Origin of the sequence: Chryseobacterium sp. Y16C, from assembly GCF_022488405.1 — a bacterium.
Classification (GTDB): domain Bacteria; phylum Bacteroidota; class Bacteroidia; order Flavobacteriales; family Weeksellaceae; genus Chryseobacterium; species Chryseobacterium geocarposphaerae.
In genome coordinates this window covers 2,132,763-2,363,448 of record NZ_CP092711.1, presented here as the reverse complement: position 1 = coordinate 2,363,448, position 230,686 = coordinate 2,132,763, and the positions used below count along the sequence as shown (strand labels likewise).

The 230,686-nt window shown below is 35.2% G+C and carries 196 protein-coding genes, 3 tRNA genes, 2 pseudogenes and 1 riboswitch (2 of these 202 only partly in view); of the genes and pseudogenes, 92 read left to right on the top strand and 109 right to left on the bottom strand.

The window, feature by feature from the left end:
- Nucleotides 1-396: the start of a DUF4394 domain-containing protein gene (locus MKS83_RS10460; protein ID WP_240583117.1), read on the bottom strand. The gene continues 1,107 nt to the left of window position 1, outside the view; 396 of the gene's 1,503 nt are visible here — the first part of the coding sequence; it begins with the start codon at nt 394-396; its stop codon lies off the left edge, out of view.
- A 314-nt stretch (nt 397-710) separates the two neighbouring features.
- Between MKS83_RS10460 and tuf the strand changes: the two genes are divergently transcribed.
- The 26 genes from tuf (at nt 711) to MKS83_RS10330 (ending at nt 29,560) form a co-directional block, all read left to right on the top strand.
- Complete coding sequence (gene tuf, locus MKS83_RS10455; RefSeq protein ID WP_100376775.1) at nt 711-1,916, top strand: elongation factor Tu; 1,206 nt, start codon at nt 711-713, stop codon at nt 1,914-1,916.
- 53 nt (nt 1,917-1,969) lie between these two features.
- Nucleotides 1,970-2,040, top strand: a tRNA-Trp gene (locus tag MKS83_RS10450).
- Nucleotides 2,041-2,052: 12 nt separating this feature from the next.
- Entirely contained in the window at nt 2,053-2,259 is a 207-nt protein-coding gene (secE, locus tag MKS83_RS10445; protein WP_100376774.1) for a preprotein translocase subunit SecE, read from the top strand.
- A gap of 21 nt (nt 2,260-2,280) precedes the next feature.
- The gene (gene nusG, locus MKS83_RS10440; protein ID WP_100376773.1) at nt 2,281-2,823 is read left to right on the top strand and encodes a transcription termination/antitermination protein NusG; all 543 of its coding nucleotides are present in this window, start codon (nt 2,281-2,283) and stop codon (nt 2,821-2,823) included.
- Nucleotides 2,824-3,145: 322 nt separating this feature from the next.
- Complete coding sequence (locus MKS83_RS10435) at nt 3,146-3,766, top strand: hypothetical protein (protein ID WP_240583116.1); 621 nt, start codon at nt 3,146-3,148, stop codon at nt 3,764-3,766.
- A 14-nt stretch (nt 3,767-3,780) separates the two neighbouring features.
- Nucleotides 3,781-4,431 carry a hypothetical protein gene (locus tag MKS83_RS10430; RefSeq protein ID WP_240583115.1) on the top strand — a complete coding sequence of 217 codons (651 nt, stop codon included), beginning with the start codon at nt 3,781-3,783 and terminating at the stop codon, nt 4,429-4,431.
- Between the two features lie 7 nt (nt 4,432-4,438).
- Nucleotides 4,439-5,107: a hypothetical protein gene (locus tag MKS83_RS10425; RefSeq protein WP_240583114.1), complete on the top strand. Its 669-nt coding sequence runs from the start codon at nt 4,439-4,441 to the stop codon at nt 5,105-5,107.
- Between the two features lie 79 nt (nt 5,108-5,186).
- A complete protein-coding gene (locus MKS83_RS10420; RefSeq protein ID WP_240583113.1) occupies nt 5,187-6,449 on the top strand; it encodes a hypothetical protein in 1,263 nt (420 codons plus the stop codon).
- A gap of 168 nt (nt 6,450-6,617) precedes the next feature.
- Entirely contained in the window at nt 6,618-7,064 is a 447-nt protein-coding gene (rplK, locus tag MKS83_RS10415; RefSeq protein ID WP_027375531.1) for a 50S ribosomal protein L11, read from the top strand.
- 14 nt (nt 7,065-7,078) lie between these two features.
- The gene (gene rplA / locus MKS83_RS10410) at nt 7,079-7,771 is read left to right on the top strand and encodes a 50S ribosomal protein L1 (protein WP_100075647.1); all 693 of its coding nucleotides are present in this window, start codon (nt 7,079-7,081) and stop codon (nt 7,769-7,771) included.
- An 18-nt stretch (nt 7,772-7,789) separates the two neighbouring features.
- Nucleotides 7,790-8,383 (top strand): 50S ribosomal protein L10, encoded by a 594-nt coding sequence (gene rplJ / locus MKS83_RS10405; protein ID WP_100376767.1) that lies wholly within the window; start codon nt 7,790-7,792, stop codon nt 8,381-8,383.
- A 44-nt stretch (nt 8,384-8,427) separates the two neighbouring features.
- Nucleotides 8,428-8,796, top strand: a complete 369-nt coding sequence (gene rplL / locus MKS83_RS10400; RefSeq protein ID WP_072997912.1) for a 50S ribosomal protein L7/L12 — start codon at nt 8,428-8,430, stop codon at nt 8,794-8,796.
- A gap of 456 nt (nt 8,797-9,252) precedes the next feature.
- Nucleotides 9,253-13,074, top strand: a complete 3,822-nt coding sequence (gene rpoB / locus MKS83_RS10395) for a DNA-directed RNA polymerase subunit beta (RefSeq protein ID WP_240583112.1) — start codon at nt 9,253-9,255, stop codon at nt 13,072-13,074.
- Between the two features lie 114 nt (nt 13,075-13,188).
- Nucleotides 13,189-17,454 (top strand): DNA-directed RNA polymerase subunit beta', encoded by a 4,266-nt coding sequence (gene rpoC / locus MKS83_RS10390; protein ID WP_100376764.1) that lies wholly within the window; start codon nt 13,189-13,191, stop codon nt 17,452-17,454.
- An 84-nt stretch (nt 17,455-17,538) separates the two neighbouring features.
- Nucleotides 17,539-17,844: a DUF3467 domain-containing protein gene (locus MKS83_RS10385; protein ID WP_039369566.1), complete on the top strand. Its 306-nt coding sequence runs from the start codon at nt 17,539-17,541 to the stop codon at nt 17,842-17,844.
- A 198-nt stretch (nt 17,845-18,042) separates the two neighbouring features.
- Entirely contained in the window at nt 18,043-20,862 is a 2,820-nt protein-coding gene (locus tag MKS83_RS10380; protein WP_240583111.1) for a T9SS type A sorting domain-containing protein, read from the top strand.
- Between the two features lie 2 nt (nt 20,863-20,864).
- Complete coding sequence (locus MKS83_RS10375) at nt 20,865-21,332, top strand: hypothetical protein (protein ID WP_240583110.1); 468 nt, start codon at nt 20,865-20,867, stop codon at nt 21,330-21,332.
- Between the two features lie 50 nt (nt 21,333-21,382).
- Nucleotides 21,383-21,901 carry a hypothetical protein gene (locus tag MKS83_RS10370; protein ID WP_240583109.1) on the top strand — a complete coding sequence of 173 codons (519 nt, stop codon included), beginning with the start codon at nt 21,383-21,385 and terminating at the stop codon, nt 21,899-21,901.
- Between the two features lie 26 nt (nt 21,902-21,927).
- Nucleotides 21,928-24,084: a TonB-dependent receptor gene (locus MKS83_RS10365; RefSeq protein WP_240583108.1), complete on the top strand. Its 2,157-nt coding sequence runs from the start codon at nt 21,928-21,930 to the stop codon at nt 24,082-24,084.
- Nucleotides 24,085-24,304: 220 nt separating this feature from the next.
- Complete coding sequence (locus MKS83_RS10360; RefSeq protein ID WP_240583107.1) at nt 24,305-24,955, top strand: Crp/Fnr family transcriptional regulator; 651 nt, start codon at nt 24,305-24,307, stop codon at nt 24,953-24,955.
- Nucleotides 24,956-25,090: 135 nt separating this feature from the next.
- On the top strand, nt 25,091-25,933 hold the full coding sequence (locus MKS83_RS10355; protein ID WP_240583106.1) for a DUF5777 family beta-barrel protein: 843 nt from the start codon (nt 25,091-25,093) through the stop codon (nt 25,931-25,933).
- A 1-nt stretch (nt 25,934) separates the two neighbouring features.
- Nucleotides 25,935-26,285, top strand: a complete 351-nt coding sequence (locus MKS83_RS10350) for a hypothetical protein (protein ID WP_240583105.1) — start codon at nt 25,935-25,937, stop codon at nt 26,283-26,285.
- A 10-nt stretch (nt 26,286-26,295) separates the two neighbouring features.
- Entirely contained in the window at nt 26,296-26,841 is a 546-nt protein-coding gene (locus MKS83_RS10345) for a YceI family protein (protein ID WP_240583104.1), read from the top strand.
- Nucleotides 26,838-27,365 carry an ankyrin repeat domain-containing protein gene (locus tag MKS83_RS10340; protein ID WP_240583103.1) on the top strand — a complete coding sequence of 176 codons (528 nt, stop codon included), beginning with the start codon at nt 26,838-26,840 and terminating at the stop codon, nt 27,363-27,365. The genes MKS83_RS10345 and MKS83_RS10340 overlap by 4 nt, the downstream gene beginning before the upstream one ends.
- A 2-nt stretch (nt 27,366-27,367) precedes the next feature.
- A complete protein-coding gene (locus MKS83_RS10335; protein WP_240583102.1) occupies nt 27,368-28,153 on the top strand; it encodes a T9SS type A sorting domain-containing protein in 786 nt (261 codons plus the stop codon).
- A 123-nt stretch (nt 28,154-28,276) separates the two neighbouring features.
- Nucleotides 28,277-29,560 (top strand): ectonucleotide pyrophosphatase/phosphodiesterase, encoded by a 1,284-nt coding sequence (locus MKS83_RS10330; protein WP_240583101.1) that lies wholly within the window; start codon nt 28,277-28,279, stop codon nt 29,558-29,560.
- 79 nt (nt 29,561-29,639) lie between these two features.
- Here the strand turns inward: MKS83_RS10330 and MKS83_RS10325 are convergent, their stop codons facing one another.
- Nucleotides 29,640-30,524 (bottom strand): NAD(P)H-binding protein, encoded by an 885-nt coding sequence (locus tag MKS83_RS10325; protein ID WP_240583100.1) that lies wholly within the window; start codon nt 30,522-30,524, stop codon nt 29,640-29,642.
- Between the two features lie 99 nt (nt 30,525-30,623).
- Between MKS83_RS10325 and MKS83_RS10320 the strand changes: the two genes are divergently transcribed.
- Nucleotides 30,624-30,989, top strand: a complete 366-nt coding sequence (locus MKS83_RS10320; protein ID WP_240583099.1) for a winged helix-turn-helix transcriptional regulator — start codon at nt 30,624-30,626, stop codon at nt 30,987-30,989.
- A 66-nt stretch (nt 30,990-31,055) separates the two neighbouring features.
- Here MKS83_RS10320 and MKS83_RS10315 read toward each other — a convergent pair whose 3' ends face one another.
- Complete coding sequence (locus MKS83_RS10315) at nt 31,056-32,111, bottom strand: NAD(P)-dependent alcohol dehydrogenase (RefSeq protein WP_240583098.1); 1,056 nt, start codon at nt 32,109-32,111, stop codon at nt 31,056-31,058.
- A gap of 244 nt (nt 32,112-32,355) precedes the next feature.
- Between MKS83_RS10315 and MKS83_RS10310 the strand changes: the two genes are divergently transcribed.
- On the top strand, nt 32,356-33,258 hold the full coding sequence (locus tag MKS83_RS10310) for a helix-turn-helix domain-containing protein (protein WP_240583097.1): 903 nt from the start codon (nt 32,356-32,358) through the stop codon (nt 33,256-33,258).
- A gap of 67 nt (nt 33,259-33,325) precedes the next feature.
- Nucleotides 33,326-34,660, top strand: a complete 1,335-nt coding sequence (locus MKS83_RS10305; protein WP_240583096.1) for a carboxylesterase family protein — start codon at nt 33,326-33,328, stop codon at nt 34,658-34,660.
- Between the two features lie 52 nt (nt 34,661-34,712).
- Here MKS83_RS10305 and MKS83_RS10300 read toward each other — a convergent pair whose 3' ends face one another.
- From MKS83_RS10300 to lpxK, 5 genes are all read right to left on the bottom strand, one after another.
- A complete protein-coding gene (locus MKS83_RS10300) occupies nt 34,713-36,185 on the bottom strand; it encodes an alpha-amylase (RefSeq protein WP_240583095.1) in 1,473 nt (490 codons plus the stop codon).
- A gap of 44 nt (nt 36,186-36,229) precedes the next feature.
- On the bottom strand, nt 36,230-37,327 hold the full coding sequence (gene dinB / locus MKS83_RS10295) for a DNA polymerase IV (protein WP_240583094.1): 1,098 nt from the start codon (nt 37,325-37,327) through the stop codon (nt 36,230-36,232).
- 87 nt (nt 37,328-37,414) lie between these two features.
- Nucleotides 37,415-37,930, bottom strand: a complete 516-nt coding sequence (locus MKS83_RS10290; protein ID WP_240583093.1) for a TlpA family protein disulfide reductase — start codon at nt 37,928-37,930, stop codon at nt 37,415-37,417.
- 93 nt (nt 37,931-38,023) lie between these two features.
- Nucleotides 38,024-38,839 carry a purine-nucleoside phosphorylase gene (locus MKS83_RS10285; RefSeq protein WP_240583092.1) on the bottom strand — a complete coding sequence of 272 codons (816 nt, stop codon included), beginning with the start codon at nt 38,837-38,839 and terminating at the stop codon, nt 38,024-38,026.
- A complete protein-coding gene (lpxK, locus tag MKS83_RS10280) occupies nt 38,823-39,848 on the bottom strand; it encodes a tetraacyldisaccharide 4'-kinase (RefSeq protein ID WP_100376747.1) in 1,026 nt (341 codons plus the stop codon). Before lpxK ends, MKS83_RS10285 begins: the two co-directional genes overlap by 17 nt.
- A 108-nt stretch (nt 39,849-39,956) precedes the next feature.
- Between lpxK and truA the strand changes: the two genes are divergently transcribed.
- The 5 genes from truA to MKS83_RS10255 all read left to right on the top strand — a co-directional run bounded on the left by truA (nt 39,957) and on the right by MKS83_RS10255 (nt 44,447).
- The gene (truA, locus tag MKS83_RS10275; RefSeq protein WP_240583091.1) at nt 39,957-40,691 is read left to right on the top strand and encodes a tRNA pseudouridine(38-40) synthase TruA; all 735 of its coding nucleotides are present in this window, start codon (nt 39,957-39,959) and stop codon (nt 40,689-40,691) included.
- 26 nt (nt 40,692-40,717) lie between these two features.
- Complete coding sequence (locus MKS83_RS10270) at nt 40,718-41,050, top strand: hypothetical protein (protein WP_240583090.1); 333 nt, start codon at nt 40,718-40,720, stop codon at nt 41,048-41,050.
- A 62-nt stretch (nt 41,051-41,112) separates the two neighbouring features.
- The gene (locus tag MKS83_RS10265) at nt 41,113-41,700 is read left to right on the top strand and encodes a Crp/Fnr family transcriptional regulator (RefSeq protein ID WP_240583089.1); all 588 of its coding nucleotides are present in this window, start codon (nt 41,113-41,115) and stop codon (nt 41,698-41,700) included.
- Between the two features lie 85 nt (nt 41,701-41,785).
- The gene (locus MKS83_RS10260; protein ID WP_240583088.1) at nt 41,786-42,556 is read left to right on the top strand and encodes an alpha/beta hydrolase; all 771 of its coding nucleotides are present in this window, start codon (nt 41,786-41,788) and stop codon (nt 42,554-42,556) included.
- A 127-nt stretch (nt 42,557-42,683) separates the two neighbouring features.
- Nucleotides 42,684-44,447, top strand: a complete 1,764-nt coding sequence (locus MKS83_RS10255) for an ABC transporter ATP-binding protein (protein WP_240583087.1) — start codon at nt 42,684-42,686, stop codon at nt 44,445-44,447.
- 70 nt (nt 44,448-44,517) lie between these two features.
- Here the strand turns inward: MKS83_RS10255 and MKS83_RS10250 are convergent, their stop codons facing one another.
- Nucleotides 44,518-45,183, bottom strand: coding sequence for a DUF4919 domain-containing protein (locus tag MKS83_RS10250; protein WP_240583086.1), 666 nt, complete (start codon nt 45,181-45,183; stop codon nt 44,518-44,520).
- A 215-nt stretch (nt 45,184-45,398) separates the two neighbouring features.
- Here MKS83_RS10250 and MKS83_RS10245 point away from each other — a divergent pair, with 215 nt between their 5' ends.
- Complete coding sequence (locus tag MKS83_RS10245; protein WP_100376743.1) at nt 45,399-45,611, top strand: hypothetical protein; 213 nt, start codon at nt 45,399-45,401, stop codon at nt 45,609-45,611.
- Nucleotides 45,612-45,668: 57 nt separating this feature from the next.
- On the opposite strand, the pseudogene MKS83_RS10240 reads toward MKS83_RS10245, so the two are convergent.
- The 16 genes and pseudogenes from MKS83_RS10240 to groES all read right to left on the bottom strand — a co-directional run.
- A pseudogene (locus MKS83_RS10240) lies at nt 45,669-46,856 on the bottom strand (MFS transporter); the annotation flags it as partial.
- Between the two features lie 185 nt (nt 46,857-47,041).
- Entirely contained in the window at nt 47,042-47,794 is a 753-nt protein-coding gene (locus MKS83_RS10235) for a DUF3575 domain-containing protein (protein WP_240583085.1), read from the bottom strand.
- 126 nt (nt 47,795-47,920) lie between these two features.
- Nucleotides 47,921-48,919, bottom strand: coding sequence for a T9SS type A sorting domain-containing protein (locus tag MKS83_RS10230; RefSeq protein ID WP_240583084.1), 999 nt, complete (start codon nt 48,917-48,919; stop codon nt 47,921-47,923).
- 141 nt (nt 48,920-49,060) lie between these two features.
- Nucleotides 49,061-49,711, bottom strand: coding sequence for a 3,4-dihydroxy-2-butanone-4-phosphate synthase (ribB, locus tag MKS83_RS10225; RefSeq protein ID WP_240583083.1), 651 nt, complete (start codon nt 49,709-49,711; stop codon nt 49,061-49,063).
- A gap of 92 nt (nt 49,712-49,803) precedes the next feature.
- Nucleotides 49,804-49,929, bottom strand: a riboswitch (FMN riboswitch).
- A gap of 233 nt (nt 49,930-50,162) precedes the next feature.
- Nucleotides 50,163-50,906, bottom strand: a complete 744-nt coding sequence (locus MKS83_RS10220; protein ID WP_240583082.1) for a phytanoyl-CoA dioxygenase family protein — start codon at nt 50,904-50,906, stop codon at nt 50,163-50,165.
- Between the two features lies 1 nt (nt 50,907).
- On the bottom strand, nt 50,908-51,261 hold the full coding sequence (locus MKS83_RS10215; RefSeq protein ID WP_240583081.1) for a DUF2200 domain-containing protein: 354 nt from the start codon (nt 51,259-51,261) through the stop codon (nt 50,908-50,910).
- A 57-nt stretch (nt 51,262-51,318) separates the two neighbouring features.
- Entirely contained in the window at nt 51,319-53,376 is a 2,058-nt protein-coding gene (locus MKS83_RS10210; protein WP_240583080.1) for a M48 family metallopeptidase, read from the bottom strand.
- 71 nt (nt 53,377-53,447) lie between these two features.
- The gene (locus tag MKS83_RS10205) at nt 53,448-54,002 is read right to left on the bottom strand and encodes a hypothetical protein (protein WP_240583079.1); all 555 of its coding nucleotides are present in this window, start codon (nt 54,000-54,002) and stop codon (nt 53,448-53,450) included.
- On the bottom strand, nt 54,003-54,428 hold the full coding sequence (locus MKS83_RS10200) for a DUF1801 domain-containing protein (protein WP_240583078.1): 426 nt from the start codon (nt 54,426-54,428) through the stop codon (nt 54,003-54,005).
- An 86-nt stretch (nt 54,429-54,514) separates the two neighbouring features.
- The gene (locus tag MKS83_RS10195) at nt 54,515-55,033 is read right to left on the bottom strand and encodes a DinB family protein (protein ID WP_240583077.1); all 519 of its coding nucleotides are present in this window, start codon (nt 55,031-55,033) and stop codon (nt 54,515-54,517) included.
- 96 nt (nt 55,034-55,129) lie between these two features.
- Complete coding sequence (locus MKS83_RS10190) at nt 55,130-55,789, bottom strand: DUF2461 domain-containing protein (RefSeq protein ID WP_240583076.1); 660 nt, start codon at nt 55,787-55,789, stop codon at nt 55,130-55,132.
- A gap of 35 nt (nt 55,790-55,824) precedes the next feature.
- Complete coding sequence (gene arr / locus MKS83_RS10185) at nt 55,825-56,250, bottom strand: NAD(+)--rifampin ADP-ribosyltransferase (protein WP_240583075.1); 426 nt, start codon at nt 56,248-56,250, stop codon at nt 55,825-55,827.
- A gap of 54 nt (nt 56,251-56,304) precedes the next feature.
- A complete protein-coding gene (locus tag MKS83_RS10180) occupies nt 56,305-57,351 on the bottom strand; it encodes a Kelch repeat-containing protein (protein WP_240583074.1) in 1,047 nt (348 codons plus the stop codon).
- A gap of 74 nt (nt 57,352-57,425) precedes the next feature.
- A complete protein-coding gene (locus MKS83_RS10175) occupies nt 57,426-59,111 on the bottom strand; it encodes an AAA family ATPase (RefSeq protein WP_240583073.1) in 1,686 nt (561 codons plus the stop codon).
- 133 nt (nt 59,112-59,244) lie between these two features.
- Complete coding sequence (groL, locus tag MKS83_RS10170) at nt 59,245-60,870, bottom strand: chaperonin GroEL (RefSeq protein WP_240583072.1); 1,626 nt, start codon at nt 60,868-60,870, stop codon at nt 59,245-59,247.
- A gap of 96 nt (nt 60,871-60,966) precedes the next feature.
- Nucleotides 60,967-61,245 (bottom strand): co-chaperone GroES, encoded by a 279-nt coding sequence (gene groES, locus MKS83_RS10165; RefSeq protein ID WP_039369684.1) that lies wholly within the window; start codon nt 61,243-61,245, stop codon nt 60,967-60,969.
- Nucleotides 61,246-61,433: 188 nt separating this feature from the next.
- Here groES and MKS83_RS10160 point away from each other — a divergent pair, with 188 nt between their 5' ends.
- Complete coding sequence (locus tag MKS83_RS10160; RefSeq protein ID WP_240583071.1) at nt 61,434-62,030, top strand: ester cyclase; 597 nt, start codon at nt 61,434-61,436, stop codon at nt 62,028-62,030.
- A 38-nt stretch (nt 62,031-62,068) separates the two neighbouring features.
- On the opposite strand, the gene MKS83_RS10155 is transcribed toward MKS83_RS10160, so the two are convergent.
- Together MKS83_RS10155 and MKS83_RS10150 are read right to left on the bottom strand one after the other, a co-directional pair.
- The gene (locus tag MKS83_RS10155) at nt 62,069-64,450 is read right to left on the bottom strand and encodes a M1 family metallopeptidase (RefSeq protein WP_240583070.1); all 2,382 of its coding nucleotides are present in this window, start codon (nt 64,448-64,450) and stop codon (nt 62,069-62,071) included.
- 68 nt (nt 64,451-64,518) lie between these two features.
- Nucleotides 64,519-65,097 (bottom strand): HupE/UreJ family protein, encoded by a 579-nt coding sequence (locus tag MKS83_RS10150; RefSeq protein ID WP_100376722.1) that lies wholly within the window; start codon nt 65,095-65,097, stop codon nt 64,519-64,521.
- A gap of 73 nt (nt 65,098-65,170) precedes the next feature.
- Between MKS83_RS10150 and MKS83_RS10145 the strand changes: the two genes are divergently transcribed.
- Entirely contained in the window at nt 65,171-65,671 is a 501-nt protein-coding gene (locus MKS83_RS10145) for a DUF6702 family protein (RefSeq protein WP_240583069.1), read from the top strand.
- 6 nt (nt 65,672-65,677) lie between these two features.
- Here MKS83_RS10145 and MKS83_RS10140 read toward each other — a convergent pair whose 3' ends face one another.
- The 5 genes from MKS83_RS10140 to radA all read right to left on the bottom strand — a co-directional run bounded on the left by MKS83_RS10140 (nt 65,678) and on the right by radA (nt 70,817).
- Entirely contained in the window at nt 65,678-66,271 is a 594-nt protein-coding gene (locus MKS83_RS10140; RefSeq protein WP_240583068.1) for an ACP phosphodiesterase, read from the bottom strand.
- On the bottom strand, nt 66,268-66,975 hold the full coding sequence (locus tag MKS83_RS10135; protein WP_240583067.1) for a VanW family protein: 708 nt from the start codon (nt 66,973-66,975) through the stop codon (nt 66,268-66,270). The genes MKS83_RS10140 and MKS83_RS10135 overlap by 4 nt, the downstream gene beginning before the upstream one ends.
- On the bottom strand, nt 66,972-67,640 hold the full coding sequence (locus MKS83_RS10130; protein ID WP_240583066.1) for a class I SAM-dependent methyltransferase: 669 nt from the start codon (nt 67,638-67,640) through the stop codon (nt 66,972-66,974). Before MKS83_RS10130 ends, MKS83_RS10135 begins: the two co-directional genes overlap by 4 nt.
- A gap of 110 nt (nt 67,641-67,750) precedes the next feature.
- On the bottom strand, nt 67,751-69,307 hold the full coding sequence (locus MKS83_RS10125) for a zinc-dependent metalloprotease (RefSeq protein ID WP_240583065.1): 1,557 nt from the start codon (nt 69,305-69,307) through the stop codon (nt 67,751-67,753).
- Between the two features lie 157 nt (nt 69,308-69,464).
- Nucleotides 69,465-70,817: a DNA repair protein RadA gene (radA, locus tag MKS83_RS10120; RefSeq protein ID WP_240583064.1), complete on the bottom strand. Its 1,353-nt coding sequence runs from the start codon at nt 70,815-70,817 to the stop codon at nt 69,465-69,467.
- Nucleotides 70,818-70,876: 59 nt separating this feature from the next.
- Between radA and MKS83_RS10115 the strand changes: the two genes are divergently transcribed.
- From MKS83_RS10115 to yidC, 4 genes are all read left to right on the top strand, one after another.
- A complete protein-coding gene (locus MKS83_RS10115) occupies nt 70,877-71,275 on the top strand; it encodes a hypothetical protein (protein ID WP_240583063.1) in 399 nt (132 codons plus the stop codon).
- Nucleotides 71,276-71,336: 61 nt separating this feature from the next.
- Entirely contained in the window at nt 71,337-71,906 is a 570-nt protein-coding gene (locus MKS83_RS10110; protein ID WP_240583062.1) for a YceI family protein, read from the top strand.
- A gap of 148 nt (nt 71,907-72,054) precedes the next feature.
- Nucleotides 72,055-73,662 carry a CTP synthase gene (locus MKS83_RS10105; protein WP_100376713.1) on the top strand — a complete coding sequence of 536 codons (1,608 nt, stop codon included), beginning with the start codon at nt 72,055-72,057 and terminating at the stop codon, nt 73,660-73,662.
- A gap of 181 nt (nt 73,663-73,843) precedes the next feature.
- Complete coding sequence (yidC, locus tag MKS83_RS10100) at nt 73,844-75,640, top strand: membrane protein insertase YidC (RefSeq protein WP_240583061.1); 1,797 nt, start codon at nt 73,844-73,846, stop codon at nt 75,638-75,640.
- Between the two features lie 117 nt (nt 75,641-75,757).
- Here the strand turns inward: yidC and MKS83_RS10095 are convergent, their stop codons facing one another.
- Nucleotides 75,758-76,342, bottom strand: a complete 585-nt coding sequence (locus tag MKS83_RS10095) for a ribonuclease HII (protein WP_100376711.1) — start codon at nt 76,340-76,342, stop codon at nt 75,758-75,760.
- A 133-nt stretch (nt 76,343-76,475) separates the two neighbouring features.
- Here MKS83_RS10095 and MKS83_RS10090 point away from each other — a divergent pair, with 133 nt between their 5' ends.
- The 3 genes from MKS83_RS10090 (at nt 76,476) to argS (ending at nt 82,828) form a co-directional block, all read left to right on the top strand.
- Nucleotides 76,476-79,508 carry a SusC/RagA family TonB-linked outer membrane protein gene (locus tag MKS83_RS10090; protein ID WP_240583060.1) on the top strand — a complete coding sequence of 1,011 codons (3,033 nt, stop codon included), beginning with the start codon at nt 76,476-76,478 and terminating at the stop codon, nt 79,506-79,508.
- A 47-nt stretch (nt 79,509-79,555) separates the two neighbouring features.
- The gene (locus tag MKS83_RS10085) at nt 79,556-80,983 is read left to right on the top strand and encodes a SusD/RagB family nutrient-binding outer membrane lipoprotein (protein ID WP_240583059.1); all 1,428 of its coding nucleotides are present in this window, start codon (nt 79,556-79,558) and stop codon (nt 80,981-80,983) included.
- 84 nt (nt 80,984-81,067) lie between these two features.
- Nucleotides 81,068-82,828: an arginine--tRNA ligase gene (argS, locus tag MKS83_RS10080; RefSeq protein ID WP_240583058.1), complete on the top strand. Its 1,761-nt coding sequence runs from the start codon at nt 81,068-81,070 to the stop codon at nt 82,826-82,828.
- Between the two features lie 145 nt (nt 82,829-82,973).
- On the opposite strand, the gene MKS83_RS10075 is transcribed toward argS, so the two are convergent.
- From MKS83_RS10075 to ccoN, 5 genes are all read right to left on the bottom strand, one after another.
- The gene (locus MKS83_RS10075; protein ID WP_240583057.1) at nt 82,974-83,894 is read right to left on the bottom strand and encodes a YihY/virulence factor BrkB family protein; all 921 of its coding nucleotides are present in this window, start codon (nt 83,892-83,894) and stop codon (nt 82,974-82,976) included.
- Nucleotides 83,895-83,923: 29 nt separating this feature from the next.
- Complete coding sequence (locus MKS83_RS10070) at nt 83,924-86,251, bottom strand: BamA/TamA family outer membrane protein (protein WP_240583056.1); 2,328 nt, start codon at nt 86,249-86,251, stop codon at nt 83,924-83,926.
- Nucleotides 86,252-86,262: 11 nt separating this feature from the next.
- On the bottom strand, nt 86,263-91,290 hold the full coding sequence (locus tag MKS83_RS10065; protein WP_240583055.1) for a translocation/assembly module TamB: 5,028 nt from the start codon (nt 91,288-91,290) through the stop codon (nt 86,263-86,265).
- Between the two features lie 292 nt (nt 91,291-91,582).
- Nucleotides 91,583-92,470 carry a cbb3-type cytochrome c oxidase N-terminal domain-containing protein gene (locus tag MKS83_RS10060; protein WP_240583054.1) on the bottom strand — a complete coding sequence of 296 codons (888 nt, stop codon included), beginning with the start codon at nt 92,468-92,470 and terminating at the stop codon, nt 91,583-91,585.
- 16 nt (nt 92,471-92,486) lie between these two features.
- Nucleotides 92,487-94,766, bottom strand: a complete 2,280-nt coding sequence (gene ccoN / locus MKS83_RS10055) for a cytochrome-c oxidase, cbb3-type subunit I (protein ID WP_240583053.1) — start codon at nt 94,764-94,766, stop codon at nt 92,487-92,489.
- 183 nt (nt 94,767-94,949) lie between these two features.
- Here ccoN and MKS83_RS10050 point away from each other — a divergent pair, with 183 nt between their 5' ends.
- The 6 genes from MKS83_RS10050 (at nt 94,950) to MKS83_RS10025 (ending at nt 104,286) form a co-directional block, all read left to right on the top strand.
- On the top strand, nt 94,950-95,243 hold the full coding sequence (locus MKS83_RS10050; protein ID WP_240583052.1) for a helix-turn-helix domain-containing protein: 294 nt from the start codon (nt 94,950-94,952) through the stop codon (nt 95,241-95,243).
- Between the two features lie 466 nt (nt 95,244-95,709).
- Complete coding sequence (locus MKS83_RS10045) at nt 95,710-96,141, top strand: T9SS type A sorting domain-containing protein (RefSeq protein WP_240583051.1); 432 nt, start codon at nt 95,710-95,712, stop codon at nt 96,139-96,141.
- A 56-nt stretch (nt 96,142-96,197) separates the two neighbouring features.
- On the top strand, nt 96,198-103,016 hold the full coding sequence (locus MKS83_RS10040) for a SpvB/TcaC N-terminal domain-containing protein (protein WP_240583050.1): 6,819 nt from the start codon (nt 96,198-96,200) through the stop codon (nt 103,014-103,016).
- 4 nt (nt 103,017-103,020) lie between these two features.
- Entirely contained in the window at nt 103,021-103,386 is a 366-nt protein-coding gene (locus MKS83_RS10035) for a hypothetical protein (RefSeq protein ID WP_240583049.1), read from the top strand.
- A 137-nt stretch (nt 103,387-103,523) separates the two neighbouring features.
- On the top strand, nt 103,524-103,781 hold the full coding sequence (locus tag MKS83_RS10030; protein ID WP_240583048.1) for a hypothetical protein: 258 nt from the start codon (nt 103,524-103,526) through the stop codon (nt 103,779-103,781).
- A gap of 364 nt (nt 103,782-104,145) precedes the next feature.
- A complete protein-coding gene (locus MKS83_RS10025; protein ID WP_240583047.1) occupies nt 104,146-104,286 on the top strand; it encodes a hypothetical protein in 141 nt (46 codons plus the stop codon).
- Nucleotides 104,287-104,441: 155 nt separating this feature from the next.
- Here MKS83_RS10025 and MKS83_RS10020 read toward each other — a convergent pair.
- Nucleotides 104,442-104,512, bottom strand: a tRNA-Gln gene (locus MKS83_RS10020).
- Nucleotides 104,513-104,612: 100 nt separating this feature from the next.
- On the opposite strand from MKS83_RS10020, the gene MKS83_RS10015 reads away from it, so the two are divergent.
- From MKS83_RS10015 to MKS83_RS10000, 4 genes are all read left to right on the top strand, one after another.
- Nucleotides 104,613-105,635 carry an AMP-binding protein gene (locus MKS83_RS10015; protein ID WP_240583046.1) on the top strand — a complete coding sequence of 341 codons (1,023 nt, stop codon included), beginning with the start codon at nt 104,613-104,615 and terminating at the stop codon, nt 105,633-105,635.
- Nucleotides 105,636-105,667: 32 nt separating this feature from the next.
- Nucleotides 105,668-106,060 (top strand): alternative ribosome rescue aminoacyl-tRNA hydrolase ArfB, encoded by a 393-nt coding sequence (gene arfB, locus MKS83_RS10010; protein WP_240583045.1) that lies wholly within the window; start codon nt 105,668-105,670, stop codon nt 106,058-106,060.
- A 65-nt stretch (nt 106,061-106,125) separates the two neighbouring features.
- Nucleotides 106,126-107,100: a deoxyhypusine synthase family protein gene (locus MKS83_RS10005; protein WP_240583044.1), complete on the top strand. Its 975-nt coding sequence runs from the start codon at nt 106,126-106,128 to the stop codon at nt 107,098-107,100.
- A gap of 62 nt (nt 107,101-107,162) precedes the next feature.
- Nucleotides 107,163-108,254: an acyltransferase family protein gene (locus MKS83_RS10000; protein WP_240583043.1), complete on the top strand. Its 1,092-nt coding sequence runs from the start codon at nt 107,163-107,165 to the stop codon at nt 108,252-108,254.
- A gap of 15 nt (nt 108,255-108,269) precedes the next feature.
- Here MKS83_RS10000 and MKS83_RS09995 read toward each other — a convergent pair whose 3' ends face one another.
- Together MKS83_RS09995 and MKS83_RS09990 are read right to left on the bottom strand one after the other, a co-directional pair.
- On the bottom strand, nt 108,270-108,416 hold the full coding sequence (locus tag MKS83_RS09995; protein ID WP_240583042.1) for a hypothetical protein: 147 nt from the start codon (nt 108,414-108,416) through the stop codon (nt 108,270-108,272).
- Nucleotides 108,417-108,545: 129 nt separating this feature from the next.
- Nucleotides 108,546-109,337, bottom strand: a complete 792-nt coding sequence (locus MKS83_RS09990) for a glucose 1-dehydrogenase (protein WP_240583041.1) — start codon at nt 109,335-109,337, stop codon at nt 108,546-108,548.
- A 157-nt stretch (nt 109,338-109,494) separates the two neighbouring features.
- On the opposite strand from MKS83_RS09990, the gene MKS83_RS09985 reads away from it, so the two are divergent.
- Nucleotides 109,495-109,791, top strand: a complete 297-nt coding sequence (locus MKS83_RS09985; RefSeq protein WP_240583182.1) for an MGMT family protein — start codon at nt 109,495-109,497, stop codon at nt 109,789-109,791.
- Nucleotides 109,792-109,846: 55 nt separating this feature from the next.
- Here MKS83_RS09985 and htpG read toward each other — a convergent pair whose 3' ends face one another.
- Nucleotides 109,847-111,742, bottom strand: a complete 1,896-nt coding sequence (htpG, locus tag MKS83_RS09980) for a molecular chaperone HtpG (RefSeq protein ID WP_240583181.1) — start codon at nt 111,740-111,742, stop codon at nt 109,847-109,849.
- 153 nt (nt 111,743-111,895) lie between these two features.
- Here htpG and MKS83_RS09975 point away from each other — a divergent pair, with 153 nt between their 5' ends.
- Entirely contained in the window at nt 111,896-114,793 is a 2,898-nt protein-coding gene (locus MKS83_RS09975; protein WP_240583040.1) for an alpha/beta hydrolase family protein, read from the top strand.
- Between the two features lie 102 nt (nt 114,794-114,895).
- Here MKS83_RS09975 and recA read toward each other — a convergent pair whose 3' ends face one another.
- Together recA and MKS83_RS09965 are read right to left on the bottom strand one after the other, a co-directional pair.
- The gene (gene recA, locus MKS83_RS09970) at nt 114,896-115,900 is read right to left on the bottom strand and encodes a recombinase RecA (RefSeq protein WP_240583039.1); all 1,005 of its coding nucleotides are present in this window, start codon (nt 115,898-115,900) and stop codon (nt 114,896-114,898) included.
- Nucleotides 115,901-116,056: 156 nt separating this feature from the next.
- Nucleotides 116,057-117,253: an oxygenase MpaB family protein gene (locus MKS83_RS09965; RefSeq protein ID WP_240583038.1), complete on the bottom strand. Its 1,197-nt coding sequence runs from the start codon at nt 117,251-117,253 to the stop codon at nt 116,057-116,059.
- 174 nt (nt 117,254-117,427) lie between these two features.
- Here MKS83_RS09965 and MKS83_RS09960 point away from each other — a divergent pair, with 174 nt between their 5' ends.
- Nucleotides 117,428-119,182, top strand: coding sequence for a DUF4047 domain-containing protein (locus tag MKS83_RS09960; protein ID WP_240583037.1), 1,755 nt, complete (start codon nt 117,428-117,430; stop codon nt 119,180-119,182).
- A 122-nt stretch (nt 119,183-119,304) separates the two neighbouring features.
- On the opposite strand, the gene gap is transcribed toward MKS83_RS09960, so the two are convergent.
- The 3 genes from gap to MKS83_RS09945 form a co-directional block, all read right to left on the bottom strand.
- Nucleotides 119,305-120,309 carry a type I glyceraldehyde-3-phosphate dehydrogenase gene (gene gap, locus MKS83_RS09955; protein ID WP_029295781.1) on the bottom strand — a complete coding sequence of 335 codons (1,005 nt, stop codon included), beginning with the start codon at nt 120,307-120,309 and terminating at the stop codon, nt 119,305-119,307.
- A gap of 30 nt (nt 120,310-120,339) precedes the next feature.
- Nucleotides 120,340-121,326 carry a 6-phosphofructokinase gene (gene pfkA / locus MKS83_RS09950; protein ID WP_100376691.1) on the bottom strand — a complete coding sequence of 329 codons (987 nt, stop codon included), beginning with the start codon at nt 121,324-121,326 and terminating at the stop codon, nt 120,340-120,342.
- 138 nt (nt 121,327-121,464) lie between these two features.
- Complete coding sequence (locus MKS83_RS09945; RefSeq protein ID WP_240583036.1) at nt 121,465-121,797, bottom strand: winged helix-turn-helix transcriptional regulator; 333 nt, start codon at nt 121,795-121,797, stop codon at nt 121,465-121,467.
- 96 nt (nt 121,798-121,893) lie between these two features.
- Between MKS83_RS09945 and MKS83_RS09940 the strand changes: the two genes are divergently transcribed.
- Nucleotides 121,894-122,532, top strand: a complete 639-nt coding sequence (locus MKS83_RS09940; protein WP_240583035.1) for a peroxiredoxin-like family protein — start codon at nt 121,894-121,896, stop codon at nt 122,530-122,532.
- Nucleotides 122,529-123,328, top strand: a pseudogene (locus tag MKS83_RS09935) (DNA alkylation repair protein). Before MKS83_RS09940 ends, MKS83_RS09935 begins: the two are co-directional and overlap by 4 nt.
- A 21-nt stretch (nt 123,329-123,349) precedes the next feature.
- On the opposite strand, the gene MKS83_RS09930 reads toward MKS83_RS09935, so the two are convergent.
- The 3 genes from MKS83_RS09930 to MKS83_RS09920 all read right to left on the bottom strand — a co-directional run bounded on the left by MKS83_RS09930 (nt 123,350) and on the right by MKS83_RS09920 (nt 126,565).
- A complete protein-coding gene (locus MKS83_RS09930) occupies nt 123,350-124,108 on the bottom strand; it encodes a TIGR03915 family putative DNA repair protein (protein WP_240583034.1) in 759 nt (252 codons plus the stop codon).
- Between the two features lie 5 nt (nt 124,109-124,113).
- A complete protein-coding gene (locus MKS83_RS09925) occupies nt 124,114-125,370 on the bottom strand; it encodes a putative DNA modification/repair radical SAM protein (protein WP_120215036.1) in 1,257 nt (418 codons plus the stop codon).
- A gap of 130 nt (nt 125,371-125,500) precedes the next feature.
- Complete coding sequence (locus tag MKS83_RS09920) at nt 125,501-126,565, bottom strand: serine hydrolase domain-containing protein (RefSeq protein ID WP_240583033.1); 1,065 nt, start codon at nt 126,563-126,565, stop codon at nt 125,501-125,503.
- A gap of 27 nt (nt 126,566-126,592) precedes the next feature.
- On the opposite strand from MKS83_RS09920, the gene MKS83_RS09915 reads away from it, so the two are divergent.
- From MKS83_RS09915 to MKS83_RS09895, 5 genes are all read left to right on the top strand, one after another.
- Nucleotides 126,593-128,005, top strand: a complete 1,413-nt coding sequence (locus MKS83_RS09915; protein WP_410679551.1) for a hydroxymethylglutaryl-CoA reductase, degradative — start codon at nt 126,593-126,595, stop codon at nt 128,003-128,005.
- A gap of 166 nt (nt 128,006-128,171) precedes the next feature.
- On the top strand, nt 128,172-129,242 hold the full coding sequence (locus tag MKS83_RS09910) for a hypothetical protein (RefSeq protein ID WP_240583031.1): 1,071 nt from the start codon (nt 128,172-128,174) through the stop codon (nt 129,240-129,242).
- A gap of 1 nt (nt 129,243) precedes the next feature.
- On the top strand, nt 129,244-129,630 hold the full coding sequence (locus MKS83_RS09905; RefSeq protein ID WP_240583030.1) for a DUF423 domain-containing protein: 387 nt from the start codon (nt 129,244-129,246) through the stop codon (nt 129,628-129,630).
- A 305-nt stretch (nt 129,631-129,935) separates the two neighbouring features.
- Nucleotides 129,936-131,126: an ADP-forming succinate--CoA ligase subunit beta gene (gene sucC / locus MKS83_RS09900; protein ID WP_062676270.1), complete on the top strand. Its 1,191-nt coding sequence runs from the start codon at nt 129,936-129,938 to the stop codon at nt 131,124-131,126.
- Nucleotides 131,127-131,388: 262 nt separating this feature from the next.
- Nucleotides 131,389-133,587 carry a reprolysin-like metallopeptidase gene (locus tag MKS83_RS09895; protein WP_240583029.1) on the top strand — a complete coding sequence of 733 codons (2,199 nt, stop codon included), beginning with the start codon at nt 131,389-131,391 and terminating at the stop codon, nt 133,585-133,587.
- A gap of 45 nt (nt 133,588-133,632) precedes the next feature.
- Here MKS83_RS09895 and MKS83_RS09890 read toward each other — a convergent pair whose 3' ends face one another.
- Nucleotides 133,633-134,517 (bottom strand): mechanosensitive ion channel family protein, encoded by an 885-nt coding sequence (locus MKS83_RS09890; RefSeq protein WP_240583028.1) that lies wholly within the window; start codon nt 134,515-134,517, stop codon nt 133,633-133,635.
- 97 nt (nt 134,518-134,614) lie between these two features.
- Here MKS83_RS09890 and MKS83_RS09885 point away from each other — a divergent pair, with 97 nt between their 5' ends.
- Nucleotides 134,615-135,250, top strand: coding sequence for a peroxiredoxin (locus tag MKS83_RS09885; RefSeq protein WP_240583027.1), 636 nt, complete (start codon nt 134,615-134,617; stop codon nt 135,248-135,250).
- A gap of 91 nt (nt 135,251-135,341) precedes the next feature.
- On the opposite strand, the gene MKS83_RS09880 is transcribed toward MKS83_RS09885, so the two are convergent.
- From MKS83_RS09880 to MKS83_RS09870, 3 genes are all read right to left on the bottom strand, one after another.
- On the bottom strand, nt 135,342-135,932 hold the full coding sequence (locus MKS83_RS09880; RefSeq protein WP_240583026.1) for a hypothetical protein: 591 nt from the start codon (nt 135,930-135,932) through the stop codon (nt 135,342-135,344).
- Nucleotides 135,933-136,091: 159 nt separating this feature from the next.
- Complete coding sequence (locus MKS83_RS09875; protein ID WP_240583025.1) at nt 136,092-136,607, bottom strand: PepSY domain-containing protein; 516 nt, start codon at nt 136,605-136,607, stop codon at nt 136,092-136,094.
- Nucleotides 136,608-136,690: 83 nt separating this feature from the next.
- The gene (locus MKS83_RS09870) at nt 136,691-138,886 is read right to left on the bottom strand and encodes a TonB-dependent siderophore receptor (RefSeq protein WP_240583024.1); all 2,196 of its coding nucleotides are present in this window, start codon (nt 138,884-138,886) and stop codon (nt 136,691-136,693) included.
- Between the two features lie 175 nt (nt 138,887-139,061).
- Here MKS83_RS09870 and MKS83_RS09865 point away from each other — a divergent pair, with 175 nt between their 5' ends.
- Nucleotides 139,062-140,120: a Gfo/Idh/MocA family oxidoreductase gene (locus MKS83_RS09865; RefSeq protein WP_240583023.1), complete on the top strand. Its 1,059-nt coding sequence runs from the start codon at nt 139,062-139,064 to the stop codon at nt 140,118-140,120.
- Nucleotides 140,121-140,160: 40 nt separating this feature from the next.
- Here MKS83_RS09865 and MKS83_RS09860 read toward each other — a convergent pair whose 3' ends face one another.
- Nucleotides 140,161-142,056, bottom strand: a complete 1,896-nt coding sequence (locus MKS83_RS09860) for an ABC-F family ATP-binding cassette domain-containing protein (RefSeq protein WP_100376676.1) — start codon at nt 142,054-142,056, stop codon at nt 140,161-140,163.
- A 216-nt stretch (nt 142,057-142,272) separates the two neighbouring features.
- Between MKS83_RS09860 and MKS83_RS09855 the strand changes: the two genes are divergently transcribed.
- Complete coding sequence (locus MKS83_RS09855) at nt 142,273-143,919, top strand: alpha/beta fold hydrolase (protein WP_240583022.1); 1,647 nt, start codon at nt 142,273-142,275, stop codon at nt 143,917-143,919.
- Here MKS83_RS09855 and MKS83_RS09850 read toward each other — a convergent pair.
- Nucleotides 143,916-144,779, bottom strand: a complete 864-nt coding sequence (locus MKS83_RS09850) for a glycoside hydrolase family 25 protein (protein ID WP_240583021.1) — start codon at nt 144,777-144,779, stop codon at nt 143,916-143,918. The genes MKS83_RS09855 and MKS83_RS09850 overlap by 4 nt on opposite strands.
- Nucleotides 144,780-144,844: 65 nt before the next feature.
- On the opposite strand from MKS83_RS09850, the gene MKS83_RS09845 reads away from it, so the two are divergent.
- The 5 genes from MKS83_RS09845 (at nt 144,845) to deoC (ending at nt 149,383) form a co-directional block, all read left to right on the top strand.
- Nucleotides 144,845-146,107 carry an NAD(P)/FAD-dependent oxidoreductase gene (locus tag MKS83_RS09845; protein WP_240583020.1) on the top strand — a complete coding sequence of 421 codons (1,263 nt, stop codon included), beginning with the start codon at nt 144,845-144,847 and terminating at the stop codon, nt 146,105-146,107.
- Nucleotides 146,104-146,775, top strand: a complete 672-nt coding sequence (gene trmD / locus MKS83_RS09840) for a tRNA (guanosine(37)-N1)-methyltransferase TrmD (RefSeq protein ID WP_100376672.1) — start codon at nt 146,104-146,106, stop codon at nt 146,773-146,775. The genes MKS83_RS09845 and trmD overlap by 4 nt, the downstream gene beginning before the upstream one ends.
- A 412-nt stretch (nt 146,776-147,187) precedes the next feature.
- The gene (locus MKS83_RS09835; RefSeq protein ID WP_100377040.1) at nt 147,188-148,129 is read left to right on the top strand and encodes an endonuclease; all 942 of its coding nucleotides are present in this window, start codon (nt 147,188-147,190) and stop codon (nt 148,127-148,129) included.
- A 33-nt stretch (nt 148,130-148,162) separates the two neighbouring features.
- Nucleotides 148,163-148,633 carry an Lrp/AsnC ligand binding domain-containing protein gene (locus tag MKS83_RS09830; protein WP_100376671.1) on the top strand — a complete coding sequence of 157 codons (471 nt, stop codon included), beginning with the start codon at nt 148,163-148,165 and terminating at the stop codon, nt 148,631-148,633.
- 6 nt (nt 148,634-148,639) lie between these two features.
- The gene (gene deoC / locus MKS83_RS09825; protein WP_410679546.1) at nt 148,640-149,383 is read left to right on the top strand and encodes a deoxyribose-phosphate aldolase; all 744 of its coding nucleotides are present in this window, start codon (nt 148,640-148,642) and stop codon (nt 149,381-149,383) included.
- A 62-nt stretch (nt 149,384-149,445) separates the two neighbouring features.
- Here deoC and dusB read toward each other — a convergent pair whose 3' ends face one another.
- Complete coding sequence (gene dusB / locus MKS83_RS09820) at nt 149,446-150,444, bottom strand: tRNA dihydrouridine synthase DusB (RefSeq protein ID WP_240583019.1); 999 nt, start codon at nt 150,442-150,444, stop codon at nt 149,446-149,448.
- A 71-nt stretch (nt 150,445-150,515) separates the two neighbouring features.
- Nucleotides 150,516-153,731, bottom strand: coding sequence for a hypothetical protein (locus MKS83_RS09815; RefSeq protein WP_240583018.1), 3,216 nt, complete (start codon nt 153,729-153,731; stop codon nt 150,516-150,518).
- A gap of 187 nt (nt 153,732-153,918) precedes the next feature.
- On the opposite strand from MKS83_RS09815, the gene MKS83_RS09810 reads away from it, so the two are divergent.
- The 3 genes from MKS83_RS09810 to MKS83_RS09800 all read left to right on the top strand — a co-directional run bounded on the left by MKS83_RS09810 (nt 153,919) and on the right by MKS83_RS09800 (nt 157,299).
- Complete coding sequence (locus MKS83_RS09810) at nt 153,919-154,719, top strand: T9SS type A sorting domain-containing protein (protein WP_240583017.1); 801 nt, start codon at nt 153,919-153,921, stop codon at nt 154,717-154,719.
- Nucleotides 154,720-154,838: 119 nt separating this feature from the next.
- Entirely contained in the window at nt 154,839-155,561 is a 723-nt protein-coding gene (locus MKS83_RS09805; RefSeq protein ID WP_240583016.1) for a hypothetical protein, read from the top strand.
- 22 nt (nt 155,562-155,583) lie between these two features.
- A complete protein-coding gene (locus tag MKS83_RS09800) occupies nt 155,584-157,299 on the top strand; it encodes a T9SS type A sorting domain-containing protein (protein ID WP_240583015.1) in 1,716 nt (571 codons plus the stop codon).
- A gap of 43 nt (nt 157,300-157,342) precedes the next feature.
- Here MKS83_RS09800 and MKS83_RS09795 read toward each other — a convergent pair whose 3' ends face one another.
- From MKS83_RS09795 to MKS83_RS09760, 8 genes are all read right to left on the bottom strand, one after another.
- Nucleotides 157,343-160,159 carry an aminopeptidase gene (locus MKS83_RS09795; protein ID WP_240583014.1) on the bottom strand — a complete coding sequence of 939 codons (2,817 nt, stop codon included), beginning with the start codon at nt 160,157-160,159 and terminating at the stop codon, nt 157,343-157,345.
- A 149-nt stretch (nt 160,160-160,308) separates the two neighbouring features.
- Nucleotides 160,309-161,667 carry an orotidine-5'-phosphate decarboxylase gene (gene pyrF, locus MKS83_RS09790; RefSeq protein ID WP_240583013.1) on the bottom strand — a complete coding sequence of 453 codons (1,359 nt, stop codon included), beginning with the start codon at nt 161,665-161,667 and terminating at the stop codon, nt 160,309-160,311.
- 276 nt (nt 161,668-161,943) lie between these two features.
- Entirely contained in the window at nt 161,944-162,291 is a 348-nt protein-coding gene (locus MKS83_RS09785) for a YkvA family protein (protein WP_240583012.1), read from the bottom strand.
- Nucleotides 162,292-162,374: 83 nt separating this feature from the next.
- Complete coding sequence (locus tag MKS83_RS09780; RefSeq protein WP_240583011.1) at nt 162,375-162,914, bottom strand: TlpA family protein disulfide reductase; 540 nt, start codon at nt 162,912-162,914, stop codon at nt 162,375-162,377.
- Between the two features lie 65 nt (nt 162,915-162,979).
- Complete coding sequence (locus tag MKS83_RS09775; RefSeq protein ID WP_240583010.1) at nt 162,980-163,543, bottom strand: thioredoxin family protein; 564 nt, start codon at nt 163,541-163,543, stop codon at nt 162,980-162,982.
- A 15-nt stretch (nt 163,544-163,558) separates the two neighbouring features.
- A complete protein-coding gene (gene aroC / locus MKS83_RS09770; protein WP_240583009.1) occupies nt 163,559-164,629 on the bottom strand; it encodes a chorismate synthase in 1,071 nt (356 codons plus the stop codon).
- Between the two features lie 44 nt (nt 164,630-164,673).
- Nucleotides 164,674-166,311, bottom strand: a complete 1,638-nt coding sequence (locus tag MKS83_RS09765; RefSeq protein ID WP_240583008.1) for an LIC_10190 family membrane protein — start codon at nt 166,309-166,311, stop codon at nt 164,674-164,676.
- A 53-nt stretch (nt 166,312-166,364) separates the two neighbouring features.
- On the bottom strand, nt 166,365-166,910 hold the full coding sequence (locus MKS83_RS09760) for a YMGG-like glycine zipper-containing protein (protein WP_240583007.1): 546 nt from the start codon (nt 166,908-166,910) through the stop codon (nt 166,365-166,367).
- 478 nt (nt 166,911-167,388) lie between these two features.
- Here MKS83_RS09760 and MKS83_RS09755 point away from each other — a divergent pair, with 478 nt between their 5' ends.
- Nucleotides 167,389-167,589 (top strand): hypothetical protein, encoded by a 201-nt coding sequence (locus MKS83_RS09755; protein ID WP_240583006.1) that lies wholly within the window; start codon nt 167,389-167,391, stop codon nt 167,587-167,589.
- A 134-nt stretch (nt 167,590-167,723) separates the two neighbouring features.
- Here the strand turns inward: MKS83_RS09755 and MKS83_RS09750 are convergent.
- The 9 genes from MKS83_RS09750 to MKS83_RS09710 form a co-directional block, all read right to left on the bottom strand.
- Nucleotides 167,724-167,797, bottom strand: a tRNA-Cys gene (locus tag MKS83_RS09750).
- 138 nt (nt 167,798-167,935) lie between these two features.
- Nucleotides 167,936-169,300 (bottom strand): DUF4403 family protein, encoded by a 1,365-nt coding sequence (locus tag MKS83_RS09745; RefSeq protein WP_240583005.1) that lies wholly within the window; start codon nt 169,298-169,300, stop codon nt 167,936-167,938.
- 29 nt (nt 169,301-169,329) lie between these two features.
- Nucleotides 169,330-169,698, bottom strand: a complete 369-nt coding sequence (gene folB / locus MKS83_RS09740) for a dihydroneopterin aldolase (RefSeq protein ID WP_240583004.1) — start codon at nt 169,696-169,698, stop codon at nt 169,330-169,332.
- 6 nt (nt 169,699-169,704) lie between these two features.
- Entirely contained in the window at nt 169,705-171,009 is a 1,305-nt protein-coding gene (thrC, locus tag MKS83_RS09735) for a threonine synthase (RefSeq protein WP_240583003.1), read from the bottom strand.
- A gap of 11 nt (nt 171,010-171,020) precedes the next feature.
- A complete protein-coding gene (locus MKS83_RS09730) occupies nt 171,021-171,944 on the bottom strand; it encodes a homoserine kinase (RefSeq protein WP_240583002.1) in 924 nt (307 codons plus the stop codon).
- Between the two features lie 10 nt (nt 171,945-171,954).
- A complete protein-coding gene (gene thrA / locus MKS83_RS09725) occupies nt 171,955-174,405 on the bottom strand; it encodes a bifunctional aspartate kinase/homoserine dehydrogenase I (protein ID WP_240583001.1) in 2,451 nt (816 codons plus the stop codon).
- A 290-nt stretch (nt 174,406-174,695) separates the two neighbouring features.
- A complete protein-coding gene (gene nadA / locus MKS83_RS09720) occupies nt 174,696-175,715 on the bottom strand; it encodes a quinolinate synthase NadA (RefSeq protein WP_100376654.1) in 1,020 nt (339 codons plus the stop codon).
- A gap of 79 nt (nt 175,716-175,794) precedes the next feature.
- On the bottom strand, nt 175,795-176,367 hold the full coding sequence (gmk, locus tag MKS83_RS09715; protein ID WP_240583000.1) for a guanylate kinase: 573 nt from the start codon (nt 176,365-176,367) through the stop codon (nt 175,795-175,797).
- 71 nt (nt 176,368-176,438) lie between these two features.
- Nucleotides 176,439-177,296: a YicC/YloC family endoribonuclease gene (locus MKS83_RS09710; RefSeq protein ID WP_240582999.1), complete on the bottom strand. Its 858-nt coding sequence runs from the start codon at nt 177,294-177,296 to the stop codon at nt 176,439-176,441.
- Between the two features lie 326 nt (nt 177,297-177,622).
- On the opposite strand from MKS83_RS09710, the gene miaA reads away from it, so the two are divergent.
- A complete protein-coding gene (gene miaA / locus MKS83_RS09705; RefSeq protein WP_240582998.1) occupies nt 177,623-178,543 on the top strand; it encodes a tRNA (adenosine(37)-N6)-dimethylallyltransferase MiaA in 921 nt (306 codons plus the stop codon).
- Between the two features lie 284 nt (nt 178,544-178,827).
- Here the strand turns inward: miaA and MKS83_RS09700 are convergent, their stop codons facing one another.
- From MKS83_RS09700 to MKS83_RS09685, 4 genes are all read right to left on the bottom strand, one after another.
- Nucleotides 178,828-180,240 (bottom strand): efflux transporter outer membrane subunit, encoded by a 1,413-nt coding sequence (locus MKS83_RS09700; protein WP_240582997.1) that lies wholly within the window; start codon nt 180,238-180,240, stop codon nt 178,828-178,830.
- Between the two features lie 216 nt (nt 180,241-180,456).
- Entirely contained in the window at nt 180,457-183,639 is a 3,183-nt protein-coding gene (locus MKS83_RS09695; RefSeq protein ID WP_240582996.1) for an efflux RND transporter permease subunit, read from the bottom strand.
- 125 nt (nt 183,640-183,764) lie between these two features.
- Entirely contained in the window at nt 183,765-184,925 is a 1,161-nt protein-coding gene (locus MKS83_RS09690; RefSeq protein ID WP_240582995.1) for an efflux RND transporter periplasmic adaptor subunit, read from the bottom strand.
- A 336-nt stretch (nt 184,926-185,261) separates the two neighbouring features.
- Nucleotides 185,262-185,858: a TetR/AcrR family transcriptional regulator gene (locus MKS83_RS09685; RefSeq protein ID WP_240582994.1), complete on the bottom strand. Its 597-nt coding sequence runs from the start codon at nt 185,856-185,858 to the stop codon at nt 185,262-185,264.
- Between the two features lie 277 nt (nt 185,859-186,135).
- On the opposite strand from MKS83_RS09685, the gene MKS83_RS09680 reads away from it, so the two are divergent.
- Nucleotides 186,136-186,690: a thioredoxin family protein gene (locus tag MKS83_RS09680; protein ID WP_240582993.1), complete on the top strand. Its 555-nt coding sequence runs from the start codon at nt 186,136-186,138 to the stop codon at nt 186,688-186,690.
- An 86-nt stretch (nt 186,691-186,776) separates the two neighbouring features.
- Here the strand turns inward: MKS83_RS09680 and MKS83_RS09675 are convergent, their stop codons facing one another.
- The gene (locus MKS83_RS09675; protein ID WP_240582992.1) at nt 186,777-187,415 is read right to left on the bottom strand and encodes an MBL fold metallo-hydrolase; all 639 of its coding nucleotides are present in this window, start codon (nt 187,413-187,415) and stop codon (nt 186,777-186,779) included.
- Nucleotides 187,416-187,482: 67 nt separating this feature from the next.
- Here MKS83_RS09675 and MKS83_RS09670 point away from each other — a divergent pair, with 67 nt between their 5' ends.
- A complete protein-coding gene (locus MKS83_RS09670; RefSeq protein WP_240582991.1) occupies nt 187,483-188,691 on the top strand; it encodes a DUF5103 domain-containing protein in 1,209 nt (402 codons plus the stop codon).
- 87 nt (nt 188,692-188,778) lie between these two features.
- Here the strand turns inward: MKS83_RS09670 and MKS83_RS09665 are convergent, their stop codons facing one another.
- The 5 genes from MKS83_RS09665 to MKS83_RS09645 all read right to left on the bottom strand — a co-directional run bounded on the left by MKS83_RS09665 (nt 188,779) and on the right by MKS83_RS09645 (nt 191,926).
- Entirely contained in the window at nt 188,779-189,039 is a 261-nt protein-coding gene (locus MKS83_RS09665) for a hypothetical protein (protein ID WP_240582990.1), read from the bottom strand.
- A 1-nt stretch (nt 189,040) separates the two neighbouring features.
- On the bottom strand, nt 189,041-189,271 hold the full coding sequence (locus tag MKS83_RS09660) for a hypothetical protein (protein ID WP_157798777.1): 231 nt from the start codon (nt 189,269-189,271) through the stop codon (nt 189,041-189,043).
- 197 nt (nt 189,272-189,468) lie between these two features.
- Nucleotides 189,469-190,497, bottom strand: coding sequence for a ferrochelatase (gene hemH / locus MKS83_RS09655; RefSeq protein WP_240582989.1), 1,029 nt, complete (start codon nt 190,495-190,497; stop codon nt 189,469-189,471).
- A gap of 11 nt (nt 190,498-190,508) precedes the next feature.
- Complete coding sequence (locus MKS83_RS09650) at nt 190,509-191,036, bottom strand: NADPH-dependent FMN reductase (protein ID WP_240582988.1); 528 nt, start codon at nt 191,034-191,036, stop codon at nt 190,509-190,511.
- An 11-nt stretch (nt 191,037-191,047) separates the two neighbouring features.
- Nucleotides 191,048-191,926: a NifU family protein gene (locus MKS83_RS09645; protein ID WP_240582987.1), complete on the bottom strand. Its 879-nt coding sequence runs from the start codon at nt 191,924-191,926 to the stop codon at nt 191,048-191,050.
- A gap of 152 nt (nt 191,927-192,078) precedes the next feature.
- On the opposite strand from MKS83_RS09645, the gene MKS83_RS09640 reads away from it, so the two are divergent.
- The gene (locus tag MKS83_RS09640) at nt 192,079-192,615 is read left to right on the top strand and encodes a gamma carbonic anhydrase family protein (RefSeq protein WP_240582986.1); all 537 of its coding nucleotides are present in this window, start codon (nt 192,079-192,081) and stop codon (nt 192,613-192,615) included.
- Between the two features lie 70 nt (nt 192,616-192,685).
- Here the strand turns inward: MKS83_RS09640 and MKS83_RS09635 are convergent, their stop codons facing one another.
- The gene (locus MKS83_RS09635) at nt 192,686-193,129 is read right to left on the bottom strand and encodes a hypothetical protein (protein ID WP_240582985.1); all 444 of its coding nucleotides are present in this window, start codon (nt 193,127-193,129) and stop codon (nt 192,686-192,688) included.
- A 64-nt stretch (nt 193,130-193,193) separates the two neighbouring features.
- Here MKS83_RS09635 and MKS83_RS09630 point away from each other — a divergent pair, with 64 nt between their 5' ends.
- Entirely contained in the window at nt 193,194-195,323 is a 2,130-nt protein-coding gene (locus MKS83_RS09630) for a helix-turn-helix domain-containing protein (protein WP_240582984.1), read from the top strand.
- Nucleotides 195,324-195,457: 134 nt separating this feature from the next.
- Here the strand turns inward: MKS83_RS09630 and MKS83_RS09625 are convergent, their stop codons facing one another.
- Entirely contained in the window at nt 195,458-196,438 is a 981-nt protein-coding gene (locus tag MKS83_RS09625; protein WP_240582983.1) for a terpene synthase family protein, read from the bottom strand.
- A 102-nt stretch (nt 196,439-196,540) separates the two neighbouring features.
- Nucleotides 196,541-197,554 carry a terpene synthase family protein gene (locus MKS83_RS09620; protein WP_240582982.1) on the bottom strand — a complete coding sequence of 338 codons (1,014 nt, stop codon included), beginning with the start codon at nt 197,552-197,554 and terminating at the stop codon, nt 196,541-196,543.
- Nucleotides 197,555-197,927: 373 nt separating this feature from the next.
- Between MKS83_RS09620 and MKS83_RS09615 the strand changes: the two genes are divergently transcribed.
- Both MKS83_RS09615 and ribB (MKS83_RS09610) read left to right on the top strand, forming a co-directional pair.
- A complete protein-coding gene (locus MKS83_RS09615) occupies nt 197,928-198,932 on the top strand; it encodes an LLM class flavin-dependent oxidoreductase (RefSeq protein ID WP_240582981.1) in 1,005 nt (334 codons plus the stop codon).
- Nucleotides 198,933-198,990: 58 nt separating this feature from the next.
- The gene (gene ribB, locus MKS83_RS09610) at nt 198,991-200,112 is read left to right on the top strand and encodes a 3,4-dihydroxy-2-butanone-4-phosphate synthase (RefSeq protein WP_240582980.1); all 1,122 of its coding nucleotides are present in this window, start codon (nt 198,991-198,993) and stop codon (nt 200,110-200,112) included.
- 116 nt (nt 200,113-200,228) lie between these two features.
- Here ribB (MKS83_RS09610) and fmt read toward each other — a convergent pair whose 3' ends face one another.
- The 5 genes from fmt to folK form a co-directional block, all read right to left on the bottom strand.
- Nucleotides 200,229-201,176 (bottom strand): methionyl-tRNA formyltransferase, encoded by a 948-nt coding sequence (gene fmt / locus MKS83_RS09605; RefSeq protein WP_240582979.1) that lies wholly within the window; start codon nt 201,174-201,176, stop codon nt 200,229-200,231.
- A 133-nt stretch (nt 201,177-201,309) separates the two neighbouring features.
- The gene (locus tag MKS83_RS09600) at nt 201,310-203,211 is read right to left on the bottom strand and encodes an ATP-dependent DNA helicase RecQ (protein WP_240582978.1); all 1,902 of its coding nucleotides are present in this window, start codon (nt 203,209-203,211) and stop codon (nt 201,310-201,312) included.
- Between the two features lie 75 nt (nt 203,212-203,286).
- Complete coding sequence (locus tag MKS83_RS09595; RefSeq protein WP_240582977.1) at nt 203,287-204,744, bottom strand: OmpA family protein; 1,458 nt, start codon at nt 204,742-204,744, stop codon at nt 203,287-203,289.
- Between the two features lie 37 nt (nt 204,745-204,781).
- On the bottom strand, nt 204,782-205,888 hold the full coding sequence (locus tag MKS83_RS09590; RefSeq protein WP_240582976.1) for an OmpA family protein: 1,107 nt from the start codon (nt 205,886-205,888) through the stop codon (nt 204,782-204,784).
- 17 nt (nt 205,889-205,905) lie between these two features.
- Nucleotides 205,906-206,322, bottom strand: a complete 417-nt coding sequence (folK, locus tag MKS83_RS09585) for a 2-amino-4-hydroxy-6-hydroxymethyldihydropteridine diphosphokinase (RefSeq protein WP_240582975.1) — start codon at nt 206,320-206,322, stop codon at nt 205,906-205,908.
- 20 nt (nt 206,323-206,342) lie between these two features.
- Here folK and sppA point away from each other — a divergent pair, with 20 nt between their 5' ends.
- The gene (gene sppA, locus MKS83_RS09580) at nt 206,343-208,097 is read left to right on the top strand and encodes a signal peptide peptidase SppA (RefSeq protein WP_240582974.1); all 1,755 of its coding nucleotides are present in this window, start codon (nt 206,343-206,345) and stop codon (nt 208,095-208,097) included.
- A 71-nt stretch (nt 208,098-208,168) separates the two neighbouring features.
- Here the strand turns inward: sppA and MKS83_RS09575 are convergent, their stop codons facing one another.
- The 6 genes from MKS83_RS09575 to lnt form a co-directional block, all read right to left on the bottom strand.
- Nucleotides 208,169-208,432 (bottom strand): GlsB/YeaQ/YmgE family stress response membrane protein, encoded by a 264-nt coding sequence (locus MKS83_RS09575; protein ID WP_047441876.1) that lies wholly within the window; start codon nt 208,430-208,432, stop codon nt 208,169-208,171.
- A 72-nt stretch (nt 208,433-208,504) separates the two neighbouring features.
- Nucleotides 208,505-209,458 carry a signal recognition particle-docking protein FtsY gene (ftsY, locus tag MKS83_RS09570; protein ID WP_240582973.1) on the bottom strand — a complete coding sequence of 318 codons (954 nt, stop codon included), beginning with the start codon at nt 209,456-209,458 and terminating at the stop codon, nt 208,505-208,507.
- Nucleotides 209,459-209,563: 105 nt separating this feature from the next.
- On the bottom strand, nt 209,564-209,716 hold the full coding sequence (locus tag MKS83_RS09565; protein WP_002976755.1) for a DUF4295 domain-containing protein: 153 nt from the start codon (nt 209,714-209,716) through the stop codon (nt 209,564-209,566).
- Nucleotides 209,717-209,736: 20 nt separating this feature from the next.
- Nucleotides 209,737-209,919 (bottom strand): 50S ribosomal protein L33, encoded by a 183-nt coding sequence (gene rpmG / locus MKS83_RS09560; protein ID WP_039368104.1) that lies wholly within the window; start codon nt 209,917-209,919, stop codon nt 209,737-209,739.
- 6 nt (nt 209,920-209,925) lie between these two features.
- On the bottom strand, nt 209,926-210,168 hold the full coding sequence (gene rpmB / locus MKS83_RS09555; RefSeq protein WP_002976757.1) for a 50S ribosomal protein L28: 243 nt from the start codon (nt 210,166-210,168) through the stop codon (nt 209,926-209,928).
- Between the two features lie 122 nt (nt 210,169-210,290).
- On the bottom strand, nt 210,291-211,931 hold the full coding sequence (gene lnt / locus MKS83_RS09550; protein WP_240582972.1) for an apolipoprotein N-acyltransferase: 1,641 nt from the start codon (nt 211,929-211,931) through the stop codon (nt 210,291-210,293).
- Nucleotides 211,932-211,986: 55 nt separating this feature from the next.
- Between lnt and MKS83_RS09545 the strand changes: the two genes are divergently transcribed.
- A complete protein-coding gene (locus tag MKS83_RS09545; RefSeq protein WP_240582971.1) occupies nt 211,987-212,406 on the top strand; it encodes a VanZ family protein in 420 nt (139 codons plus the stop codon).
- 13 nt (nt 212,407-212,419) lie between these two features.
- Here MKS83_RS09545 and proC read toward each other — a convergent pair whose 3' ends face one another.
- Genes proC through MKS83_RS09520 form a run of 5 tightly spaced genes read right to left on the bottom strand, consistent with a single transcriptional unit; the run spans nt 212,420 to nt 216,514 of the window.
- Complete coding sequence (proC, locus tag MKS83_RS09540; RefSeq protein ID WP_240582970.1) at nt 212,420-213,223, bottom strand: pyrroline-5-carboxylate reductase; 804 nt, start codon at nt 213,221-213,223, stop codon at nt 212,420-212,422.
- A gap of 11 nt (nt 213,224-213,234) precedes the next feature.
- Complete coding sequence (locus MKS83_RS09535) at nt 213,235-213,792, bottom strand: hypothetical protein (RefSeq protein ID WP_240582969.1); 558 nt, start codon at nt 213,790-213,792, stop codon at nt 213,235-213,237.
- Nucleotides 213,793-213,802: 10 nt separating this feature from the next.
- Complete coding sequence (gene murB / locus MKS83_RS09530; RefSeq protein ID WP_240582968.1) at nt 213,803-214,822, bottom strand: UDP-N-acetylmuramate dehydrogenase; 1,020 nt, start codon at nt 214,820-214,822, stop codon at nt 213,803-213,805.
- Between the two features lie 3 nt (nt 214,823-214,825).
- Complete coding sequence (locus MKS83_RS09525) at nt 214,826-215,299, bottom strand: hypothetical protein (protein ID WP_240582967.1); 474 nt, start codon at nt 215,297-215,299, stop codon at nt 214,826-214,828.
- 9 nt (nt 215,300-215,308) lie between these two features.
- Nucleotides 215,309-216,514, bottom strand: a complete 1,206-nt coding sequence (locus MKS83_RS09520; protein ID WP_240582966.1) for a pyridoxal phosphate-dependent aminotransferase — start codon at nt 216,512-216,514, stop codon at nt 215,309-215,311.
- Between the two features lie 271 nt (nt 216,515-216,785).
- Between MKS83_RS09520 and MKS83_RS09515 the strand changes: the two genes are divergently transcribed.
- The 6 genes from MKS83_RS09515 to MKS83_RS09490 all read left to right on the top strand — a co-directional run bounded on the left by MKS83_RS09515 (nt 216,786) and on the right by MKS83_RS09490 (nt 223,877).
- A complete protein-coding gene (locus MKS83_RS09515; protein WP_240582965.1) occupies nt 216,786-219,629 on the top strand; it encodes a fibronectin type III domain-containing protein in 2,844 nt (947 codons plus the stop codon).
- Between the two features lie 101 nt (nt 219,630-219,730).
- Nucleotides 219,731-220,186 carry a DUF1801 domain-containing protein gene (locus tag MKS83_RS09510; protein ID WP_240582964.1) on the top strand — a complete coding sequence of 152 codons (456 nt, stop codon included), beginning with the start codon at nt 219,731-219,733 and terminating at the stop codon, nt 220,184-220,186.
- Nucleotides 220,164-220,820: a YiiX/YebB-like N1pC/P60 family cysteine hydrolase gene (locus MKS83_RS09505; protein ID WP_240582963.1), complete on the top strand. Its 657-nt coding sequence runs from the start codon at nt 220,164-220,166 to the stop codon at nt 220,818-220,820. The genes MKS83_RS09510 and MKS83_RS09505 overlap by 23 nt, the downstream gene beginning before the upstream one ends.
- Nucleotides 220,821-220,987: 167 nt before the next feature.
- Nucleotides 220,988-221,290 (top strand): NIL domain-containing protein, encoded by a 303-nt coding sequence (locus MKS83_RS09500; RefSeq protein WP_039368139.1) that lies wholly within the window; start codon nt 220,988-220,990, stop codon nt 221,288-221,290.
- Between the two features lie 104 nt (nt 221,291-221,394).
- A complete protein-coding gene (locus MKS83_RS09495) occupies nt 221,395-221,946 on the top strand; it encodes a LemA family protein (protein WP_240582962.1) in 552 nt (183 codons plus the stop codon).
- A gap of 2 nt (nt 221,947-221,948) precedes the next feature.
- Nucleotides 221,949-223,877, top strand: a complete 1,929-nt coding sequence (locus tag MKS83_RS09490) for a DUF2207 domain-containing protein (protein ID WP_240582961.1) — start codon at nt 221,949-221,951, stop codon at nt 223,875-223,877.
- Between the two features lie 76 nt (nt 223,878-223,953).
- Here MKS83_RS09490 and murA read toward each other — a convergent pair whose 3' ends face one another.
- From murA to MKS83_RS09475, 3 genes are all read right to left on the bottom strand, one after another.
- Entirely contained in the window at nt 223,954-225,261 is a 1,308-nt protein-coding gene (murA, locus tag MKS83_RS09485) for a UDP-N-acetylglucosamine 1-carboxyvinyltransferase (RefSeq protein WP_240582960.1), read from the bottom strand.
- Nucleotides 225,261-225,911, bottom strand: coding sequence for a DUF4290 domain-containing protein (locus MKS83_RS09480; RefSeq protein ID WP_240582959.1), 651 nt, complete (start codon nt 225,909-225,911; stop codon nt 225,261-225,263). The genes murA and MKS83_RS09480 overlap by 1 nt, the downstream gene beginning before the upstream one ends.
- Nucleotides 225,912-226,001: 90 nt before the next feature.
- A complete protein-coding gene (locus MKS83_RS09475) occupies nt 226,002-226,418 on the bottom strand; it encodes a thiol-disulfide oxidoreductase DCC family protein (protein WP_240582958.1) in 417 nt (138 codons plus the stop codon).
- A gap of 345 nt (nt 226,419-226,763) precedes the next feature.
- Between MKS83_RS09475 and katG the strand changes: the two genes are divergently transcribed.
- Complete coding sequence (katG, locus tag MKS83_RS09470) at nt 226,764-229,043, top strand: catalase/peroxidase HPI (protein WP_317224487.1); 2,280 nt, start codon at nt 226,764-226,766, stop codon at nt 229,041-229,043.
- A 455-nt stretch (nt 229,044-229,498) separates the two neighbouring features.
- On the opposite strand, the gene MKS83_RS09465 is transcribed toward katG, so the two are convergent.
- Both MKS83_RS09465 and MKS83_RS09460 read right to left on the bottom strand, forming a co-directional pair.
- The gene (locus MKS83_RS09465; protein WP_240582957.1) at nt 229,499-229,699 is read right to left on the bottom strand and encodes a hypothetical protein; all 201 of its coding nucleotides are present in this window, start codon (nt 229,697-229,699) and stop codon (nt 229,499-229,501) included.
- A gap of 11 nt (nt 229,700-229,710) precedes the next feature.
- Nucleotides 229,711-230,686, bottom strand: the 3' portion of a protein-coding gene (locus MKS83_RS09460; RefSeq protein ID WP_240582956.1) for a CotH kinase family protein. The gene runs 3,854 nt beyond the window's last position; the window shows 976 of its 4,830 coding nt (coding positions 3,855-4,830); the start codon falls outside the window, past its right edge; it ends in the stop codon at nt 229,711-229,713.

Genomic DNA, 230,686 nt, shown 5'->3' with positions numbered 1-230,686 from the left:
CACGGTAGGATTAAAATCGATAGAAGCAATGGTGCCTGAAACTGCGGGTGAAAATGCAGTAGTGCTTACCGCTCTTGCAGAAGCATTAGAAGTGTTGATGATGTATAGTTTGCTTGCGCTGGATAAGGCGTAAAGCTCTCCTGTTGCAGGTCTGAAATCGATGCTGATCAGTTTTTCTCCTGAAACCACACCGGTTACTGTTGTTTTGGAAATAAACACTTTAGGATTGTTGGAATTAAAAGACACCAGTTCGTTACTCGATGTAAGTCCGTATGCCATAAGGTCTGGTCCTTGTACGGGCATTTCTATTGGGAACATCATATTTTCAGAATCATTGCATGAAAATAAAATGGAAATGCTGAACAGTACGGTACATAAATGTAGTAATTTTCTCATAATATTAATTTTAATAGGTTGTTTTTTTATTTACGAGAAAAAAATAAACACGGATTTACCGAGATGATTATATTCCTAAATTATTTCATTCATAATTAATGAGATAGTTTAGATTTTTAATAAAAGAGTTTTCCGAATTTTTTCAATTGAGAAAAATGTGTAAATTTGCAGTCTCAATACTTTGAAATATACGGTTTGTAGTTCATGGGATTTAAATATTAAAACTTTTTTTGATAAAAAGGTTTTGGTATGTAAAAATTCATTATATTTGCACACCGAAAATTTGAAAAACAATAAATAAATAATTTTAAATCATGGCAAAGGAAACGTTTAATCGTAACAAACCACACTTGAACATTGGTACTATTGGTCACGTTGACCATGGTAAAACTACTCTTACAGCTGCTATTTCTGCTGTATTAGCTAGCAAAGGTCTTGCTGAGAAAAAAGACTTCTCTGCGATTGACTCTGCTCCAGAAGAAAAAGAAAGAGGTATCACTATTAATACTGCTCACATCGAGTACGAAACTGCTAACAGACACTATGCTCACGTTGACTGTCCAGGTCACGCGGATTACGTAAAGAACATGGTAACTGGTGCTGCTCAGATGGATGGAGCTATCTTAGTATGTGCTGCAACTGATGGACCAATGCCTCAAACTAGAGAACACATCCTACTTTGCCGTCAGGTAAACGTACCTAGAATCGTTGTGTTCATGAACAAAGTTGACATGGTAGATGATGCTGAGTTATTAGAGCTTGTTGAGCTTGAACTTAGAGATCTTTTATCTACTTACGAATATGATGGAGATAACTCTCCAGTAATCCAAGGTTCTGCTCTTGGTGCACTTACTGCAGCTACTGAAGGTAACTCTGATGATAAGTGGTTCAAGACTGTAGAAGAATTAATGGATGCTGTTGATACTTGGATCGAGCAACCAGTAAGAGATCAGGATAAGCCATTCTTGATGCCAATCGAAGACGTATTCTCTATTACAGGTAGAGGTACTGTAGCAACTGGTAGAATCGAGTCTGGTGTTATCAACACTGGTGATCCAGTTGATATCGTTGGTATGGGTGATGAAAAATTAACTTCTACAATTACAGGGGTTGAGATGTTCAGAAAAATCCTAGACAGAGGTGAAGCTGGTGATAACGTAGGTCTATTGTTGAGAGGTATTGAAAAAACTGACATCAAGAGAGGTATGGTTATCGCTAAGAAAGATTCTGTTAAACCACACAAAAAATTCAAAGCTGAGGTTTATATCCTTTCTAAAGAAGAAGGTGGACGTCACACTCCATTCCATAACAAATACCGTCCTCAGTTCTACGTAAGAACTACTGACGTTACAGGTGAAATCTTCTTACCAGAAGGTGTAGAAATGGTAATGCCTGGTGATAACTTAACAATCACTGTAGAATTGTTACAACCAATCGCTCTTAACGAGGGTCTTAGATTCGCGATCAGAGAAGGAGGTAGAACAGTTGGTGCTGGTCAGGTTACTGAAATCTTAGAATAATTATCTAAAATATTAAAGCTTCCGAAAGGAAACAATCGGAAGCTTTTTTAACTACGGGCATCGTCCAATGGTAGGATACCGGTCTCCAAAACCGTTGATCAGGGTTCGAATCCTTGTGCCCGTGCAAATAACAATTATGAGTTCATTTATCGATTTTTTAAAAGGTTCTTATAACGAATTCAGACATAAAGTTGAATGGCCAAAGTGGGCTGATCTGCAATCCTCTACAGTAGTAGTAACTATTGCGACAGTTATTTTGGCATTATTTACCTTTGGGGTTGACGAATTGTTTTCTAAAGCAATAAGCAACATAATAGGAATGCTAATCAACTTGTTCAATTAATAATAAAAGTATTTTCCCATAATGAGCGAATTGAAATGGTATGTGCTGAAAGCAATCAGCGGACAGGAAAATAAAGTGAAAAACTATATTGAGACAGAAATCAAGCGTTTAGGGTTTGAGCAGTATGTAACTCAAGTGGTTATTCCTATGGAAAAGGTTATTCAGATTAGAAACGGAAAAAAAGTTCCTAAAGAAAGACCTTACTATCCTGGATACTTAATGATTGAAGCTGATCTGATGGGAGAGATTCCTCACATTATTAAGAACATTCCTGGGGTTATTTCTTTCCTAAGCTTGACAAAAGGAGGAGATCCTGTTCCGATGAGAAAGTCTGAAGTTAACAGAATGCTTGGAAGAATGGATGAATTATCAGAATTTGCGAGTGATGTTGAAATCCCTTATGTAGTTGGAGAAAACGTTAAAGTAATTGACGGACCATTCAACGGATTCAACGGGACTGTGGAGAAAATTCTTGAAGATAAAAAGAAAATTGAAGTTTCAGTTCTTATCTTCGGTAGAAAAACTCCAATGGAACTTAGCTATATGCAAGTAGAAAAAGTGTAATATTTATTATCTATAAAGATATAAAAGACTGCTTAATAGCAGTCTTTTTGCATATATGACTTTTTAACAGTAGACTATAGGCTTGTTAATTCTTGTATCTTATCACCGTTAGTGCTTGTATTATCTCTGTCCTGATTTTTTTGAATAATTTAATTTAACTTGAATGGCATGTTTCTTGTAATTAATTTATTAACTAATCCACAATTTATATCTTTTATTTAATACGTTAGCTACAGGTGTAGAAGGGTTTCTTTGCGTTTTAATTAAAAATATAACAGATGGAATAGTTAAAAAACACAACTCTTATAAAAAACACATTTCAATGAAAAAAATTATTTCTATGATCACTCTGTTGAGTGCATCAGTAATTATGAATGCACAGGTTGGAATCAACACTACTACGCCAGAAAAAGAACTTACCGTGAATGGTACGATGAAGACATCAGGAATTGTTTTTAAACAGCCTATGGAAAAATTGGAAGCGGATGAGAATTACACTTTCATTATCAAATCTCCGGCCCCGGAAAACAAAATTACTGCGTATAATGATTCTTTCGTTCCTAATTCTCCGGCACCCATTAACCTTATTCAGTTTAAAATTAACTGTGATCCTGCAGACAAGGATTGGGTAAACCAATTTGATACAAAGATTAATTCAAATAAGTTTTTGGTGGTAATCTCTTCTTTTGGTTTTACACAGCCTACAAGAACGTTTTCTGCTGACTGGCTTACTCCCGTGCCCCAGATTTTTGCCTATTCTTCAGGAGGGACATGGAAACTGAAGGCAGATTATCATGGATTTGCCCCGGATTTATCACTTCCAACGGGAATCTGGACACTGAACCTGTTGGTATTTGACAGATCATATGCCAAAGATTTCAATACAACACAAAACCTTAATTCTTTAGGAACAGGTGCTGCTTCTGCTCCATTAATTCAGTAAAAACATAAAACAAAATGATGAAAAAAATTATTGCAATCCTCTTTACGGGTTTTGCTGCCTTAGGCATGCATGCCCAAGTGGGAATTAATACCAAAACACCAAAGGGAACTCTTGATGTAGAAGGGGAAACACTGGTAGAGTCTTATTTAATAGATACTGAGAATACGAAAGCGGGAGGGAATTATCTCCTTATTACCCGTTCAAAAGACAGTTCGCCGGTAGGAAAAGTTAAGCTGCTGGATATATCGCTTCGTAATGTAGCGCCTGTAAATATGTATAATGTTGTATTGAAAAATGTGAAACAGGACGAAGTTGTAAATCTGAATACAGGATTAGATGCGAGTAAATATGTTGTGGCTATTACAGGTGCTGTTTTTACAGAAGCGGTTTCTGCAGCAAATACGACTACAAATCCGAAATCATTTGGATCATATTCCACAGAAATTACACAGGTAACGAGTGGTGGGAAAAGCTATCATGCCATTAATTTGGCTTTTAAAGGAGCAGGAACTGTTTCATCTCAAAACGGAACCTGGACACTTTCTTTAACTGTCTTTGAAAAGTCATTAGTTAAAGACTGGGGAACTTTCAACGGTTCTGTTTCGGCATCAGCTTCGCCTGGTTATTCAGGAGTTTCAACCAATACACCTCTAGGACTTCAATAAGAAAACTATGAAAAGAAAAATTTATATCACGATAATCATGTGTCTGGGATTGTTTATGAATGCCCAGCAGGGAAAAGTAGGGATAAACACCGCAAACCCTACAGAAACACTTGACGTTAATGGTAAAACATATACCAATTCTTTATATCTGAGAAACCCGGGAGAACCTACCATGTCGGGAGGCAGCTTTCTGGCAACTTCAGAAAATGCTTTACAGTTGTATGATCCTACTTTGGAAAGTAGTGGATTGTTTAATTATCTTAAACTTACTCTTACCGGAGTTCCGGGTACAGGAATTGCAGATTATGACACAAAGATAGATGCCAACAATTTTCTTGTTGTGCTTCATAATTACTCATTCAAACTGAATGACGGAACAACGAGTGTAATGCTTGACTACGGAGATAACGGTATCAATGATAACAGGCAGGGGTCACCTAATGTTGTTGCCTTCAAAAGTAATGGAACATGGCATATCAAAGCGCAATTTACAGACAGCAGAATCATTGCGACGAATTCAACCATTCCATCAAGAACTTATAATAACTTTACCGTTGATCTATATCTGATGGCATATAAAAGATTGATTGAAAAGCAAAATATCAGTGATATCAATGCTGATCTTGGAGGAAATGATGGTTCTACGCAAACGATAAATAAACCATCAGGTTTTTAACAGATTTTTCCTGTCAAATATATAAAAGGCTATTTAGAAGTAAATAGCTTTTTTTATTTTTGTTTCTAGAAATTTTTACATGTTCAATATTTCAAAAATACGGATAACAGATTTTTTTCTTAATTGGAAATCTTTTCTTGTTTTTAACATTCTTATTTTCGTTGCTAAAATCGTTTTTTCAGCATATAATAACTTTCAAGCAGAATGGTTTGAAGATTGGAGTATTGCCAGGAATTTAGCCACTCTTGAAATCTACTCATGGAACTATAAATTTGGAAGCTCGGCCTATAAACTTCCCTTATATCCTTTGTTTCTGTGTTTTTTTATGAAATGTTTCGGACTCCTGAATGCTGCTAAATTTATCATTATTGCTCAGCATATTTTTTACTTTATTATTCCCGTAATAATTATTAAAATATTCGAAAATTTTAATCTAAAGACAGTTGGTTTTCTATCTGCATATTTTTTTATTTTTTCGCCCGCTTATTTTTATTATTCTAATGTTTTAGAGACTACTAATCTATTTATTCTGCTTTTTGCTGTTTGGCTTTATGGGTATTCTATATGCTGGACTCAGGCTTATATTAGCTTTAATAAGATCATAATTTTTTCTGTGATCACGGCTTTGGTTGCTTTAACGCAGGTGGTAGCTGTTCCCATCATGGGAGTGATGGCTTTATTTTTAATATTTTATAAAAAACGTTCTTTAAAAGATATTTTCACTGTTGCCTGTATTGCTGTACTTGCGTATTCTCCATGGGTAATTAGAAACTATACTACTTTTGATAAGGTAATCATCAGTAAGTCTCCTTTTTGGCAAAACGTTTTTTTGGGTTACATTCCGGACTATCAAATATTACCGGATAATCATTTTCTAACACAAGAAGAAAAGAAGACTGTCTTTAAAAAAACGGCAGCCCATAATGAATTTATCAATGAGAAAATTTATAGGGAAGAGGTCTTGAAAATTGTAAGAAAAGACAGTTTTGCTCCCATTAAAAAAGGACTCAATAACCTTATTAGCTTATGGTTTGTTCCCAAAACATATTTTGATAATAATAGTCTGTCTATTCTTATTGGGCGTAAATTATACGTTATTTTCATTAATTTATTATTATTAATAAGCATGATCTATTTTTTTAGGAACAGTAAAAAAATATTTCTTTTTTGCTGTATTCTATTTGTAGGGTTTACATTTCCGTATCTAATAGGACATGCTGCGAACATTCGTTTTAAATTGGATTTTGAATGGATAGAAACTTCTGTAATCTCGCTTTTTTTATTTCATAAATATTTTGTATCAAATAAGAAGTCCAATACAAAAGATAAAATTAGTATTTAGAAAAAAAATACAATACTTTCTAAAAATCAGCTGATTCGGTTTGCTAATTCAAAAATATTTTATAATTTTGCAGTCCGAAAAGTAGGATTGTCTAAGGTGAGAATAGATAACCTGCTGAATAATAAATGCTTCCAAACTCATTAATTATTCAAACTTAAAAAACAAAAAATGGCTAAAAAAGTCTTTAAAATGGTAAAGCTTCAGGTGAAAGGTGGCGCAGCTAACCCTTCTCCACCAGTAGGTCCAGCATTGGGTTCTGCAGGTGTGAACATCATGGAGTTTTGTAAGCAATTTAACGGAAGAACTCAAGATAAGCCAGGACAAGTTTTGCCTGTAGTAATTACAGTATACGAAGACAAATCTTTTGAATTCGTTATCAAAACTCCTCCTGCAGCAATCCAGTTAATGGATGCGGCTAAAATCAAGGGTGGTTCTGGAGAACCAAACAGAAACAAAGTAGGTTCTGTATCTTGGGATCAAGTGAAAAAAATCGCTGAAGATAAAATGGCGGACCTTAACTGCTTTACAATGGATTCAGCTGTTTCTATGGTTGCAGGTACTGCAAGATCTATGGGATTAAGAGTAACAGGAACTAAACCAACTTTTAACGCTTAATACTTAAAGAAGAAATGGCAAAATTAACAAAAAAGCAAAAGGAAGCTTTAAGCAAAGTAGAAAAAGGAAGAATCTATAACCTTGAAGAAGGTTCAGCTCTTGTAAAAGAAGTAAACACTGCAAAGTTTGATGCTTCTGTAGACATCGCTGTAAGATTAGGGGTAGATCCAAGAAAAGCTAACCAAATGGTAAGAGGTGTTGTATCTCTTCCTCACGGAACTGGTAAAGATGTTAAAGTTTTAGCTTTAGTAACTCCAGATAAAGAAGCAGAAGCTAAAGAAGCTGGTGCTGACTATGTAGGTCTTGATGAATATTTACAAAAAATCAAAGAAGGTTGGACAGATGTTGACGTTATCGTTACGATGCCAGCTGTAATGGGTAAATTAGGGCCATTGGGTAGAGTATTAGGACCAAGAGGTTTAATGCCAAACCCAAAATCAGGTACTGTAACTATGGAAATTGGTAAAGCGGTAACTGAAGTAAAAGCAGGTAAAATTGACTTCAAAGTTGATAAATACGGTATTATCCACGCTGGTATTGGTAAAGTATCTTTCGATGCTGCTAAAATCAAGGAAAATGCTCAGGAATTGATCTCTACTTTGATTAAAATGAAACCAACTGCTGCTAAAGGAACTTATGTGAAGTCTATCTATTTGTCTTCTACAATGAGTCCAGGTATTGCAATTGATACTAAATCTGTTAACTAATAATAAATCCTTAAGACAATGACAAAAGACCAAAAAGTTGTAGCAATACAAGAGATCAAAGATTTGCTTCAGGATGCAAAAGTAGTTTACGTAGCAGATCTAGAAGGTTTGAACGCTGCAAAATCTTCTGACTTCAGAAGACAGGCTTTCAAGCAAAATATTAAAGTGAAAGTTGTAAAAAATACACTTTTACAAAAAGCAATGGAGCAAATGGAAGGAGTAGATTACTCTGAAATGTTCCAGTCTTTCAAAGGAAATTCAGCTATTATGATTTCTGAGACTGCAAACGCTCCTGCAAAATTAATCCAAGGGTTCAGAAAGAAAGAAGAAAAGCCAGCATTGAAGTCTGCTTTTGTTCAGGAAACTTTCTACGTTGGTGACAACAACCTAGACATGTTGGCTAACATCAAGTCTAGAGAAGAAATGATCGGTGAAATCATCGGATTACTTCAGTCTCCAATTCAAAGAGTTGTTTCTGCTCTTCAAAACAAACCTGAAACTGTAGAAGCTAAAGCTGAAGAAGCTGCTCCTGCTGTTGAAGAAACTCCTGCTGCTGAGGCTCCGGAAGCTCCTGCTGCAGAAAGCACTGACGAAACGCCAGCTGCTGAATAATTACACTCAAAAAATAATAAATAATCAACAAAAACATTACAACAATGTCAGATTTAAAAAATTTAGCTGAAACGCTAGTAAACTTAACAGTAAAAGACGTAAACGAATTAGCTGCTATCCTTAAGGATGAGTACGGAATTGAGCCAGCTGCTGCTGCTGTAGTAGTTGCTGCAGGTGGTGCAGGTGAAGCTGCTGAAGAAAAAACAGAATTCGACGTAATTCTTAAGTCTGCAGGTGCTTCTAAATTAGCTATCGTTAAATTAGTAAAAGATTTAACTGGTGCTGGTCTTAAAGAAGCTAAAGATATCGTAGACGGTGCTCCAGCTCCAATCAAAACTGGTGTATCTAAAGACGAAGCTGAAGCTCTTAAGAAGCAATTAGAAGAAGCTGGTGCTGAAGTAGAATTGAAGTAATCAATTTATACTATAAATAATAAGCCTGAGTATTTACTCGGGCTTTTTTTATGAAGGTTGCTTAAGTTTAATTAAAGAAACAAAATGATATTATAATAGAAAATATTGTGAATGTGGATAACTTTTTGTATCTTTGCTCCTCTTTTGGCGCGAAAAATTGTTTGTAAATCTATAAAATACTGAGTATTAACTCTTTCATGAAAATGAAAGGGCTTTGTTGTATATAGACATTGCGGCGGTTCTGCCTCAAAAGTAATAAAAATATTTTGCATTACGCTGTGAAAAGATATACCAGTGTTGCAGTTAGAAGCTTAATACGATTTAAATAGTTGAGAATTAGGAATAAAACTTGATGATTGCGCCAAAATTTTCTATTTATTCTTTTCTCGGATTTAATACGATTCACTTCTGATATTTTTTAATCAAAATATTTTTTAACCCTTTCTTAAAAGTTTTATGAGTAAAACAACAGCAACAACTAGGGGGGATAAGAGAGTTAACTTCTCTTCAGCGAAAGGAAAAATTATTACTCCAGACTTCTTGGATATCCAAATTGAGTCTTTCAGTGAGTTTTTCCAGCTAGATACCCTTCCGGAAGACAGAACAAACGAAGGTTTGTATAAGACCTTCCAGGAAAATTTCCCGATTACCGATTCCAGAAACCAATTCGTATTGGAATTCCTGGATTATTTGGTGGATTCTCCACGTTATTCAATTGATGAGTGTGTGGAAAGAGGATTGACGTATTCAGTGCCTCTTAAAGCAAGACTTAAATTGTATTGTACAGACCCTGAACACGAGGATTTCCAGACTGTGGTTCAGGATGTATATTTAGGCCCTGTTCCTTATATGACGCCTAGTGGATCTTTCATCATCAATGGTGCAGAAAGAGTTATCGTTACGCAGCTTCACCGTTCACCTGGTGTATTCTTCGGACAAACGTACCACGCAAATGGAACAAAATTGTATTATTCAAGAATTATCCCTTTCAAAGGATCTTGGATGGAATTTACGACCGATATCAACAGCGTTATGTACGCATATATCGACCGTAAGAAAAAATTACCATTAACTACTTTATTAAGAGCGATTGGTTACGAATCTGATAAGGATATCCTTCAGATCTTTGACCTTGCTGAGGAAGTGAAAGTTTCTAAAGCTGCCCTTAAAAAAGTTGAAGGAAGAACATTGGCTGCGAGAGTTTTGAACACTTGGTTCGAAGATTTCGTAGATGAAGATACGGGTGAGGTAGTTTCTATCGAAAGAAATGAAATCATCTTGGATAGAGAAACAATTCTTGAAAAAGAACATTTGGATCTTATTCTTGATGCTGGTGTGAAATCTATCTTGATTCACAAAGAAAACAGCAATGAATTCTCTATCATCCAGAATACATTACAAAAAGACCCTACCAACTCTGAAAAAGAAGCGGTAGAGTACATCTATCGTCAGTTAAGAAACGCAGATCCGCCAGATGAGGAAACAGCAAGAGGAATTATCGAAAAATTATTCTTCTCTGAGCAGAGATATTCTCTAGGTGAAGTAGGACGTTACAGATTGAATAAAAAATTAGGTCTTAACATTCCTACAACTACTGAGGTTCTTACAAAAGAAGATATCATCGCTATTGTAAGACACTTGATCGAACTTGTTAACTCTAAAGCAGAAGTTGATGATATCGACCACTTATCAAACAGAAGAATCAAAACTGTTGGTGAGCAATTAGCTGGACAATTCGGTGTAGGTCTTTCAAGAATTGCAAGAACAATCAAGGAAAGAATGAACGTTAGAGATAACGAAATCTTTACTCCACTTGATCTTGTTAATGCGAAAACATTAACATCTGTAATCAACTCGTTCTTTGGTACCAACCAGCTTTCTCAGTTCATGGACCAGACCAACCCGCTTTCAGAGATCACTCACAAGAGAAGATTATCTGCACTAGGGCCTGGAGGTTTATCAAGAGAAAGAGCAGGTTTCGAGGTTCGAGACGTTCACCATACTCACTACGGAAGAATTTGTCCGATTGAAACTCCGGAAGGACCAAACATCGGTTTGATTTCATCTTTAGGTATTTATGCTAAGATCAATAACTTAGGTTTCATCGAAACTCCATATAGAAAAGTAGAAGATGGTAAGATCGATTTATCGGCTGATCCAATTTACTTAAATGCAGAAGACGAAGAAGATAAAGTAATTGCTCAGGCGAACGTTGAACTAAACGATAACGGTGAGTTCTTGACAGACAGAATTATTGCAAGATTGGATGGTGACTACCCTGTAGTTGAGCCAAATCAGGTAAATCTTATCGACGTAGCACCAAACCAGATTTCGGGTATTTCTGCATCATTAATTCCATTCTTGGAGCATGATGATGCGAACCGTGCCTTGATGGGATCCAACATGATGCGTCAGGCAGTTCCTTTGTTGAAGCCACAGGCTCCAATCGTAGGTACAGGTCTGGAACAGCAAGTTGCGAAAGATTCAAGAATTTTAATTAACGCTGAAGGTACGGGTACTGTAGAGTACGTAGATGCTGACAAAATCGTTATTAAATATGAAAGAAGTGAGGACGAGGATTTAGTATCATTTGAATCTGCTACTAAAACATATAACTTAACTAAGTTTAGAAAAACCAACCAAAGTACAACTATCACGCTAAGACCAAACGTAAGAGTAGGTGATGTAGTGGAGAAAGGACAGGTACTTTGCGACGGTTATGCTACTGAAGACGGAGAATTAGCTCTTGGTAGAAACTTAGTGGTTGCGTTCATGCCTTGGAAAGGATACAACTTCGAGGATGCGATTGTAATCAACGAAAAAGTTGTACGTGAAGACTGGTTTACTTCCATCCACGTAGATGAATATTCTCTTGAGGTTCGTGATACCAAATTAGGTATGGAAGAATTGACAGCAGATATTCCAAACGTTTCTGAAGAAGCAACTAAAGATCTTGATGAAAACGGTATGATCAGAATCGGTGCTGAAGTGAAGCCTGGAGATATCATGATTGGTAAAATCACTCCAAAAGGTGAATCTGACCCGACTCCTGAAGAAAAGCTTTTAAGAGCAATCTTCGGTGACAAAGCTGGTGATGTGAAGGATGCTTCATTGAAGGCTGACTCATCATTAAGAGGGGTTGTAATCAACAAAAAGTTGTTCTCAAGAAACATTAAAGATAAAAAGAAGAGAACTGAGGAGAAACTTAAACTTGAAGAAATTGAAAACACTTACAAGGCTAAGTTTGATGAGTTGAGAAATACTTTAATTGAAAAATTAAATACACTGGTAAGCGGTAAAACTTCTCAGGGGGTTAAAAATGACCTAGATGAAGAAATCATCGGTAAAGGTGTGAAATTCACTCATAAATTATTGACTTCAGTTGAAGATTATGTAAACGTTAGCGGCTCAGACTGGACTGTAGATAACGATAAAAATGAATTGATCAAACAATTAATTCATAATTACAAAATCAAATATAATGATATTCAAGGGGTTAAAAACCGTGAGAAATTCGCAATTTCAATCGGAGACGAGCTTCCTGCAGGTATCATGAAATTGGCTAAAGTTTATATTGCTAAAAAACGTAAACTGAATGTAGGGGATAAAATGGCAGGACGTCACGGTAACAAAGGTATCGTTTCGAGAATCGTTCGTGAAGAAGATATGCCATTCCTAGAAGATGGAACACCGGTAGATATCGTATTGAATCCACTAGGGGTACCTTCCCGTATGAACATCGGTCAGATTTATGAAACAGTTCTTGGATGGGCTGGTAAAAAATTAGGATTGAAGTTCGCTACACCAATTTTTGACGGAGCAAGCTTAGATCAAATCACTGAATACACTGAAAAAGCAGGTCTTCCTAAATTTGGTAACACCTATCTTTATGATGGTGGTACCGGAGAAAGATTTACACAGCCGGCTACAGTAGGGGTAATCTATATGTTGAAACTAGGGCACATGGTAGATGATAAGATGCACGCACGTTCTATCGGTCCTTACTCATTGATTACTCAGCAGCCGTTAGGAGGTAAAGCTCAGTTCGGAGGTCAGAGATTCGGAGAGATGGAGGTTTGGGCTCTTGAAGCATTCGGAGCATCTAACATCTTGAGAGAAATCTTAACTGTGAAGTCAGATGACGTGATTGGTAGAGCAAAAACTTATGAAGCAATTGCAAAAGGTGAATCGATGCCTGAACCAGGTATTCCGGAATCATTCAACGTATTACTTCACGAGTTACAAGGTCTTGGATTAGACGTAAGATTGGAAGAGTAATTTAAAGATTTAATTATTCAAAAATTTAAAAATCATTAAACTCATAAGAGTGAAAGAAAAATATCAAATTAATTTTTGAATCTTTCAATCTTTTAATCTTTAATCAAATTTAAAATGTCAAATAAAAATAAATCAAGTAGATTTAATAAAATAACCATCGGTTTAGCTTCACCGGAGTCTATCTTACAAGACTCAAGAGGGGAAGTTCTTAAGCCGGAAACTATTAACTACAGAACGCATAAACCTGAAAGAGACGGTTTGTTCTGTGAAAAAATCTTCGGTCCTGTAAAGGATTACGAATGTGCTTGTGGTAAATACAAGAGAATTCGTTACAAAGGGATCGTTTGTGACCGTTGTGGAGTAGAAGTTACGGAGAAAAAAGTAAGAAGAGAGAGAATCGGGCACATCAACCTTGTAGTTCCAATCGCTCACATCTGGTATTTCCGTTCTTTACCGAACAAAATCGGTTACCTTTTAGGAATTCCTTCCAAGAAATTGGATATGATCATCTACTACGAAAGATATGTGGTGATTCAGCAAGGTATTGCTAAAAAATTAGACGGTTCTGACTTCGAAAACATGGAGTTCTTAACTGAAGAAGAGTATCTGGATATCATGGAAACTCTTCCTGTAGAGAACCAATATCTTGACGATTCTGATCCTAACAAATTCATCGCTAAAATGGGTGCTGAAGCTGTTGAGGAATTATTGAAAAGAATTGATCTTGATGCATTGTCTTTCGACTTAAGACACAAAGCTCACAATGAAGGTTCAAAACAAAGAAGAACTGAAGCTCTGAAAAGATTGAATGTTGTAGAAGCATTAAGAGGTGCTAATACAAGAATGATCAACAAGCCGGAGTGGATGATTATGCGTGTACTTCCAGTTATCCCACCAGAACTAAGACCATTAGTTCCATTGGATGGAGGACGTTTCGCAACTTCTGACTTAAATGACCTTTATAGAAGAGTTATTATCAGAAATAACCGTTTGAAGAGATTATTGGAGATCAAAGCTCCTGAAGTAATCTTGAGAAACGAGAAGCGTATGCTTCAGGAATCAGTAGATTCATTATTCGATAATACAAGAAAATCTTCTGCAGTAAAATCTGAATCAAACAGACCATTGAAATCACTTTCTGATTCATTGAAAGGTAAACAAGGTCGTTTCCGTCAGAACTTATTAGGGAAAAGGGTAGACTACTCTGCGCGTTCGGTAATTGTTGTAGGTCCAAACTTACAGCTTCACGAATGTGGTATTCCTAAAGATATGGCTGCGGAACTTTACAAACCATTCATCATTAGAAAACTAATCGAGAGAGGGATTGTAAAAACTGTAAAATCTGCAAAGAGAATTATTGATAGAAAAGAACCGGTAGTTTATGATATCCTTGAAAATGTGATGAAAGGTCACCCTGTTCTACTGAACAGAGCACCTACGCTTCACAGACTGGGTATCCAAGCTTTCCAACCTAAGATGATCGAAGGTAAGGCAATCCAGCTACACCCGTTGGTAACAACAGCATTCAACGCCGATTTCGACGGTGACCAGATGGCGGTACACTTACCGTTAGGACCAGAAGCGATCCTTGAAGCTCAGTTATTGATGTTAGGTTCTCAAAACATTCTGAACCCGGCAAACGGTTCTCCAATTACGGTACCTTCTCAGGACATGGTTTTGGGTCTTTACTTCATGACAAAACAGTTGGATTCAACTGAAACTATGAAAGTAAAAGGTGAAGGTCTTGCATTCTATTCTCCTGAAGAAGCGGAAATTGCTTATGCAGAAGGAAAAGTTTCTCTAAATGCTAAGGTAAGATGTAAATTACCTGTGAAAGAAAACGGAGAAATCGTAACAAGACTGATCGAAACCACTGTAGGTAGAATCTTATTCAACCAGATTGTACCAAAACAGGTAGGATATATTAATGAGCTTCTTACTAAGAAATCATTAAGAAACGTTATCGGTAAGATCCTTGCTGATACGGATTTCCCTACAACTGTGAAGTTCCTTGATGCAATGAAAGACTTAGGGTATTCAAATGCATTTAAAGGAGGTCTTTCTTTCTCATTAGGAGACATCGTGGTTCCTGTTGAGAAAAAGCAGATGATTGCACAGTCAATTGAAACTGTAGACGAAATTAGAGCTAACTATAACATGGGTCTAATTACAGATACAGAACGTTATAACCAGGTAATCGACGTTTGGACAAATACCAACGCCGGATTAACTGAAATGATCATGAGCAGAATGAAAACTGACCAAGGTGGTTTCAACTCTGTATACATGATGCTTGACTCTGGAGCGAGGGGTTCTAAGGAACAGATCCGTCAGTTATCAGGGATGAGAGGTTTGATGGCTAAACCGCAAAAAGCCGGTTCTACCGGAGCGGAGATTATCGAAAACCCGATCCTTGCGAACTTTAAAGAAGGTCTTTCGATTCTAGAGTACTTTATCTCTACCCACGGTGCCCGTAAAGGTCTTGCGGATACCGCTCTTAAGACTGCCGATGCAGGTTACTTAACAAGAAGATTGGTAGACGTTGCACAGGACGTTATCGTTACAGAAGACGACTGTGGAACGTTAAGAGGTACAGAAGTTACTGCACTTAAGAAAAATGACGAGATTGTTGAAAAAATCTCTGAAAGAATCTTAGGTAGAGTTTCTTTACATAATGTTTACGATCCTGAAACAGATGAATTAATTGCTGAAGCTGACCAGGTAATTACTGAGGCATTAGCTAAGAGAATTGAGGAAGCTGGATTAGAAGCTGTTGAAGTTCGTTCACCATTAACTTGTGAAGCTAAGAAAGGTATCTGTGCGAAATGCTACGGTAGAAACTTGGCTACAGGTAAAATGATTCACATGGGTGAAGCGGTAGGTGTAATTGCAGCACAGTCAATTGGGGAGCCGGGAACTCAGCTTACGTTGAGAACTTTCCACCAAGGAGGTACTGCAGGAAACGTATCAGAAAACCCATCAATTGTTGCAAGAAGAGATGGTATCGTTGAAATGGATGAAGTAAGAACAATTACTTCTGAAGATGAAAACGGTAATACATCAGAAGTTGTAGTTTCTCGTTCAACAGAATTCAGATTAGTTGCTGATAACGAGTCCAGAACTCCATTAATGGTAGCTAACGTACCTTACGGTTCAATATTGGCTGTAAAACCAGGTGATAAAGTGAAAAAAGGTGATGTGATCTGTACATGGGATGCCTATAACGCGGTAATCATTGCTGAAACATCTGGTAAGGTTGAATACGAGGATATCATCCAGGGTATTTCATTCCAGTTGGAGATTGACGAAGCAACAGGATTTGAGGAGAAAGTAATCTCTGAATCCAGAAATAAGAAAGCGGTACCTACGTTAAAAGTAGTAGACTCTAAAGGTGTTGAACAAAAAGGTTACAACTTACCGGTAGGAGCCCACTTAATGGTTAACGATGGTGAAAAAATTAAGGCTGGTAAAGTCTTGATTAAGATCCCTAGAAAATCTGCAAAAGCAGGGGATATCACCGGAGGTCTTCCGAGAGTTACTGAATTATTCGAAGCAAGAAACCCTTCAAACCCAGCGGTAGTAACAGAAATCGATGGGGTAGTTTCTTACGGAAAAATCAAGAGAGGTAACCGTGAATTGATCGTTGAGGCTAAAACTGGAGAGAGAAAAATTTATTTAGTTAAATTATCAAACCAGATCTTAGTACAGGAGAATGACTTCGTAAGAGCAGGTTCTCCATTGTCTGACGGTTCTATCACACCTGAAGATATCCTAAGAATTAAAGGTCCAACTGCAGTTCAGGAATATCTGGTAAATGAAATTCAGGAAGTTTACCGTTTACAAGGGGTAAAAATCGACGACAAGCACTTCGAAATTATCGTAAGACAGATGATGACGAAAGTATCTATCGTGGATGGAGGTGATACTCAGTTCCTTGAAGGAGCTCTTGAGCATAAATATGACTTCTTGGAAGAGAATAACAGAGTATTCGGTCTTAAAGTAGTTGTTGATGCTGGTGATTCTAAAGTATTCAAACCAGGTCAGATGATTACAGCGAGAGAATTAAGAGATGAAAACTCTAAATTGAAGCGTGAAGATCAGGCTTTAGTTGAAGTAAGAGAAGCTTTACCGGCTACAGCAACACCTGTGTTGCAAGGTATTACAAGAGCAGCTCTTCAGACTAAATCGTTCATGTCTGCAGCATCGTTCCAGGAAACAACTAAGGTTCTTAATGAAGCAGCAGTTGCTGGTAAGGTAGACGATCTTAACGGTCTTAAAGAAAATGTAATTGTAGGACACAGAATCCCTGCAGGTACGGGTCTTAAAGAATACCAAAATGTAATTGTAGGTTCTAGAAAAGAATTCGAAGACCTTAACTAAAATTAATGATTTGGAATTTGAGGTTTGAAATTATTTTTATATTTTCACAACCTCAAATTTCGAATTTAAAAATAATTTATAACAATGGACAACAATCAAAATCCACAAGACGGAAACATCAACATCGAATTAAACGAAATGGTAGCAGCAGGAATCTATGCTAACTTAGCTTTAGTAAACCACTCTCCATCTGAATTCGTTGTAGATTTTATCCAATTGATGCCGGGGGTACAACAAGCAAAAGTAAGATCAAGAGTTATCCTTGCTCCACTTCACGCTAAAAGAGTATTATCTGCTCTACAACAAAACATCGCTAACTACGAACAACAATTTGGAGAAATCAAAGAAGTTGAGCCTTTCGTATTAGGAGCTAACAACGTACAAGCTTAAGATTTTTTCTTAACATATACATAAATGCCTCAATGAAAATTGGGGCATTTTTTTATGAGTAAATTCTGTGTTTAGATATAATACTGGGAATAAAAAACCGTTAAATATATTTTGGCGGCGGTAAGGATATGTAAATTAATTATGTTAAATTATGATATTTTGTATTAAACTTGATTATATTTGTGGAAAATTAAAAAAATGAAAAGGTGTTATATTTGGGGTTTATTGTTATGTGCAAATGTGAGTATGTATGCACAGAAAAACAACACACTTCAGGCAAATCAAAAGCATTTACAAGAGCTGTATGCCAAATATAAAAAGGATCTTAAAAAACAGCATAAGTATGGAAAAGCAGCTGGGATACCTCCTAATCCATATAACGAAGAAGATTTTAAGAGAACTATGGATCCCGTTACTGGGCAAACAAACTTTGAGGGATTATTAAAAATAAGAAAAGATATTTTAGAAGGAAGATATGCTCCTCAAACCGGAATGTCTTTTCTTTCTACTAATTCATCTGCAACCTCAAAAAGTTTTGACCAACCTTGGATTGAAAGAGGGCCTTACAGTGTAGGAGGTAGAACAAGAGCAATCATGTTTGATCCAAATGATCCTACGGGAAAAAGGGTATTTGCAGGAAGTGTTTCTGGTGGTCTTTGGGTAAATCAGGATCCTTCAGTTAGTACAAATGAATGGACTCCATTAAGTACATTCTGGGCTAATACCTCGATTTCAAGTATTACTTACGATCCTAATAATCCTCAGGTTTTTTATGCCGGGACGGGAGAAGCTTCAACATCGGATGCAATAGGATCCGGAATATGGAAATCTACAAATGGAGGTACAACTTGGACTCAGATTTTTACAATACCGGTAACGTATTCTAATGGAGTAAGAAGTGGTAATTTTTATATCAATGATATAAAAGTAAGAAATAATGGTGGTGTTTCTGAAGTCTATGCCGGAGTAAGTGGTGGGTATAATGATGGAGCGTTCCAGGGATTAAGTCAATCAGGATTGTATAAATCTACCGACGGAGGGGTAACATTTGTAAAAAATACCAGTTTATTAGCGCTTAATACGACGACTGGTGTAACAAGTACTACAGGGTATTCTATTCAGCAAATAGAAATAGGAGCAGATAATTCAGTCTGGGTTTCTACCAGATCTTCAAGATATTCGAATATAGATTCAGGAGGAAGAATTTTAAAATCTACTAACGGAACTACTTTTACTGAAGTTTATAACGTTGGGAATGCTGGTGCAAGAGTGAATTTTACTCTTTCCAAAACAAATGCCAATAAGGTATATGCATTTATGCAAGGGCCAAGTTCTTCCGAACCTATACGCATTGCGAAATCTACAGATGGAGGTACTACATGGCAGGCTACTAATGACGGAACGGGAACTATAAATCTTCCTATTGCTACAGATACGAGTATTCCTGCAGAAGATTTTACAAGAGGACAATCTTTTTATGATCTTGTAATTGCAGCCGATCCACAGGATGATAATAGTGTATATATTGGTGGGGTGGATTTGTATAAGTCTACAGATGGCGGAGTTAATTGGTCACAAATTTCAAAGTGGTCTAATAATAATGCAATGGCAAATTTGCCGGTTTCTATTGTACATGCGGATCAGCATGCCATAGTTTTTAATCCTTTTAATAACTATGCAACAGGACAAATGATGTTTGGAAATGATGGTGGAATTTATTTTGCCGCCAATAAAGCAAATATTGCAACAAATACTGGTTTCTCAGCAAGAAATACAAGATATAATGTGACGCAGTTCTACTCTGCAATGCTTAATCCCATAAAGACACCTGCGAACGAAGAATTATTAGCCGGAGCGCAAGATAATGGGTCATGGTGGTTGTATGGTGCGCCACAAGCTAATAATTTCCTGACCAGCCAATCTGCAACGGGAGGAGATGGGATGTACACAGAGTATGATGATCAGGATAATTATGAAATTGCCAGTTATGTTTATAACAACCATTACCTGTTAACAACAGGCACATATTATTTATTATCATCTGCTAATAGAAATAGTTATGGGCACTTTGTTAATGAACTGGCTTTAGACAGAATAAATAATGTATTTTATTCTTATCGTTCGGGATTGACACTTTTTAGAACTGCCGGACTTTCTGCTACTGCTACAACATTTACAAATGTTACGGTTACTGCAGGAACAGCGCAAAGTGGCGAGCAGATTTCCTGGATGAAAGTTTCTCCTTATACTACCGCATCTACAACGCTGTTTGTTGGAACAAATTTAGGAAGGGTATTTAAAATAACCAATGCTAATACTACATCTTATACCTCTATACTTTTGACATCTCCAGCAACCGGAACCATTTCAGATATAGAATTCGGAGCTAATGAGAGTGAAATTATGGTAACACTATCCAACTATAATCTTACAAGCGTGTTTTATTCTACAGATGGAGGAGTTACATGGCAAAATAAAGAAGGAAATCTTCCGGATATGCCTGTAAGAACAATATTGAGAAACCCGGATAATCCAAATGAAGTATTATTAGGAACAGAAATGGGAGTATGGGGAACAACTAATTTTCTGGATGTAGCACCTATCTGGTCATCAGTAACAGGGAATATCGGAAATGTGAGAATAACAAATTTAGATTATAGACCATCTACGAAAACAATATTGGTTTCAACCTATGGAAGAGGAGCTTGGACTTCACAAAATAGCACTTTGGCAACCGGAGAGGTGAGTTCTAAAAAAGATATGACTATGATCTATCCTAACCCTTCAAAAGGAATTGCACACTTGAGATTTGATTCTTCTAAATATAATGCTGTAGACATAAGCATTTTTGATGGATCAGGAAGATTGATATACAGCAAACAAAATGTAAAATCTGACGAAGAGTTTGGTCAAAGATTAACCCCTGGAAAATATGTACTTAAAGCCGATTATAAAGGAGAAAAAATATATAGCGGTAATTTCTTAGTACTAGGAAGAGCAGGAGGAGATGATGATTAACAATGAATAATCAATTACTTTTAATATTATTTTGGATACTGGCTTCTTGCGGGAGGCCGGTATCTTCTGTATATCAGGAAAAAAATATATCGGTAATCTCTGCGGAAAAAACAGAATGGGTGGGAGGAAGAGCCGGTGTAAGAGGGATAATGTATACCGTAAAATTAAAAAAGAAAAATAATCAGGTTATTGCGGTAAAAACTTTACACGCAGAAGGCAATACAATTTCATTTGTACAAAGTAATTCTGAAGGTATAATTGTAATAAGAGGAAATTTACAATTAAACAATACAGAAGATAATGCTTTTGCTGATAAAATTACAACAGAAAAATCTACATCCCCAACATTAAATCCAAAAGATAATTGGATAGAGTATATAGTAAAAGATTCTAAGAAACTTTATAAGATAAACATTTCAAAGTTTATTTTAATTGAACCAGTAGGCGAATTAATTCCCAAAAGACAATAATATTTTTGAATAAAAAACTATTTTTTATTTTTATCTGCATTCCGGTACTCATGTTATTCAATAATGTGATCTATCATATTATTTCTCATGTGAAAAGAGAATTGTATGAAAATGTGCAATACAATATTTCGAACAAGCATTTCAGGAAATCTGAAACAATTTACTTCACAGAAAAAGATCTGGTAAAAGCGAAATGGAAAGAAGAAAAAGAATTTATTCTTAACGGATATTCTTATGATGTTATTGGCATCAGCATTATAAAAGGGAAAAAGTATTTTCTCTGTTATATAGATAAAAAAGATATCATCATTAATTCATTATTGACTTTTTCCGAAAAACTCAGAGTTAAGAAAATAAATGTAAGAAAGCAAATAGATTTGCCAGTGCATGAAAAAGCCATATCCAAAACATCCAGCTTTTTTATAGCTCTCGAAGATGATAATCTTAATGCTTTTAACACCTGTTATTTCAGAACACTGCCCAATCATTATATACAATTAGAAAATACACATCATTTATCCATTATTATTCCGCCTCCTGAAAAGAGTATTTACAGAAGGCGAATATAATTTAATGATAATAATTTTTTAATGTAATGAAAAGATATATAGGAATTGCAGCGGTATTATGCTGCGTAATTGTGAATGCTCAGCAGTCACAGGAAAGTACAATAGAAGAGGTGGCAATACAAGGAAGAAAAAAAATAAAACAGGAACGTGCCGAATTCAAAAGACACGGACAATCTGTAGAAACACTTTCTGAAGAAGAATTAAACAGAAACAATCCGGCTGCAATTGATCAGACATTATCAACAATGCCTGGTCTGCAAGTGGATAAGAGGACAAATTTCGGAGGTCAAAGACTTGTTGTACGCGGGTACGGAAATGACCAGAAGTTTAATAACTGGGGAGTAAAAGCATATTGGAATAATATGCCTTTAACAAACGCAGAAGGAATAACAATTCTAGATGATGTTGATTTTGCTAATGTAAACAATGTGGAAGTTATAAAAGGTCCGGCTGCTACAATGTATGGAGGAGGGGTTGGAGGTGCTGTACGCTTCTATACCCGTCCGGATTTCACAAAAGGAGTCTCGGTTTCGGAAAATGTAATGTTTGGAGCTTTTAAAACTTTTCAGTCCAGAACACAGTTGAATGTTGCAGATGAGAACTATTCTATTAATGCAGCGTATGGACATCTTGAAACGGATGGCTATAGGCCGAATGGGGGAGGATTAAAAAACTTTTTCAATATCAACGGAACTGTGAAACTTGGGAAAAAGGATCAGTTAAGCTTTTTTGCAAGTCAGGCTTACTCTTATGAACATACTTCAGGGCAAATTTCTTATGACGACTATTATGCTGGAATTGATAACGGAAATACAGCTTATATTAGTAAAAATGCAGGGACTAAAATAAAATCTACAAGAGTTGGATTAAGCAATACAGTAAATATTTTACCCAACCTGAGAAATTATACAACCTTATTCTACTATAACGGAAATACAGAAAGTGTTTCAGCTGGGGCTTACGGTATTACAAGTTCACCAAACGTAGGATTGCGTTCAACGTTTACCTTGAAAAATGAGTTCAATAATTTTGAAAACAAATTAGACTTTGGAACGGAAATTCAGAATTCTGTTTCTACTGCTTCAAGCTATCGTTTTGATGGTAAATTTCCTGATAACCCACTATTAACAACAGGAATTAACGGAGCTTCTTATTTTAAATATAACAATAATCAGTCGACCTACTTTGCAATAGACTATCTTACGTATAAACCATGGGGAGTAACTTTGCTGGCTGGAGTAAGTGCAAATAGAACGAATTACGACAGAAAAGACCTTTTCGCTTTGCCTGGATTAATTGCTGCACATACAAAAGATCAGTCATTTGAAAAAGATTATAAAGTTGCATATACACCACATTTTGCTTTACAAAAAGAATGGAAACACCAGATTTTTAATCTTAGCTATAGTGAAGGATATAATTCTCCTACAGCAGCTTCGTCATTTATAACCTATACGAATACAGCCAATGATGATCTGAAACCAGAGCGTGCAAAAATGATTGATTTCAGCGTGCATGGTTTATTGTTAAACACAAAATTGGATTATCAGGTTTCTGTATTCAGAATAGATTATTCTAATAAACTGACTCAATTGGTTATTCCTAATTCCGGTAACCAAACGTATTGGGCAAATACAGGAAGCCAGAAAAATAACGGACTGGAAGTGAGTGTCGGGTATCAGTATAAAAATGAAAATTCATTCATTAACAGAATTGTTCCGTTTGTAAACCTTTCTTATTATGATGCGAAATATAAAGACTTTAAAACAAGACTGGCAGGAGAAGACCGAGATTACATCCATAAAACGGTGGTAGGAGTTCCAAGAAATAAATATGCAATAGGTTTGGATATTTATACAAAACCCGGTTTTTATCTTGTGAATACATATAATTATTTAGGAGAAGTATATGCTGATTTTAATAATGACAGATTAGTAAAAGGTTTCGGGCTGCTGAATTCAAAATTAGGTTATAAAAAATCCTTTAATAAACTGGATTTGGATGTTTTTGTGATGGGAAATAATTTAACAAACCAGATTAATTATACATTCCTGTTCTTAGGAAACAGTATTAATGATTCAGATACAGGAAGTAATTATCCGAAAGGAGTCGCAACAGATCTCAATCCAGGCCCCCATAAATCATATTTCTTTTATGGTGCAAACCTGAAATACAGATTCTAAAATAAAAAAACTGTTTCATTTTTTTGAAGCAGTTTTTTATTATTTATCTTTTAAAAAGAAATGCTCAAATTAATTTTTATTTAATATTAAGCCTGTTTTTAATTGAACTCGGTATCTCAAATGAATAAAGTATGAATTTTTTCTATGGATAATAAAAGAATTTTAATTTTTTACGATTACAAATTTTGAATTTTATATATTTGTTGCCATATATGATTTAATGAATATGATAAATAACCAGTTTATTATTAATAAATTCGGGTTTTTGGGAGAAGATTTTTCAATGGAACTTCAAAAGAATGCATTTATTACCGATATTAAAGCTAAGACGGAAATTATTACAGAAGGGCAGAAGGTAAGATATGTTCCATTCCTGATAAAAGGTTCAATTAAGGTTTATTCTCTAAATGATGGAAGAGAGCTGATTTATTATTACGTAAGACCTAATGATAGCTGTTTGATGACTTTTTCATCTATTTTTGGTGATTATACCAGTAAAGTATATGCTTTAGCTGAAGAAGATTCTGAAGTAATGTTGGTTCCCGTGGCAGTTTTGCATGAGTGGCTGATTAGATTTCCTGAAATCAATAAACTTTTTTATCATGAATATGACAAAAGATTCACAGATATCATGAATATGGTCAATGATGCCGTTTTTCACAGGCTTGATAAAAGAGTATTAAATTATATCAAACAGCAGATTTTAATAACAGGAAGTAATCCTATAAAACTTACCCATAGGGAAATCGCCAGTAATTTAGGAACTTCCAGAGAAGTGGTAAGCCGTGTATTAAAAAAAGTTGAAAACGAAGGCGAAATTATTCAGACTAGAGAAGGTATAAAAATACCTGTTAATGAAAATGTTAGGTGACTCTAATAAATGTTATTTAATTATTTTAACAATCCGATTGATAAAAACAATTTTGTCGGTGACTTTTATCACCTGCTTTTGAAAGCATAAGTCTATAAGTTTGTTGTACTAATTTTTTAATAAAAAAATAAGCGTATGACAAAAACTTTCTTCTTTTTGTCAATGTTGGCTTCAAGTCTTGCTTTTGCACAGGAAGACTTGTTGAAGGATATTGATACTATTAAAACAAACACCGAAATTTCACAGCCTGCATTTAAGGCATTACAAGTCGTCACAGGCCAATCTACAAAGCTTCCTGCGAAAAATGAATGGTACATCGTTGTAGCCCATCGTTTTGGAGATGTAAGCAAAGGATTCAAAGATTTTTTTGGATTAGATGATGCTTCTACCAAATTAGGAGTAATCTATGGGGTAACAGACGGACTTTCATTAAATCTTTCCAGAGAAACAAATCAGAAAACCTTTGAGGGCGGTGCTAAATACAAACTGTTAAAACAAAGCGAAAATTTTCCGTTGGATATCGTTGGATATAATGTATTGGCGGTGAATACAGATCTTAGTAAAGATAATTACCCGGATCTTCAGTTTGGGGACAGGCTTTCTTATCTTACTCAGGCGTTAATTTCAAGAAGGTTTAATGATAAATTTTCTTTACAATTAACTCCTTCCTATGTCCACAAGAATCTTTATGAGCCGAGTATCGAAAATAAAGACCAGTTTCTTACAGGATTAGGAGGCCGTTATAAGATTTCAAAAAGAATTTCTATCAACGCAGAATATTTTGTGAATTTTGATAATCACAGTTTTTATAAAAATCCCCTGTCTTTGGGTATGGATATAGAAACCGGGGGACATGTTTTCCAGCTGTTATTTACCAATTCCCAGCTCAATTCTGATATTGGCTATCTTACCAATGCAACAGGAGATTGGGGAAAAGGACATATTTTCTTTGGGTTTAATCTTTATAGAGTTTTTTAATATGAAAAAGATAATGTACATATTTTCATTGGCAACTATTCTGATTGCTTGTGAAAGCAGAACCTATGAAGAAATCTCAGGATCCACGCCTATTGTAGAAAAAGTAACCTATAATAAAGATGTAAAACCTCTTATAGATGCAAATTGTATCGTTTGCCATTCAGCGGGAGGGTCAGCTTCTTTTCAGCCCTGGACGAGCTATACCCAAGTGAAAAATCATATTGATAATATTTTAGACAGAATACAAAGGCCTGTCGGAGATCCTCAGAAAATGCCACAAGGAGGGGCTCTGTCTCAATCACAGATCAATATTTTTATTAAGTGGAAAACAGACGGACTTATTGAAAATTAAACTGAATAATATGAAAAAATTAATCATACTAACCGTTTCGTTACTTTTTGCAAACGTTGTTTCAGCTCAGAAATACAGCTCAAAAACAGGGAAAGTAACTTTTGAAGCTTCTGTTCCTCTATTTGAGGATGTTTTTGCCCAGGATGACAATAATATTGTTGTATTGAATGCAGATACAGGAGATATAGCTTCCGTTTCTGCAGTTAAAAACTTTCATTTCAAAGTGAAACTCATGGAGGAGCATTTTAACGAAAGCTATGCAGAAACTGCAAAATACCCGAAAACCACTTTCTCAGGAAAGATTTTAAATTTTGATAAAACCAAATTGAGTTCAAATCCACAGAAATATACCATACAGGGAACATTAAACTTTCATGGAGTGGATAAAGCGTATACCTCCAATGCAAGTATTTATGCTAAAGATGGCAAAATTTATATATCTGGTGGCTTCATAGCAAAATCAGCGGATCATAAAGTAACAATCCCTAAAATGGTTACTAAGAAAGTGGCTGAAAATGTAAATGTTCAATACGATTATATCCTTACAAAACAATGAAAAACCTGATCTTCATAATAAGTGTTTTTCTGAGTTTCACATTTGTGTCTGCTCAGGAAAAAGCAAAGTCAATTTTTGATATTGCCAGAAGCGGAACTGTTGCTGAAGTTCAGGAACTGATGAAGAAAAATCCGGATATCATTAATACAATCAATGAAAATGGATTTTCTCCACTAATATTAGCTTGCTATAGGGGAAATAATGCTGTTGCAGAATTTTTAATAGATCATGTGAAAGATGTTAACTACGGCAGTACACAGGGTTCTGCACTTACTGCTGCCGTTTTTAAAAGTAATAAGCAACTCACTCAAAAATTATTGGAAAAAAGAGCCAATCCCAATCTTGCTGATACGAACGGGACTACCCCGTTAATTTATGCAGTTCAGCTTCAGGATAAAGATCTGGTGGCCATTTTACTGAAAAATAAAGCAAACAAAGAACTGGCAGATAAACAAGGGAAAACAGCATTTGAATATGCTATCTTCTCAAAAAATCACGAAATTATTAACTTATTAAAAAATTAAGTATGAAGCGAGTATTATCTTCTTTACTATTAATAGCAGGATTTTTAGCATCTTCTCAGCAAAAATCTACAGGAATTATGACATGTACTGTTGGTACAAGATCCGTGACGGCTAATATTACTTTAAACAATACAACCAATAAAGTTAGATTAGATTTGACGGGGCCTTCCGACAGATGGTTTGGATTTACATTCAGAAGTGGTGCAAACGCTGGTATGTCCGGAGATCCTACTGATGCTTTGACTTATAGTGATGTGGGATTTAATGACAGAAACCTTGGTGGTATTGGAGTTTATAATTCAGATACTCAGGATTGGACGGTGGTTACTGCCCCTTCTATATCAGGTTCAACGGTTTCCATGTCGTATGAACGTAATTTAACAACTTCAGATGGAGCTAATGATTATCAGTTTAATTATGCTACAGCCAGTACCATATCTGCCAAATGTGTCATTACAGGTACAGCAGGTTTAACAATAAGTCCACATGGAGGAGCTGCCAATACATCTGTCACAAGCGGAACTTTTGGAGTATTAGGAGTTAATGATGCAGAGTTAGAAAGCAAAACTATTAAAATGTATCCAAATCCTGCCAAAGAAACAGTAAACTTTAAAAATGCTGATCATATCAAGTCAGTTGATATTTATGAATCCACAGGACGAAAAGTGAAAACTGTAAAAGTAGAAGGTGGGAGTATCAGTATTTCAGATCTGAGATCAGGAAGTTATTATTTAGAAATTACCCAGAAAGATGGAACATTGTCCTATGAAAAATTGATAAAAGAATAGATAGAAGCCACTGAAAAGTGGCTTTTTTATTTAAATGTATTCTAAAAAATGCTTTTAATGTTTTTTTAACCCGGGAAATTTTTATGTCAAACTTTACAGAAGTAACTTTGCAAAAAATTTATAATGAAGCGAGGATTACAATTTTTACTGTTGATTTTTTCATTGACGGTTTTTGCCCAGAAAGAAACAGTTGATACAGCACAAATCGTTATTCCCAACAGATACAATAGTGCTGAAGCCCAGACAAAGCCTTATGTGATCATGATTTCAACAGATGGATTTCGCTATGATTATGCTAAAAAATACAACGCAGAAAATCTTCTGAAATTTTCAAATGAAGGAGTTCAGGCTAAAGCAATGATTCCAAGTTATCCTAGTATTACTTTTCCGAATCACTGGACTTTAATCACCGGACTTTACCCTTCTCATCACGGTTTGATCGATAATTATTTTTACGATTATAAAAGAAAAGAACCATACGCAATGAGCAATAAAAAGAATGCTGAAGATGGAAGCTGGTATGGTGGAACTCCGCTATGGAGTTTAGCTGAAAGGCAGGGAATGGTTTCTGCTTCAATGCAATGGGTAGGTTCTGCGAGTGATGCAGGTGGAAAAAGGCCTACCTATTACTACCCTTATCACGAAAAATTTACTCCATCAGAAAAAGTTGGCAAAGTAATTAACTGGCTGAAGCTCCCTATGGATAAAAGACCACATTTTATCTCCTTATATTTTCCTGAAGTTGATGGAAGTGGACATCACTTTGGCCCCGATACCAAGGAAACAGAAGATGCTGTTCATCTGGTTGATAACGCTATTGGAGAATTAGTTCAAAAAGTAAATGCTTTAGGATTAAAAAATGTAAATTTTGTTTTTGTTTCAGACCACGGAATGATAAAAGTAGACGGTGGAAATCCTTTGGAAATTCCTTTGTTGCTTTTAGATAAAAACAGATTTGATATTTATAATTCCCAGACTTTACTAAGAGTTTATGTTAAAAATCCTGCTGAGGTTAAAAAAACATATAAAGAATTAAAAGCAAATAAAACCGAAGATTATGAGGTATATTTAGACAAAAGGCTCCCAAAATATCTTCACTTTGGAACAAAAGACGATAGATACAATAGAATAGGACAGATCTTATTGATTCCGAAAGCTCCAAAAGTATTCTTGGAAAAGGGAAAGAAAGCTTCCATTGGGAAACATGGGTATAACCCAAGAATCGTTCCTGAAATGAAAGCTACTTTCTTCGCTTGGGGCCCAGACTTTAAAAATAACCTGGTGATTGATGAATTTGCTAATATAAATGTATATCCTTTGGTTGCTGAAATTTTAGGATTGAAGATTGAGCAGCCAATTGACGGGAGATTGAAAATCTTAAAGGCAACATTGAAAGAAAAGAAATAATTTGAATTAATCATAAGTATAATAGTTTCGGCGAGCCAAAGGCTCGCCGAAACCAGTTTTAAAAATTTCAATGAAGAAATTATGAATTAAACTTATTGGCAAATTCTTTAGCATATTCCTCTAATTTAATCTTCCCGTCAACCACAGAACCATGTTCAATAAAATCTTTCTGCACAACTCCGGTTCTGATTCCTCTTCCCATTTCCGTATATAATTCTGCAATTTCCTGAGGAAGTCCGGCTTGTAACATTCCGTTTAACGATTCTTCGTCTTTAAACTCAACCCAAGGAAGTTCAGGTTTTCCGATGGCATTTCCAAAAGTTTTGGCAATATCTGAAGCGGTTCTCACGTCACTTACTATATATCTTACATTTTTCCCTTCAGAATTTTTTGTTAATTCTTCTGCAGCAGCTTTCGCAATATCTTTCGGATGAACTAAAGGAACTTCTGTATGACCAGGGTAGTTTCCTCCTATAATTCCTGCATTTTTAATCAATGGTATATCGTTAAAGAAATTGATGTAGAAATATCCAGCTCTTAAAAAAGTTAAAGAGGTATTTTCTAATTCATTATAAAGTTTTTCGATAAAATGGAGACCTTTGATTGGCCCGTTTTCAACCGGAGATTCGGCACCGATGCTGCTTAACATTACAATCTTTTTTATTCCTGCCTGTTTGATTGCTTCAGCATAATTTTTTCCTGCATTGACAGTATTTTTAACAATATTTTCGAAACCCATATTGGGTGGCGTCATCAAAAAGACAGCATTATTCCCCCTAAAAGTTTCAATTAGGAAACCTAAATCGATGATTGAACCAATAGCTGCTTTTGCACCTAAATTTTCGATTTCAGCTTTTTTAGTTTCGTTACTGCTGATTACAGTAATATCGTGTCCTTCTGCAATTAACTGCTTAATAAGAGGTCTGGCTACATTTCCTAATGAACCTGTAATAACAATTTTCATAATATTTGTATTATTTGTTAGTAATTATTTTTTTATTTCCTGATACAAAGGTATATTTGTACTTACTTTTATACAAGTACTTACCCTAAAGTATGTATTATGACAGCAATTAAAGAAAGTTCAACCATTCAGCAGAACAAGAAATATGCACTCGATTCTTGTCCGGTAACGTATGTAATGGAAAAAATCGGTGGTTTTTGGAAGCCCATTATTTTATATCATCTTTCAGGAGGTGATAAAAGATACAGTGAACTAAAACGTGCAATTCCGGCGGTGACGGAAAAGATGCTGATTCAGCATCTGAAACAATTGGAAAATGATGGATTGGTCATAAGAACTGCAAAACCAGTCGTACCACCTCATGTAACCTATGAGTTAAGTAAAGCGGGAAAAGGCTTGATTCCTGTTATCAATTCAATGGCAGAGTGGGCATTTGAAGATATGGATGGAAAATACAGGAATTAATTAAATTCTTACTATAAGCAAAAAAGACTCTCCGGAGAGAGCCTTCCTGTTAAAATATACGAAGAATTACAAAGATTGCATATCAATTACGAAACGATATTTTACATCGCTTTTCAGCATTCTTTCATAAGCGTTATTGATATCCTGAATTTTAATTAATTCAATATCAGAAACAATATTGTGTTTTCCACAGAAATCAAGCATTTCCTGAGTTTCAGCAATGCCTCCGATCAAAGAACCTGCAACAGAACGGCGTTGGAAAATCATAGGTCTTGTACTTGGGGACTCGTTCTCAAATTCGCCTACAAATCCTACTAATACCAAAGTTCCGTTTAATGCAACAGTCTGCATATAAGGATTGATGTCATGTTCATAAGGAACAGTATCAATAATCAGATCGAATTTTGCAGCTACTTCTTTCATTTGAGCGTCATCTGTAGAAATTACCACGTGATCTGCTCCCAATTTCTTAGCGTCTTCGGTTTTTCCCGGAGTTCTTGAGAATAAAGTCACTTCAGCTCCCAGACCTTTTGCCAGCTTAATGGCCATATGTCCCAAACCTCCTAAACCTACCACGGCAACCTTAGAGTTCGGTCCAACATTCCAGTGTCTCAAAGGTGACCAAGTAGTAATTCCTGCACATAGAAGTGGTGCCACTGCAGCCAGATCCAGGTTTTCAGGAACGCTTAATACAAAATGTTCATCCACAACCACTTTCTGGGAATATCCACCGAAAGTATGTCCTCCCAAATGTTTGTCCTTTCCGTTGTAAGTTCCGGTGAAACCATTTTGGCAGTATTGTTCCAGATCGTGTTTACAGCTGTCGCAGTGTCCGCAGGAATCTACCATACAACCAACAGCGGCTAAGTCACCGACCTTAAATTTGGAAACTTCGCTTCCTACATTGGTGATTCTTCCTACAATTTCGTGTCCCGGAACAACAGGATACATCGATCCACCCCAGTCATTTCTTGCAGTGTGAAGATCTGAGTGACAAACTCCGCAATATAGAATTTCAATTTCCACATCTTTAGCTGTTACTACTCTTCTTTCAATGTTAATTTCTGCTAAATCTGCAGTTTTGGATTCTGCTCCATAAGCTTTTACCGTGAGTGTGCTCATTTATTTTTTAGTTTAAGTGTTAATTAAGTTGAGTTTTAAATTTGTGTTGAAGGATCATTAAAAGAATGTTTAATTTACGATTAAAATATATTAGTAGGATTAAATATTCTTGTCATGGATACAAAAGTCGAAACTTTTAGAGCAACTCAGCTTATATAAATTACGGAAAGATGTACCAATTTTACAGTCTTCATAAAATGTCAGCCGGGAAAATGGTAATTTTGAATAAAATAAAATATACTTCATGGAAAATCAGAAGGTTGAAATATTTAATACAGTTGCGGAATACAATAAAATGATGAATCATGAAACGATGCATCCGTTAATAAGTGTAGTTGATTTTTCTAAAGCGAACCCTATTTGCCAGTATATTAGGAAATTTGGATTTTATACGGTTTTCTTAAAAGATGTGATGTGTGGAGATATGCTGTATGGAAAGCACAGCTATGATTATCAGGAAGGAACGCTGGTCTTTATTGCTCCGGGACAGACTTATGGAATTTATAATGCAGATACTTATATTCAGCCTGCGGGTTTTGCCTTAATTTTTCATCCTGATTTATTGAAAGGAACCAATTTGGGCAAAAATATCAACAACTATAATTTCTTTTCTTACGAAGTTCATGAAGCATTGCACCTTTCAGAAAAAGAAAGGGAAATTATTCTGGAATGTTTTAAAAATATAAAGCATGAACTGGAACAGCCTATTGATAAACATAGTAAATCCTTAATTGTAAACAATATTGAATTGTTTTTAAATTATTGTATGCGTTTCTATGACCGGCAGTTTATTACAAGAGATCATATCAATCAGGGAGTTATCGGTAAATTTGAAAATCTGCTGAATGAGTATTTAAAATCTGACAAACCTAAAAACTTAGGCTTTCCTATGGTCAACTATTTTGCCGAGCAGCTCAACCTTTCGGCCAATTATTTTGGGGATTTGATCAAAAAAGAACTCGGAATTTCTGCACAGGAATATATCCACAATAAATTGATTGATGTTGCCAAAGATCAGATTTTTGATGCGGAAAAATCCATCAGTGAGATTTCTTATGACCTAGGCTTTAAATATCCTCAGCATTTTACAAGACTGTTCAAAAGTAAAGTGGGAGTGTCTCCCAGTGAATACAAAACCTTAAATTAAGGTCAAACAAAAAAGTTGTAAATTGAAGTTGAAAAATCTGGAGCCTTTGCTCACTATTTGAAACCCGATGACATCACAGCAAAACATTAAAACTCGTACTTTTCAAACCTCTTTCGGGAAAATTTTAGCTTTAAAAGAAAATGGAGTTATTAAAGCTAAGAGTATTCGTTATGCAACATCAGAAAGATATCAGAAGCCCGTTCCGGCAGAATATTCGTCAGATGTTACTTTTCCCGATAAAACCCCGGTTTGTCCGCAGAAAATAAGTCCGCTTCTGGAACGACTCATTGGGAAAACGGACATTGAAAAGTTTCATGCTGATGAATCCACGCAATATTTAACAGTTACCCGTCCTGAGATTTTTAAAGAAAATGAAAAACTTCCTGTGGTAGTCTGGATTCATGGCGGTTCTTATGAAGTTGGTTGTGGAGATCTTCCCACTTCAGATCCTTCGGTTTGGGTAAAGGAGCAAAATATTATTGTAGTTTCTGTTTCTTATCGCCTTGGACTTTTCGGTTTTCTAGGCGGTGATGAAAAAAGACCTCCGAATTTGGGACTTTTTGATATCATTGAAGCTTTAAAATGGATCAAAAATAATATTGAAAGCTTTGGAGGAAATCCTGAAAACATTACACTTTTCGGACAGTCTTCCGGAGGAGATGCAATTGCGCATTTAATGATTTCGGAAGACATTGAAAATTTGTTCCAAAGACTCATTATTCAGAGTGCTCCTCTTGGTTTTCGTCTTAAAAGAAGCAAAATGTCTCTTGAGTTTTTTCAGAAAACGGCATTCTTAAAAGATGAAGAAGATCCTCTGAAAATGACGGAAAGCTATTCAAAATTTTTGCCGTCATTTATGAGATACGGATTAAAAACCTCCATGCCTTTTTGTACACAATATGGATACCCGCCTTTGTGTAAAGAAGAAGAAAGCTTTCCGAAATGGAAAGAAAATGCTAAAAAGTATGATGTACTGATAGGTTTAAATCATGATGAAACAGCTTTTTATGTAAAAACAGCTAAAGAAGGACTGTACACGTACCTCCACGAAAAAATTCTCAACAGGATTGTTCGGAAAACCACAGAATCTATCTACGAAAACCCCGCAAATATTTTCGCCCGAAACTATGCGGAGGGAGGCGGGAATATTTATCAGTTTAAGATTCATTCCAGAATAAAAAATAATTATATCGGAGCTTCCCATTGTATCGATCTTCCGTTAATTTTTGAAAATGAAACGGCATGGAAAGACTCGGAATTACTAAAAGATGTGCCCTGGAAGCATATCCGGGAAAATGGAAAAAAACTTCGGGCACTTTGGGCCGAATTTGCCAGAACCGGAAAAATTTCTGAAGACTCGGAAAAACCTGAAATTCTGGAGCTAAGAAAGGTTAGCCTTTAAAAACGATACTATTCACATTATTCAGCATACCTACGACTTAATAATTCCAAAATTATTCAGGAATCCAAACACTCACGTTTCCTGCCGGAACAGGGAAATTCCCCCAGCCATTTTCATCAATCGTTACTTTTTCCTTAAATCTTTTCAAGAGATCATGAAACTTTTTTCCGGAGTATTGTTTTCCGACCTCCATAGGTTTATTATAGGCATCTTTATTGCTGATCACAACAGCGCAGCCGGTATGTTCCTGATCTCCTTCCCGAATCCAGCCCAGGCAATTGGCGTCTTCAAAATAATCCCTTTGAGCTCCGTAAGCATGATCTTTTCGGGCTTTTAGCAGTTCTTCAATCTTATCGACTTTAGGAAGAAAAATTTCCTGATCATTCCCTGTTCCATCTTTATCTACATAATGAGCGCCATATAAATCAGGATAAAAAACACATGGATAACCTTTTTCCCTAAGTAAAATCAGTGCGTAAGCAATAGGTTTGAACCATGACTCTACGGGAGCTTCCAGTTTCTGTAAGGGCTGTGTATCATGATTATCCACTAAAGTAACGGAATGTATAGGATCTGCTAATGTTAAGGTTTCATCAAAAATTCGTCGCAAGTCATAAGAACCGCCTTCTTTGGAGGCTGTATGGAAATTATTCTGCAAAGAACTGTCAAATAAGCTCATGCAGCCTTCTGTTACTTCAAGATATTTCTGAAGCAGATGCAGATGTCCGGGAGCCCAGTATTCACCTACGGCAAAAATATTTTTTCCGGAATTGGAACGTAATAAAGTGAGCCATTCTTTGTAAAAATCAAAAGAAATATGCTTCAAAGCGTCGAGTCTTACTCCGTCAAAATCGGTCTGATCAAAATACCATTTGGCCCAATAATTCAGCTCTTCACGTACATGAGGATTCCGATGCTCAATATCATTGAACATAAGGTAATCATAATTTCCTTTTTCATCATCAATCATTTCTTCCCAGTCATTTCCGTATTCAGATTGAATTTTATAGATATGTTTATCCATGCCCTCTGCATAATCTGTTCCGCTGAAGCAGGTGAAATTCCATTCGAATTCTGAATATTTTTTTCCTCTTCCCGGGAAAGTAAATTTAGTATAGGACTGTATTTCAAAAACATCAGAAATCACTTTTTCACGGTTGTTTTCATCTACTTTTACCACTTTAAAGGTTTCCAGCTCATCACCACCGCCTTTATGTCCCAGTACAATATCAACAATGATTTGAATATTATTTTTCTTGAGGGTTTTAATGGCCTTTAAATACTGATCTTTTGTTCCATATTTGGTAGGGATGGTTCCTTTCTGATCAAATTCCCCGAGATCAAACAGATCGTACGTATCATAGCCAATAGAATAGCCTCCGTTTGCGCCTTTGTAAGCAGGTGGGAACCAAACTGATGTGATTCCTAATTTGGATAAATATTTTGCCTGTTTTTCAGCTTCTTGCCAAAGTTTTCCGTTCCCTTCCGAGTACCAGTGGAAGAATTGAATCATAGTCTGGTTCATACTTTGTAAAATTTGGTTTCTACAAGATAGTGAAAATTTACAAACTATTGATCTTCAAATTCTTTAAACGGGATTTTTAGTTGAACAGAAACCAGCTTTTGATCTTCAGTATTCAAATGGGATAGCGAGAGTCCGAGTAAACGGACAGGTTTGTCGAACGGACGAAGTTCCCAGAGTTTTTTTCCGGTATTGAAATATTGGTCTGCCGAAGAAAAATATTCTTCTTTAGTAATGCTTCTTGTAAAAAGAGAGAAATCTTTATATTTAATTTTTAACGTTAAGGTTCGGCCGAGAATATTATTTTTTTGTAATCTTAAATGAAGTTCTGTGCTTAAACTCTCCAGCTTTTCATTGATTTGCTGTTCATCGAAAAGATCCTCAAAAAAAGTTCTTTCAACGGCCACACTTTTCTGTATGCGATGAGGTTTTACTTCAGAATGATGAATTCCGCGGACGACATTGTAGTAATACCCACCAGATTTGCCGAACATTCTGGTCAGATCCTCAATAGATCTTTTCTTTAAATCTTTTCCTTTAAAAATTCCCAAGCTGAACATTTTGTTAGCTGTAACTTTTCCTACTCCATAAAACTTTTCGACAGGCAATTCCTCTAAAAAGGCTTCAATTTTGTCAGGATGAATCGTTTTTTGTCCGTTCGGCTTATTAATATCAGAAGCTACTTTAGCTAAAAATTTGTTGACCGAAATTCCGGCAGAAGCGGTAAGTCCGGTTTCGTTAAATATTTTCTGCCGGATTTCCTTTGCAATCTGATTGGCAGATTCTATTCCTTTTTTATTTTCAGTTACATCAAGATATGCTTCATCTAATGAAAGTGGTTCTACAAGATCTGTATATTCATAAAAAATCTCCCTTATTTTCCTTGAAATTTCTTTATACCGTGCAAAGCGTGGCGGAACAAAAATAAGATGGGGACATTTTTCTTTGGCTATTTTACTGGGCATCGCAGAACGAACTCCAAATTTTCTGGCTTCATAGCTGGCTGCAGAAACCACACCGCGGTGTCCGCCACCGACAGCAATGGGTTTTCCTCTTAACGCAGGATTGTCATGCTGCTCTACGGAAGCATAAAATGCATCCATATCGACATGAATTATTTTGCGGATAGGAAAAGGAAAATCCATATCACAAAGATATGGATTCCTGTATTTTCTTATTATAGTTTTAGAGTGCAATGAGATTCTTAATCTCAATCTTAGCCTAAACTTTATTTATTTTAACAGCTTGTCAATTGTAGTCTGAATTTCAGGATCTTCAGGAGAAATGGCATAGTATTTTGCAATAGCAGATTTTTGATCAATCACCATATATCTGGGAATCCAGTTGAGATCAACATAATTGTTGAAATCATTTTTCCAGCCGGAAGCAAACCAATAATTTTCTTTGTCTTTCATTTCAAATCTTTCCAAGCTTTTATCAAAACCTTCTTTGGAGCGATCGAGCGATAGGAATACGAAATCAATATTTTTATTGTTTTCTTCCAGTTCTTTAGCTTTAGGAAGTGCTTTCAGACAATCTCTGCACCAGCCTGCCCAGAAATCAATAACCAATACTTTTCCTTTATGCTGATCCAAAATTTGCTGAATAGTAATGCTTTTTCCATCTTCGTCTTCTACTTTCTGCTGTAATGCTTCTTTGGAAAAACCGGTTTTAAGGACTTTTGGAATATCCTGAGAATACCCCAGTCCAAAAATACTTAATGCAAAAATTAATACTAATTTTCTCATTGTTTCAATTTCATTTTATGCAAATCTAAACAATGAAACGCAATTTGAGATCAGTTTCTTATGAATTAGAAAAAATTTATAGATTGAGATTGTCTATTGATAGTTTTTCACCAAACCTTTTACCAAAGTGATGACATTAGGCATGGCTTTATTAGCTGCATTTAAAACTTCTTCGTGAGAAACAGTGAAGGCGATATCCGGTCCTCCCAAATCAGTAATTACGGAAACACAGAAAACATCCATATTCATGTGTTTGGCAACAATTACTTCAGGAACGGTACTCATACCCACCATATCACCACCGATTGCTTTTATCATTCCGTATTCTGCCGGAGTTTCAAAAGTTGGCCCTTGTAAAGCAACGTAGATGCCTTGGTGAACTTTAATATTGTTCTCTTTGGCAAATTGCTCTGCAACAGAAATCATTTTTTTGTTGTAAGGCTCACTCATATCAACGAAGCGAGGTCCCAGTTCATCTATATTTCTGCCACGAAGCGGATGTTCAGGCATCATATTGATATGGTCTTTTACCATAACAATATCAGCGATGTTATAATTGGGATTTACCCCGCCGCAAGCATTAGAAAGAATTAAATTTTGAATGCCTAACAAATTAAAAACCCTGATAGGAAAAGTCACTGTTTCCATGGAATGGCCTTCATAGTAATGAAAGCGGCCGCTCATCATCAGTACTTTTTTGCCTTCCAAGATTCCGTAGATCAATTTTCCGCTGTGACCAACAACAGTGGTTTGCGGAAAATTAGGAATGTCTTTGTATTCAAGAATGGAAATGGCTTCCACTTCATCCTGAAGCTTTCCTAACCCGGAACCTAAAACGATGGCGAAATCAGGAGTTTCCCGAATAATATTTTGGATAAACCCGGCGGTTTGCTTAATTTTTTCTAACATAATCTAAGATGATTTGATTGAATTCTTCTTTCTTATCAATGATCACATTAATAGGCCAGTAGTAAACAATATCTCTAAGATAGTCAAAAGTTTTAAGACGTACGTAATCTTTTTCTGTGGTTAAGATTAATTTATATTCGCCCAGTTTTTTGTATTCGGCAACAATTTTTTTAATATCGTCATCCGTAAAATTATGATGATCTCTGAATTTTAAATGCTTTACCCTTTGTGAAAATTTGGCTAGGTGCTGCAACAAAGGTTTTGGATTGGCAATTCCAGTAATTAATAGAATATCATAATAATTCAGGTTGTTGTCCGGAAGCATTTTTTCTTTTCCGTACACATTTTCGTCATAGCCAATCGATGAAAAGAATACTTTCTGGGTACGATCCGGTCGTATTCTCGAGATATAATATTGCTTGGTTTCTTCCGTAAGTTCATCAGGACATTTGCTGACCATAATAATGTCTGCTCTTCTGGCGCCTGCTCTGGATTCTCTTAAATCTCCTGCCGGAAGTAAATGATCTTTAAAATAAGGATCATTAAAATCGGTCATTAAAATATTGAACCCAGGTTTTATAGCTCTGTGCTGCATGGCATCATCCAGTACAAGCACATCAAGATCCATATCGGCAATGACTTTCTTAGCTCCGGGAACTCTTTCTTCGGAAACAGCAATGACAAAACGGTTTTTGAAACGCTCAAACAACTGCATCGCTTCATCACCCACCATTTTATAGTTGCTGTCGTAGTTCGTTACTTCATAACCTTTGGTAACTCTTCCATAGCCACGTGAAAGCACTCCGGTTCTATAGTGTTTTGATAAAAACTGAGCAAGATACATCACCATTGGTGATTTTCCACTTCCGCCCACAGAAAGATTTCCGACACAGATAATCGGAGTTTTGAATTTTGTAGATTTAAAAATCCCCAAATCATACATTGTGTTCCGGATACCCGTTACCAAATGATAACCGAGGGAAAAAGGATAAAGGTACCATCTTTTCATACGTATGCAAAAATAGGAATTTCAACATCATTTTGTCTCATATTCACAACGACTTTTCAACAAATATTTTATTAAATTAAAGTATTTTTGTAAAGTTAAACTATTACATTGAGGTATTTTATTGAATTTTCTTACAACGGTAAAAATTATTTCGGTTATCAGATTCAGCCGAATGCGATTTCTGTGCAGGAAGAATTGGAAAAAGCACTTTCCACTATTTTAAGGGAAGAAATTAAGACAACGGGAGCGGGGAGAACGGATACCGGCGTTCATGCGAAGAAGATTTTCGCCCATTTTGATACAGAAAAAGTTTTAGATGATGATCTTCCCAGAAAATTGAATAGCTTCCTTCCACCGGATATTTCCATTAAAAGAATTTTCCAGGTGAAAGATGGTTTTCATGCCAGATTTGATGCTACATTCAGAACTTATGAGTACTATATTTCGTTGGAGAAAAATCCGTTTACGGAAGAATTGGCTTGGCAACACTGGAGAAAACCTTTGGATATTGATAAAATGAATGAAGCCTGTAAAATTTTATTTGAGTATGAAGATTTTACAAGTTTTGCAAAATTGCATACCGACAACAAAACTAATCTTTGCAAGATGTACAAAGCGGAGTGGGAGCAAAATGGAAGTGAATTGAAATTCACCGTTTCGGCGAACCGTTTTTTACGGAATATGGTGAGAGCAATTGTCGGAACGATGGTTGAAATAGGTTCAGGAAAAATAAAGCCTGAAGATTTACGAAAAGTAATTGAAGACAAACATCGTAATTCTGCAGGAACTTCCGCGCCCGCTCATGGGTTGTATCTGGTGGATGTGGGATATGAATTTGAATAAAAAACATATAAAAAACTAATAACATTATGATGTCAATTTTTATTTTAATCGGAGCTTATAGATATTATGCTGGGCTCGCTGAAAGATTTGGAAAAACTAAATGGCATTTTGGACTGCTTGCAATTGCTATTTACTTGGGATTTCAAGTCGGATTTCTTTTTTTTTATGGATTTTATCAGGGAATTACCGATTCATATAATGAGAATGATTATAGAGGTTTTTCTTTAATTAATATAATAAGCTGGTTAATTGCTATTGCGGCTGTTTATGGCTTTTATAGAATTTTAGAGAATAAATTTAAAAAAGAAAACATAAAAAAACCTTCTTTAGAAATCGAAGAAATTGGCAAAACAGAATAATATATTATGGTGACTTGATATTTCAAAGTCACCATTTTAATTGTATATAAAAACTAAAAACCATGGAAGAAATAGAAAGATTAGCTTTTGCATTGAATCATTTTGCGGGACTTTCAGAAGATGATTTTAAATTATCCGAAGATTTCTGGCTTCCCAAAGATTACAGGAAAGGAGATTTTTACAACCTTCACGGAACGGTTTGTACTTATTTGGGATTTATTGTTGACGGCGTTTTTCGTTCTTATACGATAGATGAAAAGACCGGAGAAGAAAAAAACGTTTTTTTGTATTCGGCCAATGGTTTTGTGGTTTCCTTTAAAAGTTTCATTAATCAGATTCCATGTGATTATCATACTCAGGCTTTAACGGATGCTTCCATTATTTACATCCGGTATACAGATTTGCTTTCACTATATCAGAAATCGCATCGGTGGGAAAAGTTTGGTAGACTTCTGGCACAGGAAGCTTTTAATGTTACGATGAGTCGCATAGAAGGATTTATTTTAAAATCTCCTGAAGAACGGTATTTAGATCTTATTAAACAGCATCCTGATATTTTCAACAATGTTCCGTTGTATCATATTTCCTCGTATTTAGGAATACAGGGACCGTCTTTAAGCAGAATCCGGAAAAGAATTTCGGGTAAGTAGTACGATTTTAACCAAGGTTAAAATTATCCTCATTTTATTCGCGGAACTTTGTCTCATAATTTAAAACCAATAAAAAATAAAAGTTATGAAAACAAAAACTATCGTATTGATTCATGGGCTATTTGTGAATAATACAGGCTGGAAAGAATGGAAAACTTATTTCGAAGCACAAGGCTACACTGTACACACTCCTGCTAATCCGGGACATCATGGTGATCCGAAAGAACTGAAAAAGAATATTCCGGCAGATTTGAAAGATGTAGGTTTTGATGATGTTGTTGCCTATTTATCCCTATTTATTGACACATTACCTGAAAAACCGATTGTAATCGGACATTCATTCGGAGGATTGATGGTTCAGAAACTGATTGATATGGGAAAAGCGGTTGCCGGGGTAAGTATCGACGGAGCGCCTCCAAAAAATGTAATGGCTCCTTTTTCTACCGTGAAAATCGTTTGGCCTGTGGTGAATTTCTTTAAAGGGAACACCGTATTTATGGGTTCAAAAGAATGGTATCATAAAGCATTTTTCAATAATTATTCTAAAGAAGAAAGTGATAAGCTATATGAAACGGTGGCTGCTCCTGAAAGCAGAAAACTGGCAAAAGATCCGTTGTTTAAATCTTCTGCAAAATTAGATTTAAAGAAACCTCACGAACCTTTATTGTTCATTGCCGGTGAAAATGACCATATTTTTCCGGCGGAGTTTTCAAGAAAAATTGCTGGTGCTTATCAGGATAAAAACAGTATTGTCGACTTTAAAGCATTTCCCGGAAGAAGTCATTTCATTGCAGGGGAGAAAAACTGGGAGGAAGTCGCAGGATATATTCTGGACTGGCTGAAAAAAGTCAATTAATATTCATAGCATAAATAACAGCTATCTGAAATTTTCATGAGTATTTAATGAAGTTGTAAAGGCTGAGAAATTTGAAAGTCTTATTTTTGCAGAGAATTTTATTTTAATTCTTTCTTCAATTCGTACAATGAAAAAACAAGATACCTGGGGAATTATCAAGCGGCTGTTCTTTATTGGGATGAAGTTTCGTTCTTGGTTCATCATTACGCTGATTATCTCCATCTTACTGGCAATGGTTTCCACGTATAGGCCTTATCTCACTATGGAAGTTGTGGATAATGATATTACGAAGCTAAAAGACAAAGCGCTCATGATGCAGCATATCTATCTGTTGGTAGGTCTGGTCTTTGCCGAAACAATCTTGAACTTTTTCTTAGTCTATTTCTCCAACTATATCTCGCAAAATGTAATCAGAGATATCAGAGAAAGGCTTTACGGGAAGTTGATCTATTTTAAGACATCATTTTTTGATAAAACTCCGATCGGGCAACTGGTGACAAGAGCCGTAGGTGACGTTGAAACAATCGCAACAGTTTATACAGACGGTTTTCTGATGGTTTTCGGAGATGTGCTAAGGATCATTTTTGTACTGGTAATGATGTTCAGTACGAATGTTCACCTGAGTTACATTACATTGGCTATTTTGCCTTTAATGGTTATTATCACAAGGTTTTTCCAGAAAAGGCTGAAGAAGGCTTTTGGAGATGAAAGAAACTGGACTGCGAATCAGAACTCTTTTGTTCAGGAAAGATTAGCCGGAATGTCTATTATTCAGGTTTTTAATAGACAGGAATCTGAGTTTAAAAAATTTGATGATATTAATATTACTCTGAAAGGAGCTTTATTGAGAACTGTATTTATTTTCTCATTGTTCTTCCCTGTAGTGGAGTTGATCTCTTCACTTTTTATCGGATTTATTCTTTTCTACGGGGGCTATATTACCATCAGTGCGGGAGTGGTAATTGCATTTATTCAGTATATTTCCATGTTGATTCGTCCGTTAAGACAGATCGCGGACCGATTTAATAATATTCAGCGAGGAATTGTAGGAGCCGAAAGAGTATTGGGGTTGATGGATGAAGACTATGCAATGCCGAATACGGGAACGGTAAAAAAAGACCATTTTGACGGGAAAATTGAATTCCATAACGTTCGTTTTGCCTATGATGATAAGCAGGAAGTTCTAAAAGGAATTGATTTCAAGGTTAATCCAGGAGAAACGGTAGCAATTGTAGGGGCAACCGGAGCCGGAAAATCTACCATTATCAGCTTAATTACAAGATTGTATGATATTAATTCAGGAAATATCCTTATTGATGATGTTAATCTTAAAGACTATGAATTATACAATCTGAGAAGTCATATTGGAGTTGTATTGCAGGATGTGTTCCTGTTTCATGGAAGTATTTTTGAGAACCTTGCGTTTGGTGACGAAACTATCACTTTAGATAAAATAAAAGCAGGAGCAAAAGAAATTGAGGTAGACCAATTTATAGAGCAGCTTCCGGGAGGATATGATTATGTAGTAAGTGAAAGAGGTTCATCCATTTCATTAGGGCAAAGACAATTATTATCGTTTCTAAGAGCTTATTTATCTGATCCGAAAATTTTAATTCTGGATGAAGCCACCTCATCTATAGATCATGAAAGTGAAAAATTAATTCAGAGAGCGACAGAAAAGATCACTAAAAACAGAACGTCAATTATTATTGCACATCGACTTTCTACGATAGAAAAAGCCGATAAAATTATCGTAATGGAACACGGAAAGATCGTTGAAGAAGGAAGACATCTGGAGCTTTTAGACAAAAACGGATATTATGCAACATTGTATAAAGCTCAGCTAAGACATGAAGTGGAAATGGAGGAGGAACAAGAAGAATCAAAATAAATGATATTTAAATATAAAATAAAGGTTTTAAAATCAACATTGATTTTAACCTTTATTTTTTTTGGACTGATTAAAATTTCCCGTAAAATATACTTACGTCAAAATATAAGCCGGGTACTTTATACTTATCCTTTTCAAATTCTATATAGTCACATTTTCCGGAGTAGCTTTGAGATTGAGTTTCCATCTGAAACATATTTAAAAGAACGTATTCATCCGGTACTGCAATCACATGAAATCCTGTTTCGCATTTTTGACCGTCACCGGAAGATAAAACAGCATCCAGCAACCCGTGGAAATTTTTAGACATTTTCTTTGCTGTAACCTCATCTTTGTTGAGGTGATAAAGGTAAGCCAGATAATTCATGGCACGAAGGTTAAACGGATTTTCTTCCAGCTCTTCAGTGAAAAGTTTAATTCCTTTTGGAAAATCTTTCTCAGTAACCTCACCAAGATAATACTTTTTCAGCTCGTCATTGTTCTTACTGATTTTATAAGGTTTATAGTTTTTCTGGAAAGTAAAACCAAAATAAAGATGTCTGTAATGCTCATTGGTAAGCAGGGTATCATTCTCTTTTAGCCTTTTTAAAACACGGGGGTAATAAAATTCAGAACTTTTATCTTCTATATTCTTTTTGATCAATGAATAATCAGGAGCCTGAAACTCTGTTTTCTGGGCTTGCAGTGATACAGATAAACTAATGAAGAATAAAATAAAAAGTGCTTTAATATTCATGATTGCAAAAGATTTCTTTCGGATGTAAATATAAGGAATGTGTATGGATATTGTAAAAAAGGTTTTTATTTTACATTTATATGAATAAATTGTTAACAAATCTTATGTTTATTCGGGTAAATTTATTAACTTTAATGAAAAATTGAATATACCCCTAAAAAATGGCAGGGTGTTTGAAGTAAATTGATTATTTTTTAATTAAAACCAATATATAGATGAAGAATATCCAAGATGAATTTCAAGTTTTTAAAGATGAACTTAGAAAATTGAATATCGATGTGCAGAAAGTAGTAAAAGTAGGAAACGGGAGTATGGATTTCCATGAAGTTTTTTATAAGTCACCAAGGTACGAAGATGTGAAGAGTGTGTATGTGCAGAGGCATAATTTAGACAGTATTTTAGAGAAGTTTAAACAAGCTTATCATTAAAATAAAAAAGCGCGGCTCAGAGAATCTGAGCCGCGCTTTTTTATTTATACTATAGAATTAATCTTTATCCAAAGCTGATGTTTCTTTCGTATCTTTCATTCTTGCGTAAACTACAAACGAAAAGAAAATACAAGCGGTAATATACCAGTAAAAGTAATGTTCTACATTGGCCTGTTTAAACCAAAGCGCAATATATTCAGCTGTTCCTCCAAAGATGGCAACCGTTAAAGCATAAGGCAATCCAACTCCTAAGGCTCTTACTTCAGAAGGAAAAAGTTCGGCTTTCACCACGGCATTAATTGATGTATAGCCACTCACAATAATCAACGCTGACATAATCAGGGAAAATGCGCCCCACATTGAAGTAGTATGGCTTAAAGCATTCAGCAGTGGATACGTAAAAATTGTACCTAAAATCCCGAAGCTTAATAATAGCGGTCTTCTTCCTATTTTATCGGATAAAGCTCCGAAAACAGGCTGCAAACATGCAAAAATAAACAAGGAAATAAAAGATATAAGCGTAGATTCCTCTTTTGTAAGATGAACAGTATTAACCAGGAATTTCTGCATATAGGTGGTGTAAGTGTAAAAAGCCAGTGTTCCGCCTAAGGTTAATCCTACGACAGTTAATAAAGCTTTGGGATGCTTTAATAATTCTTTGATGGTTCCTTTTTTCTTTTCGCTGGCCTCTTTTTTATTTTCAAAAGCTTTGGTTTCATGAAGGTTTGATCTCAGATATAAAGCAATCACAGAAAGTAAAGCTCCAATAACAAAGGGAATTCTCCATCCCCAATCTTCAAGCTGAGCCTCCGTTAACAATAATTTTTGTAAAATCAACTGGATTCCCAATGCAATTAACTGTCCACCAATTAATGTAACATATTGAAAACTAGAGTAAAATCCTCGTCGGTCGTTGGTTGCCATTTCGCTGAGGTAAGTTGCTGATACTCCATATTCTCCACCCACACTTAAGCCCTGTAATAATCTTGCAATAAGTAATAATAGCGGTGCTAAAACACCTATCGTTTGATAAGTAGGGGTCAACGCAATTAATAAAGAGCCAAAAGACATTAGTAAAACAGAGAGTGTCATTGCTTTTTTTCTTCCGACTCTGTCCGCAATACTCCCGAAAAGCCATCCTCCTACAGGTCTCATAAGAAAACCGACTGCAAAAATCCCTGCGGTATTTAAAAGTTGTGCTGTAAGATCCGAATCCGGGAAAAATGAATTGGAAAAATAAATGGCAAATGCAGCATAGGCATACCAATCGTATCATTCTACCAAATTTCCTATCGATCCGCCTACGATAGCTTTAATCCTTTGTGTGGTGGTGATTTGTGATGAATTCATGCAGGAAAGATATTTATTTTTTATTGAAAATTAAAACCGTTCGATGATGGAACAGTTTCAAAAATATTCAATAAAATTTTTTAAAATCTAAATCCTAAAGACAATCCGCTTCTAAAACCAATCCATGGGCCATCTACTTTTACATAGGCTCCGTTGGCGTTGGTTTCTACGGTATATTTCACATAAGGAATATCAAGATCTTCAATTTCTTTTTTCAGTTGCGCCTGCATATCGGGTGTCAAAATAACATCGCTGGTCATGGTGAAGTCTCCTTTTCCGGCTCCGTAATGTGCTCCAGCAATCCAGAAATCCAAGACTAAGTTTTGTTTTCTGGTGAGAAAGAACTGTACTCCGACCATTAAGCCGCCACTGTTTCCGTTAGTGTTTCCGAAGCCTTTTATAGGAATTCGGTAGGTATTTCCATTAAGTCGGTAATCATAATAAAAATCGAAGGTGTTGGAAGTTACTTTGGAATAGCGGTAATACGGTGCAAAATAAAATCCTTTACCATATCCATGTCCTATATAGAAACGGGGTTCTATGGTGAAATTGAATGCTTTTACTTCAAGATTTTGAAATCTTTTTTCGTCTTCGTCATTTAAAAATGAATTGATAAATGGAACTTTTCCTTCGGGCATGGCTCCGAATCCCATATTGACCGAAAACCATCTGTTAAAAGCTCTTTCATAGGAAAGATTAATATTTCTGAACACGTACCCTGTAACATTCGTTTTGACGATATTCATCTTTTCTGAAGGTACGGCTCCCGATTCTTCCTGTGCATTTATTCCCGAAAAAATAAAACAAAGAAGGAGTATGAAATATCTTTTCATGACTTTATATTTTTAGTGTGTGTATTAAAACGGAATGCAAAAAATGGGCAAATTTCTCAAAGTTGTGTGGGATAATAAGATTCTGAACACAAAAGCACCAAAAACAGATACTATTTAATAAGACTTCTATTTTTTGATCACCTTGGTGACCTCTGTCTTTGAATCTTTCCCTGAAACTTCAATAAAGTAAGCTGCGGAAGGTAATTCTGAAATTTGAATCTTCCCCGATTGGATATCGGAAGTTTTTACCAGTTTTCCGTCCAGACTGTATATTCTTGCTGTTGAATAATTGTCTGTGTTTCCTGTGAACTCCACAAAGTCTTGTGCAGGATTTGGATATACTTTAAAATTTTGCTTTTTAGATACATGATCATTTACCGCTAAAAAAACTTCATTGAGAGCCTGTGCTCCGCTTGTGGATTGATTGATGCTAAGTAATGGTACACTAAGGGTTCCGCTGGTAGAACTCAACAACGGAAATTTATGAGTGCTGTCAAAATAAGTATATGAGGTATTGATCACGCTTCCGATAGGAAAAAGATAATTGGTATCTGTAGATTGGTATAAGTTGAAATTCTGTACAGATTTTATCCTTAAAACATTAGCATATGTTTTCGGGCCCACGAGAAGAGTTCCTGAAGCATCCGCCGTAGTGACAATGGTTCCTTTAAATAATCCCGAAGCCGCTGTTGAAGTAAAAGTTCCTTTCGCAGTATCGGTATTTGAGTAGCCAAAGCTTGCAGGGTAGGTGATAAATGTTCCGTTATCGGCGGCAAAATTTAAAGTGGCAGTAGGAGTGATCACTCCCGTAATTTCAAGCTGGGTCGCCGTAGCTTTATATAAAACAGAGTTTCCGGTATCATTCATTTTGATGGTAGATCCGGGGTAGGTACTGATTTCAGAAGAAGTAGGAGCTATGTAAGTTAACTGTGAAGCAGTTCCTTGCGTCAAAGATGCATTGTTGAAGGTCGTATTGGCTCCTGTTGCAGAATTATCAACCGTTCCGTTAACCACAAAATTATTCACGATATCTCCCACAAGAGGATCGTTAAATGCTTTGGTAATGGTAGTTTGTGCTGAGCATAATCCTGAGAATGCGAATATGAAAAGTAGATTTTTTTTCATAATTAGAAATTTTGTTAAATATAAATAAAAAATAAGATGTAAAAATGTCTTTTAATTAATCATAATCTAATTTTTATGATTAGTTATAAAAAAACCGTTCAAAATAATTGAACGGCTATTTCTGTGCGCTAAAGCTTTATTTTAATTCTGACTGATAAGCATCTTACGGTAATGATAAATGTCCTCGATCGTTACTACGGTCATTTCTCTTTTCTCTGCAAAATCTGCAATTTCCGGAAGTCTTGCCATGGTTCCGTCTTCGTTGGTCAGTTCACAAAGCACAGCATCATCACCTAAGTTGGCAAGCTGTACCAAATCTACACTTCCTTCCGTATGGCCACGTCTTTCAAAAACGCCGTTCTTTTTAGCGACTAAAGGAAATACATGTCCGGGACTGGCAATGTGCTCTGCCAAAGCATTTTCTGCAATGGCTGTTTTAATAGTCGTTACACGGTCTTTCGCTGAAACCCCGGATTCTACACCTTCTTTGGCTTCTATGGAAATGGTAAATGCGGTTTGATTTTTAGAATTGTTGGCTTCCACCATCGGGCGAAGATTAAGATGTCTGCTTTTCTCTTCAGAAATACATAAGCAGACAATTCCGCTACATTCGCGGATTAAAAGTGCCATATCTTTTTCTGTGATGGTGGAGGCGGGAAAGATGATGTCGCCTTCGTTTTCACGGTTTTCATCATCTACTAAAAGGATTCCTTTGCCTTGTTGTAATTTCAGAAGTGCTTTTTCTACACGTTCTTTCGGACTTGCTCCGAATTTTTCTAATAATTTTTCCATGTTATTTTACTGTTGAAAGTTAAAATACACTTCGGTACATGGAAATGAAATACAATACAATGAGTCCATCGAAATAGCCTCACTGATTGTCTCATTTTCTTCTCTCATCCAGACTTTAACTGTCGGTTTTGGAATTTCACCAAATCAGTCCTTTCAAAAGAAAGGAGTCGCGGACTGTAACCGCCGGTAGGGAATTTCACCCTGCCCCGAAGAAAACTTATACTAAGTTTTACTGTATGTTCTGTTTAAATTTTTAATTCATTAATTTTTGTTTAACGCACAGAATGCTAATTTCGGGAAGTTTTTTGAAATAAGGAAGAGGTTTTTTGATAATTTGGAGAGGACTGGATGATTGAAGTTATAAAACTTCAATTTGTTTTTTCCATTAGTTTTAATTCAAATAAATAATTTAACTCAAGCTGCTTCCAGCTTTCATCATCCGGCTTTTTCATCAGAAAAGTTCAGAATTTAAAGACTTTAATTCTTCCTGAGTCGGATGGTTTTTAAAATCAATAAATTTTTTAAATTCAGGAGTGTCATCACAGAAAATAATATCAAAAGTAAAACGGTCGTTTCCATACAAACCCCGGTGAATCATATTAGCGGAAAATACTAACAGGTCCCCACGATGTAAGCTGATTGTTTTTCCCCGGTGAAGATTATCACTTGGTTTTCTTCCGTTTAATGAAAGTCTGGTTTCTTCTTCTTCCTGTACATCCCACGTTTTGTGCGTTGTAGGAATTAATTCAATTCCTAATTCAGGCTGTAATGGAATTCTGAAATGAACAACATTCTGGGTTTTGATCTTTTCTTTTTGTTCGTCAATACTCATTCCGGTATACTGAATATCACGATGCCAATAATTGTTCTGATTTTTATTGAAAGGATCGAAGAATAACTGGGTATTGAGAAATATAGCTTTTTCTGGAATGATGTCCTGAATAATCTTTGAAATTTTATCCTGAGCAATGAATTTGAAAATTTCCAGGCGTTCTTCCGGACTAATAAATTTACTTGAAGTAAGACTGTGACTGTTGATTAATCCGGACTGATAATCTTTTTCGTTTTCCTTCAGCCAGTTTTCATGGAACTTATTTAAAATAACTTCGATTTGCTGTAGTTCTTTATCTGAAAAAAAGTTTTCTGAATGAATATAGCCGAAATCGCTGTAGTGAGTAGCTGTATTTTTATCCATCTTATTTTCTTAAAATTTTTTCCATTGTTTTTCCTTTTGCCAATTCATCAATCAGCTTGTCGAGATAGCGGATGTTTCTCATAAGCTCTTCTTCAATGTCTTCAATACGATAGCCGCAGATAACTCCTTTTATCAGAGTTACGTTAGGATTAATCCTGGGTGCCTGTTCAAAAAAAGTCCTGAAATCAATTTTGTTATCTAAAATCTGCTGCAAACTTTTTTCATCATACCCGGTTAGCCAAGAAATAACCTTATGAACTTCTTCTTTGGTTCGGCCCTTCTTTTCAGCTTTAGCGATATAATGAGGGTAAACACTTGAAAAGGACATTTGATAGACTTTTTCGTTATTTTTCATTGCTAAATGATTTGGATAAAGATAAAAAAACGCTCTGATTTTTCAGAGCGGTATTTTTTAAGAGATCTTTGCTATAGAGTTTTGTTCTTCCAACTCTTTCATCAGCTTTAAAAGTTCCTTTTTCTTGTAAAAATATTTTCTGTGAAGAAAATAAGGAAGATAATTGATAGCCTTCATCAGAAGCTGAAGGTTGTGTTCCATATATTCGTTGTTATTAAAATAAGGATGCTCTTTTTCCGTGTAGAATTTCAGGTCCTTTAGATCTTCTTCATTCATTTCTTTAATGAGCATCTCATTCTGATAAAAAACGGTAATCTGGTATTTTAATTTTTCCTCAAGAGGTTTAAGATCGCTAAAGTTTTTTCTAATCTGTTCGAAAGGAGTTTTCGTATTCATGAATGCTGTTGCGTTCATTAAATCAATATACAGTTTATATTGATCATCATATTCGGCATCGTATTCTCCAAAACTTTTGTAAAGCTGTATGAAGTCAGCTTTTTTCTGTTGCTCTTCTGCTTTTTTTGCAAAATAATTGTAAATAACAGTGTCATTCTGATGAATCTTTTCCTTAATGTCTTCAATCGCTTTCTTAACAGTTGGAATTAAAGTTTTTGCTTCAGTCTGTTTGTATTTTTTACCGTCATAATCAAAAGTTTTAATAGCATATTCCTTTTTGGAAATAGCCTCTACGGTTTTGAGATCACTTTCAAGAGCAATTAATGTATATACCCATTCTACTTTTTCCTTGCTGAAAAGTTCATCGAAGGAAATTTCGTCAGTTAATTCACTTTCTTTTACAGTGAAATCCGGGTTTTTGTTGTCATAATAAGCATTGAAAATTTTATCGAATGAATCTTTCTGATACTGCTTTTCGAATTCAGACCGAAATTCTTCAAATTCCAGATCTGTTTTTTGTTTCTGGTATTGTACTCTTGAAAAAAGTTTTGAAGTGATCTGTTCTTCTGTTTCCTGAAAGTTTTTGAAAATATTTTTTGCAGGCAGATTGTCCTGTTCTTTTACAATGTTTAAAGCTCTGAGTTTAGTAATTCTTTCTTTCTGGGAAGGATGGGAAGCCCACTGGTTCTCAATATTGAGTTTTGATTTATTAAATAATCCTGATTCCGAAAGCTGAATGTTGGGAAGTCCGTTTTTGGATTCCACCTCACTCTGTTCGGCAAGAAAATTCATGACAAAAAACTGCTCACGGTAGATATTTTTACTCGATTCGTTTTTAGAATATCTGTTATCATAAAAGCTTAAAACATTCTGATAAGAATTGTTAGCAAGCTCCAGTCTTAAAAGCGATTCTTCCAATGCAAGCGAACCTGCAATATTAGCTGCTACTTCATCCGCATGAAACTCCATTTCTCTGGAAAGTGCCATGTGACGGATATTGACAAAATTATACATCTTTACCAAAACCCACTTGATTTTTCCTGTAAAGAAGAATGCCAAGGCTGCAAATATGGAAAAATAGCCGCTTATACTCGCGAATTTTTCTACCGAATTACGGTAAGACTCATCATCATTCACCAGGTTGAAAATGATCTGATTAACATTGTAGACATAACTTCCCACTTTCATGGAACGTTGGGAAAAGTGCCCGAATTCGTGGGAAAGAATAGCTTTCAGCTCTTGTTTTGTCGTGGTATTGATCAGTCCCATTCCAATGGTCAGATTTTTCTGAATAGGTAAGAACATGCTCCAGAAACTTGAATCATAAAAAACGCTTGCATTCACATCATATGAAAGGTAGACTTTTTTAGGGGCATTCGTTCCTGCTTCCTGTACGATTTCGTCGATCATTCGGAAAAGCTCCGGCTCATCATTTCTTCTGATTTCGGTAAGGTCACTTCTGTCGTTGATGTGTTTTTTAAATAAAAATTTAATGATAAAAAAGAATACGAAAAGTCCGGTTCCTGCCAAACCTGCCCCTAACATAAGGGTTATAAACATTGGTTTTGCGGCGATAATTGCTATTCCACCAGCAATACATCCAAGCGCCAGAGCTATTGTAAATAGAAATAAAAGGATATAAACGAAAACGAAAATGGCAATAGAAAATACAGCCGCTTTGGTTTTCTTCCTAAAATCCTGAGAAACTTCAATGTACATGGAAATAATTTTTTACAATAATACGTACAACGGATCAATAGAGCAAAAAAATCTCTTGAAATTGAATTACGTTATTCTGCTTCAAAGTAATTAATATCAAGCAGCCCCTGTTTAAATTTTAAGCTGAGCGTATCTCCTCTTTTCAATTTTGAAGCATCTTTTAATCCGGAATATTTAAAATAATCGGATTGATCAATAAAGTCATCCGGCTGTTTCGTATTTTTTGCTATGAAATATTTGTTATCAGTAATACTTAATGTCCGGTAAGATTCAATAATTTCTTTCTTTGAGTCAAACCTATTGACCCATAAACAAAAGCAAGTGATAGTATTCTGCATTAGGAGAAAAACTGAAAAGCAGATAAAAGAAGTGAAAACAATGGTATTTAAGATTTGATGGAACTTAAATTTTCTCAGAAAGCCTATTGTCAGCATTACACATATTAAGATTACACTGCCAATTACGGCTATTTTAAGATAATGACTTTCTTGGAAGGTTTGAATATCTTTTGTTAAGTAATATTCTTTTTGTTTCGGATTGAATATAAAGGAGATGAATGCAAACAATAAGAGATAAATTAAAAAGTATTTATACTTGGAGATAAGAGAGACTAACTTATTTTTCATTTATGCAAATTTTTCAATTCTGTCTTTTATTGCTGTTTTAAGGGTGTCAATATGTATATCTTTCAGCTTTTTGAACCTAATACAATATCCGGTAACACTCGCTTTACCTATTTTTTCTCCATAGGTTTGAAGCAAGTATTTTTTATCATCAATTCCCATGATGTAAACTGAAATCCCGGTTGTATTCGCGCTTATCCCGATCTGATAAAATTCTTTTGAGGTTCCGTCTTTGTATTGTATTGAATAGACTCCATAGCCGATGTTCGGGTTGGAAACTATTTTGCCTTCTTCATTTTTACCATCCAGAAACCAAAGTTGAGATTCCGGCATGAGCCCTAGAATGAGGTTGTGGAGCTCTTGGATATCGCTGCGTTTGGATTCCGGCAGGCTGCTTATATATTCCTGAATTTGATCTTGGATGGTCATTGATTTAGCTTCATAAATAATTTTCGAATATAACAAAACCGCTCTGAAAAGCTGAACGGTTTTATACTATATTTAATTGTATTTACTTAATTGGCACTTGCTACATCAGCATCCTTATAGATATTCCAGAAATTATAATCCGTCATGGGAGCATCGGTAATTCCTACGTTTCTTCCCATGGTTACAATTTGCCCTCTGTGATAGGTTCCGTGTAAAACAATATGCTGAATGTATTCGTATTTTGAAAAATCACACTGGAACCACTGAGACTCGATTTTTACATTTTTTACAAGATCTTCTTCAGATAAACCTTCCACATAATCCATCAGTTTTTGAGAATTGTTTCTGAGCGCATTGAAAATTTCCTCTTTACCGGTGATTGCTGAAGTCGATGCAAAATCAAATTCATCATTTTCTCCGATATAGCTCCACCAATATTCCTGAGTTTGCAAGATGTGATGCAGTGTTTTTAATATGGTCGGAAAACTAGAAATAACTTCCTGATTAAGCTGTGTATCAGATTTGGTAGAAAGCCAGTCGATGTATTTGTTGACCACCCAGTTGTTGTACTGAACGGTGTGGGTAATTAAAGTTTTTAAATTCATAATATTAATATTTTGTTTGGTGATTTAATCCGTTATAAAAATACTAAAATAGTAGCCTGATTGAGCAAGACAGAAGTCTTAAACAGTTTTTATATTTTAAAATAAAGGTTCCCCATTCAGGTCCGTAGTCAGTACTTCGCTCATATAATCAAAAAAAGGACGCATGGCTAATAAGGTGAGAACAGCCTCTTTCTGAAAACCGTCAGAAAGAACTTCCTTATCCGTAAATTTTCTCATGACTACATATTGTTTTTTTCTGATGAGGTTTATGGCTGGATGATCTTTATCAAAACCTCTTGGAGCAGTTTTTACGGCATCGCCTTTAATTTCTCCAAAATATTTTATGAATGTATCGTCTGAAGTAATCTTCTCAATTTCTGCAGTACTGATTTCAAATTCTTTACGGATACGGAGCAGGTCTTTAGCATCCGGACCCCAGAATCCTCCTCCCACAAAACTGTTCCCGGGTTCCAGCTGAATGTAATATCCACCTCTCAACATAGGTTTTGAACGGGAATATCCAACCCCGAAATTAGTCTTGTACGGAGTCTGGTCTTTGGAAAAGCGGACATCCCTGTAAATTCTGAAAATATGGATTCCTTTTAAGTTATCGTGTTCCTGAAGCTCAGCATAAATCTTATTAAACAATGTTTTGTTTTCTTTTACAACTGAATCATATTCTGCTTTGTGCTGGGAAAACCATTCACGATTGTTATTTTTTTCTAATTGTTTAAGGAATTCAAAGGTTTTTTTCATTGGTGATGTTTTATAGAGTATTGCGATTTGCAATTCTAATTGATAATTTCAGCGTTGGGGTTTTCCCGAAGCTTGGCAATTCTTTCCCGCCAGTTTTGGAGCTCTTCGTCTGTTAACCGGATCCAGTCTGTTACTTCACCGACAATTCTCACAGGTTTTGTGCTGCGATAAGATCGGGTAGGGTTTCCCGGAAACTTTTTATCGGTTACGTTGGGATCATTTTCAAATTCTCCTGTCGGTTCCACGATATAAATCCGTTCACGGCCATCACCTTTTGCCAATGCAGCAGCTAACCCGGCACCGTTTTGTAAAGCGGTAAAATAGATATGGTTCATAATAATCTCAGGATAATAATTCGATTCAAATCCGGCACTGAGCAGATCACCGATTTGTAAATTGGCTTTTGTACCGTGGTAGAACGGCCCGTGATCCAGAATTTTTTCGTCTTTTTTGTTTTCCATTGTGAAGTGTTTTTGAAATTGGAAGAACCTGTAAACTTAGGAATTTGTTTTGAGTTATTTAGCGGAAAGTGCTTCTTCGCTAATATCTGCAACCTGAATGCTTTTAATGGCTGATTTGGTGGAAGATGCTGTACTTCCACCCATGATGTATAATTTATTGTTATATATTTCCGCAGCTGCATGTCTTCTGGGAATCATGTTGGATGATAATTGATGTAACTTGTTGGTTTCTGTATCAAAATAGGCCAAAAAATTTTGATTGTTATAACCACCTGCAATAAAAATCTTATTACCGGAAACCGCTAATGAATGACCTGATATTGCTGCAGGCATCGTGTATTGCTCAGTCCACTCATTTTTATTGAGGTCGAACACGTTGACAAGGCGTGAGGATGTACCGTTGAAACCGCCAATAACGTAGAGTTTATCATTCACAATTTTGCCTCTTGCTTCTCTGGCTGTTGGCATATTCGGTAATGGATGCCATGTATCTGAAGCAATGTCATAGTATTGGAATCTATCAGAAAATATTGTGGTTGCTGCATTGTTTAGCCCACTTCCTCCAAATGTATATATTTTTCCGTTGTGGATGGCAGAACCGGCATTTCCTGTGTAGGCACGATTAACAGCTCCTTTCGTTTTCTGATGCGTTTCAAGGTCTATAATTTCAAGATGACTGTTTCCCCAACCGTTAAAAATATAAATTTTATTACCGTAAGTCTCTGAATTGGCGAATCTTTTAGGAACCAAAGTAGAATTGATTATACTCCAGCGGTTATCTTTAATACTGTATTTCTCCATAAAATTGGCATTACCATCAGTGCTTTTATACCCATTGCTCACATAGATATTATCATCTACAATCACACTGCTTATACCTCCTCTTCCCACGGACATATCCGAAAGATATTTAAAATTTAGGGTTTGTGCATTCCCGAAGAATAAGCCGAAAATTGAAAGGAGGAATAGTTTTGTTTTCAAGGGTGTGGAGGTTTTGGTTGAAAAATATGTTTTAAATATAGGGAAAAGTAGTGGATTGGAAATCTGCAACATTGGGAAAAGTGAAAACCGCCTTTTGGAAGCAGTTTTTGTTTTGTTCATTGCTCAAAGTCGGGAGACTTTGAGCAGCGTGTGGCAGCGTGTGGCAGCGTGTGTTTTTATAAACTACTTTATAATTATATACTATCAATATCTTCTTTTGCTTTAACAAATATTGGAACTTTTAATGCTTCACTAGTCTGATTTAAATTGATTCTAATACCTCTGTCTTGCAAAAGCTTTTTTAATTTTTTAAAACTTTTTTTTGAATACGAATATTTTAATAAGTTGTCATCCAAAAGTTCATTAGCTTTAATTGCATTTCTTGCAGCGTTATGACCTTCCCGATTTTTTAATGATTTATCAGTTAGAGTATTTAATAGTTTGGAAAATGAATCTTGTCGGGTTTCATTCAAAGCTTGATCAATTATATTTTGTGCTTCTTCAAAAGTGATCTCAGGGCAAAAATCAGAAATCACATTTGGGTTTAAATAATGTGATTCAACATCATAACCATTAGTAACAAAAGGATATTCTATATCTTCTTTTAAGTTTTCAAAAATGCTATTTATCTCCTCTTCAGTATAGTAATCTCTATCCCTGTGCAAGGCTATTTTAATGTTAGGAGAGTTTTTATGTATAAATGCAGCTAAAACATTTGCTGTTTTTATGTCTGAACACCCTTCATATGACCATATTTCAAACTCGCTTTCCTCAAAACCAGAAGATTTAATAATTTGACTTAATTGATTTACATCACTGTCTTCTGATAGAATAACTAATTTAATATTCTCGTCTCTTAGAAAATCTCCTCTATCTAAAGCTCCCAAATCTATTAAGACATTAATTATATTAATATCTTCTTCAACTATTTTTCCATTATTAACCCAATTTATTTTCGCTAAATCCTGAAAACTATATAACAAATGTCTAGAGTGAGTGCTTAAAATTATTTGAAAATCATTTTCAATCGCTAGAGAATGCAATTTCTCTGCTAACAATCTCTGATTATTTGGGTGAAGATGAGAATCAGGTTCATCTAAAATTAATATTTGTGGTTTATAAAGGTTAATATATGAAAGAATCTGTAAAGTTTGTAATATTCCGGTTCCAGCAGCATCAATGGGAAGAGTTTTCCCATCTTTTCTAACTGAAATTTCAATATACTCATCTTTCATGAAATTGAAATCAATAATTATGTCAACATTTGGAAAAATTGCCTTAAAGTCTTCTATAAATTTTGTCCATTTTTCTTCATGTGATTTTAATTGATAAATTATATTTCTAAAATAATTATTAGCATCTCCTCTTGCTGCAGCACGATTTAAAATACCAGGGCTTCTAAATTCTTCATGTCCAGGAATTCCAGCGAGTCCGGGAACATATACTGAAAAAGGATTGTCGATACTTCTTAGTTTTTCACCTAAAGTTTGATTATGTATTTCTGTTGCAATGTTTTTGTTTTTTCCTCTTCTAATTAAAACCTTTGTATATTGATCGGTATCTTTTTCCCAAAACTCTATTTGAATTGCATTATCTCTTTCAATATCTAATTTTCCGCCGTGTCCTAATTTATAAACGTTTTTTATTGGACTATAAATTAATTGTTCTGGTGTCAATGAAGTTGGTAATATGTTTGGAACTCTACGCCACCATGTATTCTCAAGAGTGGATGTTTGAGCTATACTTACTGCAAATTGAATAGCTTGTAAAATACTACTTTTCCCCGCATTGTTTGCTCCAACTAAAACATTTACTGGGTCTAACGAAATTTCTAAGTTTTCAATATTCTTGAAATTCTTAATTTTGATTTTTTCAATCATGGTTATTAATAAAGATTTGCTTCTGTTATGTTACTATATTATTTTTTTAATATGAAGTTTAAATATAAGCAAAAAAACCGCTCAGAAAAATCTGAACGGTTTTAAGTTTATACTGTCTCGGCGACACGCCGTGTTACATCATTCCTGGCATTCCGCCACCCATTGGCATAGCTGGCTCATCTTTTTTCACTTCAGTGATCACACATTCAGTTGTTAAGAGCATTCCAGAAACAGAAGCTGCGTTTTCAAGAGCAACTCTTGTTACTTTCGTAGGGTCGATGATTCCTGCTTCAAGCATGTTTACATACTCGTCAGTTTTAGCATTGTAACCGAAATCTCCGTTTCCTTCTGCCACTTTAGCAACGATTACAGAACCTTCACCTCCCGCATTAGCAACGATTTGTCTCAATGGCTCCTCGATTGCTCTTTTTACGATTTTAATACCTGTATTTTCGTCAGCGTTTGATCCGGAAAGGTTTTCCAAAGAAGCGATCGCTCTTACCAAAGCAACACCACCCCCTGCAACGATACCTTCTTCAACAGCTGCTCTTGTAGCGTGAAGCGCATCATCCACTCTGTCTTTTTTCTCTTTCATTTCCACTTCAGAAGCTGCCCCTACGTAAAGAACTGCAACACCACCGGCTAATTTAGCCAATCTCTCCTGTAATTTTTCTTTATCGTAATCAGAAGTAGAAGTTTCCATCTGAGCTTTGATCTGAGCTACTCTGCCTTTGATTTTGCTTTCTTCACCACCACCGTTTACGATCGTTGTGTTGTCTTTATCGATAGATACTTTCTCAGCAGTTCCCAACATATCCATAGTGATGTTTTCCATGGTGAAACCTTGCTCTTCAGAAATCACAGTACCTCCTGTAAGGATTGCGATATCTTCCAACATTGCTTTTCTTCTGTCTCCGAATCCTGGAGCTTTTACAGCAGCAATCTTAAGAGAACCTCTCAATTTGTTTACCACTAAAGTTGCCAAAGCTTCACCTTCAACTTCTTCAGAGATAATTAATAAAGATTTACCACCTTGTGCAATTGGCTCAAGAACTGGAAGTAATTCCTTCATTGAAGAGATTTTTTTCTCAACTAAAAGGATATATGGATTTTCCAGTTCAGCTAACATTTTTTCAGGGTTTGTCACGAAATATGGCGACTGGTAACCTCTGTCAAACTGCATCCCTTCTACAACATCAACCGTTGTATCGATACCTTTAGCTTCTTCTACAGTGATAACTCCTTCTTTACCTACTTTTCCGAAAGCTTCAGCGATCAAAGCACCAATTGTTTCGTCGTTGTTAGCAGATACAGAAGCAACTTGCTTTACTTTATCTGTAGAATCTCCAACAGCCTGAGATTGAGTTTTCAAGTTTTCAACAACAGCCGTTACAGCTTTGTCGATCCCTCTTTTCAAATCCATTGGGTTTGCACCTGCAGCTACGTTCTTAAGACCTTCTCTTACGATAGCCTGTGCCAAAACAGTAGCGGTAGTCGTACCGTCTCCTGCAATATCATTAGTTTTGGAAGCAACTTCTTTTACCATTTGTGCTCCCATGTTTTCTACTCTGTCTTCAAGTTCGATTTCTTTTGCTACAGAAACACCATCTTTAGTTACGTGTGGAGCACCGAAAGACTTTTCGATTACTACGTTTCTCCCTTTTGGTCCTAAAGTTACTTTTACTGCATTAGCCAATGCATCAACACCTCTTTTTAAAGCGTCTCTTGATTCAATATCGAATTTTATTTCTTTTGCCATAATTTTTTGATTGTATTAATGTACTTTGTACAATGTATTAATGAATTTTTATATCCATGAAGTCATTTTACATGAATACATTTTACTTTTTACGAATTAACCGATGATTCCTAAAAGATCTCCTTCTTTTACAATTAAATAATCCTTTCCTTCCAATTTCAGTTCAGAACCTGAATATTTCCCATAAAGAACTTTGTCACCTACTTTTACAGTTGTAGGCTCATCTTTTTTACCTGGACCTACTGCCACTACAGTACCTTCTTGAGGTTTTTCTTTTGCAGTGTCCGGGATAATAATACCTGATGCTGTTTTAGTTTCTGCAGCGATTGGTTCTACCAAAACTCTGTCTGCCAATGGTTTAAAGTTTACTGACATAATATATTTAATTTTTTAATTATTTCTGTGTTGAAATTCTCTAAATGTGTGCCATCATCTGTTCGTGGTTGAAATGGCAGAAGATTTTATATAAAAGTGAAAATTTGTCACATAAAAAATAAATAGCGTATCGATAATATCTGATCAAAAAAGATGTAATTTTATAGTGTATAAATAAATTAATAAACATGAAAAAAAACAGAGAAACAGAATTAATAATCCGGTTTTTTATGTTTTCATTTGCTTTTTCTATGTTAGGATTAATGTTTGTAGGTTGTGAAAAGAAAATGAATACCAGCCTGAAGGAACAGGCAAAAGCGGATAGCAGTGGAATGAACAGTAAATTGTCAGAAGATGAAATCATCAAACGAAATTTAGCAAAATTTGACACGTTAGACTTCAAAGTTTTTAGCAAACGAGACTGGAAACGCTTTCATGAAAGTCATGCAGATGATGTGATTGTTCATTTTCCTGATGGACATACGACCAATGGTTTGAAAAAACATATCGAAGATATGGAAGCTATGTTTGTATATGCTCCTGATACTAGAATTTCGGTTCACCCTATCAAAGTTGGACAAGGAAATATTACCGCTGTTACCGGGATTATGGAAGGAACTTTTACAGAACCAATGCCGGATGGAAAAGGAGGCTTTATTAAACCTACCGGAAAAAAGTTTAAACTTCCGATGGCAACTTTCAGTATTTGGAATGATAACGGAACAATGAGTGAAGAATATTTATACTGGGACAATCAAACATATATGAAACAATTAGGACTCTAAATAAAAATAGGCTATCTGGAAGAGATAGCCTATTTTGTTTATTTTTTGTTTCCTGCAGCCTGCATCGGATTTACTTTCCCATTGGAAGCGCCTCTTGCATTGCCACTTTCTTTTTGTTTGAATAACTGGAATTTGGAAACTTCAGCAGTTCCGTTATCATTGCTCCAGAAATTATTTGAAGTATCGATATCGGCTGTTTCTCTCATCGGGTCCAATTGAATTGACTTTAACTTTTTGTCAAAATAATACGTTTTAGAAATTTTCTGCTCGTTTTGTCTCCAGATCTGTGCGGAAGATTTATCGGTCAGTTTTGTTCCGTCTTCAAAGGTGAATTCAAGAATGATTGGCATTACCAAACCTCCTTTGTTGGCGAAATCGATCTGATAACCCGTCAGATTTTTAAATTTCTCTTTGTCTTTTGCCGTTAAGGGTTCTGTACCTTCATTTTTAGAAACATATTCTTTTTGAGTATCTACTTTTTCCTGACCTCTGTCGTATCTGTAATAGAAATCCTGAGCTTCTTTATCTTTATCTACGTAAAAAGTAATGTTTTTATCTTCTCTGTTTCTGATCTTTGAAATATCTTCAAACTCATTCTGTAAAGGTTTGTCGACCTTGTATTTTGTTTCTGAAGCCTGTTTTGGAGCTGTTTCCAGGTCAGGAGTCGCAATGGTCACTTTATCAATGGCAATATCAACGGGATCTGTTCCGTAGAACCAGCCTCTCCAGAACCAGTCTAAATCTTCACCACTCGCATCTTCCATCGTACGGAAAAAGTCTGCAGGTTCAGGATGTTTGAAAGCCCATCTTTTTGCATAGGTCTTAAAAGCCTTATCAAAAAGTTCTCTTCCCATGATCGTCTCACGAAGGATATTTAATCCGGTTGCCGGTTTTGAATACGCATTCGGACCAAACTGAATAATATTTTCTGAGTTACTCATGATAGGTTCAAGCTGATCTTTCGGAAGTTTCATGTAATCAACAATCGTCCAGGCCGGACCTCTTTTCGAAGGGAATTTGTTGTCCCATTTTTCTTCCGTTAAATATTCGGTAAATGTATTTAAACCTTCATCCATCCAGCTCCATTGTCTTTCGTCTGAATTGATGATCATTGGGAAAAAGTTGTGTCCAACCTCATGAATAATCACTCCCAACATTCCGTTTTTGATTGCTTCCGAATAGGTTCCGTCTTTTTCAGTTCTTCCGTAATTAAAGCAAATCATAGGATATTCCATTCCGTTGGATGCTTCTACGGACTGAGCAACAGGATACGGATACGGAATTGTGAATTCGGAATAGGTTTTAATGGTATGTGCAACGGCTTTTGTAGAGAATTTTCTATACAATCCGTAAGATTCTTTTGGATAAAAGCTCATAGCCATTACTTTATTGTTGTTTTCAGGAATCGTAACGCCCATTCCGTCCCAAACAAATTTTCTGGAGGAAGTCCATGCGAAATCTCTTACATCATGTGCTTCAAAATTCCATGTTTTTCTTTGTTTTGAATGATTTTTCTCTGCTTTTTTAGCTTCATCAAGCGTTACAATTTCTACAGGCTCCGTTGACGTTTTAGATTTGTTATATCTTGCCAACTGATCTGAGGTTAATACCTGATCGTAGTTTTTACACTCACCTGTTCCTCCTACAACATGGTCTGCAGGAACATTCATGGAAACTTTAAAATTTCCGAAAACCAAGGCAAATTCTCCTCTTCCTGTAAACTGGTGATTCTGCCATCCGTGGAAGTCACTGTATACACACATTCTCGGATACCATTGTGTCATCGTGTACAGATCATTTCCGTCTTCTGCGAAGTTTTCGTAGCCGCCTCGACCGCCCATTTTCATTCGGTTAGGGATGTTGTAGTTCCAGTCGATTTTGAAAACCAACTTTTCTCCTTTTTTCAGCACTTTAGGCAAGTCAATACGCATCATCGTTTTGTTGACCGTATATTTTAACGGATTTCCTGACGCATCGGTTACTTTTTCAAGATTTACGCCATATCCGTTGTCTTTTACAGGCTGTTCAGAAGCTTTAAGCTGCTGATCATTCGCTGCTTTCGGAAGGGTAGAAGAGAAAGGGAAATCTGCTTTTTTTACAGTAGACTGTTGATTTTCGTCCAGCTGAAGCCAGATATAATCAAGATCATCCGGAGAATTATTGTAATAGGTAATGGTTTCCGATCCTTTCAGGTTTCTTTTGTCCTCATCAAGAAAAGCAGTGATGTCATAATCTGCCCTGTTTTGCCAATAAGCATGTCCCGGAGCTCCAGAAGCGGTTCTGTACACATTGGGAGTTGGTAAAATGGTTCCCAATTGTTCAAATCTGTTTCCGTGGTTGCTTCCCGGATTATTCTGAATGTTTTGAGCAAAAGCACCGATGTAAAAAAGAACTGAAAGTGCTGAAACTTTAAATTTCATAACCGAAATGATTTAATTAATTTTCAAATATAATGATAAGTAGCTGAAAACTTGAAAATGTTTCAAGGCTAAAAAGGAATTCTTTCTAAAGTCATTTTCAAGGATAAAGCAAAAACACCAGAAGATACAAATAGGATCCAGTCTTTTTTGTTGACTTTAAATAGATTCAAAAGAATAAAAAGCAGAATAAGGATTCCAAAAACGATGGCAATCTGCCCAACTTCCAGTCCTACATTAAATCCCAAAAGTGGTAATGCGATGCTTTGACTTTTAGCGATCATCACTCTTGCCGTATTGGCAAATCCCATCCCGTGAATGAGTCCGAAAAACAAAGCTAAATAATAGTTGAGTTTACTCTGAGACTGTTTTTTGTTTTTCATGAGAATATTCCCCAAAGCGGTTAAGACGATAGTAAGCGGAATTAGAAATTCTACCCAGTTTGAAGGGACTCTCACGATATCTAAAATACTTAAAGCTAAAGTCACTGAATGACCAATCGTAAATGCGGTGACCAAAACCAATATTTTTTTCCAGTCGCTGTAGGAATAAACGGCAATAAGTGCGAGAACAAAGAGTTGATGATCCAATGCATCCAACGAAATGATATGTTCCCAACCGAGCTTTAAATAAAATAGAAAATCCTGCATCATAAGTTTACATAATAAAGGTTACGAAAATAATGATTAATTTCGGAACAGATTTTAGCAATGGATTGATATTATGAAAAAGCTTTTGTTGTTTTTGTGCTGTATTTTTTTTCTTTTCTCTTTTAATGAAGCGAAACATCCTTATCATGTAGGTTCGGTAGAAATTAATTACAATTCCCAATCAAAGACTTTTGAAATTACGGGAAGGTTTTTTCTGGACGATCTGGAGAACGGACTGTCTCAAAAATATGGGAAGTCATTTCATTTCAATGATGCGAAATACAAAACTCAACTCAAGGAAGCTTTAAAGAATTACAGCGCAGAATATTTTAAACTGAAAACGGATAATAAGTTTTTAAAGATAAATTATGTGGGGTATGAAGAGGATAATGAATCCGTAAATCTTTATCTGGAATCAGAAACGGTTAATACTCCGAAAAAAGTTGAAGCGGCAGTAAGTTTCCTGTATAATTTATTTGATGATCAGATTAATATCGTTCATATTATTGTCAACGGAAACAGGAAAAGTGAGAAACTGACGTATCCGAATCGGTATTTGTATCAGCAATTTTAGAATCAATTATCTTTCCAGCTGTAAAAGAGCATTTTCTGCTTTTGCATGGGCAAGAAGATCTGGAAAGAAATCATCATAGCATTTTTGCAGAATTTCTTTATTGTCAAGAAACGCCTGGAAAACGGGAATGTCCTTTTCAAGATATTTGGCTTTATTCAATACATTTTGAATGCTGAATTTGATTCCCCAGTCTTCACGGTAATTGTACAGCCAATCATCATGCTCCATTTTTACAAGCATTTTTTTGAAGTTTTCGGGTAAAAACTGACTATTTTCATTTAAAACCCTGTAGACTTTCAAAGAATGATCTTTCCATTCTTTTTCTGAATTCAAACTTAGGTCATTGGCTAAAAAATAATCCATAGAAACATCTACAAAAGCGCCTGAATATAATCTTACCAATGGGCTGAATACTTTCTTGGCTTCATGAATTGCGGGATGAGAATCGGTAAAGGTATCAATCGCTCTGTGTAGAGTGATCCCATCCTGAATTTCTTTGGGAAAAGAAAAACGTTCTTTGTTCCTGATAAAATCCTCCAGAAACTGACCCACGATCTGTCCGTCAGTAAAAGCTAAAAAAGAATGGGCCAGATAATTCATAAACGAATATAAAAATTTTCAAGCAATTTTTTACCATTGGAAAAAGTTTTAACCCAGACTCCTTCACTATTTTCGGAATATTCAAAATTAATTGTATTCAACTGTAATTCGTAGGGAGAAATTATGTAAAAACGAAGCTCGTTTTCGTTTACATTACATTCAAATTGTATAGGAAATTCATAAGGATTCTGAATCTGTAAATCTTTATAGCCATATACAACAGTACTATCAGAACCTAAAGGCGTAAAACGTTCATGGTCCTTATAGATGTCGATAGAATGTGAGTGTCTTTCCAATATTTTCAATCCGGATTGAAGTGCTAAAAAATAGATGATGGATGAAAACTGACAAATACCCCCACCTATTTCACTAGAAATGTTATTTTGGATTAGGTTTCTTCCTTCTTTAAAATTATTTTTTTTGTTTGGTTTTCCCACGATTTTCCAAAAGGAAAAGGTTTCATTGGGATTGATTACCAGGTGGTTAATTTTGCCGTGAACGATATTCAGATTGTGTATTTTATTTTCATGGAATTCACTTTTTTTAATGGGTTGCAGAATCTCGTTTTTATATCTTCCGATAGGTTGTGTATTATAACTTTTTGAATAGACATATTTATTTTTAGATTCGTGAAAATACCTTTGTATAAGCCTTAAATGCAGTTTTAAGGTGGAAGGAAGTATGCTTTTAAACTTTTGTTTCATTTTTTTTCTAAAACAATAATATTATAGGAAGCCCATTTTTTTAGGAAAGTATTGCAGATCATTCTGTCTAAAGGTAAAAATAATCTTCTGAAATTTTTAGGAAATCTATGAATAGGAAAAAATAAAACGCCTACTGTTTTTACTGGTTTCCATTGATTTTTAGTTTTATCTAAAATTTCTTTTTCCGTGAAAGTATTTGAAGCATGCCATTCTTCCTGCTCTGAAATTACTTTTCTTCTTGTTTTGGTTGGAAAATCAAAAATAAGAACTCCATTAGATGACAATTTTTTATAGCATTCATTCAAAAAAGATTGTGTTTTTTCTTTGTTTTGATGCATAATGACATGAAAACAAAAAATACAGTCGAATTCTGCATCAAAAGGAATATCGGAAATTTCACCTACAGATATTATTTTTTCAGGATATTTTGTCCGGGCAATTTTTATCATTTCCTGACTGAAATCTAATCCATGAGTTGCAAACTCAAGTAATCTTCCGGTCCCGCAGCCTAAATCCAAGATTTTTGAAAACTTTTTGGTCTTTATAAAGGAATGTAAAAATAATCTTTCCTGTTTGTCAATATATTTACCATAGGTGTTCTCAAACCTGTCTTTATCATAATCTTTTGCAAGGGTATCATAGTATGTCAGAATTTTATTTTGCATTATAACAGTTGTGGAATATTATTGTTTTCCTGTATCTTAAAATATTAAAAATAAAAAAATCTCCAGTTATTAAAAAATAAAAGGAGATTTTAATTAAGGTTAATGTTGTTTTAGTTTTTTAAGAATTTTTTACTTCCTGTAAGTGTATTTCCTGAGTATATATTAATAAAATATTCTCCTGTAGGATATCTGCTGATGTTGATTTCCTTTGAAGTTGTTTTTTGAAGGACCTGTCCTGCGGCATTAATGATTTCAAAACTGTAATTTTCTTTTTCGTCTGTAGTAATATTGATCGTTGTCTTTGCTGGGTTAGGGTAGATTGCAAATTCTTTAGTTTTAGTTGTAGTACCTCTTTCTTCTACGGATAATACATCACCAACGCTGGCTGTAAACCCGGCAACCACGCAAATGAAACGTGCAAAGCCGAAAGCTTCGTTTGCGGGATTGGTACTTCCTATTGCAACTCCTGTCGGATAAGTATTGTAATTGATAACGGGATTTGCCCATCTGTTGATTCTTGTACAGCTTATTCCTGCGTTGGTACATTCATCATTGTAAGCCATAATGGTTCTCCATTTTTGAGCTGATGTTGCTGAAGTTCCGTTGGTAATGGCAACAGCGTTTGTATATCCGTGATGATGACTGCATGGTGTTGTGCTTGTATCAACATACCAGTCGTGTCTTAATCCCATATTGTGTCCCATTTCATGTGCCAAAGAATAATTGGATACTGCGCAATTATATAAAACAGTAGAAAAGCCTGCGGTAGCGACATAATTTGTTGACGAAGTGTTTACGTACCCTAATCCACAAGTGTTGGTAGGAGTAGAAGTGACTAAAGAAACGAGATCTGCTCCGTAAGTTGTTCTTAAGGTATGAACATCATCCATATAACCGTCTGCAGTGGCTCTTAATCTTGATAAATCTGTGCTTAAATTTCCGGATTCTGCATAGGAAATCACTCCGGAATATACCAGATTAATGGTTGCATTTGTAATTCCGGAATTGGTTAATGCAGTATTGAAATTGGTAATCGCTGTTGCGATGTAAGAATTGCTTTGTGAATTTCCTCCCCACGCCGTACTTGCAGCGCTGGTATAAACAACCAGAACATCTACGGTGGATGCAGAACATGTTGCGGTGCTTGAAGAGCAGATATTACTGTTGGTTTTGGAAGCTATTGCATTGGATATAGCTGATTCGTCAATAATGGTGTCATCTTTAGCATCCTGATCAATTAATAATTTTTCTGCTACCTGAGAGATGGCAAATGTATTTTCGTTTACCTGATGATACATTATCTTTTCTCCTGAACCTGAAACATACATTCCCGTGATAATATTGTCATATTTAGAAAGAACAAGTTCTGCAGAAGGATCGTTTACAATTTTATATGTATAAGATTCGCTTTTGTTGGTGTATCTGTAGATTTTGTCAAGCTTTGCAACGATCATCTGATCTTTTATTGTGGGAATTCTGATGTCCTGATTGAGATCAAATGATGTTTGATTATAATATTGTGTATTGTAATACGTTGTCGCAAGCTCTTTTGAAATTTTCTGTGATTCTTTCAGGGAGTTTTCGGGAATTTTATTCCGAAAATAGGTCTGTTGAGCAAAAGCTGAAGAGGAAATCGCTAAAGCTAAAATTGTGATTTTTGTTTTCATAAAATAAATATTTAAGTTTATCGGTTGTGTTTTGTTGGTTTTTGTATAAAATTAATAATTTATTTCTAAAGTATGTGAGTTTTTATTATGTTTCTCATAAAAAATATTCGGGCGTTTTTCCTTTAGGAAAAACGCCCGAATCATCAAAAAGTTTATTCTAAAAAAGACGCTCGTGGAAATCTTCAATTTTACTTACTTCTTCGATTTTAATCCCAAATTTTTTCTTTGGAATTTTATTGAGGTTAGAAACAAAAATCTTTTCATAACCCAGTTTTTCGGCTTCAGAAATTCTCTGTTCGGCCTGTGCAATCGGACGGATTTCGCCACTTAATCCAATCTCACCTGCAAAGCAATAATGTTCAGAAATCGGAATATCCTCATTGGAAGAAAGAATAGAAGCTACCACTGCCAAGTCTAAAGCGGGATCATCTGTTTTTATTCCTCCTGTGATATTCAGGAAAACGTCTTTGGCTCCCAATTGGAAACCTGCTCTTTTTTCCAGTACAGCGAGCAGCATATTTAATCTTTTAGAATCAAATCCGGTAGAGCTTCTTTGTGGAGTTCCGTAGACTGCAGAACTTACTAACGCCTGAATTTCTAATAGCATTGGTCTGTTTCCCTCAATGGTTACAGCAACGGAATTTCCGGAAAGCTCCTCAGATTTTTTTGTGATTAATATTTCTGAGGGGTTCTTGATTTCTTTTAATCCTTGCGAGATCATTTCATAAATTCCGATTTCAGCAGTTGATCCGAAGCGGTTTTTATTGGCTCTTAACAATCTGAAAAGGTGGTTTCTGTCTCCATCAAAATTTAACACTACATCTACCATGTGCTCCAGAACTTTTGGACCTGCGATTTGTCCGTCTTTGGTGATGTGTCCGACTAAAAATACAGGAACATTATTTTCCTTGGCGTATTTAATGATTTCATTGGAACATTCTCTGATTTGGGAAACGGTTCCCGGAGAACTTTCAATCAGTTGAGACTGTAAGGTCTGTATAGAATCGATGATGACAAAATCAGGCTCCAGTTTCTTGGCTTCATGAAGTATTTTTTCCAGAGAAGTTTCAGTGTAAAGAAAACAGTTCGGGTTTTTTACATCAGCTAAACGGTCAGCTCTCATTTTGATCTGGGAAGCACTTTCTTCTCCTGAAACATAAAAGATCTTTTTCTTCATTTTCAGGGCAAGTTGAAGAAGCAGGGTAGATTTCCCGATTCCCGGTTCTCCACCAATTAAAGTGACAGAACCTAATACAATGCCTCCTCCCAATACTCTGTTGAGCTCATCGGATGGTGTTTTTATTCTCGGTTCTTCGATGGCTTCAACTTCAATGATGTTGATAACATGTTGTTTTGTCTTTGAAAAAGGCGGAGTTTTGTGTGAAGCCGTTTTTTCTACCACTTCTTCCACCAAAGTGTTCCATTCACCGCAATTTTTACACTGTCCGGTCCATTGAGGATACTGTGAACCGCAGTTTTGACAGAAATATGCTGTTTTTAATTTTGCCATACCGCGAAGTTCAAAATTTTTTTTGAATTTTTCTTTTGATTTTTAGTTAATTTTCTGGCATGAAAAATATTTTACTGAAAAGCATTCAGATTTTTGCATTCATGTCAATGATGAATTTATTGTTGAGTGTATTGATCTCGAATATTGCGCATTTTCCTGGTGGGAGTTTTGGGATGTACCCTTTTTTACTACTTATAGAATGTTTAGTAGCTTCAGCTATAGCCTTTATTACTGTTTGTATATTTCGAAAAAGCTATCGTTCTGTTTTGAGAATTGCGGTTTTATTTCAGATAATTTATTTGATTAGCTTAATTTTAATTGGGTTTAATCCATTTGGATCTGATGCTGTAAATATTTTAAGTTTACTGTTGTATATAAATTCATTTATTGTTCTTTTAGTCGTTTATTTGCTTTATTTACTCTATTCAAAAATAATTTTAGGAAAATCAAAAAACTAACATAGATCAATGTATAAATTCGCAATTAAAGAATAACTTTGTTGGTATAATAAATAAAGAAATGAGAAAACTATTTTTAACTCTTGTATTGGCTTTAATTAGTATTACAGCTTTTGCACAATCGGAATGGACGGTAGATCCTATGCATTCTTCTATTAATTTCAATATTAAACATATGGGAATTAGTTTTGTACAGGGGAAGTTTGATAAGTTTGACGGGAAAGTTTCCACAGCCGGAAATAATCTGGAAAAAGGAGCCTTCAATTTTATCGTATATCCTGCAACGATCAATACAGGAGTAGATAAAAGAGATAAACATCTTACAAGTGCAGATTTCTTTGATGCAGAAAAATATCCGCAAATAAGATTTGAAGGAGGGACAGTAGCAAAAGGGAAAGATAGTACCTATACTTTGAAAGGAAAACTTACGATTAAGGACGTTACAAAAGAAATTACGGTTCCCGCTACTTTTGGAGGGGTTGCAAAAAACCAGCAAGGGAAAGAAGTATTGGGGTTTCAATCTAAGTTTACGATCAATCGTTTAGATTATAATATCAAATATGATCCTACAGGAGCAGGAGTTGCTAAAGATGTTGAGGTAGCTTTATATTTTGAGTTGATAAAGCAATAATTTAAGTATATAATTTGATTTGGGTGAAAGGCTTTCAACATAGTTGGAAGCCTTTATTTTTACTTTCTTCTGAAGAATATAAAATTTAAAATCGTAACAAAATTGCTTTGTATCTCTTTTTCCCCTAACTTTGCACAAACCTAATCTAATGAGTAAAAAGAATACAAAGTACATCTTTGTGACAGGAGGTGTAACTTCATCTTTGGGAAAGGGAATCGTTTCAGCTTCTCTTGGACTTCTACTAAAATCACGTGGCTTCAACGTAACTATTCAAAAGCTTGATCCTTATATCAATATTGATCCGGGAACCTTGAATCCTTACGAACATGGAGAATGTTATGTGACCGAAGATGGCGCGGAGACGGATCTGGATTTAGGACACTATGAGCGTTATCTTGATGCTCCGACTTCCCAAAACAACAACGTTACAACAGGAAAAATCTACCAGACTGTCATCGAAAAAGAAAGAAAAGGAGACTTCCTTGGAAAAACAGTTCAGGTAATTCCTCATATTACGAACGAAATCAAGCGCAGAATTAAAATTTTATCTAAACAGAATTACGATATCATTATTACAGAGATCGGTGGTACTGTTGGAGATATTGAGTCTTTACCTTACATTGAAACTGTCCGTCAGTTGAAGTGGGAATTGGGTGAGAAAAACTCTATGGTCATTCACCTGACTTTATTGCCATATCTGGCTTCAAGTGGGGAATTAAAAACAAAACCATCTCAGCATTCTGTTCGTCAGTTAATGGAAAGCGGAATTATGGCTGATGTTTTGGTTTGCCGTACAGAGCACAAAATTCCAAAAGATCAGAGAGCGAAACTGGCTCAGTTCTGTAACGTTCCTTTAGATAATGTGATTGAATGTAAAGATTTGGATACAATCTATGAAGTTCCGATGTATCTTCAGAAACAAAACTTTGATGATGTAGTTCTTAAAGAACTGGATCTTAAAAGTGATAAAGATGCAGATCTTAAAGAATGGAAATCTTTCTTAAAGAAATTCCAGAATCCTAAAAAATCTGTCGAAATCGCATTGGTAGGAAAATACGTATCACTTCAGGATTCTTATATTTCAATTGCTGAAGCTTTCAAACATGCAGGAGCAGATCTGGAAACTGAGGTGAAAGTAAGATGGGTGTATAGTGGAGATATTACTCCTGAAAATATTAAGGAAACTTTAAAAGGTGTTGATGGTATCCTTGTCGCTCCAGGTTTTGGTGATAGAGGGATTGAAGGAAAGGTTCTTACCGCTCAATATGCAAGAGAAAATAAAATTCCTATGCTGGGAATTTGTTTGGGAATGCAGATCATGACGATTGAATTTGCCAGAAATGTTTTGGGATATTCTAAAGCCAATTCAATGGAATTCGATACTTCTACAGAACATCCTGTAATCTCATTGATGGAAGAGCAGAAGAATGTGGTAGATAAAGGAGGAACCATGCGTCTTGGAGCTTGGAAATGTTCTTTGAAGAACGGTTCTAAATTAAACGATATTTACGGAGCTAAAAATATTACGGAAAGACACCGTCACAGATATGAATTCAATAGCGATTATATCGGAGAGTTTGAGAAAAATGGTTTCTTGGCAACAGGAACCAACCCGGAAACAGGATTGGTGGAAGCATTAGAAATGCCGGAACATCCGTTCTATGTTGGAGTGCAGTATCACCCGGAATACAAGAGTACGGTTGCTACACCGCATCCGTTATTCAGAGCATTCATTAAAGCTTGCACACAGAAATAAAGTAATTTAAAAGTTACAAACGTCATACATAAACTCAGACTGATTTTTCTCAGCCTGAGTTTATTATATAGTAATATAGTAAAGGATAGAGTTTTGATAAAAAAACAGTATTTTTGTCGACTCGAAAATGTATGTCATTTTGGTATACATTTAAATAGGTAAAAATTTTAATAAAAATAAAATGCAACAGAACAACGGACTCGATAAAAGTCAGATTATTAGTTTTGCGGTTTTATGTTTGGTTCTCTTCGGTTTTATGTTTTATTTCCAAAACAAGCAATCGAAAGAGGAAGCAGTAAAAGCTCAGCAGCAAAAAACTGAACAGGCAAAAAGTGCCGTAAAACAGACTCAGGCAAGCAATATCAATCCAAATGTAACTCCGAACGCAATTCAAACAGCGAATCTTTCCAACAATGAGTTAAAAATTGAATTCAACAGCTTAGGAGGACAGGTTTCTAAAGTGGAACTTGCAGAATACAAAGCATACGATCATAAAACAGATAAAGCCGATCTTCCGCTTTACCTGATTACAAAAAATAATTCGAACTACGGTTTCCAGTTCAAGGATAAAACAGGAAAAGTGATCAATACAAAAGATCTTGTTTTTGCTCCAACTGTAAATGGAAACGCAGTGACAATGACGGCTAATTACAATGGAGCTGTTATCCAGTTTATTTATACTCTACTTCCGAAATATACCTTAGATTTTAAGGTAAGAACTCAGGGACTTTCAAAAATCACAGCTGATAACAAAGCAGATTTCCTTTGGGATTATAGTGTAAGAAACTTAGAAAAAGGTAGAGCACAAGAACAGTCTCACTCAGAATTCTCATATGCTTTCAATAATTATAAAGATTATGATTATGACGGAAGAACGACAATGACTGAAGATAAAGAAACCCTTAACTGGATCGGGGTAAAGCAGCAGTTCTTTGCTTCTGTGATTGAAGCTAAAAACGGATTTACACAAAGTAAGGGAAATCAGGAAACTATTGAAGAAGGAGAATATTTGAAGAAACTGAACTATGAAGGTTTTGTTCAGATGACCGGAAGTGAGCTTAATCAGGACTTCACATGGTATTTCTTACCATTGGATTTACCATTATTGAAAGAATATAACAAAAACTTCGACGAGATTCTTCCGTTAGGATGGTCTTTCATCGGATGGATGAACAGGGGATTCTTTATTCCTATTTATAACTTTATTGCATCTTGGGGGTTAACTGCAGGTTGGGCAATTTTCTTATTGACAATCTTGGTTAAATTAATATTATCGCCAATTATGTACAAACAGCATAAGCTGAGTGCAATGATGAGGGTGATCCGTCCGGAAATTGATGAAGTAAATGCTAAATTTAAGGATGCAGATCCGATGAAAAAGCAACAGGCAACAATGGAGGTATACAGAAAAGCAGGGGTAAATCAAATGGCAGGATGTTTACCTGCGTTAGTTCAGATTCCTATTTTCTATGCGTTGTTCCGTTTCTTCCCTAACTTTATAGATCTTAGAGGACAAGGTTTCTGGTTTGCAAAAGACTTGACAGCCTATGATGACTTGATCAAATTGCCGTTTAAAATTCCTTTCTTAGGAGATCACTTAAGTATTTTTGCCTTGGCATGTACCATTGTAATTTTAATTTACACGGTAATGACTTCAGGAAATATGCAACAGCCTCAACAGGAAGGAATGCCAAATATGAAAGTATTAATGTATATTTTCCCGATTACATTCCTATTCTTTCTGAATACTTCTGCATCGGGGCTTTCTTGGTATTATTTCGTATCTAACGCGATTAATATCTTGATTATCCTTGTTATTAAATATGTGATTTTGGATGAAAAGAAAATCCACGCACAAATCCAGGCCAACAAAGAAAAGCCAAAAGCTGAAGGTAAGTTCCAAAAACGTATGAGAGAAATGATGGAAAAGGCTCAGGAACAGCAAAAAGCACAGGAACAGCAAAGAAAAAAGAAATAAAATAACTTATTATAACAAAAAGAGAAGCAAATTATTGCTTCTCTTTTTTATTTAGAAATGATTTAAATTTTAAGTGATCGTGATAAAAGATAAATAATTGACAGTTCAATTTTAAACTCAATCATATTTTAACCTGAATGACTGACGGTGATGTCTGGTTGGACCATGTTTTATTAAAGCTTCCTGGTGCTTTTTCGTCGCATAACCAAAGTTAGTATCCCATCCGTATTCTGGGAACTCTTTGTGTAATTCTATCATTAATCTATCCCTGTAATTCTTAGCCAAAATAGATGCGGCAGCAATAGAAAGTACTTTCGAGTCTCCCTTTATGATACATTCATGAGGAATATAGTTATAAGGATGGAATTTATTTCCATCTACTAAGATGAGCTCGGGTTGTATGCTTAGCTTATCAAGAGCTCGGTGCATAGCGTGTATACTGGCATTGAGGATGTTATGTTGATCTATGAATGAAGGAGAAAGCTCCGCAATTGCATAGCTTTTAACATTGTTTTTAATATAATGATCAAGCTCCATTCTTGTTTTAAAATTCAATTTTTTGGAGTCATTGATTAGATTTTGTTCGAAGGTTTCATCCAGAATTACAGCTGCTGCCACTACGGGGCCGCACAGACAACCTCTTCCTACCTCATCACATCCTGCTTCAATATAATTATTTGTCCATTTCTTTAGTAATTCCATAAAAATTAAAACATTTTAAAGGGTAAAATTGATATTTTTTTTAATACTATGGCAAAAATAATATTTTTTTAAGATTTTATTTTGTCTTTTTAAGAAAGTTTTACAAATTTGTATATCACAAAATTAATTTGATATGAAGAAACTAACAGCAGGTGTGCTTGTATTAGTATTGTCTTCGTCTCTTGCTGTTGCCAATGCTCAGCAGACAAAGAAGGATTCTATTAAAACACAAGAGATAGAGGGAGTTGTAGTAACTGCCCTTGGTATTAAAAGAGAGAAAAAATCTCTAGGCTATTCATCCCAAACCTTAGACGCAGAAAAAGTAAATTCAGTACCTACTACTAACTTTATTAATAACTTATCAGGTAAAGTAGCAGGTATGGAAATTAAAAACAATGGAAACTTTGGTGGGTCAAGTAATATTGTTTTAAGAGGGGCGAAAAGTATCACTGGTGACAACCAGGCATTGATCGTATTAGATGGAGTACCAATTATCAGTGGTAATCTAAACTCTGGTGATGCTTCAAGAGGACGTGACGGATTTGATTTTGGAAATGCTACAGCAGATATCGATCCTAATAATATTGAATCAATAAATGTACTTAAAGGAGCGGCTGCTACAGCTTTATATGGAAGTATGGCTGCAAACGGAGCGGTTATTATCACTACTAAAAAAGGAAAGCGAAGCAAATCTTTAGGGCTTTCAATTAACTCTACTGTCTCAGTAGGATCAATGGATAAATCAACATTTCCGGAATATCAAAAACTTTATGGAGCAGGATATAATGGTGCAGACAGTTTTATAAGCGCAGACGTTAATGGAGACGGTATTCCAGATACAGTTGCCCCGACAGGAGATGATGCTTCTTATGGACCAGCATATAATCCAAACTTATTAGTTTATCAATGGAATGCTTTTGTTCCTGGAAATCCAAATTTTGGCAAAGCGACACCATGGGTGGCTGCTAAAAATGATCCAAGCAAATTTTTTCAAAAATCACTTTCTTTTGTAAATAGTTTTAATCTGAACGGAGGGGACGAACTAAATACCTATAACTTAACATTTACTAATAATAATGAAACTGGGATTCTTCCAAATAGTAAATTAAACAAGAATATGTTAAGTGGTAACTTTAGCCGTAAGTTTGCGGATAATTTTACAGTAAGAACTTTCTTAACTTTTAATGACCAAACAACAGTAGGTAGAAATTCTGTAGGATATAATGATAATATACTTACAGGATTTAGACAATGGTGGCCGTTGAATGTTGATATCTTAGAATTAAGAGATGAATATTTCAGAACAAATAAGAATTATACCTGGAATATGAATGCTCCTTTAGATGGTGATTTATCAGCTGCCTTTTGGAATAACCCTTACTGGGATAGATATCAAAACTATTCATCTGATGACAAAACGAGATTAATTACGGGTGCTGAATTATCATATGACGTTACCAAAAAATTCAATATATTAGGTAGAGCGACCGTAGATTATACATCAAGTAAACAAGAGCTAAGAAAAGCTGTAGGGAGTCATGCTGAAGAGTTCGGTCTTGCTCAGGCTGATGAAACTTCCGGATATTGGGTATATGATGATATGATCATAAGACAGACTTATGATTTAATAGGTAGATATACTTGGAATGTATCAGATAAATTTAATGCCTTATTTGTTGCAGGAGGGCAGTTCATGGATCAACACCAAAGAAGTACTGAAAACTCTACAACCGGAGGGTTAATTATTCCTGGTTTATATACAGTAGGGAATTCAAGAGCTTATTATCCTTCAATAGAAAATAACATACGAGGACAGAAATCAGGAATTTATGCTCAAGCATCGTTCGATTATGATAAATACTTATTCTTGGAAGGAACTATCCGCAACGATACTTCTACTGCATTACCTAAGTCTAATAGAAACTATACTTATTTTTCATTAGGTTCCAGTTTTGTATTTTCAGAATTATTTAAAAGCAGTTGGTTAAATTTTGGAAAAGTAAGATTAAGTTATGCAGAGGTAGGAAACGATATGGCATTCGGAAGACCTGGATTCTTTTCACCAAGAGGTACTGTAAGCGGACTTCCAATGGCTGATATCAGTGATACTTATGTTGATTTTGATGCACTAAAGCCAGAAAGACAGAAAAGCTGGGAGGTAGGTTTGGAAACATCCATGTTTAAAAGAAGGGTAACGTTGGATGTTTCACTTTATAAAACAAATACTAAAGATCTATTGTTTAGAGTACCACAATCCCCATCTACTTCCTATAGTTTTTCATTAATTAATGCCGGAGAAACTCAAAACAAAGGTGTTGAAGTTGCATTAGGTATAGTTCCGATTAAAAGTTCTGATTTTCAATGGGATATTAATGTGAACTGGTCTAAAAACAAAAATACAGTTGTTGCGTTAAATCAAGGTAGAAACAATCTACAATTAGCTAGTTTTCAAGAAACGAGTCTAAATGCAACAGTGGGGGAAGCTTATGGAACATTTAGAGGTACTGGCTTCGTTTATGATGCTAATGGAAATAAAGTTGTAGATGATGATGGGCATTACTTAGTTGCGACGGATAGAGTATTAGGAAATATACAGGCTGACTGGATGGGAGGTGTTTATAATACTTTTAGATACAAAAACTTTTCTCTTGGATTCTTAATTGATGTGAAAAAAGGAGGAAGTGTTTATTCACTTGACCAATCATATGGAGGGTTAACAGGAATCTATGCTTATAGCGCTGGGTTAAATGATTTAGGTAATCCGGTGAGAAATCCTTTAACCAACGGCCCTAATTCGGGAGGTATTATTTTGCCTGGTGTGAAACAAGATGGAACGCCTAATGATGTAAGAATTGATGCTTCTTATGCAGGAGGAGCTTATGGAACCGATGCAGGGATACCTCAGGAAGCATTTATTTATGATGCTTCTTATGTAAAATTGAGAGAAGCAAAAATATCATACACCTTACCATCTGATTTGCTGAAGAATACGTTTATTAAAGGTATGACCTTAAGTTTATTGGGACAAAATCTATGGATTATTCATAAAAATTTACCAGATGCGGATCCGGAAGCAGGAACTTCTTCAGGTAATATTCAAGGTTTCCAATCTGGGGTGATGCCTTCTACTCGAATTTATTCATTTAACGTAAAATTAGACTTCTAAAAAGAATTACAATGAAAAAAATATTTTCAATACTTACTATAGGATCTTTGGCATTACTTACAGGGTGTGTCAATGGTGATGACGACTTTAATAATAATCAAACTCAGCCATATCAGGTTCCTGCGGAGCTAGCCTTTACTAATGCTCAGAAAGAATTGATCGATCAAATGGAAACGCCAAGTGTAAACTTAAACGTATTTAGATTCTTTCAGCATTATTTGGCGACGACAATTTATAGAAATGATGCACGCTTTAACTTCACTGGGACTAGAAAAGTGCCTGATAATATGTGGTTAGCACTGTATACCGATGTTTTAGGTAACCTTAATGAAGCAAAAAAGATCATTCCTACAGAAGCAAAACCTGCTACATTAACACAGTTAGCATGGGATAAACAGCAGGCAAATAAATTAGCAATTATTAATATACTTGAAATTTATACTTATCAGGTTTTAGTAGATAGTTTTGGGAACGTTCCGTATTCAGAGGCGGTTAAGGTTGAAACTACTGTTTTACCTAAATATGATGATGCAAAAACAATCTATGCTGATTTAATCAATAGGCTAAACGTACTTATACCAACCTTAGATACTGCATATCCAAGTTTTGAAACGGGTGACAATATTTATGGTGGAGATGTAGCGGAGTGGATTACTTTTGCAAATAGTCTTAAATTAAAGATAGGAATCAATCTTGCTGATGTGAATCCTACTTTGGCTAAACAAACAGTAGAGTCTGCTTATAATGCGGGGGTTTTATTAACAAATTCTACTAATGCATTATTTAAATATGATGGAACTTCACCCAACTTTAATCGTCTATACGCGGAAGTAATTGCTAGTAACAGAAATGATTTTGTTGCGGAAGAAGGTATTGTCGATGCAATGAATAATCTCAATGATCCGAGAAGACCTTCCTATTTTACTGCTGCACCAGGAGGTGGATATGTGGGAGGTACTGTAGGACTTTCAAATTCTTATGCTACCAATTCTCATATTGGAGAAAGTTTGTTGGCCCCAAATAAAACAGGCGTTTTGTTTGATGCAGCTGAGGTTAATTTTTATTTAGCAGAAGCTGCTTCAAGAGGATATAGTGTTGGTGGTACTGCTGCAAGCTATTATAACACTGCAATTACTGAGTCAATGGCCCAATGGGGAGTTACAGGTGCTGCCGTTACTACTTATCTGGCAGATCCTAATGTTGTTTTTTCACCAGCAAATTGGAAGCAAAGAATCGGTGAACAAGCTTGGATTGCAATGTATAATAGAGGATTTGAGTCTTGGAATTTTTACAGAAGACTTGATTATCCTGTAATGACTGCTCCAAATGCAACACCAGCAGCAGAAGGAAAGATACCAGTAAGATTAACTTATCCAATTAATGAACAAACGGTAAATGGAAGCAACTGGAGTCAAGCTTCATCAGCAATTGGAGGAGATAAACTGACAGTAAAAGTATTTTGGGATATTAATTAAAAAGAACAAAACAAATTTTAATATTTAAAAACCGCCGAAAGGTGGTTTTTTTATTTCCGTATATTTGTATTTCAAAATGGAATAATGAATATTAAAGATATAATAGAACAAAACCTTGCAGATGTTATCCTTAATGTCTATCAGCTGAAAGATGTTAAATTAGAAATTCAGGAGAATAAAACGGAATTTGAAGGAGATTTTACCATCGTGACTTTTCCTTTGGTAAAACAGCTGAAAAAAAATCCTGAAAGTATTGGTGTTGAATTAGGAGAGGCTTTAACAGAGCAAACTGAGTTAGTGGAGAGTTTCAACGTTGTGAAAGGGTTTCTTAATGTTAAAGTTAAAAATCAGTTTTTTGTAGATAATTTTAGATCGATAGCTAATCAATTTAATGTTATTGAAAAGAAAAATTCTACGGTAATGGTGGAATACTCTTCTCCGAATACAAACAAGCCCCTTCACTTGGGACATATCAGAAATAATCTGTTAGGATTCTCTGTTGCTCAGATTTTAAAAGAAGCAGGGTATGATGTGATTAAAACCCAAATTATTAATGATAGAGGTATTCACATTTGTAAGTCGATGTTGGCTTGGGAAAAATATGGAAAAGGAGAAACTCCTGATGCTACTCATACTAAAGGGGATAAGTTCGTTGGAAACTACTATGTGAAATTTGATCAGGAATATAAGCAGGAAATTGCTGAGCTTGTCGCTCAGGGAATGAGTGAAGATCAGGCAAAAAAAGAAGCTCCTTTAATGAAAGAGGCTCAAAAGATGTTGCTGGACTGGGAGAATGGAGATGAAAAAGTAAGAAATCTTTGGAATGAAATGAATTCCTGGGTATATAAAGGATTCAATGAAACGTATAAGAGATTAGGAGTAGATTTCGATCAGGTGCAATACGAAAGTTATACCTATATTCTTGGAAAAGATCTTATTCAGGAAGGATTGGACAAAGGAGTTTTATATCAGAAAGAAGATGGTTCTGTTTGGTGTGATCTTACAGATGAAGGATTAGATCAAAAACTTTTATTGCGTTCAGACGGAACTTCTGTTTACATGACCCAGGATTTGGGAACTGCTGTAGAACGTTTTAAACAAAATGATATTCAAAAGCTGATTTATACGGTAGGAAACGAGCAGGATTATCATTTCCAGGTTCTATTTAAGATTTTAGGAAAACTGGGGTATTCCTGGGCTGATCAATTGTATCATTTGTCTTATGGTATGGTAGAGCTTCCGAATGGGAAAATGAAATCCCGTGAAGGAACAGTAGTGGATGCTGATGATCTAATGCAGGAAATGTATACGATCGCAAAATCTAAAGCTGAAGAATTAGGAAAATTAGAAAACCTGACAGAAGAAGAAAAGGATGCAAACTATGAAAATGTAGGAATCGGTGCATTGAAATACTTTATGCTGAAAGTGGATCCGAAGAAAAAAATGCTCTTCAATCCTGAAGAAAGTATCGATTTTAACGGAAATACAGGTCCTTTTATCCAGTATACTTTTGCACGTATCCAGTCTTTATTGACTAAAGCTAATTTTGAGCAGAAAGAAATTACTGAGATTGAATTAAATCAGTCCGAAAAAGAACTGATCATGCAGCTGGCAAATTATAAAACAGTTGTTGAAAAGGCGGCAGAAGTTTTAAGTCCTGCTTTAGTAGCGAACTATGTGTATGATTTGGTAAAAACATATAATTCCTTCTATCAGAGCAATCCGATTATGAATCAGGAAGATGAGAATGTAAAGCAATTCCGTCTGAGTGTCTCGGATCTTACGGCAAAAACAATAAAAAAATCGTTACAGCTCTTAGGAATTGAAACGGTAAACAGAATGTAAATTATATAAAGGCTTTTGATTTTCAAAAGCCTTTTTTCTTATACTATACTAACATAATTTATACAACAAATTATATTTCTACAACTTTCGGAAGGTTCATACAATTTTTGATACTATTGAGATGATAATTTTGTGGGGTTTCTTTTTATGTTTGCGCTTTTTGGCTGTCTTCATAGAGTTTTGCATTGCTCCATTTAGCGTGTTTTGAAGGAACAATTCTGTAGCCTTTTCTATAAGTATAAACTTTGGTGAATTCGGCTCCGAAAAAAACAAGCATACAGGAATAATTGATCCACATCATAATTAAAATAACAGTTCCCGCAGTACCAAATGCAGAAGTAGGCTTAGTGGTTCCGAAATAGAGACTTAATAAAAATTTCCCTAACGTAAAAAGTATAGTTGTAAGCAATGCTCCTGACCATACCGATTTCCAACTGATCTCTACATCTGGTAATATTTTAAACATTAATGCAAACAAAAGCATAACCACCCCAAAACCAACAGTAAAATTGATGAGTTCTACCAGCATATACGTTTCTAAACCAAAATATTGGGTGATAAACTTGTTGAAAATACTAATTAGAGAAGACAAGATCATAGTTATCATCAGTAAAAAGCCTAGAATCAAAATCATTCCTAATGAATTGGCTCTGTCCAGCAAGAATTTTACGATCGCTTTTTTAGGAGCAGCTTCTACGTCCCAAAGTGTATTTAATGAATGTTGGAGCTGAAAAAATAGCGTAGTAGAACCAAAAACCAAAGAACCGACACCTACAATTTTCATGAAAATATTTTGTTTGTCAATCAAAGCTCCTGCAATCATATTTTCTATGCTTTTGGCTGCGTCGGTGCCCATTAAACCGCTTATTTGATTATTTATCTCCCCACGTATCGCTTCTTCTCCCAAAAAATGGCCTGCAATCCAGATGATAATGATCAATAACCCCGGAATTGAAAAAATAGCGTAGTATGCCAGGCTTGCAGAATCCGTTGAAGCAGAAGAACTGTTCCATGCAGAGAATGTTTCCTTTAAGACTTGCCATAAAAATTTTATATTTTTCATCATAGTATCGTCGGGATTTATTCGGCATAACCTTAGAAAGGATAACCGATCGCAATATTCAGAATAAGATTATCCTTCCTCCAGTTGGAATCACCGAAATTTATTTTATCAAACGTCCATCGGTCATTTTTTTCATAATAAGGAACTCTCAATGGCATGGCCAGATCCAATCTTAAAATCAAAATAGAAAAATCTAATCTTAACCCAACTCCGGCTCCAACAGCAATTTCACTTAAAAACTCTTTTGAAAATTTGGCTCCCGGTCTGTCCGGATCTTCATTAATAAGCCAGACATTTCCGGCATCGGCAAAAACGGCAACATTTAAAAACTTATAAAGATTGGCACGGTATTCTGCGTTGAGTTCTAATTTAACATCACCGGACTGATCGAAATAATAGCCTTGTTCAATCGTTCTCGGATCAAAACTTCCAGGTCCTAAAGTTCTTGCCCGGAAAGCTCTTACACTGTTGCTTCCTCCTGAAAAGAACTGTTTTGAAAAAGGGATATGTTCAGAATTTCCGTACGGATAGGCTAGCCCGGCAATAAATCGTGTTGCTAAAGACGTTTTTTCTGTGAATTTGTGATACAATCTGAAGTCATTTTCAATCTTTGCATACTGACTGAAAGGAACTCCGAAAATAGTTTTCTCTTTATCTTTTTTTACATTCGCACCCGTTACTAATCCTGTTATGTTACCGGCTAAATCCAATGTCCCTTTATAATACATGGTGGTTGGTTTCGACAACATGGTGTTAGTGTAAGTATAAGAATAAGTAGGCCCGAAAATCAATTGCTTTTGAACAACTCTTCGCATAGCATCACTTTTTGCAGAGATTGAATCATACAATGCTGTAATATTGGCAGGAGAAACATACGTGACATCAAAGATTTTCAGATCATGTTCCTTTCTAGCATTTTCTTTCCAGACGTATCCAAATGAGCCTGTGAAGGTATTCAAAGTATAATATTCCGTACGATTCTGGAACTCATAGCCTAAAGTAATATTCGTTCTCGGAACAAAAGCGCTCGAAGAATTAAATCTGAAGGGTGCCACAATTCTCGGAATTGAAAGCTGAACATTGGTTCCGGCTCTGAACAGGTTTTTAGCATTTTCAGGACCTCCCATCTGGAAGTCAAAAGCTCCGTAAATTGCTGCTTTAAATTGTTCTGCTCCTCTGAAGAAATTTCGGTGTGTCCAGTTGAGATTCAATTCGCTTCCTGCATAATTGGCAGAATTGGTTCTTCCTAAAGCTTCCAGACGAAGAGACTGTATTTCTCTTGGCGTTAAAAGATAGTAAGCATCAAATTTATGCTGCAGTGAATCTGAAACAATAAATTCATTTTTTACAAACTTGAATACTCCTAAACTGATTAAACGGTTTAAGGTAAGGTTGTGATTGGTTCGGTTGTAAAGATCTCCTTTTTTAAAATATAAAGCCCTGTCAAAAATTTTAGGCTTGAACTTGTGTTGCGGATCGATGACATAAATATCCTTGTAGGCATATTGAGCGAGGGAGTCGGGATTCATCGGGATTTTATATTTTCCGGCTCTTACATCCTGAATATTGTAGGTCGGGAACACGATTACATTATTAATACTGAATTGCTGGGTTGAAAGATCTGGAGTATCCTTTTTCAGTTTGACATTGAGTTCCACCTTATGATTTTTGCTTATGGTACTATCAGCCTGAACAATAATATTATCAGGGTGAAAATAGTAGAACCCTCTTTCTTTAAGCCCGTTATCAATCCTTTCTCTTTCATTTTTAATAACATCCAGATCGAACGGATTTCCGTTTTTAAGAAATGTTTTACCGGATAAATCCTGAATTTCTTTATTAACTAAGGAAGAGTCTTTCTGAAATTTAACATTGCTGATCAAATATCTTGAGCCGGGCCTTAAAGTATAAATAACCTGAGCTCTTTTGTTTTTCGAAACGGTGTCATAAGTTGCTCTTGCATTAAAATAGCCTTTATTTTCAGAATAATTTTCAATAATATTTTTATTGAACTCCCTGTCTACATCACCCAGTAAAACAGGTTTTTCTCCCATTTTATATTTCAGCCAGTAGTTGAATCCTTTTTCCTTTTTAGGTTCTTTGGCAATATTGTAGAAATACAGCTTAGGTCTCATTCCTAAAAATGTGGAATTGGGTTTTGGAGTAAGATTGGCCTCCAAAGCCGTTTTAAGCTCTTTTCTTTCTTTTTTTGACAGAGAGTCATTTTTTATTTTTACTTCCCCTCCTGTATAAAGCATTTGTCCTTCTTTCAGAAATCTTGTATTATTACATGAAAGACTGAGCGCTGCAAAACCGGAAGCGAATAAATATTTGAAATATATGGAGCGTTTAGTTTTCATTATTTAAATGGTTATTTAAATTCTACCACCTGATCTTTTTGGTTTTTTCTTACTCTTTTCTCTTTAGATTTTTTGAAAATATCACGGAATTTATCGTAATCCAGTGTGATAATAAATCCAACCCCGGTTTCTATAATTTGTCCCTGAAGAGCTACCTGATATTCATCTTTACGGTAGGCACGAAGCATGTATCTTCCGTCTTTGGAAAGGCTATAATCCACTGTGACATTTCCTGCAATATTGGTCATGTTTTCGTTTTCCCGTGCTTCACCCTCTAATGCAAAATTGCTTCCCACGGAAACCTTCAGACGATCATTCAGTAGCTTTTTGCTGACTCCTACATTAAGGTCTGTTCTTGTATTTTTGTTGCCGGTTGAATAATCTTCTGAAGATTCGAGATCAAAATTCAGGTCTACTCCTTTTATCAAATCGGAAGCAAGATTATTAAGCTGCTGAGAAAGAAGCTTACTCACACTCTGTCTGGCAATCATTTCACCCGACATTCCTGCGCTGGATTCGAATGGATTTTCACCAATGAAACGGTTGAGCAGCAACAGAGCAAAAACCTGTTTGTTCATTTCGGATTCCTGGGTTCTTAGCTGGGCAAGTTTCTGATCCACAGTTTCAATAACATTTGATGAAACCGCATTGTTTTTCTTATCGGTGGTAATATCGAATGTAATTTCCGGCTTCAGCAATTCTCCTTTCATTTTTAATAATGTATTGAAAGGTATTCTTTGCTTATACTGATTGAGTTCACCCGGTGAATCCGGATTTAATTGCTGCTCTACCAGATCGATCGGAGCGGCCTCTGTTTTATAAATGGCGGTAATATCCAGTGTTGCCGTGGTAGGCTCTCCGGTCCAGGTAATGGTGCTCCCTTTTTGAATATCGAATTTACGTTTTAGCAAACTTACAGACATTTCATACGCTCCGGATTCTACCTGATAAATTCCTACGAGTGTTGTTTTTCCGGAAGGATCTATGCCTCCGGTTAATTCTGCTTCTCCCTGAAGCTTTACGAAATCTCCATTGGCTTTATCAATAATGATGGATAGTTTAGCCTCTTTGCTTACTTCTATATTTACACTTACATCCATTCCTTTAATGCGGCTTTGTGCATTTAGAGAGTCAGCTTTGATCGTTTTATTAAGAACTACCTGATCCTGATCTATGAATTCTACAATTCCGTCTCTTTCCTGTAACGAAGGGCTCGATTGGGGAAGGACGAATGAAAAATCAGTAGCATCGGAAACATTCAATCTTCCGTCAACTTTTGGCAAATCAAGATCACCACGAACATGGAGATTGGTGTCAATCGCTAAAATTCCGTACATAATGGCATCGTTCGATTTTTCGGAATTTACGACTTTAAAATCTTTGGCTCGGACGTCTAAGTTGAAAGCAAAATCTTTATAGGTCTGTGTAAGAACTTCACCATTAATTCTCAGAGAATTTCCGTCTTTATCATTGATTTTGAAATCATCGAACTCAATACCTCGGCTGGTAAAGCCGATCTCATCGTTCAGCTTTCTGAAATCACTTCCTGTTTTAGTAATTTCCAAACCTACATCATTGAATTTAACTTTACCTAAAATGTTGGGTTTATCTGTAGTTCCGGTAATTTTCAGATTTCCCGATAGATAACCTTCCGTATTGGTAACGGCATTCATAGAGAACCCCTGAACGGACTTCATCTGTAATTGATTGATCGCCATATTCAGGTCAAATGTACTGGAGGAAGTGTTGTAATCTCCCAGAATTTTTACATCATTATTATTTCCTGAAAGTACGACATCAGCATTCAGGAGATTCGGAGAATTGTTGTTGACTTTTACAGCCAGGTTTCCGATAGGGTTTTCATAAACGATTAAATCAGAAATATTTAAGTCAGATGTGAAAGTCATCTTTTTTGTCAAATCACGCAGTTGGGCAGTTCCGTTGATTGTTCCTCTTGCCAATAGTGTATCTTTTTTAATTAATTCTGTAATGGTTTCAATTTTAAAATCTTTCAGCGAAACATTTAAAGGTGAATTTGGAGATTGGGATTCCGATTGTAATAAAATCTCACTTCCTCCATTTGAAAGTCTGAAATTATCTGCAAAAATTCCTTTGTTTCCGATTTGTATTTTGTTCCCTTCTGAAACTGTCCAGTCGGTGTAATTTAATTTTAAGCCATTCGGATTTAAAGATATTTCTGTGATGTCATTCAATGATTTTGCATTTCCGGCAATCAGGAATTGAGTTTCATCTTTTTGATCTTTTGTCGTGATGTTGTAATTGATTATGTTATTTGAAACATCGCCGCCAACATTTACTTTGTTTAGGGCGAAACTTGAGCTTTTTAATCCTGCGACAAATAGGTTGTATTGTAACGCCTGGTTCTCGTTGGTTACTTTTAACGTTGCATTTTCAATGGAATTTTCCCCATACAAAAGCTGTGGAATTTGTCCATCGATTTCAATTTTCTGAGAATCGGCATCGTAATTTCCGGTCAGATTAATGGTTTCAAAACTTTTCAGATCAGGAACAAACTTTCTGATGATATCATCATTTTTAATTTTTGCACTAAAGGTAAAGAACTGTCCCTGCTGAATTTTCTGAGCCTTTCCCGGCTTTTGGAACTGATAATACTGATTAATGGTATTCGATAAAGAGCCAAAAATCTGGGTCAGTTTGTATTTTCCTTTCAGCTCTATATCTGCAACCTGAGAGTTGAGAACAATATTGGTAGAATCAGCAGTTGAAGAAGCTTTCAGATTCAGTTCCTGAACAGGATACACTTCTTTGGTATCCGAAAAAGCAAAATCTTTTAAAGTTAGATAGCCATTCAGATTGTCCGGATCCAGATTGGTAAAATCACCATCTATTTTTCCTGCGATAATCATTGGTTTTTCGTAGAATCCAAGTTTGTTCACATCCAGTTTTATCACTTCACCATTCACTTTTACCGTAGGATTTTTCTCGTTGTAAACTCCGAAAGCTGTTAGCAATAGATTAGCATTAGGGTCTTTTGAGTTGAGAACAATATTGTAGGCTCCACGATTGATTTTTCCCGTAAGGTTCATGTTTTGGTAACGATATCCTTTATAAACTGCTGATGCAACATGACCTTTTACATCTGCTTTTGCATTTTTGAAATCAAAACTTTCTCCTTTGGCATAAATCTGCGCCGAAATTGCTCCTATATCTTTATTCTGGATGATTTTCCCGATCTGTAATCCCTGTAGATTGGCTTTTACATCATACAGTTCATGATTTTTTCTTCGTATATCCACTTTGGCAATCACAGCGGCATTTCCAAGACTGGAGTAGAGGTTCAGATTGGCATCCACCACTTTGGTAGTTCCTTTTGTCGTTCCTTTGATGCTCATATGAGAAGGCAGAGAAATGTTGGAAGGAATCGTATTTTTCGGAACTAAATTGAAAATCGTTTTTGCAGATGAAGATAATTCTGTAATCCTCAAATCATAATATAAATTCTCAGGATTCATCGCGTTTCTGATTCTTCCTGATGCGGCAACTCTTAACTGATCTAAACCTGAAAGTTTGAGATTGTTAATCAATAAATCGTTGACATTTCCTTTTACATTGGCATTTACATTTAAAATAGCATTTGGATATTTGTTAAAAGGAACGGTATTTCTCAAAGTCGGAGCCAAATTTAGAATATCTGCAAAACCAATTCTAGAATCTTTGATATTGGCTGAAATTTTTACGGCTCCTAAATTGGAACTTAATTGTTCAATGGAAGTGTAATTTAAAATAACCTCATCACGTAACAATGTTTTCGGAGTCTGCAAATAAAGATCTTTTAGATAGGCCTCTTTGTCATTATATACAAAATCCGTATTGAACTTTTGAATATCCAATCCTCTTGCTTCCTGAATTTCTGCTGAGCTCACGGTTCCGGCAAACGTATTATCCTGCATTCTGAAACTTCTTACCTCGACATTCATTTTGGAAAAATTCATGTGATTGAAATCCATTCCTTGCTTTGTAGGAGCGATGGCAGTATTATTATAGGTAACTTTTACATCGTTTAATACCAATTTTCCGAGTAACAGATTCAGTGCTTTTTCTTTATCCGTTACTTTTGAGGCTTCAGATTCTTTGCTGTTTTTAGGATTCGCATTCTTAGCCGGAAGATAAAGATTGGCATTAATAGCTGCGCCGGAAAGGAAAACATTATCTATGCTATACGCATTGTTTTCCAGATCAAGTTTGTTGACCTTTGTGCTTAATTCTTTAAATAGAATCTTTGCAAAAGTTTTGGTATTGTCGTCGCCGTAATCAATATTGAAGTTGGTAAGTTTTATTCCTCTTAATCCAATCTGCATCGGCTTTTTATTATTAAGAGAATCGACTTTCTTTTCAACTTTTTGAGAGACTTCTTCTACGAGATCCTGTTTTAATTTTAGCTTTAATCCGTCAAGATTAATGTCATTAACAGCATATTTGTTGTTATTTAAATCAAAGGTTTTTACTCTTGTGTCAAAAGATGCAAAGTAAAGTTTTATATCATTTCTGGATTGCTGGTCGTTGAAAGTAACACCAATATCCTTTAGTTTAATTTTATCTAAGGAAATAATGAAAGGTTTCGATGGACTTTCTTCTTTATCACTGGTAGCAAAAGCATCAATGATATAATCGAAGTTGAATTTCCCGTCCGATTTTCTCACGACATTGGCTCTTGCTCCTTCTAGATCCACCGAAGTAATATCTGCTGTGGAATTGATAAGTTTAAGCATATTTAATCCAACGTCAAGTTTTTTTACGGCCAGAAGCGTATCAACATCCTGTCCTTTTAAATACAAATTTTCCATAACAAGACTGTTTGGAAATCCTATATAAACTCTTTCGAGGCTTACTTTGGTTTTGATTTTCTTTTCAAGATAGACGACCAGTTTATCCTTTATGAAGTTTTGAACAGCCGGAAGCCTTAAACTAAAAACAAGCAGGATAAGAAAAACCAATATGGAAATAAAGGTTATCAGGAATCGCCTTAAGAGCTTTCTTTTATTGATTTTCAGTTTCAAGAGTGATTCGGTTTTAGACAAATATAATAATATGAATTTATTATTTCTGCAGTGATACTCTTTTATGAATACAAAAATCCTGCCTTGACTGCCTATTTATGGAATTTAAGTTTAGTTGTCGTCAAGTGAATTAGTTGATGAAGACAGTCAAGGTGCGGATTTTTTGTTTTTAAAAGCCCCCTTTTTATCATTTTCTATGTTGAAAAGGTTAGCAAAAATGAAGTTTCAAATGTTAGTTTAGTTATTCAAAGGGGGCATTGGCATGGTTTGTATGTTGAGATAAAAATTTTTATTAGTCATTTCCGTTTTCCCATTTTACCTCTTCCCCTTGTGGAGCGGCACCTCCTTGAGCAGGAGTAATAGGAGCGGTTTCCTGATTGATGTGATATATGTAAGCCGCAATTTTTTCAGCATCTCTTCCTGTAATGGTTCCTTCTTTGATAAATGGTCTCATCGTAGGATTGTTGGGCGATCCGTTTTCAAGCATCCAGATCACATTTTTAAATAAGCTTTTTTGTTTTACATTGATCCAATGGGTATCGGTTAAATTGGGACCAATTCCTCCTTTCCCGTTATCGCCATGACATGTGACACAATTGGTTTTAAATAATTCCTGACCTTCTGCAATATTATCGGCACTGTATTTTGCGGTTTCAAGTGTTACCTGTGGTGCATTTTTTTCATATTCTTCAATAGATGCGAGCATCTGTTTCGTTTCATGGTTTAATTCTGCTTCAGGGTGGGCGTAATCTGTGAAGGCAAAGGCTGTAAGATATACCGCACAGAAGATGCACCCGAAATAAAACAGACCGATCCACCATTTTGGAAGTGAGTTGTCGAGCTCTGTAATTCCGTCGAAACCATGATCGATAAGAATATCTTTTTCTTCGGTAGCAGACTGTTTTTTGAAAGCCGAATTCCAAAGTTTCTGGAAATAGGGCGTGTTTTTATCTTTTAAATATTCAGCTTTTTCTTCAGCTGATAATTTGGTGAAATTCTGGTTTTCAATTAAGTCTCCAATCGAATTCATAATCAAAAGAAGAATAATTGCAATCAGCATCAATCCCCAGAAAAAAGGTGAAGAGAAATATCCTGAATCGTGTGCGAACATTTCGAACGCCATGATCGTCAAACCTATTGTGACAAGGATATATATGGAAATAGGGGTTCTTGTTTTCATTGTAATTCAATTTAAATTATTTTGCACTTGCGGTTTGAATCTGAGTCGTTTTGATATCGGTTCCTAATCTTTGCAGATAGGCGATCATGGCTACAATCTCTCTTTGCTCAAGCGGAACGAATGTTGCTCCTTTTGCAGCTCTGTCTTTTTCAATCTGTTCTTTAACATCGGTAGCTTCGGAATAAATTCTTTTTACAATTCCTGCAGCCTGATTATTGGCCCATTGATTGGCGGAATCGATTTCAGCTTTTGTGTATGGAACGTCGAAATAGTTTTTCATCAGTTTCATTTTGTCCACCATTTTTGTTTTGTCCAGTTTGTTTGTAATCAACCAAGGGAAACGCGGCATAATGGATCCTGCTGAGGTAATTCTCGGGTTATACATATGTTTGAAGTGCCATGAGTCAGGATTTCTGCCTCCTTCTCTGTGTAAATCAGGTCCTGTTCTTTTCGATCCCCAAAGGAAAGGTCTGTCATAGATAAATTCTCCGGCTTTAGAATACTGCCCGTTCTTGCCTTCAAATCTTACAATCTCGTCTCTGAACGGTCGTATCATCTGTGAGTGACAGGCATTACAGCCTTCGCGGATGTATAAATCTCTTCCTTCCAACTCTAGCGGAGAATAAGGTTTAACGGCGGTAATGGTTGGTACACTCTGTTTTAAAGTTAATGTCGGAATAATTTCTACCAATCCTCCAATGGCAATGGTGATGAAAGCTAATACTGATAATAATTTCGGAGTTCTTTCCAGCCATAAATGGATTCCTTCCCCTTCTTTTCTCGTACTTCCGATATTGGCCAATGCAGGTGCTTCTGCAGGAACTTCTCTCTGGAATGATCCGGCTCTGATGGTTTTTATAACGTTTACAACCATTAAAATAGCTCCTGAGATATAAAATAAGCCACCCAAAAATCTCATTTTATAATATGGAATGATTGCAGTTACGGTATCCAGCCAGTTTTTCCACAATAAAGTTCCGTCCGGGTTGAATTGTTTCCACATCAATCCCTGAGTAAATCCTGAAATATACATTGGTACTGCATAGAAAATAATTCCTAAAGTTCCTAACCAGAAATGCCAGTTGGCAAGTTTCTTAGACCAAAGCTGCGTTCTCCACATTACAGGGATAAGATAGTAGACGATACCAAAAGCCATGAAACCGTTCCAGCCAAGAGCTCCGATGTGTACGTGACCAATTACCCAGTCGGTATAATGTCCTATTTTGTTTAAAGATTTTGTTGCCAAGAGCGGACCTTCGAATGTTGCCATACCATAACAGGTAACAGCTACAACGAAGAATTTTAGAATAGGATTTTCTCTTACTTTATCCCAGGCTCCTCTTAAGGTAAGAAGACCATTTAGCATACCTCCCCAAGATGGTGCAATTAGCATAATTGAGAAGCCTGTTCCCACTGCCTGCGCCCAAGCCGGAAGTGCAGTATATTGTAAATGGTGTGGTCCAGCCCAAAGATAAACGAAGATGAGTGACCAGAAGTGAATAATAGACAATTTATAAGAAAAAACAGGTCTGTCTGCAGCTTTTGGTAAGAAATAATACATCAAACCTAAAACCGGAGTTGTTAATACGAATGCTACTGCATTGTGACCGTACCACCACTGAACCAAGGCATCTTTTGCTCCTGCATAGATCGAATAGGATTTCCAGCTTGTAAAAGATAAAGGAACTTCCAGGTTATTGAAGATGTGAAGCATGGCTACCGCAATCCAGGTCCCGATGAAAAACCAGATGGCAACATATAAATGTCTTACCCGTCTCTTAGCGATTGTTCCGAACATATTTATCCCGAACACAACCCATGAAACTGTTATTAAAATATCAATTGGCCATTCGTGCTCTGCATATTCTTTAGAGGTATTGATTCCCATAAGGAACGTAATCACTACGCTGACAATCATGATTTGCCAGGTCCAGAAATGTATCCATGATAAGGTGTCACTGTACATTCTTGTTTTAAGTAATCTCTGCATGCTGTAGTAGGCGCCACAGAAAAAGGAATTACAGACAAAAGCAAAAATCACCGCACTCGTATGCAACATTCTGATCCTTCCGAAGCCAAGAGCTCCTTGTGTATTAATCAGTCCCTGAATATTTCCAGATGCTAAACTTTTAATGGTGGTATCATCTGTTCCGAATAAAAATTCGGGAAGTTCAGGATAAAAAAGCATCAGTGCAGCGGTAAGCCCGAGTAAAAATCCGACTAAACCGAATGCAATTGTAGCATAGAGGAATGCTCTGACAATAGTATTGTCATAATTAAATTTTTGCGTCTCCATAATTCCTATGTGTTGTACTGAGGTAATATTTACTTTAAAACAGAAGCTTCTGAGCAAATTTTCGGCTTAAGTTTTAAATATCATGTAGCGTAATAATGTTTTGCCAAAGGTATTCACTAACTTTGTGTAAGTCTAATAGATATACTTCTAAAATATACCGAAAACTACTAAAAACAGGAAGTGATGAAAGTGTGCGGACAAAATATAAGGAAAATACGTAGAGCAAAGGATTTTACTCAGGAATATATGGCTTTTGAGATGGGGATTTCTCAGAAAGCTTACTCTGATATAGAAAATTCTAAGGTGAAGATCAATCTGGAAATTTTAACTAAGATTTCGGAGATTTTAGAAATTAAGCCGTCAGATATCTGTAGTATTTCTCATAAATGCGGAAATGATGAATACGAAAATAAATTTCATGATCTTGTAGAGTACATGAAAAAAAATAATATCGCTATTCCTAAGGATTATTTGTAAGTTTTTATATTGAGTAAATATTGAATTGATAAATGAAAAAACCATCCTGGAAAAGGATGGTTTTTCGTATTCGAAAGGGAACAATATTGAACCAGATATTTCCCTATTTATCTTATGAGATTTGAGATTAGAAAAGTTGTTCTTACAAGATTGTTTTATATCTCTTATGTGGTATAATCATTTGAATTACATCGTAACATAGAGTTACACTCTAAGAGTGTAGAGAAGAAGATTGATATGAACTGAATTACTAAAAAAAATTAATATATACGGTATGTCTATAGTATAATGATATTAAAGTATAATTAATGTTGCAAATATTAACATATTAATTTATTTCTATAAGGAAGTCACTTTTGTTAGATATATTGAAAATAATTTTATATTTGTACAAACTTCAACCATGAATAAATTAATACTATCAGCAATTGCAATTTTTACCAGTAATTGGTTTTTTTGCCAAATCATGCCACCTAGTACATATCCTATTTACTTTCAATATGATGAAGCCGGAAATCAGGTATTTAGAGGTGACGGAATGTTATCTCGTAGCGCAAATACAACAACTTCTGAACTAATTGAACCCGCTATAAAAGAAAATCTTCAAGGTTTTTCATCTACAATAAAAGAAAGTGATTTTTGGAATAATATCAGAATTTATCCCGTACCTGTAAAAGACAATCTTACTATAGATTGGAATGATTCTGTAAATGATTTGATTTCCGAAATTGGACTTTATGAACAGAGTACTATTCATTGGGTTTTTCAAAATAAAAAGGTTTCGACTCTCAATAAAACGGTCAAAATTAATATGACGAAACAATATATGGGAGTATATATTCTAACATTCACATTGAAAGACGGCAGACGATTGAATAAAAATATCACTAAATATTAAGTGATTTTAATACACGAAACTTTTTATTTTTAAATTACTATTATCAAGATTATTATATGAAAAAAATTGCTCTTTTCATTGTCCTTCTATTTTCTATTTATAATTATTCACAAAATAATTTTCATGATACGAAAGGGAATCTGGAAGTTAACAGTGGGGGACAGGCATCGTTTACTTTGCCCATAGCTTTACCTCCCGGAGTGAAAAGTGTAGCTCCACAAATAAATTTAAATTATATTTCAGGTTCAGGAAATGGTATTGCAGGCTATGGTTGGAATATTGGTGGCATCACTGGGATATCCAGAGTAAGCAGAAATATAGAAAAAGATAACGAAGTTATTGGCATTCAAAATGATTTAACTGACTTATATAGTTTTAATGGGCAAAGACTAATTTTAAAATCCGGAACATATGGCCAGGATGGTGCAGAATATGTAACAGAGAAGTATTCTAACCTTCGAATTAAGTCCTATGGAAGTATTACAGGAAAACCATGGAGCGGACCTTTATATTGGGAGGTTAATTTTGAAGACGGCTCTCAAGGGTGGTATGGAACATTGCCAAATATGTCGACAGCTACAACGGATTTACAATATAATATTGTAAAATGGAGAGATATAAAAGGAAATTATATTTCCTATGAATATGATCAGGACAAAATTGCAAACGATAATATTACTTTAATAAAAAGTATAAAATGGGGAGGAAATGAATCTATTAATAAACCTCATTTCAATTCAATTAATTTTGATTATATAAATAGAAGTCAAAAAGAAACAGCTTATCATCAAGGTGTACGTCATGTACAGAGTAGTACTTTAAAAAGCATTACTGTACTTACCAATCAACAGCAATTTAAAAAGTATGTAATCGATTATGTTGATATAGGAACAAGTTACCAGTTTCTAAATAAGATTACTGAATATAACGCCAATAATGAAGCTGCAAATCCCATTACCATTTTATATACTGGTAATCAGATGGGATCAGAAGAAACTTCATATTCATATAATATTACTAATTTTAATACGAGAAAATACGGTGATTTCAATTTGGATGGGATTGCAGATTTTATTGAATTTGTATCACCAGGAGTAATCAATTTTAGACGTTCGGTATATGCTAATACCGGTACAACTTCTCTGCAATATGATTCTTCCAAATTTTCAGCCGCTGATTTTAAAAATGCAGTTCCCATTACTTTTAAAAATAACAACTTTGTACCAAACAAAGGGGGGCTTGTTATTCCTGTTGCGAAAGCAACAGCTACTCCATATAAAAAAAATTATGAATTTCAGGTATACTCTGTTAATCTTCAAACAAACAGTTTAGATTTCGAATATGCAAAGACAATAGAGTATGATTCTTATACTCCTTTACAGTTTGATGATGATCTGGATTTTTGCAATACTCCTTCCATTGTTATTAAAGAAGCTATTAGCTATGACTTTAATGGAGACGGTATTTCAGAGTTGCTTATGAAATTCCAATCCAGCAGAATTTGTGGTTCCGGAGGATTAGACCCGGGAGGATTAGATCCGGGAGGAGTGGCTATCGTTAACAAAAGCCAGCCAAGCAATTTATTACAACCGGAGTCAGATCCTGCTGACCCAACAACTGATCCTGCGGGCTCTTATGTATATACTCCTGCACCCGGAACAGATGGCTCAAATACAGAATATGGCTATATTGAGCAACCTGAACCTGACAATATATTGCCGGGACAAACAATGAAAATTAATTATTCATATGTTTTGGTTGATTTAGATCAAAATATACCTGTTCCTCAAAGTGTTTACAATTTTGAAACGGGAACAGGTACGGGAAACTCCATTAAATTTGCCGATTTTAATGGAGATGGAATCCAGGAAATCATTCTTCAAACCAATTCTACATTTAATCAGATATTAAATATAAAAAGAGATTTAGCTCTTAATTACTCTACAAATTCTGTCGGCAACTTTGCAGGGCAAAACTTTGTAGGAAGTGTGTATACTGCAATGCTTTTTGGTGATTTTAACGGTGATTCAAAAACAGATATTCTTGTACCTCAAGCTAATAAATCATACAACTGGGATTTATATGTATCCACGGGAAAGAATTTTGTAAAGTCTTATATCAATAATTTTATTTTTTATCAGTCTGAAGCAGAAGTATTAACTAATAATGTACATAATACATTTTATGAAAGCGGCTGTAGTTATGGATTGGTAAGAATGATGCAATACCAAGCCAGTGATATTGATGGAGATGGAAAGTCTGATATTCTTGTTTCAAATGTATTATTTTATGATCACGAATGGAATGCTCACAGAGATCAGGAGTGGACAACTGTAAGTGTAGCGGTTTACTCTACCAATAAATTAACAGGTGCTGTAGATAAAAGTATAGTATATAACCCTACTTATAGTCCTTTTCCGGGTGTCAATTTTCCAAATCCTTATAATATTGAAAATACAGTATCTATTCAGACTAATAGTGATATTAATTTCTTCCGTACCAAATATTGGTTAAAAACCTACTCAGAAAAAGTGATTCCTTTTAGTGCAATTACTTTAAATAGAACTAATCAGCAAATTATATTGACGGGTAAACCTGTAGATTGTCAAGGAACTGAATGTGATCAAAATTATGTACTTCATTACAATTATACATTTTTACCTACACTATCAAGAATTGGACAGATTCAGCAAGGTGGAGTGACAACTGATATTGAATACAGAGAAATATCTACTTATACTAATCCTCAGAATTTCTTTTATAAGCCTATTCAACCTGAGCCATATCCATATATGGAACTTGAAAAAGTTCCGCTTTCATCTGTGGTATATAGAGTTTTGCAATTTTTCCCAGGCGGATCTTTAACACAGGAGTTTAGGTATCGAGGGCTTCTTTCTAATTTCCACGGAAGAGGAGTGATTGGTTTCAGGCAATTTGCCAAATCATCTTGGTATTCTTCAGGATATACAAATACACAGATTTGGTCTGGAGCTGAATTTGATCCGCGAAACGAATCTGTTCCCTTAAAAGAATGGACAGTTAAAACAAATGATGAAAATGAAATTTTCCCGGCCAATTTATCAGAATCGAATACCGGATTATTAACCTTTAAGTCATATACTTATCAGATAGATAAGCTTCTTAACGGGCAAGTTGTAACTGCTATTGCAGATGTTGATAAGCCTAAAATTGTTACAGCCTCCCTTATAAAATCATCAAGAACAAAAGATTTTTTAACAGGAACCTTAACGGCAGATACTGTTGAGTATGGTGAATATTATTTGCCTAACCAAACCGTTAGCAATGTAAACAATGGTTACGGGATATATACTACCATTAATGAATATTATAATAATACATCCGGTACAGGAGCAGATTATTATATAGGTAGAATAAAAACAAAAAATAGCACTATTCAGGCTTACAACGATATAAAGTCAGAAAAAGAAGAGTATACCTATGAAAATAACCTCATTAAAACTTTCAAAACATGGAACAGAGATAATACGGGCTATGTACAGGAAACTTACGGATATGATGATTTTGGGAATATTACTCAAAAAACAGCTTCCAACAGTATAGATGCACAGAGCTCTACAACTCAGGCTGAATATGATTCCAAAGGAAGATTTGTTACTAAAAAGATTGATAATTTAGGACTTCAAACTAATATAACATACAATGATTGGGGGCAGATTCTTACCCAAACCGATCCTTTAAACAATACCGTAACCACAGCGTATGATGGTTGGGGAAAAATTCTAAATGTAACATCAAATTTATCCGGAACTACAACCTACACCTACGAAAAAATTACATCAGGTTCAGGAGGAATTAAAGTAAAGGAAATCTCCCCGGACGGAAGTGAAAATATTACCTATACCAATGCGATCGGGCAGAATTACAAATCAACAACAAAAGCTTTTGGCCAAGGGAAATACGTTTCCATGGATGTAAATTATGACCCTCTTGGAAGAAAAATATCCGAAAGCGAACCTTATTATGAAGGACAAAGTGCTACCCAATGGAACACTATATCGTATGATGATACTTTCTTCCCTGCAAAAGTCACTGCAACATCATTTAAAGGTAAAAAAACAGAAACATCAGTTTCCGGATTTACAACAACGGTAAAAGAACTCAACGGATATTCCAGAATAACTTCAAAAACATCTGATGCCCTTGGGAATACGGTCTCATCTGCCGATGCGGGAGGAAGCATTCAGTTTAATTATAATGCCTCGGGAGAACAAATTAAAGCGACTTACGGTACAAATATTATAACGACAAAATATGATGCATGGGGAAGAAAATCAGAATTTAATGATCCTTCCAACGGAAAATATACTTATGAGTATGACGGTTTTGGCAAAATAAAAAAAGTAATCAGTCCAAAAGGCAATAAACAATATGTCTATAATAATCTGGGACAATTGGAGTCACAAACCGAAAACTCATCAGATGGAACAAGTACGAACAAATCTATCAGTTTTGGATACGATGGTTTTGGAAGAAATATATCTGTAACAGGGACATCAAACGGGAAGGCTTATAATTCAGTTATAGAATATGATATTTATGGAAGGTTGAAATCAAAAACAGAAGAAAATAATGGTAAATTATATACTCAGAATACTTTTGTTTATGATGACAAATCGAGAGTAAAGTCTTATAAAAAAAGTATTTTATCTTCAGGAATAAATACTTCAGTAGATATCGAGCATACATACAATCCTTGGAATGGTGAGCTTTATCAGATTAAGGATAAAAATAACGGTTCGGTATTATGGGAACTTCAGGATACTAATGCAAAAGGCCAAGTGCTTTTGTCAAAATTAGGTGCAGCAGCTGTTACCAATACCTATGACAATAATGGATTCCTAACAAATATGACTCATTCATCCACAGCTAAGCCAAGTATACTTCAGGTTTCTTATGTGTTTGATGCTATAAAAAATGAGCTTAACAGCAGAACAACAAGTGGAGATTTTACCATCTTGGAGAGCTTTTCGTATGATAATAACAATCGTCTTATTAATTGGACAAACCCAAGAACGGGCTCCAATTCAGTAAATACATATGATACAAAAGGCAGAATCACACAAAATGACCAGGTAGGACAAATAAAATACGAGTATCCAGGCAAGGTTTATCAGCCAAGCAGTATTAATCTAAATCTAACAGGGGTAGGTAATTATGCAGGTGATATTGTACAGCAGGTTTACTACAATGAAAATAATGATCCTACTTATATTGACGGAGTGAAAGGCGATGTTGCTTTCCAGTACGGGTTAACGGCCATGAGGCAAAGAGTGACCTATGGCGGTAATTTTAACGCCAATCAGGATGGAAAGTTTACTAAGTTCTATAATGAGGACGGTAGTATGGAGATTACCAAAGATAATCAAACTGGTCTGGAAAAGCATATTTTATATATTGGAGGTTCGCCTTATGACAGTAGTATTATTTTTGTAAAAAATTATAATGAAACATCCGGATCTTATAAATTCTTACACAAAGATTATTTGGGAAGTATCTTGGCAATAAGCGATCAAGCCGGAAATAAGCTGGAACAAAGACATTTTGATGCATGGGGCAATTTTACCCATTTGCAGATAGGAAGCGGGGCAATAATAACAGACAAGGCAACGATCACCCAGATGAGTCTTGCTTCCGAATTATTGCTGGATCGCGGTTATACAAGTCATGAACATTTCCATGAGGTAAGCCTTATCCATATGAACGGAAGACTGTACGATCCACTATTGAGAAGATTCTTGAATGCAGACGAAAATATTCAGGCTCCTTATAATACCCAAAACTATAATAAGTATGGATATGTGATGAACAATCCGCTTTTATTTAATGATCCTAGTGGAGAGTATATTTTTGGAATTACTGAAGGTTTTGTAGCGGCTATCGTTATAGGTGCAATGGTGGGTACGGCAAGTTATATTTTAAATACAATTATTACCGGGCAAAAGTTTACTTTATTAGGATACTTTAAAGCCGAGTTCTTTGGGGCTCTTTCTGGAGCTGTAACCTACGGAATTGGTAGTGTGTTTACGACAACAGCCGGAGCTGCAACGCAGTTTGCCGCTAGCATCGGAAAAGTAGGGTCTGCTCTTCTGCAGGCAACTGCTCATGGTGTAGCACAGGGTACTCTTTCTTTAATGCAGGGAGCTGATTTTTCGGCGGCAGGTATGGCTGCTATTACAGGTTTTGTAACAAGTGGTGTAATGAGCGGGCTTACAAGCATGGCTCCTTCTGTTACCAAATCAATGGGAGCTTCTATGATTACCGGAGGGGTCGTAGGTGGTGTTTCGTCTAAACTTGCAGGTGGAAACTTCTGGCAGGGAGCTGCTATTGGTGCAATTGTTGCTGGATTAAACCATGCGATGCATTCTACCTTTAATAAATTGGATAGTGAAAATAGTTTTTCCCAACAACAGAAAGATCCTTGGGATTTAAATGGAGATGGAAAAATGAGTTTAGATGAAGCAAATAACTGGTATAGAAATGGAGATGGAAAAGCAGTGACTTTAGATGCTAGTAAAATAGATTTAAATTCTGTTGATACAAAAGGTTGGGTAAAAGGAAAAACTTATGGGGTTCAAACCTTGGTAAATTCAAGCGATGGTAGAGTTTTAGGAAATATCACAGTAAAATATTTAGGAAATAATCAAGTTAGTATTTTGGCTGATACCTATAATTTTGAACAACACGGAAATTTTATGGATAGTCCTTTTAGAAACGCTGCAACTGTTCTTGGGAAATGGGTTGCAGGAGAAGGACAGCAATTTCAAATTAATTTCAAAGGGATAAATACAATTAGACCGAGAGTATATAACTTTGAAAGAGGACCTAAATATTAATTGTATGAAAAATATAATAGTTGTTGTAATTACTTTTTTTATTCTATATTCTTGTAATAATTCTGATAAAGTTGAAAAATTGCCTTCAGGTTATGAAGTTTTCTACGAAGGAGGTAGCCAAAATAGATTGTTAAAGGATAATGAACTAATTATAGATAGTGGATTGGTAGAATGTAAGTTTAAAAACAATTATTTATTAGTTTCAGTTGATACAACTTATTCAATGAATCCAGAAAAATTAAATAAAAAAAATCTGAAATATTTTATACAAGACATTAAAACAGATAATACTATAAGGAAAATATCCTACAAGGATCTTCAAGCCATTATAAAGGAGAAATCTTTATCAGATATAGATATTACAAAATAATAAATCCCGCCGATGGGCGGGATTTTTCTATTATAAAGCCAGAAGACTCTCCATCTCCAATAATTATTCTTAAAAATAGTAAGCCGAAGGAGAATGATTTCCCAATAACTAATTATCAAATAGAAAAAGAAGATTTAATGAAAATAGAAAAAATCTGCTATTCAAAAAAAACAATAATAGGTACAAAATCGTCAGTACTAGTTGAGGTAAATAAAGATAACAATATTGGAAAATATTTTTTCAATAAGAAAAATGGTGTTGAGATTTTAGATAAAATTCAAAAAATAATTTCCCATTATAATAACAAACAATTAAATGATGATTTTTTTTATCTAAAACTAGTAACTAAGCAAACGTGGAATCGTGATAGGGATAGAGAAATAATAGGAATTTAAACTGCTGGTAATCAATAAAAAAATCTGAAGATTATATTCGAAAAGATTATATTTTAGTACTCAATAGAGTATTGTTGTCAAAAATAGATTATTAATTGGAAAGAATTCATGAAAATAGTCGATTTTGTTGCCTTATCCGGTTTTGCAATAAAATATTAGATGACAGAAATAAGAAACGATAACAGGCTTTTGCTTGTTATCGTTTTTTAATAAAAACTATTTGTTTGCCAAAAGCTTTTGCATCATCCCTTATATAAATATATTTTGGAAGAGTAATAATCTACTCTTATTTGTTGAATAATCAAATATAACCACAACTAGTGATCACTCTCTGAATGTCAAAAGAGAATGTAAAGATCGGATTTTGAAGTTGGAAGAAGACTTAAATAAAAATTCAGCTCCTCAAATCAACAATATAGATAAACTGCTCGAACAAGCTTTAGAAACACCTCAAAATATCGGAAAACACTACTTAGAAGGAGGAATTGAAACAAAACGGCAATAATTGGTTCGATATTTCCTGAAAAATTGGAATTTGACGGAAAACATTATCGAACCACCCGAATCAACTCAATAGCACATCATATCTTTCAGATTAATAATGATTTAGTACATAATGAAAAAAGAGAAACAATCATTTTGATCATTTCTCCTTGAATGTAGACTCACAGGGATTCGAACCCCAGATGACTGAACCAAAATCAGTAGTGTTACCGCTACACCATGAGTCTCTGTTTGTTTTAGTGGTGCAAATTTACAGCTTTTTTCATTACATGCAAGAACTTTTTAAACTTTTTTTTAAATTTACTGTGCTTTTTATTCCCATTAATTATGCCGATAGACTTCAATAATCTCAATATTAATCAATTATCTTTTGAAACCGAATTTGAAATTAAAATTAAAAACTTTTTAGAAGAATGGTTTTCAGATTCCGAAACGGTAAAAGTACAGACATCGGGTTCTACGGGGGGGCCAAAGATCTTTGATATTGAGAAAAACAAAATGATTAATTCTGCAGAAATGACCTGCAATTTTTTAGGATTAAAGGAAGGGAATACTGCTTTAATCTGTTTGCCTGTTGAATATATTTCAGGGAAAATGATGATAGTTCGGTCTATTATCAGAAAATTAAAATTAATGATTGTCGATCCTTCTACAAAACCGATTGAGAATTTAAATGAAGAAATTAATTTTTGTGCGATGACACCACTTCAGGTGGAGAATTCGTTGGGTAAATTACACTTAATTAAAAATCTGATTATTGGTGGAGCTGCAGTTTCAGAAAGTTTAAAAACAAAAATTATTCAAACGCTTAGTCTTTCAAATGCTCACACCAAGATATTTGAAACGTATGGAATGTCTGAAACGCTTTCCCATATCGGATTGAAGCAAATTGCTCCAAATTCGGAAGATTTTTTTACGGTTTTTGAAAACGTCGAGATTTCTAAGGATGAGAGAGGTTGTCTGAAAATTTTTGCTCCAAAAGTGAATGCTGAGGTATTGCAAACTAATGATTTAGTTGAGATTAAAGATAAAAATCAATTTAGATTTTTAGGTAGGATAGATAATGTAATCAATTCCGGAGGGGCAAAGATTTTTCCTGAACAGCTGGAAGCTTTAGTAAAAAAAGAAATCCCGAATGAGGCTGTTTTTTTAGGAATTGAGGATGAGAGTTTGGGACAGAAATTGATATTGATTATTGAAGGGGAAAAGTCAACAAATCTGTTGGAAAAGATTTCAAGTATTCCGTTTGAGAAAAATTTTCAGAAGCCGAAAGAAATTATCTTCATTGAAAAAATTCCGAGAACTCCTAATGGAAAAGTGAATAGAATGGAATTAAAAACTATATTGTAACGCTTATCTTTACCCATCAATTTAAAATTAGAATGAAAGATTTTTCAAAAGAACTTAGTTTCAAAACTTCCCGAAGCAGTGGAGCAGGAGGTCAGAATGTAAACAAGGTCGAAACTTCCGTTACGGTTCTTTGGAAAGTTGCTGCCTCAGAATTTTTTACTGATGAACAAAAAGATTTAATTCAAAATAAATTAAAAAACAGAATTAATGCAGAAGGTTTTTTGTTCTTAACAGTTTCCGAAAGTCGAACTCAATTAATGAATAAAAATAAAGCCATTGAAAAAATCCTGGAAATTGTTGATAAAGCATTATTTATTCCTAAAAAACGTGTTGCTACGAAGCCTTCAAAAGCTCAAAAACAGAAAAGATTGGACACAAAAAAGAAGCTTTCTGATAAAAAGGAAAACAGACGTTTTAAGTTTTAAAATTCTTCTAACTTTCTGCACGTATCTTACAACCCAAAATTCCTATCTTTGCAAAAATTAAAAAAATGAGCAAACCGATAACTGAATTCATAGAAAAATATTACCTTCACTTTAATGCTGCTGCATTGGTGGATGCTTCTAAAGGATATGTTGCACACCTTAAGGATGGCGGAAAAATGATGATTACTTTGGCAGGAGCAATGTCTACTGCAGAGTTGGGGAAAATTCTTGCTGAAATGATCCGTCAGGATAAAGTAGATTTTATCTCTTGTACAGGTGCAAACCTTGAAGAAGATCTTATGAATCTTGTAGCGCATTCTCATTATGAAAGAGTACCTCACTACAGAGATCTTACACCTCAGGAAGAGTGGGATCTGTTGGAAAGAGGGCTAAACAGGGTTACAGATACTTGTATCCCTGAAGAAGAAGCTTTCAGAAGGCTGCAGAAACACATCTTTGAAATCTGGAAAGATGCGGATAATAAAGGAGAAAGATATTTCCCGCATGAATATATGTATAAAATGATCCTTTCGGGAGTTCTGGAGCAATATTACGAAATTCCCAGAGAAAACTCTTGGATGATTGCTGCGGCTGAGAAAAACTTACCAATCGTAGTTCCAGGATGGGAAGATTCTACAATGGGTAACATCTTCGCTTCTTACTGTATCAAAGGAGAATTGAAATTCTCTACGATGAAATCCGGAATTGAGTATATGGCTTATTTAGCGGATTGGTATACTAAAAATTCGGCAGGAAAAGGAGTTGGTTTCTTCCAGATTGGTGGAGGTATCGCAGGAGATTTTCCAATTTGTGTAGTGCCAATGTTGTACCAGGATATGGAAATGCATGATATTCCGTTCTGGTCTTATTTCTGTCAGATTTCAGACTCTACAACATCTTATGGTTCTTATTCAGGGGCGGTTCCAAATGAGAAAATCACTTGGGGTAAATTAGACATTACAACACCGAAGTTTATCGTTGAAAGTGATGCTACCATCTGTGCACCATTGATGTTCTCTTATATTTTAGAGAATTCTTAATAGAAAATAATAATAAATTTAGGTAAAAGGCTTATCATGTAAGCCTTTTATTTTTTTAAGTATTGGAGAATCTAAGGAAAAATACATTCGAAGCTCTTACGGGAATGCGTGCCATTGCAGCGATTATGGTGTTTGTATATCATAATCGTAAATATTGGCGTCATGATCTGCCTTTTCCGATTATGCGTTTTATCAGTGAATGGCATATCGGAGTAACGGTTTTCTTTGTTCTGAGTGGCTTTTTGTTGGCGTACCGTTATGAAGATTCTCCTTTAAAATCAAAAAAATCTTACTTAAAATATATTCTGCTTCGTATCGCGAGAATTTTTCCGTTGTATTGGATTTTGCTGAGTTTTTTCTTTTTTGATACGGCATATTCCCGAAATGTAAATACTTATTTCCTGCAATATTCACTGTTGTATTCCTTATTTGAAAAGTATTCGGTTTCAGGAATTGTACAGGCGTGGTCGCTTCAGGTGGAGTTCTTTTTTTATTTGCTGTCTCCGCTTTTATTTTTACTGTTGAAGAAAAGTTGGAAATATTGCATTTTATTTTTGTTGGGGATTTTTCTTTTCAGTTGTGGAATAGGTTACGGCCTGCATTGGTATAATGGTAATCCTGAAGGATTTTTGTATCCATTGAATTTCATGATGGGAAATACTTTTTTCGCAAGAAGCTTAGAATTCTTTTTTGGAATGCTACTGGCTTATCTGATGAAGAAAGAAAAAGGGATTGAATTTTTAGCAAGATTGAAAAATCCTACTTTATACGGAGGGATTGCAATTATAGTTTTTACGATTGCTATTGCTCTTTTTGCCAGAAATAACTTCGTACACGGAGTAGAACGATGGGAGGGAAGGTTAATCCATGAATTGTTTCTGCCTGTTGCCATTGCTGTTTTCTTTTGGGGATTAATATCTGAAAAAACGTTGATATCTAAAATACTGTCGTCCAGATTATTTATTCTTTTGGGCAATGCTTCTTTTGTTTTCTATCTTATTCATATCAGCTATTTTAATCTTAAGCTCAAGTCATATCTGTATTTGCCTGATCACAATTTTATTTTATTGTGGATCTGCTCTATTATTATTTATCTATGGATTGAAAAGCCTCTTTATGAATGGTGCAGAAAAATAATTGCTAATATTAAATAAGGACTTCTTACTCATTTAATCTAAAGAGTTTACCAGCACAAAATAACGATACGCCAGAATTCCTTTTTGAAATTTTGTCAGCTTATTAGGATCTTTATTGCTCAGTTTTGGAAGAATGGCTTTGTTGATCTTATTCAAAAATTTGAAAAATGATTTTTTCATGATAAAATATTTTAGGGGTTGTTAATAGTATTCAAAAAGTATGCGGTTTTATTTAAAATAAAAACTGCCCATCATTTCGACAGGCAATTTTCTTACTAACATATTAAATTTATTTATCGCATTATCCTTCTATGGATTTCCATACATATTAGATTCCCCTCCGTCAATGGCAATTACCTGTCCTGAAACATACCCGTTTTCATCACTTAATAAATAGGCTACCAAATGTCCAACATCCATTGGATCTCCTAATCTTCTTGTAGGGTTTCTGGATGCATATTCTTGTTCAGCTGCTTTGGGATCATTTGGATTTACCTGTTTAAAAGCTTCCGCAACCATAGGTGTTAAAATAGCTCCCGGAGCAATAGCATTCGTTAAAATATTATCTTTTCCATATTCCAAAGCTGCATTTTTTGTCATACCGGCTACAGCATGTTTTGTTGCAACGTAAGCGGTCTGATTCAGAACCCCTCTGATTCCGCCAACAGAAGCAACGTTTACAATTCTTCCGCCTCCATTTTTCTGTAATTCAGGGATCACATATTTCATTCCATAATAAACACCTAAAAGGTTGATATCAATTACTTTTTTGAAAATATTGATGTCATAATCAATCAAAGGGGCTTGTTTTCCTTCAATTCCGGCATTGTTATATAATCCGTCAACTTTTCCAAACGTTTTAACGGTTTGGTCAACATAATTCTTCACGTTTTCTTCTACAGAAACATCTGCAGCTACTGTTAAAAATTTACTTTCCGGGTATTTTGATTGTAGATCAGCCTTGGTTTTATCCAAAGCTGCAGCATTATAATCTACTAATGTCAAATCGGCTCCTTTAGAAGCTAATACATCCGCTGCAGCCAGACCAAGTCCCATTGCTGCTCCTGTTACAATTATTACTTTTCCTTTTAAATTTGCCATAATTTTTTGAATTAATGATACCTAAAGTTACACATCTTAAAAGTTTTTCATCTTGATCTATGATAAGAAATCGATTGCATTATCAGGAATTCATAATATTTTAAAATTATTTTCAGGTCCGTAAATTATGTTTACCTTTATTCTATTCAGCTATTTTATGGACGAAATATTTAAACAACAGGTATGGGAAATTACCAAGTTAGTTCCCGAAGGCAGAGTAACGAGTTACGGAGCGATTGCAAAAGCAGTAGGGTATCCCAATCATTCGCGCCACGTAGGAAAAGCGATGGGAGGCTGCCCGAAAGATGTTCCGGCTCATCGGGTCATTTCAAGTTCGGGAACTTTATCTGTTCCGGAATTTCAGGTAAGATTAGAAGCAGAGGGAATTGAGGTAGAAAATTTTAGGATCAAGAACTTTAAAAAACTGTTTTGGAATCCTATGGATGAACTTTAAAACAAAAGTTTCGGGGCGGCAAAGCCGCCCCGAAACCTCAATATAAATAGCCAATTTATTTGTTATTCAGATTCTGATAGCTTCTTTGAATGAAGTCAGTCAGATCTTTTCCTTTCAATAGATTCTGAGAAAGTTTTGCCAGATCTAGAGCATATTTAATTAAACCTGCTTTTTCCTCAGTACTTTCTGTATTTAAAATTTGGTTGGCAAATTCGCTGTTGGAATTTACTACCAGGTTGTACATTTCAGGGAATCCGCCCATTCCAAACATTCCGCCGCCACCGGTTGCCTGCATATCTTTCATTCTTCTCATGAATTCTGGCTGGGTAATCGTAAACGGAGCATCATTGCTGTCTAAATCTTCCAGCTGAACCGTGAATTTTGTATCATTGATTGCTTCTTCAACATTTTTCTTCAACGATTCTTTTTCCGTTTCGTTCAATTTAGCGATGATTGGTTCGTCTTTTTTGATCAGATTGTTGATGTGATCTGCATCTACTCTTACAAAAGAAATTTTCTCTTTTGAAGTTTCAAGCTTTTGGATCACGTGAGGAATGATTGGTGAATCTAACAGAAGAACTTCATACCCTTTATCTTTTGCTGACTGGATATAACTGTGCTGTTCATCAGCGTTGGAAGCGTAAAGAACTACTAAATTTCCATCTTTATCGGTTTGATTTAATTTAATTTTTTCTTCTAATTCATTCCACAAGAAATACTTTCCGTCTGTTGTAGGGTATAATGTGAATTTGTCTGCTTTCTCAGCAAATTTCTCTTCCGTTACAATTCCGTATTCAATAACCACTTTGATGTCATTCCATTTTTTCTCATAGTCCTCGCGGTTTTCATTGATTAGAGATGACATTTTGTCGGCAACTTTTTTCGTGATGTAAGAAGAGATTTTCTTCACGGCACCATCTGCCTGTAAATACGAGCGGGAAACGTTCAGAGGAATATCCGGAGAATCAATTACCCCACGAAGAAGCATTAGGAAGTCCGGAACGATACCTTTCACTTCATCCGTTACAAATACCTGGTTTTGATATAGCTGAATTTTATCTTTTTCAATATTTAGATTATTGCTCAGTTTTGGGAAGAATAAAACTCCTGTCAAATTGAACGGATAATCAACATTCAAATGAATATTAAATAAAGGCTCCTCAAACTGCATTGGATACAATTCGTGGTAGAATTTCATATAATCTTCATTGGTCAGTTCACTTGGAGCAATCGTCCAGGCCGGAGTAGGGTTGTTGATGATGTTATCAACTTCCTCAGTTTCTGCAACCGCATCTTCAGGGGCGTCTTCCGGTAAAGGCAATGTATGGGTTTTTGTTCCGAATTTAATCGGAACAGGCATGAATTTATTGTATTTTAATAACAATTCACGGATTTTTCCTTCTTCTAAAAATTCTACGGAGTCTTCAGCGATATGAAGAATAATTTCAGTTCCTCTTTCCGTTTTATCAGCAGTTTCTTCTAAAGTAAATTCAGGACTTCCGTCGCAGATCCAACGAACGGCAGGTTCATCTTTATAAGATTTGGTTAGGATCTCAACCTTCTCTGCAACCATAAAAGCAGAATAGAATCCAAGTCCGAAATGACCTATGATTCCGGAATCTTTTGCAGAGTCTTTGTATTTTTCCAAAAACTCTTCTGCTCCGGAAAAGGCAACCTGGTTGATGTATTTTTCAACTTCTTCACCCGTCATTCCGATTCCCTGGTCGATAATATGAAGAGTCTTATTCTCTTTATCAATCTTAACCTCAAGTTTTGGATTTCCATATTCAACTTTCGCCTCACCAATGCTCGTTAAATGCTTTAGCTTTAAAGTAGCATCCGTTGCATTGGAAATCAATTCTCTTAAAAAGATTTCGTGGTCACTGTACAAGAATTTCTTAATAAGCGGAAAAATATTTTCCACAGATACATTAATATTTCCTTTCGTCATAATATTTTTAGTTTTAATTTTTTCTTTCAAATCTTTCTCAAAAAAAATACCGTTTGATGAAAAGTGACATTTTGACATTTTTATAATGATCAATCTACTGATAAAAATTTTATCAAAGAAATATCTTATTTTTAAACTTTAAAGTATTTAAAAATGAAGTTGAGAAGTACAGTTTTTATTCTGTTCATCATGTGCTATTTTGTGTATGGACAGAAAAAGCCTTTAGATCATTCGGTTTATGATAACTGGCAAAATATCGGAGCAAGGAAAATTTCCAATGACGGAAAATGGATTTCCTATTCTGTGGACGTGCAGGAAGGAAATTCAACTCTTTTTCTATATTCCGCTAAAAATAAAATTTCAAAGCAGTTTGCAAGAGCGACAAAAGCAGATTTTACAAATGATTCCAAGTTTGCTGTTTTCCAGATCCGTCCGTTATATAAAGATATAAAAGCGGTAAAAGATAAAAAACTGAAACAGGATAAATTAACAAAAGACAGCCTTGCCATAGTTAATCTTTTCAGTAATATAACAGAAAAAATTCCCAATGTAAAAAACTTCAAAATTCCTGAAAAGGGAGGTTCTTATGTCGCTTATCTTTTGGAAAATATGAAAGATAAATCTTCGGATGATGCTTCTGATAAAGAGGATGGAGACGACAAGAAAGATGAAGATAAAAATACAAAACCTTTGCAGTTGGTTGTGCGAAATCTTCCGGATGGAAAAAGTACAACATATGATAATGTAATCCGCTATGAATTTAGTAAAAGTGGAAAACAGCTAGCTTTTGTAACGAAAAAGCCGGAGGAGAAAAAAACTAAAGATAAAAAAGGAGAGAAGGATTCAGAAGATGAAAAAGCTGCGGAAAAAAAGGATAATGATAAATCAAAACCGAAGAAATACGCCCTTGAAACGGTACAGATAGTTGATCTCCAAAAAGGAACAGTGATTAAGATTGCTGAAATGGAAGGTGATTTTTCACAGCTGTCTTTTGATGAAGAGGGAAACCAATTAGCTTTTGTAGGAACTTCTTCTGCACAAAATGACCTGGTGAAACTGTATCAGTTGTATTATTTTAATTTTAAGACTGGCAAAAAAGAAATGGTAACCAACGAAAATGCCCAAATGAAAAAGAATTGGGTGATTTCTGAAAACCGTTTCCCAATATTCAGTAAAAATGGAAAACAATTGTATTTTGGGGTTGCTCCGAAGCCTATTGCCAAAGATACTGCCATGATTGCAAACGATCACGCTGTTGTGGATGTCTGGAACTATAAAGATGATTATCTGCAAACAGTACAGCTGAAGGAACTCAAAAATGATCTGAAAAAATCCTATGCTGCAGTCTTGCAAACGGAAAAGCCTGATTTCTTCAGAAATATTGATGGTGAAGATTTGGATACTTTACGATTGGTAAACGATGGAAATGCTGATTTTGTAATCGGTGTTACAAGTTTAAATAACCGCATTTCTTCACAATGGGAAGGTTCAACCAAGAAAACCTATTTCCTTATTGATAATAAAACGGGGAACAGAACGGAAATTATTAAAAATCTGAACGGTTCGGTTGAGGTATCTCCACTCGGAAAATTTGTCGTGATTTTTGATAGGGAAAAAGGAATGTATTTTAGCTATAATGTTAAGACCAAACAGACACTTCCATTGAATAATGGATTACAAGTTTCTTTTGTGGATGAAGAGTTTGATATGCCGGACTTTCCGGGTGCTTATGGGATTGCAGCCTGGACAGACAACGATGAGTCGGTGATTATCAAAGACCGTTATGACCTTTGGGAATTTTTCCTGAACGGATCAAAAAAGCCAAGAAATATTACGAATGGATTCGGACGTAAAAATAAAATAACATTTGATACCTACGATTTAGATAAAGATATTAAAAATATAAACCGTAAAGCTCTCATTTATTTATCAGCATTTGATAATACATCCAAGGCAAACGGGATTTTTAAAACAAAAATTCAGTCGAATTCTGATCCGGTGAAAATTCAAATGGAGAATGTCTGGGGATATAGAAGTCTTCAGAAAGCGAAAAACGCGGAAGAATATATTTTAGTAAAAGAATCATACACAGATTCTCCCAATATTTTTGCCACATCAGATTTTTCTGAACAACAAAAATTAAGCAATACTAATCCACAACAAAGTAATTATAACTGGGGAACGAGTGAATTGATAAACTGGACAACATTCAAAGGGAATGCATCTACAGGAGTTTTGTATAAACCGGAAGATTTCGATCCGAATAAAAAATACCCTATGATTGTATATTTCTATGAAAAGCTTTCAGATAACCTGAATCGATATGTAGCTCCGGCTCCAACGCCTTCAAGACTGAATATTTCTTATTTCGTGAGTAATGGGTATTTGGTTTTTACTCCTGATATTTCATATGCTGATGGTCTTCCCGGAGAATCAGCCATGGAATATATCAATTCCGGAGTAGAAAAGCTGAAACAGAATTCTTGGGTTGACGGATCTAAAATAGGAATTCAGGGACAAAGCTGGGGAGGTTATCAGGTGGCCTATCTTATTGCTCATACGGATATGTATGCTGCAGCATGGAGTGGTGCTCCGGTTGTTAATATGACTTCCGCATATGGTGGAATCCGATGGTCTTCAGGAATGAACCGTCAGTTTCAGTACGAAAAATCGCAGAGCCGATTAGGGAAAAATCTTTGGGAAGCACCTGAATTGTACATTAAAAATTCACCACTTTTTACAATCAATCAGGTGAAAACTCCTGTGGTGATCATGAGTAACGATAAAGATGGAGCTGTGCCTTGGTATCAGGGGATTGAAATGTTTACAGCTTTACGACGTCTTGGGAAACCGGTATGGCTTCTGAACTATAATGGTGATGATCATAATCTTATAAAGCGCCAGAACAGAAAAGATATTCAGATTCGTGAACAGCAGTTTTTTGATTATTATCTGAAAGGAGCTAAAGCTCCGGTCTGGATGACGAAAGGTATACCTGCGGTTCAAAAAGGGAAAGACTGGGGATTTGAGTTGACGGAGGATAAACCTTAATTGCATTTTTGGTAGCGGCGGCTTTGCCGCCGCTACCAAAAATGCATAAAAAACCCCGGCGGAGCCTTTGGCTCCGCCGGGGTTTTTTATGCAAACAGATTACTATTTTTTAGTAGCAATCTCTTCTTTAATTTTATTTTCCAGCTCTTCAGAAAGTTCAGGATTGTCCTTTAATACGTCTTTCACCGCATCACGACCTTGACCTAATTTTGTTTCTTCATAGCTGAACCAAGAACCGCTTTTCTTTACAATTCCCTGTTCTACGGCCTGATCCAGAATTTCTCCTGTTTTAGAAACTCCTTCACCATACATAATATCGAACTCTGCCTGTTTGAAAGGCGGAGCTACTTTGTTTTTCACAATTTTCACTTTTACACGGCTTCCGATCGCTTCATCTCCGTTTTTAATTGGAGCAGAAGCTTTTCTGATATCAATTCTCACAGAAGCGTAAAATTTCAAAGCATTACCACCGGTTGTTGTTTCAGGATTCCCGAACATTACTCCGATTTTTTCTCTCAACTGGTTGATGAAGATTACCGTACATTTTGTTCTTGAAATCGTAGCCGTTAATTTTCTTAATGCCTGAGACATCAATCTTGCATGAAGACCCATTTTGGAATCACCCATTTCCCCTTCTATTTCCGCTTTTGGAGTAAGTGCAGCTACTGAGTCGATGACTACAATATCTATCGCTCCTGAACGGATAAGGTTATCAGCAATTTCTAATGCTTGTTCCCCGTTATCAGGCTGGGAAATAATTAAGTTTTCTAAATCAATTCCTAACTTGGCAGCGTAGGTTCTGTCGAATGCATGTTCAGCATCAATGAATGCAGCAATTCCTCCTGCTTTCTGAGCCTCAGCAATGGCATGAAGTGTTAAAGTTGTTTTACCTGAAGATTCCGGACCGTAGATTTCAATGATTCTTCCTCTTGGATAACCACCAACACCTAAAGCGATGTCTAATCCTAAGGATCCTGAAGGAATTACTTCAATGGTATTATCCACAGAACTGTCTCCTAAAGTCATTACAGTTCCCTTTCCGTATGTTTTATCTAGTTTTTCAAGCACTAAGGCAAGTGCTTTCTTTTTATCGTCTGCGTTGCTCATCTGTATAATTATAATTTCTCAAAAATACATAATTTCTCAATGAAAAGCTAATATTATTTATTGCAGAAAATCATTTTTTAAGTGATGAAAATATAAGGTATTCATACTTAACTTATTCAAAATTAAAAGAATGTGTTAGTTCGGATTTTGATGTACTTAATGAAAATTTGAGTTGTGGGTAATCTTTAAATAATCGCTCAGTACTTTCATCTGGTCCTTATTTCCTTTGTTTATTCTGGCTTGTCGGCTTACTAGTTTATCATAAATTTTATTGATCAGCCATTTTGCTTTCGGGAAAACATTTTTGTTAGAAACATCAGGAATTTGTAATCTCTTGCAAACTTCATCATCCAATAGAAACCATGTACAGCAAATATGAAGATAACGTAAATTTTTTCTTTGAAACTGATATTTTAAAATGGGATTTTCCAGCGATTCATTGAGAAGAGAATGAGCCAGAAGTACAGAATCTTTATCAGCAGGTGGCTGAATGGAAGTCCATAAATAAAAAAATTCTGTAGCCTGTTTTTTATCGTTGGGAAGAAGGCTCTCAGGAATTCCCAGTAAATAGCCTACATATTTCCAAAGGTGAAAAATTCCTTTTTCCTCTTTCTCTGAAAAAGTATTTCCTAATTTATGAAGGCTATGTAAGAAAACAAGGCTGAAACCAATATAAGTGGCCATCATATCCCAGGAATTGATCGGCTCACCCCAATTTTCCGTATCCCAGTTTTTATAATATTTTTTGATGGAAACTCTGGCATAAGAGTGAATTAGTCTGGTTTTTATGGCAAATTCATATCCTTTCTTATGAACTTCCAATGCGTCATATCTTGTAACATTTACCCAGAAGTCCAAAGTTTCTGAAAGACGTTTTACGGCTCCTTTTTTTAGTGCTTCCGTTGCAATCAGAGGTTTATTGAGGTAAGCGTAATCATAACCACCAATTAAACAATAATCTCTTAAAGAAATCAGAGAATCGAGATTAGCTCTCATGCATAACTCTGCACCGGATTTAATTAAATCATAATCAAGCCAGTCAGGGATTTTTTGGGTTTGAAGAAAAAGTTTTTTCACACTTTCAGGTGTGTTATCATTTTCAGAAATGCCATTTCTGATATACTGCTCAATTTCTTTAGAAGCTTCATGGAATTTTTTGGTAAGATAAACGTCTCTTACAACCTCATCACCGATTTCATCTACATGATAAAAATAGGGCGCGAATTTTTCAAAATCATTAAAACTGACTTCTGCACCGGAAAATTCAATAAGCTGATTTCCGTTGCCTTTTGTCCAAAATTCTTTGAAATGAGATGAATTCTTAAATCTCGGTTGTAAAATTGTGTTTTCCATTCCTATAAAAATACAAGTTTTTCATTTAAACGAGGTTGTGAGATTTGTCAGTTGAAATAAAAACTTAATGGCTTTCCTTTTCCAAAGTTTTATTAAAAATACCACAAAAGTGTGATTTTTTAGTGTTGAAATAAAGACGAGATTTGTTAGACTAATAACTAAAACTAAATAATCATGAGAACAAAAATTTTATTGCTGTTCCTGCTTGGATGGGTGGGAATGGTTTTCGGGCAGGAAGTTTATGATGTTCAAAAAGAAATTGATTCCTTAAAAGAAAAATATAACCAGTCCAAAACAAAAATTCATACACTGGAAAAAGAGTTTGAAATATTAAAAGGAGAGCTTACTGCAACTGTTTCAGAAGATTTAAATATTAAAATAAAAAATACACAAGAGAAAATTCAAGAAGAGAAAAAGTCGTTCAAGAATACATATCAGCTTGTGGAAAGTTATAAAAATGTTTTAGAAAATACAAAAAAGAAAAACAAAGATACTGTGGATATATTCGCTTTCTTCAAAGAAGAAGACAAAAGTTGCTTTCCTGAAGCGGTAAAATCTGAAAAAATGGAAACTAAAACATATCTCTATTTTGGTGAGAATAAAATAATAGACCAGGATTTATTTGCTAATAAAAAAAGTACAGAAACAGAGTTACTAAAAAGTTTACTCTTGAATGTGGGTAAAGAAAGTTACTTAGGAGATATTACTATTCCTAAAGCTGGACAAAAGTTTCTTTTTTATAACAGTGGAATGGATATATGTCCAAACCAAAGTTATAGTTTTCAAAAGTTGAAAGTGGAAATTAAAGACGGTTATTTTAGCGATATTGTAGTTTATGTGGCTGATGATTCAGGAGATGTGCATGTGTTTACAAATCAAGTAGGATTGAGCATTTTATTTTATTCTCAATATGGAAGTAGAAGATTTATGTATTACCTATATTCTGTAAGAAAAGAAGATTTTACGAATAAAAATTTGGCTAATAGGTATACTGATGAGGCAATGGAAGATTTGTTGATAAAAGTTACTGATGTTATGGGGTATAGCTATAAAATAGGTAATCATTATATTCCGCAAGACTTGGCAATAGAACTTCCGCAGGACGATGTTGAAGGTAAAAAAACTAATAGTAAAAGTGGAGCAACTTACCAAATAAAGCAAGATACTTATTTGGAAAAGATCGTTGAACTCAGAGCATATACAGATTTTCTTGCATTATTTGGGCAATCTCAAAATGGTTTAGCTCAAATTGAAGGTAAGGCAAAATTCTATTTGTTTCCATATCCTTTCAGATTTTTTGGCAGTAAAAGAGTTATGGGACAGTTAGAAGTTATTCCCAGTGTTTCTCCTTTTGTTAATTACTCTAAGTTTGATGATAAATCGAAATATGTAAATCTAAATACAATAGCTGATTATCGTTTTGAATTGGTTGAGAAGCGGTTCCTTACGATGGGACTTCATTTAGAAACTTTGAAATGGCAGCACAAAAATTCACCGGTTAGTATTTCTTTGTATGGAATTGTAGATTATAATCTTACACAAACTAATCTTGGAACTGAAGAACAGCCAGATGAAGTTACTATTAAAGCATTAAAATATGGTGGAGGTATTCATGTGAATGTGAAGAGATTTAATAATTTTGGATTTAATTACAAATTTGAATATTCGGGTTTTAATTATCTAGATTTCAATGGTGAAGCTAAATTAGAAGATGAAAATAAAAAGTCTAAACTACCGAGCTGGATTCCTGTGGTAAAACACGAAGCAGAAATATTTTATCATCCTAACGGAAACCCGAATCAAGCTATTTTCACAAGACTTATAACATACAATGATGCCGGGAACAGTTATAATCAGGCTTTTTATCAGTTTCAATTTGGTTATAAGTTTTCTATAGGAAGTAGAACTGTAAAACAGGTTTCGGAATAGGATCGCTAATAGCTTAATTAAGATAATTCTTATAGATATGAATTTGAAGATAAGAGTTGTAAGCGAATCAACAAAAAAAACCTTCCAATTTGGAAGGTTTTGTATTTGTTGTTATTTGCTAATTACAAAGAAGCAGCGTGTACTAACATATCTACTAACTTGTTAGAATATCCCATTTCGTTGTCATACCAAGAAACAAGTTTTACAAAGTTAGGAGAAAGCATGATACCTGCATCCTTATCGAAGATTGAAGTTCTCTTATCTCCTACGAAATCCTGAGAAACTACAGCATCTTCAGTGTATCCAAGAATACCTTTCAATTCACCTTCAGAAGCAGCTTTGATCGCAGCGCAGATTTCATCGTAAGAAGTAGCTTTCTCAAGTCTTACTGTTAAATCTACTACAGAAACGTCAACAGTTGGTACTCTGAAAGACATACCTGTTAATTTTCCGTTTAATGAAGGAATTACTTTTCCTACCGCTTTTGCAGCACCTGTAGAAGAAGGGATGATATTGTTTAGAGCAGCTCTACCACCTCTCCAGTCTTTCATTGAAGGACCGTCAACAGTTTTTTGAGTTGCCGTTGTAGCGTGTACCGTTGTCATTAAACCTTCTACGATTCCGAAGTTATCGTGGATTACTTTAGCTAAAGGAGCTAAACAGTTGGTTGTACAAGAAGCATTTGATAAGATTTTGATATCATCTGTAAGTTCAGTGTGGTTTACACCCATTACGAACATTGGAGTATCATCTTTAGAAGGAGCAGAAAGAATTACTTTCTTAGCACCTGCGTTGATGTGCTTTGCAGCATTTTCTTTATCTAAGAATAAACCTGTAGATTCAACGATATAATCAGCTCCGATTTCGTTCCATTTTAGGTTGTTAGGATCTCTTTCAGCTGTTACTCTGATTCTTTTTCCGTTTACAACAAGGTCGTTTCCTTCTACAGAAACCTCACCTGGGAAAATCCCGTGTACAGAATCATATTTTAACATGTAAGCCATGTATGTAGCATCGATAAGGTCATTGATTCCCACTACTTCGATGTTGTCTCTTTCAGTCATTGCTCTGAAAACAAGACGTCCAATTCTACCAAACCCGTTGATACCTACTTTGATTGTTGACATAATAGTTTGTTTTAAATTATATTAAAAATATTAGATTGCTAAAATTTCTGAAATCAGTAAAAGATCTTTATTGATTTCATTGTGTTTTTTAATGGCTTCTTCGATGGGTGTGTATACCAGATCGTTGGAACGCATTCCTGCCATTACATTGGTTTGTCCTTCCATTAATCCTGTTACGGCACCATAACCCAGTCTGCTTGCTAAAACTCTGTCGGCGCAGCTTGGAGAACCACCTCTCTGGATATGTCCTAGGATGGCAACACGGATGTCATAATCAGGGAATTCAGCCTTGGTTTTTTCGGCTAATTCATAAATATTGGCTAATTTTTCTCCTTCAGCTACTACAACGATACTGGAGGATTTTCCTGTTCTTTCAGCATTTCTGAAATTAACAAAAAGTTCATCAATACTGTCTTTTCTTTCCGGAATTAAAATATCCAAAGCTCCTGAAGCCAATCCACTGTTCAAAGCGATAAAACCTGCGTCGCGACCCATTACTTCCACAAAGAAAACCCTGTTGTGAGAAGTTGCGGTATCACGGATTTTGTCGATTGCTTCCATTGCCGTATTCAAGGCAGTGTCATATCCGATGGTGTTATCAGTTCCGAAAATATCATTATCAATAGTTCCCGGGACACCAATTACCCTGATTCCAAATTCCTCGTTAAAGATTTTTGCTCCGGTGAAAGTTCCGTCTCCTCCTATACATACCAAAGCATCGACACCATGTTTTACACAGTTATCATAAGCCTTTTGACGGCCTTCTTTCGTTTTAAACTCCATGGAACGGGCAGATTTCAGAATAGTTCCACCCTGGTTGATTATATTTTTTACGGAACGAGGTCCCATTTTCAGGAAATCATCATTGATTAGCCCATTATAGCCTTCTCTTACTCCGTAACACTCGATATTATAATAATTTGCGGTCCTTACTACCGCCCTTAATGCTGCATTCATACCCGGAGAATCTCCTCCTGAAGTAAGAACTGCAATTTTTTTTACAGCACTCTCTTTCATCTAGTAAAAAATTTCGAACACAAATTTACAAAAACAAGTTCAGATAATTGCAGTAACTTTATAGGAGATTTGAATATAAACGATTAAAAAGTTCTAAAATTTGAAAGATTGAAAAAATACAGCGTATAATGCAGAGCTTTACTTCTTTGGAGCGATCAGCTTTCCCCAATCGTTCAGTTGCCATAGAATTGTTACCAGTTTTTCACCAAGATCCGTTAAACGATATTCAACTCTGGGAGGAAGCTCATTAAAAGATTCCTTCATTAAAATCCCGTCTGCAACCATTTCATTGAGTTGCTGGTTGAGAACTCTGCGATCTACTTTAGCTATGCCACGTAAAAATTCACTGGGACGTTTCTTCCCTTCATTAATCTGCCATACGATAGGAATTTTCCATTTTCCACTGATGGTATTCACAGCGACTTCCAACGGACAAATTTTATTTTCTTCAGCTCTTTCCTTTATTTCCATAAAATTGACTTTTTTATCCCTATGGGTGAAAAATATGCGGTATTGTCTATTCTTAAAGGCTTTTAGACCTTTGTAAAAATAATAAATTTAAAAATAATGAATACACTGGCCATGCAGATTGAGCAATTAAATGACGAACTTTCTTTACAGCTTCCACAGGAAGTTTTAAGTGCGTTTGGAAGTTCAATTGAAGATTTAAAAACAAAAAATATTGAAGAAAGCAGTATTCAGATTGGTGAGCAGATTTCTGAATTTTCTCTGCCTAATGTTTATGGTAAAAAAGTAAATTCTACAGAAATTCTTAAAAATGGAAAAATAATTCTGGCCTTTTACCGGGGCAGCTGGTGTCCTTACTGTAATCTGGAATTGAAAGCTTTGCAGGATAATATTTCCGGTATAAAAGAGCGAAATGCTGTTTTAATCGCGATTTCTCCTCAAAGTCCTGATCATTCTCTGGCAATGGTGGAAAAGAATAATCTTGAATTTGAAGTGTTGACTGATCATAACAATGATTTTGCGAAGAAGCTGGGCATTGTCTTTCAGTTGCAGGATTTTGTATTACCTTATTATCAGAAATTAGGAATTGATCTTGCGATTTTCAATAAAAACAACGAGAATACTTTACCTGTTCCTGCAGTTTTTGTAGTGGATGAAAATAGTAAGGTTTTATATAAATTTTTAGATGTAAATTACATGAACAGAGTAAATGTAGAAGAATTAATACAGGTTTTATGACAGAAAAACGAAAAGGGGCACGCTCCATCAAAGATATACCAGCAGATATTTTAGAGCAACTGAACCGCGGGGAAATTGAAACAGTCAACCTTACAGAATGGTTGGCGGTAAATCAGAGGTTGTTGTTGGAAAATTTGCTTCAGCAGAATAACCGTTCGGAATATTTGAAGCCTGTTTTAGAACAGGTGAATCAGCTTAAAAAGCAAACCGTGAATACCATTAATGAAACGATCGGAATTGGCTTACTTAATCTGGCCGTAAAAAATGAAGATGATGAATTTCTGCTGAAGTTGTCGGTTCATCCTGCAGATCTTGTACGTTGCTGGGCAGCTTATACCATTGGAAGAAATAGTAATTTAGAGCTTGAGGAAAAACTAGACAGAATACAGACATTTGCTTCTGATGCCCATTTTGGAGTGAGAGAAATCTGCTGGATGACGGTACGACCGGATATTGCGAGAAATCTTGATGAAAGCTTATCTATTTTGTCAGGATGGACAAAGCATAATAATGAAAATGTGAGACGCTTTGCCAGCGAATCCACAAGGCCGAGAGGAGTCTGGTGCGAGCATATTGATGCCTTAAAACAAAATCCCGGGCTGGGACTGGAAATTCTGGAACCCTTAGATCCGATTCATCCCGGTATGTGCAGGACAGCGTTGGTAATTGGCTGAATGATGCCAGTAAATCGCAGCCTGAATTTGTAGTGGAAACCTGTGATGAATGGCTTCGGGAAAGCCCGACAAAAGAAACGCAGTATATCGTTAAAAAAGCTTTGCGAACGATTAAAAAGTAAGAATTACCGCGGAATTCCATGCTACCATTTCTCCGTAAGATACTTCCAATATCTTTTTGGAACGTGCTGAATATGCAGTTTTATATTTTTCCGTTCCTTAATATTGGTTTTGGTAAAATAGCTTTGCCAGAGCGTTTGGTATTTTTTTTCTTCGTCGTGGAATTTTTCCTGGTATTGATTTAAATCTAATTTTTCATCGGGATAAAAGAATTCACAGTTTTCCAAATCGTAGAATAAACCATAATGTCTTCGCAGGTCATAGATCATCCATTTTTGGTCTGCGTATCGGTCTTTGAAATGTTTCCGAATCAGTGGCAACACATTGAAATCAGGATCAATTTTTGCAAAGAAAACATCATCCTGCATTTTTTCAAACCTTACGAAGGCGGTCATTCTGTGCCTTTCTCTGCTTACGGATTTGCAGATTTTGGAGATTTTCAAAATATCATCGTTAGCGAAGTTTTTTAGGACATTATCGTTCGGGAATTTCACAGATTGTCTCACCACCGATAAAATCAACTGTTCCAATTCATTATCTTCCGAAAGATATACGCGCAGCAAATCATTGATTCCTGATTTGCCAATGCTCTTTTCCAGTTTATTCAGAACTCTTTCAGATTTTTCTTGTTGCGTCACAACCTCGTGAACTTCCGCAAACATATTTTTCTGTTGGAAATTTTCTCTGTTAACGATTTCCACGTCCTGATAACGATACTCGAAAACTTCAAATATCGCTGTGAAAAGTCCGTCGAAACTGCCGTCGTAGAGAAGAATGGTCATTTTAATTAAAACAATGTCAATTGCTGAGAAAACTGATTCTGAAATTTCGACTGACTTCCACTGAGAATTAATTTTCTCAAATTCAAATCGGTTAAATGTTTCAGAAACGGATTTCCGTAAGTAAAATCAATAAAATATTTAGCACGGTTGACTGCTGCGCCGAGTTTTTTAAGATGGTCTATACTCAGAACCTGGAATTTTCTTGCACTTACAATTTTCTGTGCCGTTTTCACACCGATTCCCGGAATTCTGAGAATCATCTTATAATCTGCAGTTTGAAGATTAACAGGAAACTGGTCCAGATGCCGCAACGCCCAGCTTAGTTTGGGGTCAACTTCCAAATCTAAAAAAGGCATATTGAAATCTAAAATTTCATCCGCTTTGAAGCCATAAAACCGCATCAGCCAATCTGACTGATACAAACGGTTTTCTCGTAAAACGGGAACTTCCGCCGTAATTGCCGGTAAGCGATTGTCGACAGTTACAGGTATATAACCTGAGTAATAAACCCGTTTCATTCCGTAGTTTTTATAAAAATGATCAGCTACTTTGATGATTTGCAAATCATTTTCATTAGTTGCGCCCACAATCATTTGAGTCGATTGTCCGGCTGGAGCAAATTTTGGCGTGCTTCTAATGATCTTCTTTTCATCTTTATATTGTTGAATTCCTTTCTGAACAATCCGCATAGGCTGAAGCATATCTTCACGGTTTTTATCAGGAGCCAATAATTTCAATCCAGATTCAGTTGGAATTTCTAAGTTTACGGAAAGTCTATCAGCGTAAAGTGCAGCTTCATTCATCAAATCGTCACTCGCTCCGGGAATTGATTTCAAATGAATATAGCCATTGAAATTATGTTCGGTTCTAAGTTTTTTGGCAACCCGAACCAAGCGTTCCATTGTCGTATCGGCATCTTTGAAAATTCCGGAACTCAGAAATAAGCCTTCGATATAATTTCGTCTGTAAAAACTAATGGTTAAATCTACGACCTCTTCAACTGTAAAAGCGGCACGTTTGATATCATTTGATTTCCTGGAAACACAATAGATGCAATCGTAAATGCAATGATTGGTCAAAAGAATTTTGAGAAGCGAGACACAACGTCCGTCTTCCGTATAAGTATGACAAATTCCGCTGGCTGAGCTGTCGCCCAAACCACCGTTATTCTTTCTTTTTCCACCGCTTGAGGAACACGAAACATCGTACTTTGCAGCATCTGCAAGTATTTCGAGTTTTTCTTTGATACGGTCGAAATTCATTTTTGAAAGCTAATTTTTTAAATGGAATTAATTAAGAAATTAGTGTCAAAAATAATTCCATAAATTAGAAAAGACAAGAATTGTATGTATTAAGTTATTAACAAAATGTGTTAAAGTTTAGAATCTTATATTATTTATAATGCTTTTTCTCTAAGACTTCAAAAATCTTTTCAATTCCCTCCTGAGCGCGATCTGAAGATACATTTCCCAATATAATTATAGCTAAATCTTTTTCTTTAATTATAGTTACTGAGGACATAAATCCATTGGCATTTCCAAAATTTTGCACGAAAAAATTTCCTTTATCACCTGTCATATTAAACCACCCGAATGAAAATTTCGGGAATCCAAACAAAAGCATATCAAAAACATTCTGTTTCAATATTTTGCCCTTTCCTTTGATTCCCAGCAAGTAATTTTGGATAAATAACGAATAATCAGGAAGCGAGATATTAAGATTGCCTGCTGTTAAAAGCCAATTTAATTTTACATTTTCGGTATTGATTGGATTTAATTGACTATCGTGTCCGTAGGTCTGCATTTTGTCTTTTAAATTCGGACTCCCGAACTGAAAAATAATTCCTAGATTTTTGCCTAACTCGTCAACCAGCAAATTATAGCTTTTATGACTTGCTTTTTCCAGCATCAAACCTGCTAAAACATATCCAAGATTAGTCAGATATAAATTGTCTTCATTTTTATTTACGCTTTTTTTACCCAGAAGGTATTTTGCAATTTTATATCGCTGTTCCTGATTAGTCCCTGTTATTTGCAGCGACTCAGGAATTTCGGTATCATAAGAAAATGAAGTTAAAGGAGTTTTGAAATTAATGAGATTAATTAAAGTAAAGTCCGCTTCGTTCTGAGTTGTCTTAAGCTCGGGAAATAAACTGAAAAAACCAGTTTCCCAACTAATTTTTCCTTTTGAAACCAGATCTGCGGCAATAAATGAGGTAACTGCTTTGGTATTGGAGCCGATATGAAATCTATTTTTTAACCCAATCTTTGAATCCGAGTGAATTTTATCAGTTCCATAGACATTCATTTCCAAAATTGAATCAGAAGATAAAACTGCAACACCTAATGCAGGAATCTGATATTGAGTTCTGATACTATCTATTTTATCAGAAAATACCTGTGCTTTTACATTAAAACTTAATAAAAATATCAGTATTATTATAATCTCCTTTTTCATTTTTGCTTATTAATTACGAATCTTAATATGGCACAAATCTACAAACTTCCCACTTCCGAATCTCGACTTTTCAACTCAAATATCTATCTTTACAAATCAAAAAAACAGATTATGAATCATCAACCTGTTGAAGGGTTTTCAAAACTTTCCAAACAAAGAAAAATCGACTGGCTTATTTCAGAATATCTGAGTAATGACAGAAGTTACGAGCAGATTTTGCAACAATATTGGAATAATAACCACGACCTGCAAAAACTTCACGAAGAGTTCTCGGAAAATACGATTTCCAATTTTTATATGCCTTACGGAATTGCCCCCAATTTCCTGATTGATGGAAAACTTCTGGCGCTTCCAATGGCTGTTGAAGAAAGTTCGGTGGTTGCAGCGGCTTCCAAAGCTGCCAAATTCTGGATCGATAAAGGCGGTTTTAAAACGACAATTATTAACAACGAAAAATTAGGTCATACCCACTTTATTTTTAATGTTGAACCTCATAAACTGCTTCATTTTTTCAACTTTAATTTAAAGAAGAAACTAATTGAGGCCACCAACGATATTACTGTGAATATGAGAAATCGCGGTGGTGGAATTTTAGATATAAAATTAGTCGACAAAACTTCCGAAATGCCGAATTATTATCAGCTCAAAGCAAGTTTTGATACGGTAGATTCTATGGGCGCGAATTTCATTAATTCCTGTCTGGAACAGTTCGGGAAAACATTGAAACAGGAAGTTGCGATCAGTGAAGATTTTTCACAGGAAGAGAAGAATTCTCTGCAGATCGTGATGAATATCCTTTCCAATTTTACACCGGATTGTATCGTAAGAGCTGAGGTTTCCTGTAAAATTGAAGATTTAAAAGACGACAGCGGAATTCCCAATGAAGAATTTGCCTGGAAATTCAAGCAGGCGGTAACCATTGCTGAAATTGAGCCTTTCCGTGCTACCACTCACAATAAAGGAATTATGAATGGAGTAGACGCTGTTGTAATTGCTACAGGAAACGATTTTAGAGCAACGGAAGCTTGTGCACACGCTTATGCAGCAAGAAACGGAAAATATTCTTCTTTAACGCATTGTACAATCGACAATGGGATTTTCAGATTCTGGATCGACCTGCCGATTTCTGTTGGGGTTGTAGGTGGCTTAACGAATCTTCATCCGTTGGTTAAATTTTCTTTGGCACTTCTTGGAAAGCCTTCTGCGCAGGAACTGATGAGTATTTTGGCGGTTTCAGGGTTGGCTCAGAATTTTGGAGCACTGCGTTCTTTGATCACCACCGGCATTCAGAAAGGTCATATGAAAATGCACTTATTGAATATTTTGAACCAATTAGGTGCAACAGAAGAAGAAAAGCAGCATTTTGTGTCGTATTTCAAAGATAAAACGGTGAGCCATCACGAAGTGATCAATGAGTTTAACAGAATGAGAGGTCAGTAATGCTACAAATTATTTTTGCCATTGTCTTCTTAATCTTTGGTTTGTTTTTAAAGAAAACCAATCATCCCGGATTCAGAAGTTCTAAAAGATTTGCTATCATGTTTATCATTTTAGGAGTTGTAATACTGATTGGCAAGCTAACTTCATATTTTTTACATCCTGCATAGTGAAAAAGAAAATTATATTTTTTCTGCTGATTTCCGGTTTAAGTTTTTCACAACAGAAAAGTTTAACCATTAAGGATTTGCCTCCAAAATCTGAAGACACTGTTTTTCCGGTGATTTCTTATGCTGTAAATCCCAGAGTGGAAAATAAAATTAATACTTTTCTGCAGGTTGATCAACTGGAATACATTCCCGGATCGCCAGGAAATCCTTTCAAGCTGGTTTCTACGGGAAAGACTTCCTATTCCAATTATGTCTATTTTTATAGTTGGGAAAAGCTGGAGACACCTAAAAATATTCTGAGTCTTGCGCTAGATGGAGAAGCTTCAGGAGCTTATCCGGAAGGTTTTTCAATCTGGAAGAATTTTGATCTGAGAACGGGAAATTTCATTAATGCTAAAGATTTATTTCAATCAGGTTCCGTGAAAACGGTTGAAAATTTAATTCAGAAAAGTATTAAAAAAGAGGTCGGTGATTTTCTTGTTCAGTTAAAATCTGAGAAGAATCCGTCGGAAGAAGTGGCGGATCAGATTGCTATTTACGAAGACTGCTTCACGGATTTTACTTTGGAAGATATTGAATATTGTTTCGGCAAAGATAAATTAACCTTTGTTGCCGGAAGATGTTCGAATCATGCGATGAGAGCGTTGGATGATTTAGGAAGTCATGTTGTAGAGTTTCCCTATAAACAGTTAGAAAAATACTGGAGTCCTTATGCGAAAAATTTGCTGTCAGGTTTGGAAAAAACTGACAGAACAAACTTTAGCAATAAATTATATAAAGGAAAAATTGATGGGAAATACCCTATTACAGTTTTGATCGGCAAAGTGTATCAAGATGGTTCTTTTTCTGCAAAGTACTGGTATGATAAAACTAAAAAGCTGATTGAATGGAATGGCGACATCAAAGGAAATCATATCTCCATAATAGAAAATGATTATTACAGTGAAGAAACCAACCAATGGATTTTTAGAGCTTTAGTAGAAGCGGAGCTGAAAGGAAGCACTATTGTTGGAACCTGGCAGGATTACAAAACAAAAAAATATTTGAAACTAGAATTAGAAGAATTATAAAATGAAAACAGTTACTTTAGTTTTTGGAGCCGTATATGGAATGCTTTCCGTAATTCTTGGTGCATTCGGAGCACATGCCTTGAAGAAAATTTTATCTGTGGAGAGACTGGAAAGTTTTGAAACAGGAGTAAGATATCAAATGTATGCTGCATTTTTCTTATTAATTATCGGCTACATTTTGAAGTTTGAAACTTCATCAGAAAAATGGACCTCAATTTTAATGATTGCCGGAACATTTTTATTTTCAGTAAGTATTTATTTCCTGAGTCTACAGGATTATTTGGGTGTAAATCTTAAATTTTTAGGACCGATTACACCGCTCGGAGGATTATTAATGATTCTAAGCTGGTTGATGCTTATTTTTCATTTTGCGAAAGGCAGAATTTAAAATGGAGGAGCGAGCGAAGCGAGTGTCAAAGCATTTAGTATTAGTGATATCATGTTAAACTTTAACAGTTTTTACCTATTTCATACTATGCTTTTTGCAAGCTTAACCGGTTATTTTCTGGCGCCAAAAATTCCATTTATCGGATCTCAATCTGAGAAATTATCCGAAGAATAAAGTGAATTTAAAGGATATGTTAAAAATCAAGTCAGACGAGCTTTAATTTTTAAGTCAATAAACTTGAACTTCCGTGTCTTTTTAGTAAATTTGTCAACCTTTAAATTTTAAAATAAAATAATAAAAATAATATGAATCTTCACGAGTATCAATCAAAAGAGATTTTATCAAAGTATGGAGTAGCAATCCAACGTGGTTTCGTAGCAAACAACGTAGATGAAGCGGTAGCTGCTGCTGAAAAACTAACGGCTGAAACTGGCGCTCAAGGGTGGGTAGTAAAAGCACAGATCCACGCAGGTGGTCGTGGTAAAGGTGGTGGTGTAAAGTTCTCTCCAAACATGGATAAGCTTAAGGAAAACGCTCAGAACATCATCGGAATGCAGTTGATCACTCCACAAACTTCTGCTGAAGGTAAAAAAGTAAATTCTGTTTTGGTTGCAGAGGATGTATATTATCCGGGAGAGTCAGAAACTAAAGAATTTTATGTTTCTATTCTATTAGACAGAGCTGAAGGTAAAAATACAATCGTATATTCTACTGAAGGTGGTATGGATATTGAGCACGTCGCTGAAGTAACTCCTCATTTAATTCACAAAGAAATCATTGATCCTGCTTTAGGTCTTCAGGGATTCCAGGCTAGAAAAATTGCTTTCAACCTAGGTCTTGAAGGAAATGCTTTCAAGGAATTTGTAAAATTCATCGGTTCTCTTTACAATGCTTACACAGGTATTGATGCGTCTCTTTTCGAAATCAACCCGGTATTGAAAACTTCTGATAACAAAATTATCGCGGTAGATGCTAAAGTAACTTTAGATGATAACTCATTATTCCGTCACAAAGATTTAGCTGAGCTTAGAGATACAAGAGAAGAAGATCCAATGGATGTTGAAGCTGGTGAAGCAGGTCTTAACTTCGTAAAACTAGATGGTAACGTTGCTTGTATGGTAAACGGTGCTGGTCTTGCAATGGCAACTATGGATATCATCAAATTATCTGGTGGTAACCCTGCTAATTTCCTTGACGTAGGAGGTACTGCAGATGCTCAGAGAGTACAGACTGCTTTCGGAATCATCTTAAGAGATCCGAACGTAAAAGCGATCCTAATCAATATCTTCGGAGGTATCGTAAGATGCGACAGAGTTGCTCAGGGAGTTGTAGATGCTTACAAAGCTATGGGTAGCCTTCCTGTTCCATTGATCGTAAGACTACAGGGAACTAACGCTGTTGAAGCTAAAAAATTAATTGACGAATCTGGACTTCCTGTTCATTCTGCAATTACTTTAGAAGAAGCAGCAAACAAAGTAAAAGAAGTTTTAGCGTAATCTAAAATTTTTATATAAAACAAAAAACCGTTTCATTTTTTGGAACGGTTTTTTTGTTAAAATGTAACGTATTCATTTTTAAATTATTATTTTTACAATAATTGGGTTTTAAAATGAATATACTTATAGTTTTTTCTTTTATTTCCTAATTATTCTCTTTATTGTAAGCAACGATTTTCTTTTTATTAAACCATAATAATAAGTAATTAATCTTTTAAGAGAAGATAAACAAATCAGCCCTAATATTAATATATAAATTATCATGAAAACTAAACCATTTATTGTCTCGTGTCTTTTAATAGCGGCGCAGGCATTTAGCCAGCAGAATTATTGGACAAAACTCAAAGATCAAAAAGTAAGTAGAGAAGATTTAAGTCCAAGATGGACGACACCTACTGCTTTTTCTTTGTATCAGCTGGATTTAGACAAAATAAAAGCTGATCTTAAAAGTGCTCCACAACGTTTTTCCAAAGACGAAAGTTTAGTTATTAAATTTCCCGATTCAGACGGAAAAATAAGAGATTATATTGTTCAGGAAGCTCCTGTAATGGAGCCTGAGTTACAGGCTAAATTTACGGAGATTCGCTCGTATGTTGGATGGCAAAAAGGTCACCCGGAAAACTCAATCCGTTTCAGTCTTACACCGCAGACAGGGATCAGTGTAATGTATTTTGACAATTGGGAAATAAGTTACCTGGATAGTTACACAAAAGATCATTCTTCCTTCATCCTGTATAAAAGAAAAGATTTACCTAAAAATGACAGACTTTTTGAATGTCATGTTGAAAATGAACTTGATAATTTAAAAAATAATGGATCTGCCAGTAAAGCACCCTTGGTTTCTGATGGACAATTCAGAACATATAGATTGGCTTTAGCGGCAACAGGAGAATATACGACCTTTCATGGAGGAACAGTGGCAGGCGCGCTTGCTGCAATGGCTACAACAATGACGAGAGTAAATGGCGTTTACGAAAAAACGATATCCTCTACCATGGTAATGATAGCCAATAATAGTTTATTGATTTATACTAATGCTGCTACTGATCCTTATACCAATAACGATGGATCTACAATGTTAGGTCAAAATCAGACTAATATTGACACAGTCATTGGAACTGCTAATTACGATATTGGCCATGTTTTCAGTACTGGTGGAGGTGGTGTTGCTTATTTAGGGTCGGTATGTACATCAAATAAAGCAAGAGGGGTTACCGGGTCAGGTGCTCCGGTTGGCGATCCTTTTGATATCGATTATGTTGCGCATGAGATGGGGCATCAGTTTGGTGGGAACCATACGTTCAGAGCCAATACAGGTTCATGTAGCGGGAATGCCAACAACGCTACAGCGTATGAACCAGGTAGTGGAAGCACTATTATGGCTTATGCAGGAATTTGTGGATCAACAAACAATGTTCAAAATAATAGCGATGCTTATTTTCATGCTGCAAACGTGCAGGAAATGTATGCTGTGCTACAGAGATCGACAGATTGTTCAGTGAAAGTTTCTAATAATAACCTGGTTCCAACTGCAAATGCAGGAGCGGATTATATTATTCCCAATGGAACCGCTTTTGTTTTAACAGGAACAGGAACCGACCCTAATGGAGATCCGATCACTTATTTATGGGAGCAATACGATAATGCTTCAAATACTCAGCCTCCGGTTTCTACCGCAACAGGAGGTCCTGTGTATCGTTCTTTGTTACCAACAACTTCTCCTTCAAGATATTTTCCGGTGTTAAGCTCTGTAATTGCCAATAACCTGATCCCAAAATGGGAAGTTACACCAAGTGTAGCAAGAACATTGAATTTCTCTTTGCTTGTTAATGATAATAAAGCAACGGGAAATCAGGCAGCAAGAGATGAAATGGTGGTTACTGTTACCAGTGATGGACCTTTCACTGTTTCTTCACATACTAGTAATGTAGCGTATACAGGAGGAACAGCAACCAATGTTACTTGGAATGTTGCAGGAACCAATACGGGAACGATCAATACTCAAAATGTAACAATTTTACTTTCTAAAGATGGTGGTTTGACTTTTAATACAGTGTTGGCTGCAAGTGTTCCGAATAACGGATCTGCATCTGTGATACTGCCTAATGAAAATGTTGCCTCAGCAAGAATTATGGTAAAAGCACTTAATAATATCTATTTTGCGGTGAATTCTTCAAACTTCTCAATTACTCAATCGTTGGGAACTTCAGAATCTGAAGTAAAGAGTGGCTTCTCAATCTATCCTAATCCTTCTCACGATGTAGTAAATATTAAATTAAAAAATCAATCACAAAAAGCGGATTATTCATTATTTGATGCTTCGGGAAGATTGGTGAAAAATGGAAGCTTTAAAGGTGAAACAAAATTGAAAGTTAATGATCTTTCAAGTGGAAATTATTTGATTTCAATGGCTTTAGAAAACGGAGAAAAAATAACTGAAAAGCTAATTATCGGAAAGTAAATTTAGGTCCTCAATAAAAAAAGCAGTCGGTTTGACTGCTTTTTTTTATTTATCATGATTTTCATTGATACCGGCTTCTCCATTTGTTATGCTTATGCTTGTTGGAGTTACCAGCTGAATTCCATCTGTATCCAGGCGCTGTTTTATTTTTAAATAAGCTTCGCTTTTGAGCTGAACCATATTAGCCCCTATCTTCATCCAGAATTTTGCCTGCAGATTAAAAATCCCCTGTTTTAAGTCTGTGAAAATGACTTCCACGCTATCCAGGCGATCTACATTTTCAAGATTTTTGACAACCTCTAAAATTCCTTTTTGAGCTTTGCTGATATCTTCATCAGCAGGAATTTCGAAATTTAAAATAATTCTTCGCTGCGGAGAAGCTGTAATATTGTAAAATGGGGCATTAAAGACAACCTGGTTCGGAATGTATGCCTTTTTTCCGTCATCAGTAAGGATTTTAGTGGTTAAAAAACCAATTTCCTGCACCGTTCCTGAATGGCTTCCTATAGTAATATAATCACCTACTTTATACGCTTTATCAATTCCAATCAGCATCCCTGAAAATATACTGGAAACTAAGTCCTTCAATGCAACCCCGGCAATTACCCCGGCTACTCCTAAACTTCCGATAAACTTCCAAAGAAAACCGCTGAAACCCATGATTTCTAATGCGATAAATGTTCCCATCACCATAATTAAAAACCTGAAAACGCTGATTAAAGTGACAAGGGAACTTTCTTTTTGGCTTTTTGGGAAAAATTTATGGAAAAGTCTTACCGCTATTTGGCTGAGATATTTACTGGTAAAAAGGAAAAAGGAAAATACAATAACTCCTACGATCAGTTTTGGGGTGAGTTCAGCAAAAGTTAAATACCAGTTTTCCAAAACCCTGTATACAACATCTATATATCTTAAGCCTGTTTTCTCCATAGAAATTCAAAATTAAATTTTTTTTAGAAATTTTCAACAAAAATTTTGCCAGTCTCAAAAAGTCTACTAAATTTGTAGACTAATAAAACGAATTAATATGTCGATTAAACTAGGAGATATAGCACCAGACTTCAATGCAGAGTCTACCATCGGGAATTTGAATTTTTATGATTTTCTTGGAAATTCTTGGGGAATCCTCTTCTCTCACCCTGCAGATTATACACCGGTATGTACAACGGAACTTGGTTTTACAGCAAAACTGAAATCTGAGTTTGAACAGAGGAACACAAAAGCGATTGCTTTAAGTGTGGATGGAGTAGAAGACCATCACAACTGGATAAAAGACATTAATGAAACTCAGAATACAGAAGTGGAATTCCCCATTATAGCGGATAAAGACCGGAAAATTTCAGAACTGTATGACTTTATACATCCGAATGCCTCGGCAACAGCCACGGTTCGTTCTTTATTGATTATTGATCCTGATAAAAAAGTAAGATTGATTATTACGTATCCTGCGTCTACAGGAAGAAACTTTAATGAGATTATCAGGGTTTTAGATTCTCTACAATTGGTAGATTCTCATAAGATTGCCACTCCAGTTAATTGGAAAAACGGGGAAGATGTCATTATTCCACCCGCGGTTTCTACGGAGGAAGCAAAAAAAATATTCCCAAAAGGGGTAAGGGAAATCAAGCCATATCTGAGATATACACCCCAACCTAATACATGATTTATTTGATTTTTTATAGTTTAGTTTTAATTTGTACGAAAAGCGGCCCGGAAATTTCCGGGCCGCTTTACTATATTTTAATGATGAAGCATTAGTTGGCTTCTCTGATTACCTGTTTTGCTTTTGAGGTCGGTATATAAATACTGAATCCTACATTAAAAGTAATATTGGAATTCAATCCTTCATTTCCGAATCCTGCCTGTCCCTGATATTTTACTAAACCTTCTAACCCGATGTTAGGGGTAATAAAGTAAGAATATCCTGGCCCAACTCCAAAGTCAAGACCTGTAGTAGAATTTCCGTTTTCTACGGAAGATCCTCCAATTCCCACATTTCCTTCAAAGAACCATCTTCCGTGGTTTAATAAATTATCAACACCTTTTTCTCCAGGTGATAAATAATAACGTCCTAAACCTCCAACTGCATAATCAAATCTTGTTGGGCTTCCGTTCGTTACCTTGCTTATCCCAAGATTTACATAACCTCCGACTGCTACATTATCTTCAATAAAATAAGCTCCTTTCGGCTGAATAGAGATGTTGTAACCACCTCCTGTATTAAGTCCGAAGTTGCTGGAAAGAAGGCTGCTTCCTACCAGCCAGTTCCCTTTTTGTATTTGAGCATTCGCTGTTGCAGTGAGTCCACCGATCGCAAAAATTCCTGCTAAAATTAGTTTTTTCATACTTTATCGTTTTAATAATTAATGTTTATTATCTTAATGATTTGTTAAAAACAATAAATATGCCATGTAACTCATTTTAAGGTGATTTTTTATTATTTACTCAAACTCATGTGAAAATTACAAATAATTTTTTGAACGTTTTTTTGTTGATTTTATAATTTATATAAAAACAAGAATGATGGAAACGATAAGCCCCACAATAGTAAACACCATTCCGCGTTTAAACGCTTTTGTTTTAGGGTTAAACATCCAGAAGCTCGAGATCACAAAGAAAAATAAAGCAATTCCGAAGAAAGCATTTAATGGAGAAAGGGTGTCTTTCGATTGAGATTTATGAAGTTTTGTCATTTTATCCAGTACAAAAGGAAGCTCTTTTTTAGTATACTTTGCTTGTCCAGTAGCTGCATCGTAAGTTCCCTGTTTGAATTTTAAAACGCTGCCTTCTGTTTTCTCTACTTCAAGGTTTCTAAGTTTTAATTCTTTCCCAAGCTCTTTTTCAGAAAGGTTTTTGGCAATGACTTTATCAATTTTCTTCTCTTTTTTTAGAAAATCAGTGTCTCTGTAAATTAATAAAACTCCACTTATTGCATAAACTGCCATAATGCCAGCAAGAAAGAACCCCAGATAACGGTGGGTAACCCGCATGAAACTTCTTGTGTCTTTAATCTTATCCATATCTTAATTATTTTTGTTTATAAAGTTCAAAGTGGAAACTGCAAAAATGCAACTTCCACTTTTATCTGAAAAATTATTTAATCTTACAGTTTATATGTCAATGTGAAATAGAAATTTCTTGGTGTAATAGGGTTTACAGAATAGTTTTCGTGAACGTTATAGTTGACAACATCAAATAAGTTTCCAACTTTTCCTTGAATTGAGAATTTCTTCCACTCGTAGCCAGCACTGAAATCTACCGTTGTGAAGCCATTAATGTCAATCATTCTTGTGACTTGCTTTTGACCTTTTACATCATTCCAACCGGCTTTTCTGTCTCCAGTATAGAAGATACTTGCTCCAATTTTTAGTCCTTTAGCAAAATTTGTGAAAGTATAAAATGCTGATGCATTAGTAGTAAATGCAGGAGTTCTTACTAATCGTTGATCTTCTACAAACCCATTATCTGGAGTTTTTGTATAAACAGCATTATTATAAGAAACTCCTCCTATTAAAGATAGGTTACTCATTGGGTTTCCAGTGATATCTAATTCAACTCCTCTGCTTCGGATATTTCCTGCGTAAATTCTGTAAAGAGCTACATTTCCGTTTGGTAAATAGGGAGCAGTATAAGTATCTCTGTTATTGATTTGATAAGCTGTTAAGTTCACGGCTACGGCATTGTTCCATAGATTTTTCTTAACTCCTACCTCATATTGGTCAACAGTAGAAGCTTTCAATGCACTTCCAGCTTCATCAAATCCTGTATTGGGAGAGAATGAATTGGTATAGGTTGCAAAAACAGAAAGGTTATCATTAGGATTATAAACTAGACCAACTTTTGGTGAAATAGCTTGTTCTGAAGTTGCTGAATTATCTGTAAATTTTTTAACTCCTGTTGAAAAGTTTGTACTGATAGTTGGCATATTTTCAATATAAGACCAACGTAAACCTGCAATTACTTTAAATTGTTTTGTAAGACTGATAAAGTCCTGAGCGTATACACCGATTCTTCTTGTTCTTGTTCTTGTATTAGTCGCTAAAGTAGATTCAGGCATCGTTAAACTTCCGTTGTCCCAAGAACTTGGATCATCTAAATATAATACATTTGTTGGTGCATTTTTTAAAGTATAAGTATAAGCATCTGATTGGCCATAGTCAGCATCCGTTCCAATTAAAACTTTATGATTTATCTTTCCGGTATTGAATTCACCATTTAGGTTTACTTGTGCAGAACCAAAATTTTGCTCATTGTAAGTTTTATTGAGCGGAGTAATCCAAGATAAACGGTTTGGATCTGCTAAAGGATTATTTTTATTATATAGCCATTGTACTCTTTCCGTAGAGAAATAATCTTTAGTGTAATTTTGATATGATGCAACTGCATTCAAAGACCATTGGTTATTAATTTTATGATTTAAGATTACATCGGTTGTAGCTTGTTCATTAGTTTGATATTGCCAATTTGTTCCTAGAAATTGTTTTCTTCCAACTTCTGTTGCAAGTCTTGAAATGCCTGTATTATAATCTGTGACACTCCCAATCCCAAAATCTGGTGTGAAAGTATGATGTAAATAATCTCCTTCTACAATAAGCTGTGTATTCTCACTAAGATTAAATACAAAAGATGGATTGAAGTAGTTTTTTTTAGATTCAACTACGTCTCTAAAACTTTCGGCATATTCGTAAGCACCATTTACTCGGAATGCAATATTCTTTGAAAGTGGGCCATAAATATCTACAGTCGGTTTATAAGAATTCCAGCTTCCGGCATTAAATCCAACCGAACCTCCGAAATTAAATCTAGGTTTTTTAGTAATCATGTTTACGATCCCACCAGGACCAACGTTTCCATAAAGCATAGCATTAGCTCCCTTAAGTACTTCAACTCTTTCCAAACCGCTTACTTCAGGAAAGACTCCGCTATTTACTTTTACTCCGTTCTTAAAAGTATTATCATTTCCAAAAGTAAAGCCTCGTCCTCCGAAACTATCTTGAGAGCCACCTCTTGCAGATGTTAAATAAATACCATTAACATTTTTTATAACATCGCTAAGTTGTTTTGCCTGTTGCTGTTCAATGATTTCGTGGGTAACGATAGCAATTGGTTGAGGCGTTTCCATCACGGTCAGATTAGACTTTATTGATGATGATTTTGCCTTATTGGGATTTCCAGTTTTATGAAGATTCACGTCTTCAATAGTCTGAATTTTGATTGTGTCAGCTTCGGTGTTTTTCATTTGTGCACCTAAAGATATCGCTGTAAACAATAGTCCTAAAGTTACCAGTTGCTTTTTCATTCTTATTTTTATTTAGAGTAGTTTTAAATAAGGTGCAAAGCTAAATATTTTTTTGTCTTTATTTAGATTTATTAAAAATAATATTGCTGATTTTTATCATAATAAATGTTAAAATTTTGCAACAACCAATATCTCTAAAATGTTTTTATAAATATCTTTGTTAAAAAATAATGGTATGCAATTGGTAAAAGTAGGGCTTTGCGCCTTTGGAATGAGTGGGAAAGTTTTTCATGCTCCGTTTTTAAAAGAACATCCCGGCTTTTTTATGTCGGGAGTAGTAGAGAGAAGTAAAGAAGATTCCAAAGAGAAATATCCTGATGCTGTTATTTATCGATCTGTTGAAGAAATGTTAGCTAATGCAGATATCGAATTGGTTGTAGTTAATACACCGGTTCAAACTCATTTCGAATATGCAAAAATGGCCTTGAACGCAGGTAAAAATGTAATTGTAGAAAAACCTTTTACCGTAACGTTGGCTGAAGCCGAAGAATTGGTGAAACTGGCAGATGAAAAAGGATTGTTCATTAGTGTGTATCAGAACAGAAGGTTTGACAGAGACTATTTACAGGTACAGAAGATCATTCAGGAAAATAGATTGGGAAATCTGAAAGAAGTAGAAATACGTTTTGACAGATTCAGAACGGAAGCAAGCGGAAAGCAACATAAGGAAAACCCTGAACAAATGGGTTCTGGTTCTTTACATGATTTAGGATCGCATCTTATTGACCAGGCAACACAGTTTTTTGGCTATCCTGAGAAACTATTTGCGGATATCTTTTCTATGAAAGGAAATGAATTTGCCAATGATTACTTTGAAATCCTTCTATATTATCCCAATAACCTTAGACTAAGATTAAAGTCTTCGGTTTTTAGCAAAGAAGCCCATTATGCTTATATTCTTCATGGAGATAAAGGAAGTTTTTTGCAGGAAAGAAGTGACGATCAGGAAAATGAACTGGTGGCAGGATCCATTCCTGTATATGGTAAAGAGTGGACAAAGCCATTAAAAGAAACTGATGGGATTTTAAATTATATCAACGAGAGTTCAGAAACTGAAAGAATCCTGACTTCCAGTGAAGCCGGTAATTATATGAATTATTATCAGCAGGTTTATGAGTATATTGTTTTTGGATATGCTTTACCGTCACCAGGATATGAGATTATCCAGAATATGAAAATTATTGAGGCGGCAGAGAAAAGCTCTAAAGAAGGTAAAGTTATTCATCTGGATTAAAAGTTAAAGGTTCATGAAATTTCATGAACCTTTTTTATTTTTATGCTTCTCCCAGAATTTCCTGGAGTTCCAGCCATCTCATTTCGTGGTTTTCCAGCTTTTCGGAAATCGTTTCCAATTCTGCAGAAAGTTTGGAAATTTTTTCATAATCAGCTTCGTTATTAAGTTGATCTAAAATTTTTGCCCTCTGTTCTTCCAGTTCGGGCATTTCTTTTTCAATGAGTTCAAGTTCTCTTTGCTCTTTAAAAGAAAGTTTTTTCTTTTTCGTAGAAGTCTGAACTGGAGCAGTTACGTTTTCTTTTGCAGGTTCCTGTTTCTGAACCGTATTTTTTTCTAAAGATTCTTCGCGGCTTTTTGCTTCGCGGTATTCAGAAAAATTACCTACAAAATCTTTTATTTTTCCGTTTCCTTCAAAAGCAAGAACGTGATCTACAATCCTGTCCATAAAATATCTGTCGTGGGATACGATAATCAATGATCCCTGAAACATTTGCAGGAAATTTTCAAGAACCGTCAATGTAGGAAGGTCAAGATCATTGGTAGGCTCATCGAAAATCAAGAAATTAGGATTCTGATACAGAATGTACATCAGATGCAGCCTTCTTTTCTCTCCGCCGGAAAGTTTTGAAATGGGAGAGTACTGGGTTTGATCATCAAATAAGAATAATCTTAAAAACTGAGAGGCAGAAAGGCTTTTTCCATTTGCCAAAGGGTAAAATTCGGCAATTTCTTTAATGAAATCTATAACTCTCTCATCTTCTTTATAGGTTAAGCCTTTTTGTGAAAAGTATCCGAAAGAGATTGTTTCTCCGGTTTCTATTTCTCCTTTATCTGCTTTTTCAAATCCCTGAATAATGTTGAGAAGGGTAGATTTTCCCGCACCGTTTTTTCCAACAATTCCTATTTTTTCTCCTCTTTGGAACTGATAGCTGAAATCTTTAAACAATACTTTATCTCCGAAGCTTTTATCGATGTTTTTTAATTCAAGAATTTTATTTCCCAAACGTTTCATCTCAAAGTCCAGTTCAAGGCCTTGTTTTCTTGTGTCTGTCTTGGCAACTTTTTCAGTTTCGTAAAAAGCATCAATTCTCGATTTGGATTTTGTAGTTCTTGCTTTGGGTTGTCTTCGCATCCATTCAAGCTCTTTTCTGTAAAGATTGTTGGCTTTGTCGATGGTTGCATTCATGTTGTCCTCACGAATCATCTTATTCTCAAGATACGTTGCATAGGAACCGTTGTGAAAGTAAAGATTTTTGTCTTCCATTTCCCAGATAATATCACAAACACTATCCAGGAAATATCTGTCGTGAGTAACCAGCAGTAAAGTTATTTTTGCTTTATTTAAATAATTTTCAAGCCATTCTACCATTTCCACATCCAGGTGATTGGTAGGCTCATCCATGATCAATAAAGTATGGCGGTGTTCGGCTCTGGTTTCAGTTAACAGCTTCGCCAGTGCCACACGTTTGATCTGACCACCTGAAAGTGTTCCCATCTTTGCTTCAAGATTGGTAATTTTAAGCTGGGAAAGAATCTGTTTCATTTCATTTTCAAGATCCCATGCTTTATGAACTTCCATTTCGGCCAGAGCTTTTTCGATGAAATCACTGTCGGTGGAATGAAGCGATTTATGATAATTTTTAAGAGCTGCAATCGGAGCCGAATCTAACGTCATCATAAATTCATCTACGGTAAGATTCGGATCAAAATCTATTTCCTGATCAAATAAAACAACCTGAATATCTTTATTAATGATTACATTTCCACTGTCTGCAATTTCCTTTCCCATAAGAATTTTCAGAAGGGTAGATTTTCCGCTTCCGTTCTTGGCAACAATGGCAATCTTATCACCCTCATTGATATTAAAAGAGATATTTTCAAATAAAACTTTTATTCCGTAAGATTTGGTAAGGTTTTCAGCAGCAACGTAATTCATTTCTATAAAAATTTTGTAGCGCGAAAATACGAAAATATAAGGCTTTACAAGAGAGAAAATATATTTTGCTGTAGAAAGGTTTTTAAATGTTTTTAATAATTAATTTCACCTGTAGCTAAGGTTTTACAATAAATTTAACAATTCTATTGTCAAATTTAATACCGTGTTATGAGCTTTTGAAAGAATAAATAAAGAATTTTGTTTCAAATTTTTACCATGAAAAAACTTAGCATTCTATTTCTTTCACTTGTTGTTATCTCTTTCCATGCCCAGATTGTTTCGGTAACTGTATTTTCTAAAGAGGAGAACAAGCCGATTCCTTATGTAAAAGTAGGCGTAGAGAAAGAGAAAACCGGAGTGATTTCAGATGAAAACGGCCGTTTTTCCATTGATCTTTCCAAGATAAATGCTACCAGATCTATTTTGATTGAAGTTCCCGGATATGAAAAATATTCTCAATCTGTTCAAGATTTTAAAAATCTTGACGGACAAAAGATATTTTTAAAAGAGAAAGTTAAAAATATTGATGAAGTAAGTATCAAGCCTAAAAAACTGGTGGATAAAAACTGGGGAGTGAATACGAAGACAAAAAGCGTGATGTACAATGTGAATCCGGATATAAATAATGAGAACTTTTTGGGTGAGACAGCTTTAGAATTTAATACCAGTAAAAAATCAAAAATTAAAAACATCAATCTGAATATCTCAAGCTATACTTCGGATCAGCCTGTTCTGATGCGTTACAGCATTTATTCAGAGAAAAACGGTTTTCCGGATAAAAATATTTTAGACGAAGAAATTACGGTTGAACTCACGAAAGATATGATAAAAGACGGTACCTTTACTTTAGATGTCAATGACCGGAATATCTGGGTTCAGGGAAAATTTTTCGTCGGGATACAGTTTTTGAAAAGATTTCAGGGAAGAATTACGATTAGCGCTGCCTTGTTCAGAACAGGTTATATCAGAGAATTTTATGGCGACTGGCAGAAAATGACTATTGCGGCACCGGCAATTAATATTGATGTAAAAGTGGATAAAAACGGTAAGAATAGTAAAGACGACGTGAAGAATAATAATGATAAAACTTCAATCTTAGCTCCGGATCTTAGTCAATATAATATGGAGTCTGAAAATTCTGTTTACGGTAAAAATGATGCTGTAGGTAATACCCTGAAATTGAATGATGCAGAACTGTATTATGAAATCTATGGAGAAGGTGAGCCTCTTGTTCTACTTCATGGAAACGGGGGAAGTATCAAAGAATTTTACAAACAGATTCCCGAACTTTCAAAAGAATTTAAAGTCATTGCTGTTGATACAAGAGCTCAGGGAAAAAGCAAGGACTTTACCAAAGGGAATTTGAATTACAAAATTTTTGCGGATGACCTTAAAAATTTAATGGATCATTTGAACATTTCAAAAACCAATATTTTAGGATGGAGCGATGGAGGAAATACAGGGCTTGAATTTGCTTTAAAATATCCTCAACATCTCAACAAACTCATCATTATCGGAGCCAATGCATTTCCGGAAGGGGTAGATGAAGATCTGTTAAAAAACTTTAAAAGTAAAGTTCATATGATGCAGCTTGCCAATCAGCCGGAAAATGAAACTGAAAAAAGATTGTTGACCTTAATGCTGAATGAACCTCATATCAATAAAAAATCATTACAGCAAATTCAAAATCCGACGTTGGTTCTTGCCGGAGAAAACGATGTGATAAAAACAGAGCATACGGAAATGATTGCCAAAGAAATTCCCAAAGCCAAGCTCAAAATTTACCCTAAAGCAACACATTATCTTCCTTTTGAAATTGCAGAAGATGTGAACAAAGACGTTATTAGCTTTTTGAAAAATTAATCCAGGGTTAGTCTTTTTAAAGACCAGGAATTTCCATTGTAGATATCTAGATCCACCTTAGTGTTGATGCCATGTACAATTCCGTTTTCCGTAAACTGCCAGAAATCCCAACTGTCATCGGGAGACGGGGCGGGAACATCATTATAATTGGCAAGCCAGAGCGGGTAATCATCGAATTCACCTTTTAAAAAATCCTTGTAATAATGATAATAAGTATAAATGATTGGTTTCTCTCCGTATCTTTCCTCTACAATCTTGCACCAGACTTTTAAATCCTCTACCAGTTTTTGGTTGGATTTTCGTCTGGGAATTTTTTCAATATCTAAAATTGGAGGTAAGTCACCTTCTTCTAAATGCACATTTGCCAGAAAGTTATTTGCCTGAATGACCGGATCTTCATCCGCTCTGTAAAAATGATAAGCTCCCCGTATGAGTTCATGTTTCTTAGCCTGTTGCCAGAATTCATCAAAATGCTTATCTGCATGACGGTTTCCCATAGTTGCACGCATCACCACGAACTCCAAAGGAATGGTTTTATTCCCGATACTTAAGCTGTCCCAACTGATATCTTCTTTATTCTGATAATGAGAAACATCAAAACCATACGTTTTATCAAGGTTATCCGAAAGGATTTTTTGGATTCTTAAAGCTTCTGCTTCCGTATTATGAAGCTTTTTATGCCTAAATTTGTTAAAATATAAGGCATAGTAATAGCTTATGGAATGTTTTAGATACAATCCGGTTCCTATAAGAGCAATAAGAAGCAATACCAATACAATTTTGCGACGAAAAAAATAGTTTCTTCGCCGGTTTTTATGGATCTTTTTGGCAGTCTTTTTGGTGTACTTTTTAGGGCTCATAAAGTTTTGCAAAACTAGCTTTTTAAGCGAAAAAATACTAAATAAAATAAGTAAATTTGTGTAATATGGAAACACGCGAAAAGATCATCATTATAGGAGGCGGTTTTGCGGGATTGCAACTTGCAAAAACTCTGAACAATAAAAATAAAAAAGTTATTGTTCTGGACAGGGTAAATCATCATATGTTTCAGCCGCTTTTTTACCAGGTGGCATGTGGCAGGATAGAGCCTTCCAATATTTCTTTTCCGTTCAGAAAAATCTTTCAGCAATCCAGAAACACACAATTTCGTTTGACAGAGGTCAAGGAGATTGATGCTGCTCATAATAAAGTAATAACAGACGGAGCAGAATTTACTTATGATAAACTAGTTATTGCAACGGGCTGTAAGACCAATTTTTTTGGGAACAAAGATCTGGAATCCAAAGCTTTCGGGATGAAAAATACCCAGGAAGCCATCAGTATCAGAAACCATGTTCTGATGACGTTTGAAAAGCTGATCCTGGAAAAAAGCAGAAGTGATGACGGAAACTGGAATATCGTAATCGTAGGAAGTGGACCAACGGGAGTGGAACTTGCAGGTGCTTTTGCAGAAATGAAAAAAGATATTCTCCCGAGAGATTATCCTTATATGAATTTTGATCATCTTAAAATTATCCTGGTGAGTTCTACGGAAAAGCCGCTTGCAGTAATGAGCAATGAATCTCAGGAAAAATCTGAAAAATATCTGAAAGATTTGGGAGTAACTTTCCTGAGCGAAGAATATGTGACAGATTATGATGGTGATAAAGTGTACATGAAAAGCGGAAAAGAAATTCCTTCAAATAATGTGATCTGGGCAGCCGGAGTTACCGGGAATGTAATTGATGGTTTTCCTGCCGAAAATTTAATGAAAAACCGATATATTGTTGATCGATACAATAAAATAAAAGGGTACGACAATATATATGCGATAGGAGATATTGCCTATATGGAGACTCCGAAATATCCTCAAGGTCATCCGCAGGTAGCCAATGTAGCCATAAATCAGGCAAAAAATCTCGGGAAAAACTTTTTGAAGAAAAATATAAGCGAATGGAATGAGTATGAGTATGATGACAAAGGCTCATTAGCAACAATAGGTAAGCACAGAGCGGTTGTTGATCTTCCATTTATAAAATTTCAGGGATTCTTGGCCTGGTATTTTTGGATGTTCCTCCACTTAATGCTAATTTTGAGCGTTCGAAATAAACTTGCTGTGTTTTTTAACTGGATGTGGAGTTATTTCAACAAAGATTCAGCATTAAGATTAATTATTTTACCTAATAAGAAAAACGGAACATTACAATGAGAATTGATATCATAAGCGTACTTCCAGAATTGATGGAAAGTCCATTTCAAACCTCTATATTAAGAAGAGCAATGGATAAAGGATTGGTAGAAGTGCACTTTCATCATCTTAGGGATTGGGCGATCAATAAACACAGGCAGATCGATGATGAGCCTTATGGAGGAGGAGCAGGAATGGTAATGATGGTAGAGCCATTGGATAAATGTATTTCTGAGCTGAAATCGCAAAGAGAATATGATGAGGTGATTTATTTGACGCCCGATGGTATTACTTTGAATCAGAAAATTGCCAATACACTTTCTATAAAAAACAATCTGATTTTCCTTTGTGGTCACTATAAAGGAATTGATCAGAGAGTAAGGGATCTTCATATCACTAAAGAAATTTCTATTGGGGATTATGTTTTAACCGGGGGAGAACTTGCCGCATGCGTGCTTGCAGATTCTGTTATCCGTCTTTTACCGGGAGTTCTTAATGACGAACAAAGTGCTTTAACGGATAGTTTTCAGGATGACCTTCTTTCACCGCCTATTTATACAAGGCCGGAAATATATAAAGGATTAGAAGTCCCTAAAGTATTACTGAGTGGTAATTTTGGTAAAATAGAAGAGTGGCGGCATGACGAAGCCGTAAGAATAACGAAAGAAAAACGACCGGATTTATTATAAATCCGGTTTTTTATTGAAACAAATTCTAAAAAAAATTAATAAAAAGTGATTAAAGTTTCAATCCAGCCTAAAAAACGTAAAATAATCCCGTTTTAAGGCTCTGATTTAGATTAAAAAACCACAAAACCTGTGATTGTTAGGTAGAATTTTTGATTTTTTTACGAAATTTCTGGACCGTCAAAATTGATGAAAAATTATATCGGATCGAAGAAAAATTAATTTAAAATTTTGGCTATTTTAAGTAAAATTTAAACTGCTACAGATGATTAAATTGTTAATTTTCACATTATGAAGATTTGTTTTTTTTGTTTTTCATAAAATAATTGTGAAATAGGTAATAATATTTGTAAAAAAGTGATAAATTTACATTCGGAATTTAAGGTGGAGAACCGTGTTTTGAAAATGAATGTTGATGGAATTATTAGCTTTTTATAATGTAGAAAATTTATTTTTACCTGATCCGACCCCCACACATAAACTTGATCCAACGAATTCAGGATTGAGAAACTGGGACGAGCGGAAATATAAAAATAAGCTACACAAAATTTCTCATGTTTTTCAGCTTATAAAAGACAAGAAAGGTTCCTTGCCATTCCTCATTGGTTTGTCTGAAATTTCAGGAAGAAAAGTTTTAGAAGAACTTGTACAGATGCAGCCTTTTAATTCAAATTATGGAATTGTTCATTACAATTCTATGGATGAAAGAAAAGTAGATGTAGCATTGCTGTATGACAAATCAAAAGTGGAAATTTTAGATTCCGAAGCCATTACTTTTTTTTTTGAAAGAGGAAATCCGAGTAGGGAAGATTATGACACTACAAGAGATGTTCTTTTTTCGAAAATAAAATATAGTGATGAAATTATCAACGTTTTTGTTGCTCATTTACCCTCCAAAAGAGAAAAAGACGTCAATAAGCCTAAAAGAGATTTTATTCTCAAAGAGATTAAAAGCAAAATTGTAGAAATTATTAGCAACCGTAATGAATCTGTGATTTTGTTTGGTGATTTCAATGAGAATCCGGATGAAAAGAATCTAGTTGAGATGTTATCTGATTCCTCCTCAGGTAAAATCTTAGAAAATCCTTTTCGGCAGTTATTTACCGAGAAAAAGTACTCCACTTATCATTACAAATCTGGTCTTTTGTTCGATCAGATAATATTGTCCATGTCTTTTTTTAATAAAAGTATGGAGCTCGGCTTTGAAGAGGCATATGTTTTTAATGTCGAAGAAATCAGTAGCCGGGATAAAATGTTTAGCGGGAGACCTTTTAGAACCTATGCAGGAACCCGTTATTTAGGTGGTTATAGTGATCATTATCCTGTAATCATAGAATTAAGAAAACATAATAAATAAAAATAAAAGTAAACAAGTAAAAGTTTAACAAAAATGAAAGACGCTGAAAACACAACGTATCATCTAGACTCCATAGATAAGCAGATTATCCATATGCTGATGGATAATGCCAAAACCTCTTTAGCACATATTTCAAAAAATGTAGGGATTTCTACAACAGCCGTGCATCAAAGGATAAAAAAATTGGAGCAGGCAGAAGTTATTGAAAACTCAATATCTTTTTTAAATCCTAAAAAGATAGGGTATAAAGTAATTTCATATATCGGCGTTTTCTTAGACCAGCCAAGTCATTATCCGGATATGGTAAAAGCTTTGAGGGACATTAATGAAGTGGTGGAAGCACATTATACAACCGGGAACTATACTATTTTCCTAAAAGTTCTGTGTAAAGATAATGATCACCTGATGCAAATTCTTAGCAAAATTCAGAAGCTAAAAGGAGTGACCAGAACTGAAACTTTCATATCTTTGGAACAAGGTATTTACAGACAACTGAAAGTATAACAGATTATGAACATTGCACAATATTTGGATTCCACGTATTTGAAAACTCCGGAACAGTCCGGACTTTCAGATGAAGAAACTTTACAGAAAGATATAGAATTGACACAGGAAGCAATTGATAACGGTATTTTTGCCGTAATGATTCGCCCTGATTATGTATCTGAAATCAAAAAGTATATTCAGGAAAAACAATCTAATGTTGTGGTGGGAACTGTTATTGGGTTTCACGAAGGAACTTATTCCGTTGATGAGAAACTGGCTGAAGCTACAAAAGCAATTGCAGACGGAGCAGATGAACTGGATTTTGTTATTAATTATAACGCTTATCTGGAAGGAGATTTAGGTTTAGTAAAAGAAGAATTTGTACAATGTACAGCATTATGTCTGCAACATTATAAAATTGCAAAATGGATTATCGAAATTGCAGCTTTAACGGATGCGCAGATTGCAGATCTTACTAAACATATTTCTACATGGGCTGAAGAGAATTTTTCTGAGAATGATTTGTCGAAAATTTTCGTAAAATCTTCAACAGGTTTTTATAAAACTGAAAATGGAAAAGCTAACGGAGCAACATTTGAAGGAATAAAAATTATGCTGGATAATGCAGGTAAGCTTCCTGTGAAAGCCGCAGGAGGAGTAAGAACTCCGGAAGATGCTGAAAAAATGATTAATCTAGGTGTAAAAAGGATAGGTACTTCTTCGGCTTTAGCATTAATTAAAAACCAGTCTGCTTCTGAAGGATATTAATAAAAAGGTATTTCTTTAAATAATACAAAAATAAAAACCCATCAATTTGATGGGTTTTTATTTTATGCTTGCTGAGCAAAATATTCGTTATAAAATTCTTGAGTTTCTTTAATTAACGCATCCATTTCCTCTAAAGTGAAAACTTCCAGGAATTTCTTTCTGAAATCCTTGAAATGCGGAACTCCACGGAAATAATTACTGTAATGTTGTCTCATTTCAACCAATCCTAATCTTTCACCTTTCCATTCTGCACTCCATTCTGCGTGCTGACGAACAGCTAATAATCGGTCTTCAATAGTTGGAGCAGGTAAATGTTCTCCTGTTTTAAAGAAGTGTTTGATTTCGTTGAAAATCCAAGGATAACCAATCGCAGCACGACCGATCATGATTCCGTCGCAGGCGTATTTTTGTTTATATTCTAAAGCTTTTTCAGGAGAATCAATATCTCCGTTTCCAAAGATTGGAATTTCAATATTCGGATTTTGTTTGATTCTTGAGATATGTTCCCAATCGGCTTCACCTTTATACATTTGGGCACGCGTTCTTGCGTGGATTGTTAATGCTTTGATACCGGTTTCCTGAAGACGTTCAGCAACCTCATCAATATTAATAGAAGTGCTGTCCCAACCTAAACGGGTTTTTACCGTTACAGGAAGATGAGTGGAGCTTACCACGGCTTTGGTCAAACGAACCATAAGATCGATATCTTTTAAAACTCCTGCTCCTGCTCCTTTACAAACCACTTTTTTTACAGGGCATCCGAAATTGATGTCAACTAAATCAGGATTTACTGTTTCCACAATTCTTGCAGACATGGCCATTGCTTCTTCATCACCTCCAAAAATCTGAATTCCGACTGGCCTTTCATAATCGAAAATATCAAGCTTTTTTCTACTCTTGATGGCATCACGAATCAAGCCTTCAGAAGAAATAAATTCTGAATACATCAAATCTGCACCATGCATTTTGCATAACCTTCTGAACGGAGGGTCACTTACATCTTCCATCGGAGCCAGCAAAAGCGGAAATTCCGGCAGTTCTATGTTGCCTATTTTTATCATGGCGCAAATTTACGAAATTCTAATCTTTTGAAAATATGATAATATCTATTACTGTAATTAATAAGAAAATGTTAGAAACTGGCTTTCACCTGCATGCTTCCGATATGAATGGTTCTGTCCCCTGAATTTCTTCCTTCATAAGTTAAATTTAGCTGAAGGAAAGAGTTGATCGCCTGCTGGATAAATACACTCCATACTTGGTTTTTTCCAGGTTTTAATCCGTCAAGCATTTGATTTCCCACAATACTGAAATTGTTTCCCGTGAAATCGTTATTAATGAATGAAAAATTCCCTCTGATGGACGTTTTTTTACGTTCCCACTGGATTGTTCCGGTAATGTCGAAAGCTTTTAATAATTCTTCACCATCTACTCTTTGCTTTTCTCTGTAAGCAGAAGAAAGCTCCGCCTGTATAGCATCGGTAAATTTATAAGTCGCTTTAGGCTTGGTTTCAAAATTGTTTAAGCGATAATCTCTTGTTGCGAACAGCTGGGAAGAGTTTTTAATATCATGGACAGAATTTTCCCAATCTACCCTGAATTCTTTATTAAACCAATACCCAATGTTTAAGAAGTGGGAAGTTTGCTCTCTTTCCTCATTACTGAAATTGGCATTGATGAGGTTATCGTTTGAGATAAAACGGTAGTTTCCGTTCCAGCCGGATTTTTCGGTAGGGTTGAACTGTACGGACGTTAAGATGTTTTGATTTTTAAGAATCTGATTATCATTTTTTTCAAAAGGATTGAGCACTAATACTTTATCTTTTTTATAAAATGAATTTTGTGAATTCAGGGAAATATTAAAATTCCAGCGTTTTAAAAATTTATTTTCGGAGTTAAAAACAATAGCCGGATTAACAAATAATGCTAACTGAAGCTTATTTTTATTAGACGGAAGATAGCGTACGGAATTGGTGTAAACTCTGATATATTGTGCCAAATCCGAATATTCCGCAATTTCAAACTCATCAAGCTGCTGAACGCCATCTCCGTTGTAATCGGTCCATTTATAAATACCTTGTCCGTCTGTTACCTTTAAATATTGGAATTCCCTTTGAGCTTCCTGTCCGTTTCCTAATTCGTAAAATGCCTGTAGGCGCATTCCATTTCTGAAAAGCTGCTGATTATAAAGAATGTTTCCGACAACGAAATCATTGTTTTGGGTTACATCAGCATCCTGATTCTGATAGAAAAACTTTCGGTAGTGAAGCAGCGCATTTAGTGTCGTTTTTTCTGTTTTAATAATTTGACTTTCAGCCATGAATCCTAAAATATTATTCATGCTTTGAAGGCGGTTCTCACGCACAGAGTCATTGCCCCTCATATATACTTTTGCCAATAATTTGGTTCTGGTGCTGTCTCCGATTTTCTTCTGGACAAAAAGTTCTCTCCAGCTGAAACTGGTAACATCCATGAGTTGAGTATCATTGTAGGTTTTCTCATTATGCTCCATACTTCCCCCTACAGCCCAGCTTCCTTTCTGTCCGGTGAATTCCGTAGAAGCTCCCCCTCTTATGAATTTTGTGTTTTGAAGCGTTGCTTTTGTATCCAGATAAGATAAATTTCCTTTTGTTAAAAATTTACCTTTAGTCCAGGCGAAATCTAAATCATTTTTAATTCCTTTGTAAGAATCCTGTTCATCCAGATAATTGATCCGGTAGTTTAAAGTCGATTTATTATTCCATTTGTTTAAAAAGCTGAAAATAAATCTGTTCTGGGTCCTTCCGCTGAATTCCTGGGCCAAGTTGAAATCCCTGGAGAATTCCACATCATTGATACGGTCTAAAATATGGAATTGCTTATCAATGTACTGATATTCAAAAGTCGGAGTACCGCTCCAGTTGTTTTTCTTGAAAATTTTGTTTCCGAATATACGCCAGGCATATCCTGTATTCAATCTTGAATCTTTTGAGGAGAATAAGTTGACATCATAATTGCTTAAAGAGAAATCAGCTCCTATTTTACCGTCTTTAAGCGCATATTCAGAATTTAATGAGTATACCTGGGATTTTTCAGGAGAAGGCAGTTTTCTTACGGCTTTATAATCTCCTAAATTTGTTCCTACATATTCAAAAACACGTCCGTTATTGGTAGTCTGAGTAAGTTTGTAATCTCCAAGGTTGATTCCGAAATAAGTAAAAGATACCTGATAAAGGGTTTCATTGGGATCTGTTGAAAATTCATAATAATTTCCATTAGGATTTAGTCGGTACAGGATTTTATTCACATCATATTCGGTGACAACTCCTGATGGTGCATACATTAAATCAGGATTATTTCCTGCATCTGCTAAAATTTGTTCATCTTCCTTAGAAAGATTTAGAGCAAGAGGAGCATTTTTATTGTCATTTTCCATGAACCAGTTCAATCCTAGCTTAAGTTTTTCCCTTGCGTGTTCTATCTTTCCGGTAAATAAATACCTGGAATAATTTCTATTGGTATAGTTATAGGAAATGGTAATGAAATTTTGCTGGAAAATAGGTCGGAAACTGGTAAAAGTAACTTCACCGGTGTTGTAATTGATGATGTAATCCTGGTTTTCCCCTCTTTTCATTAAAATCCCATCAATGAAAACCTGTTCAGAACCCGAAATCAGCGTAATAAACTGTTCTCCGTTTTTACCTGTCAATCTGTAAGGACCCTGATTTCCTTCCACTCCCTGAAAGCGCACTCTGTGGAATTCACTTCGTGCTACGCCCATGGACACATCCACGAAAGTTTTATTTTCCTTTCCCATTTCGGTCTGGAACTGAAGTCCCATACTTCTTCTCTGGTATTTCGCAAAGTAATTTTTGGTTTCCGCCAGATCGAGATGTCCGGCTCTAAGGATAGATTTATCCTTTATATTAAGCTGCATATAAATCTTATCAAACTCTTCCAGGGTTTGGGTATATCCATCCGCCTGAATAGGAAGGTTGTGATCGGAAATACTGGCTAAAATCGTTACATCTTTAGAAAGCCTCCCGGAGATCTGAAGATCCATGGAACTCTGTACAGATTGTCCCTGGTTGTTACCAAAAGTAATTCCACGAATGATAGAACCTTTGGAATTTAGTTCCCCTAAAAATCTCTTTTTGTCATTTTTAGCCAAAACGGCTTCGTCTACAAGGATTCTGTTGCTGGTTCTTACAAAATCTAGAGTATCTTTTGCGAAAATATCCTGTTCCAGCTTAGCCGCAATGATGCTGTCTTTCTTTGCGGAGAGAATGCTGTCTTTTTTTAAAGTGTCTTTGGGCAGGTTAGGATTTTTCCACGAGAAAATCTGCGCATTTCCCTGGAATATGCCCATAAAAAACAATACGAATATTAAAAGATAATTCCGCAATTCTTTAAAAATAATTGGTAAAAATAGCTAAAAAAATACTTATACTTGGGGTTTTAGTAGTATTAACAAAAAATTAATTCAATTATTGCTTTTGATTAAAAAAATGATGTAATTTTGTGCTATAAATTATAAATAATTAAAAAATTAAATTATGAGAAAAATATTTACTGTTTTAGGAATTGTTGCTGTGTCTGCAGTAATGAATGCACAGCAAACGACTGTTTTATCTGAAGATTTTGCTACGTATACTGATGGTGGTAATACAGCTTCAACTGGTACAGGGGCACCAAGTGGAACTGATGTCTATAATCCAGGTTCTGCCACGAATCCAATTGCTCCGGTTGCAAACTTTCCTACCGGATCTAAAGTTTATAGTGCTGGTGGAATGGCTAAGTTAGGAACATCGTCGGCAATTGGAACTATGACTTCTAAAACTTTAGATTTATCTAGTAACGGAGGAAATGTAGTAATTACTTTTGATGTTAAAGGTTGGACAGCTACCCCAAGCACAATATTAGTAAAAGTAACAAATTTAGCGGATCAAACTGTTTCTTATTCGGCTGTAATGTCGGGATCGGCTGAGACAAAAACTGTTACATTTACTGGAGGACAAGCAAACTCAATTGTAACGTTTGAAACACCGACAACATCATTCAGAGCTTATTTAGATAATATTGTAATTAAAACTGTTGCTAGTGGCTCATTAGCTGTTGCAGATTTCGGAAAAGAAAAATCTCTTTTTGTAAAAAACACTTTTGTAAAGAATAATGAAATTGTTTTCGGAGCTGATGCAAAAGATGTAAAAGTTTACAATATGTTCGGACAAGTAGTAAAAACTGCATCGGTAAAAGCTGATGGAACTTTAAATATTGCTGATTTGGCAAAAGGAAACTATATCGTTACAGGTACTGTAAACAATCAAGCTATTTCTCAGAAGATTTTGAAAGATTAATTTTAACAGAGAATTATATTTTAAAAGAGCTGTCATTTTTGATAGCTCTTTTTTTTGTTGGTACAAAAAAATCACATAATTTAGAAAAAATTAACAACCATATAAATTAAAAAATTATCATGAAGAAAAAATTGGCTTTTTTAGCAGTTTTAAGTGGGTTATTTGTGAATGCACAAAGTAGTTGGTCATTAACAGGGAATTCTGGAACAACACCAGGGACTAACTTTATAGGAACAACAGATAACCAGAATTTGATATTTAAAACAAATAACTTAAATAGAATTGTAATTGGTGAGAATGGAAAAATAAGATTTGGAACGGGCTCTGCCATTAATCCTAACTATGATTTTTCATTTTGGGGAAATCCTATTTTTAATGTAGATGATATGGCAACATCTGTATTTCAAATTTATAATAACCCTAATGATTATATTCATTTTAGAGTGGATGGCTATAATATGATAGATTATTTACAGGAAGATTATGGTAAAGTTGTCATAGGTTCTAAAACTTTAGCTAATTGTTCTGATTGTAATAATTATAAACTTTTTGTAAAAGGAGGTATTCGAACAGAACAGGTAAAAGTAGATATCGCTGCTAATAATGGCTGGGCAGATTATGTATTCAAAAAAGATTATAAGTTGATGCCATTAAAAGAAGTAGAACATTTCATTACTAACAATGGCCATCTTCCGGAAGTTCCTTCTACAGAAGAGGCGATTAAAAATGGTATTGAGCTTAAGGAAATGAACATTCTTTTACTTAAAAAAATAGAAGAGCTTACCTTATATACTATTGAGCAGCAAAAGAGAATAGAAGCTTTGGAGAAAAAAGTAAAATAATAATTATATAAAACTGAAAGCTATGAAAAGATTTTATATAATGTTTTTACTTACGCTGCCATTATTATTGTTTTCTCAGGGGGAAAATGATAATTGGTATTTTGGAGGGTTTGCGGGTGTCAATTTTTCCAATGTAACTCCGAATCCATTATTAAATAGTGCTATGGGCGTAATTCAACAGCCTGTTGGTAGTATAAGTGATATCAATGGTGGTTTACTTTTTTACACCGATGGAAAATATGTTTGGAATAGAGATCATCAAATCATGCCAAACGGAATTTTAAATACCAATGGCTGGAATCCTTATGGAGTTCAGCTTTGTATTTTACCACATCCCGGTAATCCTAATTTATATTATATTTTCACTCCCGTTGCTTTTTATAATAACAATAGTGGAATAAGTTCCTATACCATTATTGATATGTCACTAGGTAATTTAAGTAATGGATTGCCCTTAGGTGATGTTATGCCTAATAGTAATTCAATACCTTTAGTAGATGAAAATGGAGCGTCATTTTCAGCAAACAATGTAAATATTGTTAGGCATTCCGATAATAATTCATTTTGGGTAGTGGTACCCAACAAAACAAAACTGTATAGTTATTTGGTAAATAATCAAGGTTTAATTAATACTCCGGTAGTCAGTAATATGCCCTTAAATATACCCAATTACTCTCCTACAACACATGGTGCATATTTAAAAATATCTCCTAAAGTGAGTGTAAGTAACAACTTTTCTAATTATCTATATATTTCTCATTGGGGGCAAGTAAGTGCAGGAAACTGGGCAAGCATAAAGGTTTTGTCATTTAATAATACTACAGGAAAAGTAACTAATGATTTTGTCCTTGATATTAGTACAAATCCTAGTGGATCAAGTACTGCTGAATTTAATAATAATGGATCCATCTTGTATATTGGTGCAAATGGAAATTCTAAAGTTTATGGTATTGATATGGTTAATATTTCCGGCTCGGTAAATTCTTATTTGTTGCCTATCAATTATTCATCATCTACTGCTGGGCCAAAAGATATGCAAAGAAATAAATGGGGGGATATTTATATGCCCTTCGAGGATAGTAATGGTTATCTGGCTAAAATTTTAAATATCAATAGTTTCAATAATGCAAGTATTGATGTTAATAATGTATATCTACAGGGTAAGAATACGAATAATAATCTTCCTCAGTTGGTGCAAACTAAAAATGCTATAGGAGATTGTGTTCCAAATATTTTGCTTACGTCATCAGAAACTAATACTACTTTTACATATAGAGCCTCTAATTCTATTACTACTCAGACAAACTACTCAACTGCTTCCAATCAAAATATAAAAATGAAAGCAGGATCCTATATTTCGTTGAATCCAAATACACATATAAAAGGTGAATTTTTGGCAAAAATAGAAGGATGTAGAGTTGGTGATTCTAATGATCAGTCTTCTGGAAGAAATGCCGGATTATTTCAAAAGCCGATTGAACTCTCGTTAGATTTACGTACAAAGGAAAATGTAGAAGAAAAAAATATTAATGTTTACCCTAATCCTGTTTCTACATTATTTACAATTGATACAGGGAATGAAAAACTTTTATTATGGGAGTTGTATGATTTCTCAGGTAAAAAAGTTTTAGAAGGAGAAAAAGAAAAAGCTGATATTCAACATTTGCCTTCGGGAACTTATATTTTGAAAATAAAATTGGCAAAAAGAAACATAAGTAAAACAATAATAAAAAAATAAGAATAAATAAAAACAGCTGCAATCCGTAGCTGTTTTTTTATTTCTAATACCAACCCCTTCTCGCAGCATTAATAATAGATCCCAGATTGAGAACCAAAGTGTACCGGATACGTTTTGCGTAGTCTTTGAAAGAAGGTTCAAAACCTAAAGAAGACTGTACAGGGAAATAAACCTCAAGAAAATCAGGAATTACTCTTACTTTTATTCCACTGTCCCAGATAAATTGAGTCGGTCGGTTTTTGTTTTTATAAAATCCGGCATCCGCATATACATGGAAAATTTTCCATACACTTGAATCTACATTGAAAGAAGTGATCCATTGGTTTACACTTCCTGGTAGGAAAGATTTGAAACCTCCGTCTGCCAGAATAAACTGCTGGGATAAAATTCCGCTGCTGGCGCTTTCACCTAGGAGTGTATAGGAAAATGAATAATTGGAAACCCTTGAAATCCCGTAGTTGAATGTGCTGTTCCGGGTATCGTTCCTTACAAAATATCCGGCAAATAATCGTAAACTTAATTTTTGCTTAGGAGCAAATTCCCATCTGTAAAAGCCTTCTGCAGTTATTTTATTGAAATCTTCCATTCCCTGAGTACTGATGCTTAAGCTTTTCTCATGAATCATCTGGCTGTCGCTGTATCCATATCCAAGACTCCAAAGATTGTATTTGTCATAATCTTTTTTGGCAATCATTGCCGGACTGAGATCTCTTTCAAAATAGTTGTATGAAAAAGCTAAACTTCTTCCTACTGTACTTCTTGGGTTTTTTCTGAAATTAATATTGGAGAAAGCAGATAATTTGCGATAAGCAAGATTGTAGTCATAATGAAAATAGGAGCCCGAAACTCCGAAAGTCAGACTTCGGATAATGCTTTCAGCAGGTAAAAAAGAGTACGAGATTGCCCCGGAACCTGTCATTTTTCCTGTTCCGGAACTGTACATCGGAGTCAATGAATACAGGAATTTCTGGTCAAAAAATGACTGGTTTTTAAAGTTGACTCCAAATAAAAATTTATCGTAAGTATTATTAAATCTGATCTTAGGACTTATATATATTTCATTGAATTCCGGATTGGGAATATCTTTTATAAATTTGAATTTAATTTTCTTGGTATTAGAGAAAAAACCTTTGGCATACAGGTAATTATCTCTGTATTTAGACTCGGGAAATATATAATCCTCATTCAGGGTGATTTTGTAAATATCATCTGCAGGAAGCGAAAAAGTTTTTGTTTTTGCATTCTCTTCAGCTTCGACCCAGTATTCTTGTTTGTTTCCTTCTTTGTCTTCCGTTTTTAATTTTACAGGGATATTTGAAAATGTATTCTTATGAATTTTAATATTCAGTGTATCATTTTCTTTCTGTAATCTTTTTAATTTGAAATTAACTCTGTTTTTATGCTCCAGAAAATCAGCCAGATATTCTGTTCTCTCATCTTTTTCAGCAAGTTCTTTTAAAAAATCTCTGGGATCAATCTTTTGATGTTGGTTTTTTAGTATGAAATCTTTTAAAAGGATATTAAAATTTTCATATCCCATTTTATCAGCAGAATAGTTGAACAAACTTCCCGTCTCAAAACTACTGATGGCCATATCATTAAAGTTGCTTAGAACCGTGAACTTTTCATCGACTTTCTGGTCAAGATTCTGCGACATGATATATTGATAGGCAATACCATAACGGTCAACCAATTTCACCTTGGAAGCATGGAATAATTTTAAAGGCTTTACTCCAAAAATTTTAGTTTCAGGAAGTGTTCCTAAAAGTTTGGTTTCTTTATAGAATTTATTCAGGTATTGAATTTCTAAATAAGATTTTAAGCCGTTTTTAAACCAATGATTATCCTGCTTATTGGTTATGATGGTTTCGTCAAGAATTTTCTTCGCAATAATTCCAAAATAGTCTAAATCTATTTTTTCAGCATCCGTAAAAAGAGGAAAATTAAACTTCCAGATACTAATGTCATTGTTCCCGAAAAAATCTTCCTTATTCCTGAATTTCTCAGAAATAAAAAGTGTTTCAGGAACAAATCCAAGTTTATCTTTGATAAATCTTAGATGAAGAGGTAAGAAAAATTCCAGATTTTCTTTTTCCTGTGGACTCAGATTGTACCCGAATTTAATTTCAGTATTAAGGTCATCGGAATTGATGTTGATCACCGGAAACTCTTTTTTAGAAAGAATAAATTCAGGATCAGTATCCAGATCATCCGTGAAATGGCCATTTGAAGATTGGGTGATGTTGCTTTGGATATAATATTTTGTTTCCGCTGCGAGATTAATGTCCCAAAAAGTATTGAAGTTTACAGACTCTTCAATATCATGATATTTTTTTGGATACTTATTATCCGGATCAAAGTGATCGGGAACAATAAAGAAATATTTTAAAATTATATTATTATCGGACGTTCCGTATCCTGTAAATTTTCGATCAGGAAGCTGCAATTGATACTGCAGTTGTAGTTTTATTTTTTCTCCCGGTTTCAGTGCTTGCTGCAAAGGCAGGAAAAGATTTTCATCTGAGAGATCTTGAACGGGAATATCCTGACCAGAATTTTTAATATGTAAGTTTAAAAGCTTTCCCTGTTGTTCATCTTTAGCAAAATGAAGATCAGTATTCCGGTCTTCCAGCTTTCTGTAGGCTAAAGAAGTTTCTCTTTTATGATAAGCAGAAATCCAGTTTAGCAGTTTTATAGAGTCCAGTTCTTTTTCGGAATGGTTAAAATAGACCAATTCCTGATTCACTGTTAATGTTTTATGATCTGCAGATAGCCTGGCTTCAACAGATATACTGTCTTTCTGTGCAGAAATCTCTACAACACCTAAAAACAAAATAAGACAAATACTAATTCTTTTCAATATTCCTGATAAAGCACCAAATATAACTTATTTTGAATAGATTTGGTAAAGATTTGAGCAAGGAATTGATAAAAAATTAACCACAAAAGATATAATAAACCTAAGTTCTTTTGTACCTCTTGTGGTTAAAAAATATTTTGAATTGTTTCTTATAAAGAATTCAGGTAAGCTTTCCATCCTTCATTTTTATAAGTGATGGCAGCCTGTTCAGGATTTTCAGCTTTATAAATTCCTCTACCTACAATAATGAAATCAGTGTGAAGCGTTCTGAATACATGTTCCGGAGTATTGTACTGCTGTCCTTTTCCATCACCCGAATCAGCTAGATTCACACCCGGAGTGAACAATAACAGTTCTTCAGGGAGTGTATTCTGAGAAACTCCTCCGATTACATTAGGATGAGATAAAGCTACTTTTAAAGCTTCTTCTCTGTAGCTGCTCGTAGTCAGAGCTCCTTTAGAAGACATTCCGATAATGGCAACCACCCCTACATTTTTAAAGCAGTCTAGAGACTCAAAGCCACCAATTACCTGTGAGGTTACAAAATCTGCCCAGTCTGTAATTTTGAAGACTCCGCTTGTGAACTGAAGCTCCTGAGTATTTCCTATATCTGCAAATTTTCTGTCTTCCATCAATAAGAAGTTGTGCTTTGCAGCTAATGCTTTTAACGGTGTAATTGTTTTTTCGTATTCGAAATCAGAAATAACGTCGATATGAGTTTTCAATGCAATAACGTGCGGTCCAACTTTATCAGCAAGATCTAATAATTCCTGAGTGGTCGTAACATCAGCAGAAGCAATTAGATTCGATTGTTTAGCAATCGCGGTTTCCAATAATTTTTTAGAAACAGAATGTTGTGTACTGCTTAGTTTTTGTTCGTAAGAAGATTTTGTCTTTTCTTCAAACTGAATATGGTTTCCCTGTAAGAAATCCTGAATTCTTTTTACCTCTTCATCAGATAATTCTCCATTTTCCTGAAGGATTTCGCAAACTTCTGAAATATTGAAAAGCGTGTGTACTTTATACCCTTTGCTTTCCAAAAGTTGTGTTCCGCCCTGCTCTCTGTCAAGAACAACAACGATATCTGCAACTTTAAGATCTTCCTGTTCTACTTCTGCGATGGTTTCGATCAAAGATTTTCCTGAAGTGATGACATCCTCTACCAAAAGACAGTTTTGCCCTTTCTGATAAATTCCTTCAATAAGTTTCTTTGTACCGTAATTTTTTGCTTCTTTTCTTTTAATAATTAACGGAATGTAGCTTTCCAAAGACATTGCTGTTGCCATAGGAAGTGCAGCGTAAGGAACTCCGCATATTAAATCGAAATTATCCAAAGGAAGCATTTCCAATAAATAATTAGCCAGGCTTTTCAAAATTTTAGGATCTGAAGCCAGCGGTCTTAAATCTACATAAAACGGACTTTCAATACCGCTTTTTAATGTAAATCTTCCGAATTTAATGATGCCCAGTTTGTAGCACTCCAAAAAGAATTCTTTTTTACTTTCCATTATTTTTTATTAGATGGTGCAAATTTAAGGATTTGAAAGCGAAATGGGAAAAAACTCAAAATCAATTTTATCTGGTAAAGTAAATAGTGAATTTACATTCAAATTTTTGATGATATTTTAAAACGTTATTGGGAGTTTTTTTGTTGTAGTTAAAAGGTTGCCATTTCGACGATAGGAGAAATCTAATTTTTATAATCAACGGATTCTTGACTTCGCTTTCGTTTAGAATAACAATTCATGTTAATAAAAAAACATTCCTTTTGGGAATGTTTGATTTTATTCTATTATTTCTGCATCAATAATCTTTGTTTCTCCGCTACTGTATTTTTGTTGGGCTTCCCAAAGTAAAAACTTATCTACCTCTTTAATGAGTTTTGGAATTACCAGATATAATACTGCAAGATCATCCATTACACCCAAAACAGGGATAGCTACTTCTGGAAGAAGATCGATGGGTGAAAGTATATAAAGAACACCTAATAGAGGAAGAATAATATCAATAGACTTGATTGGATACGTTCCTTTCCGCCACATTTTTATCATTCTGAAAATATCAGGGATCTTTTTAATGAAGCCTTTGTGATTGATGGCTTCTTTTGCAAGACTCAGTTTCGAATATTTCATTTTGTGTTTATAGTTTAAAATAATTTTAACTCTGTGTATATTTCACAAACTTTGTACCAAATAGATATAAAATTTAGTTAAAATTATTTGATAGTGCTGTCGATAAACTGATGTGCAGATTCTGAATTCCAATCTCTTGAAGCATCTTCTTTGATGAGGATTCTTCCGTTTTTATCCAAAAGATAAGTGGTAGGGAAAACTTTAGGAAGTATTTTCTCTGAAATAGGACTCTGTGCAATATAAACAGGAACGTCGTAGTTGTTTTCTTTCAAAAATTTTCTTACAGCATCTTCCTGATCGTTCATAGCTATTAAAACAAAACAGACCTTATCCTTTTTAGCATCATATAATTTCTGGATCGAAGGCCATTCTTTTCTGCATGGAGGGCACCATGTTCCCCAGAAATTAAGAAAGACAGCTTTATCTTTGAAAGCTTTAAGATTGGTACTCGGAACATTGATTCCTTGTAAATCAATATCATAATCTTCTTCGTTTACATGAACCGCATTTTCAATCGTAGCGATTGGAAAAAAAGTATCCTGTAATTTTTCTTTCACTCCCGGAACGAGTGCGATCACAGCAATAATGATGATTAATACAAGATAAATTATGTTTTTTTTCATGAGTTTTACTTATTTAATTTACCCTAAAATTTGTATCTTTTAAATATCAGCAAAAACCTAATATCTTAAAGAAGATCTAAAATTTCCTGAACGGCATCTTTACCTCTGTTTTTGGCATAATACAGCTGCAGGTCATTATAAAACTGATCTTTTGGATAACCTTCAGGATCGGCTTTGTGTTTCATCAGTAATTCTTTTCCATATTTTGGACGAGGTCCCCATGAATTTTTTACGTTGAAGTCTTTATCCAAAATAATAACTTTAGGAATAGATTCAGTTCCGTTGGTCAAAAACTGATTGATTAAACTTTTATCGCTGTCTCTTAGGAAGATTTTTACTTCATTATGACCTTCAAAAAATTTAATCAAAGCAGGAACTGTTGCGCTTGCATCACCACACCACGCTTCAGAAATGATTAAAATCTTTCCGTCAAAATTTTTAGCAGCAAGTTCTTTCAGCTGTTCTTCATCCGGAACGTATTTTTTCAAAGTTCTGTCCATTCTTTGAAGTCCCAGTTCATAGTACTGTTTATAGTCAATTTCCTGTTGAGTGGAAGGATTTTCTAATCGTTCTTTTGCGATTTGAATATATTCTTCATAAGAAATTCCTTGAGCCCAGTAATTTTCCATTACTTAAAATTTGTATTAAAAATTATTAATATTTCTTGTTTTGTTAATCAAAAATAAATCCGCTAAGACAAAAGCTGCCAAACTTTCCACTACGGGAACAGCTCTTGGAAGAACACAAGGATCATGGCGTCCTTTTCCTTCTACAATGGCAGGATTTCCAAATTTATCCACACTTTCCTGAGGTCTTAAAATAGTAGCCACTGGTTTGAAAGCTACCCGGAAATAAATATCCATTCCATTTGAAATTCCGCCTTGGATTCCACCGGAAAGATTAGATTTTGTAGTGAAATCCTCATTGAAAAGATCGTTATGCTCTTTTCCAGTCATTTTTGCACCACAGAATCCGCTTCCGTATTCAAAACCTTTTGCTGCATTGATATTCAGCATTGCTTTACCTAATTCTGCCTGCAGTTTTGAGAAGACAGGTTCACCAATTCCGACAGGAACATTTTTGATCACACATGTAATTGTTCCGCCGATTGTATTGCCTTCTTTTTTGATTTCTTTGATTCTCTCGATCATCTTTTCTGCTGTTTCAGCATCAGGACAACGAACTTCGTTGCTTTCTGTCTTAGAAAAATCCAAAGCCTGATAAGGTTTTTCACAGAAAATATCGCCTACAGAAGAGACGTAAGCGTTGATTTCAATATTTGATAAAAGCTGTTTTGCTAAAGCTCCGGCAACTACCCAGTTCATGGTTTCTCTTGCTGATGACTTTCCTCCGCCGCGATAATCTCTCAGACCATATTTTTGATCATACGTAAAATCTGCATGACTCGGACGATACGAGTTAGCAATATGGTCATAATCTTTTGATTTCTGATTTTCGTTTTCGATAATAAAACCAATGGGAGTTCCGGTTGTTTTTCCTTCAAAAATTCCTGAAAGAAACTGTACGGTGTCACTTTCTTTTCTTTGGGTTACAATTGCAGATTGTCCGGGTTTTCTTCGATCCAATTCGTATTGAATTTTATCAAAATCAACCGTTAAACCTGCCGGAAAATTATTGATGATTCCACCGTAAGCCAAGCCATGACTCTCTCCAAATGTTGTAAGACTGAGAAGATTACCTAAAGTATTTAACATGGTACAAATTTACGGCTTTTTCTTCAGATAAAAAGGCTCATACATTACTTCTGTTTATACAGATTGTTGATAGAATTGATCACGTTTTCTGCTTCGTTTTTTTCCTTTGAATTTAATTTTTTCCAGATAAATCCACTTTTGATATTGGTTTCATCGATGAGCTGAGGGAAAATTCCGGCTTTTATATACTCAAAAACGTAGCCTTCGGAAATAGCGGGAAGGGGAGTGCTGTAGTTGAGCGGATATTTTTTTGAAACATTGAAATTTAAATTACCGATTTTAAAAGTATTGAATTCAATAGCTTTATATACTGAAGGCTTGTAGAATTGTTTGGTTGTAATTTTTCCCATAGTACTTCCTAAGCTAAAGCTGGGTAGGTATCTTTTAAGAATATTCGGAAAAGATAAAAAAACTATTGAAAATAAAACTGCTGTTGAAAAAAAAGCAATTGATCTTTTTTGATTGAAAAAGTTGAGAAAAACTATAAAAAAAACTACAAAGAAAACATCTATGAAAAACCTGTATTGAGCTGAAAATGATAGAGTCAGAGAACTCTTAATAAGAATTGAAATAAAAAGTAAAGTGATAACTTTGTTTTTTCTGATAATTGTAAATACAAAGAATGCAATTAAGCTTAAAATAAAAAGAATATTAATTATTGACTTTATTCCATCTACGAATAACCAGTTTTTAATATATTCAAATGAGGAAAATTGCTGGATTTCCATATAGGAATATTGCATATCATATGTTTTTTGAAGAGCATATTGAGAAGAATTCTTTAAAATTTCAGGATTAGCTTGCCAATCAAGTCCCAAATTTCCTATGGCAATAGGGAAAACCGGATAGCCAAAAGTGTAGATGTTTTTGAAGATGTATAAAATAAGAATCCCTGCTCCTGGAATAAGTTGTTTAACATTTGATTTTATTATAAAAATAAAATATAAGATACATAAGATTGGGAGCCAGATTGTAGTGGGTTTAATTAAAAAAACAAAAACAGAATAAGTAAATAAAAGAGAGAAATTTTTGTTTTCTCGTAAAATCTCATTTAAGAGAACCAGAGAGAATATAATTGTTGGTAAATCCGGACTTGGAGATTGAGTAAATAATAATAAAACGGGAAGAAAGCATAAATGAATCCAGCTTTTTCTTTCTATGGTATATAAGGAGTAAACAATTAATAAAATTGAATTTATTCTTAAAAAAGGATCGGAAAAATTTGAAAAACCCGCTTGGAAAATATGCCAGACCGACATTTGCCCAAGTGTAAGATCAAGATTTGAAATCCCTTTGATTAATCCAACCTCTCTCAGCCATTTTATAGTAGGTACATAGTATCCAAAATGATCCAAAATAAAAGGATAGAAAGAACCACAAAATATAATGATCAACGAAATAACTGAAATTAACAGAGAATCTTTTTTTGAAAGAGTAAATTCTTTGTACAATTTATCTTTAATAAAATAAATCCATCCCAAAATAAGAGTAGGGATTTCAATATAAATATTTAACGGAATAAAGAAGGAAAGAACAGTCCAAATCAAACTGACGGTTAAAATTCCGGAAAATATTTTTCCTGAAATTCCTTTGAATAGAGGAGTTAATAAATGTTCTGAAATTCTTCCCCAACCGATTAAAACCGGAATAATTAAAATTGTTGAAAGTAAAATTAAAATCATAAAAAAAGATTGCTTAAAAATAAGCAATCTTTTAGTGTTATATTGAAAAATAATTAATTACTAGGCTGAACTCTACCGTCCTTTCTATCTCCGGCTCTACCAATCGTATATCCGGTTGCGCCTCCTACAACGCCACCGATTACAGCACCAAGTCCTCTGTTTTTCTTAGCAATAATGGCACCTGCTGCTGCACCACCTACGGCTCCGATGATAGTCCCTTTTGCTGCTTTACTCATCCCTTTTTTCTGAGTTGTTCCCTGCGAAGCGGTGCTGTTACTTCCATTATTGGCGTAACTTCCGTTTGAGCCTGAACTTTCTCTATAGATGGTTTTCTCTCTGGTTACCTGTGGTCTTGAATTATTTGAATTTGAAGCGGCTTCTTTTGCTTTTTTAGCTTCAACAATGCTGTCTGCTTGTTTTTGAGCTTCGTAAGCCATTTTTTCTTTTTCAATAGCTAATTTCTGTTTTTCAATTTCTAGCTGTCTCATCTGAAACTCTATTTTTTGTTGCTCCAGAGATTTTTCAGCTACTTGATCATCTTTTTTACAAGCTGTCATTAAAAATACTGACAAAAAACTTGCTAACACTATCTTTTTCATAATTCAATTTTTTATTGACAAAGATTTATCAATGGTTGTAATGATAATTTCAATTTTAAAGCCAAATAATGTTAATAAGTGTTAAAATTAGTGGAATGAAGGAAATCGATACTTTGAATTTTTCAATTACAAAAAGTGAATTCCAGATTTTAAATTGCTTTATTGTTCAGTATTTGTAATGTTTTTTGAATACTTATTTCACTTTTTCTTGAGGGAAAAATAAAAGTCTTTTTTTATTCCTGAAAAAATATGCTTAAAAGTACTTTAAACACTAGGTTTTGTGCTTTCATATGGACTTTTTGGTGAAAAAAATATTGTATTAAGTCAAAAAGTGATGAAATAATTATAAATCTATTTTAGGTGATTTTTTTACATTTTTTTTGATTTTATTACGAAAAAAAAACTTCAAAAAACAGTTTTTTTAGTTTTTTTATAATGATGTTATTTTTGTAGATTTGTATAAACTAAAAAACTTGCCATGGACTTATTTGATTATTCATTCATCAAACTGATTTTACTGTTTGTACTACTCATGTTTTTTACCGTTTGCCTGTACCTATTTCTTCGGAAGAGTAGCAACAGATCAGGATTCGGGTATTACGGTTATGATTTTCCCCATTACAAAAAATATATGGATCCTAAGAAAAAAGACCTGGACTCCAAAGAAGGAGTTAAATGATATAAATATTTTTAAATTTCATTTATAAAATATTCTAATCCAGATCAATGGTGGCTATAGAATTGTCTCTTGGTCAGATTAGATGTTTGGACCAGTATTAAACAAAAAAACTCAAATCTTAAGATTTGAGTTTTTGGAGGTGCCTAGCGGATTCGAACCGCTGTAGATGGTGTTGCAGACCACTGCCTAGCCGCTCGGCCAAAGCACCATTTTTTACGTCTGCAAATATAGTAAAATTTATTATTTAGCAAAAACTTTATGCTATATTTCTGTATTGTGAATCCTTTTATCTTGTTTATCAGTGGGATAAATTTTTTAAAAAAGCTTGTTTAGAGTAGAGTATAACTCAAATTCCGGCAAGAATTAATTTTAAGGATGCGTTGGTATCAATAACGGCTGTAATGGCTGTTGATGTTAAGAGTATTTTTGTAGGTTTAAGATTAAAAACCTTTCCACTCATTTTTAGTCCTTTATAATATTCTTTGTTGAAAGCTTCTTCAATACTTTTTTTCGAGCTGTTTTCAAGGTCTTGTGTAGGAATTCCATATTCCTCTTCTATCATTTTTACGATTTTTCCCTGAAATAATACAGATGCTGTTTTCTGTAAAAAATTAGAAGTTTTAAGTTTGAATTTGGTTCCTGAAAGGACAATTTTCTTTTTGGCCTCATCATATACCGGAATCCCTGAAATAATACAGGTTCCTTTTACATAGCCTTCAGTTTGAGCTTCAATCATAATTTTATCATCTATTCCGTATACTCTAATGTCAGTAATTTTCACCTTCGAATCCCTTATGTCGAATTCTTTATTCAAAAATGTCTTTCTAGCAATATTACTGGCTTCCGTATAAGGAATATTGGCTGTTGTCTGTAATAAAAAATTATCTCCTAAGCTAGGGGAGAAGCTGAAGTTTAAGGCTGTTTTTATAGGTTGTGAAGCCTCCGGTTTAGTGCCTGTAAAGGTTTCAGAATATATATCAATTCCAATATTGGTATTGATCTGATTGGCATAAAATTTTAACGGAGTAATATTTACGGCAATAGGGGAGACTTTCAACCAGGTATTATATTCTTCTGAAATATTAAAAGGCTGTGAAAAAGCATTCCATGCCGTTACAGCATATTGCTGGAAATTCAATTGAGATGCCATTTGCTGATCAATGGTTTTACAGAATTTTTGCTGCTGTTCGATTAAATTTTTTTCAACGATAGACGTGATCGGAATTTGAATTTTCCCAAAATCTAAAACAGGTTTAGTTACCCATCTAAAACCATTGGGTTTTGTATTGGTTGTAATGGTCCAGTTGTTTTGGAAAGTTAATGTGGTATTAAAAGACATCACGGTTTCAAAAGTTGTATTTTGATAGGTGTAAATGCCTAATGTTCCGATACCTTTTTCTGCCCAGATCTTTAAAGGAACTTCAATTAAAATATTTTGATTTGTTCCTCCTACTAAACGTATAGGTCGGGTTTTCCATACTTTGACTTTGAACTGGTCATTATTGTTATCCGTATAAGAGTCGTCCTGATAAATAAGCTCTTTTACAGAAGCATTAATCATGTTACTGATTTCCGAAAGTGGAATCGTTACCGGCATGGTAATGTTGGATTTTATCTTTGGGAAATTATATACGACAGTCTGACTCTCAACATTTGTTTGTCCAAAAGCATTGATAAAAGCTACTAGAAATAATATTTTGATGATTTTCAATGTATAAAATTTTAGAAAACGAAGTAAATTTAATTTTCAGGTTTAAAACTTTGCTCCAGCTCGATACTTGCGCCTCTCATTTCGCCTTGCATAGGAGGAGCAGTTTTGGTAATTTTTAATTTGATATAATCAATCTGGGAAAATTTATCATGAATTTTAGAAATGATTCTTCCTGCTACATGCTCCAGTAATTTAGATTTAATCTTCATTTCATCATGGATGATGTGGTTGATGTCTGCATAACTTATAGTATCGTTCAAATCATCAGATTCCGCTGCTTTCCACAAATCGGTGTGAAGTTCCACATGGAGAATGTAATATGTTCCGATAACATTTTCTTCAGGTAAAACGCCGTGATAGGCATATATTTTTACGTCTTCAAGATAAATCTTGCTCATATTTTCTTAATTTTTATCAAGCAAAATTCGCTTTAATTCTGCAAAGTCAGCTTGTATTTCAAGACTTTTTTTCTCCTTTTTCATTAAATCTTTTAAAGACTTGGGGAGTTCAATAGAGGCTTGTGCTGCCATTTCTACTGCATCAGGAAACTTTACAGGATGTGCTGTTGCCAAAATAAAACCTTTTTTACCTGGATTTTCTTTCAAATATTGTTCCATTGCTGTATAAGCGACTGAACTGTGGGGATCCAGCAAATAATTAAATTTTTCATAAACTTCTTTGATGGTCTGTAATGTTTTGTCATCATCAATGGAATAGCCTGAAATTTTACTTTTTACATCTTCAAAATGATTTTCAAAAAGCTCTAAAATTCGTATAAAATTGCTCGGATTTCCGACATCCATTGCATTCGAAAGCGTAGCAACCGTTTCTTTAGATTCCAATTTTTGTGTTTTTAAATACTGCGGAACTACATCATTCTCATTACAGGCAGCAATAAAATGTTCAGCAGGAAGTCCTCTGAAATGAGCTAAAATTCCTGCGCAAATATTGCCAAAATTTCCACTGGGAACGCAAATAACAGGGTTTTCTTTTTCCAGTTTCTGCCATTGTTTTAACGCTAATAAATAATAAATCTGCTGAGGAAGCCATCTTGCGACGTTAATAGAATTCGCGGAGGTTAAAAATAAAGTTGAATTTATTTCCTTATCCGAAAAAGCCTGTTTTACCAGACTTTGGCAATCGTCAAAACTGCCGTCAACTTCCAGGGCGGAAATATTTTCACCTAAAGCAGTTAATTGTTTTTCCTGAACTTCACTCACACGATTTTTAGGATAAAGGATAACAACTTCAATATTTTCAGTTTGATAAAACCCATTGGCAACTGCGCCTCCCGTGTCTCCTGAAGTTGCAACCAAAACCGTTACCTTTTTATCTTCATCCTGCAGAAAATAGGAAAGAATACGACTCATAAATCTTGCTCCAACATCTTTAAATGCCAAAGTAGGTCCATGAAAAAGTTCTAGTGAATAAGTATTTTCATTAATTTTTTTCAAAGGAATTTCGAAATTAATGGTTTCTGAAACGATTTCTTTTAAAACATCAGAAGGAATTTCATCCCCAATAAAATCTTTCATGCACTGAAAAGCAATTTCTTCATCGGAATATTGATGTAAATTTTCAATGAAATCCAGATCAAATTTTGGAATAAATTCAGGAAAAAATAAACCTTTTTCTTTTCCCTGTCCTTTTATGGTCGCAGTTTTGAAATCAACAGCTTCTTTTTTATCTTTTAAATTGTAATACTTCATTGGGCTAAATTTTAATTTTCGATGATTTTAATTCCTGACGGATTTATTTTTGAAACATACACGAAGCTTTCAATGTCAATTTCATTATAAACAGATTTCATCATATCTGCGATTTTCTGTGCAATTTCTTCTTTTTCCGAAATCATAAAAATTGACGGCCCGGAACCTGAAATTCCTCCGCCCAAAGCTCCTAATTCCAGACTATTTTCTTTGATATCGTTAAACCTCGGAATTAAAATGCTTCGTATGGGTTCTACTATGACGTCATTCAGGCTTCTGCCAATCAATCCAAAGTCATTATTCTGAATTCCGGCAACTAATCCTGCAATATTTCCCCATTGTTCTATTGCATCTTTCAGAAGAATATTTTTCTTCAGAATCTGTCTTGCATCAGAAGTTTTTACTTCAACCTGCGGATGAACTGCGGTCACCAATAAATCAGGAGAATTCAGGGGAGTAATATCAATAGGATTGGATGATTTCACTAAAGTTATTCCTCCAAAAATGCAAGGTGCAATATTATCTGCATGTTTTACGCCGGAAGCCAGTTCTTCCCCAAACATTGCAAAATAAACCAGTTCTTCTTTAGTGAAAATATTTCCCAATAATTCATTGGCTCCGATGGCGGCTCCGGCGGCGCTAGCCGCACTGGAGCCTAGCCCGCTTCCTGGTTTTATCTTTTTATTAATGATGACTTCAAAGCCTGTTTTCAAATTTAAATATTCCTGGATTTTTAATAAAACGACTCCGGCAACATTTTCTGTTGGTTTTTCGGGTAAACTGAAGCTATCCTTATGTCTGATAATAATTTCGGAGGTTTCCAGGAGTTTAAATTCCATCTCATCATAAGGTTCGTGAATTGCCATTCCCAAAATATCGAACCCGCAAACCAGATTGGCAATAGTTGCAGGTACTTTTAATTTAATTTTTCCCATAATTAAAATTTTAAACAGAACGAACGATATCGGCAAAAACGCCACTTGCGGTTACTTCTGCACCGGCTCCCGCACCTTTTACAACCAAAGGCTGTTCAGAATATCTCAAAGTTTTAAAGATTACAATATTATCTTTCCCATACAGATGAAAAAGATCGCTTTCAGGAGCAATATGCTGCAGCCCGACTTTGGCTTTTCCATCATTGAATTCTGCCACGTATTTTAAAATTTTACCATTATTTTTGGCTCTGTCAAATATATTTTTAAAATGATCTTCATATTTTGTAAGCGATTGATAAAAATCTTGTACATTACCTTTCATACATTCCTCCGGAAGAAAATTTTCATTTTCAATATCACTAAATTCAAGGGAATAGCCGGCCTCTCTTGCCAGGATTAAAATTTTTCGTGCAACATCGGTTCCGGATAAATCAAGTCGTGGGTCCGGCTCGGTATAACCTTCTTTCTGAGCCTGGGCTACAACTTCGGAAAAGGTCTTGCTGCCGTTATAATTGTTGAAAACAAAATTCAGAGTTCCGCTTAAAACTGCCTGGATGGAAGTTATTTTATCACCACTTCTTATCAGGTCATTAATTGTTCCGATAATCGGAAGTCCGGCTCCTACATTCGTTTCAAATAAAAATTTGCAGCTGTGGTTTCTGGAAATGGATTTCAATAATTTATAATTTTCAAAACCGGAAGAAGCCGCAATTTTGTTGCAGGCGACAATATTAATGCTCTTTTTTAATAATTTTTCATACATATTCGGAACTTCGGAGCTGGCCGTCACATCTATAAAAACAGAGTTTCTTAAATTCCGTGAAATAATTTCCCTGGCAAATTTTTCCACAGAAGTTTCTTCGCCATGTTGATTCCAATCATTCCAATCATTTTCCGGGATTCCTTTATCCGCGAAAATCATTTTCCGGCTGTTGGAAAGTCCTGCGATTCTTAAATTGATCAGGAGGTTTTCTTTAAGATATTCATTCTGATCATAAATTTGCTGGATTAATTTCTTTCCTACATTTCCTGTTCCGCAGATATAAAGGTGGATCTGTTTTATCTCCGATTCAAAAAACTCTTCATGTAGAACATTGACAGCCTTTTTAATATCTTTTTCTAAAATAACAATGCTGATATTTTTTTCTGAAGATCCCTGTGCAATCGCTCTGATATTGATGCCGTTATTTCCCAGGCAGCCAAACATTTTGGCACTTACACCACTTCGGCTTTTCATATTTTCGCCAACTAATGCTACGATGGATAAACCGGTTTCAATTTTTACAGGTTCAAGTCTTTTTAGTTTCAGATCATCTTCAAAAGCCGAATCGATAGCATTTTTAGCTTTTATCATATCTTTTTCATGAATCGCAACAGTAATGGAATGTTCGGATGAACTCTGAGTGATGAGTATTACGTTCACTTTTTCATTGCTTAAGCATTGGAATAGTTTTGCAGAAAATCCGGGAATTCCGATCATTCCGCTTCCTTCTAAAGTCAGCAGAGCGATATTGCTCATGTTTGAAATCCCAACAGCAATTGGTTCGTTTTCAGGGTCATTTTTTTTCAGATTGTGAGATATTAATGTTCCCGGAGCTTCAGGATCAAAAGTGTTTTTAATTCTTAAATCAATATTTTTTACCATGACGGGCTGTACGGTAGGAGGATACACAACTTTTGCTCCGAAATGCGAAAGCTCCATGGCTTCAGAATATGAAATCTCAGGAATTGGTTTTGCATCGGAAACCAATCTGGGATCAGAGGTCATCATTCCGCTAACGTCTGTCCAGATTTGAAGTTCATCAGCATTGATAGCGGAAGCAATAATAGAGGCAGTATAATCTGAACCGCCCGGTCCTAATGTTGTGACATTTCCTTTCTCGTCTTTAGCAATAAATCCTGGGGCAATAATAATCTGGTTTTGGTTTTCATTTAAAAATTGAAGCAGATTTTTTTCCGTAGCTTCAAAATGTACTTTTGCATTTGTGAAATTACTGTTGGTAGTAATATTTTCTGCAGAATTCATCCAAAGAACATTCAGTCCTTCAGATTTTAATCTTGCGGTAATTATATTTGAAGAAAGAAATTCACCATAAGAGGTTATTTTATCTTTAATTCGGTCAGTAAATTCTCCCAATACGAAAATCCCGTTGCAGATGTCTTCAATATCATTAAAATGTTTTTTAACGAAGCTCAGCCAAGAGCTTTGATCCAAAATCGGAATTAATTCTTTGACTAAATCCAGATGTTTTTCTTCAATATTTTTAATTATTTGAAAATAATTTTCATTGTTTTGGGAAGCTGATTCTGCTGCTTTTATCAATTGATCTGTTACGCCATGAAGTGCAGAAACCACAACTACGACTCTGTTTTTCAGAGATTCTTTTTTTATAATATCTTCGACCTTTAATATATTTTGGGCATTGGCGACAGAAGTTCCGCCAAATTTTAAAACTTTCATTATATTTTATTTAGGTTATGAAAAGTGAAGTTTTACTCTTCAAAAAAAGAGTACACGCGTGTGAATGATATGTGAAAATTTACCCCGTTATGGGGTAGTCGTAGTTGTTGTAGCAATAATAGAAACAAAGTTTCCTTCCGGGATAGAGAAATCCGGAATAGAAATATCAGATATGTTTCTTAAAAAGTTCATTGTTACTTGAACAAATGTACAAATTATTTTAAAACACCAAAGTTTTTGTGCTAAAATTTTGAAAAAGAAAAAAGCACTGTAAAAACAGTGCTTTAATTTTATTTTATACTTTTAGAAAGATCAAGCATTGCCTCGATTGGCTTTAATGCTTTTAATCTCAATTCTTCGTCGATAATAATTTCCGGAAGTTCATATTTCATACATAAATACAATTTTTCCATTGTATTGCGTTTCATGTAGAAACATTCTGAACAGTTGCAGCTTTCATCAAATACCAAAGCAGGAATCAGTTCTTTATGAGGAGCACGTTTTTTCATTTCGTGTAAAATTCCTTCCTCTGTTGCGATGATGAACTTCTGACAATCGTCTTTCTGTACATAATCCAACAATGCGGAAGTAGAACCGATAAAATGAGCTAGTTTCAAAACCGCTTCTTCACTTTCCGGATGAGCAATTAATTTTGCATCTGGGTTCTCTGCCAATTGTTTTGCAATTCTTTCCATGGAAAAGGCTTCGTGAACGATGCAGCTTCCATCCCAAAGTATCATATCGCGGCCTGTTTTCTGAGATAAATATCTCCCCAGATTTTTATCCGGTGCAAAAATGATTGGTCTGTCTTTTGGAAGGGCTTCAATGACAGTTTCGGCGTTGGAACTTGTGACGATAATATCACTTTCTGCTTTCGTTTCAGCGTTACAGTTGATGTAGGTTGCAACTAAGGCATTCGGATGCTGTTCACGCATTTTTCTTAAACCTTCTCCTGAGCAGCCGTCTGCTAAAGAGCATCCCGCCATTGTGTCGGGAAGGACAACTTTTTTAGTCGGATTCAGAATTTTTGCTGCTTCAGCCATGAAATGTACTCCACAGAATACAATCATATCCGCATTCGTATCTTTTGCCTGCCTTGCCAATTGAAGAGAATCTCCCAGGAAATCGGCAATATCCTGAATTTCTCCAGGCTGGTAATAATGCGCTAAAATGACCGCATTTTTTTCTTCTTTCAATTTAAGAATTGCTTTTACAAGCTCTTCTCCTTGAGGAATTACCAAATCTTTAATATCCAGAAATCCTTTTACAGGAATGGTAGATTTAGCTTTTTCTAATGTTTCGGTACTCATATCAACCTCAATGTTTTTGATTACAGAAGTTAGAGGTTAGAAATTTGATATTAGTTAAAATTTGTGTTTAAAACTAAGTCTAACTTCTAGTTTCTTCTATAAAATTTTTTATTAAACTTTCTATTTCTTTTTTTGCTTCGTTCAAATCAGTATTGATGACGATTTTATCAAATTCTTTAGCATAAGACATTTCTTCTTCTGCTTTTGCTACGCGGGTTTTGATGGTCTCTGCATCATCTGTGTTCCTTGAGATCAATCTTCGTTCCAACTCTTCAATGGAAGGTGGTTCAATGAAAATTGACAATGCTTTTTCTCCAAAATATTTTTTCAGGGAAATTCCTCCTTTTACATCAACATCAAAAATAACGACTTTTCCTTGATTCCAGATCTTTTCAACTTCAGATTTTAAAGTACCGTAATATTTATCCGTATAAACCTCCTCAAATTCTACAAATGCATCTTCCGCAATTTTCTGTCTGAATTCATCCGGTGTCAAAAAATGATAATCCACCGCATGAACTTCACTTCCTCTAGGCTGTCTTGTTGTACAAGAAATTGAGAACCGCAATTCATCAAAAACTTCCAGAGAATGCTTTACTAATGTAGTTTTTCCGCTCCCTGACGGTGCTGAAAATATGATAACCTTATTCATAAATGATAAGAGATGAATGATAATTGATTGACTAAATACTTTCTTTTTACTTGGCTCTTTTTACTTGCTTCTTACAGAACATTGAGCGTTTGTTCTTTAATTTTTTCCAAATCATCCTTCATCATCACTACCAGTTTCTGAATTTGAGCATGGTTCGCTTTTGAACCTAAAGTATTGATTTCACGGCCGATTTCCTGAGAAATAAACCCAAGTTTTTTTCCGTTGAAATCTTCATTGTCCATTACTTCTTTGTAATATTTCAAATGCTGGGCTAATCTTACTTTTTCCTCAGAAATATCCAATTTTTCGGTGAAATAAGCCATCTCCTGATAAAAACGGGTTTCGTCGACATTTTCAAATTCTTTCAATGTTTTCTGATAACGTTCCCGTACAGCTACAATTCTTTCTTCTTCAAAAGGTATAACCTCGTTCAGATACTTATCGATATTCTGAATGTTTCTTTCTAATTCTTCATGCAGAATTTTACCTTCTGTTTTTCTGAACTCCTCAAAACGGTCAATTGCAGTATTTACAATCTTTGCTAAAGCTTCCCATTCACCTTCAGACAATTCATCGGGTCTGGAAGTGATCGCGTCCGGAAGTCTAACCGCCATTTTCAGATATTCGAAATCGGGTCCATCAGATGCAATATTTCGAAGTTCATTAATGTAAGAATCAATCAATCCTTTGTTGATTTTTACATCATTGGTCTCTTCAAGATTCTCTATATTGATGTAGCAGTCTACTTTTCCACGGATGAGTCTATCATTAAGAATTTTTCTGATCTCAAATTCTTTCTCTTTATAACGCAAAGGAATTTTAATATTCAAATCAAAGCTTTTGCTGTTCAGTGATTTAATATCTATTGTAATTTTCTTTCCTTCAAAAACGTCTTCGGCTCTACCAAAGCCTGTCATTGATAAAATCATAGTTTTTTATTGTCGTACAAAGATAAACATTTAAGTCTATAATGTGACAAGATGAAAACTCAACGTTTTAACGCCTAATGATGTAATTTTACATTTATTTTAAACCATTAAGATTCCTGTTAATTTTAAACCATTAAGATTCCTGTTAAGAAGTTAAGAATATAAAGATCGGCTTCGCTTTAGCATAATACTTATAAAATCTATTTGATTTTCCACTCAATTAGACTTACTATTTAAATGTCATTGATGGTTTAAAAACAAAATAGCAACTTTATTTTCCGGGTTTTGCGTTAAAACAAAAAAATCAATTTTCGTAAATTAGCGCTGTGAAAAAGAAAAATTTGATTTCTGTAGTAGGACCCACCGGAATTGGTAAAACAAGACTGGCAATTGATTTGGCAAAACATTTCAATACAGAAATTATTTCCTGTGATTCTCGTCAGTTTTTTAAAGGAATGGAAATCGGTACTGCAGCGCCTTCTGCTGAGGAATTGGCGGAGGTACCTCATCATTTTATCGGAAACCTTTCAGTTCAGGAATACTATTCCATTGGGCAATATGAAGAAGATGCTTTAAAAAAGCTCAACGAACTTTTTAAAAATCATGATACCGTCATTTTGGTGGGTGGAAGTATGATGTATGAAAAAGCGGTGATTGAAGGATTGAATGATTTACCCGAAGCTGATGAAGAAAATCAGAAAAAATTACATGATATTCTAGAAAACGAAGGCATTGAAAAACTTCAGGAAATTCTAAAAGAATTAGATCCCGAATATTTTGCTGTGGTTGATTTCCATAATCATAGAAGACTTTTACGTGCAATTGATGTTATCTGGCAAACGAATAAAAAGTATTCGGAACAAATTGCTGTTTCACAAGATTCCAGAGATTTTAATACGATCAGGATTGGCATTGAAGCGTCAAGAGAAGAATTGTACGACAGAATCAATAGGAGAGTGGATATTATGATGGAGAAAGGTTTGTTGGAAGAAGCTAAAAATCTGGAAGAATTTAAAGATTTAACGGCTCTGAAGACCGTTGGATATTCTGAATTATTCAAATATTTTGATGGGGAATGGGAGTTGGATTTTGCCATTTCTGAAATTAAGAAAAATAGCCGAAGATATGCAAAACGCCAATTGACCTGGTACCGAAAAGCGGATGATATTCATTATTTGCAGTTGGGGTATTCTCAGGAGGACTTTGAGGGGTTGATTGAGTATATTAATGAGCGATTTCAAGAGTGAAAATATTACGTACACTTTGTCATTCCGTAGGAATCTCGGCAAGAATTTTAAAATATATTGCTTAGATCCCACGTTACACTGCGTTTCGCTCTGAATGACAAACTTTATGAATACTTTTTGCAGCATTTTTGTCATTCTGACGAAGGAAGAATCTCTACGAATAATTCTAGATTCTTCACTCCACTTTGTTTTGTTCAGAATGACAGTGTGAATGTTTTTTTATTTAAAAACAAAAAATGCAGCCCCGAAAGACCGCATTCCATTAAACAATATAATTTAATTTACTACTTCCAACCGCCTCCTAACGCTCGGTACAAGTCTACAATACTGCTTAATCTCTGTCTTTTTACAGACGCCAGATTAAGTTCTGCCTGTAGAGAATTTCCCTGAGCTGTTATTACTTCTAAATAGTTTGCCATTCCGCCTTTGTAAAGCATTTCGGCACTTTTGATTCCGTCTTTTAATGTTGCTACCTGTTCCGTTGCCTTTTGTTCCTGAACTTTTAGACTTTCATTAGAAACCAAGGCATCAGAAACTTCACCCACTGCATTTAAAACCGATTGACGGAAAGCCAATACGTTTTTCTCTCTCTGAATTTTAGCCACATTTAAGTCAGTTTTCAATTGTCTTTTCTGGAAAATAGGTTGAGTGATTCCTCCTAAAACAGACCCGAACAACGATGCCGGAATCTGAAACCAGTTATCAATTTTAAACGAATTTACCCCTCCGTTTGCTGTGATTTTCAATGAAGGATACATATTGGCCTGAGCAATTCCCACCATTGAGTTGGATTCCAATAATGCCAATTCCTGTTGGCGTACATCCGGACGGCGGCTCACCATTGCTGCTGGAAGTCCCGCAGAAATATCCTGAGGTAAAGAAGTTTCTGACATTTCAATCGTTCTGCTGATTTTGCCTGGATTTTCTCCGATTAAAATACTCAATGCATTTTCCTGAATGGCTATATTTTGCTCCAGTTGAGTGATCAACAACTCTGTAGACTGCTTTTGAGCCGTTGCCTGCTGAACTCCCAAAGAAGTTGTATCACCACTTTTCCATAATTTTTCTGTCAAGGAGAGGGTGTTTTTGCTCAATTCTAAATTTGAGTTGGCAATCTGCAACTGTTTGTCGAGCATCAACAAATTATAATATCCCTGGGCAATTGCTGCAACAACCTGAGTCTGGATTGCTTTTGTTGCCTCATATGTTTGAAGATATTGCATTCTTGAAATTTCCTGCTGATTTTTGATTTTTCCCCAAATATCGGCTTCCCAGGAAAGATTGAAGGCTGCATTATAATCTTCAACATAGCTTTTTCCTAAAAACAGGTTCAAGCTTTGCCCGTTCATGCTGTTTTTAGAAGGTTTTGAAATCTGTGCAGAAACGCCGAAACCTACATCAGGATACTGAAGATATTTTGCCTGTTTTAATTTCTCCTGTGAAGAAGCTACCTGTTTTAAAGCAATCTGTAAATCGTAATTGTTTTTAATTCCTTTTTCAATTAAGCTTTGCAACATCGGATCGCTGAAAAATTGTTTCCACTCTAAGTTGGCAACGCTTGCCGTATCTGCAGTTGCAGTATATTTGAACGTTTCGGGGAGCTCAAGCTCAGGCTCCTTGTATGCCAGTTTCGACACGCAGGAGACCGAACCTAAAGCCAATCCAAAAGCGATGATTATGTTGAATATTTTTTTCATAATTTTTAAATAAAATTTTAATTTGATGACACAAACTTTGAGAATTTATTATGGCAAAGATGTCTTTAGTAGGAGAAAATACTTTGCTTTTTATAATGTTAGTTTGAATAGTTTCTTCTCTATTTTATTTCCCAGATTTCACAGATGATTGTGTTATTTGTGAAAATATTTGTGCTGTTTGTGGTTAAAATTCTCAAAGTTTTGTCAATCATTATATTAGTGAGCCGGACTTAAAAGTTCATTCTCTAATTTCTGTCTCTGAAGTCTTTTCTTTTTTCTGCTTGGCATTTTTTCGTGTAAGTATTGGAAAATCACAAACATTACAGGAATAATAAATACTCCGAATACAACTCCGGTCAACATTCCACCCACTGTACTCATACCGATCGAGTGGTTACCTTTTGCGGAAGCTCCCTGAGTCCAAACCAATGGAAGCATACCGATGATGAAGGCAAATGAGGTCATTAAGATAGGTCTTAAACGTAGTCTTGAAGCCTGAAGAGCAGATTCCAGTAATGATCTTCCCGCATTTCTTCTTTGCACTGCGAATTCTACGATAAGGATCGCGTTTTTCGCTAATAATCCGACCAACATGATCAATCCAACCTGAACGTAAATGTTGTTATCAATTCCTGCCAGTCCTGTGAAAGCAAATACCCCGAAAATCCCTGTCGGAATCGTTAAGATTACCGCAAACGGAAGGATGTAGCTTTCATATTGAGCTGCTAAAAGGAAATACACAAACAAAATACTTAACATAAAGATAAATGCCGTTTGTCCGCTGGTCTTAATTTCCTCACGGGTAATCCCGGTCCATTCATATCCGAATCCTCTCGGAAGAGATTTTTCTGCCACTTCTTCAACGGCTTTGATCGCATCTCCGGTACTGTAGCCAGGTTTGGGCGTCCCGTTGATGGTTACTGCGTTGAACAGGTTATTTCTTGTCACCGTTTCAGGGCCGAACGCTCTTTTTAACGTTACCAATGTTTTTACAGGAACCATTTCTCCTGATTTGTTTTTAACATAAATTCCTTCTAATGAATTGGCATCCGTTCTGTAAGGAATATCTGCCTGAGCCATTACCCTGTAGTACTTTCCGAATCTGTTGAAATCTGAAACGAAGCTACTTCCATAATAGATCTGCATTGTCTGCATTAATTCAGTAATAGAAACGCCAAGCTGATTGGCCTTATCATTATCAACCTCAATGGTGAATTGCGGATTTCCGGCGGCATAGGTTGTAAAAGCAAATGCAATCTCCGGGCGTTTCATCAATTCGCCAATGAATGCCTGAGTGGTTGTTCCTAAATTTTCCAGTGAACCGTTGGTTTTATCCTGAAGCATGAATTCAAAACCGGAAAAGTTACCAAATCCCTGTACGGTAGGGAAGTTGAAGAAGAATGCACTCGCATCTTTCACCTGTGAAACTTTACCTGTTAATCCTGCTGCAATTTGATCAGGATCGGTTACTTCACCACGCTGGTCGTGATCTTTTAATTTAATGAAACCGGCAGAATAAGGTGATGCATTGGCGTTGCTGATGAAGTTCAGTCCGTCTACTACCAAAAGGTGGTTTTTCGCTTTTTCACCGTTGATGATCTGGTCAATCTGCTCAGTCGCTCGGTGGGTTCTGTCCAATGAACTTCCCGGAGGAGTATTCACGGCATATAAAATGAACCCCTGGTCTTCGGTAGGAATAAATCCGGATGGCGCTTTTTTAATCAAGAAAATACTTGCTGCGGTAATCAGTACCAATCCGCCAACGGCAACCCATTTATTTTTAATTAAAAATTTAAGACTGTAAATGTATTTTTTGGTTAAATTATTGAAGCTTACATTAAATGCGTTGAAGAATCTTGCACCGAAACCTGTTTTTTTACCGTGCTCTCCATGTTCACCCTGAGGATCATTTAAAAACATCGCACATAAAGCAGGACTTAATGTTAATGCATTAACCGCAGAAATCATAATTGCAATTGCCAATGTAAAGGCGAACTGTCTGTAGAAAACTCCCGCAGGACCCTGCATGAAACCTACCGGAATAAATACGGCACACATTACCAGGGTAATGGAAATAATCGCGCCCGAAATTTCACTCATGGAACTCATTGTGGCCTGCTCAACGGGCATTCCCGTATGCTCCATTTTGGAATGGACGGCTTCCACCACCACAATCGCATCATCCACTACAATACCGATCGCAAGTACCAAAGCGAATAAGGTCAACATGTTGATACTGAATCCAAACAGCTGCAGGAAGAAAAACGTACCGATAATTGCCACCGGAACGGCAATCGCCGGAATTAAGGTGGATCTGAAATCCTGAAGGAAAATATATACAACGATAAATACGAGGATAAATGCAATGACCAATGTCTCAACCACCTGATGAATGGAAGCATCCAAAAAGTCTTTGGAATTGTACATGATGATCGGCTCAACGCCTTTTGGAAGAGTAGTTTTAAACTGATCTACCTGTTTTTCAATTTCAGTTAAGATTTCATTGGCGTTGGATCCTGCGGTCTGCATAATTTCAAAACCTGAAACCGGTTTGCCGTCCACTCTGTTGGCTGCGGTATAAGTATAGGAACCAAATTCTACTCTCGCCACGTCTTTCAGTCTCAGGAATGAACCGTCGCTGTTGGCTTTGATGGCAATATTTTCGTAGTCTTCGTTTTTGTTTAATTTACCTTTATACTTTAAGATATACTCGTATGTTTCCTTGCTTCCCTGTCCCAAACGTCCCGGAGCAGCCTCTAAGTTGTGATCTTTTACGGCATTCAGCACTTCCTGTGGAGAAAGTCCGTTGGCAGCCAATCGGTCCGGCTTCAGCCAGAGTCTCATGGAATAATCTCTCGTTCCGAAAACCTGCGCCTGGGCAACACCCGGAATACGCTGGATCTGTGGAATGATGTTGATTTTTAAATAATTCTGTAAGAAAAGTTCATCATATTGTTTAGGATCATTACTCGTTAATCCCATCAACATGATCATACTGTTCTGCACTTTCTGCGTGGAAATTCCCGCCTGTACCACTTCCTGCGGAAGCTGGCTCATCGCTTTCGATACACGGTTCTGAACGTTTACTGCCGCATTGTCCGGATCGGACCCCTGCTTGAAAAATACGCTCAGTGTCATGGTACCGTCGTTACTGGAGTTGGAAGTCATGTAGGTCATGTTTTCAACACCGTTAACGGCTTCCTCAATCGGAGTCGCTACCGAACGAGCAACCACTTCCGCATTCGCACCCGGATAGAAAGCGGTTACCTGAACACTCGGCGGCGCAATATCCGGAAAGAGAGCAATAGGTAAATTAAAGAGCGACAAGGCACCCAATAATAAAAGTATGATGGAGATGACCGTTGAAAGTACCGGTCTTTCTATAAATTGTTTTAACATAAGAAGTTTAATTTTTAAGTGGCTTATAGCGATTAGCCTTTGGCAATTGGCTAAAAAAGATGCTCAGAAATAATTTTTTTTTAAATATTATATTGAAAGCCAAAAGCTAGAAGCCAGATGCTTTTTTACAACGGTCTTGCTTTCAGTAAGCTATCAGAAGAAATAGCTTTCGGCTGTATGGCAGCACCATCTTTTAAGACTCCGATTCCGGTGAATACGATTTTGTCTCCTTTAGATAATCCTTCAGAAATAAAATAGTAGCTGTCTGTTTTTCCGGATATGGTTACCGGTTTTCCTGTTACTTTTTTGTCTTTTCCTACTACATAAACATAGGTTTTATCCTGAATTTCATAAGTAGACTCCTGCGGAATTACCAACGTTTTATCAAACAACTGCGGCATGCGCACTCTACCGGTGTTTCCGGTTCTCAACACGCCGTTTGAGTTCGGGAATACGGCACGAACGCTGATGGCTCCGGTGGTTTTGTCGAACTGCCCGTCAACAATACTCATCCTTCCTTTTTCTGGGTAAATACTGTTATCGGCGATTACCAAATCTACCATCGGCATATTTTTCAGTTTTTCATTTAAAGTAGCTCCAGGATATTTGTTCTGGAAAGCAATGAAATCGAGCTCGCTTAAAGAGAAGTAGGCATAAATTTCACTGATGTCTGATAATAAGGTCAATGGACTAGGATCTGTTCTTGAGATCAGGCTTCCTTTTTTGTAAGGAATTCTTCCGATATATCCGCTTACCGGTGCTGTAATGGTGGTAAATCCGACATTGATTTTTGCACTTCCTACAGAAGCTCTTGCCTGTGAAGCGGCTGCCACTGCGGCTGCGTAGTTGGCTTTGGCGGTTCTTAATTGTACTTCTGAAACTACTTTTGCGGCAACAAGAGGTTCCAGTCGGTCTACTTCCACTTTTGCTTTCTGAATATTGGCGTTGGCCACCTGTAAATTGGCTGTTGCCATGTTCATCTGTTCGCCGTAGCTTCTTGAATCTATTTTGAATAAGGGCTGTCCGGCTCTCACGTAGGCACCTTCTTCCACATAAATTCTATCTAAATATCCATCCACCTGAGATCTGATCTCCACATTGTTTTTTCCTTCCAAAGCGGTAGGGAATTCCTGATAAACTGTAGCAGGAGATGTGATAACGGTATACACCGGAAGTTCAGGAGCGGGCGGAGCTGCATTAGATCCTTCTGCTGCCTTGGTGCAATTTTGTAAAAGGATAATACTGGTGATAAGTACGATGATCCTCGTTTTTCCAAATATTTTCATTTTGAGTTTAAATTTTTTAATGAAGTGTTAAATAAAATAATGTTGTTGTTAATCTGAAATCTGTTATATTTCCTAACAGCGTTAATGATGTTTAAAAAAAATATACAGAATTTTTAATATGAGCTTTAAGCAGGCATTTTCATAATTATTGATTTTAGCTTACATAGAATTAAAGCGTGTTACTTTTACTAACAGTGTTAATTTAAGGTGAAAAAAAATTTACGATAATCTGAAATTTTACATGATGTTTTTAATTTTAATTGTTTTTGAATGAATAATTTACATTAATTCAGTGTTAATATTCCTAACGGTGTTAATATTTAATTCAAAAAAAAATTACAAAGACTTAATGAAAGCAGAAACGGTCTCATCTAAAGTCGTTTTATTCATCGTTGAAGGGATATCATCATTACGCATCATCATGATAGAGATTAGTCCATGCACTGCCGAAAACGAGGCGTGAGACATATGACAGGCATTTTCCGTTTTTGATCCGTTTTTCTTAATAATTTCATACGTGCAGTCGTACAGCATATCCTGAAAGGATGAGAATTCTTCTTTCATCATTCCTTTTCCGCTGCACTGCATCCCCAGTCCGAACATCAATTGATAGTACTCTTTATTTTTAAATGCAAATTTCCAGTAAGCATCTACAATAGCTTTCAACTGATCTTCGGGATTGTCGTGTCCTCTCTGAGCTTTCAGCAATTCGATGTGTAAACAATGGAAGCCATTGAGTGAAATCTCGTATAGTATAGCTTCTTTGTTTTCGAAGTGATCGTAAACTACCGGCGCACTGTATTCAATAGCATCGGCAATTTTTCTCATGGAAAGTGAAGCCCAGCCTTCGGTTTTAGCCAAAGAAAAAGCCGCATCCAGGATACTGGCACGTATATTTTCTTTTTCTCTTTGTCGGCGTTCATGTAACCCCATGATTTTATATTACTAACAGTGTTAGCAAAACTACAAACTTTTGAACATATCTTCCAAACAATTTTTAGATTTTAACTTTTAATTGCTCATTACATGTAATATATTACTGCTGAAAAGTGAGTGCTGAAAGCAATTGAGCAAGGTTTTATTTAGTCATTGTAAAAATTAATGAAGTGTATAGTCCATTTCAATTAAAGAAATATTAAGCTTTTAACATCCTGCTTCACGCTTCGTTTACTCAGGAAAATCTTTATCTTTGTACCTTAAAATAAAAAGTATGAATACTCCTTCTAATATGATTGAACTGGGAACTAAGGCCCCTTTTTTTGAGCTGCCGAATCCTTCAAAAAGCAACGAAATTCAGTCACTGGATGATCTGAAAGGCGAGAAAGGTACTTTGGTGATTTTTATGTGTAACCATTGTCCGTTTGTTCTTCATGTTATTGACAAGTTAAACGAATTGTATGAAGATTATAATGAAAGAGGGATTGAATTTATCGCCATCAACTCAAACGATGTAGAAAAATATCCCGCGGATTCTCCGGAAAAGATGATTGAATTCCAGATTGAAAGAAAATTCGATTTTCCTTATCTATATGATGAAAGCCAGGCTATTGCTAAAGCTTACGATGCAGCTTGTACACCTGATTTCTTTTTCTTTGATGAAAAATTAGATCTTATCTACAGAGGACAAATGGACGATTCAAGACCTGGAAACAATAAGGATGTAACAGGTGAAGATTTAATCATTGCTTTTGAAAATCTTTTATTGGGTGAGCCACAGGAAGAAATTCAGAGACCGAGTATGGGATGCAATATTAAATGGAAATAGTTCTTAATGAATTTTTGAAAATATAAAGCCGTCTTAGAGGACGGCTTTTTTTCTTATAGATACTTACTTTCCCAAATCATCAACGTTTATTTTAAGAAAGGATTGTGTTGTTTTTCAAATCCTATTGTTGTGGCATTTCCATGACCGGAAAAAACCTGGGTTTCATCATCAAGAATGAAAAGCTTTGTTTTGATGCCATTAATTAGTTGCTCATAATTTCCTTTGTATAAATCTGTTCTTCCAATGCTTCCTTCAAAAAGAACATCACCGGAAATCATGAATTTTCTTGCCTCGTTATGATAAACTACACTTCCCGGAGAGTGTCCCGGAACATGATAAATTTTGAATTTTTCCCCATCAAGATCAAGTTCATCTCCTTCATTAATATAAGTAGTTTCAACTTTAACGGGAGGAACCTGAAACCCGAATCTTGCCCCGCTTGCTGAAAGCATATCCAATACTTCCTGATCTTCTGTATGTAAAATAACAGGAACTTTATACTTGTCAAAAGCCCATTGCAATCCTAAAACATGATCGATGTGAGCGTGTGTTAAAAGGATCTTCTGAATATTTAACTTGTTTTCAGTGATAAAATTACTGATGGCATAAGTTTCCTGCTCATTCATGTTTCCCGGATCAATAATCCATGCATTTTTATGATCGTTATAAAGAATATATGTGTTTTCGCTTGCAAAATTGAATACGAATCTCTGAATGTGAAGCATAATTGAATTTTTTTTCAAAAATACGATATTATGTAGAAAATGGGTATTTTTCGTTATCTTCGTCATAATGAAAACTTTGCAATTACTTTTATTTTCTTTGAGCGGACTGATGTTTGGACAAAATATCCAGAGTATTCAGCTTTTTAATCCTCAAACCAACGATGAGACACCAGTAATCAAAATGAATGAGACGCTGGTTTTAAGTTTTGATGATCTTGCCAATACTAATCAGATTTACAGGTACACCATTAAGCATTATGACAGAAACTGGGAAGATGACAATCTTTTCTTTACTGAATTTGCGAATGGAAGCCTAAATGGACTTTTGGATAACTTCCAGTATTCATTTAATACATTACAGGCTTATACCCATTATAAACTGGTATTTCCCAACGATAAAATACAGCCAAAAATTTCTGGTAATTTTGAATTGATCGTTTATAAAGATTCTGCTGAGAAGCCTCTTTTTAAAAGAAGATTCTATGTGGTGGAAGATAATGCCAGTGTAGCGCTTGATGTTTCAAGATTTGTAGATAAAAATCCGAATCTCAATCAAAGGGTAGAAGTACAGGTAATTTCAAAAGGAGGAGATATTACTTCCAACGTCAACTCTGTGAGCATGAATGTAATGCAGAATAATAATCCTGATATGGTTATTAAAAATTTAAAACCAAGTACTACTTTAGGAAATAAGCTGCTTTTTCAACAATTAAATATTGCCTTTCCTGGAAATAATGAGTTTTATTACTTTGATAATAAGAACATGAATATGGCTGCAGATATGGTTCGTGCAACCGAAGTGAAAGACGGAGTGAACAATACTTATCTTCACCCGGTTTGGGCTTATCCTCTGAATTACCAGTATCAGCCGGATGTAAACGGAGCCTGGTATTACAGAAGGAGTGATTTAGGAATTGAAAGAAACGCGGAGAGAGAAGCGGATTATTCGTGGGTGTATTTTTCAATAGATTCGGATCCTATGGATAAGGAACTTTATGTTTTAGGCGGTTTCAACGGTTTTAAACCTTCTAAAGAATATCAGATGCAATATGATGAGGCTACTAAAAAATATGTAGCAAAAATATATCTGAAGCAGGGTTTCTATAATTATATCCTGGCAACGAAAGATGCTAACGGAGTTTTAAACTTAGGAGAAATTAACGGGAATTTCTGGCAGACGGAGAACCTTTATCAGGGCTTTTTATATTATGCTCCTTTTGGCAGAAATTATGACGGTTTGATGGGGTATGGAGAATTTAGAACACCTGTACGATAAAATAATAAAACAGATTAGAATGTAAATAAAAACCCTTATAGATGTTTCTGTAAGGGTTCACATATAATAATAGTTTAGGAATTCTTTTTATATTTTAAAAATAGCAGTTACCAGTAGATTTTCATGATCTTCAAATATATAATGAATATTCACAGGGAAATTCTGCATGGTATTAACGGTGATTTCGTTATGTCTTGTTTCATGGTTTTTTTTGTTTTGTAGGATCTCACCGATAGTTACTTTCAAATCTTCAAGAAAGTCCATTCCCATATTTTCTTTTTCCGCATTGAATACCCGCATAAGAAGCCTTATATCGTTTTTGGCAATAGAAGAAAGGAAGACGTTCATTTTATGCACAATTCTTTTTCAATTCGGATATATTTTTGTAAAAATCAAGTTTTGTAGCCGGGTTTTCATTATGAAACTGAATTCTGTACAGCACTTCATCCAATTGAAATTGAGGAATTGCAGGTCTGTTGTTGATTTCAAAACTCTCCACCATTTTAGCAAATGCTTCCAGAGTTTCGGGGCTGAAGCTTTCGATCTTTGTTTTTAAAATTTCGGCAGTTGCATTCATCATTTTTAATTTTTAGGGTTAATGATGTTTTTTTTGATGGGGTAAAGGTAAGAAAAATAATTAAATTTTACATTTTTATTTTAAAATAATAGGGGGTATTTTGAAATAAAATATATTTTATCAGAATTTTTTTTAAAAAATAGGGGGGTGTTTAAAAAATATTTAAAAAAAATAACCTCCACAAATGGAGGTTACTATTTTTAAACCAGATAAAATTCATTGAGCTTCTCTTCACAAAGCGTTTTTACCACTTCAATCCACCGATCTTCGTCATTCAGGCATGGGATGTAATGGAAATTTTCTCCTCCTCCGTGTAAAAACTGTTCTTTTCCTTCTACAGAAATTTCTTCTAAAGTTTCCAGGCAGTCTGAAACGAAAGCTGGACAAACAATGGCCAGATTTTTTACTCCTTTTTTCGGAATAGTTTCCAAGGTTTCATCCGTATAAGGCTCTATCCATTTATCTTTTCCTAATCTGGACTGGAAAGAGACAATTGTTTTTTCTTTAGGTAAATTGAGCTTTTCAATCACCAGATTGGTTGTTGTAAAACATTGGTGACGGTAGCAGAATTTATGACTCGGATTACTCTCTCTCGAACAGCAATCGTTTAAATTACACGTTTTGGTAGGATCGGTTTTATAAATATGCCTTTCCGGAACGCCATGATAAGAGAATTGAAGAGCATCGAAGTTTTCAGGAAGTTTTTCCTTGATGCTTTCCGCCAGACAATTGATATAGATGTCTCTATCATAAAAAGGCTGAATATAATTGATCTTTACGTTCGGAAACTTGGCTTTTCTTACTTCCTCAGCTTTTTCAATCACTGTTTCTGTTGTGCTCATCGCATATTGTGGATACAGTGGGAAAAGAACAATTTCAGAAACGCCTTTCTCTGTTAATTTTCTAATTCCTGTTTCAATGCTGGGTTCAGCATATCGCATTCCAATTTCTACCGGAACATCTACAAGCTTTTGAAGTTTTTTCTGAATTTTTTCGGTGATGACAATCAAAGGTGATCCTTCATCCGTCCAGACTGTTTTGTAAGCTTCTGCAGATTTTGCAGGTCTGGTATTTAAGATAATCCCACGAACCAAAAGTGCACGGAAAATCCATCGATAGTCAATCACTCTTTCATCCATCAGGAATTCATCCAGATATTCTTTTACGTCATTTACCGCTGTAGATTTTGGTGAACCAAGATTTACGAGTAAAATTCCTTTTTTAGCCAAAATTTTTAATTTTAATTATCAATAGACTTTTCAAAATTTGTCATAAACTTTGAAATTTTGGTAAAGGTATTGTTTTCTATCGAGCCGTTTTTATCAAATCTGCCCTTTATACCTTTTATCAGCAATTGGTGGTCATCAACTTTTGCGCCAAGAGTTTTCAGAATTAATAATAATTCTTCGTGTCCTTTTTCTCCATTTGCAGAAGCAGTAACAACTCCGACAAGTTTTTCACTAAAAATAGTAGTGGAAACACACCATTCCAATAAATTTTTTACCCTACTCGGAATACTGAAAATATATTCCGGCGTAGAAAAAAGTACACCTGCCGAAGTATCGATATCTTCACGGATTTTCAATACTTCAGCAGGTGTATTATTATTTGTAAGTTCTGTATCAAAATGAGGGAGAATAGAAAGGTCATCATATATTATGAAATCAACATTGGTTTTTGTTTCCAATGCTTTTTCCATTAATTTTAAATTGCTGGAATTTTTTGTAGCGCTTCCAATAATGATGATTATCTTCTTTCTATCAGACATTTTACAGAAAGTTATCCGTTTACAGCTTCCACTCTTTCTACCAAATCAGGAACGAATTGTTTTAAAATATTTTCAATTCCACCTTTTAATGTAGCTGTTGAACTTGGGCAACCAGAACAAGCACCTTGTAGAAGCATTTTGGCTGTTTTATGTTCTTTATCGTATTCCATCAAAGAGATTTTTCCGCCGTCATTTTCTACTGCAGGAGCAACATATTCATTTAAAATGTCAGAAATTTTCTGCTCATCGTCTGTATATTCTCTGTTGATGATTTTCTCAACAGGGTTTTCATGTTTCTGAGCTTCGATACTGGAAATTTCACCTCCGTTTTGAAGATATTCGGCAATGAAACCGCGAACAGCCATCATTACCTGATGCCATTCAACAGAATTATCTCTCGTTACTGCTACGAAATTATCAGAAATAAAAACTTCCGTAGCAAAATCGAATTCTTTAAAAATTCCCTGAGCCAAAGGAACTCCTTCAGCCTCATCTCTTGATTTTACTTCAACAAAACCATCCAGTAATAATTTGCTGGAAACGAACTTCATCACATTCGGGTTTGGGGTCATTTCAGCATAAATCTGATACATTTCTTTTTTCTTCTGAAGATAAATTCTCGGGTTAGCCAGCAATTCATCTTCTACTACATTTTTAAGGCTTTCAGCTACATGTTCCCATTCCACAGTATCTTGTTTGGCAACCGCCACAAAATTCGCCGTAATGAAAATTCTTTCTACAAACGGATAGTTGAAAAGTTCCTGTGCTAAAGGAATTTCTGAAATATCTGAATCTCTGTCCAACTCTAAAGATCCCGGAATCAGGTTGTAGTCTGCTACAAATTTCATCACTTTCGGGTTTTCGGTTGGTTCTATAAGGATAGTATGCATTTTTTCGTTAAATTTGAGATACAAAAATACGGAATTAGAAATTAGAAGTCAGAAGCTGGAGTTAGATTTTCGCTATCGGTATCATTTTAAAATTTTGAGAGATAAAATTTAATTTCAAACCGGCTCATTATCAAATTTTCAAATTAAAAAATATGGCACTTATAAAAGAACTTTTAGGAAAAGCACCACAAATAGGCGAAAATACTTTTTTGGCTGAAACAGCGACCATTATTGGGGATGTTACGATGGGGAAAGACTGTAGTATCTGGTACAATGCGGTGATTCGCGGAGATGTTCATTATATTAAAATGGGAAACAAGGTAAATGTTCAGGATAATGCAATGCTACATTGTACTTATCAAAAGCATCCTTTAAATATAGGAAACAATGTATCTATTGGTCATAATGCGATTGTTCACGGATGTACCATTCATGACAATGTTTTAATCGGAATGGGGGCTATCGTGATGGATGATTGTCTGGTGGAAGAGAATTCTATTGTGGGTGCAGGCTCTGTGGTAACGCAGGGAACGCATATTAAATCCGGAGAAGTTTGGGGAGGTGTTCCTGCAAGAAAAATTAAGGATATTAATGCACAGCTATTAGAAGGGGAAGTCAACAGGATTGCGGATAATTATGTTAAATATTCTTCCTGGTATAAAGAAAATGTAAAGCACGTTAAAGGATAAGAATGAACTTCAAAAGTAATAAAAAACTCTCTTGGTATAAATCAGGAGAGCTTTTTATTTAAGTGATACTTTATTGATATACTAAAACTGCTTTTCCGTTTTCACATTTCACTCCGGTAGGCTCCGCAGGCATCATGCAGTCTGAAGTAATGTTGTACTTTTTATTATATTCAGACATGATATTGGTGTAGCTTTTAATTTTAGGAAGAATTTCATTTTCCTTTTTTTTAGGATAGGCTATGTAAGAAACGGGTCCGCCACAAGCTTTTGATCCGATGGGTGAAAATGCCCAGTCTGCAGCATTGGTGCATTCTTCTTTTGCGATTTCCTCCTCAATATTCGACTTTATTTTATCCAGTCTGGCCTGGTCATATTTTTGACTGTTTTCATCAGCAGGTCTTTCAGAGATGTCTTTAGGTAGGGTGGAATCATCATTAACAACTGTTTTGCATGATACTGCAAAAAGAGATAGGCAAAGTAAAGCGGAAGATATTTTAAACAGTTTATTTTTCATAAAATTTTTTTTAACTACAATCAAAGTTTATGCCTTAACGACATTTTCCGTAATTTTGACAACGATGAACAATCATTTTTTTGACTTAATAGAGCATACCAACCGAAGCGTATTTTTAACAGGAAAAGCGGGAACAGGAAAGACCACCTTCCTCAATGATTTTGTCAAGCGGACACGTAAGAAACATATTGTAATTGCACCGACAGGAATTGCAGCAATCAATGCAGGAGGTGTTACTATTCATTCGATGTTTGGGTTGCCGCTGAGAACCTTTTTACCGACCACGGAAAGAATTGATACGAGTTTGGCAAATAATATTGCCGATCTGATGCCTCATTTTAAATACCGTAAAGATAAACTTAAACTCTTAAGAGAAGTTGAAGTCATCATTATTGATGAGGTTTCGATGCTTCGTGCTGATGTTCTGGATATGATGGACTTTTCATTAAGATTTATCCGGAGAAATAATCAGCGTTTTGGTGGAGTGCAAATGTTGTTCATTGGTGATTTATACCAGCTTCCTCCAGTAGTGAGAGATGAGCATATTTTGAAAATGTGTTATAATTCTCCTTTCTTTTTTGACAGCTTAGCGATTAAGGAAATTCCATTGATTACGATTGAGTTGACGAAAGTATACCGTCAGTCTGATGAAGAGTTTCTGAAGATTTTAAATGCAATCCGTGACGGTGATATTGCCAATATCGATTTTGATCATTTGAATGAAAGATATGATCCCGATTTTGATATGGGAAAAGAATCTTATGTTTACTTATGTTCGCACAACAAAATGGCGGATGAAATCAATCAGGAAAAATTAGCGGAGATAAAAGTTGACACCAAAACTTATGAAGCCAAACTTTTTGGAGAATTCAAAGAAAACCAGTTTCCCAACGAACAGTTTTTAGAGCTTAAAATCGGAGCTCAAATTATGTTTATCCGTAATGATATTTCGGGAGAGAAGAAGTATTTCAATGGGAAATTGGGTGAGATTTCCGGACTGGATGAAAATGAAATTAAAGTTATTTTAGAAGGAAGCGAAAGAGAAATTACCGTAAAAAGAGAAGTCTGGGAACAGAAAAAATATTTCCTGGATACGGATAAGAATATCAAGGAAGAAGTCCTGGGAAGTTTCGAACAGTTTCCGATAAAGCTGGCTTGGGCAGTTACGATACATAAAAGCCAGGGATTAACTTTTGATAAAGTCATTATTGATGCTGGGAAAAGTTTTACAGCAGGACAGGTGTATGTAGCATTATCGCGTTGCCGAACACTGGAAGGAATTGTTTTAAAATCGAAAATTACGCCTGAAGTTATTTTTAAAGACAACCGAATCCTGAAATTCCAGGGTGAAACTTATGCGAATGATAATGTAGAAGCAATTCTAAATCAGGAAAAGTACGATTACAGCATCAGGAAAGTTCTTCGTGCTGTAGATTCTCAATGGCTGCTGAATGAAGTGGAGGAGTGGAATAAATTATCAATTTCTACCAAAAGCATTGATAAGGTAAAGACCAATCAATTATACCTCCAGCTAAAACACGAAATTGTTAACCTTGGAAAGATCTTCGAAAAGCTGGAAAGAGTGATTTCACAGAAGGTGAATAATTTTATCGAACAGAAGGAACAGTGGTCGGAGATTGAAAGTAAAACAAAAGGTGCGGTTAATTTCTTCTTTACCGAGATCAGAGATAAAATTTTTAATCCCCTGAAAGAATTCTATGCCGAGATAAAAGGTGTAAAAGGGCTGAAGCAGTATAATGAAGAATTTAAAAACTGGCTGGAAGATGTAGAAGAATATCTGAACAGTTTAAAAGAAATTCATTTACTGGATACTAAACTTCTTGATGAGAAAAATGATAAGGAAGTCAGCATGAAAATTGCAAAAGTTCCGTCCCAGGTTCTTACTTTTCAGTTGTTTGAGCAAGGGAAAACTATTTCAGAAATTGCTTTGGAAAGAGGATTGGTAAAAGAGACGGTGATCGGTCATTTAGCAAAATTTGCCGAGCAAGGATTGCTAGATATTTCAAGAGTCATTACTTCCGATAAAATCAAAGCCTTTGAAGATGTTTTCTATAAAGATCCAAAAGAAACTTTGACAGAATGGAAAAACGCCTTGCCGAGTAATTTTGAATTTAACGAAATCAGGATTTTAATTAATCATTTTACTTATTTGAAAGAAAAAGCGAAGCAATAAACAATAGATATATTTGACATTAATTATTTCATAATTTAGGTAATAATCAAATACTGGAATGTATAAAATAAACACGGATTCGGTTTTAATTGAATCCGTGTTTTTTATATACGTACTTTATTGGTAATCATTTACTACAAAGACAATCCATATTCAGGCTTCGGAAATTCTCCTGGAGTTTTATAGCGGGTAGATGCCGTTTTGTGATACCACGCTCCCAATCCTGAGATCATTAGAGCCACGTTATGAACAAAACGTTCAATATTTTTCTGCTCGGAGCCAAAATCAGGCAGGTTATATTGTAATTCCACAAATTCCTTTACATAATCGTCGTGAATACGCATAGATTCTGCAATGGCTTCTTCTAATGAAACTTTGTACTGATGCCTTATTACCAATATAATGTTCAAGGTTTCAGTCTCTATTCTTAGCTCTTTTTCTATGGAGGCAAAATCATTTTGAATGGCCATAATGCGGCACATCAACATTTTTAATCGCTTGATCACTGGATGTTCTGATATTGTATTCGGAACAATATAATTGATGGCTGGCTCCACAGGATCTCCATACGGATACATTGAAATAGAATATTCACGTATAAGTAAAAGATTATTAAGAGTAGGAAATTCTTTTTTTAACTTATACGGTGTTTCTTCCATAATTCCGTAGGTCGTGTAATCATAAAAGTTTTTTGTCCAGCGTTCAAACCAATTATCATTAGCGTATGGAAGGAATTCTTGCCTGCTTAATGCTACTTGTCTCATCAGTCCGATATCATCAGATTTAGGTTGGGCACCCATCATAATGTCCATGATATGATCTCTGATATCAGCAAGTTTATGAACCGGACACAATTCATGATAATCGTCGTATAAAGTAAGCCATACCATAAATCTTGCAATAGGTCTTATTTGTTCTTTAGTGGAAGCTGCCGGAAACATGTAGGAAGCTGCTTCTACCAAACCGTGTTTTTTATATTTTGTTCGTGTGGCTTCGGACATGAATTGATAATCATCGTCAAGCCATTTGCTTTGTTCTTCATAAAAATTTTGGGAAAACGGGCCAACTTCATAAGGCCACGGATATTGTAGAACGGGAACGTCTTTTTGTTTCATTTTTTTGTTTTTAATTTTTAATAATAATCAGATAGACTAATACATAAAGATAAACAGGGATTGGGTTTTCATTGAATCCCCATTTCTATAAATACGCTATTATTACATTTGTTTTAGTTTGTCTTTCAGTTCATTAGCTTCCGGGAAATCTGCAGCTGTGTAGCGGGCTAATTTTGTAGATATACTTTTCCAGCCACTTAGCACCATACTCATATAATGTACCCAGTTGACAACCGCTTCATGCCAAATTCCAAAATCAGGAAGAGATGCTTGTAATTCGACAAATTCTTTCAAATCCTGATTATGCAAACGCAGGTTTTCCATACAGGCCTCTTCCAAAGTTATTTTATGCTCATTCTGGATTACCTTTACAATATTGTAGTAAACACTGTCTGTTGCTTCATCTTTTGCGACCGACTGAACTTCATTAAAAAAAGTTACCAAGTGGCAAGCCAATGCCTGCAAACGACGGATGACAGGGTGGTCATGAATTTCTTGTGGTAAAATGATCCCGGTTTCTACCTCTACAAGTTGTAAGAAAGGATAAAGGCAGATAGAGTCTTCACGTAAAGCAATACATTCCGTTACCGATGGATAAATTTTGTCTCTTTTCAATTTCAGCTCTCTTTCCAAGCCGTTGAAATATTTTTCAATCATTTCGGTAAAACGGGAAAGAGATACTTCTGGAATGAACAGCAGTAATTCTTGTCTTAAAGAAGCCAGCATTTTGCCAAGCGGTATTCCGGAATCTTCAGCGGTAATTTCTCCGTGCAGAATTGCAAGAGATTGGTCGCGGATGTATTGAATGTTTTCGGGCGTACTCTCTTCATAGAGATCGTCATTATATAAAGTCCAGAGCATCAACCGGCAAATAGGCCTGAACCTTTCAACAGATGCTGTGGGAAACCACTGCGCTGCGATATGTGCTGTTTTTGTTTTTTTGTACTTTTTCCGTAGATCAGGATTGTTTTCGAAGAGCCACAAATATTCTCCGTCAATCCACTGGGTTTCTGTGATCTCCTGTAATTGATCAGCGTGAGGATTCTTTAGGGTAGGGAACGGATACCTGAACTTCGTTTGAAGAAGCTCAAGCGTGTTAAATTTTTCGTTGTTCATGATTCTGGTTTTGGGTTTGTTTTATTGTTATTTTTTCATTCGCATACGGGTTTTTAATGATTATGTTTAACGGTTAGTCGGTTTTATCATAATTTTTATATTATGATGACATTAAAATTACAAATTATTCTATATAAAGTGAATATTATTTTATGAACTTTCAATAAATTATTTTTAAACTGTAAGATATATAATCATAACAATGAATTCTTCCGATAGTTTTTTCCTGAGCTAATCGATCAATCCTATCAATTACAAAAAGTAACTAATGCAATTTATTAATTTTAAATTTGCTTGATTTTTTTAATAAAAATTTTAATTATGAAATGGACGAAGGAGGTTCTGCATCTCCTTTAAAAATAAATACCTCGATATGAAAAATTTTGAAATGTCGGTTCTTGATCTTGCCCCTGTAAAGCAGGAAAAAAGCATTCACGACACTTTTCAGGACAGTTTGTCTTTAGCCAACTATACTGAAAATTTAGATTATAAAAGATTTTGGCTTGCAGAACATCACAATATGGAAAGTATTGCGAGTTCTGCAACTTCTGTTCTCATTGGTTTTATTGCGAACGGAACTAAAAAAATAAGAGTGGGGTCAGGAGGAATTATGCTGCCGAATCACAGTTCATTGGTGATTGCCGAGCAATTCGGTACACTGGAGTCCCTTTTTCCCGGAAGAATTGATCTTGGACTGGGAAGAGCGCCGGGAACAGACGGATTAACTGCTCAGGCGTTGGGAAGAAACCCTGCCATCATTAATCAGCAGTTTCCTAGGCAGATCCTGGAATTACAAAAATATTTCTCCAAAGAAAATCGCGATGCCCTGGTTCGTGCAATTCCGGGAGAAGGACTGGATATTCCGTTATATATTTTAGGTTCAAGCACAGACAGTGCATTTTTAGCTGCGGAATTGGGACTTCCATATGCTTTTGCCGGACATTTTGCTCCTGAACAAATGGAAATGGCGTTTAATATCTACAGACAGAATTTTGAGCCTTCAAAATATTTAGATCAGCCTTATATTATTGCCTGTGTCAATGGAATTGCAGCTGAAACTTCCGAGGAAGCTCATAAAATTTCAACGACTTTATTTCAGGCTTTCATTAATATTGTAAGAAATGACAGAAAACCTTTTGCTCCGCCGGTTGATGATATGGATGAAATATGGTCTGCAATGGAAAAATCAATGGTTTTACAGAAATTAAAATATACCTTGATTGGGGATCAAAAAGAAATTGAAGAAAAGCTTATAAGCTTCCAGGAAAAATTCAAAGTGGATGAATTAATGATCAATTCCCATATCTACGATCATCAAAAAAGACTGGAGTCTTATCATATTTTCAGAAATGCTAAAAACACGATATTCAAAGCATAAGATTAATTGGAAGATGCCTTTTTTTATGAGTATCTTTGCAGAAATTTAAAAAGTAAAAATGTCTGATATTAAATTAAATACTATTCCAGAGGCTATTGAAGACCTTAAAAATGGTAAAATAATCATAGTAGTAGATGATGAAGACAGAGAAAATGAAGGTGATTTTCTTTGTGCTGCTGAATTAACAACACCGGAAATCATAAATTTCATGGCTCTTCACGGAAGAGGACTGATCTGTATGCCGCTTCCTGAAAAGAGATGTGATGAACTTGGATTGGAAGTAATGGTAAGCAGAAGCAGCGATCCGAAAGAAACTGCCTTCACCGTATCGGTTGACCTTCTTGGGAACGGAACTTCTACAGGGATTTCTGCAGGTGACAGAGCGAAAACCATTTTAGCTTTGATGGATGAAAAATCTAAGCCTACAGATTTCATGAGACCCGGACACATTTTCCCGCTTCGAGCGAGAAAAGGAGGTGTTCTGAAAAGAGCAGGACATACTGAAGCGGCGATCGATCTTACGCATTTGGCTGGATTGAAGGAAGGTGGTGTAATCTGTGAGATTATGAATGAAGATGGCTCAATGGCACGTCTACCGGATTTACACGTTTTTGCTCAAAAGCATGACATGAAAATCGTTTCTATTGAAGATCTGATTCATTATCAGCTTAAAAAAGGAAATCTGATCGAAAGGTTGGAGGAAAGAAAAGTGAAAACTGCTTATGGAGATTTTGATTTCTTTGCTTTCAGAGAAACTTCAAATGATCAGATTCATTTTGCTTTAACAAAAGGTTCCTGGACTGTTGATGAGCCGGTTTTAGTAAGAGTTCAATCTTCTGATTCTTATTTTGATGTCTTGACAAGACTAAATAACGGCGAAAAACCTTTATTGCAGAAAGTAACCAATATGGTGAATGAAGCTGGAAAAGGAGCAATTATTTTCATCAATAACGTTTCGAATTCTGAAAATACATTGAGAAAATTACAACAGTTCTTAAATTACCAGGACGGTCAGGAACAGCATCCTACATTGGCCTATAATTACAGAGACTACGGGATCGGAACTCAGATTTTAAAGAATCTTGGAATCAATAAGTTTAAAGTAATCACTCAAAATCCTAATATCAAACCTCAAGTGGGAGGATATGATGTTGAGGTGACAGAGATGGTGCAATTATAAATGTGAATGGTGAATTGTGAATTAACTTCGTTGTCAATTTATTGATTCGATTTTAAATTCACTTGCAGAGCAAAATTGACTTATTGACATTTCACATAAAAAAATGGCTTGATTTCTCAGGCCATTTTTATTTCGTCAAAGTTTCTGAAACCATTCAGAAAATCTTTTACATTCATTCTTTTTTTTCCTTCCAACTGTAATTCTAAAGGAAAATAAATCCCGTCTTTTGTATAAATTTTAAAATCATTTTTGGAAATGGCTATACTTCCTGCAGGCTGATTGTGACTGGAAAGCTCAAATTTACCACCGAATATTTTTAATCCTTTTTCCTCTTCTCCGATTTTTAATATTGTAAAAGCGGCAGGATAAGGAGACATTCCTAAAATAAACTGGTGAACTTCTTTTGACGTTTTATTCCAGTTGATTTTGGTGTCTTCTTTAAAGATTTTATAGGCATTTTTCGGATGCTCTACATTAGGTTGAGGTTTTTCAATAATGGAGTTTTCTGCTAATCCGTCCAATGTTTTCACTACTAATGTTGAACCCATTTCCATCAGTCTGTCGTGAAGGCTTCCTGCATTTTCATCAGGTAAAATAGCTAGTTCTTCCTGTAATAAAATATTTCCTTCGTCAATTTTTTCATTGATAAAAAATGTGGTTGCTCCGGTTTTTTCTTCACCGTTAATCACTGCATAATTAATGGGAGCAGCGCCCCTGTAATCGGGAAGTAAGGAAGCATGTAAATTAAAGGTACCCATTTTAGGCATTTCAAAAAGAACTTTTGGCATCATCCTGAAAGCCACCACTACAAAAACATCAGCATCAAGCTTTCTTAATTCTTCTAAAAACTCAGGATTTCTCAATTTTTCAGGCTGAAAAACGGGAAGGTTATTTTCTACGGCAAAAACTTTTACAGGAGACTGGCTGATTTTTTGCCCACGTCCGCTCGCTTTATCTGCAACGGTAACAACGCCTACAACTTCATGATGTGATTGGTGAATGGCTTCCAATGAAGTCTTCGCAAACTCCGGAGTGCCTAAAAAAACTACTTTCAATGATTTCATGCTGCAAAGATAAGTTCTTTATTAAAGGATTAAAAGATTTAAAAATTATTTCTGTCATTCTGAAAGAAACGTTATGAAGTAAAGAATCTATTGGAATTGAAATAGATTCCTGTTGTTAAAATGATAATGACATTTAAGCTAACATATATGTTCTGAAATTCAGCATCTTTACTTTTCCTGAATCTAAAAGATAAATGAGGTTTTCCAGAATGTTATCTTTCGGATGATAAGTAAGCTGTATCGAAAGTTCTTCTATCGTTGCCGGTTTTTTAGCTAAAATGTTAATGATTTCCAGAGAAATATTCTGTCCGAAAACTGACCGTTTCTTTTTTTCACAGACAGAACAGTTACCGCAATTTTTAGTATCCTTTTCTCCAAAATAAGAAAGAATAAGCTTCATTTTGCAGTATTGGTTATCTTCAAGATAAAATTTCATTTCTTCCCATTTCTGGATCTTGTTTTTCTGAATATGTTCAAACAATTTCCAGTATGAGCTGTTAATAAGTCTTTCGTCTCGTGGTTTTAAAAACTTAATGCTTGCTAGAGCTCCGTCAACATATTCTATATAGTTTTTTTGCTGTAATTCTTTTAATCTTTCTTTGATTAATGGAACGCTTACGTCGATTTTATTGCTGACCTGCTGTTCGCTGAACATTACTTTATGAGTGGTAATTCCGGATACTGTTCTTAATAAAAGTTCAATAAAATAAGCGTCTTTTTGAGGGAGCTGATCAATTTCATCTGCTTTCATCAATAACTGCAAAGATGAAAGGCTTTTATTGTTATTATAATAAATAATTTCCTGGTTATGCAGAAAGCCCAGTACATTATTGATTTTTGCTTTCGACAGCTTTGTGAAATTCTGAATTCCAGCCGTATTCAATTGAAAAACTTTCTCAGGAAGTTCATATTCTGCCACCTGAAAAACAGAGTAGAGATAAGTAATGATTCTTAAGAACTCTGCTTTATTCGGGATCTGGTTTTTTAAGATCTGATCAAAATTTGAAAGTTCCTGTTTGTCCCAAAGCAAGAATGCAAAGCTTTTTTTACCATCTCTTCCGGTTCTTCCTATTTCCTGATAATAATTTTCAATAGAAGGGGAAGGAGAGAAGTGAATGACGAAGCGAACATTATCTTTGTCGATTCCCATTCCGAAGGCGTTGGTGGATATTAGAACATGCTGGTCGCTGTTATTCCAAATGTTTTGTCTGGTGTTTTTTTCTTTTGTTGTAAGCCCTGCATGAAAAAAATCAATATTTTTCAATTGGTTTTTATGAAGGAATTCAGTCAACTGTTCCGCATCTTTCCTTGTTCTTACATACACAATACCAGATTTCGTAGCATATTTCAAGATGTCAAAAACCCTTTGGTATTTATCTGAAACTTCTTCTGAAAAGATCTTGATATTCTCTCTCTTAAAGCTTTTTTGAAATACAGCAGGATTCTTTAATTCCAACTTAGATTTGATTTCATCCAGCACTTTTGGTGTTGCAGTCGCCGTTAAAGCTAAGCAGGCAATTTCAGGATTATTTTTTCTAAATTCTTTAATATTCTGATAGCTGGGTCTGAAATCCTGCCCCCACTCCGAAATACAGTGTGCTTCATCAACTGCAATGAAGGACAGCTGTATTTCTTCGATATTCTGTAAAAACTGAGTATTTGTCAATCTCTCGGGAGAGACATATAATAATTTTGTGAGACCGTCTTTACATCTGTTATAAATAACTTCCGCATCAAATTCATCCAGTTCGGAAGATAGGTATTCTGCTTCAATCTGACGGCTTTTCAATTGATTGACCTGATCCTTCATGAGCGCGAGTAACGGTGAAATAACCAGACATACACCTTCACGAAGAAGTGCAGGTAACTGATAACACAGTGATTTTCCAGCTCCTGTAGGTAGCAAGGCCAATGTATCTTTTGAATGAAGTATGGAATCTATAATTTCTTCCTGAGAATCCCTGAAAGTGTCATAGCTCCAAAAATATTTCAGAGTATCAAATTTTAATTTTTGTAGGTCTTGTGGAGAAATCATAAGGTAAAAATAAGGAAAGTATTGAAACAAAAAAAGTCACGCATTGCGTGACTTTTCAATATAATAGAAAGTTTACTATTTAGCTTCGAAATATACCCTTCTGTTAGCTCTGTTTTTCCATTCTGGACATTTTGTAGCTGGGTCACATTCAGGATATTTCAGGTCTTTTTTACCTTTACCAATTGCATTTAATTTTCCAGACTCAACTCCGTTTTTAATTAAATAATTTTTTACATTATTTGCTCTTCTTTCGGATAATTTCTGGTTGTAAGCATCAGTACCTCTCGTATCCGTAGCTCCTACTACTGTATAAGTACCACTTGATGAGTTGATATAATTTACAGCGTTGTTAAGGATAGGAGTGTTAGATGGTAAGATTCTGTCTGAGTTCAGATCGAATTCAATTCCTTCCAACGTTCTTGTATCATCCGTTACAGGTCCGGTTGTTGCAGGAGCAACTGGGCAGCCACCATTTTCAACAGGTCCTGGAACAGTTACACATTTATCGTAAAGGTCAATTACTCCGTCTAAGTCTGTATCAAGGGCAACTCCGGCTCCGTCAACTCTTGCTCCTGCAGGAGTATCAAGCTGTCTGTCCCAATCATCACAAACACCGTCGTTATCTAAATCACCTTTTTTACAAACCTCAATATCTTGATTTTTATTAGCTAAAACGTCTAGCTTATAATATACTTCTTGAAGAGGGTCATGCCACATTAAGTGAGACTCGTGTTTTCCTAATTTTAAACTTACCCCTAAAGTTGCATTAAAGAAGTTGTCTGAAACTTGCTCTTCACGCTGGTTGATAGCGCTGTATTTGTCACCTCCTCCATCAAACTCATCATCACCGGTCATAACGTACATTACTCTACCTTCAATGTCAAGTCTTCTGTTAACTTTGAATTTAACACCGGCACCAGCTTGAGCGAACATTGAACCCAATTTGAAAGGTTTAATTTCTGTCATCAATCTTTGTCCGTTTTCATCTTTCTGATAAGCTCTATAAGCTAATGTTCCAAGACCTCCATAAGCATGCAAAGCCCATCTGTATGGAGACTTATTGTCAACTCTTCTTAGTATGTTTGAAATATTAACATCTCCCAATAAAGAGATTGCATCATATTGAGTTCTTGCTCCTACTTGCTGGTAAACAGATGCATTTACTGGTGCATCTTTTTTAGTACTGAACCATCCTTGTCTGGTTTCTCCTCTGTCATATTGTAAGTTAATACCGAAAGCATGGGTAATCGCCTTATCAATACTAATATATGCAGAATATCCGAAAAGATTTTTACCGTTACCATTTTTTATTGATGTTAAATCTGCCGATTGAACTAATGGTACACCGACCCCTGCTGAAATAGCCCAATCATTAAATCTTTTAGATTGATTAGTGAAGGGAGAAACATTTGCTGAGCCTGATGAAAAAGTATTAGGATATTTTTCTTCAGCCGAAACTGCTGTTGAATCTTGTGCAAAGCTTATGGCAGGAACAGCCAGTGCTAATGCTACAATTGCTAAACTTATTTTCATAGTGTATTTTTATTATTTAGTTAATTAAATGATTTATTTATTTAGGGCAACCAGCATTTTCAACCGGTCCAGGTACAGTTACGCATTTATCATAAAGATCAATCACACCGTCAAGGTCCATGTCAAGTGCAACACCGGCTCCGTCAACTCTTGCTCCTGCAGGAGTGTCAAGCTGTCTGTCCCAGTCGTCGCAAACGCCGTCATTGTCTTGATCTCCTTTTTCACATACAACAAAATCTACATTGGTATTTTCTAAAGTATGGATTCTGGAGTATGTTTCTTGTAATGGATCGTGCCAAGCCAAATGTGTCAAATGTTTTCCTAGTTTGAAGGATACTCCTAAGTTAACTGTCCAGGCATTATCAGATCTTCTTTTACTGATCATGTTATACTTGGAAACTTTGGATGCTGGATCGTAATCGGCAGGTCCTGCGTTTCCTCCTCCATCAAATTCGTCATCCCCACTGATAATATACATTGTTCTTGCCTCTATATCAATAAGTTTGGAGACATTGTATTTCAATCCAACACCAAACTGGTAATAAATTGAATTAATATCCATTTTTTGCTTAATGAATAAAGGAATTCTAGGCGGAGTGGTATTCCATCTGAATTCATTATTGTCATGTAAAGATGTGTTATAGCTCATCAATCCAATACCGGCATAACCATGGAAAGCCCATCTGTAAGGAGAAAGGTTGTCTACTCTTCTCAAAAGATTTGAAAAGTTAACGTCTCCCATTAAGGCAATCTGATTAAATTTCGTATTGGCTTCCGCAACTCCTGCGGCAGTTCCAGCAGCTCCGTCAAGCTGAGCTTTCTGTGTTGTTTCACCTCGCTGATAAATAAGGCTAACTCCTACAACATGAGTAATCTGTTTGTCGATACTCACGTAAGAGTTATATCCCCAGTTGACCTTTTTATCATAAAAAGATCTCAAGTCAGCGTGAACCATGAAAGCAGCACCTCCACCGACTGAGATAGACCAGTCGTTGAATTTTCTTGCTTTGTTGTTGAAAGGCTGTACATTGGCAGAACCAGAGGAGAACGTATTAGGGTATTCATCGTAGGAACTAACAGCAATACTGTCCTGTGCATATGTTGCAATAGGCAATGCAGCCAATAATAATAAACCTAATTTCATACAATATGTTTTATGTTTTAGATAAAGTCTTTTAAGATTATCTTGGAGAATTCCCTTTCAAAAAGATGTTTCTGATGAGGGATTTCTAGCTTTTCTGACACAAATTTCAGATTGTCAAACTTTACGATATCAATATCTATTACTCTGTCCGTATATACTCCCAGAGTGCTAGAATCATGTGCTCTTCCCATCTCAATTTCAATCCTTTTGATATGTTTAAGTAACTGAATAGGTGAAAAATGTGTACATATTACTAATGCAATATTACAAAAAATATTAGAACTAACAAATTCTACGGGTTCAGTAATTAAAAATTCGCTTAAATTTATTACATTTCCTACCTCCTTATTGAGTTTGTCAATAGCCAGTTCAATATTTTTTTTTGTATCACCAAGATTACTTCCGAGTAACAAAATGACAGTATGTTGCGACATATTGTTTAAATATAAATTTTATGAAGAGTTTCTTTAAAAATGTATTGGCAAATATAGTTGCATTTGTAATACTATGTGCCGTGTTTTTTTTCTTTTTTATAGTCGTTGTTTTCTTCAGTGCAATGAGTGGAGAAAAATCTGTTGTGGTAAAAAAGAATTCAGTTTTAACCATTAATTTAAAGACAGATATTATAGATAGCCCTACAGAAGAACAGACCAGTATATTTAACGTAAGTGATAAAAATAAAAGCATATTGCTGTATGATGTTTTAGAGGCCATAAAGAAAGCTAAAACCGATGATCATATTAAGGGAATCAGTATTGAAACTGATCACCTAAATGCGGGAATTACTCAATTGGATGATATTAGAGCTGCCTTAGAAGATTTTAAAAAGAGTGGAAAGTTTGTATATGCTTATGGAAATGGAGTTTCCCAATCTACCTATTATTTAGGATCTGTGGCGGATCAGTATTTCCTAAACCCTTCAGGAATGATTGATTTGAAGGGGCTTGCTACTGAAGTTACCTTCTTTAAGGAATTTGCTGATAAATACGGAATCGGAATAGAAGTAATCAGACACGGTAAATTTAAGTCTGCGGTAGAACCTTTTATAAGAAATGATATTTCTGATGAGAATAGGGAACAGCTAAGTACTTTATTGAATGATATTTGGGGAAATACTGCTGCAAAAATATCGGCTTCCCGAAAGATAGATGCCAATCAGTTTAAAACTGCGGTAGATAGTCTTTACGGAATGATTCCCGAGCAGAGTCTAAAGTATAAATTAGTAGATAAATTAGTTCAGAAATCAGAATATGATGATTTTATCAAATCTAAGATAGGTACATCTAAAGATGAAAAGCTAAATAAAGTATCTATTACAAACTATATCAATTCATATTCTGATAAGGACAGCTCTGGAGATGGTGTTGCAATACTTTATGCTTCAGGTTCGATTAATAATGGAGATAAGTACGGGGATATTTATTCGGAAAAATATGTGAAATATATTCAGGAGCTTAAAAATGATGATAAAGTAAAGGCTGTTGTTTTCAGAATTAATTCTCCGGGAGGAAGCGCAAATGCTTCAGATGAAATTTTATACGAGCTTCAACAACTTAAAAAAGTAAAACCAGTTGTAGTGTCATTTGGAGATTATGCTGCTTCGGGAGGATATTATATCGCTATGTCTGCGGATAAAATTTATTCTGAACCGAATACCCTTACAGGTTCAATAGGTGTTTTTGGAGTAATGCCTTATTATAAAGAGATTGCCAATAAAAACGGAATACGTTCAGATATTGTGGCTACGAATGCCAATTCTGCTTATTACTCTGCTTTAAATGGATTGACACCTTATGGAGTTGCACAGGTTACAAGAAGTGTTGAGGGAACTTATAAAAGATTCGTTCATTTTGTAACACAAAACAGAAAACAAACGTTTGAGCAAATTGATAACGTAGGGGGAGGAAGAGTCTGGAGTGGAGTACGTGCCAAGCAAATTGGTTTGGTAGATGATTTGGGAACATTGAATGATGCTGTGAAATTTGCAGCGCAGAAGGCAGGCCTGAAATCTTACGGGGTAACATCATATCCGAAGAGAAAAACAGCATTTGAACAGATTTTTGATGATATGAATGAAGATGATATTTCTGCAAGATTAATTAAGAATAAAATAGGGAAAGCCAATTATGAAATTCTTGAGCAGGTTACTAACCAAAAGCTGAAGTCTGAAGTGAAAATGGAAATGCCTTATCAGATAAAAATTAACTAAATTATATATTGTAACAAAAACGGCGGATTTGAATTTTCAAATCCGCCGTTTTATTTTATGCTAATTATTTGTCAGCTACTTTTCTTCGTTGCCATTCCGTAGATCCAGAGGACGATCAGTGCTCCTCCGATAGCTAAAATCCAGCTTCTTGGATTCCAGAAAGAAGTGACATCACCCCAGTGTAAAATATACACGCCAATAGCTCCACCCACAAAAGCTCCTACAATTCCTAAAATGATTGTAATCAGCCATCCTCCTCCCTGAGTTCCCGGCATGATCATTTTTGCGATTGCTCCAGCAATAAGTCCGAATAAAATCCATGTTAAAATTCCCATAGTTGCAAATTTTTTAATTGTTAATATTTATGAAATTGATTTTTGCTAATGTAAGGGAAAACATGATAAATATCATCTTTTCTTGAAGAACGAATCAACAAATTCCGTACCATTGAATAATTGAAGGTCCTGCATTTTTTCGCCCACTCCAATATATTTAACAGGAATTTGGAACTGATCGGAAATACCAATTACAACTCCGCCTTTTGCGGTTCCGTCAAGTTTTGTTACCGCTAAAGCATTGACTTCGGTTGCTGCGGTAAATTGTTTAGCCTGCTCAAAAGCATTTTGTCCCGTAGATCCGTCAAGAACCAGTAAAATCTCGTGAGGAGCATCGGGAATAACCTTTTGCATTACTCTTTTGATTTTAGAAAGCTCATTCATTAGATTGATCTTATTGTGAAGTCTTCCGGCTGTATCAATGATTACAACATCTGCATTTTGGGCAACGGCACTTTGTACAGTATCAAAAGCTACAGAGGCAGGATCTGATCCCATTTCCTGTTTTACGATAGGAACGCCGACTCTCTGGCTCCAGATTACTAGCTGATCTACAGCGGCCGCTCTGAAGGTATCCGCAGCTCCTAGAACGACTTTTTTTCCTTCGGAAGTAAACTGATGGGCTAATTTTCCAATGGTTGTTGTTTTACCGACTCCGTTTACTCCTACAACCATAATAACATATGGTTTTTTAGAAGTGTCAATATTTCCTGTTCCCGCATGAGGGTTTTCAAGAAGAAGTCCTGAAATTTCTTCACGGAGGATTTTATCCAGTTCGTTTACATTAATGTATTTGTCCCGGGCAACACGTTCTTCAATTCTTTCTATGATTTTGATGGTTGTAGAGGCACCCACATCGGATGCAATAAGTACTTCTTCAAGGTCATCCAGAACTTCATCATCTACTTTGCTTTTGCCGACTACGGCTTTCGTCATTTTTTCAAAGAATCCCTGGCTGGATTTTTCCAATCCTTTATCTAAAGTTTCTTTTTCTTCTTTTTTAAAAATATTTTTAAACCAACTCATAGAATTTTATAATATAAGATGTTGTGTTATCTGTCTTTAGAACAAAGATAACAAAAAAACTACCCAAAAGCTGAGTAGTTTTTTATATTGTAAATAAAGTGTAGATTATTTTTTCAAATAACCGTCTACCTCGTCTGCATTCATTACTTTTTCTTCGAAAACGTAAGCACCTGACTTAGATGACTTAACCATTTTCACAACTTTAGTCATTTTTTTTGACTGACCACTCTGTAGGGTTGCTACTACTTTCTTTGCCATGGTAAATTATATTTTCTAAATTACTTGATTTCTTTGTGAACGGTAACTTTCTTAAGAACCGGATTGTACTTCTTAAGCTCCAATCTTTCTGTAGTGTTCTTTTTGTTTTTAGTAGTAATGTATCTAGACATTCCTGCTACTCCGCTTTCTTTATGCTCTGTACATTCAAGAATTACTTGAACTCTATTTCCCTTTTTTGCCATGATTTATTAATTCTTTTTAATCAATCCGTTTCTAGTAGCTCTTTCAATAGCTTCCTCGATTCCAATCTTGTTAATCACTCTCAATCCATGAGCTGATACTTTCAGTGTTACGTGCTTATCTTGCTCCGGAAGGTAAAACTTCTTCTCCAATAAGTTAATTTCAAAACGACGCTTCGTTTTGTTATTAGCGTGAGAAACGTTGTTACCAACCATTGCACGCTTTCCTGTTATTTGGCAAATTCTTGACATATCTCGATGTTCTTATTTGTATAATATTTGAGGTTGCAAAATAACGAAGAATTTTTTAGATAGACAAATGTTTTAAAATTTATTTTTCAATTAGTTATAATATTTTTTCAGAAATACGGCCATTAAGCCTGTTGTTTAGTGAACTTTTTCTGAAACCTTTTTATCAGAAAATAAAATAATAAAAATCCTAAGGCGAAGATAGAGAATCTAGTTAGTAGATCTCCGGCCTTTACATAAAACGTTTGGTTCTCATATAAGTTTATCCTGGCAAACAAAGCTGTTTTGTCTCCATAAAAAGTGTCTTCCACAATTTCTCCTTGAGCATTGATATGAGCTGAAATCCCACTGTTTGCTGCGCGCGCAATTTCTCTTCGGGTTTCTATGGCTCTTAATTTTGCATAGGACAGAAGCTGCTTATGTCCTTCTGAAACTCCCCACCAGGAATCATTGGTCATAATGCCCAGAAAGTTGGCTCCTTTTTTTACATAATCTGTCACGAATTCTCCATAGATGCTTTCGTAGCAAATAATAGGGGCAATTTTCCCTTTGTTATAAGGATTTGAAAAGGCAACTCTTTCTTTATCTGAACCTAAAGAAGCAACGGTTCCTCCCAGGTTAATCATCGCATCACCAAGAAGGGGTTTTAAATAATTCATATAAGGGAAAATTTCCACTCCGGGAACCAATTTGCCTTTATGATATACCTGGACTTTTTGATTAGGAATAACCTGTATTGCTGAGTTAAAGCTTTCCACCCAAAGTCCTTGGTTGATTTGATAAGCTTCAGTGGGCAGGTCTTTTGAACTGGTGTAAAATTTATGTGATGAAATTCCGGTCGAAAAAACAGAACCGGGATGTTTGGCAAGGAATTCCTTTAGATTATTTAAAATGATACTTTTTTCAAAGGCTGTTTCGGAAATAGAACCTCTTCCGGGAAGTGCGGTTTCGGGAGCAATATAATAATCAATTTTTCCTTTTGTATTTTTTTCTGCAAGGTTCAAAAGATCCTGTTCAATTGTTAAGCTATCTTTGGAATATTTCTCTGCGTACGGATCAAGATCTGGCTGAAGCATTAAAACATTAACAGTTCCGATAGGTTTTTCATTAAAGCTGTTGTATTTTACTAGTGAAATAATCATCGGAATAATTATTAAAGCTGCAGCAATAGAAGAGTTTTTAATCAAATCTTTTCTCTTTCTTCCGGCTTCCCAGGTTCTTATGGTGTAGAAAAGTAAAACATTGACTAGCAAGATCCAGAAGCTTCCGCCTGTAGCACCTAATGTATCATACCATTGTATTAATTTCGGATATTCTGAAAATGAATTTCCAAGATTCAGCCAAGGCCAGGTTAATTCCCAATTCAGGTGGAACTTTTCAAAGCTCATCCAGATAGCTACAAAAAATGCCAATCCCCAATACGTTCCTTGTGCGTTTTTGTACCAGTGATAACATTGGAATACTAACGAATACAGTAAGGAATTGACTAAAACCGGAAATAAAACCGCCATTAAAGAATGGCTTCCGTCAGGGTTTTTTGATCCGTACAACCAGCCTGTCGTTACAATATTCCAAATAATAAAGCATAAGTAGGAGAGTCCGAAAACAACCCAGCTTTTTCTTTTGTAATCCGAAAATTTCGAAACACCGTGTTCCATCATTAAAAGAGGAACTAGCGCAAAAAATATAAAAAACGGAATTCCGTAAGTGGGCCACGAAATGGACAAGAGCATCGCTGAAATGAGCGTAAGTAAAACGTATTTCATTAAATTAATTTAACACACAAATTTAATGTTTTTGAAATGAATAAATTTGCAATCGATGTTAAAGAAATTTTATAAAATTATTATTGTTCCGTATGTTCTATTTTTACTCTATCTGATGTTTTTCGGGATGGGAAGAACCCAGATGGAAGATAATTTACTGACCATCGAACCTATATTTTCTACAATAAATTTTATTAAAGGTTGTATTTCCTGGAAAGATATTATAATCATCGTTGTAGGAAATGTCGTGATGTTTATTCCTTTCGGATTTCTGGGGTGGATTTTCCCTAATCTTAAAGAATTAAAAAGCCTGCTTTTTACCTTTGTTTCAGCAATTACCATTGTTGAAGCCATTCAGTATTTTACAAGAATGGGGATTTTTGAAGTGGATGATATCATTTTGAATACATTTGGAGTATTTTTAGGCTTCCTGATGAGGGGGCTTGTGGAAAAGAAATGTAAGGATTGGATTTAGCATATTTCTAAAACTATCCGTTCAGCTCTTTGGCACGCTGTTCTGCATTCAGAATTCCTTTTTTCAGGATTTCTTTACAACTGTTTTCGTCAAAAGTCTTTAAAGCAGCTTCAGTTGTTCCTCCTTTTGAGGCAACATCCTTAATCAGTTCTTCGAGGCTTTTTTCGGAATTATTCATCAGGTGATAAGCGCCCAACATGGTTTGTTTTACAAAAAGTTTGGAAAGATTTTCTTCGATTCCCATTTCAACTCCGGCTTTTATCATGGCATCAACGATGTAATAAAAATAAGCAGGTCCGCTTCCTGAAAGAGCTGTAACGCCGTCTAATAATTCTTCATTTTCCAGATAAACGGATCTTCCGGTAGAGTTTAATAATCTTTCGATATTAATTAATTGGCTGAAAGAAATTCCTTCTGCTGCTGTATATCCTGTGATTCCCATTCCTAGGAGTGTCGGAGAGTTTGGCATGGCTCTGACTACTAATGGATGGTGTAATAAGGTTTGAATTTTTTCAATTTTGATTCCTGCCATGATCGATAAAACCATCTGGTTTTCTTTCAGCTGAAACTTGAGATTTTCTGTTACATGTGGGAAATCCTGAGGTTTTACGGCGATGATAATTAAATCCGCATCCAATTCTTTCACCTCATCAAAAGTTGAAATCCTTGATTTTGGAAATTCTTCCGATATTTTTGAAAATTTGGAGTCGTTTCTTGTAATTAAATGCAGATTTTCAGGTTTTATGAGTTCATATTTCAAAAACGATTTTGAAAAAGATAAACCCATATTTCCTGCTCCGAGAATGGTGATTTTCATATTGTGTTTTTTTATTCTGTTAAATATTTTCTAAAAACTAAAGAATAATTATCATTAAAATTAATTAAATCTATGTTTTTAAAAGCAATTTTACTCGGTTTTTTATCAATTTTTCCAGCGCCGTCATAATTTTTGATGATTACTGACTTTTCATTAACTTCCAAAATTTCACCGATTGAGAATATATGGGTATCTTTTTTAGAACTCTCAACGATACAATGAAAATTTTGTTTTTTGATTGATTTGAATAATGATTCGAAGTTTTTTAAAGAAGTATTATCAATGATTTTATGATTAAATTTAATCAATCCTTCTTCGGAGTAAATATGTTTTGATATTTTGTCAAACTTGTTATGACGAATGCTTTTAATACTTTCGTAAGGAATAATCTTAATTCCTGCTAATAAAAAATCACCTGTCTCTTCAATCATGACAAAGTTTTCAGAAAATTTTACGATAAACCCAAATATGTAAGATTCGTTTTCAAGAGTGATTCTGACAAAATTAATTTTATTAATATGTTTTTGAATCAACTTCTTAAATTCTTTTTCGTTTAAATCTTTTGCCATTTTGAAATCATTATATAATATTCACTTCCCTTTCCAGTTCAATTCCGTATTTTTCTTTCACAGAATTGATAATTTCAGTAGAAAAATCAAAAACTTCTTTTCCTGTCGCATTCCCTGTTGCATTGATGATTACTAATGCCTGAAGCTTATGAGATGCAACATTACCAATTTGTTTTCCTTTCCAGCCGGATTGTTCAATCAGCCAGCCAGCCGGAACTTTAACGAAGTTTCCGTTAGGGTAGCCTTGAATATTTTTAAATTTCTCTTTTAATTTTTCAAATTGAGCCAAAGGAATCGTGGGATTTTTGAAAAAGCTTCCTGCATTTCCAGTCTCTTTTGGGTCCGGAAGTTTACTTTGACGGATATTAATAACAGCTTTTGAAACATCCTGAATCGTTGGATGTTCAATGCCTAAATTTTCCAATTCAGATTTAATGGCTCCATATTCTGTTTTAATGATATGATTTTTGGTGGTAAGTTTAAAGGTAACTTCCAGAATCACATATTTTCCTTTTCCTTCCTGTTTAAAAATCGAATCTCTGTATCCGAATCTGCATTCTTCAAGATCGAATGTTTTAAGCTCCAGACTCTCCAGATCCAAAACCTTACAGCTCACAAAGACATCTTTTATTTCAGTTCCGTAAGCTCCGATATTCTGCATGGGTGAAGTTCCTACATTTCCGGGAATAAGAGAAAGATTTTCCAGTCCGCCATAGTTTTTATCCAGGCAGTACATAACGAAATTATGCCAGTTTTCACCTGCTTTAGCAGTTACCCATACCTCATTTTCGTTAATAATTTTTTCTGAAATGCCTGTCAGATTCAGCTTAATAGCAAGTCCGTCAAAGTCCCTGGTAAATAAAATATTACTTCCGCCTCCAAGAAACAGAACGGGAGTTTTGGGTATTTGTGAATTTGAAAAACTTATGGCTTCCTTTAGTTCTTCTATGGTGGAGACTTCAACAAAATATTTTGCTTTAGCTTCTACTCCGAAAGTATTGTAAGCTTTTAATGAAAAATTTTCTTGCATGAGTTATGGATGTTCTGATAGAATTTTTTCTAATTGTGATTTGAATCTTTCAAATTGCTTATAATGAAGAGTATCATGATAAGAATTTACATATACATGGGACTTTTTTAAAGTTTTGATCTGGAAAACTTCATCGGTTCCTCCTTTGGCCTGGATGCTTTCTGAACTTTTTATATGATCTAAACTTTTAAGATCAAAAGAAGAGGTTAGTTCTTTCCAAATTTTTGGAGATGTTTTGGAGGCCCATTGCTTATGAGTTTGTCGGGCGGTATTTCCCGATTCTGATGTAATGGAGTCCTGGGTGATTTTGATGATCCGGTAATTTCCCAGATTTCCGCTTACATTTGAGAAACTGATAAATGTAATTTTATTGCTCTCAGAAATGTTTTTTTTAGCTTCTTCATTACAGGATAAAAAAATCAGCAATAAAACCGTTGAAAAGAATATTTTCAAACCTAAGAATTTTATTGCTGACATTTTTATGTATTAAAGGTTGAACTCTAATTTGTATTGCTGTAAAGCATCTTTTAGAATTTCTGCGCTTCTTCTTAAGTCTTGTTCTTTAAGCACATAAGCTATTCTTACCTGTTTTTTACCCAGTTCAGGATCGCTGTAGAACCCTCCTGCAGGCGCAACCATAATGGTTTCGTTGTTATTGGAATATTTCTCTAATAACCATTGTGCAAACTTTTCACTGTCGTCAACAGGAAGTTCAGCCACACAATAAAAAGCTCCTTTTGGTTTCGGACAAATTACTCCCGGAATAGCATTCAGTAAATCTACCAATACATTTCTTCTGTGAGTATATTCTTCTCTTACAGCTCTGATGTAAGCTCCATCATTTTGATGCGCGGCAGTGGCTGCAATTTGACCTAAAAGAACAGGGCTCAGTCTTGCCTGTGCAAAAAGCATGGCTGCATCGTGAATTTTTTTAGAACGCGTAATCATACACCCGATTCTTACTCCGCACATAGAATAACGTTTGGATTCCGAATCAATAATAATACAGTTTTCGCTTAGTTCAGGGAAAGCAAGCATTGAGATTTGCTGTTTCCCGTCATATACATATTCTCTGTATACTTCATCAGAGATTACTACAATATCATATTTTAAGGCAATTTCTGCTAATTTCTGTAATTCTTCACGGGTGTAAAGGTATCCTGTCGGATTTCCCGGATTACAGATAACGATTGCTCTTGTTTTTTCTGTGATTTTCTTTTCAAATTCTTCAATCGGAGGAAGGGCAAAACCTGTATCAATGGTTGACGGAACTGCTACCACATGTACATTGAATGTGCTTGTGAATCCATTATAGTTTGCATAATAGGGCTCAGGAATGATCACTTCGTCTCCATCATCACATAGCGTCGAAATAGCAAAGTTTAAAGCTTCAGAACCTCCATTGGTTACAATGAAATTGTCTGGGGTAAGATCTGTGAAATCTAAAGAATGGTAATATTCAGTAAGAGCTTTTCTGTAGTCTAAATTTCCTTCGGAAAGAGCATATTCCAATACTTTTAAATCAATGTTTTTTAAAGCATTTAATGCTGTTTCAGGAGTTTCAATATCAGGTTGTCCGATATTAAGGTGGTATACTTTAGTTCCTTTCTGTTTTGCTTTCAATGCAAAAGGTACCAGTTTTCTCACCGGTGAAGCTGGCATCTGCTGTGCTCTGTTTGAAATATTAGGCATTATTTTTTATCTAAAAATTGATTGCACAAAAATAGCAAAATATTTTATCTAAGAATTGAATGCGTGAGACTAAATCCAATATATTATGCATTAAATAATAATTATGATATATTTCGTATTTTGTTTTTTTTGGTGTATATTTTTTGTAATTAAACGTTTGTTTATTGTTCAATTTATTTAGTTTTGATTTAAATATTGAAAAATAATCAAAATATTCATTGTGGTTTTAGATTAAATTCTTAGTTTTACGCCAGACTAATAAAAAATTTTTATGAGAAAAAATCAACCAGCTCTTGTGCTTGGTGCATTAGGACTATTTGCCAGTTCTTTTGCCTTAGCACAAAACTATCAGCAGATGCCTATCCAAACTGGATTTACGGCAGATGTAGTTGCCAATGGGACAGGCTCCTCAGCTGTGACTACCAATAATGATGTAGACGGAGTTTCTTATGCTTTTGTCGCTAAAGATTTCCTGTTAACATCAACAAGCACACCAATTACTTACGGTCTTCCTGTGGATGGTATTATTAATTCAATAGTGACGACAACACCTGGATTGAGCTATCAATTAGCAAGCTTAAGTGCGAACAATTCCTTGAGATTAGCTGCGGTAAATGACACCGGAACTTTAACGTTTACTACACCAAAAGCAGCTACTAAATTGTATATGCTTTCTACGAGTGGAAGTGGTGCTTCAACAGTTTCTGTAACGGTAAATTTTTCAGACGGCACAAATCAGCAGTTTACAGGAATTAGTATTGCGGATTGGTATACCGGAACTAATATCGCTCTTCAAGGTTTTGGTAGAATTAAAAAGCCAGGAGCAAGTCCTGCAGCAGGCGATGATGTTCCGTCGCCAGAAGGAGGGACCAATCCCCGATTGTATCAGAATGAATTTGTGATAAGTGCTGCTAACCAAACTAAGCTTATTCAAAGTGTTACCGTAACAAAAACAGCAGGTACGGGATTACCCAATATTTTTGCTTTCTCAGCAGATGCATATTCCACTTGTATGCCTCCTACATTACAAGCAGCCGGGACAATTACAGCTAATTCAGCTACAATTTCGTGGACGGCTCCTACAGGATCGACTCCGGCAAGTTATGATATTTACTATAGTACCTCGAATACAATTCCATCAAGTACTGCTACTCCGAATTTTCTGGGAGAAACGGGAACTTCCAAAACTATTCCGGGCTTGAACTCCAATACGGTTTATTATTATTGGGTAAGATCCAATTGCAGTACAGGAACAAGCCAGAGTTCATGGTCTTTTGGCGGTACATTTAAAACAGCTTGTTCTGTATTTACAGTTCCATATACAGAGAACTTTGATACTACAAGTACAGGTAATTCATCGAATCTTACTGTACCAAGCTGTTGGTCGTATCTTGAAAGCGCATCGTTTGCCGGTTATGGATATGTTACATCAGGAAATTCATCTTCTACTCCAAATTCTTATTATTTGAATAATTCTACTGCTACTACAGGCAGTCAGATGTTAGTTTCACCTCCAACTACAAACCTTTCAAGTGGCACAAAACGTGTGCGATTTTATGCAAAAGCCGGTACAGCTGGTACTACTTTGTTAGTTGGTACTTTAGCAAATGCTGCAGACCCTACTACATTTACACAAATTGGTTCTGCTATTACATTAACAACTACTCAGACGCAATATACTGTTAATATTCCTACGGGTTCTGATGCACAATTGGCGTTTAAGCATGGATTAACAGCAACATCTCGTAGTATTTATCTTGATGATATTACCGTTCAGGAAATTCCTTCTTGTCTTGAGCCAACTGCAATTACTTCATCTAATGTGGCTTCGTTTTCTGCTACAATCGGATGGTCGGCTCCATCAACACCTCCTGGAATTGGATATGATGTATATTACAGTACGTCGAATGTGGCTCCTACTTCAAGTACAGTTTTAAATTCTACAAATTCTGTACCTGCTACTACGACTTCCGCTCAATTGACAACATTAGCGTCTAGTACAACTTATTATATTTGGGTGAGATCAAATTGTAGTTCTACAGATAAGAGTTCTTGGACAGGACCAATTTCTATTACGACTCCATCATTCTGTCCAACGGTAACAGCACCTGCAGCTGGAGCAACAGGAGTTTCCGTAACACCATCAATTACCTGGAATGCTGTTGCCGGAGCAGCAGGATATAGATTAACGGTAGGTACTACGGCAGGAGGAACAGATATTCTAAATAACGTAGATGTCGGAAATGTCACTACTTATCCGTTTACCACTTCTTTAGCATTTAATACAAAGTATTATTATACTGTTAATGCTTATGTTGGAGGGCAGACTTCATCATCTTGTACAGAAAATAATTTCACTACTGCATGTACAAGTACAAGTACTCCATATGTTTTAGATTTTGAAAGTGTAACAACACCTGCACTTCCTGGCTGTACGTATATTGTGAACGCAGGATCAGGAAATAATTGGACGACAGCAGATGCTCCTACAGATTGCCCGGGACTTTCAACTAAGGTATTAAGATATGCTTGGAATAGTTCAAGCGCTGCAAATACATGGTTTTTCACTCAAGGGTTAAACTTGACTGCAGGTACTCAGTATACAATCTCCTATAAATATGGGAATAATTCTACTACATTTGTAGAAAAGCTAAAAGTAGCCTTCGGTACTTCTGCAACTGCTGCAGCCATGGTTAATGCTATAGCTGACTATCCGACTATTAATGATAAAACAGCTCATACAGCGACTGTTAATTTTACAGTACCAACAACAGGAGTTTACTATTTTGGGTTTAATGCTTATTCAATTGCTGATCAGTTTTATTTATATGTTGATGATATTAGTGTTAATAATGCAAATTTGGCAACATCTGAAGTTTCAGCAAATAAGAATACTGTTCAGGCATATCCAAATCCATTTACAGATGTTTTAAATATTTCCGATATCAAAAATGTAAAATCTGTTTCAGTAATGGATATTGCGGGAAGACTTATTAAAAACATTGAAAAACCTTCATCAACTCTTCATCTGGGAGATTTAAAAGAGGGATTGTATTTAGTGGTTCTGAACATGAACGACGGTTCTAAGCAGACTATAAAAGCAATTAAGAAATAGTATCTATTTTTATTAAATATTATTGAGCGGCTTTACTTTTTGTAAAGTCGCTTTTGTTTTATATTAAAATTGCTAATTTTAAGCATTAAATTTATACTAGGATGCAAATTTCTGCAATTTCAATAGATGACTATATCTCAAAGATTCCTGAAGAAAGGCAGGATGCTTTTAAGAAGCTTTTTGATACAGTAAACAATAATTTACCCAAAGGTTTTTCAGAAAATATCAGTTACGGTATGGTGGGTTGGGGAGTTCCGCTTGAAACATATCCTCCGGGATATCACTGTACGCCCAATACGCCGCTTCCTTTTATAGGCCTGGCTTCCCAGAAAAACTTTATTGCATTGTATCATATGGGAATCTATGCAAAGCCTGAATTGTTGAATTGGTTTGTAGAAGAATTTCCAAAATATTCAAAAAGAAAGTTGGATATGGGAAAATCTTGTATCCGGTTTAAAAAAGTTGATGATATTCCTCTTGAGCTTATTGCTGAACTGAGTAAAAAGATGACTGTGGATGAATGGATAGAAACTTATGAAAAGAATTTTAAAAAATAAATTTTTTACCACATTTTTACTTCTTTTTATAGTTCTGTTCATTGCTGTTGAATGTGCAGGAGTTAAAAGCTCAGGATTAAAAAACGGTGACTTGCTTTTTGTTACCGCAAAAGATTCCGGACTATCCGGAGCAATTAATAATGTGACCCAAAAAGAAAAAAATGCCTCCTTTGATCATATTGGAATTCTGGAAAAAGTTGATGGTCATTATTTTGTACTTCATGCTTCTCCAAAAAGAGGCTCGGACAAACAGAAACTTAAAGATTTTGTGGAAGATCAGAAGAAAGATGGGCAGGATATTTTTGTTTATAGACTGAAGCCTGAATATCAAAATACAATTCCTGATGCTATTGTAAAAGCAAATTCAATGTTGGGAAAACCATATAATTTTAACTATATTCTGAATGAAGATTCCTATTATTGTTCGGATTTTATTGAAAGGATTTTTAGAAAAGATCATGTTTTCACATTAGAACCCATGACTTTTATTGATCCGCAGACAGGCAAAACCAATGAATTCTGGCAAAAATTTTATCAGGAGAAAAATCTTAAAGTTCCCGAAGGAGAATTAGGTTGTAACCCGAATGGTTTAGCGGGATCGTCGAAAATAGAAAGAATTCAACAACTTAAATAATATACTAAAGAAGCGTCATTGCTTCTTTTTTTGTTTAAAATAAATTAAAAAATACTAGTCTATAAATTTGGTAGACTAATATTTTTTTATATTTTTGTCCTGTATTTAAACAAACAACAACAGTATGTATTTCAGAAAATAACTATTTAATCAAAAAATGAGATGTTATGATAACAAATTTGCAATCACTGCCTAATAACGTAAACCTAATCAAGAAAGAACTGATTTTAGAAATAGAATTGAACGGGAAAATGAAATTTGATCATTTACTCAATATTATCTATCAGCAGATGGGAATGTGTTATAAGCTCTTGAATGCAGATGTGGAATACATCAACGGAAATGATTTCGGATCATTTCAATTATACCTTAATGCCACTTCAGAAGATTTTCAGCAGCTTGAATTTTTCCTGAATAAAAATAAACTTTTGAATACTACTGTAGAATATGTCTGCAGAAAGTATTCCTAGTTGTGTAGATCCATATAGTTTGAGGAGCGTTCATTTATTGAGCGCTTTTTTTATTTATTTTCCGTTAAAAAGACTATTTTTATCCTAATAAATACATCAAAATTATGGTTGCACTTATTATTATCGGTATCATAGCAATTTTCCTTCTGTATGCGGTTTCTATTTATAATCGCCTGGTAAAGCTTAAAAATTTGGTTCAGGAAGCCTGGAGCAGCACTGATGTGATGCTGAAAAAACGCCATGACCTTATTCCTAACCTTGTAGAGACGGTGAAAGGATATGCCACTCACGAAAGAGAAACACTTGAGAGTGTAACTAGAGCAAGAAATCAGGCGGTAGGAGCTAATTCTTTAGAGGCTAAAGAGGCTGCCGAGAAAAATCTTAACCAGGCGATGATGAATCTTTTTGCTGTTGCAGAACAGTATCCTGATCTGAAAGCCAATGCTAATTTTCAGCAACTACAGGGAGAACTTACCTCTATTGAAAATGATATTGAAAAATCGAGAAGATATTATAACGGAACTGCCCGTGAAAACAATACATTGGTAGAATCATTCCCTAGTAATATAGTTGCTAATATGTTCAAGTTTGAAAAGGTTTCTTATTTCGAGCTGGACAATATTGCAGAACGGGAAGTTCCAACTGTAAAGTTCTAACAATGAAGAAATTTCTAAAATTTCTCTTTCTGCTGTGTTTTACTTTATACCTTGCTCAGGAAGACAACTCATTAAACGAAAATTTATCTGGGACTGAAAGAATTCTTTCTTTTCATTCGGATATTAATGTAGACGCCCATTCAACCTTAAATGTTACAGAGAATATCAAGGTTCACAGCCTTGGGGACAGAATTCAAAGAGGAATATTCCGTACTTTACCGCTGTCAAGAAATCTGAATAACAGAACTCAGAAAGTAAAATATGATATCATTTCAATAAAGAAAAATGGAGTAGAGGAAAACTATCATGAAGAAATAGAAGATGGATTTCTTAAGATCTATATCGGAAACAAGGATATTATTCTTGAACCTGGAAATTATGAATACGAAATTCAGTATAAAACAGAAAATCAAATCGGCTTTTTTGATAAATATGATGAACTGTACTGGAATGTAAATGGAAATTATTGGGATTTTCCTATCGATACCATTTCTGCAATAGTACATCTTCCGATGGGAGCAAATATTTTACAGAATTCCTGCTATACTGGTTTTGCAGGGAGCAGGGATCAAAATTGCAGTTCAAAACTTCTTTCAAATTATTCCATAGAATGGAGTGCTTCCGGTTTTCAGGCTAATGATGGACTTACTGTTGCTGTAGGCTTTCAAAAAGGAATTATGATTCCGCCACCGCCACCAAGCTTCCTGGAAAAATTCGGAATATTGATAGGTGGTTTTCTTGTGTTTTTAGGACTTTTATATTACTATTATTCAACCTGGAGGAAGTATGGGGTTGATCCTGAAAAACCTATTGTGTATCCTCAATTTAACGTACCTAATGATTTTTCACCGGCATCTTTAGGGTATTTGAAAACAGAAAATTTCAAAAATAAATATGTAACCGCGGCATTGGTCAACCTTGCTATTAAAGGCTATATTCAGATTATTGAAAAAGATGATTCTGGTCTTTTGGGACTTTTTAAATCAAAATATTATACTGTTAAAAAATTGAAGCAGGCTGATGAAAACCTTCCCAAAGAAGAAAAAAAACTGATGGATCATCTTTTTTCAAGCTATCGCGATACCATTGATTTTGATGGAAAATATGATTCTAAAATCGAACAGGCTGTCTTACATTGTAAAGAAGCATTGAAGTTTCAGTATGATGCTTTTTTAAATGAGGGAAATAATACCAAGAAACTGATTCTGCCTTTTTTGCTGATTAGTTTTGTGTATTTTACAGGCTTATTTTTAAGCTTCAGAATGTTCCCCGAATTTGAAAAAATTGTTATCGGAATGTTTTTGTATGGAGGGCTGTTTATTGCTTTCTTTATTGCGGGATTATTATTCAAATACTTTCCGGCTCTCTTTAAGCTCTTTTTAGGATTTCCGGTTCTTGTTTTTATTCTTATCGGAGTATTTATTCATAAAAGCAGTGATTTTACCATTGATAATAATTTTAATATCTGTTATATTTTTATTGTATTAGGGTTTACCTCACTTATCATCTATGCATTTTTGATCAAAAGACCTTCCGAGGAAAAATTAAAAATAAAATCTCTTATTGAAGGTTTCCAGATGTATATGGGAGCAGCGGAGAACGAACAGCTTAAATTTCATAACCCGCCTGAAATGACTCCCGAGGTTTTTGAAAAATACCTTCCTTTTGCAATGGTATTAGGAGTGGATGAGATTTGGGGACAAAAATTTGATGCCATGCTTTCAAGAATGTCGACCGAATATCAGCATAACTGGTATGTTGGTTCTACGTTAAACCGTTATGCTTTTGCAAGTTCGCTTAATTCAAGTCTTACAAGCTCAATACAGTCTTCATCAACACAGCCTTCCAATAATTCCAGCAGCGGTTCTGGTTCAGGAGGTGGCGGTTTCTCCGGAGGTGGCGGAGGAGGTGGTGGCGGCGGCGGTTGGTAAACCGTTTCAAGGTCTTAATAAATAAAAGCGTTCAGAAATCCTGAACGCTTTTTTATATGATTAATGAAAAAATCAATTAAATTCTTTCAATGTCAGCACCAATCGCTTTTAGTCTACCATCAATGTTCTCATATCCTCTGTCGATCTGCTCGATGTTATGGATGATTGATTTCCCTTCAGCAGAAAGCGCTGCAATAAGAAGCGCGTTTCCGGCCCTGATGTCTGGAGAAACCATTGTTGTTCCTCTTAACGGGGTTTCCTGATTTAAACCGATTACGGTTGCTCTGTGCGGATCACATAAAATGATTTGTGCTCCCATATCGATCAATTTATCAACGAAGAATAATCTGGATTCAAACATTTTCTGATGTACCAAAATACTTCCTTTAGCCTGGGTGGCAACCACTAAAATAATAGAAAGCAAATCCGGAGTAAATCCTGGCCATGGAGCATCTGAAATGGTAAGAATAGAACCGTCTATAAATTTCTGGATTTTATAATTTTCCTGCGAAGGAATATAAATGTCATCGCCACTTTGTTCCAATTGGATTCCCAGTTTTCTGAAAGTATTAGGAATTACTCCAAGCTGATTCCAGTTTACATTTTTTATGGTGATTTCAGATTTTGTCATGGCAGCAAGACCAATCCAGGATCCGATTTCCACCATATCAGGAAGCATGGTATGTTCAGTTCCTTTGAGGTGAGTTACCCCTTCAATCGTTAAAAGGTTGGAACCAATTCCTGAAATATTTGCCCCCATTCTGTTCAGCATTTTACAAAGCTGTTGCAGGTAAGGTTCACATGCCGCATTATAAATTCTTGTTTTTCCTTTGGCTAAAACGGCTGCCATTACAATATTGGCTGTTCCTGTTACGGAAGCTTCTTCCAAAAGAATAAATTTACCATTAAGCTCTTTAGCTTTCAGAGAATAGAAATATTGCTCTTCGTCATAATTGAATTCAGCACCCAGCTCTACCAATCCCTGAAAATGGGTATCAAGTCTTCTTCTTCCGATTTTGTCTCCACCCGGAGTAGGCATATAGGCTTCTCCGTATCTTGCAAGCATCGGTCCCATCAGCATGATAGACCCTCTTAGCTTAGCACCATCTTTTTTAAACTCTTCAGATTTTACATAATCAAAATTCACAGAATCAGCCTTAAACGTGTAATCACCGTGTCCGTTTTTCGTCACTTTTACACCAAAATCAGCTAAAATTTCAATAAGCCTGTTAACATCATGAATGTCCGGAATGTTTTTTATTCTTACTTCTTCATCCGTTAACAGAACAGCGCATAAAATTTGTAAAGCTTCATTTTTGGCTCCTTGTGGGGTAATTTCACCCTGTAATCTTTTCCCTCCTCTTATTTGAAATGTTCCACTCATTATTTTCTGTTCTTGTGATTATTGTTATGTCTTCTCTTGTTGGGTTGGTTTTTATTATTGTTGTTGTTATTGCCACCTTTATTATTACGGTTGTTTCCTGTATAATAAATCTTACTTTTCTCCAATGTTTCTATTCCCGTAAGATCAAGTCTGTTTTCGGAAAGTTCTTTTAAATGGCGGAAAATAACATCATCAGTTACGTGTTCTTTATTATAGACATTGTAAGATTTCTTCATATTGTTTGCAATTACTTCAATCAGAGCTTCTTTTTCATCTCCGGTTTCAAGTTCAATTGCTTTTTCTATAAGTTGAAGAATACTTTTTCCGTAAAATTTGAAATCTCCCTGTAGTTTAGGATATTCCATCTTTTTTGGTTTTTCGGCAAGCTGTTCTCTTGTCGGGAAAGGATAAGGAGAATCAACATCCAAATCATAATTTGCCAAGATAAAAAGATGATCCCAAAGTTTATGCTTATAATTTTCTTCGTCACGAAGCTGCGGGTTTCTCTGACCCATAAAATCGATGATCGCCATTGCCATTTCACTTCTTTCCTCCTTTGTAGAAAGCTCTTTGCAACGCTCAACCAACTGTTGTATGATTCTACCGTATTCCGGTAAATGAAGCTGTGTTTTTTGGGTGTTATATTCCATAGTTTGCAAATATATGCATTAAAAGAAAAATCGTTTCGAAAAACTTAATTCTTTATGATTATTTAATAAAAAAAAATTGAAACTGTTTTTTTATACTTCTATGAATTTCTTTTTCTGATGGGGGTCGGGCAAGAAACACTTCTGGGAAGAAAGTTTCATTCTGTTTTTAGAAACCATATCGTAAATGGCATTACTGAAAAACGTAGGAAATATTTTCCCGAGTAGGCTTACTATTGTATAAAACCCGCCCAAAATGTCAGAAATCTTCAATACGGCTTTAGATTTTATAAGATAATACTGCTGAGGTTTCCAGAGATAAAGAGTGTTGAATTGCTTAGTCTCGAGGCCGCGTTCTGTAAGAAATTTCTGTCCAAAATCCGATTGCAATGAAGCAAACAAAAACTCATCGTTTTTATCCTTTTCCAAAATCCACTGAACCCAAAAATTACAGACTCCACACTCTCCGTCAAAAAAAACAATGTGTTTATGTTGTATGTCCCCTTGCATAATTCGTCTTTTTAATATCAGAAATTCTCCAATGAATAAAGATAGTGAATTTTAAATTAATAATGAGTGGTTGGCTAAGAGTTTCATTTCTAGTAATTTGAATGATTCTAAATAGATTTACTGAAGTTTATTTTTTAATAAAATAAGACGGAAATTTTCTAACTTAATTGCAGGTTAATATAGTTTGCGCAAATACTATTTTCTGAAATTTAATTCAAGATAAATAATAGCTTTTAGCTATTGTAAAAATAATTTTAATAGATTGTATTTATTTTAAAAGTATTGTAAGTTTGCTCAGTTCATAAAGAAAAATTAGAGGTAATCAACATAAAAAATTAAACGATAATGGAAAACGATTTGAATGACATCAGTAAATGTCCGTTCCATAACGGGACAATGAAAAAACAAAGTGTAGCAGGTGGAGGTACCAAAAATATGGATTGGTGGCCGGATCAGTTGAGGGTAGATATTCTTCGTCAGCATTCTTCTTTATCAAACCCGATGGATAAAGATTTTGATTACGCCGAAGCATTTAAAAGTCTCGATCTGGATGCAGTAAAAAAAGATCTTCATGCTTTGATGACTGATTCGCAAGATTGGTGGCCGGCAGATTTTGGACATTATGGTCCTTTATTTATCCGTATGGCTTGGCATAGTGCAGGAACTTACCGTGTAGGTGATGGTAGAGGTGGTGCCGGAGCCGGGCAACAGCGTTTTGCTCCTCTGAACAGCTGGCCGGATAATGTAAGCCTGGATAAAGCGCGAAGATTGTTGTGGCCAATCAAACAAAAATATGGAAAGAAAATTTCCTGGGCAGATTTGATGATTCTTACGGGAAATGTGGCGTTAGAATCGATGGGTTTTAAAACCTTCGGTTTTGCTGGTGGCCGTGAAGATGTTTGGGAACCGGATATGGATGTATATTGGGGATCAGAAAAAACTTGGTTAGGAGGAGATTTACGTTATGCTCATGGTTCAGAAGGAGTTGATGAAAACAGGGGAGTTCTCCCTACAGATGATGATGCTGACGGAGATATTCATTCAAGAAATTTAGAAAAACCTTTGGCTGCGGTACAAATGGGATTAATTTATGTAAACCCTGAAGGTCCTGATGGAAATCCGGATCCTATTGCGGCTGCAAAAGATATTAGAGATACTTTCGGAAGAATGGCGATGAATGATGAGGAAACGGTAGCCTTAATTGCAGGAGGGCATACTTTTGGGAAAACCCACGGAGCCGGACCAGCAGATCATGTAGGAAAAGAGCCTGAAGCAGCGGGAATTGAGCTTCAGGGGTTAGGATGGAGCAGCTCTTATAAATCAGGAAAAGGAACGGATGCAATTTCAAGTGGATTGGAAGTTACCTGGACGGAAACTCCGACACAATGGAGTAATTATTTCTTCAAAAACCTTTTTGAAAACGAATGGGAATTAACTAAAAGTCCTGCAGGTGCTCATCAATGGGTAGCGAAAAACGGAGAAGAAATTATTCCGGATGCGTTCGATTCTTCTAAAAAGCACAGACCAACAATGCTTACGACAGATTTATCATTAAGGTTTGATCCGGTCTATGAAAAAATTTCAAGAAAATTTTATGAAAACCCGGATGCTTTTGCAGATGCATTTGCCAGAGCCTGGTTTAAATTAACCCACAGAGATATGGGGCCGAAAGCTCGTTATTTAGGTCCGGAAGTACCGACAGAGGAATTAATCTGGCAGGATCCTATTCCGGAAGTAGATCATGTTCTGATTAATAATTCAGATATTGAAGCATTAAAATCAAAGATTTTAGACTCAGGACTAAGCATTTCTGAATTGGTTTCTACAGCCTGGGCTTCAGCTTCGACTTTCAGAGGAAGTGATAAAAGAGGAGGGGCAAATGGAGCGAGAATCCGTTTGGCTCCACAAAGATATTGGGCGGTGAATAATCCAACCCAGCTTCAAAAAGTTTTGTCTGTTCTGGAAAATATTCAGAAGGAGTTTAATGAAAATCAGACAGGGGGTAAAAAAGTTTCCCTGGCAGATCTGATTGTTCTTGCAGGATGTGCTGGAGTAGAAAAAGCGGCTAAAAATGCAGGGCGCAATCTGATTGTACCTTTTGCGCCGGGAAGAATGGATGCTTCTCAGGAGCAGACCGACGTAGAATCTATGGGGTATCTTGAGCCTGCAGCAGATGGTTTCAGAAATTATTTAAAGAAAAAGTTCTCCGTTTCTACGGAGTCTTTATTGATTGATAAAGCGCAGTTATTAAATCTTACGGCTCCGGAATTAACTGTATTGGTGGGAGGAATGAGAGCTTTGAATACGAACTTTGATGGTTCTTCTCATGGGATTTTCACTAAAAATACAGAAGTTCTTTCAAACGATTTCTTTGTCAATCTTTTGGATATGAATACGCAATGGAAGGCTGCTTCTAATGACAATGAGCTGTATGAAGGTGTAGATCGTAAAACCGGTGAGAAAAAATGGACAGCTACCCGTGCAGATCTTGTTTTCGGTTCAAATTCTGAATTGAGAGCTATTGCGGAAGTCTATGCAAGCTCGGATGCGAAAGAGAAATTTGTGAATGATTTCGTTTCTGCCTGGGTGAAGGTAATGAATGCGGACAGATTTGATTTAGTGTAATTAATAATATCTGGCTCAATAAATGAAAGCCATCCTTATGTAAAGGATGGTTTTTTTATAGACGTATATTTAGTAAATATATTCTGAAAATCATTTTAATAAAAGAATAATTCCTAATGCGAATAACATGAATGAGAGTATAGTAGAAATCAGGGCTAAAATTTTCTTTATGGGATTATTGTATTTTCTTATTAAAATTGAAATATTATTTGACTTTTTTGATCCTAAAATCATTTTCATGGAAGCTAATCTTGATGAAAAGAATTGAATACTTTCAGCATTTTTGATTATTAAACGGAATGTTATAAAAATTCAAAAGCTATAAAAACAAAAGCCGGAGCAAAAAAGTTTCTGCTCCGGTTTAATTATTTATTTTTGTCCTAAGATCTTTATCATATTGTCAGGACTCGTTATAAATTTCCGTTCGGGAAATAGGTAATAAAATTTATCATTTTTTAATTAATTTCTTCTGTTTGAACCTCGATATCAATTTCTTCAAAATCATCAGGAGTTTCCTGAATTGGTTTTTCGAGCCGTATACCGTCGAGATAGTAAGTTGTTCCTAAATAGATTTCGGAGCCGAAAATAACCCCATCTATTTTTCTTCTAAAAACCTTACCTTCTTCTGAAGTAATTACATTGTCTTTTTGTATCATATTTTTATTTTTTATGTAATTGGGAAAATTCTTGCAGCGTGATAGCTCCAGTTGGTTGCCGTCTTGTATGCATTTACACTTGCTGCGGGAACGTAAATTGTAACTAAGTTTGTATCGTGTCCTAGCGATACACTTAATAGGACAGGAGGAACCACCGCTAAAATAGTTATTGAACTTGATTGAAATTTAAAACTTCCGTATGGATAAACAAATATTGCAGTATCTCCAAGATACTCCAAGCTAGCTGGTAGAATTATTTTGAGGCTATCCCCATTTTTATAAGGATCAATATAAATACCTCTTTTATAAATCTTTTTCAATGCAACACATCCACTAAAATCAAGAATATCTGCTCGATAATCTGGAAAAAAATTAACATAGCTTTTATCTTTATTTATATTAATCAAAGTACTACCACTAATATTACCAATTTCTGTAATGAATGGAAGGGAATAAATCCCATTGGAACCATACATATGGGTAAATGAATTTATTTTAAAAATTTTCACATTTTTAAATAAATTAATATCTAAAGCAGCAGAGCTGAATGGGAAATTGCCTAATTCTTCAATATTGCTAAAATCGCCTGTTGGAATATAATTCGATGAAAGCATACCTACAGCATTGTCTCCTACTTTTTTCACACTTCCAGGCACAACGAAAACCCTAAATTCCTGACCATAAAAAGCTTGATTTCCTATTTCTTCTAAATTGGTAAAAAACCTAGATTCAGGAAATGTCCCGCCAAAATTTTTGCTAGGGTATAAATTCTTATTAAAAGTATCATTGGCTATAACTTTCACAGCCCTAGCTTCATCAAAACTTATATGTCCATCACCTGTAGTATCATATAAGGAAGCTAATGCAGTTTCCCGACCAACGTATGAAAATTCTATATAGGTCAAAATATTGGTATACGTAAAGTGAAAATCAGGCCAATTGGCTTCCATAAAAATTTTATCATCATTATATATTGAAGTAAATTTC

Bases quoted from the DNA above. Each gene is read 5' to 3' on its own strand.
- tuf (WP_100376775.1), top strand. From the start codon at position 711: ATGGCAAAGGAAACGTTTAATCGTAACAAACCACACTTGAACATTGGT.
- secE (WP_100376774.1), top strand. From the start codon at position 2,053: ATGAGTTCATTTATCGATTTTTTAAAAGGTTCTTATAACGAATTCAGA.
- nusG (WP_100376773.1), top strand. From the start codon at position 2,281: ATGAGCGAATTGAAATGGTATGTGCTGAAAGCAATCAGCGGACAGGAA.
- MKS83_RS10435 (WP_240583116.1), top strand. From the start codon at position 3,146: ATGAAAAAAATTATTTCTATGATCACTCTGTTGAGTGCATCAGTAATT.
- MKS83_RS10430 (WP_240583115.1), top strand. From the start codon at position 3,781: ATGATGAAAAAAATTATTGCAATCCTCTTTACGGGTTTTGCTGCCTTA.
- MKS83_RS10425 (WP_240583114.1), top strand. From the start codon at position 4,439: ATGAAAAGAAAAATTTATATCACGATAATCATGTGTCTGGGATTGTTT.
- MKS83_RS10420 (WP_240583113.1), top strand. From the start codon at position 5,187: ATGTTCAATATTTCAAAAATACGGATAACAGATTTTTTTCTTAATTGG.
- rplK (WP_027375531.1), top strand. From the start codon at position 6,618: ATGGCTAAAAAAGTCTTTAAAATGGTAAAGCTTCAGGTGAAAGGTGGC.
- rplA (WP_100075647.1), top strand. From the start codon at position 7,079: ATGGCAAAATTAACAAAAAAGCAAAAGGAAGCTTTAAGCAAAGTAGAA.
- rplJ (WP_100376767.1), top strand. From the start codon at position 7,790: ATGACAAAAGACCAAAAAGTTGTAGCAATACAAGAGATCAAAGATTTG.
- rplL (WP_072997912.1), top strand. From the start codon at position 8,428: ATGTCAGATTTAAAAAATTTAGCTGAAACGCTAGTAAACTTAACAGTA.
- rpoB (WP_240583112.1), top strand. From the start codon at position 9,253: ATGAGTAAAACAACAGCAACAACTAGGGGGGATAAGAGAGTTAACTTC.
- rpoC (WP_100376764.1), top strand. From the start codon at position 13,189: ATGTCAAATAAAAATAAATCAAGTAGATTTAATAAAATAACCATCGGT.
- MKS83_RS10385 (WP_039369566.1), top strand. From the start codon at position 17,539: ATGGACAACAATCAAAATCCACAAGACGGAAACATCAACATCGAATTA.
- MKS83_RS10380 (WP_240583111.1), top strand. From the start codon at position 18,043: ATGAAAAGGTGTTATATTTGGGGTTTATTGTTATGTGCAAATGTGAGT.
- MKS83_RS10375 (WP_240583110.1), top strand. From the start codon at position 20,865: ATGAATAATCAATTACTTTTAATATTATTTTGGATACTGGCTTCTTGC.
- MKS83_RS10370 (WP_240583109.1), top strand. From the start codon at position 21,383: ATGTTATTCAATAATGTGATCTATCATATTATTTCTCATGTGAAAAGA.
- MKS83_RS10365 (WP_240583108.1), top strand. From the start codon at position 21,928: ATGAAAAGATATATAGGAATTGCAGCGGTATTATGCTGCGTAATTGTG.
- MKS83_RS10360 (WP_240583107.1), top strand. From the start codon at position 24,305: ATGAATATGATAAATAACCAGTTTATTATTAATAAATTCGGGTTTTTG.
- MKS83_RS10355 (WP_240583106.1), top strand. From the start codon at position 25,091: ATGACAAAAACTTTCTTCTTTTTGTCAATGTTGGCTTCAAGTCTTGCT.
- MKS83_RS10350 (WP_240583105.1), top strand. From the start codon at position 25,935: ATGAAAAAGATAATGTACATATTTTCATTGGCAACTATTCTGATTGCT.
- MKS83_RS10345 (WP_240583104.1), top strand. From the start codon at position 26,296: ATGAAAAAATTAATCATACTAACCGTTTCGTTACTTTTTGCAAACGTT.
- MKS83_RS10340 (WP_240583103.1), top strand. From the start codon at position 26,838: ATGAAAAACCTGATCTTCATAATAAGTGTTTTTCTGAGTTTCACATTT.
- MKS83_RS10335 (WP_240583102.1), top strand. From the start codon at position 27,368: ATGAAGCGAGTATTATCTTCTTTACTATTAATAGCAGGATTTTTAGCA.
- MKS83_RS10330 (WP_240583101.1), top strand. From the start codon at position 28,277: ATGAAGCGAGGATTACAATTTTTACTGTTGATTTTTTCATTGACGGTT.
- MKS83_RS10325 (WP_240583100.1), bottom strand. From the start codon at position 30,524: ATGAAAATTGTTATTACAGGTTCATTAGGAAATGTAGCCAGACCTCTT.
- MKS83_RS10320 (WP_240583099.1), top strand. From the start codon at position 30,624: ATGACAGCAATTAAAGAAAGTTCAACCATTCAGCAGAACAAGAAATAT.
- MKS83_RS10315 (WP_240583098.1), bottom strand. From the start codon at position 32,111: ATGAGCACACTCACGGTAAAAGCTTATGGAGCAGAATCCAAAACTGCA.
- MKS83_RS10310 (WP_240583097.1), top strand. From the start codon at position 32,356: ATGGAAAATCAGAAGGTTGAAATATTTAATACAGTTGCGGAATACAAT.
- MKS83_RS10305 (WP_240583096.1), top strand. From the start codon at position 33,326: ATGACATCACAGCAAAACATTAAAACTCGTACTTTTCAAACCTCTTTC.
- MKS83_RS10300 (WP_240583095.1), bottom strand. From the start codon at position 36,185: ATGAACCAGACTATGATTCAATTCTTCCACTGGTACTCGGAAGGGAAC.
- dinB (WP_240583094.1), bottom strand. From the start codon at position 37,327: ATGGATTTTCCTTTTCCTATCCGCAAAATAATTCATGTCGATATGGAT.
- MKS83_RS10290 (WP_240583093.1), bottom strand. From the start codon at position 37,930: ATGAGAAAATTAGTATTAATTTTTGCATTAAGTATTTTTGGACTGGGG.
- MKS83_RS10285 (WP_240583092.1), bottom strand. From the start codon at position 38,839: ATGTTAGAAAAAATTAAGCAAACCGCCGGGTTTATCCAAAATATTATT.
- lpxK (WP_100376747.1), bottom strand. From the start codon at position 39,848: ATGAAAAGATGGTACCTTTATCCTTTTTCCCTCGGTTATCATTTGGTA.
- MKS83_RS10270 (WP_240583090.1), top strand. From the start codon at position 40,718: ATGATGTCAATTTTTATTTTAATCGGAGCTTATAGATATTATGCTGGG.
- MKS83_RS10265 (WP_240583089.1), top strand. From the start codon at position 41,113: ATGGAAGAAATAGAAAGATTAGCTTTTGCATTGAATCATTTTGCGGGA.
- MKS83_RS10260 (WP_240583088.1), top strand. From the start codon at position 41,786: ATGAAAACAAAAACTATCGTATTGATTCATGGGCTATTTGTGAATAAT.
- MKS83_RS10255 (WP_240583087.1), top strand. From the start codon at position 42,684: ATGAAAAAACAAGATACCTGGGGAATTATCAAGCGGCTGTTCTTTATT.
- MKS83_RS10250 (WP_240583086.1), bottom strand. From the start codon at position 45,183: ATGAATATTAAAGCACTTTTTATTTTATTCTTCATTAGTTTATCTGTA.
- MKS83_RS10245 (WP_100376743.1), top strand. From the start codon at position 45,399: ATGAAGAATATCCAAGATGAATTTCAAGTTTTTAAAGATGAACTTAGA.
- MKS83_RS10235 (WP_240583085.1), bottom strand. From the start codon at position 47,794: ATGAAAAGATATTTCATACTCCTTCTTTGTTTTATTTTTTCGGGAATA.
- MKS83_RS10230 (WP_240583084.1), bottom strand. From the start codon at position 48,919: ATGAAAAAAAATCTACTTTTCATATTCGCATTCTCAGGATTATGCTCA.
- ribB (WP_240583083.1), bottom strand. From the start codon at position 49,711: ATGGAAAAATTATTAGAAAAATTCGGAGCAAGTCCGAAAGAACGTGTA.
- MKS83_RS10220 (WP_240583082.1), bottom strand. From the start codon at position 50,906: ATGGATAAAAATACAGCTACTCACTACAGCGATTTCGGCTATATTCAT.
- MKS83_RS10215 (WP_240583081.1), bottom strand. From the start codon at position 51,261: ATGAAAAATAACGAAAAAGTCTATCAAATGTCCTTTTCAAGTGTTTAC.
- MKS83_RS10210 (WP_240583080.1), bottom strand. From the start codon at position 53,376: ATGTACATTGAAGTTTCTCAGGATTTTAGGAAGAAAACCAAAGCGGCT.
- MKS83_RS10205 (WP_240583079.1), bottom strand. From the start codon at position 54,002: ATGAAAAATAAGTTAGTCTCTCTTATCTCCAAGTATAAATACTTTTTA.
- MKS83_RS10200 (WP_240583078.1), bottom strand. From the start codon at position 54,428: ATGACCATCCAAGATCAAATTCAGGAATATATAAGCAGCCTGCCGGAA.
- MKS83_RS10195 (WP_240583077.1), bottom strand. From the start codon at position 55,033: ATGAATTTAAAAACTTTAATTACCCACACCGTTCAGTACAACAACTGG.
- MKS83_RS10190 (WP_240583076.1), bottom strand. From the start codon at position 55,789: ATGAAAAAAACCTTTGAATTCCTTAAACAATTAGAAAAAAATAACAAT.
- arr (WP_240583075.1), bottom strand. From the start codon at position 56,250: ATGGAAAACAAAAAAGACGAAAAAATTCTGGATCACGGGCCGTTCTAC.
- MKS83_RS10180 (WP_240583074.1), bottom strand. From the start codon at position 57,351: ATGAACAAAACAAAAACTGCTTCCAAAAGGCGGTTTTCACTTTTCCCA.
- MKS83_RS10175 (WP_240583073.1), bottom strand. From the start codon at position 59,111: ATGATTGAAAAAATCAAAATTAAGAATTTCAAGAATATTGAAAACTTA.
- groL (WP_240583072.1), bottom strand. From the start codon at position 60,870: ATGGCAAAAGAAATAAAATTCGATATTGAATCAAGAGACGCTTTAAAA.
- groES (WP_039369684.1), bottom strand. From the start codon at position 61,245: ATGTCAGTAAACTTTAAACCATTGGCAGACAGAGTTTTGGTAGAACCA.
- MKS83_RS10160 (WP_240583071.1), top strand. From the start codon at position 61,434: ATGAAAAAAAACAGAGAAACAGAATTAATAATCCGGTTTTTTATGTTT.
- MKS83_RS10155 (WP_240583070.1), bottom strand. From the start codon at position 64,450: ATGAAATTTAAAGTTTCAGCACTTTCAGTTCTTTTTTACATCGGTGCT.
- MKS83_RS10150 (WP_100376722.1), bottom strand. From the start codon at position 65,097: ATGCAGGATTTTCTATTTTATTTAAAGCTCGGTTGGGAACATATCATT.
- MKS83_RS10145 (WP_240583069.1), top strand. From the start codon at position 65,171: ATGAAAAAGCTTTTGTTGTTTTTGTGCTGTATTTTTTTTCTTTTCTCT.
- MKS83_RS10140 (WP_240583068.1), bottom strand. From the start codon at position 66,271: ATGAATTATCTGGCCCATTCTTTTTTAGCTTTTACTGACGGACAGATC.
- MKS83_RS10135 (WP_240583067.1), bottom strand. From the start codon at position 66,975: ATGAAACAAAAGTTTAAAAGCATACTTCCTTCCACCTTAAAACTGCAT.
- MKS83_RS10130 (WP_240583066.1), bottom strand. From the start codon at position 67,640: ATGCAAAATAAAATTCTGACATACTATGATACCCTTGCAAAAGATTAT.
- MKS83_RS10125 (WP_240583065.1), bottom strand. From the start codon at position 69,307: ATGAAAACAAAAATCACAATTTTAGCTTTAGCGATTTCCTCTTCAGCT.
- radA (WP_240583064.1), bottom strand. From the start codon at position 70,817: ATGGCAAAATTAAAAACAGCATATTTCTGTCAAAACTGCGGTTCACAG.
- MKS83_RS10115 (WP_240583063.1), top strand. From the start codon at position 70,877: ATGAAAAATATTTTACTGAAAAGCATTCAGATTTTTGCATTCATGTCA.
- MKS83_RS10110 (WP_240583062.1), top strand. From the start codon at position 71,337: ATGAGAAAACTATTTTTAACTCTTGTATTGGCTTTAATTAGTATTACA.
- MKS83_RS10105 (WP_100376713.1), top strand. From the start codon at position 72,055: ATGAGTAAAAAGAATACAAAGTACATCTTTGTGACAGGAGGTGTAACT.
- yidC (WP_240583061.1), top strand. From the start codon at position 73,844: ATGCAACAGAACAACGGACTCGATAAAAGTCAGATTATTAGTTTTGCG.
- MKS83_RS10095 (WP_100376711.1), bottom strand. From the start codon at position 76,342: ATGGAATTACTAAAGAAATGGACAAATAATTATATTGAAGCAGGATGT.
- MKS83_RS10090 (WP_240583060.1), top strand. From the start codon at position 76,476: ATGAAGAAACTAACAGCAGGTGTGCTTGTATTAGTATTGTCTTCGTCT.
- argS (WP_240583058.1), top strand. From the start codon at position 81,068: ATGAATATTAAAGATATAATAGAACAAAACCTTGCAGATGTTATCCTT.
- MKS83_RS10075 (WP_240583057.1), bottom strand. From the start codon at position 83,894: ATGATGAAAAATATAAAATTTTTATGGCAAGTCTTAAAGGAAACATTC.
- MKS83_RS10070 (WP_240583056.1), bottom strand. From the start codon at position 86,251: ATGAAAACTAAACGCTCCATATATTTCAAATATTTATTCGCTTCCGGT.
- MKS83_RS10060 (WP_240583054.1), bottom strand. From the start codon at position 92,470: ATGAAAACAAGAACCCCTATTTCCATATATATCCTTGTCACAATAGGT.
- ccoN (WP_240583053.1), bottom strand. From the start codon at position 94,766: ATGGAGACGCAAAAATTTAATTATGACAATACTATTGTCAGAGCATTC.
- MKS83_RS10050 (WP_240583052.1), top strand. From the start codon at position 94,950: ATGAAAGTGTGCGGACAAAATATAAGGAAAATACGTAGAGCAAAGGAT.
- MKS83_RS10045 (WP_240583051.1), top strand. From the start codon at position 95,710: ATGCCACCTAGTACATATCCTATTTACTTTCAATATGATGAAGCCGGA.
- MKS83_RS10040 (WP_240583050.1), top strand. From the start codon at position 96,198: ATGAAAAAAATTGCTCTTTTCATTGTCCTTCTATTTTCTATTTATAAT.
- MKS83_RS10035 (WP_240583049.1), top strand. From the start codon at position 103,021: ATGAAAAATATAATAGTTGTTGTAATTACTTTTTTTATTCTATATTCT.
- MKS83_RS10030 (WP_240583048.1), top strand. From the start codon at position 103,524: ATGAAAATAGAAAAAATCTGCTATTCAAAAAAAACAATAATAGGTACA.
- MKS83_RS10015 (WP_240583046.1), top strand. From the start codon at position 104,613: ATGCCGATAGACTTCAATAATCTCAATATTAATCAATTATCTTTTGAA.
- arfB (WP_240583045.1), top strand. From the start codon at position 105,668: ATGAAAGATTTTTCAAAAGAACTTAGTTTCAAAACTTCCCGAAGCAGT.
- MKS83_RS10005 (WP_240583044.1), top strand. From the start codon at position 106,126: ATGAGCAAACCGATAACTGAATTCATAGAAAAATATTACCTTCACTTT.
- MKS83_RS09995 (WP_240583042.1), bottom strand. From the start codon at position 108,416: ATGAAAAAATCATTTTTCAAATTTTTGAATAAGATCAACAAAGCCATT.
- MKS83_RS09990 (WP_240583041.1), bottom strand. From the start codon at position 109,337: ATGGCAAATTTAAAAGGAAAAGTAATAATTGTAACAGGAGCAGCAATG.
- MKS83_RS09985 (WP_240583182.1), top strand. From the start codon at position 109,495: ATGGACGAAATATTTAAACAACAGGTATGGGAAATTACCAAGTTAGTT.
- htpG (WP_240583181.1), bottom strand. From the start codon at position 111,742: ATGACGAAAGGAAATATTAATGTATCTGTGGAAAATATTTTTCCGCTT.
- MKS83_RS09975 (WP_240583040.1), top strand. From the start codon at position 111,896: ATGAAGTTGAGAAGTACAGTTTTTATTCTGTTCATCATGTGCTATTTT.
- recA (WP_240583039.1), bottom strand. From the start codon at position 115,900: ATGAGCAACGCAGACGATAAAAAGAAAGCACTTGCCTTAGTGCTTGAA.
- MKS83_RS09965 (WP_240583038.1), bottom strand. From the start codon at position 117,253: ATGGAAAACACAATTTTACAACCGAGATTTAAGAATTCATCTCATTTC.
- MKS83_RS09960 (WP_240583037.1), top strand. From the start codon at position 117,428: ATGAGAACAAAAATTTTATTGCTGTTCCTGCTTGGATGGGTGGGAATG.
- gap (WP_029295781.1), bottom strand. From the start codon at position 120,309: ATGTCAACAATCAAAGTAGGTATCAACGGGTTTGGTAGAATTGGACGT.
- pfkA (WP_100376691.1), bottom strand. From the start codon at position 121,326: ATGAAAGAGAGTGCTGTAAAAAAAATTGCAGTTCTTACTTCAGGAGGA.
- MKS83_RS09945 (WP_240583036.1), bottom strand. From the start codon at position 121,797: ATGGAAATAAAGGAAAGAGCTGAAGAAAATAAAATTTGTCCGTTGGAA.
- MKS83_RS09940 (WP_240583035.1), top strand. From the start codon at position 121,894: ATGAATACACTGGCCATGCAGATTGAGCAATTAAATGACGAACTTTCT.
- MKS83_RS09930 (WP_240583034.1), bottom strand. From the start codon at position 124,108: ATGACCATTCTTCTCTACGACGGCAGTTTCGACGGACTTTTCACAGCG.
- MKS83_RS09925 (WP_120215036.1), bottom strand. From the start codon at position 125,370: ATGAATTTCGACCGTATCAAAGAAAAACTCGAAATACTTGCAGATGCT.
- MKS83_RS09920 (WP_240583033.1), bottom strand. From the start codon at position 126,565: ATGAAAAAGGAGATTATAATAATACTGATATTTTTATTAAGTTTTAAT.
- MKS83_RS09915 (WP_410679551.1), top strand. From the start codon at position 126,593: ATGGCACAAATCTACAAACTTCCCACTTCCGAATCTCGACTTTTCAAC.
- MKS83_RS09905 (WP_240583030.1), top strand. From the start codon at position 129,244: ATGAAAACAGTTACTTTAGTTTTTGGAGCCGTATATGGAATGCTTTCC.
- sucC (WP_062676270.1), top strand. From the start codon at position 129,936: ATGAATCTTCACGAGTATCAATCAAAAGAGATTTTATCAAAGTATGGA.
- MKS83_RS09895 (WP_240583029.1), top strand. From the start codon at position 131,389: ATGAAAACTAAACCATTTATTGTCTCGTGTCTTTTAATAGCGGCGCAG.
- MKS83_RS09890 (WP_240583028.1), bottom strand. From the start codon at position 134,517: ATGGAGAAAACAGGCTTAAGATATATAGATGTTGTATACAGGGTTTTG.
- MKS83_RS09885 (WP_240583027.1), top strand. From the start codon at position 134,615: ATGTCGATTAAACTAGGAGATATAGCACCAGACTTCAATGCAGAGTCT.
- MKS83_RS09880 (WP_240583026.1), bottom strand. From the start codon at position 135,932: ATGAAAAAACTAATTTTAGCAGGAATTTTTGCGATCGGTGGACTCACT.
- MKS83_RS09875 (WP_240583025.1), bottom strand. From the start codon at position 136,607: ATGGATAAGATTAAAGACACAAGAAGTTTCATGCGGGTTACCCACCGT.
- MKS83_RS09870 (WP_240583024.1), bottom strand. From the start codon at position 138,886: ATGAAAAAGCAACTGGTAACTTTAGGACTATTGTTTACAGCGATATCT.
- MKS83_RS09865 (WP_240583023.1), top strand. From the start codon at position 139,062: ATGCAATTGGTAAAAGTAGGGCTTTGCGCCTTTGGAATGAGTGGGAAA.
- MKS83_RS09860 (WP_100376676.1), bottom strand. From the start codon at position 142,056: ATGAATTACGTTGCTGCTGAAAACCTTACCAAATCTTACGGAATAAAA.
- MKS83_RS09855 (WP_240583022.1), top strand. From the start codon at position 142,273: ATGAAAAAACTTAGCATTCTATTTCTTTCACTTGTTGTTATCTCTTTC.
- MKS83_RS09850 (WP_240583021.1), bottom strand. From the start codon at position 144,779: ATGAGCCCTAAAAAGTACACCAAAAAGACTGCCAAAAAGATCCATAAA.
- MKS83_RS09845 (WP_240583020.1), top strand. From the start codon at position 144,845: ATGGAAACACGCGAAAAGATCATCATTATAGGAGGCGGTTTTGCGGGA.
- trmD (WP_100376672.1), top strand. From the start codon at position 146,104: ATGAGAATTGATATCATAAGCGTACTTCCAGAATTGATGGAAAGTCCA.
- MKS83_RS09835 (WP_100377040.1), top strand. From the start codon at position 147,188: ATGGAATTATTAGCTTTTTATAATGTAGAAAATTTATTTTTACCTGAT.
- MKS83_RS09830 (WP_100376671.1), top strand. From the start codon at position 148,163: ATGAAAGACGCTGAAAACACAACGTATCATCTAGACTCCATAGATAAG.
- deoC (WP_410679546.1), top strand. From the start codon at position 148,640: ATGAACATTGCACAATATTTGGATTCCACGTATTTGAAAACTCCGGAA.
- dusB (WP_240583019.1), bottom strand. From the start codon at position 150,444: ATGATAAAAATAGGCAACATAGAACTGCCGGAATTTCCGCTTTTGCTG.
- MKS83_RS09815 (WP_240583018.1), bottom strand. From the start codon at position 153,731: ATGGGCATATTCCAGGGAAATGCGCAGATTTTCTCGTGGAAAAATCCT.
- MKS83_RS09810 (WP_240583017.1), top strand. From the start codon at position 153,919: ATGAGAAAAATATTTACTGTTTTAGGAATTGTTGCTGTGTCTGCAGTA.
- MKS83_RS09805 (WP_240583016.1), top strand. From the start codon at position 154,839: ATGAAGAAAAAATTGGCTTTTTTAGCAGTTTTAAGTGGGTTATTTGTG.
- MKS83_RS09800 (WP_240583015.1), top strand. From the start codon at position 155,584: ATGAAAAGATTTTATATAATGTTTTTACTTACGCTGCCATTATTATTG.
- pyrF (WP_240583013.1), bottom strand. From the start codon at position 161,667: ATGGAAAGTAAAAAAGAATTCTTTTTGGAGTGCTACAAACTGGGCATC.
- MKS83_RS09785 (WP_240583012.1), bottom strand. From the start codon at position 162,291: ATGAAATATTCGAAACTGAGTCTTGCAAAAGAAGCCATCAATCACAAA.
- MKS83_RS09780 (WP_240583011.1), bottom strand. From the start codon at position 162,914: ATGAAAAAAAACATAATTTATCTTGTATTAATCATCATTATTGCTGTG.
- MKS83_RS09775 (WP_240583010.1), bottom strand. From the start codon at position 163,543: ATGGAAAATTACTGGGCTCAAGGAATTTCTTATGAAGAATATATTCAA.
- aroC (WP_240583009.1), bottom strand. From the start codon at position 164,629: ATGTTAAATACTTTAGGTAATCTTCTCAGTCTTACAACATTTGGAGAG.
- MKS83_RS09765 (WP_240583008.1), bottom strand. From the start codon at position 166,311: ATGATTTTAATTTTACTTTCAACAATTTTAATTATTCCGGTTTTAATC.
- MKS83_RS09760 (WP_240583007.1), bottom strand. From the start codon at position 166,910: ATGAAAAAGATAGTGTTAGCAAGTTTTTTGTCAGTATTTTTAATGACA.
- MKS83_RS09755 (WP_240583006.1), top strand. From the start codon at position 167,389: ATGGACTTATTTGATTATTCATTCATCAAACTGATTTTACTGTTTGTA.
- folB (WP_240583004.1), bottom strand. From the start codon at position 169,698: ATGAGCAAGATTTATCTTGAAGACGTAAAAATATATGCCTATCACGGC.
- thrC (WP_240583003.1), bottom strand. From the start codon at position 171,009: ATGAAGTATTACAATTTAAAAGATAAAAAAGAAGCTGTTGATTTCAAA.
- MKS83_RS09730 (WP_240583002.1), bottom strand. From the start codon at position 171,944: ATGGGAAAAATTAAATTAAAAGTACCTGCAACTATTGCCAATCTGGTT.
- thrA (WP_240583001.1), bottom strand. From the start codon at position 174,405: ATGAAAGTTTTAAAATTTGGCGGAACTTCTGTCGCCAATGCCCAAAAT.
- nadA (WP_100376654.1), bottom strand. From the start codon at position 175,715: ATGAGTACCGAAACATTAGAAAAAGCTAAATCTACCATTCCTGTAAAA.
- gmk (WP_240583000.1), bottom strand. From the start codon at position 176,367: ATGAATAAGGTTATCATATTTTCAGCACCGTCAGGGAGCGGAAAAACT.
- MKS83_RS09710 (WP_240582999.1), bottom strand. From the start codon at position 177,296: ATGATTTTATCAATGACAGGCTTTGGTAGAGCCGAAGACGTTTTTGAA.
- MKS83_RS09700 (WP_240582997.1), bottom strand. From the start codon at position 180,240: ATGAAAAAAATATTCAACATAATCATCGCTTTTGGATTGGCTTTAGGT.
- MKS83_RS09695 (WP_240582996.1), bottom strand. From the start codon at position 183,639: ATGTTAAAACAATTTATAGAAAGACCGGTACTTTCAACGGTCATCTCC.
- MKS83_RS09690 (WP_240582995.1), bottom strand. From the start codon at position 184,925: ATGAAAATATTTGGAAAAACGAGGATCATCGTACTTATCACCAGTATT.
- MKS83_RS09685 (WP_240582994.1), bottom strand. From the start codon at position 185,858: ATGGGGTTACATGAACGCCGACAAAGAGAAAAAGAAAATATACGTGCC.
- MKS83_RS09680 (WP_240582993.1), top strand. From the start codon at position 186,136: ATGAATACTCCTTCTAATATGATTGAACTGGGAACTAAGGCCCCTTTT.
- MKS83_RS09675 (WP_240582992.1), bottom strand. From the start codon at position 187,415: ATGCTTCACATTCAGAGATTCGTATTCAATTTTGCAAGCGAAAACACA.
- MKS83_RS09670 (WP_240582991.1), top strand. From the start codon at position 187,483: ATGAAAACTTTGCAATTACTTTTATTTTCTTTGAGCGGACTGATGTTT.
- MKS83_RS09665 (WP_240582990.1), bottom strand. From the start codon at position 189,039: ATGAACGTCTTCCTTTCTTCTATTGCCAAAAACGATATAAGGCTTCTT.
- MKS83_RS09660 (WP_157798777.1), bottom strand. From the start codon at position 189,271: ATGATGAATGCAACTGCCGAAATTTTAAAAACAAAGATCGAAAGCTTC.
- MKS83_RS09650 (WP_240582988.1), bottom strand. From the start codon at position 191,036: ATGTCTGATAGAAAGAAGATAATCATCATTATTGGAAGCGCTACAAAA.
- MKS83_RS09645 (WP_240582987.1), bottom strand. From the start codon at position 191,926: ATGCATACTATCCTTATAGAACCAACCGAAAACCCGAAAGTGATGAAA.
- MKS83_RS09640 (WP_240582986.1), top strand. From the start codon at position 192,079: ATGGCACTTATAAAAGAACTTTTAGGAAAAGCACCACAAATAGGCGAA.
- MKS83_RS09635 (WP_240582985.1), bottom strand. From the start codon at position 193,129: ATGAAAAATAAACTGTTTAAAATATCTTCCGCTTTACTTTGCCTATCT.
- MKS83_RS09630 (WP_240582984.1), top strand. From the start codon at position 193,194: ATGAACAATCATTTTTTTGACTTAATAGAGCATACCAACCGAAGCGTA.
- MKS83_RS09625 (WP_240582983.1), bottom strand. From the start codon at position 196,438: ATGAAACAAAAAGACGTTCCCGTTCTACAATATCCGTGGCCTTATGAA.
- MKS83_RS09620 (WP_240582982.1), bottom strand. From the start codon at position 197,554: ATGAACAACGAAAAATTTAACACGCTTGAGCTTCTTCAAACGAAGTTC.
- MKS83_RS09615 (WP_240582981.1), top strand. From the start codon at position 197,928: ATGAAAAATTTTGAAATGTCGGTTCTTGATCTTGCCCCTGTAAAGCAG.
- ribB (WP_240582980.1), top strand. From the start codon at position 198,991: ATGTCTGATATTAAATTAAATACTATTCCAGAGGCTATTGAAGACCTT.
- fmt (WP_240582979.1), bottom strand. From the start codon at position 201,176: ATGAAATCATTGAAAGTAGTTTTTTTAGGCACTCCGGAGTTTGCGAAG.
- MKS83_RS09600 (WP_240582978.1), bottom strand. From the start codon at position 203,211: ATGATTTCTCCACAAGACCTACAAAAATTAAAATTTGATACTCTGAAA.
- MKS83_RS09595 (WP_240582977.1), bottom strand. From the start codon at position 204,744: ATGAAAATAAGTTTAGCAATTGTAGCATTAGCACTGGCTGTTCCTGCC.
- MKS83_RS09590 (WP_240582976.1), bottom strand. From the start codon at position 205,888: ATGAAATTAGGTTTATTATTATTGGCTGCATTGCCTATTGCAACATAT.
- folK (WP_240582975.1), bottom strand. From the start codon at position 206,322: ATGTCGCAACATACTGTCATTTTGTTACTCGGAAGTAATCTTGGTGAT.
- sppA (WP_240582974.1), top strand. From the start codon at position 206,343: ATGAAGAGTTTCTTTAAAAATGTATTGGCAAATATAGTTGCATTTGTA.
- MKS83_RS09575 (WP_047441876.1), bottom strand. From the start codon at position 208,432: ATGGGAATTTTAACATGGATTTTATTCGGACTTATTGCTGGAGCAATC.
- ftsY (WP_240582973.1), bottom strand. From the start codon at position 209,458: ATGAGTTGGTTTAAAAATATTTTTAAAAAAGAAGAAAAAGAAACTTTA.
- MKS83_RS09565 (WP_002976755.1), bottom strand. From the start codon at position 209,716: ATGGCAAAGAAAGTAGTAGCAACCCTACAGAGTGGTCAGTCAAAAAAA.
- rpmG (WP_039368104.1), bottom strand. From the start codon at position 209,919: ATGGCAAAAAAGGGAAATAGAGTTCAAGTAATTCTTGAATGTACAGAG.
- rpmB (WP_002976757.1), bottom strand. From the start codon at position 210,168: ATGTCAAGAATTTGCCAAATAACAGGAAAGCGTGCAATGGTTGGTAAC.
- lnt (WP_240582972.1), bottom strand. From the start codon at position 211,931: ATGAAATACGTTTTACTTACGCTCATTTCAGCGATGCTCTTGTCCATT.
- MKS83_RS09545 (WP_240582971.1), top strand. From the start codon at position 211,987: ATGTTAAAGAAATTTTATAAAATTATTATTGTTCCGTATGTTCTATTT.
- proC (WP_240582970.1), bottom strand. From the start codon at position 213,223: ATGAAAATCACCATTCTCGGAGCAGGAAATATGGGTTTATCTTTTTCA.
- MKS83_RS09535 (WP_240582969.1), bottom strand. From the start codon at position 213,792: ATGGCAAAAGATTTAAACGAAAAAGAATTTAAGAAGTTGATTCAAAAA.
- murB (WP_240582968.1), bottom strand. From the start codon at position 214,822: ATGCAAGAAAATTTTTCATTAAAAGCTTACAATACTTTCGGAGTAGAA.
- MKS83_RS09525 (WP_240582967.1), bottom strand. From the start codon at position 215,299: ATGTCAGCAATAAAATTCTTAGGTTTGAAAATATTCTTTTCAACGGTT.
- MKS83_RS09520 (WP_240582966.1), bottom strand. From the start codon at position 216,514: ATGCCTAATATTTCAAACAGAGCACAGCAGATGCCAGCTTCACCGGTG.
- MKS83_RS09515 (WP_240582965.1), top strand. From the start codon at position 216,786: ATGAGAAAAAATCAACCAGCTCTTGTGCTTGGTGCATTAGGACTATTT.
- MKS83_RS09510 (WP_240582964.1), top strand. From the start codon at position 219,731: ATGCAAATTTCTGCAATTTCAATAGATGACTATATCTCAAAGATTCCT.
- MKS83_RS09505 (WP_240582963.1), top strand. From the start codon at position 220,164: ATGAAAAGAATTTTAAAAAATAAATTTTTTACCACATTTTTACTTCTT.
- MKS83_RS09500 (WP_039368139.1), top strand. From the start codon at position 220,988: ATGATAACAAATTTGCAATCACTGCCTAATAACGTAAACCTAATCAAG.
- MKS83_RS09495 (WP_240582962.1), top strand. From the start codon at position 221,395: ATGGTTGCACTTATTATTATCGGTATCATAGCAATTTTCCTTCTGTAT.
- MKS83_RS09490 (WP_240582961.1), top strand. From the start codon at position 221,949: ATGAAGAAATTTCTAAAATTTCTCTTTCTGCTGTGTTTTACTTTATAC.
- murA (WP_240582960.1), bottom strand. From the start codon at position 225,261: ATGAGTGGAACATTTCAAATAAGAGGAGGGAAAAGATTACAGGGTGAA.
- MKS83_RS09480 (WP_240582959.1), bottom strand. From the start codon at position 225,911: ATGGAATATAACACCCAAAAAACACAGCTTCATTTACCGGAATACGGT.
- MKS83_RS09475 (WP_240582958.1), bottom strand. From the start codon at position 226,418: ATGCAAGGGGACATACAACATAAACACATTGTTTTTTTTGACGGAGAG.
- katG (WP_317224487.1), top strand. From the start codon at position 226,764: ATGGAAAACGATTTGAATGACATCAGTAAATGTCCGTTCCATAACGGG.
- MKS83_RS09465 (WP_240582957.1), bottom strand. From the start codon at position 229,699: ATGATACAAAAAGACAATGTAATTACTTCAGAAGAAGGTAAGGTTTTT.